At 71.4% G+C, this 223,893-nt stretch carries 199 protein-coding genes, 3 tRNA genes and 3 pseudogenes; 94 read left to right on the top strand and 111 right to left on the bottom strand.

The features are described 5' to 3' along the window. From dnaA to ACWC0C_RS23150, 9 genes are all read left to right on the top strand, one after another. A partial coding sequence (dnaA, locus tag ACWC0C_RS23190; protein ID WP_450865559.1) for a chromosomal replication initiator protein DnaA occupies positions 1–1,139 on the top strand: 1,139 nt, incomplete at its 5' end. Between the two features lie 895 nt (positions 1,140–2,034). Further along, complete coding sequence (gene dnaN / locus ACWC0C_RS23185; RefSeq protein ID WP_449195015.1) at positions 2,035–3,165, top strand: DNA polymerase III subunit beta; 1,131 nt, start codon at positions 2,035–2,037, stop codon at positions 3,163–3,165. A 249-nt stretch (positions 3,166–3,414) separates the two neighbouring features. After that, positions 3,415–4,290 carry a phosphogluconate dehydrogenase (NAD(+)-dependent, decarboxylating) gene (gene gnd / locus ACWC0C_RS23180; RefSeq protein WP_449195014.1) on the top strand — a complete coding sequence of 292 codons (876 nt, stop codon included), beginning with the start codon at positions 3,415–3,417 and terminating at the stop codon, positions 4,288–4,290. A 98-nt stretch (positions 4,291–4,388) separates the two neighbouring features. Next, a complete protein-coding gene (gene recF / locus ACWC0C_RS23175) occupies positions 4,389–5,510 on the top strand; it encodes a DNA replication/repair protein RecF (RefSeq protein WP_449195013.1) in 1,122 nt (373 codons plus the stop codon). Beyond that, complete coding sequence (locus ACWC0C_RS23170; protein ID WP_449195012.1) at positions 5,507–6,064, top strand: DUF721 domain-containing protein; 558 nt, start codon at positions 5,507–5,509, stop codon at positions 6,062–6,064. The genes recF and ACWC0C_RS23170 overlap by 4 nt, the downstream gene beginning before the upstream one ends. 373 nt (positions 6,065–6,437) lie before the next feature. After that, positions 6,438–8,546, top strand: coding sequence for a DNA topoisomerase (ATP-hydrolyzing) subunit B (gyrB, locus tag ACWC0C_RS23165; protein ID WP_449195011.1), 2,109 nt, complete (start codon positions 6,438–6,440; stop codon positions 8,544–8,546). A 42-nt stretch (positions 8,547–8,588) separates the two neighbouring features. Next, positions 8,589–11,186 carry a DNA gyrase subunit A gene (gene gyrA, locus ACWC0C_RS23160; RefSeq protein WP_449195010.1) on the top strand — a complete coding sequence of 866 codons (2,598 nt, stop codon included), beginning with the start codon at positions 8,589–8,591 and terminating at the stop codon, positions 11,184–11,186. A gap of 18 nt (positions 11,187–11,204) precedes the next feature. Beyond that, positions 11,205–11,939 (top strand): DUF3566 domain-containing protein, encoded by a 735-nt coding sequence (locus tag ACWC0C_RS23155; protein WP_450865556.1) that lies wholly within the window; start codon positions 11,205–11,207, stop codon positions 11,937–11,939. A 112-nt stretch (positions 11,940–12,051) separates the two neighbouring features. After that, a tRNA-Ile gene (locus tag ACWC0C_RS23150) sits at positions 12,052–12,128 on the top strand. 55 nt (positions 12,129–12,183) lie between these two features. Here ACWC0C_RS23150 and ACWC0C_RS23145 read toward each other — a convergent pair. From ACWC0C_RS23145 to ACWC0C_RS23085, 13 genes are all read right to left on the bottom strand, one after another. Beyond that, positions 12,184–13,341: a tyrosine-type recombinase/integrase gene (locus ACWC0C_RS23145; RefSeq protein ID WP_450865554.1), complete on the bottom strand. Its 1,158-nt coding sequence runs from the start codon at positions 13,339–13,341 to the stop codon at positions 12,184–12,186. Beyond that, entirely contained in the window at positions 13,341–13,529 is a 189-nt protein-coding gene (locus ACWC0C_RS23140; RefSeq protein ID WP_450865552.1) for a helix-turn-helix domain-containing protein, read from the bottom strand. Before ACWC0C_RS23140 ends, ACWC0C_RS23145 begins: the two co-directional genes overlap by 1 nt. Continuing rightward, on the bottom strand, positions 13,526–14,920 hold the full coding sequence (gene repSA, locus ACWC0C_RS23135; RefSeq protein WP_450865550.1) for a replication initiator protein RepSA: 1,395 nt from the start codon (positions 14,918–14,920) through the stop codon (positions 13,526–13,528). Before repSA ends, ACWC0C_RS23140 begins: the two co-directional genes overlap by 4 nt. A 4-nt stretch (positions 14,921–14,924) precedes the next feature. Further along, positions 14,925–15,104, bottom strand: coding sequence for a hypothetical protein (locus ACWC0C_RS23130; RefSeq protein WP_450865548.1), 180 nt, complete (start codon positions 15,102–15,104; stop codon positions 14,925–14,927). Positions 15,105–15,195: 91 nt separating this feature from the next. Beyond that, positions 15,196–15,426, bottom strand: coding sequence for a hypothetical protein (locus ACWC0C_RS23125; RefSeq protein WP_450865546.1), 231 nt, complete (start codon positions 15,424–15,426; stop codon positions 15,196–15,198). 18 nt (positions 15,427–15,444) lie between these two features. Then, a complete protein-coding gene (locus ACWC0C_RS23120) occupies positions 15,445–15,996 on the bottom strand; it encodes a GGDEF domain-containing protein (protein ID WP_450865544.1) in 552 nt (183 codons plus the stop codon). Positions 15,997–16,001: 5 nt separating this feature from the next. Then, positions 16,002–16,307, bottom strand: a complete 306-nt coding sequence (locus ACWC0C_RS23115) for a SpdD protein (protein ID WP_450865542.1) — start codon at positions 16,305–16,307, stop codon at positions 16,002–16,004. Positions 16,308–16,331: 24 nt separating this feature from the next. Beyond that, positions 16,332–16,487 carry a hypothetical protein gene (locus ACWC0C_RS23110; RefSeq protein ID WP_093696378.1) on the bottom strand — a complete coding sequence of 52 codons (156 nt, stop codon included), beginning with the start codon at positions 16,485–16,487 and terminating at the stop codon, positions 16,332–16,334. A gap of 16 nt (positions 16,488–16,503) precedes the next feature. Beyond that, complete coding sequence (locus ACWC0C_RS23105) at positions 16,504–16,692, bottom strand: mobile element transfer protein (RefSeq protein ID WP_352064109.1); 189 nt, start codon at positions 16,690–16,692, stop codon at positions 16,504–16,506. Between the two features lie 17 nt (positions 16,693–16,709). Next, positions 16,710–17,369 carry a DUF2637 domain-containing protein gene (locus tag ACWC0C_RS23100; RefSeq protein WP_450865540.1) on the bottom strand — a complete coding sequence of 220 codons (660 nt, stop codon included), beginning with the start codon at positions 17,367–17,369 and terminating at the stop codon, positions 16,710–16,712. Between the two features lie 5 nt (positions 17,370–17,374). Then, on the bottom strand, positions 17,375–17,593 hold the full coding sequence (locus ACWC0C_RS23095; RefSeq protein WP_450865539.1) for a hypothetical protein: 219 nt from the start codon (positions 17,591–17,593) through the stop codon (positions 17,375–17,377). 78 nt (positions 17,594–17,671) lie between these two features. Continuing rightward, the gene (locus ACWC0C_RS23090) at positions 17,672–19,012 is read right to left on the bottom strand and encodes an FtsK/SpoIIIE domain-containing protein (protein WP_450865538.1); all 1,341 of its coding nucleotides are present in this window, start codon (positions 19,010–19,012) and stop codon (positions 17,672–17,674) included. Positions 19,013–19,014: 2 nt separating this feature from the next. Continuing rightward, on the bottom strand, positions 19,015–19,344 hold the full coding sequence (locus tag ACWC0C_RS23085) for an SCO3933 family regulatory protein (RefSeq protein WP_352081960.1): 330 nt from the start codon (positions 19,342–19,344) through the stop codon (positions 19,015–19,017). A gap of 164 nt (positions 19,345–19,508) precedes the next feature. Between ACWC0C_RS23085 and ACWC0C_RS23080 the strand changes: the two genes are divergently transcribed. The 4 genes from ACWC0C_RS23080 to ACWC0C_RS23065 all read left to right on the top strand — a co-directional run bounded on the left by ACWC0C_RS23080 (position 19,509) and on the right by ACWC0C_RS23065 (position 23,709). Then, a complete protein-coding gene (locus ACWC0C_RS23080; RefSeq protein WP_450865535.1) occupies positions 19,509–20,300 on the top strand; it encodes a GntR family transcriptional regulator in 792 nt (263 codons plus the stop codon). After that, on the top strand, positions 20,300–20,965 hold the full coding sequence (locus ACWC0C_RS23075; protein ID WP_450865534.1) for a YdcF family protein: 666 nt from the start codon (positions 20,300–20,302) through the stop codon (positions 20,963–20,965). Before ACWC0C_RS23080 ends, ACWC0C_RS23075 begins: the two co-directional genes overlap by 1 nt. A 510-nt stretch (positions 20,966–21,475) precedes the next feature. Then, positions 21,476–22,192 carry a hypothetical protein gene (locus ACWC0C_RS23070; protein ID WP_450865532.1) on the top strand — a complete coding sequence of 239 codons (717 nt, stop codon included), beginning with the start codon at positions 21,476–21,478 and terminating at the stop codon, positions 22,190–22,192. A gap of 365 nt (positions 22,193–22,557) precedes the next feature. After that, positions 22,558–23,709, top strand: a complete 1,152-nt coding sequence (locus ACWC0C_RS23065; RefSeq protein ID WP_449195008.1) for a glutathione-independent formaldehyde dehydrogenase — start codon at positions 22,558–22,560, stop codon at positions 23,707–23,709. Between the two features lie 157 nt (positions 23,710–23,866). Here ACWC0C_RS23065 and ACWC0C_RS23060 read toward each other — a convergent pair whose 3' ends face one another. Together ACWC0C_RS23060 and ACWC0C_RS23055 are read right to left on the bottom strand one after the other, a co-directional pair. Continuing rightward, positions 23,867–27,967: an nSTAND1 domain-containing NTPase gene (locus ACWC0C_RS23060; RefSeq protein ID WP_450865531.1), complete on the bottom strand. Its 4,101-nt coding sequence runs from the start codon at positions 27,965–27,967 to the stop codon at positions 23,867–23,869. A gap of 434 nt (positions 27,968–28,401) precedes the next feature. Next, on the bottom strand, positions 28,402–29,208 hold the full coding sequence (locus ACWC0C_RS23055) for a hypothetical protein (RefSeq protein ID WP_450865530.1): 807 nt from the start codon (positions 29,206–29,208) through the stop codon (positions 28,402–28,404). 173 nt (positions 29,209–29,381) lie between these two features. Between ACWC0C_RS23055 and ACWC0C_RS23050 the strand changes: the two genes are divergently transcribed. Then, the gene (locus tag ACWC0C_RS23050) at positions 29,382–29,864 is read left to right on the top strand and encodes a hypothetical protein (RefSeq protein ID WP_450865528.1); all 483 of its coding nucleotides are present in this window, start codon (positions 29,382–29,384) and stop codon (positions 29,862–29,864) included. Positions 29,865–29,946: 82 nt separating this feature from the next. Then, positions 29,947–30,135 (top strand): ferredoxin, encoded by a 189-nt coding sequence (locus tag ACWC0C_RS23045; RefSeq protein ID WP_450865526.1) that lies wholly within the window; start codon positions 29,947–29,949, stop codon positions 30,133–30,135. A gap of 1 nt (position 30,136) precedes the next feature. Here ACWC0C_RS23045 and ACWC0C_RS23040 read toward each other — a convergent pair whose 3' ends face one another. Continuing rightward, complete coding sequence (locus tag ACWC0C_RS23040) at positions 30,137–30,907, bottom strand: glycosyltransferase family 2 protein (RefSeq protein WP_450865524.1); 771 nt, start codon at positions 30,905–30,907, stop codon at positions 30,137–30,139. A gap of 199 nt (positions 30,908–31,106) precedes the next feature. Then, the gene (locus tag ACWC0C_RS23035) at positions 31,107–31,463 is read right to left on the bottom strand and encodes a DUF6344 domain-containing protein (RefSeq protein ID WP_449195002.1); all 357 of its coding nucleotides are present in this window, start codon (positions 31,461–31,463) and stop codon (positions 31,107–31,109) included. Positions 31,464–31,812: 349 nt separating this feature from the next. Between ACWC0C_RS23035 and ACWC0C_RS23030 the strand changes: the two genes are divergently transcribed. Then, complete coding sequence (locus tag ACWC0C_RS23030; RefSeq protein WP_003999697.1) at positions 31,813–31,941, top strand: DLW-39 family protein; 129 nt, start codon at positions 31,813–31,815, stop codon at positions 31,939–31,941. 267 nt (positions 31,942–32,208) lie between these two features. Next, complete coding sequence (locus tag ACWC0C_RS23025; RefSeq protein ID WP_450865523.1) at positions 32,209–33,594, top strand: hypothetical protein; 1,386 nt, start codon at positions 32,209–32,211, stop codon at positions 33,592–33,594. On the opposite strand, the gene ACWC0C_RS23020 is transcribed toward ACWC0C_RS23025, so the two are convergent. After that, complete coding sequence (locus ACWC0C_RS23020; protein WP_450865520.1) at positions 33,558–35,057, bottom strand: protein kinase domain-containing protein; 1,500 nt, start codon at positions 35,055–35,057, stop codon at positions 33,558–33,560. The two genes, ACWC0C_RS23025 and ACWC0C_RS23020, sit on opposite strands and share 37 nt — an antisense overlap. 191 nt (positions 35,058–35,248) lie before the next feature. Further along, positions 35,249–35,797, bottom strand: a complete 549-nt coding sequence (locus tag ACWC0C_RS23015) for a helix-turn-helix domain-containing protein (RefSeq protein WP_449194999.1) — start codon at positions 35,795–35,797, stop codon at positions 35,249–35,251. 183 nt (positions 35,798–35,980) lie between these two features. Between ACWC0C_RS23015 and ACWC0C_RS23010 the strand changes: the two genes are divergently transcribed. Beyond that, positions 35,981–36,053 (top strand) — tRNA-Ala (locus ACWC0C_RS23010). A gap of 82 nt (positions 36,054–36,135) precedes the next feature. On the opposite strand, the gene ACWC0C_RS23005 is transcribed toward ACWC0C_RS23010, so the two are convergent. From ACWC0C_RS23005 to ACWC0C_RS22985, 5 genes are all read right to left on the bottom strand, one after another. Next, positions 36,136–36,798 (bottom strand): nitroreductase, encoded by a 663-nt coding sequence (locus ACWC0C_RS23005; RefSeq protein WP_450865517.1) that lies wholly within the window; start codon positions 36,796–36,798, stop codon positions 36,136–36,138. 185 nt (positions 36,799–36,983) lie between these two features. Then, positions 36,984–37,595: a flavin reductase family protein gene (locus ACWC0C_RS23000; RefSeq protein ID WP_450865516.1), complete on the bottom strand. Its 612-nt coding sequence runs from the start codon at positions 37,593–37,595 to the stop codon at positions 36,984–36,986. A gap of 3 nt (positions 37,596–37,598) precedes the next feature. Then, positions 37,599–37,826, bottom strand: a complete 228-nt coding sequence (locus ACWC0C_RS22995) for an MbtH family protein (protein WP_450865514.1) — start codon at positions 37,824–37,826, stop codon at positions 37,599–37,601. Between the two features lie 51 nt (positions 37,827–37,877). Beyond that, positions 37,878–38,597: a tryptophan 2,3-dioxygenase family protein gene (locus ACWC0C_RS22990; RefSeq protein WP_450865512.1), complete on the bottom strand. Its 720-nt coding sequence runs from the start codon at positions 38,595–38,597 to the stop codon at positions 37,878–37,880. A 2-nt stretch (positions 38,598–38,599) separates the two neighbouring features. After that, complete coding sequence (locus tag ACWC0C_RS22985; protein ID WP_450865510.1) at positions 38,600–39,376, bottom strand: thioesterase II family protein; 777 nt, start codon at positions 39,374–39,376, stop codon at positions 38,600–38,602. Positions 39,377–39,594: 218 nt separating this feature from the next. Between ACWC0C_RS22985 and ACWC0C_RS22980 the strand changes: the two genes are divergently transcribed. From ACWC0C_RS22980 to ACWC0C_RS22970, 3 genes are all read left to right on the top strand, one after another. Then, a complete protein-coding gene (locus ACWC0C_RS22980; RefSeq protein WP_450865508.1) occupies positions 39,595–40,791 on the top strand; it encodes a cytochrome P450 in 1,197 nt (398 codons plus the stop codon). Positions 40,792–40,841: 50 nt separating this feature from the next. Continuing rightward, positions 40,842–41,048, top strand: coding sequence for a ferredoxin (locus ACWC0C_RS22975; RefSeq protein WP_450865506.1), 207 nt, complete (start codon positions 40,842–40,844; stop codon positions 41,046–41,048). 65 nt (positions 41,049–41,113) lie between these two features. Continuing rightward, positions 41,114–42,418 carry a cation:proton antiporter gene (locus tag ACWC0C_RS22970; protein ID WP_450865504.1) on the top strand — a complete coding sequence of 435 codons (1,305 nt, stop codon included), beginning with the start codon at positions 41,114–41,116 and terminating at the stop codon, positions 42,416–42,418. A gap of 13 nt (positions 42,419–42,431) precedes the next feature. Here the strand turns inward: ACWC0C_RS22970 and sigJ are convergent, their stop codons facing one another. Continuing rightward, positions 42,432–43,319 (bottom strand): RNA polymerase sigma factor SigJ, encoded by an 888-nt coding sequence (sigJ, locus tag ACWC0C_RS22965; protein ID WP_450865502.1) that lies wholly within the window; start codon positions 43,317–43,319, stop codon positions 42,432–42,434. Between the two features lie 132 nt (positions 43,320–43,451). On the opposite strand from sigJ, the gene ACWC0C_RS22960 reads away from it, so the two are divergent. Both ACWC0C_RS22960 and ACWC0C_RS22955 read left to right on the top strand, forming a co-directional pair. Continuing rightward, the gene (locus ACWC0C_RS22960) at positions 43,452–45,044 is read left to right on the top strand and encodes an MFS transporter (protein WP_450865501.1); all 1,593 of its coding nucleotides are present in this window, start codon (positions 43,452–43,454) and stop codon (positions 45,042–45,044) included. A gap of 284 nt (positions 45,045–45,328) precedes the next feature. Further along, the gene (locus ACWC0C_RS22955; protein ID WP_449194974.1) at positions 45,329–45,823 is read left to right on the top strand and encodes a winged helix-turn-helix domain-containing protein; all 495 of its coding nucleotides are present in this window, start codon (positions 45,329–45,331) and stop codon (positions 45,821–45,823) included. Positions 45,824–45,918: 95 nt separating this feature from the next. Here ACWC0C_RS22955 and ACWC0C_RS22950 read toward each other — a convergent pair whose 3' ends face one another. After that, positions 45,919–46,473, bottom strand: a complete 555-nt coding sequence (locus tag ACWC0C_RS22950) for a YceI family protein (RefSeq protein WP_450865499.1) — start codon at positions 46,471–46,473, stop codon at positions 45,919–45,921. 86 nt (positions 46,474–46,559) lie between these two features. Between ACWC0C_RS22950 and ACWC0C_RS22945 the strand changes: the two genes are divergently transcribed. From ACWC0C_RS22945 to ACWC0C_RS22910, 8 genes are all read left to right on the top strand, one after another. Then, positions 46,560–47,444: a sigma-70 family RNA polymerase sigma factor gene (locus ACWC0C_RS22945; RefSeq protein ID WP_450865497.1), complete on the top strand. Its 885-nt coding sequence runs from the start codon at positions 46,560–46,562 to the stop codon at positions 47,442–47,444. Positions 47,445–47,589: 145 nt separating this feature from the next. Then, on the top strand, positions 47,590–49,182 hold the full coding sequence (locus ACWC0C_RS22940; RefSeq protein WP_450865496.1) for a tryptophan halogenase family protein: 1,593 nt from the start codon (positions 47,590–47,592) through the stop codon (positions 49,180–49,182). 25 nt (positions 49,183–49,207) lie between these two features. After that, entirely contained in the window at positions 49,208–49,807 is a 600-nt protein-coding gene (locus ACWC0C_RS22935; protein WP_450865494.1) for a flavin reductase family protein, read from the top strand. A gap of 2 nt (positions 49,808–49,809) precedes the next feature. Further along, positions 49,810–50,880 carry an LLM class flavin-dependent oxidoreductase gene (locus ACWC0C_RS22930; protein ID WP_450865493.1) on the top strand — a complete coding sequence of 357 codons (1,071 nt, stop codon included), beginning with the start codon at positions 49,810–49,812 and terminating at the stop codon, positions 50,878–50,880. Between the two features lie 23 nt (positions 50,881–50,903). Continuing rightward, the gene (locus ACWC0C_RS22925; protein ID WP_450865491.1) at positions 50,904–52,637 is read left to right on the top strand and encodes a non-ribosomal peptide synthetase; all 1,734 of its coding nucleotides are present in this window, start codon (positions 50,904–50,906) and stop codon (positions 52,635–52,637) included. A 49-nt stretch (positions 52,638–52,686) separates the two neighbouring features. Beyond that, on the top strand, positions 52,687–53,898 hold the full coding sequence (locus ACWC0C_RS22920; RefSeq protein WP_450865490.1) for a cytochrome P450: 1,212 nt from the start codon (positions 52,687–52,689) through the stop codon (positions 53,896–53,898). A gap of 39 nt (positions 53,899–53,937) precedes the next feature. Continuing rightward, entirely contained in the window at positions 53,938–55,281 is a 1,344-nt protein-coding gene (locus ACWC0C_RS22915) for an FAD-dependent oxidoreductase (RefSeq protein ID WP_450865489.1), read from the top strand. Positions 55,282–55,348: 67 nt separating this feature from the next. Continuing rightward, complete coding sequence (locus ACWC0C_RS22910; protein ID WP_449194965.1) at positions 55,349–55,675, top strand: antibiotic biosynthesis monooxygenase family protein; 327 nt, start codon at positions 55,349–55,351, stop codon at positions 55,673–55,675. Positions 55,676–55,694: 19 nt separating this feature from the next. Here the strand turns inward: ACWC0C_RS22910 and ACWC0C_RS22905 are convergent, their stop codons facing one another. The 24 genes from ACWC0C_RS22905 to ACWC0C_RS22790 form a co-directional block, all read right to left on the bottom strand. Beyond that, on the bottom strand, positions 55,695–56,720 hold the full coding sequence (locus ACWC0C_RS22905) for an isocitrate/isopropylmalate dehydrogenase family protein (RefSeq protein ID WP_450865487.1): 1,026 nt from the start codon (positions 56,718–56,720) through the stop codon (positions 55,695–55,697). A 107-nt stretch (positions 56,721–56,827) separates the two neighbouring features. Beyond that, positions 56,828–58,372, bottom strand: coding sequence for a TRAFAC clade GTPase domain-containing protein (locus ACWC0C_RS22900; RefSeq protein WP_450865486.1), 1,545 nt, complete (start codon positions 58,370–58,372; stop codon positions 56,828–56,830). 7 nt (positions 58,373–58,379) lie between these two features. Then, positions 58,380–60,839, bottom strand: a complete 2,460-nt coding sequence (locus ACWC0C_RS22895; RefSeq protein ID WP_450865484.1) for a GTPase-associated protein 1-related protein — start codon at positions 60,837–60,839, stop codon at positions 58,380–58,382. A 32-nt stretch (positions 60,840–60,871) separates the two neighbouring features. Beyond that, positions 60,872–62,059: a TRAFAC clade GTPase domain-containing protein gene (locus ACWC0C_RS22890; protein ID WP_450865483.1), complete on the bottom strand. Its 1,188-nt coding sequence runs from the start codon at positions 62,057–62,059 to the stop codon at positions 60,872–60,874. Continuing rightward, the gene (locus tag ACWC0C_RS22885; RefSeq protein ID WP_450865481.1) at positions 62,060–63,709 is read right to left on the bottom strand and encodes an Hsp70 family protein; all 1,650 of its coding nucleotides are present in this window, start codon (positions 63,707–63,709) and stop codon (positions 62,060–62,062) included. It abuts the gene before it with no gap. A gap of 2 nt (positions 63,710–63,711) precedes the next feature. Beyond that, on the bottom strand, positions 63,712–65,748 hold the full coding sequence (locus tag ACWC0C_RS22880) for an AAA family ATPase (RefSeq protein WP_450865479.1): 2,037 nt from the start codon (positions 65,746–65,748) through the stop codon (positions 63,712–63,714). Further along, complete coding sequence (locus ACWC0C_RS22875; protein WP_450865478.1) at positions 65,745–67,244, bottom strand: hypothetical protein; 1,500 nt, start codon at positions 67,242–67,244, stop codon at positions 65,745–65,747. Before ACWC0C_RS22875 ends, ACWC0C_RS22880 begins: the two co-directional genes overlap by 4 nt. Next, entirely contained in the window at positions 67,241–67,933 is a 693-nt protein-coding gene (locus tag ACWC0C_RS22870; protein ID WP_449194957.1) for a 4Fe-4S single cluster domain-containing protein, read from the bottom strand. Before ACWC0C_RS22870 ends, ACWC0C_RS22875 begins: the two co-directional genes overlap by 4 nt. 41 nt (positions 67,934–67,974) lie before the next feature. Then, entirely contained in the window at positions 67,975–69,027 is a 1,053-nt protein-coding gene (locus ACWC0C_RS22865) for a protein kinase domain-containing protein (RefSeq protein WP_450865476.1), read from the bottom strand. A gap of 2 nt (positions 69,028–69,029) precedes the next feature. Next, entirely contained in the window at positions 69,030–69,794 is a 765-nt protein-coding gene (locus tag ACWC0C_RS22860; RefSeq protein ID WP_450865474.1) for a protein phosphatase 2C domain-containing protein, read from the bottom strand. Beyond that, positions 69,791–70,561: a vWA domain-containing protein gene (locus ACWC0C_RS22855; protein WP_449194954.1), complete on the bottom strand. Its 771-nt coding sequence runs from the start codon at positions 70,559–70,561 to the stop codon at positions 69,791–69,793. The genes ACWC0C_RS22860 and ACWC0C_RS22855 overlap by 4 nt, the downstream gene beginning before the upstream one ends. Next, positions 70,558–70,773, bottom strand: coding sequence for a hypothetical protein (locus tag ACWC0C_RS22850; RefSeq protein WP_449194953.1), 216 nt, complete (start codon positions 70,771–70,773; stop codon positions 70,558–70,560). Before ACWC0C_RS22850 ends, ACWC0C_RS22855 begins: the two co-directional genes overlap by 4 nt. Positions 70,774–70,874: 101 nt before the next feature. After that, positions 70,875–71,993 carry a hypothetical protein gene (locus tag ACWC0C_RS22845; protein WP_450865473.1) on the bottom strand — a complete coding sequence of 373 codons (1,119 nt, stop codon included), beginning with the start codon at positions 71,991–71,993 and terminating at the stop codon, positions 70,875–70,877. Positions 71,994–72,065: 72 nt separating this feature from the next. Further along, the gene (locus tag ACWC0C_RS22840) at positions 72,066–72,743 is read right to left on the bottom strand and encodes an RES family NAD+ phosphorylase (protein ID WP_450865471.1); all 678 of its coding nucleotides are present in this window, start codon (positions 72,741–72,743) and stop codon (positions 72,066–72,068) included. After that, complete coding sequence (locus ACWC0C_RS22835; RefSeq protein WP_450865469.1) at positions 72,743–73,435, bottom strand: hypothetical protein; 693 nt, start codon at positions 73,433–73,435, stop codon at positions 72,743–72,745. The genes ACWC0C_RS22840 and ACWC0C_RS22835 overlap by 1 nt, the downstream gene beginning before the upstream one ends. Next, positions 73,432–76,944: a CHAT domain-containing protein gene (locus tag ACWC0C_RS22830; RefSeq protein WP_450865468.1), complete on the bottom strand. Its 3,513-nt coding sequence runs from the start codon at positions 76,942–76,944 to the stop codon at positions 73,432–73,434. Before ACWC0C_RS22830 ends, ACWC0C_RS22835 begins: the two co-directional genes overlap by 4 nt. 119 nt (positions 76,945–77,063) lie before the next feature. Beyond that, a complete protein-coding gene (locus tag ACWC0C_RS22825; RefSeq protein ID WP_449194948.1) occupies positions 77,064–77,606 on the bottom strand; it encodes a hypothetical protein in 543 nt (180 codons plus the stop codon). A 97-nt stretch (positions 77,607–77,703) separates the two neighbouring features. Next, the gene (locus ACWC0C_RS22820; RefSeq protein ID WP_449194947.1) at positions 77,704–78,381 is read right to left on the bottom strand and encodes a GntR family transcriptional regulator; all 678 of its coding nucleotides are present in this window, start codon (positions 78,379–78,381) and stop codon (positions 77,704–77,706) included. A gap of 50 nt (positions 78,382–78,431) precedes the next feature. Further along, the gene (locus ACWC0C_RS22815; RefSeq protein ID WP_450865465.1) at positions 78,432–79,838 is read right to left on the bottom strand and encodes an aldehyde dehydrogenase family protein; all 1,407 of its coding nucleotides are present in this window, start codon (positions 79,836–79,838) and stop codon (positions 78,432–78,434) included. 5 nt (positions 79,839–79,843) lie between these two features. Beyond that, on the bottom strand, positions 79,844–80,848 hold the full coding sequence (locus ACWC0C_RS22810) for a proline racemase family protein (protein ID WP_449194945.1): 1,005 nt from the start codon (positions 80,846–80,848) through the stop codon (positions 79,844–79,846). 19 nt (positions 80,849–80,867) lie between these two features. Beyond that, positions 80,868–81,779, bottom strand: coding sequence for a dihydrodipicolinate synthase family protein (locus tag ACWC0C_RS22805; RefSeq protein ID WP_450865463.1), 912 nt, complete (start codon positions 81,777–81,779; stop codon positions 80,868–80,870). 120 nt (positions 81,780–81,899) lie between these two features. Beyond that, positions 81,900–83,384 (bottom strand): FAD/NAD(P)-dependent oxidoreductase, encoded by a 1,485-nt coding sequence (locus tag ACWC0C_RS22800; RefSeq protein ID WP_450865461.1) that lies wholly within the window; start codon positions 83,382–83,384, stop codon positions 81,900–81,902. Further along, positions 83,365–83,679 (bottom strand): (2Fe-2S)-binding protein, encoded by a 315-nt coding sequence (locus ACWC0C_RS22795; RefSeq protein ID WP_449194942.1) that lies wholly within the window; start codon positions 83,677–83,679, stop codon positions 83,365–83,367. The genes ACWC0C_RS22800 and ACWC0C_RS22795 overlap by 20 nt, the downstream gene beginning before the upstream one ends. 27 nt (positions 83,680–83,706) lie before the next feature. After that, positions 83,707–84,855, bottom strand: a complete 1,149-nt coding sequence (locus ACWC0C_RS22790; RefSeq protein WP_450865459.1) for an NAD(P)/FAD-dependent oxidoreductase — start codon at positions 84,853–84,855, stop codon at positions 83,707–83,709. A 140-nt stretch (positions 84,856–84,995) separates the two neighbouring features. On the opposite strand from ACWC0C_RS22790, the gene ACWC0C_RS22785 reads away from it, so the two are divergent. Beyond that, the gene (locus ACWC0C_RS22785) at positions 84,996–85,961 is read left to right on the top strand and encodes a LysR family transcriptional regulator (protein ID WP_449194940.1); all 966 of its coding nucleotides are present in this window, start codon (positions 84,996–84,998) and stop codon (positions 85,959–85,961) included. A gap of 22 nt (positions 85,962–85,983) precedes the next feature. Here the strand turns inward: ACWC0C_RS22785 and ACWC0C_RS22780 are convergent, their stop codons facing one another. The 9 genes from ACWC0C_RS22780 to ACWC0C_RS22740 all read right to left on the bottom strand — a co-directional run bounded on the left by ACWC0C_RS22780 (position 85,984) and on the right by ACWC0C_RS22740 (position 96,297). Continuing rightward, the gene (locus ACWC0C_RS22780; RefSeq protein WP_450865457.1) at positions 85,984–87,246 is read right to left on the bottom strand and encodes a M6 family metalloprotease domain-containing protein; all 1,263 of its coding nucleotides are present in this window, start codon (positions 87,244–87,246) and stop codon (positions 85,984–85,986) included. Positions 87,247–87,273: 27 nt separating this feature from the next. Continuing rightward, positions 87,274–88,554 (bottom strand): alpha/beta fold hydrolase, encoded by a 1,281-nt coding sequence (locus ACWC0C_RS22775; RefSeq protein ID WP_450865456.1) that lies wholly within the window; start codon positions 88,552–88,554, stop codon positions 87,274–87,276. Further along, positions 88,551–89,597, bottom strand: coding sequence for an ABC transporter ATP-binding protein (locus tag ACWC0C_RS22770; protein WP_450865454.1), 1,047 nt, complete (start codon positions 89,595–89,597; stop codon positions 88,551–88,553). Before ACWC0C_RS22770 ends, ACWC0C_RS22775 begins: the two co-directional genes overlap by 4 nt. Beyond that, on the bottom strand, positions 89,594–90,415 hold the full coding sequence (locus ACWC0C_RS22765; RefSeq protein ID WP_450865452.1) for an ABC transporter ATP-binding protein: 822 nt from the start codon (positions 90,413–90,415) through the stop codon (positions 89,594–89,596). The genes ACWC0C_RS22770 and ACWC0C_RS22765 overlap by 4 nt, the downstream gene beginning before the upstream one ends. Further along, positions 90,412–91,404 (bottom strand): ABC transporter permease, encoded by a 993-nt coding sequence (locus ACWC0C_RS22760; RefSeq protein ID WP_449194935.1) that lies wholly within the window; start codon positions 91,402–91,404, stop codon positions 90,412–90,414. The genes ACWC0C_RS22765 and ACWC0C_RS22760 overlap by 4 nt, the downstream gene beginning before the upstream one ends. Continuing rightward, a complete protein-coding gene (locus tag ACWC0C_RS22755) occupies positions 91,401–92,345 on the bottom strand; it encodes an ABC transporter permease (protein ID WP_449194934.1) in 945 nt (314 codons plus the stop codon). The genes ACWC0C_RS22760 and ACWC0C_RS22755 overlap by 4 nt, the downstream gene beginning before the upstream one ends. Beyond that, entirely contained in the window at positions 92,342–94,021 is a 1,680-nt protein-coding gene (locus ACWC0C_RS22750) for an ABC transporter substrate-binding protein (protein ID WP_450865450.1), read from the bottom strand. The genes ACWC0C_RS22755 and ACWC0C_RS22750 overlap by 4 nt, the downstream gene beginning before the upstream one ends. A 135-nt stretch (positions 94,022–94,156) precedes the next feature. Further along, positions 94,157–95,347: a M6 family metalloprotease domain-containing protein gene (locus tag ACWC0C_RS22745; RefSeq protein ID WP_450865448.1), complete on the bottom strand. Its 1,191-nt coding sequence runs from the start codon at positions 95,345–95,347 to the stop codon at positions 94,157–94,159. 224 nt (positions 95,348–95,571) lie between these two features. Then, entirely contained in the window at positions 95,572–96,297 is a 726-nt protein-coding gene (locus tag ACWC0C_RS22740) for a DUF5324 family protein (protein ID WP_450865446.1), read from the bottom strand. 282 nt (positions 96,298–96,579) lie between these two features. Between ACWC0C_RS22740 and ACWC0C_RS22735 the strand changes: the two genes are divergently transcribed. Both ACWC0C_RS22735 and ACWC0C_RS22730 read left to right on the top strand, forming a co-directional pair. After that, the gene (locus tag ACWC0C_RS22735; RefSeq protein ID WP_450865445.1) at positions 96,580–97,110 is read left to right on the top strand and encodes a peptidylprolyl isomerase; all 531 of its coding nucleotides are present in this window, start codon (positions 96,580–96,582) and stop codon (positions 97,108–97,110) included. 115 nt (positions 97,111–97,225) lie between these two features. Next, positions 97,226–98,116: a rhomboid family intramembrane serine protease gene (locus ACWC0C_RS22730; RefSeq protein ID WP_450865443.1), complete on the top strand. Its 891-nt coding sequence runs from the start codon at positions 97,226–97,228 to the stop codon at positions 98,114–98,116. 234 nt (positions 98,117–98,350) lie between these two features. Here the strand turns inward: ACWC0C_RS22730 and crgA are convergent, their stop codons facing one another. Then, positions 98,351–98,605, bottom strand: a complete 255-nt coding sequence (crgA, locus tag ACWC0C_RS22725) for a cell division protein CrgA (RefSeq protein ID WP_449194928.1) — start codon at positions 98,603–98,605, stop codon at positions 98,351–98,353. Positions 98,606–98,758: 153 nt separating this feature from the next. Here crgA and ACWC0C_RS22720 point away from each other — a divergent pair, with 153 nt between their 5' ends. The 6 genes from ACWC0C_RS22720 (at position 98,759) to ACWC0C_RS22695 (ending at position 103,036) form a co-directional block, all read left to right on the top strand. Then, positions 98,759–99,547 (top strand): DUF881 domain-containing protein, encoded by a 789-nt coding sequence (locus tag ACWC0C_RS22720; protein WP_450865441.1) that lies wholly within the window; start codon positions 98,759–98,761, stop codon positions 99,545–99,547. A gap of 43 nt (positions 99,548–99,590) precedes the next feature. Continuing rightward, positions 99,591–100,283 (top strand): class E sortase, encoded by a 693-nt coding sequence (locus tag ACWC0C_RS22715; protein ID WP_450865439.1) that lies wholly within the window; start codon positions 99,591–99,593, stop codon positions 100,281–100,283. A gap of 63 nt (positions 100,284–100,346) precedes the next feature. Then, positions 100,347–100,508, top strand: a complete 162-nt coding sequence (locus ACWC0C_RS22710; RefSeq protein WP_449194925.1) for a hypothetical protein — start codon at positions 100,347–100,349, stop codon at positions 100,506–100,508. Beyond that, positions 100,505–101,143: an aminodeoxychorismate/anthranilate synthase component II gene (locus tag ACWC0C_RS22705; protein ID WP_449194924.1), complete on the top strand. Its 639-nt coding sequence runs from the start codon at positions 100,505–100,507 to the stop codon at positions 101,141–101,143. Before ACWC0C_RS22710 ends, ACWC0C_RS22705 begins: the two co-directional genes overlap by 4 nt. Continuing rightward, complete coding sequence (locus ACWC0C_RS22700) at positions 101,140–102,234, top strand: class E sortase (RefSeq protein ID WP_449194923.1); 1,095 nt, start codon at positions 101,140–101,142, stop codon at positions 102,232–102,234. The genes ACWC0C_RS22705 and ACWC0C_RS22700 overlap by 4 nt, the downstream gene beginning before the upstream one ends. 46 nt (positions 102,235–102,280) lie before the next feature. Beyond that, the gene (locus ACWC0C_RS22695) at positions 102,281–103,036 is read left to right on the top strand and encodes a class E sortase (RefSeq protein WP_450865436.1); all 756 of its coding nucleotides are present in this window, start codon (positions 102,281–102,283) and stop codon (positions 103,034–103,036) included. A 114-nt stretch (positions 103,037–103,150) separates the two neighbouring features. On the opposite strand, the gene ACWC0C_RS22690 is transcribed toward ACWC0C_RS22695, so the two are convergent. The 7 genes from ACWC0C_RS22690 to ACWC0C_RS22660 form a co-directional block, all read right to left on the bottom strand. Then, complete coding sequence (locus ACWC0C_RS22690; RefSeq protein ID WP_450865434.1) at positions 103,151–103,576, bottom strand: hypothetical protein; 426 nt, start codon at positions 103,574–103,576, stop codon at positions 103,151–103,153. 164 nt (positions 103,577–103,740) lie between these two features. Beyond that, entirely contained in the window at positions 103,741–105,741 is a 2,001-nt protein-coding gene (pknB, locus tag ACWC0C_RS22685; protein ID WP_450865433.1) for a Stk1 family PASTA domain-containing Ser/Thr kinase, read from the bottom strand. Between the two features lie 189 nt (positions 105,742–105,930). Continuing rightward, positions 105,931–107,394, bottom strand: coding sequence for a peptidoglycan D,D-transpeptidase FtsI family protein (locus tag ACWC0C_RS22680; protein ID WP_450865431.1), 1,464 nt, complete (start codon positions 107,392–107,394; stop codon positions 105,931–105,933). Next, a complete protein-coding gene (locus ACWC0C_RS22675) occupies positions 107,391–108,830 on the bottom strand; it encodes an FtsW/RodA/SpoVE family cell cycle protein (RefSeq protein ID WP_449194918.1) in 1,440 nt (479 codons plus the stop codon). The genes ACWC0C_RS22680 and ACWC0C_RS22675 overlap by 4 nt, the downstream gene beginning before the upstream one ends. A 27-nt stretch (positions 108,831–108,857) precedes the next feature. Next, positions 108,858–110,417 carry a Stp1/IreP family PP2C-type Ser/Thr phosphatase gene (locus tag ACWC0C_RS22670; RefSeq protein ID WP_449195107.1) on the bottom strand — a complete coding sequence of 520 codons (1,560 nt, stop codon included), beginning with the start codon at positions 110,415–110,417 and terminating at the stop codon, positions 108,858–108,860. Between the two features lie 140 nt (positions 110,418–110,557). Beyond that, the gene (locus ACWC0C_RS22665; RefSeq protein WP_450865429.1) at positions 110,558–111,088 is read right to left on the bottom strand and encodes an FHA domain-containing protein FhaB/FipA; all 531 of its coding nucleotides are present in this window, start codon (positions 111,086–111,088) and stop codon (positions 110,558–110,560) included. A 10-nt stretch (positions 111,089–111,098) separates the two neighbouring features. Next, positions 111,099–111,983: an FhaA domain-containing protein gene (locus ACWC0C_RS22660; RefSeq protein ID WP_450865427.1), complete on the bottom strand. Its 885-nt coding sequence runs from the start codon at positions 111,981–111,983 to the stop codon at positions 111,099–111,101. A 503-nt stretch (positions 111,984–112,486) separates the two neighbouring features. On the opposite strand from ACWC0C_RS22660, the gene ACWC0C_RS22655 reads away from it, so the two are divergent. After that, positions 112,487–112,570, top strand: a tRNA-Leu gene (locus tag ACWC0C_RS22655). A 207-nt stretch (positions 112,571–112,777) separates the two neighbouring features. On the opposite strand, the gene ACWC0C_RS22650 is transcribed toward ACWC0C_RS22655, so the two are convergent. Next, positions 112,778–113,566 (bottom strand): Fpg/Nei family DNA glycosylase, encoded by a 789-nt coding sequence (locus ACWC0C_RS22650; RefSeq protein ID WP_450865425.1) that lies wholly within the window; start codon positions 113,564–113,566, stop codon positions 112,778–112,780. A gap of 346 nt (positions 113,567–113,912) precedes the next feature. Between ACWC0C_RS22650 and ACWC0C_RS22645 the strand changes: the two genes are divergently transcribed. The 3 genes from ACWC0C_RS22645 (at position 113,913) to ACWC0C_RS22635 (ending at position 116,744) form a co-directional block, all read left to right on the top strand. Then, positions 113,913–115,349: a DUF2252 domain-containing protein gene (locus tag ACWC0C_RS22645; RefSeq protein ID WP_450865423.1), complete on the top strand. Its 1,437-nt coding sequence runs from the start codon at positions 113,913–113,915 to the stop codon at positions 115,347–115,349. Positions 115,350–115,536: 187 nt separating this feature from the next. Next, complete coding sequence (locus ACWC0C_RS22640; protein WP_450865422.1) at positions 115,537–116,352, top strand: hypothetical protein; 816 nt, start codon at positions 115,537–115,539, stop codon at positions 116,350–116,352. 62 nt (positions 116,353–116,414) lie between these two features. Then, on the top strand, positions 116,415–116,744 hold the full coding sequence (locus tag ACWC0C_RS22635; RefSeq protein WP_449195106.1) for a rhodanese-like domain-containing protein: 330 nt from the start codon (positions 116,415–116,417) through the stop codon (positions 116,742–116,744). Positions 116,745–117,106: 362 nt separating this feature from the next. On the opposite strand, the gene ACWC0C_RS22630 is transcribed toward ACWC0C_RS22635, so the two are convergent. The 6 genes from ACWC0C_RS22630 to paaA form a co-directional block, all read right to left on the bottom strand. Continuing rightward, on the bottom strand, positions 117,107–118,249 hold the full coding sequence (locus ACWC0C_RS22630) for an acyl-CoA dehydrogenase family protein (protein WP_450865421.1): 1,143 nt from the start codon (positions 118,247–118,249) through the stop codon (positions 117,107–117,109). A gap of 129 nt (positions 118,250–118,378) precedes the next feature. Continuing rightward, positions 118,379–119,443, bottom strand: coding sequence for a 2Fe-2S iron-sulfur cluster-binding protein (locus tag ACWC0C_RS22625; RefSeq protein ID WP_450865419.1), 1,065 nt, complete (start codon positions 119,441–119,443; stop codon positions 118,379–118,381). Then, the gene (gene paaD, locus ACWC0C_RS22620) at positions 119,443–119,970 is read right to left on the bottom strand and encodes a 1,2-phenylacetyl-CoA epoxidase subunit PaaD (RefSeq protein WP_449194910.1); all 528 of its coding nucleotides are present in this window, start codon (positions 119,968–119,970) and stop codon (positions 119,443–119,445) included. Before paaD ends, ACWC0C_RS22625 begins: the two co-directional genes overlap by 1 nt. Continuing rightward, complete coding sequence (paaC, locus tag ACWC0C_RS22615) at positions 119,964–120,695, bottom strand: 1,2-phenylacetyl-CoA epoxidase subunit PaaC (RefSeq protein ID WP_450865417.1); 732 nt, start codon at positions 120,693–120,695, stop codon at positions 119,964–119,966. The genes paaD and paaC overlap by 7 nt, the downstream gene beginning before the upstream one ends. Further along, complete coding sequence (gene paaB, locus ACWC0C_RS22610; RefSeq protein ID WP_014673816.1) at positions 120,692–120,979, bottom strand: 1,2-phenylacetyl-CoA epoxidase subunit PaaB; 288 nt, start codon at positions 120,977–120,979, stop codon at positions 120,692–120,694. The genes paaC and paaB overlap by 4 nt, the downstream gene beginning before the upstream one ends. Next, a complete protein-coding gene (gene paaA, locus ACWC0C_RS22605; RefSeq protein WP_450865415.1) occupies positions 120,976–122,031 on the bottom strand; it encodes a 1,2-phenylacetyl-CoA epoxidase subunit PaaA in 1,056 nt (351 codons plus the stop codon). Before paaA ends, paaB begins: the two co-directional genes overlap by 4 nt. Before the next feature lie 370 nt (positions 122,032–122,401). Between paaA and ACWC0C_RS22600 the strand changes: the two genes are divergently transcribed. Genes ACWC0C_RS22600 through ACWC0C_RS22590 form a run of 3 tightly spaced genes read left to right on the top strand, consistent with a single transcriptional unit; the run spans position 122,402 to position 125,378 of the window. Next, a complete protein-coding gene (locus ACWC0C_RS22600) occupies positions 122,402–123,406 on the top strand; it encodes a DUF5819 family protein (RefSeq protein WP_450865414.1) in 1,005 nt (334 codons plus the stop codon). Next, a complete protein-coding gene (locus tag ACWC0C_RS22595; RefSeq protein WP_450865412.1) occupies positions 123,403–124,626 on the top strand; it encodes an HTTM domain-containing protein in 1,224 nt (407 codons plus the stop codon). The genes ACWC0C_RS22600 and ACWC0C_RS22595 overlap by 4 nt, the downstream gene beginning before the upstream one ends. Beyond that, positions 124,623–125,378 (top strand): TrmH family RNA methyltransferase, encoded by a 756-nt coding sequence (locus ACWC0C_RS22590; RefSeq protein WP_450865410.1) that lies wholly within the window; start codon positions 124,623–124,625, stop codon positions 125,376–125,378. Before ACWC0C_RS22595 ends, ACWC0C_RS22590 begins: the two co-directional genes overlap by 4 nt. Positions 125,379–125,399: 21 nt before the next feature. Here the strand turns inward: ACWC0C_RS22590 and paaN are convergent, their stop codons facing one another. Then, positions 125,400–127,094: a phenylacetic acid degradation protein PaaN gene (gene paaN / locus ACWC0C_RS22585; RefSeq protein ID WP_450865408.1), complete on the bottom strand. Its 1,695-nt coding sequence runs from the start codon at positions 127,092–127,094 to the stop codon at positions 125,400–125,402. Between the two features lie 161 nt (positions 127,095–127,255). Between paaN and ACWC0C_RS22580 the strand changes: the two genes are divergently transcribed. Further along, positions 127,256–128,773: a 3-hydroxyacyl-CoA dehydrogenase gene (locus tag ACWC0C_RS22580; protein ID WP_449194903.1), complete on the top strand. Its 1,518-nt coding sequence runs from the start codon at positions 127,256–127,258 to the stop codon at positions 128,771–128,773. After that, the gene (locus ACWC0C_RS22575) at positions 128,770–129,357 is read left to right on the top strand and encodes a TetR/AcrR family transcriptional regulator (RefSeq protein ID WP_449194902.1); all 588 of its coding nucleotides are present in this window, start codon (positions 128,770–128,772) and stop codon (positions 129,355–129,357) included. The genes ACWC0C_RS22580 and ACWC0C_RS22575 overlap by 4 nt, the downstream gene beginning before the upstream one ends. Positions 129,358–129,407: 50 nt before the next feature. On the opposite strand, the gene ACWC0C_RS22570 is transcribed toward ACWC0C_RS22575, so the two are convergent. After that, positions 129,408–129,941 carry an Lrp/AsnC family transcriptional regulator gene (locus ACWC0C_RS22570; RefSeq protein ID WP_450865406.1) on the bottom strand — a complete coding sequence of 178 codons (534 nt, stop codon included), beginning with the start codon at positions 129,939–129,941 and terminating at the stop codon, positions 129,408–129,410. 175 nt (positions 129,942–130,116) lie between these two features. Between ACWC0C_RS22570 and pdhA (ACWC0C_RS22565) the strand changes: the two genes are divergently transcribed. The 6 genes from pdhA (ACWC0C_RS22565) (at position 130,117) to ACWC0C_RS22540 (ending at position 137,089) form a co-directional block, all read left to right on the top strand. Then, positions 130,117–131,271, top strand: coding sequence for a pyruvate dehydrogenase (acetyl-transferring) E1 component subunit alpha (gene pdhA / locus ACWC0C_RS22565; protein WP_450865404.1), 1,155 nt, complete (start codon positions 130,117–130,119; stop codon positions 131,269–131,271). Then, positions 131,268–132,272, top strand: coding sequence for an alpha-ketoacid dehydrogenase subunit beta (locus tag ACWC0C_RS22560; protein WP_450865402.1), 1,005 nt, complete (start codon positions 131,268–131,270; stop codon positions 132,270–132,272). Before pdhA (ACWC0C_RS22565) ends, ACWC0C_RS22560 begins: the two co-directional genes overlap by 4 nt. Next, entirely contained in the window at positions 132,272–133,654 is a 1,383-nt protein-coding gene (locus tag ACWC0C_RS22555) for a dihydrolipoamide acetyltransferase family protein (protein WP_450865401.1), read from the top strand. Before ACWC0C_RS22560 ends, ACWC0C_RS22555 begins: the two co-directional genes overlap by 1 nt. Positions 133,655–133,722: 68 nt before the next feature. Next, a complete protein-coding gene (locus tag ACWC0C_RS22550) occupies positions 133,723–134,634 on the top strand; it encodes an NTP transferase domain-containing protein (protein WP_450865399.1) in 912 nt (303 codons plus the stop codon). Next, positions 134,631–135,977 carry a molybdopterin molybdotransferase MoeA gene (locus ACWC0C_RS22545; protein ID WP_450865398.1) on the top strand — a complete coding sequence of 449 codons (1,347 nt, stop codon included), beginning with the start codon at positions 134,631–134,633 and terminating at the stop codon, positions 135,975–135,977. The genes ACWC0C_RS22550 and ACWC0C_RS22545 overlap by 4 nt, the downstream gene beginning before the upstream one ends. A 131-nt stretch (positions 135,978–136,108) precedes the next feature. Beyond that, positions 136,109–137,089, top strand: a complete 981-nt coding sequence (locus ACWC0C_RS22540; RefSeq protein WP_450865396.1) for an NAD(P)H-quinone oxidoreductase — start codon at positions 136,109–136,111, stop codon at positions 137,087–137,089. 184 nt (positions 137,090–137,273) lie between these two features. Here the strand turns inward: ACWC0C_RS22540 and ACWC0C_RS22535 are convergent, their stop codons facing one another. Further along, positions 137,274–138,089 carry a hypothetical protein gene (locus tag ACWC0C_RS22535; protein ID WP_450865394.1) on the bottom strand — a complete coding sequence of 272 codons (816 nt, stop codon included), beginning with the start codon at positions 138,087–138,089 and terminating at the stop codon, positions 137,274–137,276. Positions 138,090–138,263: 174 nt separating this feature from the next. Here ACWC0C_RS22535 and ACWC0C_RS22530 point away from each other — a divergent pair, with 174 nt between their 5' ends. Further along, the gene (locus ACWC0C_RS22530) at positions 138,264–138,809 is read left to right on the top strand and encodes a bacterial proteasome activator family protein (RefSeq protein ID WP_450865392.1); all 546 of its coding nucleotides are present in this window, start codon (positions 138,264–138,266) and stop codon (positions 138,807–138,809) included. A gap of 100 nt (positions 138,810–138,909) precedes the next feature. On the opposite strand, the gene ACWC0C_RS22525 is transcribed toward ACWC0C_RS22530, so the two are convergent. Further along, positions 138,910–140,547, bottom strand: a complete 1,638-nt coding sequence (locus ACWC0C_RS22525; RefSeq protein ID WP_450865391.1) for a protein kinase domain-containing protein — start codon at positions 140,545–140,547, stop codon at positions 138,910–138,912. A 343-nt stretch (positions 140,548–140,890) separates the two neighbouring features. Between ACWC0C_RS22525 and ACWC0C_RS22520 the strand changes: the two genes are divergently transcribed. Then, positions 140,891–142,543: a protein kinase domain-containing protein gene (locus tag ACWC0C_RS22520; RefSeq protein ID WP_449194891.1), complete on the top strand. Its 1,653-nt coding sequence runs from the start codon at positions 140,891–140,893 to the stop codon at positions 142,541–142,543. A gap of 98 nt (positions 142,544–142,641) precedes the next feature. On the opposite strand, the gene ACWC0C_RS22515 is transcribed toward ACWC0C_RS22520, so the two are convergent. Further along, positions 142,642–143,685, bottom strand: a complete 1,044-nt coding sequence (locus tag ACWC0C_RS22515; RefSeq protein ID WP_450865389.1) for a phosphotransferase — start codon at positions 143,683–143,685, stop codon at positions 142,642–142,644. A 225-nt stretch (positions 143,686–143,910) separates the two neighbouring features. Between ACWC0C_RS22515 and ACWC0C_RS22510 the strand changes: the two genes are divergently transcribed. The 7 genes and pseudogenes from ACWC0C_RS22510 (at position 143,911) to ACWC0C_RS22480 (ending at position 152,624) form a co-directional block, all read left to right on the top strand. After that, complete coding sequence (locus ACWC0C_RS22510) at positions 143,911–145,056, top strand: hypothetical protein (protein WP_450865387.1); 1,146 nt, start codon at positions 143,911–143,913, stop codon at positions 145,054–145,056. 395 nt (positions 145,057–145,451) lie between these two features. After that, positions 145,452–146,654 carry a pyruvate dehydrogenase (acetyl-transferring) E1 component subunit alpha gene (gene pdhA, locus ACWC0C_RS22505; RefSeq protein WP_450865386.1) on the top strand — a complete coding sequence of 401 codons (1,203 nt, stop codon included), beginning with the start codon at positions 145,452–145,454 and terminating at the stop codon, positions 146,652–146,654. 1 nt (position 146,655) lies between these two features. After that, on the top strand, positions 146,656–147,633 hold the full coding sequence (locus ACWC0C_RS22500; RefSeq protein ID WP_449194887.1) for an alpha-ketoacid dehydrogenase subunit beta: 978 nt from the start codon (positions 146,656–146,658) through the stop codon (positions 147,631–147,633). Positions 147,634–147,643: 10 nt separating this feature from the next. Beyond that, entirely contained in the window at positions 147,644–149,035 is a 1,392-nt protein-coding gene (locus ACWC0C_RS22495; RefSeq protein ID WP_450865385.1) for a dihydrolipoamide acetyltransferase family protein, read from the top strand. A gap of 130 nt (positions 149,036–149,165) precedes the next feature. Then, a pseudogene (gene murJ, locus ACWC0C_RS22490) lies at positions 149,166–150,680 on the top strand (murein biosynthesis integral membrane protein MurJ); the annotation flags it as partial. 146 nt (positions 150,681–150,826) lie between these two features. Continuing rightward, positions 150,827–151,579, top strand: coding sequence for a hypothetical protein (locus tag ACWC0C_RS22485; RefSeq protein WP_450865384.1), 753 nt, complete (start codon positions 150,827–150,829; stop codon positions 151,577–151,579). A 139-nt stretch (positions 151,580–151,718) separates the two neighbouring features. Then, complete coding sequence (locus ACWC0C_RS22480) at positions 151,719–152,624, top strand: alpha/beta fold hydrolase (protein ID WP_450865383.1); 906 nt, start codon at positions 151,719–151,721, stop codon at positions 152,622–152,624. Between the two features lie 33 nt (positions 152,625–152,657). On the opposite strand, the gene ACWC0C_RS22475 is transcribed toward ACWC0C_RS22480, so the two are convergent. From ACWC0C_RS22475 to ACWC0C_RS22455, 5 genes are all read right to left on the bottom strand, one after another. Continuing rightward, positions 152,658–153,113 (bottom strand): hypothetical protein, encoded by a 456-nt coding sequence (locus tag ACWC0C_RS22475; RefSeq protein ID WP_450865382.1) that lies wholly within the window; start codon positions 153,111–153,113, stop codon positions 152,658–152,660. Continuing rightward, on the bottom strand, positions 153,110–153,568 hold the full coding sequence (locus tag ACWC0C_RS22470) for an RNA polymerase sigma factor (protein WP_449195105.1): 459 nt from the start codon (positions 153,566–153,568) through the stop codon (positions 153,110–153,112). The genes ACWC0C_RS22475 and ACWC0C_RS22470 overlap by 4 nt, the downstream gene beginning before the upstream one ends. Before the next feature lie 118 nt (positions 153,569–153,686). Further along, on the bottom strand, positions 153,687–154,694 hold the full coding sequence (locus ACWC0C_RS22465) for a DUF1648 domain-containing protein (RefSeq protein ID WP_450865381.1): 1,008 nt from the start codon (positions 154,692–154,694) through the stop codon (positions 153,687–153,689). Further along, complete coding sequence (locus ACWC0C_RS22460; protein WP_450865380.1) at positions 154,691–155,041, bottom strand: GntR family transcriptional regulator; 351 nt, start codon at positions 155,039–155,041, stop codon at positions 154,691–154,693. The genes ACWC0C_RS22465 and ACWC0C_RS22460 overlap by 4 nt, the downstream gene beginning before the upstream one ends. Positions 155,042–155,151: 110 nt before the next feature. Beyond that, entirely contained in the window at positions 155,152–156,063 is a 912-nt protein-coding gene (locus ACWC0C_RS22455; RefSeq protein WP_450865379.1) for a D-alanyl-D-alanine carboxypeptidase family protein, read from the bottom strand. Between the two features lie 201 nt (positions 156,064–156,264). Between ACWC0C_RS22455 and ACWC0C_RS22450 the strand changes: the two genes are divergently transcribed. Further along, on the top strand, positions 156,265–156,939 hold the full coding sequence (locus ACWC0C_RS22450; RefSeq protein WP_449194878.1) for a GntR family transcriptional regulator: 675 nt from the start codon (positions 156,265–156,267) through the stop codon (positions 156,937–156,939). Then, on the top strand, positions 156,936–158,246 hold the full coding sequence (locus tag ACWC0C_RS22445) for an MFS transporter (protein WP_449194877.1): 1,311 nt from the start codon (positions 156,936–156,938) through the stop codon (positions 158,244–158,246). The genes ACWC0C_RS22450 and ACWC0C_RS22445 overlap by 4 nt, the downstream gene beginning before the upstream one ends. 47 nt (positions 158,247–158,293) lie before the next feature. Here the strand turns inward: ACWC0C_RS22445 and ACWC0C_RS22440 are convergent, their stop codons facing one another. After that, entirely contained in the window at positions 158,294–159,118 is an 825-nt protein-coding gene (locus ACWC0C_RS22440; RefSeq protein ID WP_449194876.1) for a maleylpyruvate isomerase family mycothiol-dependent enzyme, read from the bottom strand. Positions 159,119–159,300: 182 nt separating this feature from the next. Between ACWC0C_RS22440 and ACWC0C_RS22435 the strand changes: the two genes are divergently transcribed. After that, positions 159,301–160,095 (top strand): carbon-nitrogen family hydrolase, encoded by a 795-nt coding sequence (locus ACWC0C_RS22435; protein WP_449194875.1) that lies wholly within the window; start codon positions 159,301–159,303, stop codon positions 160,093–160,095. Between the two features lie 52 nt (positions 160,096–160,147). On the opposite strand, the gene ACWC0C_RS22430 is transcribed toward ACWC0C_RS22435, so the two are convergent. Together ACWC0C_RS22430 and ACWC0C_RS22425 are read right to left on the bottom strand one after the other, a co-directional pair. Then, complete coding sequence (locus ACWC0C_RS22430) at positions 160,148–160,642, bottom strand: LURP-one-related/scramblase family protein (RefSeq protein WP_450865378.1); 495 nt, start codon at positions 160,640–160,642, stop codon at positions 160,148–160,150. Continuing rightward, the gene (locus ACWC0C_RS22425) at positions 160,639–161,655 is read right to left on the bottom strand and encodes a GlxA family transcriptional regulator (protein WP_450865377.1); all 1,017 of its coding nucleotides are present in this window, start codon (positions 161,653–161,655) and stop codon (positions 160,639–160,641) included. The genes ACWC0C_RS22430 and ACWC0C_RS22425 overlap by 4 nt, the downstream gene beginning before the upstream one ends. Before the next feature lie 51 nt (positions 161,656–161,706). Between ACWC0C_RS22425 and ACWC0C_RS22420 the strand changes: the two genes are divergently transcribed. After that, on the top strand, positions 161,707–162,093 hold the full coding sequence (locus ACWC0C_RS22420; protein ID WP_450865376.1) for a cupin domain-containing protein: 387 nt from the start codon (positions 161,707–161,709) through the stop codon (positions 162,091–162,093). A 66-nt stretch (positions 162,094–162,159) separates the two neighbouring features. Then, positions 162,160–163,971 carry an NHL domain-containing thioredoxin family protein gene (locus ACWC0C_RS22415; RefSeq protein WP_450865375.1) on the top strand — a complete coding sequence of 604 codons (1,812 nt, stop codon included), beginning with the start codon at positions 162,160–162,162 and terminating at the stop codon, positions 163,969–163,971. 7 nt (positions 163,972–163,978) lie between these two features. Here ACWC0C_RS22415 and ACWC0C_RS22410 read toward each other — a convergent pair whose 3' ends face one another. The 3 genes from ACWC0C_RS22410 to ACWC0C_RS22400 all read right to left on the bottom strand — a co-directional run bounded on the left by ACWC0C_RS22410 (position 163,979) and on the right by ACWC0C_RS22400 (position 167,504). Beyond that, the gene (locus ACWC0C_RS22410) at positions 163,979–164,233 is read right to left on the bottom strand and encodes a DUF6458 family protein (RefSeq protein WP_449194870.1); all 255 of its coding nucleotides are present in this window, start codon (positions 164,231–164,233) and stop codon (positions 163,979–163,981) included. A 66-nt stretch (positions 164,234–164,299) separates the two neighbouring features. Then, complete coding sequence (locus ACWC0C_RS22405; RefSeq protein WP_449194869.1) at positions 164,300–165,601, bottom strand: M18 family aminopeptidase; 1,302 nt, start codon at positions 165,599–165,601, stop codon at positions 164,300–164,302. A 76-nt stretch (positions 165,602–165,677) separates the two neighbouring features. Further along, positions 165,678–167,504 carry an acyl-CoA dehydrogenase gene (locus ACWC0C_RS22400; RefSeq protein ID WP_449200306.1) on the bottom strand — a complete coding sequence of 609 codons (1,827 nt, stop codon included), beginning with the start codon at positions 167,502–167,504 and terminating at the stop codon, positions 165,678–165,680. A gap of 195 nt (positions 167,505–167,699) precedes the next feature. Between ACWC0C_RS22400 and ACWC0C_RS22395 the strand changes: the two genes are divergently transcribed. The 3 genes from ACWC0C_RS22395 to ACWC0C_RS22385 all read left to right on the top strand — a co-directional run bounded on the left by ACWC0C_RS22395 (position 167,700) and on the right by ACWC0C_RS22385 (position 170,502). Further along, positions 167,700–168,185, top strand: coding sequence for an SseB family protein (locus tag ACWC0C_RS22395; protein WP_449200229.1), 486 nt, complete (start codon positions 167,700–167,702; stop codon positions 168,183–168,185). 116 nt (positions 168,186–168,301) lie between these two features. Then, the gene (locus tag ACWC0C_RS22390) at positions 168,302–169,279 is read left to right on the top strand and encodes a pirin family protein (RefSeq protein ID WP_449200230.1); all 978 of its coding nucleotides are present in this window, start codon (positions 168,302–168,304) and stop codon (positions 169,277–169,279) included. Between the two features lie 83 nt (positions 169,280–169,362). Then, positions 169,363–170,502 carry an AI-2E family transporter gene (locus ACWC0C_RS22385; RefSeq protein WP_450865374.1) on the top strand — a complete coding sequence of 380 codons (1,140 nt, stop codon included), beginning with the start codon at positions 169,363–169,365 and terminating at the stop codon, positions 170,500–170,502. Here ACWC0C_RS22385 and ACWC0C_RS22380 read toward each other — a convergent pair. Next, positions 170,460–172,625: pseudogene (locus ACWC0C_RS22380) on the bottom strand (SpoIIE family protein phosphatase); the annotation flags it as partial. The gene ACWC0C_RS22385 and the pseudogene ACWC0C_RS22380 sit on opposite strands and share 43 nt — an antisense overlap. Positions 172,626–172,823: 198 nt before the next feature. Between ACWC0C_RS22380 and aspS the strand changes: the two are divergent. Continuing rightward, positions 172,824–174,587 carry an aspartate--tRNA ligase gene (gene aspS / locus ACWC0C_RS22375; protein WP_450865373.1) on the top strand — a complete coding sequence of 588 codons (1,764 nt, stop codon included), beginning with the start codon at positions 172,824–172,826 and terminating at the stop codon, positions 174,585–174,587. A gap of 91 nt (positions 174,588–174,678) precedes the next feature. Here the strand turns inward: aspS and ACWC0C_RS22370 are convergent, their stop codons facing one another. Further along, positions 174,679–175,371 (bottom strand): nucleotidyl transferase AbiEii/AbiGii toxin family protein, encoded by a 693-nt coding sequence (locus ACWC0C_RS22370; protein ID WP_450865372.1) that lies wholly within the window; start codon positions 175,369–175,371, stop codon positions 174,679–174,681. A 95-nt stretch (positions 175,372–175,466) separates the two neighbouring features. On the opposite strand from ACWC0C_RS22370, the gene ACWC0C_RS22365 reads away from it, so the two are divergent. After that, positions 175,467–175,814, top strand: coding sequence for a DoxX family protein (locus ACWC0C_RS22365; protein WP_450865371.1), 348 nt, complete (start codon positions 175,467–175,469; stop codon positions 175,812–175,814). Between the two features lie 26 nt (positions 175,815–175,840). Here ACWC0C_RS22365 and ACWC0C_RS22360 read toward each other — a convergent pair whose 3' ends face one another. From ACWC0C_RS22360 to ACWC0C_RS22335, 6 genes are all read right to left on the bottom strand, one after another. Further along, a complete protein-coding gene (locus ACWC0C_RS22360; RefSeq protein ID WP_450865370.1) occupies positions 175,841–179,956 on the bottom strand; it encodes a caspase family protein in 4,116 nt (1,371 codons plus the stop codon). A gap of 15 nt (positions 179,957–179,971) precedes the next feature. Next, positions 179,972–181,684, bottom strand: coding sequence for a methionine--tRNA ligase (metG, locus tag ACWC0C_RS22355; protein ID WP_450865369.1), 1,713 nt, complete (start codon positions 181,682–181,684; stop codon positions 179,972–179,974). A 142-nt stretch (positions 181,685–181,826) separates the two neighbouring features. After that, the gene (locus tag ACWC0C_RS22350) at positions 181,827–183,242 is read right to left on the bottom strand and encodes a VWA domain-containing protein (protein ID WP_450865368.1); all 1,416 of its coding nucleotides are present in this window, start codon (positions 183,240–183,242) and stop codon (positions 181,827–181,829) included. 73 nt (positions 183,243–183,315) lie between these two features. Continuing rightward, positions 183,316–185,265 (bottom strand): FUSC family protein, encoded by a 1,950-nt coding sequence (locus tag ACWC0C_RS22345; RefSeq protein WP_450865367.1) that lies wholly within the window; start codon positions 185,263–185,265, stop codon positions 183,316–183,318. 204 nt (positions 185,266–185,469) lie between these two features. Further along, positions 185,470–186,417, bottom strand: coding sequence for a hypothetical protein (locus ACWC0C_RS22340; RefSeq protein WP_450865366.1), 948 nt, complete (start codon positions 186,415–186,417; stop codon positions 185,470–185,472). A 371-nt stretch (positions 186,418–186,788) separates the two neighbouring features. Next, positions 186,789–187,271, bottom strand: coding sequence for a hypothetical protein (locus ACWC0C_RS22335; RefSeq protein WP_450865365.1), 483 nt, complete (start codon positions 187,269–187,271; stop codon positions 186,789–186,791). Positions 187,272–187,396: 125 nt separating this feature from the next. Between ACWC0C_RS22335 and ACWC0C_RS22330 the strand changes: the two genes are divergently transcribed. Both ACWC0C_RS22330 and ACWC0C_RS22325 read left to right on the top strand, forming a co-directional pair. Beyond that, on the top strand, positions 187,397–188,611 hold the full coding sequence (locus ACWC0C_RS22330) for a PP2C family protein-serine/threonine phosphatase (protein ID WP_450865364.1): 1,215 nt from the start codon (positions 187,397–187,399) through the stop codon (positions 188,609–188,611). An 83-nt stretch (positions 188,612–188,694) separates the two neighbouring features. After that, entirely contained in the window at positions 188,695–189,789 is a 1,095-nt protein-coding gene (locus ACWC0C_RS22325) for a hypothetical protein (RefSeq protein WP_450865363.1), read from the top strand. 30 nt (positions 189,790–189,819) lie between these two features. Here ACWC0C_RS22325 and ACWC0C_RS22320 read toward each other — a convergent pair whose 3' ends face one another. Next, positions 189,820–191,064: an amidohydrolase gene (locus ACWC0C_RS22320; RefSeq protein ID WP_450865362.1), complete on the bottom strand. Its 1,245-nt coding sequence runs from the start codon at positions 191,062–191,064 to the stop codon at positions 189,820–189,822. Between the two features lie 92 nt (positions 191,065–191,156). Between ACWC0C_RS22320 and ACWC0C_RS22315 the strand changes: the two genes are divergently transcribed. The 3 genes from ACWC0C_RS22315 to ACWC0C_RS22305 all read left to right on the top strand — a co-directional run bounded on the left by ACWC0C_RS22315 (position 191,157) and on the right by ACWC0C_RS22305 (position 193,822). After that, on the top strand, positions 191,157–192,005 hold the full coding sequence (locus ACWC0C_RS22315) for a helix-turn-helix domain-containing protein (protein ID WP_450865361.1): 849 nt from the start codon (positions 191,157–191,159) through the stop codon (positions 192,003–192,005). After that, positions 191,965–192,228 carry a DUF397 domain-containing protein gene (locus tag ACWC0C_RS22310; RefSeq protein WP_450865360.1) on the top strand — a complete coding sequence of 88 codons (264 nt, stop codon included), beginning with the start codon at positions 191,965–191,967 and terminating at the stop codon, positions 192,226–192,228. The genes ACWC0C_RS22315 and ACWC0C_RS22310 overlap by 41 nt, the downstream gene beginning before the upstream one ends. 250 nt (positions 192,229–192,478) lie before the next feature. Further along, complete coding sequence (locus tag ACWC0C_RS22305; RefSeq protein ID WP_450865359.1) at positions 192,479–193,822, top strand: tetratricopeptide repeat protein; 1,344 nt, start codon at positions 192,479–192,481, stop codon at positions 193,820–193,822. A gap of 11 nt (positions 193,823–193,833) precedes the next feature. Here ACWC0C_RS22305 and ACWC0C_RS22300 read toward each other — a convergent pair whose 3' ends face one another. After that, positions 193,834–194,718: a hypothetical protein gene (locus tag ACWC0C_RS22300; RefSeq protein ID WP_450865358.1), complete on the bottom strand. Its 885-nt coding sequence runs from the start codon at positions 194,716–194,718 to the stop codon at positions 193,834–193,836. A gap of 447 nt (positions 194,719–195,165) precedes the next feature. Between ACWC0C_RS22300 and thrS the strand changes: the two genes are divergently transcribed. From thrS to ACWC0C_RS22285, 3 genes are all read left to right on the top strand, one after another. Beyond that, positions 195,166–196,380, top strand: coding sequence for a threonine--tRNA ligase (thrS, locus tag ACWC0C_RS22295; RefSeq protein ID WP_450865561.1), 1,215 nt, complete (start codon positions 195,166–195,168; stop codon positions 196,378–196,380). Between the two features lie 50 nt (positions 196,381–196,430). Further along, positions 196,431–197,399: a nucleoside hydrolase gene (locus ACWC0C_RS22290; RefSeq protein WP_450865357.1), complete on the top strand. Its 969-nt coding sequence runs from the start codon at positions 196,431–196,433 to the stop codon at positions 197,397–197,399. 113 nt (positions 197,400–197,512) lie between these two features. Further along, complete coding sequence (locus ACWC0C_RS22285) at positions 197,513–199,180, top strand: glycoside hydrolase family 13 protein (protein ID WP_450865356.1); 1,668 nt, start codon at positions 197,513–197,515, stop codon at positions 199,178–199,180. Positions 199,181–199,214: 34 nt separating this feature from the next. Here ACWC0C_RS22285 and ACWC0C_RS22280 read toward each other — a convergent pair whose 3' ends face one another. Then, positions 199,215–199,958 carry a DUF4142 domain-containing protein gene (locus ACWC0C_RS22280; protein ID WP_449200308.1) on the bottom strand — a complete coding sequence of 248 codons (744 nt, stop codon included), beginning with the start codon at positions 199,956–199,958 and terminating at the stop codon, positions 199,215–199,217. A gap of 207 nt (positions 199,959–200,165) precedes the next feature. On the opposite strand from ACWC0C_RS22280, the gene ACWC0C_RS22275 reads away from it, so the two are divergent. Then, complete coding sequence (locus tag ACWC0C_RS22275) at positions 200,166–200,852, top strand: DUF6445 family protein (RefSeq protein ID WP_450865355.1); 687 nt, start codon at positions 200,166–200,168, stop codon at positions 200,850–200,852. A gap of 75 nt (positions 200,853–200,927) precedes the next feature. On the opposite strand, the gene ACWC0C_RS22270 is transcribed toward ACWC0C_RS22275, so the two are convergent. Both ACWC0C_RS22270 and ctaD read right to left on the bottom strand, forming a co-directional pair. Further along, entirely contained in the window at positions 200,928–201,272 is a 345-nt protein-coding gene (locus ACWC0C_RS22270) for a cytochrome C oxidase subunit I (RefSeq protein ID WP_450865354.1), read from the bottom strand. Continuing rightward, positions 201,269–202,987: an aa3-type cytochrome oxidase subunit I gene (ctaD, locus tag ACWC0C_RS22265; RefSeq protein ID WP_449200253.1), complete on the bottom strand. Its 1,719-nt coding sequence runs from the start codon at positions 202,985–202,987 to the stop codon at positions 201,269–201,271. The genes ACWC0C_RS22270 and ctaD overlap by 4 nt, the downstream gene beginning before the upstream one ends. Positions 202,988–203,213: 226 nt before the next feature. On the opposite strand from ctaD, the gene ACWC0C_RS22260 reads away from it, so the two are divergent. The 3 genes from ACWC0C_RS22260 to ACWC0C_RS22250 all read left to right on the top strand — a co-directional run bounded on the left by ACWC0C_RS22260 (position 203,214) and on the right by ACWC0C_RS22250 (position 205,643). Then, positions 203,214–203,828 (top strand): DUF4328 domain-containing protein, encoded by a 615-nt coding sequence (locus ACWC0C_RS22260; protein ID WP_450865353.1) that lies wholly within the window; start codon positions 203,214–203,216, stop codon positions 203,826–203,828. A 91-nt stretch (positions 203,829–203,919) separates the two neighbouring features. Further along, entirely contained in the window at positions 203,920–204,585 is a 666-nt protein-coding gene (locus ACWC0C_RS22255) for an SDR family NAD(P)-dependent oxidoreductase (RefSeq protein WP_449200255.1), read from the top strand. Between the two features lie 110 nt (positions 204,586–204,695). Continuing rightward, entirely contained in the window at positions 204,696–205,643 is a 948-nt protein-coding gene (locus ACWC0C_RS22250) for an MIP/aquaporin family protein (protein WP_449200256.1), read from the top strand. A 20-nt stretch (positions 205,644–205,663) separates the two neighbouring features. Here ACWC0C_RS22250 and ACWC0C_RS22245 read toward each other — a convergent pair whose 3' ends face one another. From ACWC0C_RS22245 to ACWC0C_RS22235, 3 genes are all read right to left on the bottom strand, one after another. Continuing rightward, positions 205,664–206,029 (bottom strand): winged helix-turn-helix domain-containing protein, encoded by a 366-nt coding sequence (locus ACWC0C_RS22245; RefSeq protein WP_449200257.1) that lies wholly within the window; start codon positions 206,027–206,029, stop codon positions 205,664–205,666. Further along, the gene (locus tag ACWC0C_RS22240) at positions 206,026–206,499 is read right to left on the bottom strand and encodes a hypothetical protein (protein ID WP_450865352.1); all 474 of its coding nucleotides are present in this window, start codon (positions 206,497–206,499) and stop codon (positions 206,026–206,028) included. The genes ACWC0C_RS22245 and ACWC0C_RS22240 overlap by 4 nt, the downstream gene beginning before the upstream one ends. A gap of 127 nt (positions 206,500–206,626) precedes the next feature. Beyond that, entirely contained in the window at positions 206,627–207,706 is a 1,080-nt protein-coding gene (locus ACWC0C_RS22235; protein WP_450865351.1) for a PucR family transcriptional regulator, read from the bottom strand. Between the two features lie 239 nt (positions 207,707–207,945). Between ACWC0C_RS22235 and ACWC0C_RS22230 the strand changes: the two genes are divergently transcribed. The 3 genes from ACWC0C_RS22230 to ACWC0C_RS22220 all read left to right on the top strand — a co-directional run bounded on the left by ACWC0C_RS22230 (position 207,946) and on the right by ACWC0C_RS22220 (position 215,214). Then, positions 207,946–210,135: a flotillin family protein gene (locus ACWC0C_RS22230; RefSeq protein ID WP_450865350.1), complete on the top strand. Its 2,190-nt coding sequence runs from the start codon at positions 207,946–207,948 to the stop codon at positions 210,133–210,135. A 124-nt stretch (positions 210,136–210,259) separates the two neighbouring features. After that, the gene (locus ACWC0C_RS22225) at positions 210,260–215,083 is read left to right on the top strand and encodes a DNA repair ATPase (RefSeq protein ID WP_450865349.1); all 4,824 of its coding nucleotides are present in this window, start codon (positions 210,260–210,262) and stop codon (positions 215,081–215,083) included. Next, positions 215,083–215,214 (top strand): hypothetical protein, encoded by a 132-nt coding sequence (locus tag ACWC0C_RS22220; protein WP_450865348.1) that lies wholly within the window; start codon positions 215,083–215,085, stop codon positions 215,212–215,214. Before ACWC0C_RS22225 ends, ACWC0C_RS22220 begins: the two co-directional genes overlap by 1 nt. A gap of 46 nt (positions 215,215–215,260) precedes the next feature. Here ACWC0C_RS22220 and ACWC0C_RS22215 read toward each other — a convergent pair whose 3' ends face one another. Next, positions 215,261–215,788 carry a hypothetical protein gene (locus ACWC0C_RS22215; protein WP_450865347.1) on the bottom strand — a complete coding sequence of 176 codons (528 nt, stop codon included), beginning with the start codon at positions 215,786–215,788 and terminating at the stop codon, positions 215,261–215,263. Between the two features lie 73 nt (positions 215,789–215,861). Beyond that, positions 215,862–216,719: an SCO2400 family protein gene (locus ACWC0C_RS22210; RefSeq protein WP_450865346.1), complete on the bottom strand. Its 858-nt coding sequence runs from the start codon at positions 216,717–216,719 to the stop codon at positions 215,862–215,864. A 191-nt stretch (positions 216,720–216,910) separates the two neighbouring features. Between ACWC0C_RS22210 and ACWC0C_RS22205 the strand changes: the two genes are divergently transcribed. Then, positions 216,911–217,687: a VOC family protein gene (locus tag ACWC0C_RS22205; protein ID WP_450865345.1), complete on the top strand. Its 777-nt coding sequence runs from the start codon at positions 216,911–216,913 to the stop codon at positions 217,685–217,687. 48 nt (positions 217,688–217,735) lie between these two features. On the opposite strand, the gene ACWC0C_RS22200 is transcribed toward ACWC0C_RS22205, so the two are convergent. After that, positions 217,736–218,674 carry an NADP-dependent oxidoreductase gene (locus tag ACWC0C_RS22200; protein WP_450865344.1) on the bottom strand — a complete coding sequence of 313 codons (939 nt, stop codon included), beginning with the start codon at positions 218,672–218,674 and terminating at the stop codon, positions 217,736–217,738. 93 nt (positions 218,675–218,767) lie between these two features. Between ACWC0C_RS22200 and ACWC0C_RS22195 the strand changes: the two genes are divergently transcribed. Beyond that, positions 218,768–219,178 (top strand): winged helix-turn-helix transcriptional regulator, encoded by a 411-nt coding sequence (locus ACWC0C_RS22195; protein WP_449200267.1) that lies wholly within the window; start codon positions 218,768–218,770, stop codon positions 219,176–219,178. Positions 219,179–219,182: 4 nt separating this feature from the next. Here the strand turns inward: ACWC0C_RS22195 and ACWC0C_RS22190 are convergent, their stop codons facing one another. Next, positions 219,183–219,674 (bottom strand): MarR family winged helix-turn-helix transcriptional regulator, encoded by a 492-nt coding sequence (locus tag ACWC0C_RS22190; protein WP_450865343.1) that lies wholly within the window; start codon positions 219,672–219,674, stop codon positions 219,183–219,185. Between the two features lie 131 nt (positions 219,675–219,805). Between ACWC0C_RS22190 and ACWC0C_RS22185 the strand changes: the two genes are divergently transcribed. From ACWC0C_RS22185 to ACWC0C_RS22175, 3 genes are all read left to right on the top strand, one after another. After that, a complete protein-coding gene (locus ACWC0C_RS22185) occupies positions 219,806–221,170 on the top strand; it encodes a pyridoxal phosphate-dependent decarboxylase family protein (protein ID WP_450865342.1) in 1,365 nt (454 codons plus the stop codon). Between the two features lie 141 nt (positions 221,171–221,311). Further along, a complete protein-coding gene (locus tag ACWC0C_RS22180; RefSeq protein WP_450865341.1) occupies positions 221,312–221,530 on the top strand; it encodes a hypothetical protein in 219 nt (72 codons plus the stop codon). A gap of 366 nt (positions 221,531–221,896) precedes the next feature. Then, positions 221,897–223,183 (top strand): M64 family metallopeptidase, encoded by a 1,287-nt coding sequence (locus ACWC0C_RS22175; protein ID WP_450865340.1) that lies wholly within the window; start codon positions 221,897–221,899, stop codon positions 223,181–223,183. A 66-nt stretch (positions 223,184–223,249) separates the two neighbouring features. Here the strand turns inward: ACWC0C_RS22175 and ACWC0C_RS22170 are convergent. Then, positions 223,250–223,893: pseudogene (locus ACWC0C_RS22170) on the bottom strand (hypothetical protein); the annotation flags it as partial.

The raw sequence follows: 223,893 nt of genomic DNA, 5'->3' as shown, positions 1-223,893 counted from the left end.
GCGGCCCGGCGCACCGCGGCGGGCCCGGCCGCCCGGACCTGCCCACGACCGGCGCCCCCGGCCCGCTGGCCGCGAAGCCCGCTCCGGCGAGCGGCCCCGGCGAGCCGACGGCACGGCTGAACCCGAAGTACCTCTTCGACACGTTCGTCATCGGCGCCTCCAACCGGTTCGCACACGCGGCCGCGGTCGCCGTCGCCGAAGCACCTGCGAAGGCGTACAACCCCCTGTTCATCTACGGGGAGTCGGGGCTCGGCAAGACGCATCTGCTGCACGCCATCGGGCACTACGCGCGCAGCCTCTACCCGGGCACGCGCGTGCGGTACGTCAGTTCGGAGGAGTTCACCAACGAGTTCATCAACTCCATCCGCGACGGCAAGGGCGACAGCTTCCGCAAGCGCTACCGCGAGATGGACATCCTGCTCGTCGACGACATCCAGTTCCTCGCGGACAAGGAGTCGACGCAGGAGGAGTTCTTCCACACCTTCAACACGCTGCACAACGCCAACAAGCAGATCGTGCTGTCCAGCGACCGGCCGCCGAAGCAGCTGGTCACGCTGGAGGACCGGCTGCGGAACCGTTTCGAGTGGGGCCTGATCACCGACGTCCAGCCGCCCGAGCTGGAGACGCGGATCGCGATCCTGCGCAAGAAGGCGGTGCAGGAGCAGCTCAACGCCCCGCCGGAGGTGCTGGAGTTCATCGCCTCCCGGATCTCGCGGAACATCCGTGAGCTGGAGGGCGCGCTGATCCGGGTGACGGCGTTCGCCTCCCTCAACCGGCAGCCGGTGGACCTGGGCCTGACGGAGATCGTCCTGAAGGACCTGATCCCCGGTGGCGAGGACACCGCGCCCGAGATCACGGCCACGGCCATCATGGCGGCCACCGCCGACTACTTCGGGCTGACGGTGGAGGACCTGTGCGGCACGTCACGCGGGCGTGCGCTGGTCACCGCGCGGCAGATCGCCATGTATCTGTGCCGGGAGCTGACCGATCTGTCGCTGCCGAAGATCGGCGCGCAGTTCGGCGGGCGCGACCACACGACCGTCATGCACGCCGATCGCAAGATCCGGGCGCTGATGGCCGAGCGGCGGTCGATCTACAACCAGGTGACCGAGCTGACGAACCGGATCAAGAACGGGTGAGGTGCGGCTGACGCCGGCCGTACGCCGACGCTGAGGGCGCCTTCGGGATACGTGTCCCGGGGGCGCCCTTTGGCATGTCCGCCCTCCACCGTGCAGGCGCCCAGTGGGTGGAGTGTTTCTCAGGCGCCGCCCGGTGTTCGATTACCTGCCTGGTTACGGCCACTCTCCACAGATTCGCTGGGTTTCTTCCGTCCACATGCTGGGGACTGTGGAGTTGTCCCGAACGGCGTCCACAGGGAGCCTGTTCATCCCGCGTTCGCCCAGTTCAGGTGCCTGTGGAATCGTGGACGAAGGATCTCCACAGGCTGTGGACGCAGCGAAGATCCACAGGGTGTGTACGAGGTTTTCCACCGGCGGCCCACAGGCGGGGGCCGGTTGTCCCCAGTGATCTCCGGCTTCTCCACATGGCTGTCCACTGTTCGGCAACGCGACGCACCTGATCACCGCCTCGAGTGAAAGGCGTCACACGAAGGTGCCGGGTTGGGGTGTGGGAAACGTGGGTAAAGCTGGGGACGCAGCTGGGGAGAACTGCCCCCAGGCTGTGGGCGAGGTGTGCAGAACTTTCCGTTCTCCACAGATGCCCCCGGTTGTCCACCGGCGCCACCCACAGGCCCCGTGGACAAAATCTCCGCTCTGAGCTGGGAAAACGTAGTTATCCACGGTATCCACAGCCCCTACTACTACTCCCGACTAGAGAGAGAGCGGGAATCGCTTTGAAGCGGGGCCTGTGCACAACTCGCCGTCTCGTGCCCGGCTGCCTCCCGGAGCGACTTGACCCCGACGGGCACCTACTGTCAGTGCGGTGCGTCAGACTGGTCCCCGGTGTCCTTCCCTTCGCAGTGGGCGGTGACACCGAGTCGGAGGACTCAGTAGCAACAGCAGGAGGCGGCTTACGGTGAAGATCCGGGTGGAACGCGACGTACTCGCGGAGGCAGTGGCGTGGGCGGCACGCAGCCTCCCGGCCCGTCCGCCGGCGCCTGTCCTCGCCGGCCTTCTCCTCAAGGCCGAGGACGGCCAGCTGAGCCTGTCGAGCTTCGACTACGAGGTCTCCGCGCGCGTGTCCGTGGAGGCCGAGGTCGAGGAGGAGGGCACCGTCCTCGTCTCCGGCCGGCTGCTCGCCGACATCTCCCGCGCTCTCCCCAACCGGCCGGTGGAGATTTCCACAGACGGTGTACGGGCGACCGTGGTCTGTGGATCCTCCCGGTTCACCCTGCACACACTGCCTGTGGAGGAGTACCCGGCGCTGCCGCAGATGCCGAACGCCACCGGCACCGTCCCCGGCGAGGTCTTCGCGGCCGCCGTCTCCCAGGTGGCCATCGCCGCCGGCCGGGACGACACGCTGCCCGTCCTCACCGGTGTGCGCATCGAGATCGAGGGCGACACGGTCACCCTGGCCTCCACCGACCGCTACCGCTTCGCGGTCCGCGAGTTCCTGTGGAAGCCGGAGAACCCGGACGCCTCCGCGGTCGCCCTGGTCCCGGCCAAGACGCTCCTGGACACCGCCAAGTCGCTCGGTGCCGGTGACACCGTGACGCTGGCGCTGTCCGGGTCGGGCGCGGGCGAGGGGCTGATCGGTTTCGAGGGCGCGGGGCGGCGTACGACCACGCGTCTGCTCGAGGGCGACCTGCCGAAGTACCGCACGCTGTTCCCGACCGAGTTCAACTCCGTCGCCGTGATCGAGACCGCGCCCTTCGTGGAGGCCGTCAAGCGTGTGGCGCTGGTGGCCGAGCGGAACACTCCGGTGCGGCTGAGCTTCGAGAAGGGCGTGCTGATCCTGGAGGCCGGGTCCAGCGACGACGCACAGGCTGTGGAAAGGGTCGACGCCGAGCTGGACGGTGATGACATCTCCATCGCCTTCAACCCGACGTTCCTGCTGGACGGTCTGAGCGCGATCGACTCTCCGGTGGCCCAGCTGTCGTTCACGACGTCCACGAAGCCGGCGCTGCTCAGCGGGAAGCCCGCGGTGGATGCCGAGGCCGACGACGCGTACAAGTACCTGATCATGCCGGTGCGGCTCAGCGGCTGAGCGTTTTCCACAGCTGTGCACAATGCCGGGTGCCCGTTGTGGGCGCCCGGCACTGTGGTGGGCCGGGGGTCGGAGCGCTTGCCGACGCGTGGCAGGGTGCGGCTGCGCCCACCCGTGCCGTCTGTGCGGGCTGCGTCGTTTCCGCAGGTGAGCGCGTATGCCCACAGCTGTGCACGAGGGGTCGCGATTAGGCTCGGCTCGGCACACGGGTGCCTCTCACGCCACACAGCGACCTAAGGAACACAACTGATGGAGCTCGGTCTCGTCGGCCTCGGCAAGATGGGCGGCAATATGCGCGAGCGGATCCGCCGCGCGGGCCACACGGTCATCGGATACGACCGCAACGCGGACCTCGCGGATGTCCACAGCCTGGAGGAGCTTGTGGGCAAGCTCAGCGGTCCGCGCGTGGTCTGGGTGATGGTCCCGGCCGGCGAGCCCACCCAGTCGACCATCGACCAGCTCGCCGAGCTGCTGGAGCCGGGCGACGTGGTCGTGGACGGCGGCAACTCCCGCTGGACCGATGACGAGAAGCACGCCGAGGAGCTGGCGGCCAAGGGCATAGGCTTCGTCGACTGCGGTGTGTCCGGCGGCGTCTGGGGCCTGGAGAACGGTTACGCCCTGATGTACGGCGGCGACGCCGAGAACGTCGCCAAGGTGCAGCCGGTCTTCGACGCGCTGAAGCCGGAGGGCGACTTCGGCTCGGTGCACGCCGGCAAGGTCGGCGCGGGCCATTTCGCGAAGATGGTCCACAACGGCATCGAGTACGCGATGATGCAGGCCTACGCCGAGGGCTGGGAGCTGCTGGAGAAGGTCGACTCCGTCACGGACGTCCGTGAGGTGTTCCGGTCCTGGCAGGAGGGCACCGTCATCCGGTCCTGGCTGCTCGACCTGGCCGTCAACGCCCTGGACGAGGACGAGCACCTGGACGGGCTGCGCGGTTATGCACAGGACTCCGGTGAGGGACGCTGGACTGTGGAGGCCGCGATCGACAACGCGGTGCCGCTGCCGGCGATCACCGCGTCGCTGTTCGCGCGGTTCGCCTCCCGCCAGGAGGACTCGCCGCAGATGAAGATGATCGCCGCGCTGCGCAACCAGTTCGGCGGTCACGCCGTAGCGAAGAAGTAATCCACAGATCCACAGATCCACAGGTCCGCGGGTTTGCGGGTCCGCAGACCAAAGCTCCACAGCTCATCAGCACTCTGGGAAAGGCCGGCGAAACGACCATGCACGTCACGCATCTTTCGCTGGCCGACTTCCGCTCGTACGCCCGGGCCGAGGTTCCGCTCGACCCGGGCGTCACCGCCTTCGTCGGCCCCAACGGGCAGGGCAAGACCAATCTGGTGGAAGCGATCGGGTACCTGGCGACGCTGGGCAGTCACCGGGTCGCCTCCGACGCCCCTCTCGTGCGCATGGGCGCCGAGCGGGCCGTCATCCGGGCGCAGGTCCGGCAGGGCGAGAGGCAGCAGCTGGTCGAGCTGGAGCTGAATCCCGGCAAGGCCAATCGCGCCCGCATCAACAGGTCCTCGCAGGTCAGGCCCAGGGACGTGCTGGGGATCGTGCGGACCGTGCTGTTCGCGCCCGAAGATCTCGCCCTCGTCAAGGGTGACCCGGGTGAACGGCGGCGGTTCCTCGACGAGTTGATCACCGCTCGGTCGCCGCGCATGGCCGGTGTGCGCTCCGACTACGAGCGCGTCCTCAAGCAGCGCAACACGCTTCTCAAGACGGCGGCCCTCGCGCGCCGGCACGGCGGGCGGTCCATGGATCTGTCCACGCTCGACGTGTGGGACCAGCATCTGGCGCGCGCGGGCGCGGAGTTGCTCGCCCAGCGGCTGGATCTGATCGCCGCGCTGCGGCCGCTGGCCGACAAGGCGTACGAGCAGCTGGCCCCCGGCGGTGGGCCGCTGGCGCTGGAGTACAAGCCGTCCGCGCCCGGTGAGGCGCACACGCGCGAAGATCTCTACGCCCAGCTGATGGCGGCCCTGGCGGAGGCGCGCAAGCAGGAGATCGAGCGCGGTGTCACCCTCGTAGGCCCTCATCGGGACGATGTGATTCTCAAACTCGGTCAGCTGCCCGCCAAGGGGTACGCCTCACACGGCGAGTCCTGGTCCTACGCCCTCGCTCTGCGGCTGGCCTCCTACGACCTGCTGCGGGCCGAGGGCAACGAGCCGGTGCTCGTCCTGGACGACGTCTTCGCGGAGCTGGACGCGCGCCGCCGGGAGCGGCTGGCCGAGCTGGTCGCGCCCGGCGAGCAGGTGCTGGTCACCGCCGCCGTGGACGACGACGTACCGCAGGTGCTGACCGGGGCGCGGTACACCGTGTCCGGCGGGACGGTGGAGCGCGTATGAGCACCGGCGAACCCACCCCCCAGAACCCGGGGGATCCGAAGCAGAGCGCGAACGAACCCTCCGGTGTCGACCTCGCGCGCGTGGCGTTGCGCGCGGCGAAGGAGCAGGCACGCGCGCGTGGGGACGCGGCGCGGCAGAAGAAGCAGGCTCGGCGCGGCGGCGGGCTGCGCTCCGGTGCGCGCGCCGACGGCCGCGACCCGATGGCGCTGGGCGCCGCGATCAACCGGCTGCTGACGGAGCGCGGCTGGGAGACCCCCGCGGCGGTGGGCGGGGTGATGGGCCGCTGGCCGCAGATCGTCGGCGAGGACCTGGCCAAGCACTGTGTGCCGCAGCGGTACGACGAGGACGAGCGGGTGCTGACCGTGAGCTGCGACTCGACGGCCTGGGCGACCCAGCTGCGCCACTTGGCGCCCGCGCTGGTGGCCCGTCTCAACGAGGATCTGGGGCACGGCACCGTGCGGATGATCAAGGTGCTCAATCCCGGCGGCCCGGCCCGCCGCTACGGCCCGCTGCGGGCTCCGGGGAGCTCCGGACCCGGCGATACGTACGGGTGACGTACCTCACGTCGAGGGAATGGGCCGTGTGGTCGTCGCGGCTCCGTGCACGGGTGTGGGGAGCCGCCGGGGCGCTCGCGGACGGCCATCTGACCCCCCAGTAGCCAAGGGTTGACGGCTCGAAGCGCTGAGTGCCGCTGTGAGCCCCTTGGAGCCCCCATCCGTATATCGGGACCCGGTCGAGGTCGGTTCAGGGCGGCACATGGGGACTCAGGTACCGGCAAACCCCCATCGATGTCAGAGCTACCGGTAGACTGGAAGACAATCCCGCCCCAATGTGGGGACCGCCCGGGAAAAGCTGAGCAACGCTGATCAAGGCTTACCACCGCAACATGCCGCAGCCGCTCCGGCAACCCGCCGACGAGCCCGGCTCGTGCTGTGCCAGAAAGGGCGCTTCGTGGCCGATTCCGGCAACCCCAACGAGAACATCCCGTCCACCGACGCCGGCGTGCACGGCGAGCCCACCGAGGCCCCCGTGAACAGCGCGGCGGCAGATTCTGGCGCAGCCTCCGCCTCCTACGACGCCAGTGCCATCACCGTGCTCGAAGGGCTGGACGCGGTCCGCAAGCGGCCCGGCATGTACATCGGTTCCACGGGCGAGCGCGGTCTGCACCACCTGGTGTACGAGGTCGTCGACAACTCCGTCGACGAGGCGCTGGCCGGGTACGCGGACACGATCGACGTCACGATCCTCGCCGACGGCGGCGTCCGGGTCGTCGACAACGGCCGTGGCATCCCGGTGGGCATCGTGCCCTCCGAGGGCAAGCCGGCCGTCGAGGTCGTGCTGACCGTGCTGCACGCGGGCGGCAAGTTCGGCGGCGGCGGTTACGCCGTCTCCGGCGGTCTGCACGGTGTGGGTGTGTCCGTCGTCAACGCACTGTCCACGAAGGTCGCCGTCGAGATCAGGACCGACGGCCACCGCTGGACGCAGGACTACAAGCTCGGTGTCCCGACGGCCCCGCTCGACCAGCACGAGGCCACGGACGAGACCGGCACCTCGGTCACCTTCTGGGCCGACCCCGACATCTTCGAGACCACCGAGTACTCCTTCGAGACGCTGTCGCGGCGTTTCCAGGAGATGGCGTTCCTCAACAAGGGTTTGACGATCAAACTCACCGACGAGCGCGAGTCGGCGAAGGCCACCAGCGGTGCGGACGAGGCGGGCGCGGACGAGAAGGCCGAGGTCAAGACCGTCTCGTACTACTACGAGGGCGGCATCGTCGACTTCGTGAAGTACCTCAACTCCCGCAAGGGAGAGGTGGTGCACCCCACCGTCATCGACCTGGACGCGGAGGACAAGGACAAGAGCCTGTCCCTCGAGGTCGCGATGCAGTGGAACAGCGGCTACAGCGAGGGCGTGTACTCGTTCGCCAACATCATCCACACCCATGAGGGCGGTACGCACGAGGAGGGCTTCCGCGCGGCCCTCACGAGCCTGATCAACAAGTACGCGCGCGACAAGAAGCTGCTGCGCGAGAAGGACGACAACCTCACGGGTGACGACATCCGTGAGGGTCTGACCGCGATCATCTCGGTCAAGCTGAGCGAGCCGCAGTTCGAGGGCCAGACGAAGACCAAGCTGGGCAACACGGAGGCCAAGACCTTCGTGCAGAAGGCGGTCTACGAGCACCTCAACGACTGGCTGGACCGCAATCCGGTCGAGGCCGCGGACATCATCCGCAAGGGCATCCAGGCGGCCACCGCGCGCGTGGCGGCCCGCAAGGCGCGCGACCTGACCCGCCGCAAGGGCCTGCTGGAGTCGGCGTCCCTGCCGGGCAAGCTCTCCGACTGCCAGTCGAACGACCCGACCAAGTGCGAGATCTTCATCGTCGAGGGTGACTCCGCCGGCGGCTCGGCCAAGTCCGGCCGGAACCCGCAGTACCAGGCGATCCTCCCGATCCGCGGCAAGATCCTGAACGTGGAGAAGGCCAGGATCGACAAGATCCTGCAGAACCAGGAGATCCAGGCGCTGATCTCGGCCTTCGGCACGGGTGTGCACGAGGACTTCGACATCGAGAAGCTCCGCTACCACAAGATCATCCTGATGGCGGACGCCGACGTCGACGGTCAGCACATCAGCACCCTGCTGCTGACCTTCCTGTTCCGTTTCATGCGGCCGCTGGTCGAGGCCGGGCACGTGTACCTGTCCCGTCCCCCGCTGTACAAGATCAAGTGGGGCCGGGACGACGTGGAGTACGCCTACTCCGACCGCGAGCGCGACGCACTGATCGAGATGGGCCGGCAGCGCGGCAAGCGCGTCCGCGAGGACTCGATCCAGCGCTTCAAGGGCCTTGGCGAGATGAACGCCGAGGAACTGCGCGTGACCACGATGGACCAGGAGCACCGGGTCCTCGGCCAGGTCACCCTGGACGACGCCGCCCAGGCCGACGACCTGTTCTCCGTCCTCATGGGCGAGGACGTCGAGGCGCGCCGCCAGTTCATCCAGCGCAACGCCAAGGACGTCCGCTTCCTCGACATCTGAGTCGGTCTCAGCTGACCGCACCAGGAAGGATCTTGACCAGCAATGGCCGACGAGAACACTCCGGAAACCCCTGAGACCCAGGGCGGCGAGCTCGTGATGCGCGTCGAGCCCGTCGGGCTCGAGACGGAGATGCAGCGCTCGTACCTGGACTACGCGATGTCCGTCATCGTGTCCCGTGCGCTGCCCGACGTCCGGGACGGCCTCAAGCCCGTCCACCGGCGCGTGCTGTACGCGATGTACGACGGCGGCTACCGCCCCGACCGCGGCTTCTACAAGTGCGCCCGTGTCGTCGGTGACGTCATGGGTAACTACCACCCGCACGGCGACAGTTCGATCTACGACGCCCTGGTGCGCCTCGCCCAGCCGTGGTCGATGCGGATGCCGCTGGTGGACTCCAACGGCAACTTCGGCTCCCCGGGCAACGACCCGGCGGCCGCCATGCGGTACACCGAGTGCAAGATGGCGCCGCTGTCGATGGAGATGGTCCGCGACATCGACGAGGAGACCGTCGACTTCACGGACAACTACGACGGCCGCTCCCAGGAGCCGACCGTTCTGCCGGCCCGCTTCCCGAACCTGCTGATCAACGGCTCGGCGGGAATCGCGGTCGGCATGGCGACCAACATCCCGCCGCACAACCTGCGCGAGGTCGCGGCCGGTGCCCAGTGGTACCTGGAGAACCCCGAGGTATCGCACGAGGAGCTGCTGGACGCGCTCATGGAGCGCATCAAGGGCCCGGACTTCCCGACCGGCGCCCTGGTGGTGGGCCGCAAGGGCATCGAGGAGGCGTACCGCACCGGGCGCGGCTCCATCACGATGCGCGCGGTGGTCGAGGTCGAGGAGATCCAGGGCCGGCAGTGCCTGGTGGTGACCGAGCTGCCGTACCAGGTCAACCCGGACAACCTTGCGCAGAAGATCGCCGACCTGGTCAAGGACGGCAAGATCGGCGGCATCGCCGACGTCCGCGACGAGACCAGCTCCCGTACGGGCCAGCGGCTCGTGATCGTCCTGAAGCGGGACGCGGTCGCCAAGGTCGTGCTGAACAACCTGTACAAGCACACCGACCTGCAGACGAACTTCGGCGCGAACATGCTGGCGCTGGTCGACGGCGTGCCGCGCACCCTCTCGCTGGACGCGTTCATCCGCCACTGGGTGACGCACCAGATCGAGGTCATCGTCCGCCGGACCCGCTTCCGCCTGCGCAAGGCCGAGGAGCGCGCGCACATCCTGCGCGGTCTGCTGAAGGCGCTGGACGCGATCGACGAGGTCATCGCGCTGATCCGGCGCAGCGAGACCGTCGAGATCGCGCGCAACGGCCTGATGGACCTGCTGGAGATCGACGAGATCCAGGCCAACGCGATCCTCGAGATGCAGCTGCGGCGCCTGGCGGCCCTGGAGCGGCAGAAGATCGTCCAGGAGCACGACGAACTCCAGGCGAAGATCAACGAGTACAACGAGATCCTCGCCTCCCCGGTCCGCCAGCGCGGGATCGTCAGCGAGGAACTGACCGCGATCGTCGAGAAGTACGGCGACGACCGCCAGACCAAGCTGATCCCGTACGAGGGCGACATGTCCATCGAGGACCTGATCGCCGAGGAGGACATCGTCGTCACGGTCACCCGCGGCGGCTATGTCAAGCGGACCAAGACGGACGACTACCGGGCGCAGAGGCGCGGCGGCAAGGGCGTGCGCGGCACGAAGCTGAAGGAAGACGACATCGTCGACCACTTCTTCGTCTCCACGACCCACCACTGGCTGCTGTTCTTCACCAACAAGGGCCGGGTGTACCGGGCGAAGGCGTACGAGCTGCCCGAGGCCGGCCGGGACGCGCGCGGCCAGCACGTGGCGAACCTGCTCGCCTTCCAGCCGGACGAGGCGATCGCCGAGATCCTCGCGATCCGGGACTACGAGGCGGCGCCGTACCTGGTGCTGGCCACCAAGTCCGGTCTGGTCAAGAAGACGCCTCTGAAGGATTACGATTCGCCCCGCTCCGGCGGTGTCATCGCGATCAACCTGCGCGAACGCGAGGACGGTTCGGACGACGAGCTGATCGGTGCGGAGCTGGTCTCGGCCGACGACGATCTGCTTCTGATCAGCAAGAAGGCACAGTCGATCCGGTTCACCGCCTCCGACGACACCCTGCGCCCGATGGGCCGCGCCACCTCCGGTGTGAAGGGCATGAGTTTCCGCGAGGGCGATGAACTTCTGTCGATGAATGTTGTTCGACCCGGTACGTTCGTGTTCACTGCCACCGACGGCGGGTACGCGAAGCGGACCGCCGTCGACGAGTACCGCGTCCAGGGCCGCGGTGGCCTCGGTATCAAGGCCGCCAAGATCGTGGAGGACCGCGGTTCGCTCGTCGGGGCGCTGGTCGTCGAGGAGACTGACGAGATCCTCGCGATCACCCTCTCCGGCGGTGTGATTCGTACGCGAGTCAACGAGGTCAGGGAGACGGGCCGTGACACCATGGGCGTCCAACTGATCAACCTGGGCAAGCGCGATGCCGTGGTCGGTATCGCACGTAACGCCGAGGCCGGGCGTGAGGCGGAGGAGGTCGACGGCGTGGACGCCGTCGACGAGACCGCCGAAGGTGCCGCGACCACCGGCACGGACGAGGGTGAGGCACCCTCGGCCGAGTAGCACGAGGAGTGAGTCATCGTGAGCGGAGCCACGGGCGCCGGATCGGCCGGTACCCCCACGGGTACGGAGACGGACGGCGGCGGCCGTGGCTCCGCCGCGCACGGGACGGGTGCGGGGAGCGCGAGTGACCCGCACACGACCAACCTGAAGCCGGTGAAGGTGTCCGGGAACGGCTCCTCCGCCACATCTGGATCCCAGGGGGGAACCGTGACGGACACCCGAGGCCCGGCCGCGGCCGGCGAGGCGCAGTCGTCGTCTCCGCTCCCCGGGGAGCGGAGCCCGGAGCAGCCCGCCGGGCCGTATCACCCGCCGCAGGCCTATCCGGCGCAGGCCCCGGCCGGCGCCGTACGACGGCCGCGTACCGGCGCCCGGACCGCGCCGCGCACCCGTAAGGCGCGGCTGCGGGTGGCCAAGGCCGATCCGTGGTCGGTGATGAAGGTCAGCTTCCTGCTCTCCATCGCGCTCGGCATCTGCACGATCGTCGCCTCGGCGGTGCTGTGGATGGTCATGGACGCGATGGGCGTGTTCTCGACGGTGGGCGGCACGATCTCGGAGGCGACCGGCTCGAACGAGGCGAACGGCTTCGATCTCCAGGCGTTTCTGTCGCTCCCCCACGTCCTGACGTTCACGACGATCATCGCGGTCATCGATGTGGTCCTGGCCACGGCGCTCGCGACGCTCGGCGCGTTCATCTACAACCTCTCCGCCGGCTTCGTCGGCGGCATCGAGCTGACGTTGGCGGAGGACGAGTGATCCGCCCTCCGGTGCGTCCCTGATGGTCCCCCGACAACCGATTTTGGGACTGACGTGGTCGTGCGCTAATCTTCAGGAGTCAGCGCGCGGGACACACACCGCAGAGCGCGGCGGGGCTATAGCTCAGTTGGTTAGAGCGCATCCCTGATAAGGATGAGGCCACAGGTTCAAATCCTGTTAGCCCCACCAGCACAAAGACCCCCAGTCGATACCGGCTGGGGGTCTTTGACATCGGTAGCTGACATCAGCCGATGAGCGGATCTTCCAGAAGCTCGGCGAGCAGGCCGACCGCTTCCCGCTCACTCTCGCCCACCACATGCGTGTAGACGTCCATAGTCATGCTGATCTGACTGTGGCGGAGGATCGCCTGGGCGACCTTGGGATGGACCTTCAGGAAGGCGAGCAGGGTGCCGCAGGTGTGCCGGGCAAGGCGGACTGTGATCCGCCGGACGCCGGAGCGCTTCACGAGCCGATCGAAAGTGCGGGAGAAGCCCACCGGGTCGATCAGGCCGCCGTGCTCGGCGGAGAAGACGAGGTCCTGGTCTGTCTCCTGGGACCAGTGCTCACCGGCGATCTTCCGTTCCAGCTCTTGGAGCTCCCGACGTTCCTCGAGGACGCGAGCGCAGAACCCCGGCAGGGGGAGCACGGCCTGCGAGGACTCCGTCTTGAGGTCCTTGAGGACCAGGCCCACGCTCTTAACCCGCTGCACCTGCTTGACCGGGGTGAAGTGGCCGGCCTCAAAGTCGATGTCCTGCCAGCGCAGGCCAAGCACCTCGCTGCGGCGGAGGCCCAGGACCAGCACGAGGACGCAGGCCGCGTAGAGGCGGTGCGCGCGAACTGAGCGAAGGAATGCGATCGCCTCACGTGCGTTCCACGCCGTGCCCTTGTCCTTGGTCACCTTGGGCATGTCGACCAGGAGGGCGACGTTGCGCGTCACCAGCTCCTCGCGCATGGCCCGGTTGAGCGCGTTCCGGAGGACACGCAGGACCTCGAAGCGGGCGGAGGCACCGACCTTCTCCCGCGCCAGCGTGGCCATGAAGGCGCGGATCTGCGCCGGGGTGAGCTTGACCAGCGGCTTCTTTCCAAGGTGAGGCACCAGGTAGAGCCTCACCTTCGACTCGTACTTGGCGTACGTGTTGTGCTCGCGCTCCGGAGCCACGATGTGCTCCAGCCAGTAGGCCAGCCACTCGCCGACCGTCCAGGACCGGGACGGCACCGGGATGCCGTTGCGCTCCTGGTCCTGGAGTTTGCCAAGCTTCTCGTTGGCTTCGTCCCACGTCCGGCCGTACACGTACTTGCGCACCCTGTTGCCGTCCGTGTCCGTCACGTACGCGGCACCTTGGTAGCGACCATCGGACCGCTTGGTGATCGTGCCGCCGCCATTCGGTCGACGCTTCGCCATCAGGCAGCCTCTCCGATCTGAGCAGTGATGAAGTCGTGCACCGCCTTATCCGGGATGCGCCGGCACCCGTCGACCTTGATGGACGTAAGGCGGCGCGTACGGATCAGGTCGTAGACCTTGGTCCGGCCCACCTTCAGCAGCGCCATGACCTCAGGCACGGTCAGCAGGACAGGGGTGGCAGTGGTCATGCGTCGGCTCCTTCCTGGTCGTACGAGGCGTGTAGCTCTTCGCGGGCGATCTCGCGGTTGTGCTGGATGTCGCGGCGGATGTTGGCGGCGAGCCAGGATTCGCCGGGGGTGTGGCCGTGGCCGGCGTAGGCCCAGTGGGCGAGGGTGAGCGTGGTGGCCTCGGTCTCGTCGTCCGGGTCGGGTAGGCCGAGGGCGGCGCGTTGTTGGGCGGCGCGGTAGTCGGCGCGGACCTGGCGGAGGGCGCCGAGGGTGGTGGAGTAGCGGCGAGACTTGGTGGAGAAGTGGCCGCGGAAGCCGAGCATGTGAGCCCAGTCGCGGAGCTTGCGGTCGGGGTAGAGCGGGTGCAGGTCGAGGCATGCGGCGATGAGCCGGGCCGGGTGCTCGGGCACCTCGAGGAGGGCCAGGGCCTCTTTGTTGCCGATGCGGCGGTCAACGGTGCCAGTGGTCTCGGCGGCCTTGGTGGCGTACTTGGCGACGTAGGAGGCGACGGCCGCTTCAGTGATCTCCTCACCGCTGCCGAAGGCGCCGATGGGCTGTACGTCGAGCTGGGTGCCCCAGCGGAGCGTGCGGGCGGGTTGGTGTCCCGCGGGCGGTACGTCGACGGCGACGCGGGCGGCAGCAGCCCGGATGGCGTCGGTGAGCAGGTCGAGGGTGGCCCAGGGCGGGGGTGTGCTGTCGGGTCCGTCGGGGCCGTCGAAGCGGATGACGGCGTGGAAGTGGACGGCGCCGCGTTTCTGGTATTCGGCGACCTTGCCGAAGGAGACGCGGGATTGTTCGTGGGCGGCTTTCTGGGTGAGGCCGGCGCGGCGGGCGATTTCGCGGCGCAGGTAGATCGTGAAGTACCGCCACAGCTCGGAGGCGTGGTTGTTCCACAGCACGGCCCCCGCGTAGTCGTAGCTGTCCGGGTCGAGCGGGGTGCCCAGCTCCGGGGCGTCCTCGATGTGGCGGGTGCCGCAGCGGCACGGCCGGTTGCCGGGCCGGTTGTGGACCGGGCCGAACGAGGGCGCGGTGAGGGTGGCGAAGACGCGGGGATGGTCGCGGATCGTCTCAGGCGTGCCCTTGGCGGGGTCGCCGATGAGGCCGGCGCGGATGAGGTGGTAGGTGTCGCCCGCGTAGGTCCAGGCGCACGACGGGCAGCGGGAGGCCCGCCGGTTGCCGCAGGCGATGCGGAGCCGTCCGCTGGGTTCGGTGTCGGTGGAGTAGTGGTGGAGGACGTGCCGGGTCTGCTTGTCGCGGACGACGACGGAGCCTTGCAGGTGGATGGGGTCGGCGCAGCCGCCGGTGCGGCGGATCTGTTCTTGGATGCGGTCGAAGCCGGTAGACCCGGCCAGCCTCAGCACGTCGGCGAGGGTGGCCGGGTCCAGGCCCGCCATGGTGGCGGTGTCGGTCAACAGGTCACCTCCCAGCGCGGACGAGCTGGGCGGCGGGGAACTGGCGGCCAGTTCCCTTGCAGGCCCGGCAGTCGACGGGCAGTGTCGTGCGGGTGCCGTTGGTGTTGCGGGTGCCGGTGGTGATGGCGGCGGTGGCGAAGCCGTCGCAGTCGCGGCAGATCGGTGCGCGGGTGTGCTGGGGCATGATGGGGCTTCCCTTTCGGGTCCTATGGGTCTGGAAGTGGTTGCAGGCGCCGGGGCGGCGGTCTTTGGCGAGAGAGCCGCCCCGGGGCCGTTCAGCGGCGGTTGCGACCGCGGGGAATGGGCGGGATGGAGTCGTAGGTCTCCTGGCCGGCGCGGAAGTCGCTGAGGTCGGTGACGTCCTTGTCGTTGCCGACCTGCCGCATGATCCGGTTCATGGCCCGGGTGTCGCGGTGGCGGCGGGCGATGGCGTACTCGCGGCCGAGTTCGACCATTTCCTCGTTGCGGGCGGGCTCGGGGTCCTTCTTGCGGTTGAACAGGCCCATCAGGGGCTCCTTTCGGATTCAGCGGGTGGTGTTGCGGCGGCCGTGGCCCTTGGCCGCGTACATCGCGGCGTCGGCCTTGGAGAGGGCGTCGGTGAGAGTGGGGACCGGCAGGTGCGCGCGGTGGGCGTGGCCGACGGAGGCCGACACCGGCAGCACGGAGCCGTTGTGGCTCACGGGCTCGTCGAGGGTGATGCGCAGGGCGAAGAGGCCGGGGGTGCGTGCGGGGTCGGTGACGATGGCGGCGAACTCGTCTCCGCCGAGGCGGGCGGCGATGCCGTGGTGGCCGCACCAACTGGTGAGGCGGCGGGCGGTCGCGGTGAGGACCGCGTCTCCGGCGGCGTGGCCGTGGGTGTCGTTGATCGCTTTGAAGTCGTCCAGGTCGACCAGGAGCACCGCGGCGTGGGGGTGTTTGGCGAGCAGGCGTTCGGCGCGGGCGGTGAATCCGGCGCGGGTGTGCAGGCCGGTCAGCGGGTCGCGGCGGGCGGTGGCCAGGCGGTGCCAGAGGAGGCCGCCGTGGACGGCCCAGCCCATAGCCGGTAACCCGGCAGCTAAGACATCGTGGGTGTCCATGCCGGTCACCGGCCCTTGCGCATGTCGTTCAACATGCCGCGCAGCACCACGGCGACCACGGCCACGGAGACGCCGGTGATGGCGACCGCCAGGAGCAGCGAGACCAGGACCGCGCCGACGACCAGGACCACGGCACCACCACCGGCGGCGAGGGCGAGCGCGCTGCCGGGGGTGAGCTGAACGGTCGGCCGCGTCGAGGCGGGGGCAACCGGGGGCGGCGTAGGGGCCGCGGGCGTCACAGCCTTGGTCGCGGGGGCGACGGGGGCCGGGGGCGGGGCGGTGTCCTGGGGCGGGTACTTCGGCGTGAGCACGATGGTTCTCCTTTCGAGCTGGGCTTAGTTGAGGAGGGATCCGACGGCGGGGCCGAGGAGGCTGTGGGCGAGGAGGTAGCCGCCGAGGAGGAGCAGGGCCACGAGCCACCAGGGCGGGCGGATGAGCTTGATGCCGAGGTAGCCGAGGGCGATGACGGCGAGCCAGAGCGGAACGTCCATGACGTGGGTCGCCTTTCTAGGCCTTGCAGCGGTGGGTGCGGGCGGCGAGTTCGGCGCCGGCGCGGGTGGAGTAGTCGGCGTCGAAGCCGCAGCCGGGGGCGGTGCAGGCGGCGGTGTGCGTCTCGCGGCCCCGGCCGTCGTAGGAGCTGGCGACCTGCACCGGGCCGATGCGGATCACGTCGCGGAAGCGGCGGTGAGCAGGCACGAAGACCTCCCTGCGAGTCAGGTGAGCTGGAGTTGGGTGGTGATGGCGCGGGTGGTCTCGGCGGGTAGTCCGAGGCGGGCCGCGAGTGTGTCGGCGGGCATCGGGGAGCCGGTGGAGGCGTGGTGGGCGTCGGCAAGCCTGCGCGCGTGATCCAGCAGCGCGGCCGGGACCACCGGAGCAGCGACCGCGGGCTTCACCGGCGCTGGCTTCGGGTTTGGTGCGGGAGCGAGCTCGGGTGCCGGCGCCGGTTCGTCGGTGCGGTGAAGGTCGACGTCGGGTGTGGCCGGTTCCTCGGTCAGGGGTTCCACCGGCGTTGCCTTGGGTGAGTGGACGAGGAGGGTGCCGCCGAGGAAGGCCAGGGCGGGCCATCCGGCCACGAGGATCCGCAGCCAGGCAGGCACCTGGTGGAGGTCGAGGAGCCCGGCGGTGGCGATGTTCGCGCCGAGTGAGGCGCCCAGGGCGATGACGAACCAGGTCCATGCCGAGCGGTCCCGCCGGGCGGTCCGCAACCGGCGCCAGGCAGCGACGAGAAGCAGGTCGACCGAGACCGGGTAGGCCCAGGCCTTCCAGCCCGACTGCCCGGAGGCTTCCGCCAGATCATGGAGGTGAGCGAAGGACAACGCACCCGCGATCACAGCCTGAATGAGAACAGGGTCCGGGCGGATGGTGGCAGCCATCGCGGTCAGCCCTCCAGCCGGGGGTAGCTGTGTCCGGGGGGCGGGTAGGCGCCGGCGTCGCTGAGGGCGAACTCCGCGCCCAAGGCCCCGGCCATCACGGCCGTGAAGGCGTCCCGCCCGGTGTGGCGGGCCATGTGGTGGACGAAAGACTCGTAGAGGAAGCCGAGCCGGTTGCTGTCGTCGCGTTCGGCGGGGGTGTACTCGCTCCAGGGCTTGCGGTTCATCGGGTTCTCCCGGTTTTCGGCAAGGCTGTGCCAAGGACCAGGCGCGAAGCGGTCGCGCCGACCGTGGAACAGGGGGTGTCAGTCGGTGACGGGTCGCGGCTTCACCAGCGACCGGCCCTCGGTCGGCGCCTCTACGGGCGCGTCGGGGCGGAAGGGCGCAAGGAAGGGGAGATCGGGGACCAGGTGGGCGTAGTCCCGGCAGATGGCGATCACTTCATCGCGGGAGGTTTCCGGGGTGCGGATCTTCGACCAGCCACCCGAGGCGTCGGCCGCGACCGCGGTTCCGGGGCGTTCCATCGGGATCAGGCTCGCGGCGGGTACCGCGTCGGGGGCGACGTCGGCGAGGCCCATTTCGGCGGTCTGCTTGTCATTCACGCGGTGCACCACCCGGCCGGTGAGCTGAGCACGGAGCATGGTGGCGCCCTTGCCCAGGTCGGAGCCGAAGCGCTGCCCGCAGATCTCCAGATAGATCCCGACCGCGCGGGCCATCTGCGCGAGACGGATCAACGCGGTCACGATCTGCTCCCGGTGCTCCTCGTCCTTACGCGAGGCAATCAAAAACAGCTCCGCCACCTCGTCCACCAGGACCACCACCGGCGCCGGCCGCAGCGACTCGGGCAGTTCCCAGATGTCGGAGACGCCGGATGCGTTGAGCAGGTCGAAGCGGTGTTCCATCTCCGCGACTAGGACCGCGAGAAGGGAAGCGGCGTCATCGGGGGTGGTCGCCAACGCGGACAGGCGTGGTGCGAAGGCCGACTGTTCGACGCCGCGCTTGCAGTCGATGCCGACCAAGGCGACCGGGAGTTGGGCGAGGCCCTTGATGAGGTTGCGCTGGTACACGGACTTCCCCGAGCCATTCGCGCCAAGCGTCAGCGCCATCGGCGCCTTCAGGTAGTCCCGCTCGAAGGCAGTCCCGTCATCGCGCAAGGCAACCGGCACGATCATGTCGTGCGGGACGGCCTTGCGGGGCATCCGCACCCGGCGCAGCACGTCATACCCGGTCATCCGCAGCTCCACGTAACCCGGCTTGATCTCCCGGACGGTCACCGAGTGCACGCCCCAGGCGTGGCGCAGCCGTTCCGAGGCGGCCGCCACGTCGGCGGGCTCCAGCCCGGCGGGAAGCCGCAGGGTCACCCGCAGCCCGGTCGAGGTGCCCCGCACCCGGCGGATCTTCGGCGGGACCGGCTGCACCTCACGCCGGGCCAGGTTCCGGGTTACGAAGGCCCGCAGGCCGGACGGCCGGACCGTCAGCCCGCAGACATCCATGGTGGGCCGGTAGGAGAACCCGAACCGCACCAGCGTGGCCGGCAGACCGACCAACGCCCAGTACGCCCGCGGCGCCCGCACCTTCGCGAAGCCGAGACCACCGGCCCCCGCTAAGGCTCCCGTGGCCTCCAGCCACATGGTCAGGTCGGTCATGGTCAGGCCGCCGAGGTGATCGCGACCGCGCGGAACGAGATGCCGTGACGCTTCTGGCCGTTGAACTCGTTCTCCCAGTCCCGCGCCTTCAGCCCGACCACCCGCACCGGCACGCCCGGCACCAGGCCCTCCGGGAACCCGGTCTCCGGGATCGTCACCTGGTACAGGTTCCCCTCCCCCTCGTCCGAGATCAGCAGGCCCACCGTCGACAGGGCCGCGCCCGTCTCCCGGTCCAGTGCCCGCTCACCCGTCTTCGCGTTGGCCAGCTTCGGCACCGGCGCGGTCGCCACGAACACCACAGCAGTCGACGTGTCGATCTTGAAGGACGGCATTCCTTGCTCTCCCTATGTCGAAGCTTCAGAGCAGCCCAATTAGGACTCGCTCCGCCCGCTGTCCTAGGACTGCGGGTGACTGGTAGAGACTGTGGCACGCAGTCCTAGGACTGTCAACAGTCCTGGGACTGTGCTTGACTTGGCATGTCGAGAGGAGCCAGGCGATGACGCCGAAGTGGCGGGAGCTAGCAGACAAGCTGGCTGAACGGATCAAGCGAGGTGAGTACGCCCCGGGCCAGCAGCTTCCGCAGATCAGGCAGCTGGTTGCAGACGGCGAAGGCTCAAAATCCACCGTCCACCAGGCCTACAAGGCACTTGAAGCCGAGGGCTTGGTGACGTCCTCTCGCGGACACGGCACCGTCGTACGGCAGAGAGTCCCGCTCAAGCGACTCGGCATTGCCAGGTACGACAAGGCCAAGTGGCGCGACGGTGACGAGGTGGCTTTCATCGCAGACCGCGTAGCTTCCGGGCGTGGCTACCGCCGGAATGAGCAGACCCAGAGCGTCAGCTTGGTAGAAGCTCCGCCAGCGGTCGCAGCAGCGCACGGTCTTCCCGAAGGCGCCCAGGTGTACGCGAGGGCCCGGCTGGTGAAGGAAGGCGACCAACCAACCCACACTCTGACCAGCTACTACCGGCCCGAGCACGTCGAGGGCACGCGACTCGTGGACCCCACTCCGGGACCGGCCGGCCGCGGCGGTGGTTTCCGGGTTCTGTACGACGCGGGGTACGAGATCGACCACATGAAGGAAGAACTCTTCGCCCGAGCCCCCACGCCTGATGAGGCGAAGCTCCTCCAGCTGCCGCCGGGCGAACCTGTCGTCGAGTTGCACCGGACGACCTACACGGCCTCTGACACAGTGGTCGAGTTCGCCATCGGTGTGCACGCGGCTTCGCGCTTTGCCTGGGAGTACGACTTCAAGGTCCCCGACTCGGCGAAGGACAAGAAGGGGCAGTAATGATCTCCGCACAAGCATGGGCCGACACTCGACGCCTGTGGGACTACCACCAGATGGGCCACACCCTGCGGCCGTGCTCAGTTGCTATCGGCTTGGGCAGTCACGACCTGGGTGTGGCCGAGACGGCTGTAGACCTTTACAAGCGCGGGATGGCTCCACTGCTTGTGTTCACGGGGGCCACCAGCCCCACGACGCGGGATCGCATGCCCCGAGGCGAAGCTGTGCACTACCGAGAGCGCGCGCTTGAACTCGGCGTTCCCGCCTCAGCCGTCCTTGTGGAGCCGCGAGCGCGGAACACGGGTGAGAACATCCGCTTCTCCCAAGAGCTTTTGGAAGAGGCCGGCATCCACGTGTCCTCCGTGCTGCTGATCAGCAAGCCGTACGAGGAGAGGCGGGCCTACGCCACCGCGCGCAAGCTGTGGCCCGCAGTCGAGATCGTCAGTGCATCTAGCCCGATGACGCTGGACGATTACGTCGATTCCATCGGCGACGCCCGGTTGGTCATCGACATGCTTGTAGGAGCCCTACAGCGACTGCTGATCTACCCGGCACAGGGGTTCATGATCCACCAGTCCGTGCCGGACGACGTGCTCAACGCCTACGACCGTCTGTGTGAAGAGGGCTTCACCAGCCGACTTCTGGCTACCGACCAGCCCTCTGCCTAAGCCGCACTGTTTCCTGACCGATCAGCCCAAGAGCTGTTACAGGTTTCTCTACCTCATCAAGCCCCGGCTGCGCTCCGCTCCGCCGGGCGCGCTTCCCGGCTCCGCTCCGCGCGACGCTCCTGCCTTCGGCCCGCTCCGCGCGGGCTGCGCCGACGCGCGCCCACGTGTGGGTAGGGCCGGTGGCCATGAGTCGATCACCGCATAGAGCGGCCTCCGGTCAAGGCAATGCCTCCGGCGGGGGATCGGCCGGCACCGGGATGGAGGGGGCGCCGTTCCCGGCTGCGGGTCCGTAGTGGCGTGCGTGGGGTGCTCCCATCCCGTCCACCGTCGACCCAGGCAGAGCCGAGCAGACGCGGCCCAGGGGCGTCAAGGTCGTTCGTACAGTGGCGCGCTCCACCTTGACGCCCCTGAACCACGCCCGCTCCACGGTGTGTGGGTCGACGGCGGACGGGATGGGAGCTGGGGTGAGTGGTGGGTGAAGGAGGGCGGCCCGCAGGCCACACTTGGGCCGTGACAATCAACGACGGCAGCGGGGCAATCGACTCCTGGGCGCTCCTCCTGGAGACGGACTGGAGCAGCGTCGACCACTGTTGCCCTAACACAGCCCCGGCGACCCCCGTGATTCTGGCAGGGCTACTGGATGACGACGAGGATGTTCAGCGAACCGCCGTACACGACCTCGGTCAGGCCGTGACCCACCAGAACAGCATCTATGGCGCCACCGCCCCGGCCGCTCGTTTCGTTATCGACATCCTTGGCCACCCCCGAACGATGACCTTGGGGGTCTATTTCCATGAGGAGCGCCGTCGGCCTATGCGCGCGGCACTCCTGGAATGGCTAGGTGACCTTGCTGACGACGCGACCTACGACGAAGACGGCCCTGGCGAACCTGACGACGTCGCAGCGGTGCGTGCCATCCTCCCGCTGATCTATGAGGCGGCGCGGCCGTACCTTACCGATCCGAACCTTCTGATCCGGGAAGCTGCGGTGCACGCAGCTGCGATGACGCTCGCCGCGCCTGAGCTGGCCGTGCACATCCCGAAGCTCGTGCCGCTGGTACGCAGCACGCTGAGCACCAGCGATTACCGGGGTTACCGATACCTTGCTGAGCGGTGCCTCGTGACCTGGGGTGTAAAGCCCGGCCCCCTACCCGACCCGCGGATCTCAGGTACCGATCCGATGGATCGCCCCTGGGCAGGCGGCTACTCCGACGACCCGCCATTCTGAAAGCGGTGATCGGCGGAGCCGCACCTTGTCAAGACCGCGCACGGCGGTTGACACCAGCGACTGACACCAACAAGCCCGAACAGCGGCGGCCGTCGCCGGACCTGAATGGACGATCTGCCAAGGAACCAGACCGGTTGGCCGATGTCGCCGACCTCCGGTGATCGACCTGATAAGGATGAGGCCACAGGTTCAAATCCTGTTAGCCCCACAGCACGAAGACCCCCGGTCCGGATGGACCGGGGGTCTTTGACATCGCCGGGTGGGGGGCGTTCCCTGGAAGTACCGGCGGTGGAGCGAGCGTGCGTCCCCCGGTCGCGGCTTTTCCTCGCCGCCGTCATCCAGCGCTCTAGGCGGAGGTGGCTGAGGTGAAAGCCGTCGTTTATGAGAAGCCGTTCAGCGTGACGGTCAGGGATGTCGACGATCCACGGATCCAGCATCCGAACGATGTGCTGGTACGGGTCACATCGACCGCGATATGCGGCTCCGACCTGCACATGTACGAGGGCCGTACGGCGGCCGAGGCGGGCATCGTCTTCGGGCACGAGAACCTCGGCGTGATCGAGGAGGTCGGCCCAGGTGTGACCTCGCTGTCCAAGGGAGACCGCGTGGTGATGCCGTTCAATGTCGCCTGCGGATTCTGCAAGAACTGCCTCGCCGGGAAGACCGGCTTCTGCCTGACGGTCAATCCGGGCTTTGCCGGCGGAGCCTACGGTTATGTGGCCATGGGCCCGTACAAGGGCGGCCAGGCGGAGCTGCTGCGGGTGCCCTTCGCCGACTTCAACTGTCTGAAACTGCCACCGGGCGACGAGTTCGAGACGGACTTCGTGCTGCTCGCCGACATCTTCCCGACCGGCTACCACGGCTGCGAACTCGCCCAGGTGGCGCCCGGCGAGAGCGTGGCCGTCTTCGGTGCCGGCCCCGTGGGGCTGATGGCCGCCTACTCCGCGCTGCTGCGCGGTGCGGCGAAGGTGTTCTCGGTGGACCGGGTGCCCGAACGGCTCGCCAAGGCGGAGGAGATCGGGGCGATCCCCATCGACTTCACCAAGGGCGACCCGGCCGAGCAGATCAAGGAGCAGACGGCCGGAGAAGGCACCGACAAGGGCGTGGACGCCGTCGGCTACCAGGCCCAGGCGCACGACGCCAGCCACGAGGAACCGGCGGTCGTCCTCAACGGCCTGGTGGAGACGGTCCGGCCGACCGGCATGCTCGGCGTACCGGGGCTGTACGTGCCCTCGGACCCGGGCGGCCCCGACGAGCACGCCAAGCACGGCCAACTGCTGGTCTCCATCGGCCGGATGTTCGAGAAGGGCCAGCAGATGGGCACCGGCCAGTGCAACGTGAAGCGGTACAACCGCCAGCTGCGCGACCTGATCATCGCCGGGCGGGCCAAGCCCAGCTTCGTGGTCTCCCACGAGCTGCCGCTGGAGGAGGCACCGCAGGCCTACGAGAAGTTCGACAAGCGGGTCGAGGGCTACACCAAGGTGGTCCTGCATCCAGGGCACGCCCTCGCCGCGTGAGTCCTGTGTGAGGCCCGCCCGAGGCACGGCCCCTGGACCATGAAAAGGCCCGATCGCTGGCGACGGGGGATGCACCAGCGATCGGGCTGTGGCCAAGGGTAACAAGACTGAGCCCTCCGTGGGGCAAAGTCGGACGACTTCAGGTCAGGTTGGCCGATCAGTGACCACACGGAGGGTCGTAGGAGAGGCGGGGGAGGTACTCGTGCCACTTCTGCGCGGTCAGCACGCCCCGCGTGACCGAGCAGATGTGGTCGATCGCCGCGTCGGCGTCCAGACTCCACAGGCGGACCGTGTCGGCACCGCTGGAGACCCCGAGGACGCGGCTCTTGGGGCTGAAGGACAGGAAGTTGCCCGTCTGGCCGTTGGGGCTCATCGACCGGCCGATGGGCGTCGCCGAGGCGGGATCGGAGACGTTCCACAGCCGGACCGTGTTGTCGTCGCCGCCGCTGGCCAGAGTGCGCCCGTCGGGGGTGAACGTCAGTGACATGACCGCCTCGGTGTGGCCGGTGAGCGGCGAACCCAGCGCGGTCGCCGAGGCGGGGTCGGTGACGTTCCACAGCCGGACCGTGTCGTCGTCGTTGCCGCTGGCCAGGGTGCGGCCGTCCGGTGTGAACGCGAGCGCGTTGACGCCCCCGGAGTTCTCGGTGAGCGGTGTGCCGAGCCGGGTCGGGCGGGCGGGGTCGGTGACGTCCCAGAAACGAACGGTGCCGTCCGCGCTGCCGCTGACCAGGGTGTGCCCGTCCGGGCTGAAGACCAGGGCGTTGATGTACCCCCGGTGGCCGCTGACCGGCTTGCCGAGCGGAACGGCGTGCGCGGGGTCGGAGACGTTCCACAGCTGGAACCTGTGGTCGTCGTAGGCGGTGGCCAGGATGCGGCCGTCCGGGCTGTACCCCAGCGCGTTGGGACCCATGAAGCGGGTCTGCAGGGCGAGGGGTGCGCCGGCGTGGACCGGGCGGGCGGGGTCGGTGACGTTCCACAGGTACACCGACCGGTTACCGGTGAGGATCGCGAGGGTGCGCCCGTCGGGGGAGAACAGCACGTGCTCGCTGTTCTCCCCGCGCATGAACGGCTCACCCAGCAGCTCGGGCCGGCCGGGCCGAGCCACGTTCCACAGCCGGATCCGGCCGTCCCGTGCGGCCGTGGCCAGCACCTTCTCGTCGGGGCGGAACGCCGCGCTGCGGCCGATCACGTCCGAGGTCGGCACCGACCACAGGCGCACCTTGCCGTCGCCGTTGCCGGTGGCCAGGGTCCGCCCGTCGGGGCTGAACCCCAGGGCGAACATCTCGCCGCTGCTGCCCGTGAGCGGCTCACCGACCTGCGAGGGGGACGTGGGATCGGTTACGTTCCACAGGCTCGCCGTGCTGTCGGCGCTCGCCGCGGCCAGCCTGCTGCCGTCCGGGCTGAAGGCCACCGACCAGATCGGCCCGGTGTGCCCGGTCAGCGGTGAGCCCAGCGCGGACGGGTGCGCGGGGTCGGCCACGTCCCACAGCCGGATCGTGTCGTCCGCGCTGCCACTGGCCAGGGTGTGCCCGTCGGGGCTGAACGCCACCGAGTGCACCAGGTCCGTGTGGCCCTTCAGCGCCGTGCGGTACGGCTTCGGGTGGCGCGGGTCAGCCGTGTTCCACAGCAGGATCGTGTGGTCGTCGCCGCCCGCCGCGAGGGTGTGTCCGTCGGGGCTGAACGCGACGCTGCGTACCGCGGCGCTGTGGCCGGTCAGCGGTGCGCCCAGTTCGGACGGGTGGCGCGGGTCGGCCACGCTCCACAGCCGTACCGTGTGGTCCTCGCTCGCCGAGGCCAGCGTACGGCCGTCGGGGCTGAAGGCGATCAGGTAGATCGTGCCCGTGTGGCCGCTGAGCGGCTTGCCCAGCTGCACCGGGTGGGCGGGGTCGGTGACGTCCCACAGCCGGATCATTCCGTCGTCGCCGGCGCTCGCGAGGGTGTGTCCGTCCGGGCTGAAGACGGCGCTGCTCACCCAGCTGGTGTGGCCGGTCAGCGGTTTGCCGAGGGGTTTGGGGCGGCTCGGGTCGGCCACGTTCCACAGCCGGACGGTCCGGTCGTAGCTGGCCGTGGCCAGGGTCCTGCCGTCGGGGCTGAAGGTGGTGAGGTAGACGGCGCCGGTGTGGCCGGAAAGGGGAGTGGCCAGCGGCGCGTTCACGATCGAGATCAGCCTGCTGTACGTCCCCTCGTCGTCCGGGCGCAGCCGATGGGCGACCAGGTCCAGCTGGGCGGCCAGGGACGGGTCCGTGCGCTGGACCCGGTCGGCCTCGGCGAGCACCTGTTCGAACACGGCGTCGTCCCGCTGCTGCCAGGCGATCACCGCCGAGCCGCCCGCGACCAGGGCCAGCACGACCAGCAGCGCCACCGCTGCCCGGCTGATCCACACCGTGCGCTTGCGCAGCCGTACCGAGGCGGCCAGGAACTCCACCGCGCTGCGGGTCAGCAAGGTGTCCCCGGCCGACCGGGTCCAGCTGCGTGCCTGCTCCAGCCGGGAGCCCCGGTACAGCAGCGAGCTGTCCCGGTCCGAGTCCTCCCAGGCCCGGCCGTCCTCCTCCAGCCGCTGGCGCACCAGCTGGTCGCCCCGGTCGTCGTCGATCCAGTGCCGCAGCCGGGGCCAGGCGTGCAGCAGCGCCTCGTGGGTGATCTCCACGGTGTCCGCGTCCAGCGTCACCAGCCGGGCCCGGACGAGGGCCTCGAGGGACTCCTCCGTCTTGCCCGGGTCCGCCGACTCCTCCGCCAGCTGCCGCCGGGTGCCCCGCCGGCGTGTGGCCTGGGTGTCCTCGCCCAGCCGGACGAGGCGCAGCAGAAGCAGCCGGGCGGCTGTACGGGCCGCGGGGTCGAGCCCCGACCAGGCGCGCTCTGCGGTCGCCGCGACGGCCCCCTGGATCCCGCCCGCCGCGCGGTAGCCGGCCAGCGTCAGCCGTCCGGCCTTGCGGCGCTGCCAGGTGGCGAGCAGGGCGTGCGAGAGCAGCGGGAGCACGCCCGCGTCATGGGCCCCGCGCGGGCCGTCGGCGCTCACCTCGCGGACGATCAGCTCGGCGAGCCCCGTCTCCAGCTCCAGACCCACCGCCTTGGCCGGGCCGGTCACCGCCTCGCGCAGTTCGGTGCTGGTCAGCGGGCCGAGCACCATGTGCCGGTGCTGGAGCGCGTCGGCCAGTTCGGGGTAGCCGAGACACTGCTCGTAGAAGTCGGCGCGGATGCCGAGGACGACGAGCACCGGGGCGGGCCCGTCCGAGCCGGCGGGCGGGGTGCAGGCGGCGTGCAGCAGCTGGATGAAGGTACGCCGGTCGGCCTCGTCGGCGCAGAGGGTGAACGCTTCCTCGAACTGGTCCACGATGACGACCGGCCGGCTCGCGGCGGACGCCTCGCGGCGGGCCCACGCCGAGACGGCCTCGTGGGCCGCCCGGGCCACGCGGGGCGAGTCGGAGCCGGGAACCGCCGGATTCTCCGTGGCCTCCTGCTCGGCCCGGCGCGCCTGGGTGGCGACGGCGGTGAGATCGGGGATACGGCGGACCAGCTCGCCCAGCGGGTCGGCACCGGGGACGAGGTGCAGGACGCAGTCGCCCGCATCGTTGCCGTTGCCGTTGCCGTTGCCGTTGCCGTTGCCGTTGCCGGCGGTGGCGTCGGCGGGCGTGCCGCGTCCCTCGTGCAGGGCGCCGCCGCGAAGGGCCGGGACCAGGCCGGCGTTCAGGAGGGAGGACTTACCCGCTCCCGACGCGCCCACCAGCATCACCAGACCGCCGGTCCGCTCGGCGTCGCGCAGCTGGGCGACGAGTGCGCTCGTGCTCCGCTCCCGGCCGAAGAACCACCGGACGTCCTCCTGCCGGTACGGGGCCAGCCCACGGTAGGGGCACACGCCTCCGGCGACGGGCGGGGCCTGGTCGGGTGGCTGCTGGTTCTCCTCGGCGGGCGGTGCGGGCCGGTCACCGACCGGGTCGGCCAGCGCGCGCTCCCACAGCCGCTGCCAGTGCACGAGGTCGTACAGGCCCGCGGACACCGGCGCGGGCCGCAGCCGCCGTGCCTCCGGGATCAGGATGTGCAGGACCGCCGCGAGGGCCGTGAACTGCGCCGGCACGTTCTTGGCCCGGCGCCAGTCGCTGATCCGCTGTGCGGACACCCGCACGGGCCGTCCGCGCTCGTCGATCCGCTGCAGCCGTACGACCGCCTCGGCGACGCTCTTGAGGGGAGGGTTTCCAGCCTCCTTGTACAGGAGCGCAAGGCGCTCGGCGAAAGCTGTGCGTGTCCCTGAGTCGGAACTCAAGGTCCCACCCCTTTACGTTCCCCCCGCATGTGGACGTCCGGACCGGAAAACCCACCTTATACGGCTGACCTGCGGTAAAGCACTGGACCGGAGGTCGTGGTCTCCTCCTTGGCGGGTAACAGATGGCAGGATCCGGACCCGGTAGCGGACCCGTCACACACCGTCCGGACAGGCCACGGCCTTGCGTCCGGAAAGACAGCCCACGGCACCGAGGGATCTCGGCCAACTTCCATCAATGGCTGAGTGAGCCCGTGAGCCCGTGAGCCCTTTGGGCCGCTCCCGTTCTTCGACCCGTGCCGAGCCGACGCGGCGCGGGTCGATGCTCCGCACCCGTTCGGCACCGGTCCCCACGAGGGGAGGGACCGGTGCCGGGCGGGTGGGGTGGTGAGTGGGTGTTCGGTCGGGTTTGGCGACGTTTCACGTGAAACAGCGCCTCAGTCGGCCGCCCTGTGCGCTTCGAACCATCCGGCCGCGCGAGCCGTGGCCACGGCTAGGCGCTCGGCTTCCTCGGCGGAGGCGTTCAGAGCCGCGTCCCGTCCCCGCGCACTGCCGCCGGCCGCTGCCGCGGCGGCCTGGGAGGCCGCCAGAGCTGCACGCAGGGCGACAGTCGAGGCACTTGCGGATGCCGTGGCCGGGGTGGCGGCGGATGCTGTGGCCGAGGGGTCGGGCGACTCCGTGGTCGAGATGCTGGCCGACTCCGTGGCTGGGGCCGTGGTGCCGCGGTCCCGGGCGGCGGCCGTGATGTGGCTGTCCCGGGTCGTGGCCGAGGTGGTGGCGGACTCCGTGGCCGAGGTGGCGGCGGATGCCGTGGCCGAGGGGCTGGCCGACTCCGCGGTCGAGATGCCGGCCGACTCCCTGGCCGAGATGCCCGCCGACTCCGTGGCCGGGGCCGTGGTGCCGCCGTCCCGGGCCCCAGCCGTCACGGCGCTGTCCCGGGCCGCGGCTACCTGGGCGGCGAGTGCTGCGGTGGCGGCGGCGTTGCGGGCGCAGCGGGCGTCGGCCGCCGGGTCCGGGGCGCTCGTGGTCAGCGCGGCGAGCGACTCGGCCGACAGGCGCAGCGCGTTGGCGGCCCGGCCGACGGGGTCCCTCGGTACGATCTTGGCCGCGTCCCGGCCGACACCGGCGTACCGGCATGCGGCGACCGCACGGTCGTAGGCGCTGTGCGCGCGGGCCCCGTGGAGTCTGCGCAGTGCTTCGGCCTCCGTGCCTGTTCCGGCCGCTGTCTCTTCCCGTCCGCTCATCCTCGGCCTCCCTTGCCCGGGACGACTCCGCAACCCCTGGTCCGGGGTGCGGGCAGGGTGCCATGTCGGTCCTGAAGAGGCCAGAAGTACGGACCGGGTCCGGGCATGCGCTGGATATCTGACGGAGTGTCAGATACGGTGCCCTCCGACGGCTTCCCGAAGGGGTGAGTGTCATGCAGAAGCGGCCCCCGTGTCCGCGACCGCCCGGTGTTCCGCGCTGGGTCGCGATGTTCCACCAGCCCTCGCTGGACTCCTGGACCGTGGGCGCCGAGTCTCCCGACCGGGCTCCCGTGCTGTACGCCGTAGGGGACATGACCCAGACCCTGCGGGCGCGAGGCGAGGAGGTGACGGTCGCCCTGTGGGGGCCGAGGGAAGGCGCCTGGCACTTCTTCGACACCCCGGCCGCGAAGGCGCCCGCACCCGCCCCGCCCGCCTCGTCCGGCGGGCCCGCGCCCGGCGCCGGTGAACCGGCCAAGCTCGCGGAACGCATGACGGGCCGTCGGCACCAGGTCCTCCTGGCCGGTCTGAGCAGGGCGGGCCTGTACGACCTGAGCCCCGAGGACGGCGAGGCGGTGCGGACGATGGCCGAGCTGCTGGACGAGCCCACGGTCCGCCGGGTGGCCCACTGGCTGTCCGTCGCGGGCGGGGAGCGGTAACGCGCACCGGTCCGGTCCGGTTCGGCGTGCGGTCCGCCGGGCAGTGACGTCCTGGAAGCCACCGTCCAGGACTGGAGGACGCATGAAGGTCTCCGTGGACCGCTCCCTGTGCTACGGCTCCGCCGAGTGCGCGCACCGGGCGCCGGACGTGTTCGCCTTCGAGGACGGATACGGCGTCGTACGGCCCGGCCGGGAGGAGTCCGCCGACGACTCACGGGTCCGGGAAGCGGCGGAGTCGTGCCCCTCGCAGGCGATCGTGCTGGCGCAGTGACTCAGGGAGTGCGGGCACCGGCCGGGTAGACCCACCGGAGGTCGGCCAGTGCGCGGGCCCGGGCCTCGACGACCGCCGTCCGGGCCTTGCGTTCGACGGGATCGGCGTGGAAAGCCTGGCGCGTGACCTGGCCCTCCCACTTGCGGTACAGCAGGCCGGGCTGCGCGCAGAACCAGCCGCGGCTCACCGCGCCCAGCGCCAGCAGCAGCCCCGTGTCCTCGGAAGCCGGCAGGGCCATCCACCCGCCGAGTGCGGTGAGCAGTCGGCGCCGGACGCACAGGGTCGCCGGATGGACGGGTACGCGGTAGTCGTTCCGTTTCCAGTGGTCGAGGACGGTGCCGCGGTCGAGGGGGCCTTCGTCCGGGTCGCCGGGCAAGGCCGTCGTGGAGCCGTCGGGCAGCAGGTCGAGGGCCCGGGAGGTCGTCCAGCCGACGGCGGGGTCCTCCTCCAGCACGGCCAGGTCGCGGGCCAGCGCACCCGGCGTGAGCCGGTCGTCGGCGTCCAGGACCTTCACGTACGTGCCCCCGGCGCGCGCCAGCGCGATCGTACGGGCGACTCCGGGCCCGCCCGGCCTGCCCTGGCCGAAGCTCACGCGCGGGTCCCGCCGTGGGACGTACGGGCGGACCTCGTCCGTGGTGCCGTCCTCCTGGATCACCCACTCCCACTCCCAGCCGCCGGGCAGCCGCTGTTCGCGCAGGGACGCGTAGGCGTCCGGCAGAAAGCGGGCGGACGGGCCGTGGACGGCGGTGACCACGGTGACGCGCCGGGTCACGGCAGCACTCACCACCTTTCCGGAGGCGTTGTCGGTTCGTCGGCCGTCGGTTCATTGACCATCGGTTCGTCGGCCATGCCGTCAGGCCGCAAAAGCGCGAGACCCCCGGCCGAACCCGGCCGGGGGTCTTTCCGTGTCGACTGGTGCGTACGCAAGTCGCCTTGTGTCGAAACGTTGCGGTACTGCGTGCGGCGGGCCGTCAGCAGTCGAGCGTGGCCGCCGAGGGGTCCTGGGGTGTGTCCGTGCTCTCCGTCTGGCTGTCGCCGAGGGGTCGGTGCCGGCAACCGGGGGTCTTTCCGTGGGCCTCGGCCCGGATGCGCTGTTTCATCGTGGGGGGCAGGGCGCCGGCGTGGGACTGGGACCAGCGGCGAGGTGCTGGGATCGTCGGGTTCGTCGGGATCGTCCTGTGCGCGGTGCCGGTGCTGGAGCCCTCGTTACCGGTCGCGGCCGCGGCGGTCGTGGCGGTCGTGGCGGTGACGAGTCCGAGCGCGGTGCACAGTGCGAAGAAGGCGGTGACGATGGCGGTCCACAGCTTCATGACCTTGTTCTGGGTCATGGCCCCTCACTTTCGGGTCGGGCGATTTGCGTACTTTCCTCATGATGTGTATGTGGATCGCGAAGTGGTGGACCGACGCCCGTGGCGCGTCGATGTTCCGATGAACACCACCCGGATGGCCGCAAGAGAGCCGGAAAACTCCCCAAACCTGGTGAGAGTGAGCGAAGAGGGAGCAAAGTAACCGTCCGTGCGGGTGTGATCACCCTCCGATCGGAACGGCGCCGGACCTGGCCTATTGCGCTGCCGGAAGCGGGAGTTGGGGCCCGACGCAGGTCACCGATCGATATCGATCGGTGTGTATAGTCGGGCGCCAGAGGTCCCCTACGTCAAGGAAAGACGAGGTCGCGCGGTGAAGAAGCTGCTCCTGGTCGCACTGGCCGCCATCGGCGGGCTCCTCGTGTACCGCCAGATCCAGGCGGATCGCGCCGAGCAGGATCTGTGGACGGAGGCGACCGACTCCGTGCCCACGGGCTCCTGAGTGCCGATACCAGAATCTGAACAGACCCCGACCGCCCCTTCGCGGTCGGGGTTTTGTGTTGCCCCGGCGTGCCTTGCCCGTCTTGCGGGCGCCCGCCGGGTGTTGTACCCGTTCGCGAAGGGGGACAGCCCGTTTCACGGGCGCACGACGGGAGTTGCCGGGCGTTTCGGACGGCCGTATGCGTTGCCCGGATGACGCACGGGCGCCCGGGGCAGGATGGGCGCGGTCCGGTACGGCTGCGCAGCGATGACACGGGGAGGTCGGCACGTGCGGGGGCGAGGGCGGCGTACGGCGTGGTGGCGGGACGGTCGCGGGGCGGTGGTTCCCGGCGTCGTCGGAAGGGCCCTGTTGCCGGGACTGTGCGCGGCACTGTGCGCGCTGCTCGTCCTGCCGGCCGGCACCGTGCCCGCGTCGGCGGCCCCGGCCGGGGAGGCGCGGGCGGAGTCGTACGCCTTCGCGCCCGGGGCCCGTACCGTCTCGGGCGCCACGGGCACGGCGACGGCCGGGCGGCTCGACCCCGGCCGCACCTACCGCAGCTCCCTGCCGAGGAACGGCAAGCTCTACTACCGGATCGACCTCACGACCGCCGACACGGCGTACATCCCCGTCACCGCCGTACCCCCGGCGAACGCCACCGTCTCCGCCACCGACGGCATCAAGGTCTTGCTCCAGGACGCGCACGGCACGCCCTGCTCCTACTCCTCCGCCTTCTCGGCCCGCTTCGGCGCCGGGCTCAGCCCGCGCCCGGTCACCGCGCTGGCCCAGCGGGAGGCCGGCCGGGCGCTGTGCCAGGGCCGGGGGACGTACTACCTGCTCGTCCAGCGACTCGACACCGGGAGCGCCGCTACGGCCCCTTCCCGGCCCTGGAACCTGGAGATCGCGCCCGCCACCGAGCCGCGTCCGGCGCGGGCCGAGGCCACCTCCGCGCCGCAGGCCTGGGACTCCGCCACGCCCGAGCCGCTTGGCGGTGAGCCCCGCGACCGTTCCGGCGGCGCCGGGTTCGCCTCGGCGAGCCCACTGGGCCAGGGCGTCTGGCGGACCACGCTCGTGCCCGGCGAGACACGCTTCTACAAGGTGCCGGTCGACTGGGGCCGGCAGCTGCACGCCTCCGCCGAACTGGCGAGCGCGCAGGGGCACGGCTATGTCGGCGGCGCCCTGAACCTCTCCCTCTACAACCCCGTCCGCGGCTACGTCGAGGACGCCGCCCTCGGCTACACCGGCACGCGGAAGCCCGCCGTACTCACCCCGCTCCCGCGTGTCGAGTACGCCAACCGCTACGCCGCTGCCGCCGGGGTGGCCGCCGTCCGCTTCGCCGGCGACTACTACCTGGTCCTGCATCTCAGCGAGCAGCTGGCCGGCCCGTTCGGGCGCGGCCCGTTCCCCGTGACGCTGCGGGTCCGGGTGGCCGGGCGGGCGCACGCCGGGCCGGAGTACGCCGGGAAACCCGTGCCGGCGGACGTGTTCACCCTCACCGAGCAGGACCGGGAAGCCGTGTCCACCGGGAGCACCGGCGGCGGGGACGGCACCGCGCTGAAGCTGACCGCGATCGCCGGGATCGGCCTGGGGACCGTACTGCTGCTGGTGCTCGTGGGCTGGACGGTGACGGCGCGGCGGGCTCAGACGCGGGCCAGCGCCCAGAAACCCACCGCGTAGCAGGCGAGCGCCAGCAACAGCATCGGGATCGCGACCTTCGCCGGCGGCCCGGGCCGTCGGTTCCGGCCCGCCCGATGCCCCCTGTGCCCGTGCGCGGGCGCGCTGGACCAGGGCTGGGCCGGATGCGGAAGCCGTGTGTCGCGAGCCGTGTACGAAGCCGTGGAGGCGTCGGCACGTGGGTCGTAGGGGGCGTGGGCCTGGGGGGAGGGGTACGGCTGGTGGAGCGGGGGGTGAGCGGGGGGCCGGAGCTGCTGCGCGTACGGAGGGTACGGGGAGGGATCCAGGGGCTGGTGGGGGTACGGCTCGGGGGTCGGAGGCGCTTGGTGCGGAGGCTCTTGGGTCCGGGGCTCTTGGGCCCGGGGCCCTTGGGGCGGAGGCTCCTGGTTCGGCGGCGCCGGGGGCGGCGGCAGCCGGAAGCTCCCGGTGTCCGAGAGGGATCCGGTGCCCGGGAAGGATCCGGCGTCCGGGAGTGATCCGGTACCCGTGTCGGCTCCGGTGTCCGTGCCGGAGCCCGCGTCCGGGGTCGGAGTCGGAGTCGTGTCCGCGCCCTCGACCAGTTCCGAGGCCACTCCGGAGGCCCTCTTGAGGGGACCGTCGGGGGCGAACCCGGGCGGCAGCGGGCCGAGTTGGTCGAAGATCTCGATCAGCTCGTCGTCGGGTGCGGGCTCCGGCAGCAGCTCCACCGCGGAGGCGAGGGCCTTGCGCGCACCCGTGGCGGTGCGGAAACGCGCGTCCGGGTCGGGCTGGAGCAGGGTGGCGACGACCTGCCACAGCGGCTCCGGAACGCCCTTGGGTGCGCCGGGAGTCCCGTGTTCCGCGAAGTACTGCACGAGTGCCTTGGCGTCGGGCTTGGCGCCTTCCAGGAGATACAGAGCGACCAGTCCCACGGCGAACAGGTCGGCGGGGAAGTCGGGTTCGGCGCCCAGCATCTGCTCCGGCGCGAGGTAACCGGGCGTGCCCACCACGAGGTTGGTCTCCGTCAGGCGGGGTTCGCCGAGCCGCATGGCGATGCCGAAGTCGGACAGCCGTAGCCGAGGCCGGCCGGTGCCGGTCGCTTCGAGCAGGACGTTGGCGGGCTTGATGTCCCGGTGGACGACGCCTTCGGCGTGGACGGCGGCGAGGCCGGACAGAAGCTGGTCGAGCAGGGTGCAGACGAAGGCCGGCGGCAGCGGGCCGTAGTCGCCGACGAGGTGGACCAGGGAGCCGCCGGCGACCAGGTCCATGGTGAAGAGCACCTGGTCGTCGTCGGCGGCCCAGCTGGCCGGGGCGAGGACATGGGGGTGGTCGATCCGCAGGGCCTGTTCCCGCACGAAGCGCAGCAGGGAGTGGGCGTCGCGCTGCTGGAGCACCTTGGCGGCCACATAGCGCCGTCGGCGGTGGTCCCAGGCCCGCCATACGGCGCCCACGCCCCCGCGTCCGATCGGGTCGGCCAGCTCGTACCGGCCGGCGAACACCTCACCCATGGCAGCCCATCGCTCCTCCCCCTGGACCCGCGTCGGTCCCCCCGACCCCTTACTTCCCCACTTCGATGAGTGATACGACCCCGCTCCACGATCAAGGAACGCCCTGCGCCCCCTGGTCCGCCGGCCCCGCGGCGACCGACCTTGGCCCCGGCCCGGCCCCCGGACCCCCTCCGGGAACCGGGCCGTGGGTCCTAGTTCTGGTGGGACTGGTAGTGCGCGACGGCGTCGGAGGTGCGGCCGGCGCCGTAGACGCGCAGGAACTCCGCCAGTTCCGGATGGGCCGGGGCGAGGCTGTCCGCCGCGTCGATGATGTCGCCCGCGGCGGCCACCGAACGCAGCAGCGACTGGATCTCGCGGACCACCCGCTTGACGGTCGGCGCCCCCGAACCGCTGGTGGTCTGGGTGGTGTTGCTGAGCACGGAGCCCCCCTGCGACTTCTTGATCTCGTCCATGCGGTCGGTCGCCTCGGCGGCGCTCACACTGCCGTCCGCGACCTGGGCCGCCAGCTCCTGCAGCAGCTGCACCCGCTGGACCACAGCCGGGTTGCCGATCTTCGCCCGCTGGCCGCTCATCAGCTGCGAGAGCATCGGAGCGGACAGCCCCAGGACCGCCGCGAGACGGGCCTGGTTGAGCCCGAGATCGTCTATGAGCTTACGGAAGAGCGCCCCCAACGGCTCCCCGTACCAGTTCCGCTGCAGCTCCCGCGCTCTCGCGGTGGCTTCCTGCTGTGCGGCGTCCATTGCGTCTCCCCATCGCTTCCCCTGAATACCGCGGTTCGCTGTAGCGAACCACGTCGAGCATCTTACGGAGAGTGGTCATCCTCGGGGACCCCCAATCTTTTTGCGAGATACCGGGGGTGACCCGGTACTCTGGTCCCCGGCGGCACCGGAAAACGCGATTCCTCCGGCCGGCCGCTGCTTCTCGGGGCCTTAGCTCAGTTGGTAGAGCGCCGTCTTTGCATGGCGGATGTCAGGGGTTCGACTCCCCTAGGCTCCACATATAAATGCCCTCTGACCTGCGGAAACGCGGTTTCAGGGGGCATTTTTGGTGCGTACATTGCGTACATGGGGATGCCGGGTCAGTCGAGGAAGGTCACCGTCTCGTCGAGCGGGGCGCGGTCCACGCGGACACAGGGGCCGGCTGGATCCGCATGGCCCACCGACATGCCGCAGAAGAGGACGAGGGACTCGGCGGGAGACACGATCCCCGCGACCGTTCGGTGGTACACCGACCATGCCATCTGCGGGCAGCTGTGCAGTCCCTCGGCCCGCAGCAACAGCATGACGGTCTGCAGGTACATGCCGACATCGGCCCACTGGGCCGGTCCCATATCCCGGTCGATGTAGTGGAAGAGGGCGGAGGGAGCGCCGAAGCAGTGCCAGTTCGCGGTGACCGCCTGATGCCGTGCGGCCCGGTCCTCGCGTGGGATGCCGAGAGCGCCGTACCGCTTCTCGGCGGCTCCCCAACGGCGCTCGCGATAGGGGGACTTGAGGTCCGGTGGGTACATCACGTACTCCGGGTCGTCTCCTGGGTCACCCGCTGCCGCTCGCGCGACGGCCTGTCGCTTGAGTTCCTCCAGTCGCTGCCCGGTCAGGACATAGGTGTGCCATGGCTGCAGGTTCGCCCCGGACGGTGCCCTGGAAGCGGCCGAAAGTACTCGCTCAAGCACTTCCTTCGGTACGTGATCACACGTGAACCCCCGCACCGCTCGACGAGTCGCCACCGCCTCGTAGACATCCAAGAGCCACGCCCTCCCGTATCGCCTCGCCGTCTTGAGGTTGCTCCGTGTCGTGCCGGGCATCCCGTACTTCTCAACGGTTCGGAACGAGCAGAGGTGACAGCCAGGCGGCGTGATCGAGTCACGATGCGTGGTCCGGGCCGGTGGCGAGCGTGCTCGGGCTGGGCGTCACGCTCGCGGACCCGGGCTCATCCGCCCACGACGTAGCGGTCCAACGTGCGGACGTAGTCCGCGGCGCCCATGCGGCCGACGGATCCCAGCCGGTCCAGGTCGACGTGGAAGCCGGTCTCGTCGATCAGCCCCTCGTCCGCCGTGATGTGGACCACTTCCCCGATGACGACGAAGTGGTCACCGACCGGAACCACCGCGGACGTCCGGCATTCGAAGGCGATGGGGGATCCGTCCATACGCGGGGAGCGGACCCTCCGGCCGGGCAGCGGCCGAAGCCCGGCCAGTTCGTACTCCGACTCGCCGTACGGCAGGGGTTTCGCCGAGGCGGTGGCTGCCTCGGCATGTTTTTCGATCAGTATGTTGACGGTGAACTCCCCCGTACCTCCTTCGGCCGGCACCCTGGCGTTGCGGCAGGAGTCCTTCTCGGTGCCGTCGGCCCGCCGACCCGCGCAGAAGAGCAGGGTCATGGGGGAATACCCGACCGCCGTGTAGTAGGAGAAGGGCGCCAGGTTGATCGCTCCGTGCGGGGAGACCGTGCTCACCATGGCCACCGGTCGGGGGACCACGCTCCACAGCAGAAGCCGTTCGCGCTGCCGCACGGTCATGTCCGCTACGTCGATGTCCAGCATGGATCAGCCGTTTTCGGTGACGATGGTCTGGCCGACGCCGGAACCCCGCAGGCTCTGGGGGCGCAGGTCCGTCCACTCGCGGTCGACGTATGCGAGGCACTCTTCCAGCGTGCTGGTGACACCGACGGGCGACCAGCCCGCCGGGACCGCCCGGTCCGTGGGCCAGACCGAGTACTGCCGCTCGTGGTTGATCACGACGTGGTGGAGACCGGTGGTGCCGTCCGCTGACATGAAGACCGCCTTCGTCTCGTGGAGGGGGATGATGTCCTGGTCCGGTGCTTCTCACGCGGGGCTGGGGGCGAGTTCCTCCGCGTGCAGGGCGCCGCGCAGCCGCCGCAGCTCCGGGAAGGGGAGCGTGATCCGGTGCATCAGGAACTCCTCCCCGGACGTTCCTCCGGTGCCCTGCCGGCCGCCGACCATCTTCGACATCAGGCCGAGGTGGGCCACCTTCCAGCGCCAGTAGCCGTTGCCCACGTCGAGCAGCGCCTCGGCCACCCGGTGGAGGCCGCCACCGGCGATCCCGAGGCGGCACACGTCGGCCACGGTGCAGCCCTGATGGCCGGTGTTCTCCACGAAGGCCCGGTACAGCTCGCCCTCCTCACCGCCGTCCCCCAGCAGTCGGCCGAGTTCCCGGAACTGTTGGGACTGCGCCCCGCTGGCCGTGCCGAGATAGGGCCGGAACTGGACGAAGTGGCGCAGGGGGAGGCGTTCCAGGACGAGTACCTGCTCGTGCAGGACCCGGAGCAGCTCGGCGGCCCGCTGGAGGAGTTCCACGCTGGTCTCCACCTCGGCGGCCGGACGGCTGACGGAGGACAGCAGGTCCCTCGCCAGGCTCAGATCCGCGACGGCCTGCTTGAGCCACAGTTCGCAGGACTGGTGGGCGACGATGAAGAAGTGCTCGGCCAGGACCACGGTCCGGTCGGCCGTCTCGGGTATCCGCGTTTTCTGGAGCGACAGCAGGATGTCTGTCTGGAGATAGGAGGAGTAGCTCAACTCGGCCATGGTCAGCTCCGCGTCAGTGAGTCCGTGGGGAGTGCGGTATCGAGGAAGGCGGTGATGTCGGTGAGGAGGTCTTCGGCGTTCTGGAACGGATGGAAGTGGTGGCCCTCGCGTTCGAGCATGCTGAACGGCCCGGTGGTCACCGAGGCCCAGCCGGTCAGCAGGGCGGTGTCCACGAGGGGGTCCTGCATGCCGTGGTAGCAACGGACGGGGCAGGACAGGGGGACGACCCTGGGCTCCGGCCGGTAGTCCTCGTGCGCCGTGATGTCGGCACGCAGCACCGGGAGCAGCGCCTCCACCAGTTCCGGCTGGTCGGCGACGGCTGGATCGATTCCGTCCAGGGAACAGATGAGGGACCACAGTTCACCGTCGGAGAGCAGTCCGGCCCGCACCCGGCCCTCCACACCAGGGGCCGGGCAACTGGACACCAGCAGACCGCAGGGCGTTCGGTCCAGCGCGCTGAGAGTCAGAGCGGTCTCGTAGGCGACGAGGGCGCCGAGACTGTGACCGAAGAGCACGGTGGGCAGGGGCGGCAGGCGCAGGAGTTCGGAGGAGAGTTCCGCACTCAGCGCGCGCACGTGGGTCGACAGCGGCTCGCCGAAGCGGTCGCCGTGCCCCGGATACTGCGCCGCGAGCAACTCGACGGCCGGCAGGAGCTCGCCGGCCCATGCGTCGTAGCCGGCCGTGGTGCCGCCCGAGTGCGGGAGGCAGACGATCCTTGCGATGGGTGCGGGAGCCTGGGCCAGCGTCCGCAGGCATTGATCCCGGCGAGTACGAAGCATGATGCGCTCCTCTGCTTCGGATTTGTTCGTAAGTTCTCACGGCGGATCGGGGCGGCAGAGCAATCTTTCGGCTCTCCGTCACTGCCGGAACCGGCCACGAAAGACTTCTGACACAACTGGAGCGGACCGGCTCGGCCGTCTGTGAGGATCCGCGTACCGGAGCCGGTGCCGGGCACTGCGAGCAGTGCGTTTCCAGTCTTCAGTGGGGATTGCGGACGATGAGCCGAACAGCGGTCGCCTCGCTCGATCTGACCGACTCGCGCACGTTCATGGAGAATGATCCATTCGAGTTGTTCGCCGAGGTGAGGTCGAACGAGCCGGTGTACTGGCACGCTGCCTCGGACGGCCACCCCGGTTTCTGGGTGGTGGCCGGGTACGCCGACGTCGTCTCCTGCTACGGCGATTCCGAGGCCTTGGCTTCGGGCCGTGGCACTGTGCTCGATGTGCTGCTGCGCGGCGACGACTCCGCCGGGGGCAGAATGCTGGCCGTCACGGACCGGCCGCGTCACCGGGAACTTCGGGCCCTGATGTGGCGCGCCCTGTCGCCGAAGGTGCTCGGCAGGGTCGCCCGGAAGGTCGAGGAGCGCACCGCCGCGCTCATCAAGGATGCCGTCGGCCTGGAGACCTTCGACTTTGCCACCCAGGTCGCGGAACACGTGCCCATGAACACGATCTGCGACCTGCTGTCGGTCCCCGAGGCGGACCGCCCCGACCTGCTTCGGTGGAGCAAGGGAGCGCTGACCGGGGCGGACGAACTCGATTCCCTGGAATCGCGCAACGAACTCGTCCTGTACTTCATGGATGTGGCGGCGCGTCGACGCGCGGACCCGGGTGACGACGTGATCAGCACGATCGCCACGGGGCTGATCCAGGGCGAGCCCCTGAGCCTCGAAGAGGTCGCGCTCAACTGCTACAGCCTGATCATCGGCGGCGACGAGTCCTCGCGGGTCTCCGCCGTCAGCACGGTCAAGGCCCTTGCCGAACACCCCTCGCAGTGGCGGGCCCTGCGGGCCGGCCAGGTTGACCTGCACACGGCCGTCGAGGAGGCCCTGCGCTGGGCGACTCCCTCGTTCCACTTCGCCCGTACCGCCACCCGCGACCAGGTCATCGCAGGGCGGCACGTGCGGGCGGGAGACATCGTGACGCTGTGGAACATCTCGGCCAACAACGACGAGCGGGCGTTCTTTCAGCCGCGCGCCCTCGACCTGTCCCGGTCCCCGAACAAGCACGTCGCTCTGGGCCACGGGCCCCACTACTGCCTGGGGGCCTTCCTCGGCCGGGCCGAACTGCATGCCCTGCTGAGCGTGCTCGCCGAGACGGTCCGGGACCTGGAGGTCACCGGGCCGCCCACCCGGATCCAGTCCAACTTTCTCAACGGCTACAGCTCGCTGCCGGTGCGCTTCCTCCCGAGGTGACGGCGCGGCAAAGGCAAGGGGATGGAATGCGAACCGAGGAGAGGAACGACATGCGTGTGACGGTCGACCAGGAGCGCTGCATCGGCTCGGGAATGTGCGTCCTCGCCGTGAGTGAGGTGTTCGACCAGCGGGAGGAGGACGGGTCCGTCCGTCTGCTCCGTGAGGACGTACCGGGCGAACTGCAGGACCGGGTACGCCGTGCCGCCGGCGTCTGTCCTTCCCGAGCGATCACCGTCCAGCAGGAGACCAGGCCCTAGGCAAGGCGGACCCCGCCCGAGCGGTCATCGATCGCCGAAGGACACCCATAGCGGAGGAACGCACCATGCCGCCCGTCACAGCCCCGCCATTGGGCGGGCATGCGTTGTTGGTTCTGCTGGTCCAGGCGTCCTTGCTGCTCGGTGCCGCGCAGCTGCTCGGCCGACTCGCGACGCGCTTCAAACTACCTGCGGTATCGGGCGAGTTGACGGCGGGAATCCTGCTCGGACCCTCGGTGGTCGGCCGGATCCTCCCCGCATTTCACCACTGGCTGCAGACGTCACAGGCGTCCCAGGTCCACCTACTGGACGCGGTCGGTCAGCTCGGCGTGATCCTCCTTGTGGGGACGACCGCGCTGGAGATCGACCTCGCCCTGGTGCGTCGTACCGGGCAGGCGTCCCTGCTGGTCGGTACCTTCGGCCTGTTGATTCCCCTGGGACTCGGCTGCGCCGCGGGCCTGGTGGCGCCTGCGGCCCTGCTGCCCGCCGGTCGCGACCGCGGTCTGTTCGTCTTCTTCATCGGCGTGGCCATGTGCGTCAGCGCTCTACCGGTGATCGCGAAAATGCTGTCGGACATGCGATTACTGCACCGGGACATCGCTCAGCTGACCATCGCGGTCGGCGTGGTGGACGATGTCGCCGGCTGGATGCTGCTGTCCGTGGCCTCTGCCGCGGCGGCGAGCGGGCTCACGCTCGGATCGGTCGCCGCGCCGCTGGTCCGGCTGGTCCTGATCACGGCCTGTGCAGTGTTTCTCGGCCGTCCGGCGATCAGGTGGCTGATGGCCAGGACGCGGAACCCGCAGACCGTGATGGGCACGGCGACCGTGCTGATCACGGGGTGCGCGGCGGCCACGCAGGCCATGGGCATGGAGGCGTCCTTCGGAGCCCTCATCGGCGGTCTGCTGGTCGGCGCCGCCGGATCCGGGACGAGCAGGGCCCTGGTACCCCTGCGCTCCGTCACGCTCTCGGTTCTGGCCCCCCTCTACTTCGCCGAGGCCGGCCTGCGGATGAACCTGTCCGTGCTGGGCACACCGCTGATCGCGCTCGCCGCGCTGTGCGCGCTTGTCGTGGCGACCGTGGGCAAGTTCGCCGGGGCGCTGCTCGGTGCCCGCCTCGCCGGGCTCGATCGCCGTGCCGCTCTGGTGCTCGGTGCCGGGATGAACGCACGCGGCGTGATCCAGATCATCGTGGCGGGGATCGGTCTGCGGCTCGGCGTGCTGAACACCGCCTCGTACACCGTCGTGGTGCTGATCGCCATCTGCACGTCGCTGATGGCGCCGCCGGTACTTCGCAGGGCCGTGCAGCGCATCGAGGTCAACGACGGGGAGTGGGCCCGTCTCCAGCGGGGCAAGGACCTGGCGGGCGTCTCCTGAGGAGACGCCCGGCCTACGACTTGAAGGCGCCGAAGTCGATCGCGGCGAGGCGTTCCGGGTCGAGCAGGATCTGGATCTGCGTGATCCGGCCCTGCCGGACGGCGAAGCCCATCACCGACACGGGTACGCCGTCCCGGTCGACCAGGACGCCGGGGGTGCCGTTGACCAGGACGGCGGTCACCGTCACGCCCGGCTGACGGAACAGCGCGGCCCGTTCCGCCACGAGGCGGGCACCACGGATTGCCGCCGTGGCGGAGGCGAGCGCGAGTCCGCCGTCCGCACGGAGTTCGAGATCCGGGTCCAGTACCGCCACCAACCCGTCGAGATCGCCGTTGCGCGCCGCGGCGAAGAAGGCGTCGACCAGCATGCGCCGGGTCGCGAAGTCGCCGTCGGAGTCCGCCTCGCGGGCGCCCTGCACCCGGCGGCGCGCCCGGCTGGCGAGCTGCCGGGTCGCCACCGTCGTACGCCCGACGACGGCCGCGATCTCGTCGAAGGTCAGATGGAACATGTCGTGCAGCACGAAGGCGACTCGCTCGGCGGGGGCCAGCGTGTCCAGCACGATCAGCAGCGCGAGGCTGACCGAGTCGCTCAGCAGCGCCTCGTCCTCGGGGCCGGGGGACGGTTCGTGCCCGACCACGGGATCCGGCAGGTGGACGCCGACCGGGTCCTCCGGCCGCGCGGCGCGTGACCTCAGGGCGTTCAGGCAGATCCGGCTGATCACCGTGGTCAGCCAGGCGGGGAGGTTGTCCACCTCGTCCGCGTTGCTGCGGCTGAGTCTGATCCAGGTCTCCTGTACGGCGTCCTCGGCCTCGGCGTGGGAGCCCAGCATCCGGTACGCGACGTTCCTCAGGTGTGGCCGGAAGTGCTCGAACTGCTCCGCCAGCCGATCGTGGTCGTGCACGGTCACACTCCTCGGTCGTCAGGGGTCATCACTAGTGGGCGGCTAGCCGACCCGACGTACGCGGACCCGACTTGGAGCACGGATGATCACCTCTTCATTGCATATCACACGGACTTCGAGGGGGGAGATGACATGAGCCTTTCCCTCACCGAAGCGCGACGCCGGCAGCTGACGCTGTTCGCGATGTGCATGGCGACCTTCATGACCTCACTCGACCTGACCATCGTGAACGTTGCGCTGCCGTCGATGCAGAGCGAACTGCACATGAGCGCTGCCGAGTTGGAATGGGTGATCAGTGCGTACTCGCTGAGCCTGGCCGCGATCATCCCGGCCAGCGGAGCGCTCGGCGACCGGTACGGTCGCAAGAGGGTCTTCCTGACCGGCATGGTCGTCTTTCTGGTCGGCGTCATCGCCTGTGCCGTGGCCTGGAACGCGGCCTCCCTCATCGCCTTCCGCGCCATGCAGGGCGTGGGCGGCGCAGCGATGCTGGCTCTGGGGCTGTCGATCATCACGGAGACCTACCCGCAGGAACAGCGGGCCGGCGCGATCGGGGCCTGGGCGGCCATCGGCGGCACCGGATTCGGCGCCGGACCCGTCGGCGGAGGGATCCTGCTCACCTTCTTCAGCTGGCCGTCGGTGTTCTGGATCAACCTGCCCTTCGCCGCCCTGGGCATCGCCTGCACGGCCGTGGCGGTCCGGGAGTCGCGCAATCCCCAGGCCCGCAGGCTGGACGTGCCGGGGATGGTGCTCAGCTCCCTGGGGCTGGTCTGCCTCACGCTCGGGTTCGTCGAATCGTCCGATCGACCGTGGGGTGCGGCCCTCGTGGCGCTGCCCCTGATGGTCGGGGCGGTCCTGCTGATCGCCTTCTTCTGGTGGGAGCGCCACGCTCCGCACGCCATGCTGCCTCCGGCTCTGCTGCGGGCCCGGAGCTTCGCGAGCGCCTCGGGCATCTACATGCTGTGCTACGGCGGGATGAGCGGCGCGCTCTTCTGGGTGACGCTGTACTTCCAGAACGTCGCGGGCTGGTCGGTGCTGCGTACCGGCCTGTCCTGGCTGTTCATGAACATCCCCTTCCTGACCATGGCGCAGTTCGGCGGGCGGCTCGACTCACGCTTCCGGGCCTCGACAGTGGCCACGTACGGGACGCTGGTGGCCGCAGCCGGTGTGTTCCTGCTCAGCCGGGCGGGAACCGTCCCCTTCGCCGTCAGCGCCCTCGGATACGCGCTGTACGGCGGCGGGTTCGGCACGTTCGTGCCCGCCGTGACCCACGTGGCGATGCGCGACGTGCCCTCCGGCGTCTCGGGAGCGGCCTCCGGCGTCCTGAACGCGTCACGGCAGATCGGCTCCTCGGTGTGCCTCGCGGTGCTCGGCACCGTGGGCGTGAACGCGGCCGTCTCCGCCTGGCACGGAAAGGTGTCCGAGCTGGATGGGGCCCGCCACGGCGCGGCACTCGATCAGGCGCACAATGTGGGCGGCGGACGCGTGCGCACCGTGGTGGAAACGCTCGGCGGCTCGTTCAGGCAGGCCACCGTCGACTCCTTCCTGCACGGTTACCAACTGGCCGTCGGGATCGCCGCAGCCTGCACGGCCGTGGCGGCGGGCCTCGCCTGGACGGGGTTCCGGAACCGGGCCGAGCGGCCGGAAGCCGCCGCACACCCGGCTCCGGTGGTCGAGGAACACGAGGTCACGATGGCCGAAGACGGACTTCACCAGCGAAGTCAGTGATCCACATCATGAAGTGGACGGGAGAGCCAGGCAGCAGGACGTGAGGTGATTCATCCGCCAGGGAATCGTGCCCATGTCACATGACATGGGCACCGCCTTGCGCCCGGCTTGACAACGACGTCAGCGCGAACACGCCACGCGGCCACGGCGATCACGCCACCGACGGAACGTCGGCCCGTGCCCACCAGGCCGCTTCGCCATCACTGCCCGGCACCCCGGACGGACCCTTCACCGAACCCAGAGGGAAAAGTCGCCAGAGTGCGCATTTGCACGGGGAGACACTCTTGAGTAAAGGCGTCAAGTTAATACGCTGGCCCATCGAAGCCAAAGTCCGGAACGACTGCAGAAAGGCCGGAATCCCACGCCTGCTGGTGGTGGAGGCCGGAAACGACGCTCCTGTCTGCGCCGACCCCACGGAGGACTGGATCAGAGCGCCGGCTTCCCGCGGCGACGTCGAGGCACGCATACAGGCGTTGGTTCAGCGTGCCTATGGGCAGAAGGTCCCGTCCGTCGACTCCACCGGTGTTCTTTGTTTCGGCGCGGATTCGGTGGCTATCTCCAGCACCCAGGTGGGAATCATGGAGCACTTCGTCGCCCACTACGGTGAAGTGGTCTACCGGACGGAGCTGGAGCAACAGGTGGCCAAGGTGACCGGAAAGATCTCCAGAAACGCCCTCGACCTGCAGATCATGCGGTTGCGCCGCCGTATCGCCGCGGTCGGCCTCAGCATCCGGACCGTCTGGGGCCGGGGTTACATCCTCGAGGCTGCCACCGCCTGACACATGACGTGATTCCGGCAGCAGCCGGTCACTCCGGTGTGCCCTCTGCCCGTTCGTCACACGGGCAGAGGGCCACCCACGTCGGGGCCCCCGGTTCAGGAGGATGCGAGCGAGGCCTGGATGTCCAGGGTGATCCGCACCGTCTCGCCCACCACAGCGGTGGGGATGTGCGGGGCGAGGCCGAAGTCCGTCCGGCTGACCGTTACCGAGGCACTGACGCCGAGCACGGGCACCTTGCGCACCGGATCGGTACCGAAACCGCCGGGTTCGGCGACCAGGGTGACGGCCTTGGTCACACCCCGCATGGTCAACTCGCCGTCGATCAGGAACCGGTCTTCGTGCCGGCGCACCTGCGTGGAACGGAACACCAACTCTTTGTTCTGGTCGGCCGCCAGCACATCGTCACCGCGAATGTAGCCGTCACGGGCTCCGTAACCGGTGTCGATGCTGTCCGTCTCGATACGGGCGGTCACGGATGACTGCTCGACCGTCTCCCCGGTGCGGATCGTGCCGTCGAAGACGTTGAAACGACCGTGTACCCGAGTCACCCCCAGATGGCGAACGGTGAACCGCACCTCGGAATCGGACGCGTCGATCGCCCAAGTCCCCGCGGTGTATCCAGGGATGGTCTCGGTAACGGTTTCGGTCATGCCGCCTCTCCTCATCGTTCGTGCGTCACACGGCCCGTGATTCACGGGTCATGAGTACGACGGACCATGAACCGGAAAGGTGACCGATGGACCAGCGCCAATCCCTGGCAGATTCCTTCGAGGAGAACCGCAGCGCCCTTCTCGGACTCTCCTACCGCATGCTCGGCTCCCACGAGGAGGCGGAAGACGCGGTGCAGGAGACCTGGCTGCGGTTGGAACGCGCCGACATCAAGGCCGTGCGGAACCTGCCGGGCTGGCTCCGCACGGTCACCTCCCGCATCTGCCTCGACTTGCTGCGCAGTCGGCGCGCGGGGTGCGAGGAATGCTGGGACGGTGACCTCGCGCCGGCCACTGCGGCTTCCGGCGAGGGCGACCCCGAGCACGAGGCGCTCGAAGCCGAGTCGGTAGGCCTCGCGCTTCTCGTCGTCCTCAACACCCTCAGCCCTGCCGAGCGGGTCGCGTTCGTGCTGCACGACATGTTCGGCGTGCCGTTCGACGAGATCGGCGGGATTCTGGACCGCAGCCAGGCGACCGCCAAGAAACTGGCCAGCCGCGCCCGGCAGAAGGTGCGGACGCCCCGGGAGCGGCACTTGGTGGAGGCGGACCGGCACCGCGAGGTCGTGGCGGCCTTCCAGATCGCGGCGTGCACCGGTGACACCGGGATCATCGCCGCCCTTCTCGCGCCGGACGTGGTGCGGCGCGCCGATGCGGCGGCCCTGCCCCCGGACCGCCCGGTCACGGCGTGCGGTGTCACCGCCGTCGTCCGTGAGATCAGCCGGTTCGGGCGTGCCGCACGGCACTCCGAACCCGCCGTGATAAACGGCCGTGTCGGCCTGCTCGTGGCCCCAGGGGGCCGTCTCCGGCTCGCCGTGTGCTTCAGCATCGAGAACGGCCTGGTGAAGGAATACGAGCTGGTCGCGGAGCCTGCTCGGCTCAGGCGTCTGCGGATCAGGCTGCTTCCCGAACCGTGAGCGCGGCCCGACACTGCGCCGTCCGTCCGGCCGGGCGTAGAGCGTCTTTCGTAAATCTTTTTCCGCCGCACGACCCTGCCGTGGCCCGTGCAAGATTCTGCGTGCAACGTCCAAGGATCTGGCCGCACCCACCAGGACGGAAATCATGATCAAGGACATAGTGATCGTCGGCGGCGGCACAGCCGGCTGGATGACCGCCACATACCTCAAGGCGAGCTTCGGTGACCGACTGTCTGTCACGCTCGTGGAGTCGAAGGCCGTTTCGACGATCGGCGTAGGAGAGGCCACCTTCAGCACGGTGCGGAACTTCTTCCGGCACCTCGGGCTGAGCGAGCCGGAGTGGATGCCGCGCTGTCACGCCTCGTACAAGCTGGCCATCCGGTTCGAGAACTGGAGGGAGAAAGGCCATCACTTCTACCACCCCTTCGAGCGTCCGCGCGTAGTAGACGGTGTCTCGCTCGCCGACTGGTGGCTGCACGAGGGCCCGAGCGACCGCTTCGACCAGGACTGCTCGGTGCTGGCCGCGCTGTGCGACGCCAAGCGCTCGCCCCGCCGGCTCGACGGCGACCTGTTCGAGGAGGCCTTCGAGACCGGGGAGGAACGGGACATGGCCCGCGCGATCCCCGAGGGCCACGGGACGCAGTTCCCCTACGCCTACCACTTCGACGCCACCCTGCTCGCCCAGTTCCTCAGTGAGTACGGAGTGGAACGCGGGGTGCGCCACGTCCAGGACGACGTCCTCGATGTGCGTCTCGACCAGGACGGCTGGATCTCCGATGTGCTGACCAAGGACCACGGGGCGATCAGCGGCGAACTGTTCGTCGACTGCACCGGCTTCCGCGGGCTGCTGCTGAACAAGGCCCTGGGCGTGCCGTTCGTCTCCTACCAGGAGTCCCTGCCCAACGACAGTGCGGTGGCCCTGCGTGTCCCCGTGGACGTCGCGGCTCGCGGCATGCGGCCGTGCACGACGGCCACGGCACAGGACGCCGGCTGGATCTGGACCATCCCCCTGCTCGACCGGATCGGCACCGGCTACGTCTACTCCAGCGCCTACACCACGCCCGAGGAGGCGGAACGCACACTGCGTGCGTTCATCGGGCCGGAGGCGGCCGACCTGTCCGCCAACCACATCAAGATGCGGATCGGCCGCAGCGCCGAGTCCTGGGTGAAGAACTGTGTGGCCATCGGCCTGTCGAGCGGTTTCGTCGAGCCGCTGGAGTCCACCGGGATCTTCTTCATCCAGAACGCCGTGGAGCAACTGGTCAAACGATTCCCCGGCACCCGTGACGACGAGCCGCTGCGGCGATCCTACAACCGCCAGGTCGGCGACGTCATGGACGGCGTCCGAGAGTTCCTCTTCCTGCACTACTACGCCGCCGCCCGGTCGGACAACGCGTACTGGCGGGACGCGAAGACCCGCACGATGCCCGACGGCCTGGCCGAACGCCTCGAACAGTGGCGGGTCACGCTGCCGGACGAGAACTCCGTCTTCCCACGCTTCCACGGCTTCGAACCGTACTCGTACACGGCCATGATCCTGGGACTCGGCGGACTCGACGTCCGGCCGCTGCCCGCGCTCGGCCGGCTGGACGCGACCGCGGCGCGCCACGAGTTCCAGCGCGTACGCGCCCAGGCCTCGGCGTTGATCGACCGGTTGCCCGGTCAGTACGAGTACCTCGTCCACCAAGCCGCCGGCTTCGACGGCACCATGGCCGGGCGCCTCGTGCCCAGCGCCTGACGGCATGCCAGGAGGTGCCTCCACCATGCCCATACCCATGGCGGGGGCCGACGGCCGCACCGCGGCCGAGCCGGTCTCCGCAACCGCGTTCAGAACACTGATGGCGGCCTTCCCGGCCGGAGTCGCGGTCGTGACCGCCGCCGACGAAGACGGACAGCAGTACGGCATGACCTGCACCGCCGTCTCCAGCGTGTCGGTCAGCCCGCCCACGCTGCTGGTCTGCATACAGCACTCCAGCCGCACCCTCGCCGTCCTCACCAGAACCGGCAGCTTCGCCGTGAACCTGCTGGGCGACCAGGCCCGCGCGGTCGCCGAACTGTTCGCCAGTCGGGGTCCGGACCGCTTCGAGCACGTGGCGTGGGCTGCGCGGCCGGGCTGCGGCGGGCCGCATCTCGAACATGACGCGCACTCCGTCGCCGACTGCAGGGTCACGGGTTCGGTGACCGTCGCTGATCACGTCGTCGTGTTCGGCGAGGTCTTCAGGGTCACCGCCGAGGACGATGCACGGCCGCGCCCGCTGGTCTACGGAATGCGCGAGTACTGGTCCCTCGGTCACACCGGTGCCGCGCCGGAACACCTCGCCCCCTTGCTGGGCCCATCAGCGAACCCGGACACGGAGAGGTAGAAATGACGAGCTATGGGATATCACTGCTGCCGGACACCCACCCGCGGCAGCGCAGCGCCAAGGACTACTACACCAACCTGCTGACGGTGTCCGAGCTGTCCGAGGACCTCGGGCTCGACTACGTCAAGATGACCGAGCACTACCTGCACTCCTATGGCGGGTACTGCCCTGACCCACTCGCCTTCCTGTCGGCCGTCGCGGCCCGCACCAGCAGGATCCGGCTGATGACGGGGGGCATCCAGGCCTCCTTCCACCACCCGATCCAGCTCGCGGCGCGTACCGCTCAGCTCGACGCGCTCAGTGGCGGCCGACTGGACGTCGGCTTCGCGCGTGCCTTCCTGCCCTACGAGTTCGACTCCTTCGGCATCGACATGGACAGCAGCACGGAGCGCTTCCGGGCCACCGTCGACGCCGTGGTCCGGCTGTGGACCGAAGCCGACGTGAGCGAGGACACGCCCTTCTTCCGCTACCGGGAGGCGAATTCCCTGCCGCCGGCGATCCAGGACCCGCATCCCCCCGTCTGGGCCGCCGCGCTCCTCACCCCCTCCAGCTTCGAGTGGATCGGGGACTCCGGCCACAACCTCCTGATCGCTTCGGCGCCCAGCCGTGAGCAGGTGGGCCAGGTCCGCGAGATGATCGAGCTGTACCGCAGCAGGTTCGTCGCGGCACCGAAGAACGCCGGAAAGCAGCCCCGGGTCGCCATCAGCGTCGCCCTGTACCTGGCGGACTCGGACGAGGAAGCGGTGGAGCAGGGCACCGCAGCGCTGCGTCGGCACTGGGACACGTTCGGCTCGGCCGCGGCCGCGTGGCGCAGCCGTACGTCCACGTCGTACCAGGGGTACCGCGAGGCCATGGTGGACAAGCACCGGGCCGGCCCGAGCGAGGCCGCCGGCCTGGCAGTGATCGGCTCGCCCGAGAGCGCGGTCGAGCAACTGCGGCAGATCGAGCGCGACCTCGGGACGGACATCGTTCTCTTCCAGCTCGACTACGGCCAGCAGCCCCTGGAGACGATGGAGCGGAGCCTGAAGCTGTTCGCGTCCGAGGTCCGCCCCCACCTGGGCGGGACACGGTGACCCGGAGGCCGGTCGGCCGCACGGTGCCTGAGTTGTTCGAGGCGCAGGCGGCCCGGACTCCGGACGCGCCGGCGGTCCTGTACAAGGACACCTCGCTCACCTACCGCGCGCTCAACCAGCGCGCCAACCGGCTGGCCCGGCTGCTGATCGACCGGGGCGTGGGCCCGGACCGCCTGGTCGCGCTCGCCGTGCCACGCTCCCCCGAGCTGGTGGTGGCGCTGCTGGCGATCCTCAAGGCGGGCGGCGCCTATCTGCCCCTCGACCCCCGCTATCCCGCGGCGCGCAAGGCGTTCATGGTCCAGGACGCCGCCCCCCGGTTACTCGTGCGTGCCGGCGCGCGCTCGGCCGAGGGAGTGGAGCTGGACGAGATCGTGCTCGACTCCGAGGCGTGCGCCGAGGCCTGTTCCCGGTACGGCGGCGCGGACGTGCGCAACGCGGAGCGCCCGGAACCGCTGTCGGACCTGCACCTGATGTACGTGATCTACACCTCCGGTTCCACCGGGACACCGAAGGGCGTCGCGGTCACGCACGAGGGCGTCGCCGACCTGGTCGCCACCCAGGCCGACCGGTTCCGGCCGGCTCCCGGCGACCGGGTGCTGGCCTGGGCCTCGATCAGCTTCGACGCGGGATTCTGGGACATCGCGCTCGCCCTGTTGCACGGGGCCACCCTGGTCGTGGCGGACGATGAGGACCTGCTCCCGGGCGACGCACTGCACGAGACCCTGGCCAAGTACGAGATCGACCACGTGGTGCTTCCGCCGGCCGCGCTGAGCGTCACGGACAGCCAGGGAGTGCTGTCCGGCGGCACGATCATGTCGACGGGTGACGCCTGCACCCCGGCGCTGGTGCGTACCTGGGCAGCGGGCCGGCGCATGTTCAACGGCTATGGCCCCACCGAGGTGACCGTCGGCTGCACCATCGCCGGCCCGATCACGGAGGCGGACGGCGTCGGTATCGGTGTCCCGTGGACCGGGACGCGGGTCCACGTGCTCGACGAGCACCTGCGGCCCGTGGCCGACGGCGAGGAGGGCGAGCTGTACCTGGCGGGCACCGGGCTGGCCCGCGGCTACGTGGGCCGTCCGGGGCTGACCGCGGCGCGGTTCCTGCCCGACCCCTTCGGGCCGCCCGGCAGCCGCATGTACCGCTCGGGCGACCGGGGCCGACGGGACGCCGACGGCCGCTTCCACTTCGCCGGGCGGGCCGACGGACAGGTGAAACTGCGGGGATTCCGCGTCGAACTGGGCGAGATCGAGGCCTTCCTCACCGAGCAGCCGGACGTCGATCTGGCCGCGGTGGTCGTCGAGGGAGAACTCGCCGACGCCCGGCTGGTGGCGTACACCACCGCCCGTCCCGGCACCGTCGTCGATGCCTCCGGCCTGCGGGATCGGCTGGCCGCCGCCCTTCCGGAGTTCATGGTGCCGACGCGCATCGAGGTACTCGACGCCTTTCCCACGCTGCCCAACGGAAAGATCGACCGAAGCGCCCTGGCGGGCAGGGGCGGCACCGCCGCGCAGCAGCGGACCGGCACCTCTCAGGAGCCGCGCTCGCCGGAGGACCGGCTGTACGACATGGTCGCCCGGCTGCTCGACCTGCCGAAGGCCGATCCGGAGGCGAACTTCTTCGACCTCGGCGGCAATTCCCTGCTCGCCGGCCGGCTGATCGGCTCGCTGCGCGAGGAACTGGGCGTGCGCGTGCCCATCCGGGTGGTTCTCGGGGCGCGCGACCTGCGGGAGATCGCACAGTCCCTGAACGGGTGACACACCGAGGAAGGCCGCACCGGGGACCGCAGGCCCCGTGCGGCAAGGAATGGAGAGTTCCGTGACTGAACAGCTGGTCCACTTCCCGATCCTGAAAGAGCCGGCCTGCCCCTTCGATCCGGCACCCGCCCTGCGCACGCTCGGCGACCCCGTCCGGGTCAGGCTCTGGGACGACAGCACCCCGTGGCTCGTCACCGGTTACGACCTCGGACGCAAGCTCCTGGTGGATCCCCGGGTCAGTGCCGACTCGACAAGGCCCGGCTATCCGCACTTCGACCTGGGCAGCCGAGAGCGGCGCAAGGACGGGCGCTCGTTCGTCGCCATAGACGACCCCGAGCACGCCCGCCAGCGCCGCATGGTCTCGTCGCCGTTCGCCATCCGGAACATCGAGGCGCTCAGGGGCGATGTCACCGACATCGTCAACGGACTCATCGACGACCTTCTCGCCGGGCCCAACCCGGCCGACCTCGTCAGCCGGTTCGCCTTTCCCACCTCAACCCAGGTCATCTGCCGGATGCTCGGGGTGCCGTACGCCGACCACGAGTTCTTCCAGGAACAGAGCACTCTGATGCTGCACCGGGACAGCTCGCCCGAGATGGTGGTAGGCGCTCAGGAGGCGCTGCGCGGGTATCTCGGGGAACTGATCGACCAGCAGACGAAGGAGCCTGCGGACGGCCTGATCTCCTCGGTGATCGAGACGCAGGTGCGCACCGGCGCGCTGAGCCCCGAGCAGCTGTCGTACATCTCCATGACACTGCTGGTCGCCGGGCTGGAGACCACCGGGAACATGATCGCCCTGGGCACGCTGGCCCTGCTGCGCAACCCCGACCAGCTGGCGCTCCTGCGGGAGACCGAGGACCAGTCGCTGATCAACAGCGCGGTCGACGAGTTGCTGCGCTATCTCAACATCTCGCACTCCGGCCGCCGGCGCGTGGCCACGGAGGACATCACCATCGGGGACGTCACCATCCGCGCCGGGGAGGGGATCATCCTCGCCAGCGAACTGGCCAACCGGGACCCGGAGAACTTCCCCGAACCCGACCGCCTGGACATCACCCGTGACGCCCAGCACCATCTGGCCTTCGGCTTCGGCCCTCACCACTGCCTCGGCCGCCCGCTGGCCACCCTCGAACTGCAGGTGGTGTACGGCACGCTCTACCGACGCATCCCCACTCTGCGCCTCGCCATCGATTTCACGGACGTCCCGTTCAAGTACGACGGTGTGGCCTACGGCGTCCGTGAGCTTCCGGTGGCCTGGTAGCCGGACCCCGTGTCCGCCCTGTCTCAGGAGGAGCCAATCATGCGCGACTCGCGCACGTCCGTACCGGCGGCGAGCAGCGGCATCGTGGTGGTCGGGGCCGGGTTGGCCGGTCCGGTCGCCGCGATCTACCTGGCCCGGCGGTTCGGCCGGGTCACTGTTCTGGAACGGCATGCGGACCCCCGGCACATACCGGCCGGGCAGGGCCGGTCCCTCATGGTGATCCTCTCGGACCGCGGGTGGCGCGTGCTGCGCGAACTCGGCCTGGAAGAAGCCGTGCGCCAGATCTGTGCCCCGCTCGCGGCCCGGTGCGGTCATCTGCCGGACGGCAGCACCGTGGTGACCCCCTACAGCCGTGACGGAGCGCCGATCTGGGCGGTCGAACGACATCGGCTGCACCGCCTCCTTCTGGACGCGGCCGAGGCCGAGCCGGGCGTGAGCCTTCATTTCGAGCGCCCGGTCCTCGCCGTCGACCTGGAGGCACCGGCCCTTCTGGTGCGGGCGGGTACGGCCGAGCGGTGGATCCCGTGCCGGCACGTCCTCGGTTGCGACGGCGTCCACTCGGTGGTCCGTGCCGCCCTGGTCGCGAGGGGTGCTCATGAGCAGGTGAGCACCCTTGAGCTGGCCTATCAGGAGATCGTCCTGGACCTGCCCTCCTGTGACCGCGGGCTCATGCACTACTGGCCGGCCGGTGACGCCCTCTTCGGGGCCTTCCCGCTGGTCTCCTCCCGGCTGTTCGCGGGTTCGGTGTTCTTCCGGAACGAGGGTCCCCGGCCCTCCTACGCCGCCGCGGTCGGCGGCCGCGCGCTGGCCCGGCAGTTCGCCGACGTCTTTCCAGGCCTGGCCGCCGGCATCCCGGACCTGGAGGAGCAGCTGGGGACCAAGCCGGTCTCCACCGTGCGGCTCACTCGGTGCGACACGTGGGCCTCGGGTGGCCGCGCTGTGCTCGTCGGCGACTCCTGCCATGCCATGGCCCCCTTCATGGGGCAGGGCATGAACTGTGCTTTCGAGGACGTCCGCACGCTGGTGAACTGCCTGGACCGGGAGGGTGACTGGCAGCAGGCGTTCGCGGCGTACGAGCGGATCCGGAAGGGAGACGGCGACGCGATCGCCGACATCTCCTACCAGCACTACCGGACGATGTCCCGTCTGCCGGACCCCCGGCACGAGGCCGAGGAGACTGTGGCCCGACGGTTGGTGGCCCTGATGCCGGACCGGTTCGTTCCGCTCTACGAGCGCTGCGCGTTCAGCGAGGAGAGCTACAGTTCGGCGCTCGCCGAGGAGCGCAGGCTGCGGGAACTCGCCCGGCGGATCCTCAGGCGGCACGGCTCCACCGCCGTCGACCTGCCTGATCAGCAACTACGTGCGTCCGTACTGGCTCGGTGAGCGGCGACGTGCACCAGCTGTGTTCATACAAGTGTGTTCGTGTAAGAGGGAATTGCCGGGAGGCACAGTGATTCTGGTCGCGTTCAGGTCGCGTTTCTCCGAGCAGGTCGACGACGCGTACGGAACAACGGAAGAGCACCTGGCAAAGAAGGTGCGCGAGATGGCCGGCGACGACCTCGTCCATCTCAAGAACTATGTGGCCGAGGACGGCGAGCGTCTGGCTCTGGTGTGGTGGCGCAACCCCGAGACCCTGGAGAAGTGGCGCAACGACCCCGAGCACCAGGACGCCCAGCGGCTTGGCCGCGACAAGTGGTACGAGTTCTTCGAGCTCAGCGTCGCCGAGGTCGTCCGCACCAGTTCCAGCAAGGGCCCCGAGGAGTACCCGGCCGCCTGAGCGAGGTGCCGCCCGCCCCTCACAGCAGGGCGAGCACCGCGCGGGTCACCTGCCGGGTGCTCAGCGAGCCTCCGAGGTCCGGGGTGACCCGCCCGGCCGCGATCGATCCGGCGACCGCCGCCTCGACCGCGGCCGCTTCGGACGCGTATCCCAGATGCCGGATCAGCATCCCGGTCGTGAGCAGACACGCGAAGGGGTTCGCGATGCCCTTCCCCGCGATGTCCGGGGCCGAGCCGTGCACCGGTTCGAACAGTCCGAACCCCGTCTCGGGGTTGATACTCGCCGACGGCGCGAGACCGATCCCGCCGGCCAGCGCGGCCGCCAGGTCGCTGAGAATATCGCCGTACGAGTTGCTCGCCACGATGACGTCGAAGCGGTCCGGTTCCGTGACGAGCTTCATCGCGGCGGCATCGATGTAGAGGTGCCGGGTGGCCGTTGCGGGGTGGCGTTCCGTGGTTCGCCGCCAGCACTCCTGCCACAGCCGGCCGCCGGCCCGTACCGCATTGGCCTTGTCCACCAGGCACACCTCGCGGCGGGCCGTGGCGAACGCGAAGTCCAGGATCCTGGAGACGCCATGCCACGTGTTCACGTCCGCGTCGATGGCCACCTCCTGCGGCGAGGACGTACGGAGGTTGCCGCCGATGCCGCTGTAGAGCCCCTCGGTGTTCTCGCGGACGATCACGCAGTCGAGCATGCGGCGCGCCGGGTCCCGCAGCGGGCTGAGCCGGTCGTGCCACAACCGAACCGGTCGGCAGTTCGCGTACAGGTCGAAGCTGTGCCGCAGACGCAGCAGAACACCGCGAACGTAGTCGGTCTCCTCCAGGTCGGGCTGTCCGATGGCCCCCAGCAGGACGGCGGAACCCGCGGATACGCGTGACAGATCCGCCTCACTCAGCGCTTGGCCCTCGCGGCGATAACGGTTCGCGTCGACGTGGTCGAGGACATCCACCGACAGACCGGTACCGAGCGCGTCCAGCACCTGGAGCGCGGATTCGACGACCTCGGGACCGACGCCGTCGCCGGGGATGACAGTGATGGAATCCAACGGGTCACCTTTTCTGGAGCGCACATGGCCAGGCTAGGTGCCCTACGTTCACCGACATCCGGTTCTGTCACTGTTCATTCGCCGTCACGTGCAGGTGAGAAGCCTCCTCACTCGCGCAGACACCACCCGACGAAAGCCGCGATACTCGGGTCCACCCGCGCCTGATCGTCCGCCACCGCCGCCGTGCAGAAGAACCGGACCTCGCCGAACTCCAGGTCCATCGTCTTCACCAGATTCCGCAGCCCCAGCCGTTCGCACAGCCACTCGCGGGCCGTGTCGCTGTCGTCCGGGCGGTCGGGCAGCAGAGCCGGCTGCCCGGTCAGCAGGTCTCTCTTGGTGACGGCGACGGCGAGCCGGGCCTTGTCGAGGCGGGTGCCCATCGTGCGTACGGTCTGCACCGAGCGCGCGAACACGTCCTCCGGGTCGACCGTCGAGGCCAGCGTGCGGTCCACCTTCGGGCCCGCCGGGTCGAGGCGGGTCCAGAACGCGTCCACGGCCATCGGGTCGAGGACGAAGACGAAGGTGCGGGCCTCCCGGGTGTAGCGCAGCGCGTCGGTCTCCTCGCGGTTGACGAAACGCTCGCCGGCCGTGTCGAAGATGTGCACCAGGCGCTCCGCCCGGCCGGTGCCGAGCACGAACGAATGGGCTCGGGGCAGCGTCTTCTGGGTGGGGCGGGTGTGGCCCTGGATCTCCAGGACCTCGTTCAGCACGCGCTGGTTGGCACTCGACTCGGGGTCCGCGAGCCGGATCGCCGGCCCGCCGTTCTCCGCCGCGTTCTCCAGCGACTTCACCATCGCCGCCATCAGCTGTGTCTTGCCCGCGGCCCGGCCGCCGATCAGCGGCAGGATCAGCTCGGGCATGTGTCCGGCGTCCGGGTTCATCGGTTTGCCGCAGTGCTCGTGTACGCAATGGCCGCTCAGCCGGGCGTCCGCGCTCATCAGCATCAGCAGGGTCGGTATCCGCTCGCCGCAGGCGCACCGGCGCCGGAAGAGGCCGAAGGTGCCGGGGCGGATGTCGGCGTGCCGGCGTCGGCAGGTCGCGCGGGGGCAGTCGTACGCCGGATAGGGGACGCGTTCGAAGCAGCTCGGGCACAGCATGCCCCGGGGCAGCCCGCGCAGGATCATCACTGCGCGGTCGGTGGCCCGCAGGGTGAGCGCCGTCAGCCGGGCGCCGGCCGTCAGCAGGGCCACGCCGAGCGCCTGCACGCCGAGGAGCAGGCCCAGCACCGGTACCGCGACGGCGGCGCCGAGGCCGAGGCCCGCATAGAGGGTCAGGCCGTACGGGACCGAGGCGGACCGGTGCACGGAGGGTGCGGTGAACTGGCGGGCGGTCACCCGGCGGTAGGCGTCGGTGACCGTGCGGACGTACAACCGCCGTCCCTGGGTGACAAGTTGACGCAGGTCGCGGCTGGCGGGGCCGAAGAAGTAGTTGCGGTGGGCCAGTTCGTCGGCGGGGCGGTACGGCGGGATGGTCACGAACTCGGGGGTGCGCAGGCGTAACACGCCGTTGAGCAACTGGCAGTAGCGCCACACCAGTTCACTGACCAGGGCGACCCCGCGCAAGGCCGCGATCGTGGGGGCGAAGACCAGGTAGAGCAGGAGCAGGGCGAGGTAGACCGTTGGGACGAGGACGAAGATCAGGATGTCGGCCATCGGCGGCTCACCCCTCTTCCGGCCGGGGGCCGGGTCGTGGTGCGTCCGTGGATCGCCGCTGGGTGATCTTGCGGCTCCACTTCTTCATGCGGCCCAGGCGGTCCTCGGCGTACTCCTGGTAGTCGTCGGCGCGCCGCGTGTCGTAGGGGCGCAGCGCGCGGGCCAGGCGGTCCAGGTCCTCGGACCGCCAGTGGTGGGCGGTGTGCAGGCGCAGCACCCGGACGATCTCCAAGTGTGCCTGTGGCAGGGCGACCCGTTCGTCGTTGACCGCGATCACCCCGGTGACATGGCTGAACAGCACCTCGTCGACCCGGTCGGAGGCCACCGCGGCCCGGTGCAGGGCGTGCAGATAGCCATCGGCGAGGGAGAAGCCGAACTCCCCGATCTCCGTGCGCAGCCGGGCCGGGTCGGCGGGCAGCCGGAGCATGGCGGGCACCAGCCGGTAGCGCTTCAGGGCGCGGGGTGCCGCCCAGGCGTCGATCTGCGGGATCCGGTACGCGCGGGCGAGCGCCGTGGCCTCGGTGGCCTCGCGCAGGGCCGCCTCCAGCTGGAGGGTGGTCCGCACGCACTCCTGGGTGACCGGCCGCAGCCAGGCATAGCGGCTCGGCGCGGTGAGCGTGTCGCACAGCACCAGGCAGGCCCGCAGCCCCTCCTCGTCCCGGACCTCCTGTTTCACCGCGCGGTCGAACCACTCGGCGACCGCGTCGTCCACCTGCTGGTCCGACGGCAGCCGGCGGGCGATCTCGGTCGCCTCCTCGTACGTCCAGGCAGGCGACGGCTGCCGCCACAGCCCCCGCAGCAGCTCCGCGTCCGGTGAGGCCTGGCCGCGCACCTGAAGGATCCTGAACAGCAGCTCGACCGTGCGGGCGGGCTCCCGCTCGGCCTGCGCCCGCCAGTAGTGCTCGAGGAGCCGGGGCCGCTCACCGAGGTCCCGCTCGCTCAGCAACTGGGCCGGGAACTGGGCGAACAGCTGCTCCTGGCCCCCGCCCCGCTCCTCCAGCACCTCGTGCACCGCCGTCGCCAGCCCGGCCCTGAACTCCGGGAGGGTGTGCACGAGCCGGGCGACCTCTTCGCGCAGGCCGGGACCGGCGCCGGAGGAGCCGAGCAGGGCACGGGCCAGGTCCAGGCTCTGGTCCGCGAGCAGCCCGGGCGGCGGGGCGAGCCGCGCGCCGACCGCCCACAGCAGCAGCCGTACCCGCTCACGGCCGGTGGCCGCCTCGCCGAGCAGCCGCTGCCACAGGGCGGTGGCCCGCTCCCGCTCGGCGGGATGGGTGATCGGCACCGGGCCCGGCGCGTTCTCCACGCCGGTCGCATAGGCGCGGATCCGGGACTGGTGGAGCTTGCCCTCCAGCTCCTGGTGCAGCGCCGTGTCACCGCCCGCCTCGGCGGCCGCGCTCAGCGCCGCGAGCTGCTCGTCGCCCAGCTCCCGGTGCTTGTGGTGGAGGTCCGCCGCCACCGCCGCCCGGCGCGGCCCGAGATGACCGGCGCCGGGCAGCCAGTCGATCACCGCGCGGACGTCGGCGTCGGTCAGCTCTATGCCGCCCGCCGCCGCGGCCGCCGCCACCGGGGCGTGCCAGTCGCCCAGCGCCCGCTCCTGGCCGTGCGTGTACTCGGCCGTCCAGGACCACACCGAGCGGACCGACCCGACCCCGATCCGGGTCAGCAGCCGCACCAGATGGTGGGTGGGCACCACCTCGGGGAAGCGGCCCGCGGAGAAGTCGAAGACGGTGTACGACTCCGCGTCGTCGGGGCCGAAGGCGGGGTGCGCCTCGGGCACCGTGCCGATCAGGTGCAGCCGGCTGCGGGTGGGGCGGAAGAGGTAGGTGGCGAAGGAGAGGGTGCGGGCCAGCGGGGGCGGCAGGAGGAAGGAGACGGCCGCGAACCAGTGGGCGATCCGGTCCGTCGTATCGTCGATCACCACCACCGAGCCGTCGTCCGCGAGCGCCGCGAACACCGCCGCCAGCAGGGCGGGCAGCTGCTCGGCGTGCGGGTGCGCGCGCAGGAAGGCGCGCGCCGAGCGGGGGGACAGCGGGCCGCGGGGCAGGGGTGCGGGCAGCTCCGGGATCTCGGTCGTGTCGGCGACGCGTGCGCTCCACAGCGGGGAGTCCCACAGCTCGATCGCGAGGAGCCCGCCACTGTCCGGCGTGAACTCGCCCCCGGTGTACAGGGCGTGGGCGAAGTAGTTGCCGAAGCGGCGCGCCGAGTCCCGGCCGACGTAGCGCACGCACAGCGTGGTGGCGCCGCCCGGCCGGCCCGGGGTGTGGCAGAGGTTCACCGGGCAGCGGGCCAGCAGCTCGGGGGTGTCCGACTCGACCAGGGAGCGCGGTGGTTCGTACCCGGCCAGGCCTTCCACCCGGTGCCGGGTCTCGGCCGAGACCAGCTCGCTCACCGCGTTGAACTGGAAGCCGGAGGAGCCGCTGAGCCCGTGCTCGCAGGAGGTGTAGTAGAGCTGCTGGAAGCTCCCCATCCCCCTCCCCGTCCCCTTCCTCGTCTCCTTCGTCATCCGCGGCCCGCCTTCGGCACCGAACCGAACTCGCTCAGCAGCCACAGCAGCGGATCAGCGACCCGGTAGGGCTGGATCCCGGTGTCGGCGACCCGGGACTCGGGCGTGGCGCTGCGGCCCAGCGCGGAGACACCGAAGTAGCGGTAGCGGGCGAAGGTGTTCTCCAGGGACTGGTCGATGGGGACGCCGTCCCAGTCCTTGAGCAGCCGGCGCACCTCCTCGTGGACGCTGAGGCTGTCGCCGACGTCGAAACGGCCGAGCGCGGGCGCGTGCGAGCGCAGCGGGCTGCCGTTCTCCATCAGGTGCCAGAAGGCGTCCATCTTGGAGAAGACCACCGCGATCGGGGTGTCGACCTTCGCCGCCTTGCCGCCCTGCGCGGCCAGCAGCATGCCGCTCACCCGGCTCAGCACGTTGATCGGCGGGTCGATGCCGTCCATGGCGGGCAGCGCCGTGCCGGGTGCCGCGTTGTCCCGGGCGCCCGGCATCTGCAGCGGGTCGAGCAGCAGGATGATGCCGTCCGCGTTGGTCAGGTAACGGGTGTTGAGCTCCACGCTCTCCCGGCTGTTGAAGTCCTCGCCCGCCGTGTCGAAGAAGGACAGCACGCTGTGCTGCGGCCGCTCCCCGAACAGCCCCTTGCGGCGCAGCCCGAACCTGAACACCAGCGGTTCCACCCGGTTGGCGTTGGTCGTCGCGGTCTGTGTGGGCGGGAACATCTGCCGGTCGCGGTAGAGCCGGTCCTCGTACTCCGAGCTGTAGCGGCGCATGGTGGTGTCGTCCAGGCCCATCAGCGAGGCGCCGTAGGCCTGGCCGACCTGGTTGCGCATCTCGTGCAGCAGCACGGTCATGTAGATCGTCTTGCCGGAGGACCTCGCGCCCACCATCGCGATCAGCCGGTTCTCCACCATCCCGAACTGCACCGGCAGCTCGACGTGGCAGACCGGGCAGATGCGGTACGTCGTCTCGCCGTCGCAGTCCGGGCACACCGCCGTCGACCTGCGGCCGTCGGCGGCGAAGTCCGGGCCCACGTCGTGGCTGAGGCGCCGGCCGAACCGTTCGTCGAGGACCGGGTCGCGGCGGCGCTCGCACTGCTTGCGGGTACGGCTGAGCCGGCTGTTGCAGCGGAAGCGGATCTCACGCGGGGCGAAGGTCTCGTAGCAGTAGGGGCAGGTGAGTCGTCTGGCCATTCAGGTCACTCGCAGCCGGTGCAGCGCCGTGGGGCGGATGTCGATGTCGCGTTCTTTTTCGGAGTAGGGGCCGGAGCCGGGGCCGGAGCCGGGGTCGTCCGCCGGGAAGCAGACGAGCCAGGACGGGCCCTTGGTGCTGGGGAGGGGGAACTCCACGGTGAGGGGGGTACCGCCGGGGAGGCGCTGGGCGGGGACCTCGTGGACGACGGTGCCCTCGGCCGTGCTGGTGGGGCGGTAGCGGCCGAGACCGTGGACTATCCGCAGGGCGGGCAGGTCGCAGCCGGTCCGGGCGGTGAAGGTGACGGTCGCGACCCGGCCGCCGGTGAGGCGGCGGCGCAGGGAGGGTTCGTACTCGACGATGGGGGGTTCGGCGGGGATCCGCAGGGAGGCGGCGCCCTCGGTGTCGACCGTGGCGTCCGGGACCAGGGCCTCGACGGTGAGCGTGATCGCGCCCCGGCCGACGGGGAGGTCCAGGCCGCCGTCGTGTTCGTAGACCCGGCGCTGGCAGCGGAGGTCGCCGTCGCGGGGGCGGGTCGCTGCCGCGTCTTCGCAGCGCCAGCGGACGCGGGCGGTGAGGGCGGAGTCGGGCCAGGCCCAGAGGACGAGGAGGTGGTCGTCTCGGCGGATGGCTTGGAGTTGGGTTACGGGGACGGAGTGGAGGGTGCGGGACGGCTCTGGGTGCGGGTGCGGGTGCGTTTCGGGCGGGAGGAGGGTTGGGGTGGGGGTCGGTTCGGGTTCTCGTTCTGGTTCGGGTTCGGAGATGGGTGGGGTGACTTCGGTTGTGGGTTCGCTGCGGGGCGGTGGGGGTTCCTCGCGCCCACGCGGCGGAGCCGCATATGTCCCGGCCCCGCGCCCCTTCAGGGCGTTGATGGCTGGGGCGCCTATCGGTTCGGGGTCCTCCACGGGAGTGGACCAGGCTTGCGGTTCCGGGTCCTCCAAAGGAGGGGGGAAGTCGGTTCTCGCCGGTGCCGGGCCCGAGGCGATGCGCAGGAGGCCGAAGTCCTCCAGGAGCAGGAGGCCGTGTACGACGGCCAGTTCGGGGGCCCGGCAGCGGATGGTCAGGCCCTGGGCCTCGGGGAGGTTCTCGATGTCCGCGCGGTGGGCGGGCGTCGTGTACAGGTCGCCGGAGAGGAGTACGGCGTCCGGGGTCGCCTCGGTCAGTTCCCGGGCCACCGCCGTAAGGGCGTGGCCGTCGGCCAGCTGTTCGGTGCGCGTGGTGACGATGCGTACCGTCAGGTCCGGGGTGATGGCGAGGACCGTCAGGTCCACGGTGGCCGCGGCCTGGTCGACCACCAGGACCGTGCGGTGGACGCCCTCGTCGATCGCGCCGTAGTGCAGGGCCACCGCGACCGGGTCGGGGACGATCCTGCTGACGCGGAGGCCGGCGTCCTCGGCGGCGCGGCGGAGGCGGGCCTCGGCCTCGCGCCCGGCGGATGCGGGCAGGCCGAGCACCGCCTCCTCACTCGTGGCTCCCGTGGCTCCCGTGGCTTCCGTCGCTTCGGCAAGGAGCATGTTCAGTGCGGTGGCGGGGTCGGCGACTCCGTCTGTTTCGCCCAGGTCCGTCACCGTTACGGTCGGGCGGCCTTCCGGGTCGAGCGGGCCGGTGCGGGCGATGCGGGCGATGCGGTGGCCGATGGCGATGCCGAGCATGTTCAGCCGTTCCCTTCCTCGGTCCTGGTCCAGGGCGTGCCGTCGGCGTCGATGCCGAGCCGGATCCGGCCGCCCGGGGCCGGGCGGTGGGCCAGGAAGTGGGCGACCACGGCCGCCCGCAGCCGCTCCAGTTCGTTGCGGATCTGGCGGCCGCCGTACGCCTGGTGCTCGGGGTCGCTCATCCGCTCGGTGATCCAGGGGTGCAGGGTGTCCGTGTCGGGGACCAGTTCGACCTGGTGGCGTTCGCGGACGGACTCGGTGAGCTGGCCCAGCAGCCGGTCGGCGATCTTCACGATGTGCTCGCGGCGCAGCATGTCGAAGACGACCACGCCGGGCTTGAGCCGGCCGTAGATCTCCGGTCGGCCGATCGCCCGGAACTTCTCCTCCACGGCCCGGGTGAAGTGTGCCTCCAGGGCGGAGTACGGCACTTCTTCGCCTTCGGAGCCGCCTTCGGAGCCGCCTTCGGACAGCAGGCCCTGGACCGCCTCCGCGCCCGTGTTGGAGGTGAAGATGATCAGGCACTGGGAGAAGTACGCGGTCTGGCCCCGGCCGTCGGTGAGGCGGCCGTCCTCCAGGATCTGGAGGAACTTGTCCAGCACCCGGGGGTGCGCCTTCTCGATCTCGTCGAAGAGCAGGACGCTGAACGGCCGTTCCTGGACCCGGCGGGTCAGCTCGCCGCCCTGCTCGTGGCCGATGTAGCCGGGCGGTGCGCCCGCGAGCCGCTCGGCCGCGTGCTCCTGCTGGTACTCGCTCATGTCGAAGCGGGCGTACGCGCTCTGGTCGCCGAACATCAACTCGGCGACCGCCTTGGCGAGTTCGGTCTTGCCGACGCCCGTCGGGCCGACGAAGAAGAACGCGCCCCGGGGCCGGGCGGTGCCGGAGCCGCCGAAGTCGACGCCCACGAACGCCGCCTGGAGCGCGGCGGCCACCGCGTCGACGGCCTTGGACTGGCCGACCACCCGGGTGCCCAGGACGCCGGCCGCGCGGGCGACGGTCTCCCGGTCCAGCTGGGTCCACGGGTCGACGCTCACGTTGAGCCGGTGCAGTTCCAGGAGCTTGTCCGGTTTCTGCAGGGGCGCGCCGCGCAGCCACGAGGTCCGGGCGAGCGCGTCGATGTCCCAGCCGGACATGCCGTCGGTCGCCCCGACCAGGGCCTCGACGTCGTGCCGGGTGGCGTCCGGGGCGCCGTTGAAGTCGCCGCGCAGCCAGGTCAGCCACAGCCGGCGCTCGCTCGGGTCCGGTGGTCCGATGTGCAGGGTGGCGATCCGGGGGTCCTCCAGGTGGAACCAGCCGGGCAGCCGGCCGACGTCGCCCACCGCGCACAGGACGGCGTTGCGGGCGTGCGGGCGAGGTCCGGCCAGGGTCGGGCGGGGGGTCACGGCGTCCGTCATCGCGGCGCGCAGCCGGAGGTAGCCGGGGTTCGATTCCGGCTGGCCGGGCGGGAGATGGTGGTCGACGTCCTGGAAGACGAAGGCCGTGGCCGCGTCGGGGGAGGCGGCGAGCCGGTGCACGGTGGCGACCACGTCGTCGAAGGCGCGCGGGGGGCCGGCCGACCGGGGGGAGAGCAGGCTCGACCGGTCCCGCTCGCGTTCGATGCCGCGCCGGGTGCGCGAGCCGTCCTGCCGCCGGTTGTCCTGCTGCCGGTCGTCGTGCTGGCGGTTGTCCGGTCGCCGGTTGTCCTGCTGCCGGTCGTCCGCGGGTGTGTCCCGGTCACCGCTGCCGGTGGCCGTATGCGGCCGGTTCGCCTCCAGCCGGGCGAAGCGCTCCGCGTGGCCCGGCAGCGGGAAGGTGAGCCCGGCCACCGGGTCCCACCAGCCCACGACATCGGCGCCGCGCGCCTCCAGCACCCCGGCGAGCAGCTCCCGGAAGGAGGCGGGCCGGTCCTCGAACCACCAGCGGTCCCGGATCTGCCCGTTGAGGATCACCTGACGGCCGCGCCGCAGCTCCCAGCCGAGCGACACCGCCCACAGGGGCATCATGGCGTCGGCGGGGACGGGCCCCGTGGCGTCCTCGCCCTTGGTGAAGTCGGCCGTGCTCACGGGTTCGTCCACCTCCAGGAGGTGTCGCGGGGCAGCGGCTTGGCACGCCGGCCCGGCGGTTTGCCGTCCCAGGTGAGCTCACCCGGTACGAAGCCGTCGTCGCCGCCCAGCGCCTCGTGCACCCGCTCCAGCAGCGCCTCGGTGGTGTCGCACACCGCCTCGTCCCGCGGGGCGTACAGCGTCACGTCCGGCTCGCCCTCCACGTGGTAGACGAGGACGGGCGTGCCGTCGTCCTCGGTGGCGACCGTGGTCTCGTACGTCGCCCCGGTCGGCCGTGTGAAGTGCAGCCGGAAGCTGCCGCCCTGGTCCTCGCCGCCCTCGAAGGCGAACCCCTCGCCGGTCATGGCGTCCCGGAGCGCCTCCACCAGGTCGCGGCGCCGCTGGTAGGCCAGCTCCAGCTCGTCCAGCCGGCGCTCGGCGTCCGGGAGCCGGCCTTCCAGCTCGGCGACCGCCGTCAGGGCCTCGGGCGCCGAGCGCGCGGTCAGCGCCTCGGCCACGGCGCGCAGGGCGTCCGCGATCTCGCCGGCGATGCCGGGGTCGCCGAGGTCGGCGGCGGTGTCCACCACACCCTCGGCCGCCTGGCGTATGACGGCGAGCCGCTCGGCGGCCTCCGCGAGGGCCAGCTCCAGGGCCGCCTCGGCCGCCTCGGCGCGTTCCCGCTCCGCCGCCTTCGCCGCCTTCGCCGCCTTCGCCGCCTTCGCCGCCTTCGCCGCCTCGGTGCGCTCGCGCTCCGCCGCTTCGGCCGCCTCGCGTTCCTGTTCCGCGAGGGCCTGCCGCTCGACGGCGTCCCGCGCCTGCGCGACCGTCGCCGCATGCCGGGCGAGGGCGTGTTCGACCGTGCCGAGCAGGGCTTCGAAGCGGACCTCCTGGCCCGGTCCGGTCGTCGCGCGCAGCCGGCCGAGCAGCTCGGTGCAGCGCCGGTGGCCGTCCGCGTCGACGGCGGCGCCGTCCGGGCCGTGGGCGGAGAGCCGGCGCTCCAGGCCGGCCAGGACGGCGGAACGGTCGTCCGTACGGTCCCCGGCCGCCGTCGGGCGCAGGCCCACGACCCGGCCGCGCAGCTCCTCCACGGCGTCCCCGAGCCGCTCCCCACGGGCGGCCCGCTCCCGCAGCTCGGCCAGCCGCCGCTCCAGGGACCCGATGCCGTCCCGGGCGCCGGACCGCTGGGCCTCGGCGATCAGCTCCCGCACCTCGTCGAGACCGCGCTCGTCGGCCCGGGTCTGCTCCGCCCGCGCCTGGGCCAGCCGGGCGCCGCGCTCGGCCGACCGCTTGGCCTCCAACTCGCCTTCCTTACGCGCGACTTCGGCCCGGCGCCGCTCCGCCTCGGCGCGGGCGCGTTCCCGGCGGGCGGCCGCCTCCTGGGCCAGCCGTGCCCGCTCGGCGGCCCGCCGGCGCTCTCTGGCCCGGCGCTCCTCGGCCCGGCGCCGGCGCTCGGCCGCCTCCCGCTGGGCGTACACCGCGCCGACACGGACGCTGCTGTACTTCGGTGATCCGCTCATCGTTCCCTCCGTGCCTCGGTCCGTGCCTCGGTGTGCAGCGCGAATCCCCGTGCCGCGAGCCGCTCCTCGAGTCCCTCCCGGAATCCGGGGGCCGGCGGCACCCCGGCCCAGGAGACGGATCCGTCGGCGTCCACCGACAGTTCGATCCCGGCGGTCGTGTCCGGCTCGGCCAGGGCCCGCGGGTAGCGGTCGGTGAGCGGGATCAGCCGCTGGTTGTCCGAGCCGCGCCAGCGCAGACTGCCGTGCCGTGCGGCGACGTACGGCCCGTCGACCAGCAGGTCCAGCCGCTCGAGCAGGGCGAGCCGGTCCGGGTCGCCGCGCCGCAGCGCCTCGTGGCGGAAGCCGGAGTAGGCCATCGCGCCGAAGTCCGGGCGCCGCCGCCGTACCGCGTCGAGCAGCTCGGCCAGCGCCCCGGCCTGGCTGAACGGCTCACCGCCGGAGAACGTGACGCCCTCGATGCCGTCCAGCCGGCACAGCCAGTCGGCGAGTTCGGGGACCGACCGGCTGGTGCCGCCCTCGAAGGGCAGGGTCTCCGCGGCCACGCAGCCCCGGCAGCGCAGCGGGCAGCCCTGTACCCAGATGACCGCGCGGGTGCCGGGGCCGAGGACCGTGCAGTGGTCCAGCGTCCGGGCGACGGAGATGGGGGTCCCCCCGCGCGAGCGAAGCCGAGCGTGGGGGAGGGTCGTCATGCCTTCTCCTGTCATGCCTTCTCCTGTCATGCCTCCTCCTGTCACGCCTCTTCCTGCGGATGGCCGGGGTAGCTGTCGGCGCCCCGCTCGGCCTGGTCGCACCACGGGCACCAGGGCCGTTCCACGGTGTGGAGGTGGCGGGCGTTCGCCGCGCACACCTTCAGCCGCCCCGGGGCCAGCTCGGTCGCGAGCGCCTGGGCCCACTCGGCCGCCGTCGGGCGGCGGCGCGTGGGCGCGAACGCCGTCCGGAACAGCTCCGCGAGCCGCCTCGGCAGCAGGTCGGCGGGCGGCACGGTGCGGGGCAGCAGTACCGACGTACGGTCGACGATCCGGCAGCGGCCGTGCAGCACGTTGTCGTCGTACGACAGATAGTCGGCGCCGTCCGCCGGGTGCCCGGCGAAGGGGTGCAGGCCGGCCATGAGGAGCTGGTGGACCAGGACGGCCAGGGCGAAGTCGTCGGACGCGGTGTCCGGCGGGGTGCCGGCGGGGGCGCCGATCCGCTCGGGGGCCGTGTAGCCGGGGGTGCGCATCCGGCCCGGGAAGACCTCGCGGCCGTCCGTGAACTGCCAGGAGTCGACGTCCGCCATGCCGACCCGGCCGCTCTCGTCGACCCAGAGGTTGTCGGGCTTGAGGTCGCCCACCACATAGCCCTCGGCGTGCAGTTCGCCCAGCAGCCGGGCGAGGGCGAGGGCGGCGCCGAGGGCGGTCGCCCAGGTCGCCCGGGGCAGGAAGGTACGGCGGGTGGCGGCGCCGAGGAGGTGGCTGAACGGCTGGTAGGCGTGCCGCATGTCGGTCATCACGTAGCCGTCGACGCGGTCCGCACCGGTGCCGCCGGCCGTGCGTACCGGGACCAGCGGCCAGGCCAGCCGGACGGGTGTGCCGGCGAGCAGGCCGACGGTGCGGGGTTCGCGGCGCTGGCGTACCAGGCGGGCCACGCGGCGGCGGTAGGCCTCGGGGTCGGGCGGGTCCGGGACGAGTTTCGCGACGAGGGGGCGGCCGTCGTCGACGCCGTACACGAAACCTTCCGAGCCGCTGCCGATCTGCTCGGTGAGCCGCCATGTGTGTCCGTTGCCGGACACCACCGTCAGTCCCACGGTTACCCCCCTTCGGTGAGAGCGCACAGGACGGTCAGATCGTCACCGGTCCGGCCGGCCTCCGGCCCGGAGAGCCGGCGGCGCAGGGGCTCGGCGTCCCCGTGGTTCGCGCGGAGCGTGGCGGCGAGGCCGAGGAAGAAGCGCTCGGCCGGTAAGGGGCCTGCCTCTGGCGGGAGTTCGCGGACGGCGGGGTGATCGAGGGTGAGGGCGGCGCAGCCGTCGGTGGCCAGCACCACGCCGTCGAGTTCCGGCTCCCAGACGACGAAGGTGCGGACGCGGAGGGCCGCGCCGGGGGAGGACAGGAAGGGGGGTGGGCCGGTGGGCGAAGGGAGGACCAGGTGGCAGCGGTCGTCGCCAGTCAGAAGGGTGCCGAAGCAGTCGCCCAGCGAGAGGAAGGCCACCCACGGTGGACGTACGACCGCTGCGGCGACGGTGGCTGCCAAGGCGCCGGGATCCTGTGCACCCGGGCCCAACACCCCCGACACCGCCCGCAGATACTCCTCGACCACCCGCTTCCCGCGCCCGGCGATCCACCGGGTCCACGCCTGCGGTGTCTCCTCCGCGTCCGGTAAGCCCTCCGTCAGCAGGCGGCAGGCCGCGTCGACCGCTATGTGCGCGCCCAGGGCGCTGCGGTCGCGGCTGCTCGCGCCGTCGGACACCGCCAGCACCGCCGTGTCGCCCAGGTCGATCGCCTTGAACGCGTCCTGGCAGCCCTGCCCGGTGGCGAGGTGAGCGGTGCCCTGGACGGAGGCGCCCGCGATGATCACCTCAGGTCCCTCTCCAGCCTGTCCATGCGCGCGAGCCGGGCGGCGCGGTCGCCCACCTGCTGGTGGATGAGATCCGCGTCCTGGTCCGGGCTGCTGTCGTCCGTGCTCTGGAAGAGCAGGTCGAGGATCCGGCCGAAGTCCAGGTTCTCCAAGGGGGACGTGGCCTTCGGCGCCAGCACCCGCAGCATCGGCAGGTCGGCGCCGCGTACCCCGATCACCTGGAAGACCCACTCCCCCCGCTCCTCGCCCTGACGCACCCGGCCCGCCGTACCCGCCAGGGCCGCCGCGTCCAGGGGGCGGCCCTGGGCGTCGCTGGGTGCGCCGTCCGTCAGGACCCACAGGAACGGGCGCCTGACCGGTACCCGCTGCTGTTGCAGGCTGCGGTAGCGGGTGCGGGCCAGTTCGAGGGCCGTTTCCACGGCTTCCGTCAGCCGGGTCAGGCCCTCGGCGCGCAGCGTGGGCGGGTGCATGCTGTCCACCGGGACGAAGAGCCGGCCGGCGTCGGCCTCCTCGGCCGGGACGAGGCGGCCCGGGCCGGGGTCGTAGACACGCACCGCCGAGTCGAAGGTGATGAGGCAGACCTCCACCCGGGTGCGCAGCCGTTCCTGCGCGCGGACCCCGTCGAACCAGCGGGTCAGCGCGTCGTTCAGCTCGTCGATCCGCGGGTTCTGCGCGGGGCGGCCCATGGAGGCGGAGGTGTCGAGGAGGAGGACGACGGGTTGCCGTTCCTCGTACCCGGCCCCGAACTCGATGCCGTGGACGCTCACTCGGCGGCCGCCTCGGTGTGGTCGGCGTGGGCCACCAGCCGCCGCCGTCCGGGATCGTGGCGCACGGTGACGGCCGTACCCGGCGGCAGGCCGGGCGGCTCGGGGACCATGCGCAGCAGGACACCGTCGACGAGTACGTACGTATCCGGGGCGGGCCAGGTCACCGTGCGACCCGCGCAGCCGTGCGCCCACTCAACCATCCCCCTGGTCATACGGCCACGGTATGTGACGTCGGCACCAACACGCCCGCTCCTTACCCGAATTGACACCCCGTGGATATCGGCGGTTCCGGGGCCCGAGCCGCCCCCTCCAGTCAAACGGACCGGCCGGGCGCCGACTGGTCGCGGCCCGGGCGGGTCCTGGCCGGGATCCGCTCCACCACACGGGCCGCCTCCGGGGTGCGCACCACGAAGTGCACGTCCCAGCGCGCCCCGCGCGCCAGTTCCGCCTCCACGGCGCTCCACACGGCGGCCGCGCTCACCCGGTACGGAAGCCCGCCGCGCCCGGAGCCGAGCAGCGGGAAGCACACCGAGCGCAGCGGCGGGGTGTGCCGGTCGTGCTCCTCGGCCAGCAGTGCGAGCGCGCGCGAGGTGGCGCGGGTGATGTCGGCGGGCAGCACGTCGTAGTCGTTGGTGCCGGCCCGGGGTACGGCCACCGCGGCGTGGTAGATCCGTCGTACGCCGTACGCGGCCATGGCTCCCGCACCGGTCGCCGCCACCGTGCCCGGGACCACCGGGCGCCCCGCGGTGCCGTGCCGGGCCGTCCACTTGCGCAGCTCGTCGTGGACCGGGTCGTCCAGCAGGTCGCCGGTGACCCCGCGCACGGAGGCGGCCCGGCGCAACGAGGCGGAGACCGAGGACTTGTACGGCTCGGGCAGCGCGAAGTAGGTGTTGGCCGGGGCGACCACCACGTCCACGTCCCGCAGCAGGTCGACGGGGTGGACGTGCAGGGTGAGGCGTACGGCCCGGTCGCCCGCCAGGACGTCCACGCGGCGGTGGGTGGCGCCCGCGCCCGCCCAGTCGCCTGCGCCCGGCTCGTCGCCACCGCCCTTCGCCGATTCCACCAGTTCCACGATGTGCTGGGCCACCTGCCCGAGCACCATCACCTCGTGGTGCTTGCGGAAGCGCTCCTCGCTCACCCGGTACACCTCGGCGGCGCGGGCCCGGCGGGAGGACGCCGGCCAGTCCCGGGTGCCCTGGGCCAGGCCCAGCGTGTACTCGGCGGCGGTCCGCAGCGTGCCCGCGTCCAGCCGCTCCACCGCGCGGCGCAGCAGCGCCTCCACGGCGCCCTCGCGGGTGCGCGCGGTCGCCAGGGCGGCCGCGGCCGACTCCAGGGCGGGCAGCTCGCGGCCGCGCAGCCTGAGCAGTCCCGCCCGCCGAACCGCCTGTAACTCCACGAGAAGTGACGCATGGTCAAGGGTCGGTGGTGCCATGCGGACAACGATGACACCACGTGTCACACGCGGACAAGCGAGCGGCGGGCAGGGCCGGTCCTGGCCCCGGGCTCAGCGGTGCAGCGGCTCCCTGATCGCCGAACGGAGGGGTTCCAGCAGCTGGTTGGCCTCCTTGATGCCTTCCGGGGAGCCGAGATCGGGGATGCTGCGGTACGGCAGTGCTTCGAGCGGTCCGCCCGCGTGGTCCGCGAGGCGGTCGCCGAAGAGCACCAGGGCCCGCCGTGACGGGTTGCGTTTCGAACCCCAGATCATCCCCATGGCCTCGGGTGCCTGGGCACGGATCTCCTGTGCCCAGCGCCGCGTGCGCTCGTAGTGCTCCTTCCCCTCGCTCTCCAGCAGGAGGTGGTCCTGGCAGACGGCGGCGAGGGCCGCTCCGGAACACAGCGAGACCAGTTTCAGCTCGCACCGGGTCCGCACCACGTTCAGCGCCCTGCCCCGCACCTGCGCCCAGGGGACCAGTCGCATACCGGTCTCCGGGTCGAAGCGGACCGAACGCAGCAGGGTCTCGGCGAGCGCGGTCTCCGCGTCCGTCGCCGCGTACAGACAGGGGTACGGGTCCTGCGGTGTGCCGTGGAAGCGGCCGGGCGCGCGGTCGTCCGGGTCGAACGGCTTGAACTCCTCGGCCGCGTACCGGGACTTGTGCATCCGCCACAGCTGGGTACCGGCCGGCAGCACCTCCCAGTGCGGCCGGAAGCGGTACACGGAGGGCGACACGGTCTCCTCGTGCATCAGTCCCCCTCCACCAACGCGACGGCCGCGCCCACCAGGTCGCGGTCCGGGCGGACGCCGAGGAGGGCGGCGGGCGGCCCGCCGCCCAGCCACGCGTTGCCGCTCAGCCACCAGTCGGCGGCGCCCCACGGGTCCGCGTCGGCGAGCAGCACCCGGTTGACCTCCAGGACGACCTCGTACGGTGCTCCGCCCCCCGGCCTGAACTGGAACTCCGGGTAGCGGTCGCCGAGGTCGGGGTCGGCGAGCCGGATCAGCTCGGGTGGTGGCGCCGAACCGGCGTACCGGGCGTGGACCTCGGCGGCCGAGAGGGCGGGCGCGTGGAGCAGTCTGCGCTCGACGGCGGCGATGATGGCCGCCGTGTCGGGGGGCCGTGGCGGGTCGGCCGTGAGCCGGGCCAGCAGATCCCGCGTCCGCAGGACCACCGGCCCGCCGATGGTCGCCGTACCGGCGTACCGGACGGAGTCCAGTGCCTCCCGGACCGGATGGTCGTACGGAAGCTCCACCAGGCTCAGGCGCACGGCCTGCAGGGCCCGGCGTACGCCCCTGGGGTCGTCCGGCGGGGTGTCGGCGAGCTCGCGCAGACGGGCGAGCAGGAGCTGGTACTGCTCGTCGGCCAGCTGGGCGCGGATGCTGTCGAGGTGTTCGTCGATGAGGCCGAGCACCCTCGTCCCGCTGTCCTCACCCGGGGTCATACGGTCTCCTTTCCCCGGCCGGGGTGGCCCTGATGGATGAACGCGGCCCACAGGACGGGCCGCCCGAGGTCGGGGCGGCCGATGTCCGCCCGCAACCGGTCGCTCAGGCTGCCCGGATCCTTCCGGTCCGGGTCGAGCATCCACAACTGCGCGGCCCGCAGCGCGTCGACGGGGCTGAGCCCGGACCGCAGATGGTGGTGGAAGACCGCCATCAGCAGGATCGACGCGCTGTCCCGGGTGGTCCACCGCGACCCCACGACATCGCGTGCGCCGCCCGAGACGAACGCCGTGGTGAGGGTCAGGGCCTCGTCGTGGTCGCGGGTGCTCAGATCGGTCTCGCAGGCGCTCAGGACGATCAACGGGCCGTCCTCCTGTTCGGCGGGCTGCGGTCGGTCGAGGAGCCGGGTCACGGTCAGCCGGCCGACCCCCTCGCCGCCGTCGGGGGGAGCGAGGTGCAGGGCCGACTCCGTCGGCCGTACCCCCGCCATGCCGTGCGTGGCCAGATGGACCATCGAGTGGTCCTGGGCGAGCAGGGCCAGCAGCTGGTCGGGCGTGCCGGGCGGCACCGAGTCGCGCGGGAGGCCGGCGAATTCGCCGTACAGGCGCGACCCCGGATAGAAGGCGTTGCGCAGCTCCAGGACCTCCTGCTCGGCGTACGTCAGCGTGAGGGTCCAGTCGGCCACCATGGCCGGGGCCGAGACCGGATCGCGCGGCGCGCGTTTCACCGTACGCAGGAACTGGCTGCCGGAGGCCGCGTAGCTGATCACCAGGGCCTGGCAGAGGTAGTCGTACGGGGCGCCCGCGGGGAAGCGGGCCGCGTGCCAGGGGACGATCCCGAGGCGGCCGCAGGGGACCAGGACGACGCGGGGCGTACGGCGGTCGGCCGCGTCGCCCGGGAGGTGCTCCTCCAGTCCGGCGAGGACATGGACGAACACCTCGTACGCCCAGTCGCACAGCTCGGACAGGGCCTCCTCCCAGGCCCGTTCCGCCTGCTCGTCGTCGTGCTCCGGGGAGCGGGCGGCGGCCGCGTCCATGTACCGCCGCAGGGGGCCGCTGCCCGCTTCGGAGAGCATGGGCAGCGCGCCCACCCCGATGCCGATCTCGGGGCCTATGGCCAGCACCATGCCCGGGGCCTCGCCGTCGCCGCCGGGGACCAGATAGATCAGCGCGTCCGCGCCGGCCTCGCCCACGCCGTCCGCCAGTTCGCGCGGGGTGGGGGTGCCGAGCAGGCCTCCCCGCTCCCGGTAGCCGAGGGCCTCCAGGGCCTGCCGGCGCAGGGTGCTGGGCAGCTCGGCGGGCAGCTCGGTGCTGTCGGCGGCGCCGGACTCCCGCCACGCGGCGGCGAGTTCGGGATGGCCCCTCTCCTCCAGCAGGTCCGGTACGGTCCGGGAGGTGGCCGCCGCCTGCAGCACCAGCGCCCTGCCCAGCTCCAGGGCGGCGACCGCGTCGTCCACCCTTCCGTGCGACGCGGCCCACAGGGCGGCCCGTGTGCCGAGGGAGGCGCCGTTGCGGGCGGTCGTCAGGCGGTGTTCGGCGCCGTGCTGGAGGAGGACGTCGGCGGCGAGGGTGGCCAGGGCCTCCTTCGCCGTGTCGGTGGCGGCGTCCGCGTCGGACTCGCTGGGCTCCCGGTGCCAGCGGGCGCGGTAGGACTCGGCGAGCGACCACAGGGAAGCGGCGGCGACGCGCGGAGCCCGGCCCTGCCGGATGTGCTCGCGGAGCCGTTCGAGCGTGTCGATGGCGGCGCTGAGGTCCGCCGGGTCCCTGGTGATGCCGTAGCGCATGCCGAGGCGGTTCGCGGCGGAGTGCAGCTGGTCGGCGGGGGCGTCCGGTGGTGGTACGTCCCTGTCCGGGAGGTCCGCCGTGTCGTCGGTGAGGTAGGCACGCAGGGCCGCCAGGTCCGGAACCATGGCCTCCAGGTCCGCGTCCCCGATCGGAAGTCTGCTGTTGCCCGCCGCTGTCCTGATCTCCTCGAAGTCCGCGAGGCCGTGCAGGAGCAGCTCCCTGTCCATGGTGAACCGGCCGAGCATGAGGCGGGCCATCCCGCGGGTGACGTGGGCGATGGCGTGGAAGTCGTGGTCCTCGGGGACGCTGTTGGCCAGGGCCTCGGCCTGGGGCAGGAGGTCGCGGAGCCGCTCCACGTCCTCGGCCATCCCGGCGGTACGGACGTCGGTCATCAGGGCCAGCACGTCCGCCATGATCGCGAAGCCGTCGGCCATGGGGATCGGGCTTTCCGACTTGCGCCGCATGTAGTCGGTGACCGCCCGGGTGCGGGCGAAACCGAGCGCCTGGTCCTGAAGGGTGCCGCCGGCGCCGTCGCTCAGGTGGAGCAGCATGGTCATCTGCCCTTCGAGAGCGTCCTTGCCCGGCATGCCGTCCGGCAGCCTGTCCAGCGCGTCACGCAGCCGCCCGAGCTGCTGGTTCAGTGCCGCGGGGTCGCCGCCGCCGGCGTGGTTCACGAAGTCCACGGACGTGGTGTGGACGGCTTGCCACGCGGCGACGAGCCGACGGAAGTCCTCGGGGGTACGGGGCGTGACGGGGCCGTCGGCGCCGGAGGGCGCCGGGGCGCTGGCGTCGGCCTTGCGGGGCGGGTTCGGGGCGTCGGCGTCGGCCTCGCCGGAGGGCGCCGGGCTGCTGGCGTCGGCCTCGTCGGAGGAGGCCGGGGTGGCGCGCGTGCCACTCGCGTTGGGGCCGGTACCGGGCGCCGTGCTCGCGGCGCTCTTCGAGACCGAGCCGGTCTGCGTGCTTGCGCCGCTCTTCGGCGCCGAGCCGGTCTGCGTGTTCGCGGCGCTCTTCGGCGCCGGGCCGGTCTGCGGGGCCGGGCCGCCGCCCATCGTCGTCAGCCAGCTCGTCATCATCTGCCGTAGATGATCGTTGCCCGGAAAACCGTCGTCGGGTACGAGGCTCGTGAACAGGTCGGCGATCCCGGTGGCCGAGGGCTGGGCATACAGGTCGCGTACCTGCCGCAGGTGCCCGAGGGTCTCCGGCGGCAGCGGGAGCTCGGCCGCGTCGGTCACCAGCTCCTGCAGCTCGGCCGCGAAGGCGGCCATCCCGGTCGGCCCCTCCCGCATGATCATGTCGAACATGGCGGTGGCGTCCGGCTCCGGCGAGAGCCCGCCCAGCATCTCCTGCAGCGGCATCGCGTGCGTCAGCAGGAACAGCGCGGCCCACCGCCGGTCCTCGGTGGAGGCCGTGGCGCCGGTCCTCGTCGCCGGGTCCCGTACGTCCCGCAGCAGGCCGTGCGCCCGCTCCCGGTCCTCGGGCGTCCCGCCCCCGGCGGCGTGGCGCAGGGTGAGGGCACCGCCGAGCCATAAGGTCACCGAGCTGCGCAGCTGCGGATCGTGGTCCAACAGGTGGGAGAGCGCGTCGAGTTCGGTGACCGAGTCGTCGTGGGCGCGCGAGGCTCCGGCGACCGTGTCCGGCGCCGGCAGCAACGCCTTCGCCCGTCCGACGGCCTCACCGGCCCAGGCCCGCAACGCCTGAACGCCACCGCTCTCCTCTTCTTCCCCCACCGGCACTCCCCACGTCCCGAGGACATCAACAGTCCGTAACAGTCCGTCCAGATCTCCATGATGGCGAGATGTGCGGCACAACGCCGCCCGATCACCGAGCTTTTCCGGCCAACGACCGATCAACACCCGGAAGTCGCCCTGGACGCGCCCAGATCCGCCCGCATCCCGCGCCGCAGCTCCCGCAGCCGTTCCCACAGCGCGTCGATCTCCCCCTGGGCGGCGTCGAGCGAGTCGCCGGGGCGGGGGACGCCGTCGTCCAGGCGCCGGAGCCGGCCGTAGAGGGTGCCGAGCCCGTGGGTGACCTCGCCGGCCAGGGCGAGTACGGGGTCGGGCAGCCGCATCTGGGCCTCCGCGTACACGTCCCGGTGCAGATCCCGGGCCTCGGTGAGGCGTTGCCGTACCGCGCGCGGGTCCTCGGCGCGGAGCAGGGCGTGCAACTGGTCGGTGAGGGCGGCCAGATACTGCCGGGAGGCGGTGTTGAGGGCGACGTAACACGTGCGCCGCTCCTCGGCCTCCCGCGCCCGCGCCCGTGCCCGCTCGGCCCGCTCCTGCTCGCGCCGCCGGCTGCGCTCGGCCGCGCGCTGGGTGAGCAGGGCCGACAGCAGGGTCCCGACCACCCCGACGACCGCCACGATCGGTGCGCTCGCGTCATTGACGTCCATCGCCCTCACCCCCGAGTCGCCGCACACCTCCAGCGAACCGGTGCGGTGCCCCTGCGGGGAACCCGACGACCGAGGACCGCCCGGCCTTCGCCCGGGATCAGGCCTCGTCGGCCTCGCCCCTGGCCCACAGCGAGCGCACATGTCCCAGGTGCCGGGTCATGCACTGCTCGGCGGCCTCGGCGTCGCCGGAGAGCATCAGCTCCAGCAGTTCCAGGTGCTCCTCGGCCGAGGGGATGAGTTCGCCCCGCTGGTCCAGGGCGGTCAGGCCGTACAGACGCGAGCGCTTGCGCAGATCGCCGACGGTCTCGACGAGGCGGTCGTTGCCGGCGAGCGCCAGCAGCGACAGGTGGAAGCGGCGGTCGGCCTCCAGGTAGCCGATGAGGTCGTGGTCGTGCGCGGCGCGCACGATCTCCTCGGCGATCGGGCGCAGCGCTTCGAGGTCCTTCTTCGACGCGGTCCGCGTGATCCGGCCGACCGTGGGCACCTCGATCAGCGTGCGGATCTCGGTGTACTGGTCGAGGTCGCGCTCGTTGACCTCGGTGACCCGGAAGCCCTTGTTGCGCAGGGGCTCGACCAGGCCCTCGCGGGCCAGGTCGAGCATCGCCTCGCGGACGGGCGTCGCGGAGATGCCGAAGTCCTCGGCGAGCGTGGGGGCCGAGTAGACCTCGCCGGGGCGCAGTTCACCGGAGATGAGGGCGGCGCGCAGGGCGTGGGCGACCTGGTCGCGCAGGCGTTCCCGGGCGGTGATGAGGTTGCTCGCCTTCAGATGCCCCATGCTCTGTGTCCTCCGTGCCCTGGCCGGAGGGCCAGCGTACACGTGCAATGTCACGTTGTTTTCGCGGGTGCCAGAGTGTACGTACGGCTCGCTGTGTAGAAGTCCAGGGCGGCCTTGCCCTGCTCCCTCGGGCCGTGGCTGGATGCCTTGGTGCCGCCGAAGGGCAGGTGGAAGTCGACCCCGGTGGACGGTGCGTTGATGCGGGTCATGCCGGTGGCGAGGTGATCGAGTCCGTACAGCGCCGCGTCCAGGTCGGCCGTGTGGACCGACGTGACCAGTCCGTAGGGGACGGAATTGGTGATCCGTACGGCGTGGGCCAGGTCGTCCGCGGGCAGCAGGGCCGCGATCGGGCCGAAGGTCTCCTCCCGCAGCAGCCGGTGGTCCGGCGGGACCTTCTCCACCAGGGTGGGTGCGGTGTACCAGCCGTGGTCCCGGGCGACGGGGCCGCCGGCGAGCACGGGGAGGCCGTAGGGAGCCTCCTCCACCTGGTCGCGGGCCCGCTCGCTGATGAGCGGGCCGCACACCGTGGCCGGGTCGGCCGGATCGCCCACCCGGAGCGTGCGCAGTGACTCGGTGAGGGCCTCGCGCAGCGGGTCGAGGGCGGCGCCGACGGCGATCACCCGGCTGGTGGCGGTGCACTTCTGCCCGGCGTAGCCGGCGATCGCCGAGGCGATGTGGGCGGCGGCCCGGCCGATGTCGGCGTCGGGCAGGACGATCGCCGCGTTGAGCCCGCCCATCTCGGCCTGCACCGGGACGCCCCGGACGGTGGCGGCGCCCACGACCGCGTTGCCGACCGCGGTGGAGCCCGTGAAGGAGATGACGTCGGCGGCACCGACGATCGCCTCGCCCTCGGCGGCGCCGCCGGGGACCACGGTGAACACCCCCGCGGGCAGCTTGTCTTCGAGGATCCCGGCGAGCCGCAGGGCGCACGCCGTGGCCTCCGGCGCCGGTTTCAGGACGACCGCGTTGCCCGCGGCCAGCGCGGGGGCCGCTTTCCAGCTGGGGATGGCGAAGGGGAAGTTCCACGGCGTGATCAGCCCCGCCACACCGTGCGGGCGGCGCCGGGTCAGCAACAGGCCGGGGCCGTCCGCCGTTTCGTGGAGGGAACCGGTGGGCTCGTAGGGGGCCTGGGCGTAGTAGCGCCAGATCGCGGCGGTGCGGGCCACCTCGGCCCGCGCTTCGGTGAGCGGCTTGCCCACTTCGCGTACGGCGAGTGCGGACAGCTCTTCCGCGGCGGCCTCGATGGCCCCGGCGATCGCGGAGAGGGCCGCCGAGCGGGCGGCCGCGCCGCCGCTGAGCCAGTCGGACCGGGCGGCGCGGGCCCGTTCGACGGCTTCGGCCGCGGCGATGGCGCCGGCGGCCGGGATCCGTACCAGGACGTCGGAGGGGTCGGCCGGATTGCGGGAGATGACAGAAGGGGAGGAAGAGGATGAAAGGGACGAAGAGGGCTCAGGCATGGCGGTCAAAGGAGGAAGCCTCCGGGGAAGGGGTCGTCCGGGTCGAGGAAGTACTGGGCGGTGCCGGTGATCCAGGCGCGGCCGGTGACGGTGGGCACGACGGCGGGGATCCCGCCGACGAGGGTCTCGCCGACCAGGCGGCCGGTGAACCGGGTGCCGATGAACGACTCGTTGACGAAGTCGCGGTGCAGCGGGAGTTCGCCGCGGGCGTGGAGCTGGGCCATGCGGGCGGAGGTGCCGGTGCCGCACGGCGAACGGTCGAACCAGCCGGGGTGGATGGCCATGGCGTGCCGTGAGCGCTGTGCGTCGGAGCCCGGCGCGGCGAGGTAGACGTGCTTGACGCCGCTGATCTCCGGCTGTTCGGGGTGGACGGGCCGGTCGGGTGAGGCGTTGATCGCGTCCATGATCGCGAGCCCGGCGGCGAGGAGGTCGTCCTTGCGGGCCCGGTCGAAGGGCAGCCCCAGCGCTTCCAGTTCGACGAAGGCGTAGAAGTTCCCGCCGAAGGCGAGGTCGTACGTCACCGTGCCGTACCCCGGAACGTCCGCCTTGCGTTCCAGGCCCACGCAGAACGCGGGCACGTTGGTGAGCGTGACCGCCTTCGCCGCGCCGTCCTCGACGTGCACGTCGACGGAGACCAGGCCGGCCGGGGTGTCCAGCCGTACCGTGGTGACCGGCTCGCAGACCGGCACCATCCCGGTCTCGACCAGCACGGTGGCCACCCCGATGGTGCCGTGCCCGCACATCGGCAGCAGTCCGGAGACCTCGATGTACAGGACCCCGTAGTCGGCGTCGGGGCGGGTCGGGGGTTGCAGGATCGCGCCGCTCATGGCGGCGTGGCCGCGCGGCTCGTACATCAGGAGCGTGCGGATGTGGTCCAGGTGCTCGATGAAATGGAGCCTGCGCTCGGCCATGGTGGCGCCGGGGATCACCCCCACGCCGCCCGTGATGACGCGCGTGGGCATGCCCTCGGTGTGTGAGTCGACGGCGTGGAAGACGTGGCGTGTGCGCACGGACGTCCGTCCTTTCCGGTCAGTAGTGGCCCTGGGCGATGGCCTTCTCGGTGGCCGCGCGCACCGCGGCCCCGGTCTCGCCGGTGAGCGGGAAGCGCGGCGGGCGGGTGGGGCCGCCGTGGCGTCCGGCGAGGTCCATGGAGAGCTTGATCGCTTGCACGAACTCCGTCTTGGAGTCCCAGCGCAGCAGCGGGTGCAGCGAGCGGTAGAGGGGCAGTGCCGTGTCCAGGTCCCCGGCGACGGCGGCCTGGTAGAGGTAGGCGCAGGTGGCGGGGAACGCGTTCGGGTACCCCGCGATCCAGCCGACGGCGCCGGCGACCGCCAGCTCCAGCAGGACGTCGTCCGCCCCGATCAGCAGGTCGAGTTCGGGGGCCAGTTCGGCGATCTCGTACGCCCTGCGCACATCGCCGGTGAACTCCTTGACCGCGACCACGCTGCCGTCGCCGTGCAGCCGGGCGAGCAGCGCCGGGCTCAGGTCCACCTTGGTGTCGATCGGGTTGTTGTAGGCGACGACCGGCACCCCCGCCCCCGCGACCTCGGCGTAGTGGGCGCGTACGGCCTGTTCGTCGGCGCGGTAGGCGTTCGGCGGCAGCAGCAGCACGGAGCCGCAGCCCGCCTCGGCCGCCTGCTCGGCCCAGCGGCGGGCCTCGCCGCTGCCGTAGGCGGAGACTCCGGGCATCACCCGGGCGCCGTCGCCCGCGGCTTCCACGGCGGTGCGCACGACACGGGCGCGCTCCTCGGCGGTGAGGGTCTGGTACTCACCGAGCGAGCCGTTCGGGACGACGCCGTCGCAGCCGTTGTCGAGGAGCCAGCGGACGTGTTCGGCGTAGGCGTCGTGGTCGACGGAGAGGTCGGGGCGCAGCGGGAGGGCGGTGGCGACCATGATGCCGCGCCAGGGGCGGTCGGAGGTCCAAGTGGCGGAGGTGGCCATATCGGCTGACCCTTCTATGGTGTGTGACATTTTACTTGCTGGCCGCCCGGGTTGGTGGGTGCCGGGCGGAGTGAGTGCGGAGTGATGCCGAGTGATGCGGACGGAGTGATGCCGATTGGTTCAGCGGTCCGGTTCGTCGAGCGAGGCGAGCGCCGCGAGGGGCACCGGCACGGCGAGCGGCCGGCGCTCGGCGGACGGCGGCACCGTGCCGTCGCCGCCGCGTGCCGCGAGACAGGCCACGGCCGCCCCGCACACGCGGCCCTGGCACCAGCCCATGCCCGCCCGGGTGAGGAGCTTGGCCGTACGGGCGTCGCGGGCGCCGAAGTCGGCCACCGCCTCCCGGATGCGGCCGGCGGTCACCTCCTCGCAGCGGCACACGTCCGTGTCGTCGGTGAGCCACTCGGTCCAGCCCGGGCCGGGGGTGTGCGCGAGGGCCATGGCGTCGGCGAAGGCCCGCATCCGGTCCCGGCGGCGGCGCAGTTCACGCACCCGCCGGGATCCGGTGAGGGACGGTTTGCCGTGCAGCCGGGCGGCGACCGCGATGCCCGCCAGCTCGCCCTCCGCACGGGAGAGCGGGGCGCCACCGATGCCACCGGTCTCGCCGGCCGCCCAGATGCCGGGGACCGATGTCTCCTGCAGGTCGTCCAGGGCGAGGGCACAGGTCGCGTCGGGGGTGTGCCGGGTCGCGCAGCCGAGGCTGGTGGCCAGGTCGATCTGCGGGACCAGCCCGTGCCCCACGGCCAGTGCGTCGCACGCGATGCGCCGTCCCGTTCCCGGTACCGGTCGCCATCGCGCGTCGACCCGGGAGACGGTCACGGCCGCCACCCGGTCGTCGCCGTGCACCTCGGTGACCGCGCTGCGGGTGCGCAGCCGCACGCGGTGGCGCAGCAGCACCGATCCGTGTACGACGGCCTCGGCGAGCTTGCCGGGGTTGACGGCGAGGGCGCGTGGGTGGCGGGCGTACCCGAGGTAGCCGGATGCCTCGACGACGGCGGGGACACGTGCCCCGGCCGTGGCCAGTGAGGAGGCGACGGCGAGGAGCAGCGGCCCGCTGCCCGCGACGACGACCCGCTTGCCCGGCAGCACGAGCCCGGACTTCAGCATGGCCTGGGCGCCCCCGGCACCCACCACGCCGGGCAGCGTCCAGCCGGGGAAGGGCAGTTGCCGCTCGTAGGCCCCGGTGCCGAGCAGGACCGCGCGGGCCCGCACCCGTACCGGCCGCTCCCCTTCGCCGTCGGCGCCGGTGACGGCGTGCACTGCCCACAGCTCCCCGCTCTCGGGCAGCACGCTCCACACGTGATGCCCGAGGAGCTGGGCGACACCGCTCGCCTCCAGACGGCGGCGCAGATCGGTGAAGGCGGCCCAGTCGTGGTGCAGGGCCTGCGGTCGTACGGCGCCGAGGGCGGGCGCGGGATGCCGGTAGAACTGGCCGCCGGTCTGCGCCGAGGCGTCCAGCAGGGCGACGGACAGGCCGAGGTCCGACGCGGCGACCGCGCCGGCGAGTCCGGCGCTGCCCGCGCCGATCACCGCGAGGTCGTACACGCGGTCGGCGAGGTCGAGTTGGTTGTCGAGCCGCTCGTCGGGTTCAGACGCCGATCCCGGCATGGCCGTGTCCCTCCTGGGTGGTGATCGCGTCGCCGGGACGCGCGGGCAGCAGGCAGACCCGCCGGTTGGGCTCGCCGTTGACGGTGGCCAGGCAGTCGTAGCACTGCCCGATGCCGCAGAAGGCGCCGCGCGGGCGACCGGTGTTCCGCGTGGTGCGCCAGGCGAGGATGCCGGCGCCCCACAGGACGGCGGCGATGGACTGTCCGGGCAGCGCGGTGACGGTGCGGCCGTCGACGGTGATCTCGAACGGCGGACCGGGGCGTGCCCCGACCAGTTCACCGGGGGTACGGGCCACTGCGGCCTCCTCTCGAAGAGCGGACGGTCAGGGGGCGGGCGTGAACCGGCCGGGGCTGAACGGGCCGACGGCCATGGGAGGTTGCTTCGCGGTCAGGAGACGGGCGATGAGCAGGCCGGTGGCGGGAGCCAGTCCGATGCCCGCGCCTTCGTGGCCGCAGGCGTGCAGCAGCCCCGGTACGCGGGGATCGGGGCCGATCGCCGGCAGGTGGTCGGGAAGGTAGGGGCGGAATCCGGCGTAGGTGCGGATCGCCCGTACCCCGGCCAGTACCGGGAACAGGGCGGTGGCCTGGGCGGCGAGGCGGTGCAGCACCTCGGCCGACAGCGTGCGGTCGAAGCCCACCCGCTCACGGCTGGCGCCGATCAGCACCGGGCCCGACGGGGTTCCCTCGACCACGGCCGAGGTCTGCAGCGCGGCGGACCCGCTCGCCACGTCGGCGACGTAGTCCGCCGCGTACACCTTGTGCCGCACCACGCGCGGCAGTGGTTCGGTGACGAGGACGAAGCCGCGGCGGGGCAGGACGGGCAGCTCCGTACCCGCGCGCCGGGCCAGTTCGCCGGCCCAGGCACCGGCCGCGTTGACCACGTGCGGGGCGTGCAGGGCGCCGGTCGCCGTCCGCACCCCGGTCACTTCGCCGTTCGCCCCGGTGAGCAGATGCGTCACCTCTTCGCCGAGGCGGGTCCGCGCGCGTGCGGCACGCAGCAGGTGCGCCGCCGCGAGGGCGGGCTGGACCTGGGCGTCCTGGGGGTAGTGGACGCCGCCCGCCAGGGTGGGGGCGAGGTGTGGCTCCAGGTCGGCGAGCCGGTCGGCGGGGATCTCCTGCGCCTGGACCCCGGCCTCGCGCTGACCGGCCGCGAAGTCCCGCAGGGCGGCCGTCCCCGCCGGGTCGGAGGCGACGACCAGGCCGCCCTTGGCCTCGTACTCGATCCGCGCGGGGAGGGCCTCTGCCAGTTCCCGCCACAGGCGGGCGGACAGCAGCGCGAGTTCGAGTTCGGGGCCCGGTTCCTTGTCGGAGACCAGGAGGTTTCCCTCCCCCGCACCCGTGGTCCCGCCGGCGACGGCGCCGCGGTCGACCACGGTGACCGAGAGACCGGCGCGGGCGGCGTAGTAGGCGCAGGCCGCGCCGACCATTCCCGCTCCGACGACGATGACGTCTGACGAATCGCTCGTGGGCACGCGCAGTACCATTTCACATTGCATTGCTCCTGCCAAGGGTTTCCGACCCATAACTCTCGGGTCACGTGTGACATTTCATATGGGACTGTGATGCGCCGACCCCTGCCGAAAGGCCACCGCCGCTCCTTACCATCCGCGCCATGGATCTCGAGGTACGGCATTTGCGAGTGATCTGTGCGATCGCGGAGGCCGGAAGTCTGACCCGCGCCGCCGCCTCGCTGTGTATGACCCAGCCCGGGCTCAGCGCCCAACTGCGGCGTATCGAGGCCATGCTGGGCGGGCCGATCTTCGACCGCGGACAGGCCGGCGCCGTGCCCACCGCGCTGGGGGAGCTGGTGCTCACGCGCGCGTGGGCCATCCTCCCGGGCATCGAGGGACTGCTGGCCGACACCGCCCGCGCCGCCCGCTGCGGAACCGCCCCCGGGCGCATCCGGCTCGGCTCGGTGGGCGCGCCGCTGCTGGCCGATCTCGTCGTGGCGGCAAGGGAGTCGGTCCCGGGCTCGCAGGTGACGACCCGCTGCCAGTACTCCCCCTCGCCCCTGCTGGACGACCTCGCGGCGGGGCGCCTGGAGGCGGCGGTCCTTGGCGACAACCCCGGCCACGAGCTTCCGCCGCGCGAGGGAGTCGTCCTGCACCCGGTCGTCACCGAGCCCGTCTTCGCGCTCCTCCCGGCCGGCCACCCGCTGGCCGGCCGCGACGAGACGAGCCTGACGGACCTCATGGAGGACGACTGGGCCATGCCCCACCCGGACAGCGACCGCACCCGGGAGTACTGGGCGTCCGTCTTCTCCCGGACGGGCCGTCAGCCCCACACCCCCTACGAGGCCGAAGGCCGGCAGCTGATCGACATCGTCCGGGCGGGCCTGGCCGTCAGCCTCTGCCAGGCGACCTTCATCGAGGTGCCCGGCGTCGCCGTGCGCCCGCTCGCCGGCAATCCGCTCTGGTACCGCCATGTGCTCGCCTGGCGCCGGGACGGGCCGCTGGCCGAGCACGGCGACGACATCGTCCGGCGGGTCGCCGAGGGATATCTGGCCACTTGTGCCGCGGCTCCGGCGTACGCCCGGTGGCGCGAGCGTCATCCTCAGGCGCTGCGGATGACGCGGTGAGCCACCGCGCCCGCACCCGGTCTCAGTTCCTGGTGATCGAGATCCGGTCATGGAGGGAGGCGCCGCTGTCCACGTCGATGCGTACTCCGGTCGCGGGATCGGTGAAGGACTGCCCGGCGTGGAAGGCCGCCATGTCCAGGGCCCGGCAGCCCGAGGGCGGGGTGGCGCCGGGATTGCCGTTCACGATCCGGACCGGGCCGTCGCCGGTCTGGGCGGCGGAGTCCACCTTGTAGACGAGCACGCCGGTGGAACAGGTCTTGGCGTCCGCGCCGACGGCCCTGCGGGACTCGGCCACGTAGGCGGTGGTGTCCGAGGTGCGGATCACCGCGATCTTCGTACCGCCCGGGCTCTCGACCGCCTTCAGGTCGACCGTGCGGCTTCCGGCCGAGGGGAGGCAGGCGACCTGGCGGTCGTCGATCCAGCCGAACTTCCACCGCTCCCAGCCGAGGTGCTGCGGGGCGGCGCCGGCGATGTCGCCCATGAGGTCCCAGCCGCCGACGAAGCGGTGGTAGTCGGTGCCGGTGAACGCGTAGAGGTCGGGCAGGCCGAAGGTGTGACCGGTCTCGTGGTCGGCGACCTTGAAGCCCCAGTGCCACATGTCCTGCCCGAACGTCACCGCCCACTTGACGCGCTTGCCGTCGGCGGTGATGCCCGCGGTGGTGGGGTCGTACAGGTACGTCGGCGAGAAGCTGATCGCCGAGGCGGACTTCGCCGGGACGATGTAGACCAGGTCGTACCGGGAGAAGTCGGCGTACGGGTCGGCGGCCGCCACCGCCTGCCGGACGTACGCCTCGTGCTGCTCGAAGGTGATCCCGCGCTGGAAGCCGTAGCTGGCGGAGTCCTGCGGCATCCGTATCCACCGGTCCAGCGGGGTGATGTCGAGCCCGGTCCGGCCGTAGGAGTCGCGCCTCATCCAGTCGGCGGCCGGGGCGAGTTGCCGGTAGTAGTCGGTGGTGGGGCCCGCGGCCGGGGCGTCGGGGAAGTCGACGAACAGCATGAGGACGCGCTTGGTGCCGATGGGCCGCTGGAACTGGGTGTAGTCGGTGCCGTGGCCCTCGTCGGTCCAGCCGGTCCGGCCGGGGAGGGCGCAGTCGGTGGCCGCGGCGGTGGCGTGCGCCGGGTCCTGCGCCGCGTGCGCGCTGGGAGCGGCGGCGCCGAGCGTCAGCAACGCCGTCGCCGCGGTGCCGGCGGCAAGGGCCTTGAGGCTCTTGATGTCCCTGAGGCTTTTGACGTCTCTGAGACTCAGACTTTTGATGTCCCTGAGGCTCTTGGTGGATCTGGACATGTCCCTCGTCTCTCCTTCGGGTTGGTGTCAGGCCCGTCCGGCGGCCATGTCGAACAGGCGGGACAGCACGCCCGCGCCGGACGCGCTCACCCCGTCGTGCTCCCACTCGTTGGTGACCCAGGCGCGCAGCGCACCGACCGAGCGCGCGGTCGGCAGGGACAGCTCGGTGGGCACGTACATGTCGTCGTGGTAGATCGCGGCCGCCACCGGCACCCGGTTGGCCGCCAGCCGCGCGGGGGAGTACAGGTCGGGCCAGTCGGTCCGCTCGGCCAGCAGCCGGGCCGCATCGCGGAACGGCCGCAGCCCGGCGATCTCCTCGTACATCCAGGGGTAGAACATCTCGCCGGTGAACAGCAGCGGGTCGGCGTCCTCGGCGAACTCCGGGCGTCCGGCGATCGCGCGTTCGGCGGCCCAGCCGGTGGGCTTGCCGCCCTGTGCGAAGCAGGCTTCCTGGAGCACGGCGAAGAGCGGGTTGTCGACGAGCCCGGTCAGGTTCGTCACCTGCTGCAGGAAGGTCGCCGAGAGGTCGCCGTCGGCGCCCAGGGCCTCGTCCAGCAGCCAGTGCAGGCGCTCGGCTCCGTCGCCCATCCCCAGCATCAGGCCGAGGGTGCGCAGCCGCCGGACCGTGAGCCGGTCGCCGTCCGGCAGCCGCACCGTGCGCAGGCCGAGCAGATCGGCGATCCGCCGGACCAGCTCGCGGTCACCGGGGTAACGGTCGTAGAACGCGGTCACCTTCTGCCTGACCAGGGGATACGTCGCCGCGTAGACGTCGTCGGCGGTGGCGTCCAGGCCGGGCAGGCCGCCGGTGATGTAGCAGGCGCGCAGTCCCTCGGGCGCTCGGGAGAGGTAGGTGAGGGTGAGGAAGCCGCCGTAGCTCTGACCGAGCGTCTCCCACGGCTCGTCCCCGCACAGCTGACGCCGGATCAACTCCGCGTCGGCGACGATCGAGTCCGCGCGGAACAGGGCGAGATGGCCGGCCAGCTCCCGGGCATCGGGGAACCGTCCCGCCGACCGGGCCGTGACCGGGGTGCTGCGGCCGGTGCCGCGCTGATCCAGCAGCAGTACCCGGTGGGTCCTGACGGCACGGGCGAGCCAGCCGCTGGTGGCGTTCAGCGGCCTGGGCGACTTGCCGCCGGGGCCGCCTTGCAGATACAGCAGCCAGGGCAGTCGCTCGCCGGCGCGCGCGGGGTCGCACACTTCCCGGGCGAACACCCGGATCGAGGCTCCCGCGGGGTCGGCGTGGTCCAGCGGCACGGTGAACGTGTGGTCGGTCACGGCGAGGCCGGGCAGACGGTAGGTGCGGCTCATACGGCCCTTTCCTGGGTGGACGGATCCGGAAGCGGCTGGGTCAGCGGCTCGGGATAGTGGCAGGCGACCTCATGGCCCGGGCCGATCGTGCGGAGCACGGGCCGCTCGGCGGCGCACGGGCCGGCCGCCCTGGGGCAGCGGGTGCGGAACGGACAGCCGCTGGGCGGATCTAGCGGGCTGGGCAGATCGCCGCTCAGGACGATCCGTTCGCGGGTGCGTTCGGCGTCCGGGTCGGGCAGCGGTACGGCGGAGAGCAGGGCGTGGGTGTAGGGGTGCGCGGCACCGCCGTAGAGCGTGTCCCGGTCGGCCGTCTCCACGACCGTGCCCAGGTACATCACGGCGACACGGGTGCTGATCTGACGGACGGCACCGAGGTCGTGCGCGATGAACAGGTAGGCGAGCCCGTACTCCTGCTGCAGGTCCTTGAGCAGGTTGAGGATCTGCGCCTGGACCGACACGTCGAGCGCCGAGACGGGCTCGTCGCACACCACGAGTTTCGGCCGCAGCGCCAGCGCCCGGGCGATACCGATGCGCTGGGCCTGGCCGCCGGAGAACTCGTGGGGATAGCGGGCCGCGTGCTCCGGCCTGAGGCCCACCCGCTCCAGCAGCTCCTCCACCGGTTCGCGGGGGGTCAGCCCCTGGTAGCGGTACGGGGCGGCGAGGATCTGCCGGACGGTCTGGCGGGGGTTGAGCGAGGAGAACGGGTCCTGGAAGATCATCTGCAGGTCGCGGCGCACCGGTCGCGTCGACCGCTCGTCCAGCGTGGTCAGTTCGCTGCCCGCCACGGAGATCGTGCCCGAGGTGGGCTCGATGAGCCGGGTCAGCAGCCGGGCGACCGTGGACTTGCCGCAGCCGGACTCGCCGACCAGGCCCAGCGTCTCCCCCGCGGCCACCCGCAGGGACACACCGTCGACCGCCCTGACGTGTCCGGCGAGCCGCCGGGTCAGGCCGTGCCGTACGGGGAACCGCTTGACCAGGTCGCGTGCTTCGAGCAGCGGTGCGTGCCCGCCGTTCAGGCTGTTCTCGCTGTTCAGGTTGTTCACGCCGTCACCTCCGGCGCCGACACGGTGGGCAGCCGATCGGGCAGCGGCCCGTCGACGCGGGGTACGCAGGCGAGCAGGCCCTTGGTGTAGGCGTCCCGCGGCCGGTAGAACACATCGCGGACGGTTCCTCGTTCGACCGCGCGCCCGCCGTGCATCACGACGACCTCGTCGGCCAGTCCGGCGACCACGCCCATGTCGTGGGTGATGAGCATGATGGCGGTGCCGGACTGCTCCCGCAGTTCCCGCAGCAGATCCAGGATCTGGGCCTGCACGGTCACGTCGAGCGCGGTGGTCGGCTCGTCGGCGATGAGCAGGTCGGGTTCCAGGCACAGGGCCATCGCGATCATCACGCGCTGGCGCATGCCGCCGGAGAACTCGTGCGGGTAGGCGCGGGCGCGCCGCTCGGGCTCGGGGATGCCGACCCGGTCCAGCATCCGTACCGCGATCCGGTGTCCCTCCCGGCGTCCGGCCCGGCGGTGCGCACGGTAGGCCTCGGCGATCTGGAAGCCCACCGGGTAGTACGGGTTGAGGCAGGACAGCGGGTCCTGGAAGATCATCGCGATCCGGTCGCCGCGCAGCCGGCGCAGCGCCCGCCGGTCCAGGCCGGACAGCCGCTGCCCGTCGAACCGGATGTCACCGGTGACCCGGGCATCGGGCAGCAGGCCCATGACGGCCAGGCTGGTCACTGACTTGCCGCTGCCCGACTCACCGACCACGCCGAGCACCGCCCCGGCCGCCAGGTCCAGGTCGAGTCCGTCCACGGCGCGTACGCCGCCCGCGAAGCCGACGGTCAGGTCACGTACGGTCAGCAGGGTCATCCCACGGCCCTCACTCTCGGGTCCAGGAGCGCGTAGACCAGGTCCACCGCGACGTTGGCGAGCACGACGAAGGCCGCGGCGAACAGCGTCACGCCGAGGATCACCGGCTGGTCGGCGCTGTTGATCGCGTCGGCCGCGAGCTTTCCCACGCCGGGCAGGCCGAAGACCGACTCGGTGATGAGGGCGCCGCCGAGCAGCGCGCCGAGATCCATGCCGAAGATCGTCACGATGGGCATCAGCGCCGGCCGCAGCGCATGCCGGCGCAGCACGGTCGGCTCGGGCAGGCCCTTGGCGCGGGCGGTGCGGACGTAGTTCTGGCCGAGGCTGTCGAGCATCTCGCCACGGGTGATCCGGGCGTAGACCCCGGCGTAGAGCATCGCCAGCGTGATCCACGGCATGACCATGGACTGCGCCCAGCCGACCGGGTCCGAGGTGAGCGGGATCGCCTGCGGATAGGGCAGCAGACCGAGCTTGACGACGAGCAGGTACTGGAGGACCAGGGCGGTGAAGTAGATGGGCAGCGAGACACCGCCGAGCGCGGCCGTCATCGCCGCCCGGTCCCACAGGCTGCCGCGGCGCAGAGCGGAGATCACACCCGCCGTGACGCCGACGAGCAGCCACAGCACCGCCGCACCCACGGCGATGGAGACGCTGACCGGCAGCCGGTCCGTGAGCATCCGCCACACCGGCTGATCGGTCTGGAAGCTGAAGCCCAGACAGGGCGCGGGACACTGCACGGCATGCGCCCCGGTGCCGTACGTGCGACCGGCCACCATGCCGACGAGGTAGTCACGGAACTGCGCGAACACCGAGTGGTTCAGGCCGAGCGTGGTGCGGATCTCGGCGATCCGCTCCGGGCTGCACGCCTTGCCGCAGGCGCCCTGGGCCGGGTCGGCGGGCATCAGGTAGAAGATCGCGAAGGTGGCCGCGCAGACGACGAGCAGGATCGCCGCCGTCGCGCCCAGTCTGCGCAGGGCATAGAGGATCATCGGCGGCGGCTCCGGGGATCGAGCGCGTCCCGTACGGCGTCGCCCAGGATGTTGAAGGCGAGCACGGTGACGAACAGGAAGGCGCCTGGGACGAGGAAATAGACGGGGTCGGCGGCGTACCACGGCACCGCGGAGGCGATCATCTGGCCCCACGAGGGGGTCGGCGGGCGTACCCCGATGCCGAGGAAGGACAGGCCCGCCTCGGTGGCGACATAGCCGGGGATCGACATGGTCGCCACCACGAGGATCGGCCCGCTCAGGTTGGGCAGCACCTCCCGCACCAGCAGCGCGCTGCGGGAGGCGCCCAGCACCCGGGCCGCGGCCACGAACTCACCGCGGGCCAGCACCATCGCCTGGCCGCGCACGATCCGGCCGACGTAGGGCCAGCCGAAGAAGCCGAGCACGACGACCAGCAGCAGCTGCCGGTTCACGCCCGGGGCCGCGGAGATCAGCGCGATCATGAAGATCAGGGCGGGGAAGGACATCAGCAGGTCCATCAGCCTGCCGACGACCGTGTCGGTCCAGCCGCCGAAGAACCCGGCCGCCAGCCCGAGCGCCGTCCCGAGCGCCACCGACAGGACGGTGGCGAGCAGGGCGATCAGCAGGGAGACCCGGGCGCCGTAGACGACACGGGCCAGGATGTCCCGGCCGCTGCCGGGCTCGACGCCCAGCCAGTGCTCGGAGCTGACCCCGCCCGCGGTGCCGCGTGGCAGTCCGCCGAGCGCCGGGTCCACCGCTTCGGAGTGGAACTCGGTCGGGGATGTGCCCGCGGCCCAGGCGATCAGCGGGGCCGCGAGGGCGATCAGCACCAGGAGCACGACCACCGTCAGCGCGACGGTGGCGGAGCGCTGTGCCAGCAGCCGGCGCAGCACGGACGTGTCGTGGGGCCCGATGCGGGGCGGCGCTTCGGACGGCACCGGGGCGGGGAGCGTGGCGGTCACTTGCGCAGCCCCAGGGAGACCAGATCCAGCCGCCCGACGTAGGCGATGTGCCCGTAGGCGCCGGTGACATGAGGCCCGGTCAGGACGGCCGCCTTGTCCCACAGGAACGGCACGACCGGCACGTCTTGCATGATCCGCCCGGCCAGTTCGCCGTAGGCCTTCGCGGCGGCCGCCGGGTCCTTCATCCCGGCGATCCGGTCGATGCTCGCGTCGACCTTGGCGGAGTCGTACTGGGCGTGGTCGTTGTTGCCCTCGGGGGTGATCAGCCGGCCGTCGAAGACGAGCGGCAGATAGGTGGAGGCGCCGGGCCAGTCGGGGGTCCAGCCGTCGATCACCAGGTCGTGCTCCTGGGCGGTGTTCCCCACCGTGCTGTAGAACGCCGACGAGCTGATCGCGTTGATCTTCACCTTGATCCCGGCCCTGGCCAGCGACGCCTGCACGGCCTCGCCCTGCGTCTGGCCGCCGGCGGTGGCCGGGGTGTCGAGGGTGAGGGTCAGGCCCGAGGCATGGCCGGCCTGGGCCAGCAGCGCCTTGGCCTTGGCCGGATCGCCCTTTCCGTCCGGGCTCGGGAAGGGATCGTCGGTGACGGCGCCGGGCAGCGACGGCGGCAGCAGGGTGGTGGCGAGCCGGCCGGCGATCGGGCCGCCCCGAGCCGTGCGCAGGGCGTCCTTGTCCAGCGCGTAGGCGATCGCCCGCCGCACCCTGACGTCGTCGAGCGGCTTGTGCCGGGTGTTGATGCTCAGATACCGCGTGTTGATCGACTCGCCGGTGACCAGCCGGGCCCGCACCGCGGGGTTGGACATCACCGGCCCGACCGAGGCCGGTCCGACCGGCTCGAAGGCGACGGCGTCGGCGTCCGCTCCCTGAGCGGCGATGAGCCGCTGGTCGACCACGGCCGGGTCGAGATCGAGATCGATGACGACCTTGTCCGGCAGGCCCCGCCGCACCGCGTCGGTCGACCGGCTCCAGTAGGTGTTGCGGACCAGCGTCAGCTGCTTCTTGGGCTCGAAGGACCCGATCTTGTACGGGCCGGAGGAGAAGGGCCTGCTGTCGTAGCGGACGCCGGTGTCCTTGTCGCGCGGAACCGGGGCGAAGATCGGCAGTGACACCGCCGAACCGAAGTCGGCCACCGGACGGACGAGCTTGAAGACGATCGTCCTGTCATCGGGGGTCCCGATCGAGGCGAGCCCGCGCTTGTCCTTGTAGGGACCCTTGTAACTCCGGCCCCCCGCAAGCCACATCCGCGCGTACGGCGGCCCCTCGGGGAGTTCCGCGGCGAACGACCGCTCGACCCCGTACTTGATGTCCCGGCTGGTGATCGACCGGCCGTCCTCGAACCTCACCCCCGCCTTGAGCGTGAAGGTCCAGGTACGGGCCCCGTCGCTGGGGCGGCCGGTGTCCGTCGCCAGATCCGGCACGATCTTCCCGCCGGCCGGTCCTGGCGCCGCCGCGTAGGTCGTCAGCGTCCGGTAGATGAGGCGGCCCACGTCCTCGGAGGAGGTGACGTAGTTGCGGGCCGGGTCGAGGTGCTCCAGGTCGAGGGAGGACAGCACATGAAGGGTGCCCCCCTTGCTCGCGGGTCCGCTCCGCCCCCCGTCGCCGGCTCCCCCGCAGCCGGCGACGGTGACGAGCCCGAGGGCGACAGCCATGACCGTCCCGCATCGTCGTGCTCTCACGATGCCTCCTATACGATGTGACATTTCACAGCGGCTTGGGTCAAGGGTGGGGGCGGCCGGCCCTCACGGACAGCTCTCGGATTCCCAGAACATCGGGTTATGGACGCTGGTCCCGGCCGTGCGGCCGGCCGCCGGTCACCACTTGTACGTCCAGACGGTGTCGTTGTACGCGTCCGAGCCGTTCACGTAGATCCGGATGCGTGCGGCGCTGTCCTCGAACCACTGGCCCGGCTTCCAGGTCTGCATGTCCAGCGCGGTGCAGTTCCCCGTGGGGGCGGCGGCATCGGGGTTGGCGACCACCCGGATCGGCCCGCCGCCGGTGACGGCAGAGGTGTCCACCTTGTAGATGACGACGCCGGTGGAACACGCGCCGGAGTCGGCGTAGGCGGCCTTGCGGGACTCGGCGACGTAGGCGGTGGTGTCGCTGGTCTTGATCACCGCCAGCTTGTAGCCACTGCCCCCGTATTCCACCCCGTTCAGGGTCGTGGAGTACGTGTTCGCCGTGGACAGGCAGGAGACCTGGGAATCGGTGATCCAGCCGAACTTCCACGCCTCCCAGCCGAAGTACTGCGGGGACGGGCCCGAGATCAGGCCCATGAGGTCCCAGCCGCCGACGTACTGGTTCTGATCGCCGCTGAAGGCGTAGAGGTCGGGCAGGCCGAAGGTGTGGCCGGTCTCGTGATCGGCGACCTTGTAGCCCCAGCGCCACATGTCCTGGCCGAAGGTCACCGCCCAGTGGACCGTCACCTGGCTCCCGGTCGCCCGGTTCCACACCTGCGTCGGCTGAGCCGGGTCCTGGATGAAGGTGGGGGAGTGACCGATCGCGGCCGCGGTGCTGGTCGGCACGATGTAGAACATGTCGTACCGGGACAGGTCCACGCCGGCGTCCGCGGCGCCGCTCAGCGCGTCCTCCACATAGGTCCGGTGCGTCGACCAGGAGAACCCACGCTCCCAGTTGTACTCGGTGGAGTTCTTCGGCATGCGCACCCAGTTGCCGTACGGGGCCTGGAGATCGAGCCATGTCGTGCCGTGGGAGGCGTTCCACATCCAGTCGGCCGCTCCCGACAGCTGGTTGTAGTACGGAGTCAGGGGCAGGGAGGTGCCGGCAGCGTCGGGGAAGTCCACGTAGATCACGGCCACGTGCTTGGTGCCGACCGGGTTCTGGAACCGTGTGTAGTCGGTCTGCTGGCCTTCGTCGGTATAACCGGTCGTCCCTTGCAGCGCACACGCGGAAGTACTCCCGTTGTTCGCGTGGGCGGGCTGGGCGGGAACGACGGTCAAGGCGAGCAGGGCGGACAGGATGGCGAGGAGCGACGCCGAGCGCATGATGCCTCCGGGCGTGGGTGGGACGGGTGGGGTGACGAGGAGTATTCGGCCACCTGCGTGCCGTCGGGGAGCCGTCAGAAATCCATAACCCGGCGTTATGAATGAGCCGTGGTTTCACGTGAAACGGGCCGTGGGCACGGCGAGAGCCTCAACTCGCCTTGCCCACGGCCCGTTTGACGGCCGACGTTATCCAGCCACGTCCCGCGATACCCGCCCGGACGGAGCTACTGCTGGTCGTCGCGGTGCGCGGCGTCCTCCTCCGCCTGCTTCGCCTGAACCTCCGGGTCCAGGTCCGAGGTGCCGGTGCCGTCCACCGAACTGAGCCGGCCACCCGACTCCGGCACCTCCGTCGCGGCGGGCGGTTCGACCAGCCAGTCGGGGTTGGCCTGCTTGTCCCACCACTTCCAGGCGGCGAACGCACCACCGGCCACCGCCGAAAGCAGCGCCAGCACCTTCACGGCCCGGCCCGCCCTGGACCGGCGCGCGTTCCTGCGGGCCAGTTTCTGGATCTCCTCCGCCGAGACCTGACCGCGCAACGCCGCCAGGGCAGCGGCACCACGCGCGGCGGCCTCCTCACGGACCGGAGCGGTCACCGCCACGGCATGCTCGATCCTCGGACGCGAGTACTCGGCCGCTTGGCGCGAGTACTCCGCCGCCTGCCGGGCGGCCTTACGGGCACGGACGGCGGCCTCCTGAGCCGCCACGTCCACCTTCGGCGGCACATGTGCACGCGCCTGCTCCAGACGCGGGGCGAGCCGGGCGTCGTACTGCACACGGGCCTGCTCTGCGGCCTGCGACACCACGGGCGCGAGCCGCACGCGTGCCTCCTGCGCGTAGAGCGCCGCACGCTCCTTCGCCGTGTCGGCGTAAGGCGCCACCACTTCCGCGGCGTGCAGCACGCTGTCCTTCGCCGAGCCGGTCGCGGCGCGCACGCTGTCGATGCGGGTCACGGGTTCCTCCTCCTCGGTGGCGTACGGTATTTCGACTTTCCACCCTTTTACGGATCATGCCTGCAGGCAGCCCACGCGGCATGCGAGGGCGGGCATATGGGTGCCGATCCCTTCCTTCAGCTCGATTCCGGGCGAATACCGGGCAACCCGAGCCTCCCGTCGACACTGCCACGAAACCCCGCCGCGCGCTGCCTCCCGGGCGGAACTCATGGCCGCCGGGCGACGTACGAGCCGGGCCGTGCGAGGATCGGGGAGTCACAGGAAGACAACGGAAGGCAGATCGTGGCCGAGCAGCTTTACGCCACCCTGAAGACCAACCACGGCGACATCGTGGTCCAGCTTTTCCCGAACCACGCGCCGGAAACGGTCAAGAACTTCGTCGAGCTGGCTCAGGGCGAGCGCGAGTGGACGCACCCCGGCACGGGCGAGAAGAGCAAGAAGCCGCTGTACAACGGCACCATCTTCCACCGCGTCATCAGCGGCTTCATGATCCAGGGCGGCGACCCGCTGGGCACCGGCATCGGCGGCCCCGGCTACAAGTTCGGGGACGAGTTCCACCCCGACCTGTCCTTCAACAAGCCCTACCTCCTGGCCATGGCCAACGCCGGCCCGGGCACCAACGGCTCGCAGTTCTTCATCACCGTCGCCCCGACGACGTGGCTGAACCGCAAGCACACCATCTTCGGCGAGGTCGCCGACCCGGCCAGCCGGAAGGTCGTCGACGCCATCATCGACGTGCCCACCGGGCGCAACGACCGACCCGTCAACGACGTCGTCATCGAGTCCGTCGTCGTCGAGAAGCGCGAGGGCTGAGCCCACCGCCCCGGCCGGAATATCCCGCAGGGAACCAATCGCCCCGCTCGTCCGTACCAAGGATGAGCGGGGCGGGGCATTGCCGGGGCAGTCCCACGACGAGCAAGGGGAACCGATGGAGCAGGCCGAAGGCAGCACGCAGGACGCCCACCGCGTGCCCGTGTGCTACCGCCACCCGGACCGCGAAACCGGCGTGCGCTGCACCCGCTGCGAGCGCCCCATCTGCCCCGAGTGCATGATCAGCGCCTCCGTCGGCTTCCAATGCCCCGAATGCGTACGCAGCGGCAGCGGCACCGGACACACACCCACGGCCTCCCAGCCCCGCACGGTCGCCGGCGGCACCATCACGGCCGACCCCCGCCTGCTCACCAAGGTGCTCATCGGCATCAACCTCGCCGTGTACCTGGTACAGCTCTCCGCGGGCAACAGCTTCACCGACAAGTTCGAACTGATCGGCCGAGCCCAGTACTCCCCCTTCGGCCCGGTCGAAGGCATCGCCGAAGGCCAGTACTACCGCCTGCTGACCGCGATGTTCCTGCACGGCGGCTACGCCCACATCCTCTTCAACATGCTCAGCCTGTGGTGGATCGGCGGCCCCCTGGAAGCCGCCCTCGGCCGCGCCCGCTACCTAGCGCTGTACTTCGTCTCCGGCCTGGCCGGCAGCGCGCTCACCTATCTGCTGGCCGAGCCCAACGCCCCCTCGCTCGGCGCCTCCGGAGCGATCTTCGGCCTCTTCGGCGCGACCGGCGTGCTGATGCGCCGCCTCAACTACGACCTGCGCCCGCTCGCCGCCATACTGGTGATCAACCTGATCATCACCTTCACCCCGGGCTTCAACATCGCCTGGCAGGCCCACATCGGCGGCCTGGTCGCCGGCGTCGTCACCGGCTACGCCATGGTCCACGCGCCGCGCCAGAAGCGAGCACTCGTCCAGTACGGCACCTGTGCGGTCCTGCTCGCCGTCGTGGTGGTGCTCACGCTGGTCAGGACCGCTCAGCTCACCTGATACCGAACCGTTGTCCACAGCCTGTGGCGGATCTTGTGCATCGCGTGCGGGTACAACTGTGCCCCCTGCCGCTCGGATGTGTTTTCCCAGCTCAGGCAGGGGGCGAACAGGTGTATGGGGGACAGTGGGCCGGTCACACCGGCGTCAACGCCCGATGAGTTATCCACAGATCGTCTTTCTTTTCCCCATGTGGAAAACCGCTGTGGATAACTCGCTGGATAGCCCTGGGCAGAGCTACTTCCACTGCGTGGAGACGCCGAAGCCGGCGGCGATGAAGCCGAAGCCGACCACGATGTTCCAGTTGTTCAGCGCGTCGATGGGCAGGGAGCCGTCTGTCACATAGAAGACGACGATCCAGGCCAGGCCGATGATGAACATGGCCAGCATGACGGGCGCGACCCAGCTGCGGCTGTTCAGCTTGATCGCCTGCGCCTGCTTCGCCGGCGGCGGCGTGTAGTCGGCCTTCTTGCGGATACGTGACTTCGGCACGAGGGTCTCTCCTGTCGATGCGCTGCGTGGCCGCGCAGGTAACCGGTTCGGGGCTCGGGGCAGCGTACAAGTGGCCAACATGACGACTCTGTGTGCTCCCCCGGGCGTCCGTTAGCGTAGTGCTTCCGTGGCGCTGAAGGAGATAAGGGTCCGTTGAGCAATTCTGCCGACTCCCCCGGGACGCAATCAACGGGCTCCGGCCCAGGCCGTCGCCTGCCCTTCCGCCCCGTGCGGGTGCTCACGGCCGCCGTCTTCGCCCTTGCCGGGCTGATCTTCTTCACCAGCTTCAACACGGCCAAGGGCACCGACATCCGTCAGGACGGGTCCCTGCTGAAGCTGTCCGACCTGATCCAGCAGCGCAGCCGTAAGAACAAGGGGCTGGACGAGTCCAACGCGGCTCTGCGCGGGAGTGTGGAGTCCCTGGCCGAGAGCGATGCCGGCGGCAGCAAGGCGCAGGACCGCAGGCTGAGCGCGCTGGAGAAGGGCGCCGGTACCCAGAAGCTCACCGGCCGGGCCATCACCGTCACCCTCAACGACGCCCCGCCCAATGCCACCGCCAAGCTCCCCGGCTATCCCGAGCCGCAGCCCGACTACCTGGTCATCCACCAGCAGGATCTGCAGGCCGTGGTGAACGCCCTGTGGCAGGGCGGCGCCCAGGGCATCAAGGTCATGGACCAGCGGCTGATCTCGACCAGTGCGGTGCGCTGCGTCGGCAACACCCTGATCCTCCAGGGCCGGGTCTACTCGCCGCCGTACAAGATCACGGCGGTGGGGGATCCGGGCACGTTGCAGCGGGCGCTGGCGGCGAGCAAGGCGATCCAGACCTACATGGTGTACGTCAATGTCTACGGCCTCGGCTGGAAAGTCACCGACGACGGGACGGTGACTCTTCCCGGCTACTCGGGCACAGTGGATCTGCACTACGCGAAGCCCGTGCAGTAGTCGTTCGTCAGCCATTCGCCAGCCGTTTGTCACGGAGGCGCCGGTGCGTGTGATCGTCCGGACCGTCAGCGAGCTGTGCATCACCGTCGGCGCCCTGATCGTGCTCTTCGTTGCCTATGCGCTGTTCTGGACGGGGGTGCGGGCGGACGGGGCCATGAGCGACCAGATCGACCAGTTGCACCGGCAGTGGTCGAAGGGGAGCGTGCGGCCGGCGGCCACCGCCCCGGGTGAGCAGACGGTCTCGGTGACCAGGCCGGCGCCGTACCGCTACGGCAGGGCCTTCGCGATCATGTACATCCCGCGGCTTGGTTTCACGTGGAACAAGCCGGTCCTGGAGGGCACCGGCCGGGACGTGCTGGCGAAGGGTCTCGCCCACTACGCGGGCACCGCGCAGTTGGGTCAGGAGGGCAATTTCGCGGTGGCCGGGCACCGGCGCACGTACGGCGATCCGTTCAAGGACTTCCCGGAGCTGCGGGCCGGGGACGCCGTGGTCCTGACGGACGGGACGACCTGGTTCACGTATCGGATCGACAAAGGGCCTTACAAAACCGTGCCCACGGATGTTGAGGTGATCGACCCTGTGCCACGTAAGTCCGGGTATACGCGTCCGGGCCGGTATCTGACGCTGACCACGTGTGATCCGGAATGGGGGCACAGCCACCGGCTGATCGTCTGGGCGCACTTGGACTCCACACAGTCTGTGGAGGCAGGCGAACCGGAGGCTCTGCGCCGTTAGTCTGGTGGCGTACGGCGTGGGTCTGGTGCCGTAGGGGACACGGAAGGGACGGCAGGGAACGGCATGTATGTCTGGATCTGGCGGCATCTGCCGGGAAACGCATGGGTGAGGGCGCTGATCTCCCTCGTCCTGGTCCTGGCCGTGATCTACATCCTCTTCCAGTACATCTTCCCCTGGGCCGAGCCGCTGCTGCCCTTCAACGATGTGACGGTGGACAACCATTGAGCGCGCGGATTCTGGTCGTCGACAACTACGACAGCTTCGTCTTCAACCTCGTCCAGTACCTGTACCAGCTGGGCGCCGAGTGTGAGGTGCTGCGCAACGACGAGGTGTCGACCGCGCATGCCCAGGACGGCTTCGACGGTGTGCTGCTCTCGCCCGGGCCGGGTACGCCGGAGCAGGCGGGCGTGTGCGTGGACATGGTCCGGCACTGTGCCTCGACCGGGGTGCCGGTGTTCGGGGTGTGCCTGGGCATGCAGTCGATGCAGGTGGCGTACGGCGGTGTGGTGGACCGGGCGCCGGAGCTGCTGCACGGCAAGACCTCGCTGGTCGAGCACGAGGGCAAGGGCGTCTTCGCGGGCCTGCCCTCCCCGTTCACGGCGACCCGCTACCACTCCCTGGCCGCCGAGCCGGGGACGGTTCCGGCCGAGCTGGAGGTGACGGCCCGTACGCACGACGGCATCATCATGGGCCTGCGCCATCGTGAGCTCCCGGTCGAGGGCGTGCAGTTCCACCCCGAGTCGGTACTGACCGAGCACGGGCACCGGATGCTGGCCAACTGGCTGGTGGAGTGCGGCGACGAGGGTGCCGTGGCGAGGTCGACGGGGCTTGCCCCGGTGGTGGGCAGGGCCACGGCGTGACCGCGCTGCGCCCGGAGCGCGAGACCGATGCCTCGTACGGGGATCAGTCGTACGGGGCTTCCGGTGCGTTGGGGGACTGGGGCGCGGCGGGCGCGGGCGCGGCACAGCAGGGGGCGTACGGCGAGTCGTACGAGGAGCCTTATCGGCCCGTCCTGGACGACGAGACGATGGCGCTGCGGATGCCCGGTGGGCCGCCGGGTGGCCCGGAGAGCGGGCCCGTACGGGCCTCAGCGGCCCCTTCCGGCTCCTCCGGTACGGGATCGGCGGTCGGTGGCCGTGCCGCCCGCAGAAAGGCCGCCAAGCGGCGCGGTGGGCGCCACGGTGGCGGCCGGGAGGCGGTGCCCGCCGGGACCCGGGGGCCCGGCAGGCCGCTGACCCGGGTGGAGGCGCGGCGGCAGGCGCGGCTGCGCAGGCCGGGTCCGGCCGTGGTCGTGAGCCGGGCGATCGGCGAGGTGTTCATCACCACCGGCGTGCTGATGCTGCTGTTCGTCACCTACCAGCTGTGGTGGACCAATGTCCGTGCCCATGCGCAGGCGGGCAGCGAGACGCACCAGCTCCAGGACGACTGGGCCAGCGGCAAGCGCAGTCCGGGGGTGTTCGCGCCGGGGCAGGGCTTCGCCATCCTGCACATCCCCAAGCTGGACGTGGTCGCGCCGATAGCGGAGGGCGTCAGCAATGAGAAGGTGCTCGACAAGGGCATGGTCGGGCACTACGGCGAGGCTCCGCTGAAGACGGCGATGCCCGATGCGAAGACCGGTAACTTCGGGCTCGCCGCGCACCGCAATACGCACGGGGAGCCGTTCCGGTACATCAACAAGCTCCAGGCCGGTGACGCGGTCGTGGTCGAGACGCAGGACACGTACTTCGTGTACAAGGTGACCTCGATGCTGCCGGTGACCTCGCCGTCCAACACGAGTGTGCTGGACCCCGTTCCGAGGGGCTCGGGCTTCACCCAACCCGGCCGCTACATCACCCTGACCACCTGCACGCCGGAGTTCACCAGCAAGTACCGGCTGATCGTCTGGGGCAAGATGGTCGAGGAACGCCCGCGCAGCAAGGGCAAGCCGGACGCGCTCATCGAGCAGGGCTGAATCGAGCAGGGCTGAAGCGAGTAAGCGAGTAGGGGCAGAGGAAACTGTGGCAGCGACCGCCGACGACACCGAAGAGCACACGGACGCGTCCGATCCGGGTCCCGCCCCGCGCGGCCGGCGTCCCGGCCGCATAGCGACGGCGGTCAGCGTGTTCGGTGAACTCCTCATCACGGCGGGCCTGTTGCTCGCCCTGTTCGTCGTCTACTCCCTCTGGTGGACGAACGTGATAGCGGACCGCAAGGCGAACAAGGAGGCCGACAAGGTCCGTCAGCACTGGGCCCAGTCGACGGACTCCGGTCCGGGTGCGCTGGACACCAAGGACGGCATCGGCTTCCTGCACGTGCCCTCGATGCACAACGGCGAGGTCCTGGTGGAGAAGGGCACGGGCACGGACGTCCTCAACGACGGCGTGGCCGGCTACTACACGGACCCGGTCAAGGCCACGCTCCCCATGACCGGCAAGAACGGCAACTTCACCCTCGCCGCCCACCGGGACGGGCACGGCGCGAAGTTCCACAACATCGACAAGGTGCGGACGGGCGACCCGATCGTCTTCGAGACACGGGACGACTGGTACGTCTACAAGGTCTTCTCGATCCTCCCGGAGACCTCGAAGTACAACGTCAAGGTCGTCTCCCCGATCCCGAAGGAGTCCGGCAAGACCAAGCCGGGCCACTACATCACCCTGACGACCTGCACGCCGGTGTACACGTCGGAGTACCGGTATGTGGTGTGGGGGGAGCTGGTCCGCATCGACAAGGTGGACAGCAAGCGGACTCCGCCGGAAGAACTGAGGGGCTGACAGAGGTCTTTCGGCGACTGCGTGCTCTAGCGTGACGAAGGCCCGAAGCCACGCCTTTCCCTTGTGACTTCGGGCATCTTCGACCGGTCTGTCACCGGGGCACTTTGGGGTTGGTCACGGGCTTCCGTCACCCACCCAGTCGATGCAGCTGTGCACGACCTTGGACCCTTCCATGGTCGCCACTTCGACGCCGACGTAGTTCAGATAGCCGCGAGAGTTGTCAGCGTGCGTGCGCACCTCGATGGGCTTCCCGGAGCCCCGGTAGTTGTAGTGCCAAGGCCAGTACTGGTACGGCTTGTTGACCTGGTCCGATATGAATCGGATGGCTACGCTGTGACCGTCCGGTGAGATGTCATACACGTTCATATCGATGTCGACGTGCAGTGCGGTCCAATTGGTAAATGTCGCCGCCCCGCTCGCGCCGGTGGTAGAACAACCGGCGTAGCTGGGGCCATCTGCCGCATGAGCATCGATCGTCGTGACAGTGAGCAGCGCGGCGGCTGCGGCGCCGATCAGAGCCAGACGCTGTGATCTTTTCATGTACAGAACACTAGCGGCTCGAGTGGATGAGCGAAGGTTATTTCAGGGCAAATCGAGATCTACGGGATGGGCGTTTCTGGGTGTCCGGTTCCCTGAGCCGGAGTGTCCCTCCCGCTCAGGGAACCACAAACTGGCACGAGCCGGTGCTCACCGGTCCCGGAGGCTCAGCCGTTGATGCCGCCGAAGATGCCGCCGTTGCCGTTGCCGCCGTTGTTGGCGCCATCGCCGATGTCCACGGTGGTCAGGATGATCTGTGTGTTGCTCGGATCCGCCTGGGTTCCCTGGGGCGGGGTCTGGCTGACGACCCGGGCCTTGTCGTCGTTCGGTCCGTTGACCTGGATGTTTGTGTAGCCGTTCTGCTGCAGGGTCTGCTGGGCCTGCTTCAGGGTCTGGCCCACGACGGACGGCACCTGCCCCTGCGTCTGGCCGCCCTGGAACTTGCCGACGTTGATGGTGATCGGCTGGTTCTTGGCGAGCTGCTGGCCCGCTGGCGGGTTGGTCGAGAGGACCTTGCCGTCATCGCCCTGGTTGGTGGTGGGGCTGTCCGCGCAGGTGGGCGACAGGCCCAGGTTCTGCAGCTCGGTCTTCGCGTCGTCACAGGACTTGCCGATGATGTCGCTGGGGACCGTGACCTTGTCCTCGGCCTTGGCGACCGTGAGAGTGATCGTGGTGCCCTTCTGACGGCTCGTGCCGCCCTCCGGGTCCTGGCTGATGACCACGCCGGGTGTCTGGGACGACACCTGGATCTTCTTGTCGACCTTGAAGCCCTTGTCCGTCAGCAGGGATTCGGCCTGGTCGAACTGGCTGCCGCGGACGTCTGGCACCTGGACCTTGGGTGCGCCCGTCGAGATCACCAGCTTGACGGTGGTGCCCTTGTCGACCTTGGTGCCGTTGCCGGGGGTCTGCGAGCAGACGTTGCCCTTGGGCTGGTCGTCGCAGGGTTTGTTGGAGGTGCTGACCTTCAGGTCGACGTTCTCGGCCATCTTGCCGGCCGTGGCCGCGGACACACCGACGAAGTTCGGCACCGGTACCTTGCCGTCGCCCGTGTTGCCGCCGCTCGCCACCCACTTCCCGATCAGGATCGCGCCGACCAGGACCAGGATGCCCGCGACCACCAACAAGATCGTGGAGGTGTGGGACTTCTTCTGCTGTCGGCCGCGGCGGCCGGGGCCGTCGTCGTAGCCGTAGCCGCCGTCGTCCGGGTTCATCGGCGGGAGCATGCTCGTGGCGCCCGCGCCGGCGTCGGGGCGCAGGGCCGTCGTCGGCTGGTCGTCGGGGTAGCCGCCGTAGCCCACCGCGCCCATCGCGGCCGTCGCCGCGACCGGCTGGCCGTCCAGGCAGGCCTCGATGTCGGCGCGCATCTCGTCGGCCGACTGATAGCGGTAGTTCGGGTCCTTGACCAGGGCCTTCAGGACGATCGCGTCCATTTCCGGGGTGATTTCCGGGTCGAAGACCGAGGGGGCCTGGGGCTCCTCGCGGACGTGCTGGTAGGCCACCGCCACCGGGGAGTCACCCACGAAGGGCGGCCGTACCGTCAGCAGCTCGTACAGGAGGCAGCCCGTCGAGTAGAGGTCCGAGCGCGCGTCTACCTGCTCGCCCTTCGCCTGCTCCGGCGACAGGTACTGGGCCGTACCGATCACCGCCGCCGTCTGGGTCATGGTCATGCCGGAGTCGCCCATGGCGCGGGCGATACCGAAGTCCATCACCTTGACCTGGCCGTTGCGGGTCAGCATGACGTTGGCCGGCTTGATGTCACGGTGGACGATGCCGTTGCGGTGGGCGTACTCCAGACCCTGGAGGATGCCGATGGTCATCTCCATCGCGCGCTCGGGCAGCAGCTTGCGGCCACTGTGGAGAAGCTCACGCAGGGTGGAACCGTCGACGTACTCCATCACGATGTACGGGATGGAGACCCCGTCGATGTAGTCCTCGCCCGTGTCGTAGACCGCGACGATCGCGGGGTGGTTGAGAGAGGCGGCCGACTGGGCCTCCCGGCGGAACCGGGCCTGGAAGGAAGGGTCGCGTGCCAGGTCGGCGCGCAGGGTCTTCACTGCCACGGTGCGGCCCAAGCGGGTGTCATGCGCGAGGTAGACCTCGGCCATGCCACCACGGCCGAGCACCTGGCCCAGCTCGTACCGGCCGCCGAGGCGACGCGGCTCTTCCATAGCTACCTACCAGCCCTCTCCGTCGGTCTCGGCCGTACACACTCGTGCACGGCCGGAGGCTGCCGTCCGGGCCTACCGTACCCGGCTCGCTTTGTATGACCTGGCCAAGCCCGGAACCCGATACAGGACCGGTATCGCAACGTGCGGCGATGTGAAGAAGACGTGAGCGGCGTCACTTCCTGGGCAAGGTCACTTCTTGGACTTGATGACCGCCTCCATCACGCTCTTCGCGATCGGCGCGGCCAGGCCGCCACCGGAGATGTCGTCGCGGTTGGCGCTCTCGTCCTCGATCACCACCGCCACGGCGACCGGCGAGCTGCCGTCGGGCAGCTTGGCGTAGGAGATGAACCACGCGTACGGGTTGGCGCTGTTCGCCACGCCGTGCTGTGCGGTACCGGTCTTGCCGCCGACGGTGGCGCCCGGGATCTGCGCCCTTGTACCGGTGCCCTTCTGGACCACCGTCTGCATCATGTCCTGCAGGATCTGCGCGTTCTGCGAGGACAGCGGGCGGCTCATCTCCTGCGGCTCGGTCTGCGCGACGGTGTCGAGGTTGGACCCCTGGAGCTTGTCGACCATGTACGGCTTCATCAGCTTGCCGTCGTTGGCGACCGCGGAGGCGACCATGGCCATCTGCAGCGGGGTCGCGGCGGTGTTGTACTGACCGATGGAGGACAGCGCGGTCTGCGACGGGTTCATGTTGTCGGAGAACACCGACGCGTTGGAGCGGACCGGGACGAACTGCTCGGAGTCGAAGCCGAACTTCTTCGCCTCCGCCAGCATCTTGTCGTTGCCGAGGTCGGAGCCGACCTTGCCGAAGACCGTGTTGCAGGAGTACTGCAGCGCGGTGCGCAGGTCGGCGTTCTCGCAGGGGATGTTGCCCTCGTTCTTCAGCTGGGTCCTGGTGCCCGGCATGGTCCACGGCAGGGGCGAGTTCGTCTTCTCGTCGGCCGACTTGTACAGGCCGTTCTCCAGCGCCGCCGCCGCGGTGACCACCTTGAACGTGGAGCCCGGCGGGTAGGTCTCGCGCAGCGCCCGGTTCACCATGGGCTCGGCCTTGTCCTTGGACAGGGTGGTCCAGGCCTTGCCGTCCGACCCACCGGCGATGGTGGAGGGGTCGTACGACGGGTAGGAGGCCATCGCGAGGATCTTGCCGGTGGACGGCTCCAGAGCGACCACGGCACCCTTGCCGCCCTGCTGCTTCAGACCGTCGAACGCCGCCTTCTGCGCCGCCGCGTTGAGGGTCGTGACCACGTTGCCGCCCTGCCGCTGCTTGCCCGTGATCATGTCCAGGGTGTTGCGGAAGAAGAGCCGGTCGTCGTTGCCGGTGAGGATGCTGTCCTCGACGCCCTCCAGGTAGTTGCTGCCGTAGACCTGGGAGGAGTAGCCGGTGACCGGGGCCCACATGGCCCCGTCCTTGTAGGTGCGCTTGTACTTGAAGTCGCCGTGCGTGCCCTGGACCGACCCGGTTATCGGGTTGCCGTCGACGATGATGTCGCCGCGCGGGTGGGCGTAGCGCTCGATGGAGACCCGGCGGTTCTCCTTCTGGGTGGCGAGCTGGTCCGCCTTGACGTACTGGAGGTAGTTGTCCCGGATCAACAGGGCCAGGATGAGCAGGCCGCAGAAGATCGCGATCCGGCGCAGGGGCTTGTTCATGAGGGGCGGACCACCTGGGTCATCTCGGCGTCGGGGTTCGTGGCGGGTGTGGGCGCCGGGCGGCGGGCGGTGTCGCTGATGCGGATCAGGATGCCGATCAGCGCCCAGTTCGCGATCACGGATGAACCGCCGTACGCGAGGAACGGCATGGTCATACCGGTCAGCGGGATGAGCCCCATCACACCGCCGGCCACGACGAAGATCTGGAGCGCGAAGCCACCGGACAGGCCGATGGCCAGCAGCTTGCCGAACGGGTCGCGGGCGGCGAGGGCGGTACGGACGCCACGCTCGGCGATCAGGCCGTAGATCAGCAGGATCGCCATGATGCCCGCCAGGCCCAGCTCTTCACCGAAGGTGGCGAGGACGAAGTCGGAGTTGGCGGCGAAACCGATCAGTTCGGAGTGGCCCTGGCCCCAGCCGGTGCCGAGGGTGCCGCCGGAGCCGAACGCCCACTGGGCCTGCATGAGCTGCTCGGAGTGGCCCTGGAGGCCCTGACGGCTGAGCTTGAACTCCTTCATCGGGTCGAGCCAGGCCTGGACACGCTGCTGCACGTGCGTCTCGAAGCTCGCCACGCCGACGGCGCCGACTGCGGACATCAGCAGACCGAAGACGATCCAGCTGGTCCGCTCGGTGGCGACGTACAGCATGATCACGAACATGCCGAAGAACAGCAGCGACGTACCGAGGTCGGTCTCGAAGACGAGGATGAGGATCGAGATCGCCCAGACGACGAGGATCGGGCCGAGGTCACGGCCACGCGGCAGATACAGCCCCAGGAAACGGCGGCTGGCCAGGGCCAGCGCGTCCCGCTTCACCATCAGATAGCCGGCGAAGAACACCGCCAGCACGAGCTTGGCGAACTCACCGGGCTGGATGGAGAAGCTGCCGACGTGGATCCAGATCTTCGCGCCGTACACGTTCAGTCCGAGGCCCGGGACCAGCGGCAGCAGCAGCAGGACCAGCGCGCCGACCATGGAGATGTAGGTGTAGCGCTGGAGCGTGCGGTGGTCCTTGAGGAAGATCAGCACCACGGCGAAGAGCGCGATGCCCAGCGCCGTGTAGAGCAGCTGGTTGGCCGCCTTGCCGCCCGCGGCATGCATCTGCTGCAGCAGCTTCGACTGGTCCAGCCGCCAGATCACGACGAGCCCGAGCCCGTTGAGCAACGTGGCCAGCGGCAGCAGCAGCGGGTCGGCGTACGGGGCGAACTTCCGGACGGCGAGGTGGGCGACGCCGGCCATCAGGCCGAGGCCGAGGCCGTACTCCAGCAGTCCGGCGGGCACGTGGTTGCTGATGGCCAGGCCCACGTTGGCGTAGGCGAACACCGGGACGGCCACGGCGAAGACCAGCAGGGCCAGCTCGGTGTTGCGGCGGCTCGGTGCGCCGATCGCGCCGATCGTGGACGTGTGGTGCGACGGCGAGTTAGTCGTACTGCTCATGGTGTGACAGGGCCTCTCGCGGCTTCGCTACTGCTTGCCGCACTGATCGACGACCTTCTTCTCATCCTCGGAGAGGCTCGGGCCGGGGTTCGGAGTGGCGGTCGCGGACGGGGACGGGGACTTCGAGGGCGATGTCGGGGGCTTCTTCGACGTCGTACCCGTCGACGGGTTCGGCGTCGGTGATGCCTTGGACGTGAAAGCGGTACGGGTGGTTCCCGTGGTGCCTCCGGCCTCGCCCTGGCCCGTCTTCGCGTTCCGCTGGGACTCGGCGGCCTGGCGCTCCGCCTGCTTCCGGCACGCGGAGGCCTGCACGGACAGCGCCTCGATCTTCGCCTGGGCCTGCTGCAGACCGCCCGCCGTGATCGTGTTCTTGACCTGCTTCTGCTGGTAGAGCGGCAGGTACTTGAGTTCGATCTCGGGGTGGTCCTTCTCGACCTTCGACAGCGACACCCAGGCCAGGTCCTGGCTGATCCCGCGGTACAGCGCCACGTGCTCGTCCTTGGCGCCGACGTAGTACTGCGTCTGCGTCCACTGGTAGCCGCCGTAGAGGCCGCCGCCGATCACGGCGAGGGCGAGCGCGCTGTAGAGGGATCTCTTCAGCCACTTGCGCCGCCCGCGCGGCTTGGTGAGGTCGCCGTCGGCGTAGTCGTCGAAGCTGCCCGCCGGGATGTAGCCGGTGGTGTCGCCGGAGCCGGGCGGGCCGAACTCGCCGCCGCCGTGCCCGGGCGCCTGGCGGCCCAGGTGGGAGGCGCGGCCGGCCGGGGTCTGCATGATGCCGTTGTCGTGCAGGTGGTGCTGGTTCTCGGCGACGGCGCCGACCACGACCGGCTGGTCGGACAGCTGTCCGGCGAGGGTGTCGCCCGTGTCCAGGTCCAGGACGTCGGCGATGATGACGGTGATGTTGTCGGGGCCGCCGCCGCGCAGCGCGAGCTGGATCAGCTCCTGCACGGTCTCCTGCGGGCCCTGGTAGCTGGCGAGGGTCTCCTCCATCGTCTGGTGGGAGACGACGCCGGACAGGCCGTCGGAGCAGATCAGATAGCGGTCGCCGGCCCGGACCTCGCGGATCGACAGGTCGGGCTCGACATGGTCGCCGCTGCCCAGGGCGCGCATCAGCAGGGAGCGCTGCGGGTGGGTGGTGGCCTCTTCCTCGGTGATCCGGCCCTCGTCGACGAGGCGCTGCACCCAGGTGTGGTCCTGCGTGATCTGCGTGAGGACGCCGTCGCGCAGCAGGTAGGCGCGGGAGTCGCCGACGTGCACGAGGCCGAGCCGCTGCCCGGTCCACAGCAGGGCGGTGAGCGTGGTGCCCATGCCCTCCAGCTGGGGGTCCTCCTCGACCATGGCGCGCAGCTGGTCGTTGGCCCGCTGCACGGCCTGGCCGAGGGAGGTGAGGATGTCGGAGCCGGGCACGTCGTCGTCGAGCGTGACCAGGGTGGAGATGACCTCCGAGGAGGCGACCTCGCCGGCCGCCTGGCCGCCCATGCCGTCGGCGATCGCCAGCAGCCGGGGACCGGCGTAACCGGAGTCCTCGTTGCCCTCCCGGATCATGCCCTTGTGCGATCCGGCGGCAAAGCGCAGTGACAGACTCATGCCCACCTCGCCCGTCGGCTCCGGGTACAGCCGGTCGTGTCGAGCCACACTGCCCACCCTCCGGTCGGGAGCGCGCCGCAGACCGGGGTGCGGCCTGCCGCTGCGTGCTCGCTCCGCTCGCGCTCACTCATGATGTAGCACTACTTCCGCAGCTCGATGACGGTCTTGCCGATGCGGATCGGCGCGCCCAGCGGGATCGGCGTGGGAGTCGTCAGCCGGGACCGGTCCAGGTAGGTGCCGTTGGTGGAGCCGAGGTCCTCGACGATCCACTGACCGTCGCGGTCCGGGTAGATCCTGGCATGACGGCTGGAGGCGTAGTCGTCGTCCAGCACGATCGTGGAGTCGTGCGCCCGGCCCAGCGAGATCGTCTGGCCCTGCAGCGCGACCGTGGTACCGGTCAGTGTGCCCTCGGTCACCACGAGCTTGGTGGGGGCGTTGCGCCCGCGTCGGCCGCCGCCCTGCTGGCCCCGCTGCTGGTTTCGCTGCTGCGGGGGCGTGGCGGCCTGCTGCCGGGGCGCCTGCTGCTGGCGCCCGGCCTCCCTACGGGATCCGCGCTGGGTGACGCGCGTACCGAACAGGTCGCTCCGGATGACCTGCACGGCCACGATCACGAACAGCCACAGTACGGCCAGGAAACCCAGCCGCATGACCGTGAGGGTCAGCTCTGACATTGCCCCCGCTTCACCCTTCGGCTTGCCGGTAAATGATGGTGGTGCTGCCCACGACGATCCGCGAGCCGTCGCGGAGCGTAGCGCGGGTGGTGTGCTGCCCGTCCACCACGATGCCGTTGGTGGAACCGAGATCCTGGATCGTCGAGGGCGTTCCGGTCCGGATCTCGCAGTGCCGGCGGGAGACGCCGGGGTCGTCGATCCGCACGTCGGCATCGGTGCTGCGGCCCAGCACCAGCGTCGCGCGGGAGATCTGGTGGCGGGTGCCGTTGATCTCGATCCAGTAGCGGGTACGCCCGCCGCTCATCGGGGCGGCGGCGGGCCGCTGCGTGGCGGGCTGCGGGTAGCCGTAGCCGCCGGGGCGGGCGCCGGGCGGCGGCGAGGACGGCATCGGGGGCGCGCCGGCGGGCGTGGCGGGCGGGTAGCCGTAGCCGCCCTGTGCGCCTTGTGCGCCTTGTGCGCCCTGTGCGGGCCGGCCGGGGGCCGGGCCGGCGGGGGCCTGCGGTGCCGCCTGCTGGCTGCTGGAGGAGGCGAGGGTGCGCGAGCGCACCCGGTACAGACCGGTGTCGAGGTCGTCGGCCTTCTCCAGGTTGACCTTGATCGGGCCCATGAACGTGTAGCGCTGCTGCTTGGCGTAGTCGCGCACCATGCCGGCCAGCTCGTCGCCGAGCTGCCCGGAGTAGGGGCTGAGGCGCTCGTAGTCCGGCGCGCTCAGCTCCACGATGAAGTCGTTGGGTACGACGGTCCGGTCGCGGTTCCAGATGGTCGCGTTGTTGTCGCACTCACGCTGGAGCGCGCCGGCGATCTCCACGGGCTGGACCTCGGACTTGAAGACCTTGGCGAAGGTGCCGTTCACCAGACCTTCGAGACGCTGCTCGAACTTCTTCAGGACTCCCATGGGGCACCTCCTCCGTTCCTGCCGTTGCCTTGCCCTGCTGTCTGCGCTGCCTTGCCTGTACTGCTGGTTCCGCCGGTACTGCTTACTGATCGTATCTACGCGCCCGGCAATCAGCCGGTTCCCCCAGCGACTCCCCTTCGAACTCCCGGTGCGCACTCCCGCTGCCATGGATCGTAGAGGGGGGCGAAGACCAGTGTCCCGCACCTGGCTGTGGACCTGCCCCGCCTCCTGGGGAGATGCCCGGGACCGGTACGAGGTTGATACGTGAAGCGAGTCTCCTTGATACGTGAGGGACGGGTGTGACGGGTAGGAGAGATCGCTCGGCTGCGGGCGCTCGGCCGCGGCGGTTCGAACGCAGGGCGGGCGTGGGGCGGGCGTGGGGCGGGTCCGGGCCGGTTCCCGGCCGGGGGAAGGGATGTGAACCCACCCCGTACGACGTGCTAATGTTCTGGATGTCGGAAGGGGCCAGCCCGAAAGGGCAGGATCCGGAAGACACACCCAATGCGCGGGTGGCGGAATAGGCAGACGCGCTGGATTCAGGTTCCAGTGCCCGCAAGGGCGTGGGGGTTCAACTCCCCCCTCGCGCACAGAGACGAGACGGGTCTCTGCCGGTGACGGAAGTCACGGCAGGGGCCCGTTTCGCGTTGTACGGGCAGTTGTGAGGGATCGCACAGGTTGTGAACGGGCGCGGCGGGCCGCACCGGTGAGCTATCTCACGGACGGGGCCGGGCGGAAGCCGAGTTGGATCGGCTGAGCCGGGGTGTGGGTCTAGTGGGGTTGAGGTCCCGTGGGGCTCAGGTCCCGCCCGGCTGGCACCGTGGGCACCAGACCGTGCCGCGGCCTGCCATGCGGGAGCGGCGCAGATGGGTGCCGCAGCGGGGGCAGAGCGGGTCGGGGTCGTCGCGGTGCCCGGTGAGCCAAGAATCGCGCGGCGGGACGCAGCCGGCGGTGACCGCGGAACGCAGCGTGCGCCGCATGTGGGTGTACAGGTGCCGGCGTTCGGTCTCCGTCAGATCACCGGCACGGGCGCCCGGGTGCAGCCCGGCACGCCACAGGATCTCGTCGGCGAGCAGATTGCCGAGTCCGGCCACGACGGACTGGTCGGTCAGCGCCGTTTTGATGCGACCACGGCGTGAGGAGAGCGCGGTCTCGAAATCCTCACGGTCCACGGCCAGCGCGTCGGGCCCCTGACGGTCCAGCAGCCGGGCAACGCCGGAGTCGTCGTCGGCCAGCCAGATGCCCCGGAGCTTGCGCTGGTCGCGGTAGCGGAGCTGCCGGTCGCCACTGAGGCCGAACAGCACGCGGTCATGGGCCTCTACGGCGTCGTCGGGACGGGCACAGAGCAGCCGGCCGGTCATCCCGAAGTGCAGCAGCAGGGTGGGACCGCCGGTGCGGGCGAGCAGCCACTTGCCGTGCCGCTCCGGCTCGGTGAACCGCCGGCCCTCCAGCGCGTCACGCAACCGCCGCTCGCTCACCCCGTGCAGAACGCCCGCGTCGCGCACGTCGACGCGGCGGATGGCCCGGCCCTTCGCGCAGGCCACGAGCACCTGGCGGAAACCTTCGACGTCCGGCAGCTCAGGCATGGCGAGGCGGGCGCGGGGTGCGCCACGGAGCGGCGTACGGACACCCCTCGGCCGGGGCGGCGCAAGCACCCCTTTGCACCGGTGTCATGTCCCTCTCCCATCAGTTGGCCGTCGTGGCCGTCGTGGCCGCCACCTCCTGCCGACAGGCTTCCCCCGTGCCGCCCACCCGTCCTCGCAACTCCGCCGGACGGCCTACGGAGAACGGGGCGGGTGGCCGGCATCGGCGTCGGACGCAGGGAGTTGTCCACAGGGGCCTGACGCGTTTTCGTCGGCGGATGTACGGTCTGCTCGAGTTGATGTTCGTGTAGATGCTCGTGCCGACGGGTGTTCGGGGGAGGCGGTCGCGGTGACCGGTGCCGGTGTGGAAGTCGTCGCGGCGGACGCGGGGGACCGTGAGGCAGGCCGGCTGCCAAGGGTGCGCGGGTTCGCCCAGTGGCCGCGGCAGCGCTCGCCCAAGGAGGAGGGCAAGGCGCTGCGGACGAGCGTGCCGCGCGGCTCGCACCGCACGCTCGACCTGGACGCCTCCCGCCCCGACGCGGTGAGCGCGGTCACCGAGTCCAACGCCGGCCGCATACCGGAGCTGACCCCCATCCGCGTCGGACGGATGGCGGCCACCCCCTTCGCCTTCCTGCGCGGCTCGGCCGGACTCATGGCGTACGACCTGGCCCGCACCCCCATGACCAGGATCGGCACCCAGATATGCGGGGACGCCCACGCGGCCAACTTCGGCCTGTACGGCGACCACCGCGGCGACCTCGTCATCGACCTCAACGACTTCGACGAGACCGTGCACGGCCCCTGGGAGTGGGATCTGAAGCGGCTCGCCGCCTCGCTGGTGCTCGCCGGCCGGGAGGCCGGCGCCGACGAGGACACCTGCCGCGCGGCCGCACAGGACGCGGTGGGCGCCTACCGCCGCACCATGCGGCTGCTGGCCAAGCTGCCGGTGCTCGACGCGTGGAACGCCATCGCGGACGAGGAACTGGTCTCGCACACCGACGCCCACGATCTGCTCGGCACTCTGCAGCGGGTCTCGGAGAAGGCCCGCGCCAACACCAGCGGCCGGTTCGCGGCCAAGTCGACCGAGGCGATGGCGGACGGCGGACGCCGGTTCGTGGACGCCTCGCCGGTCCTGCGCCGGATCCCGGACACCGAGGCCACCGCGGTCGCCGCGTCCCTGGAGGAGTACCTGACGACGCTGTCCGAGGACCGGCACCCCCTGCTGGCCCGGCACGCGGTGCACGACGTGGCCTTCCGGGTGGTCGGCACCGGCAGCGTCGGCACCCGGTCCTACGTCGTGCTGCTCCTCGACCACCGTGAGCAGCCGCTGGTGCTCCAGGTGAAGGAGGCCCGGCCCTCCGCGCTCGTCCCGCACCTGGCCACCGCCGGCTTCACGACACCGACGGTGGATCACGAGGGCCGCCGGGTCGTCCTCGGCCAGAAGCGGATGCAGGTCGTCAGCGACATCCTGCTCGGCTGGACCACGGTCTGTGGCCGCCCCTTCCAGGTGCGCCAGTTCCGCAACCGCAAGGGCAGCGTCGACCCCGCCGCCCTCGCCGCCGACCAGATCGACGATTACGGCCGTATGACCGGCGCCCTCCTGGCCCGCGCCCACTCCCACAGCGCCGACCCCCGGCTGATCGCCGGCTACTGCGGCAAGAACGAGGAACTGGACGAGGCGATAGCCGCCTTCGCCGTCACGTACGCCGACCGCACGGAGGCGGATCACACGGAGCTGGTCGCGGCGATCCGCGCGGGGCGGATGGCGGCGGAGCTGGGGGTGTGACGGGGGCGGAGAGGCGAGACGAACCATGCGGTTCCGCCGTGTGGGCGCGACCAGCCACAACGGACCTGCAGACGGACCTGCAGACGGACCTACAGACGGACCTGCAGACGGACCTGCAGACGGACCCGCAGTCGGCAGCCGACCCGCAGCCCCATGGCGAGTTGCCGCATCGCCTACGCTGGTCGCCGTGACGACCCCGGAAGCCGATCAGCCCCCACCCGCCCCGCGTCCCGAGGAACGGCTGGAGCAGGCCGTACGGGCCGCCGAGCAGGCGTTGATCGAGTACGAGATCGCCGTGGAGACCTTCCGCGTCGAGGTCGAGAACTTCTCCCGGCTGCACGAGCAACGGCTCGGCCCGCTCTACGCCCGTATCGAGGAGCTGGACGCCGAGATCGCCGAGGCGAAGGCCGCCAGCACCGGTGACCCGGAGGACATCCGCCGCGCCGAGGAGGCCCGCGCCCGGATCCTGCCGATCCCCGGCGTGGAGGAGCTGCTGCACGGCTGGATGGACGGCCAAGGTCTGTTCCCCGAGGCCACCGCGATGCTGACCGACCAGGCCGTACGGCCCCCGGAGCGGGTGCGGCCCAGCGAGGAGGCCCGCAAGCTGTACCGCGAGCTGGCCCGCAAGGCCCACCCCGACCTCGCGCAGGAGGAAGGGGAGCGGCAGCGGCGTGAGGAGTTCATCACCCGGGTCAACGCCGCCTACGCCCGCGGCGACGTGACCCTGCTGAAGGAGCTGGCCGAGGAGTGGGCGGCCGGCCCGGTGCCGCCCGAGCGGCGTCCGAGCCCGGCCGAGGAGCTGTACGCCCGCCTCGAATGGCTGGCCCAGCGCAAGGAACTGCTCACCCTCGTCGCACGCGAACTGGAGGAGGGCGCGATCGCCGGCATGCTCCGGCTCGCCCCGGACGACCCCGACGGGCTGCTCGAGGAGATCGCCGGCAAGCTGCGCTCCGACATCGCCCAGCGCGAGGCCGAGCTGGCGGCCCTGAGGGAACAGGGCTGAGCTGCTGGGCCACCCCCGGCTTCCGTTCGGGTAGCGTCGGAGGCATGAGTTTCGGAGCTGGTGTGCCCACGGTCGAGGTCGGCGACCTCAAGAACGGCGACTTCCTGCTGGACGTCCGCGAGGACGACGAGTGGCAGGCGGGCCACGCCGAGGGAGCGCTGCACATCCCCATCAGCGAGTTCGTGGCCCGCTACGGCGAGCTCACCGAGGCCGCCCCGCAAGACGGCCGTGTCCACGTCATCTGCCGCTCCGGCGGCCGCTCGGCACAGGTCACCATGTACCTGGTCCAGCAGGGCATCGACGCGGTCAACGTCGACGGCGGCATGCAGCTCTGGCAGGCCGCAGGCCGCCCCGTGATCACGAACGACGGCAAGCCCGGTCACGTCCTCTAGCGCATCCCCCGCAGCGGGGCGGTCAGGACCCGCGCCCCCGCCCGCCCGGGCGGCTCGCCCCGCCCAGCGGACGGACGTCAGCTCACGGGCGGCCGCCCGCCCAGTGGCTGGCATCAGCCCAGTGATCGGCGCCAGCCAATGGCTGGCGCCGGCCCGGCAGCCGGAGCCAGCCTGATGGTTCGGGCGGGTTCAGCGGATGGGCATCAGCCTGCGGGACGGCGTCAGCCCCGGTGACCGGCGTGAACCCCAATGACCAGCGTCAGCCCACTGGCTGGCGTCAGTTCACCGATCGGCGCAGCCCTGGCCGGCGTCAGCTCACCGGTCGGCGCAGCCACCGGCCGCCCTCAGCCCACCGGCCGGCGTCAGCCCAATGGATGGGCGGCCAGCAGGTCGCCGAGCTTCTCCTCGTGCGCCGACGCCGGGCCGAGCGTCAGTTCCAGGTGTTTGGCCCAGGCGTGATAGCGGTGCAGCGGATAGTCGGTGTCGGCCCCGAACCCCCCGTGCAGATGCTGTGCCGTCTGCACCACCCGGCGCACGCCCTCGGCGGCCCAGATCTTCGCCACCGCCACATCCCCGGCGGCCGGCAGCGCCCCCGCCGCCCCCGAGGCGATCCGCCACGCGGCCTGCCAGAGCGTGGCCTCCATGGCGCGCAGATCGATGTACCGGTCCGCGGCCTGCACGGCCACCGCCTGGAACGTCGCGAGCGGATACCCGAACTGCTCCCGCTTGCCGGTGTACTCGGCCGTCATGCCCAGCACCCGCTCGCCCAGCCCGAGTGCCAGCGCACAGGTGCCGGTGGCGAGCAGCGCGTGCAGCCACTGCCAGGCGCCGTCGGCCTCGATGACGTCGCCCGCGTCGATCCGGACCGACGCAAGCCGCAGCTCGGCCAACCGCTCCCCGCTGGTGGACACCTGCTCGGCCAGGCCCACCCCGTCCAGCCCACGCGGCACCAGCGCGAGCACGGTCCGATCGGCGGCCCCACCCTCGACATGCGCCGGTACGACGACGAAGTCCGCGTCATACGCCCACGGCACCGCCGTCTGCACCCCGTCCAGCACCCAGCCCGAACCGTCCCGCCGTGCGCCGACGGCCAGTTCGGCGGGATCGTGGCCGGTACGTCCGTGCGCCGCGACGGTCAGCACCAGTTCGCCCCGCCCGGCCCGGACCAGTACACGCTCCCCCAACTCCGGGTCACCGTAGGCCTGTACGGCCGCCGCAGCCGCGCTGTGCTCCAGCAACGGCACCCGGGCCAGCACCTTGGCGGATTCCCGCAGCACCAGGCACAGCGCGATCGCGTCCAGGCCGGAACCGCCGTGCGCCTCGTCGAGCAGCAGACTCAGCAGATCCGCCTCGGCCAGCCGGGACCACAGCTCCCGGTCGAAGCCCTCGGCCACGGCTCCGGTGGTGAGCGCCGGGCTGGGCACCGCGTCCGGCACCACCCCGGCAAACACCCCCCGCGCCGCCTCCGCCGCCGCCCGCTGCTCCTCGCTGAAGCTGAAGTCCACGGCCTGTCCCTCCGACGGGTCCGGTGATCTGACGGTCCGTCAAGATAGAACAGGTTCTAGAAGAAGGGAATGCTGTGGGGCCCGGAGTTCCGAAGCCCGGTATTCCGGAGCCCGGTGTTCCCGGGACTCTCAGCGGTCGAAGTCCAGTTCCACCTTTTCCGTCAGCGGATGCGACTGGCAGGCCAGCACATAGCCGGCTTCCGTCTCCTCCGACTCCAGGGCGAAGTTGCGGTCCATGCGGACCTCACCGGAGACCAGGAAGGCGCGGCACGTCCCGCAGACGCCGCCCTTGCAGGCGTAGGGCGCGTCGGGGCGGTTGCGCAGGACCGTCTCCAGCAGGGACTCGCCGTCCTGGACCGGCCATGTGCCGCCGCGTCCGTCGAGCCGGGCGGTGACCGTGCTGTGCGCCGGGGTCCGGCCGCCGGCGGCCGGGGACGAGCCCGCGTCCACGTGGAAGATCTCCTGGTGGATGCGGGACCGGTCCACGGCCAGCTCGCGCAGCGCCTCCTCGGCGCCCCGTACCAGCCCGTACGGCCCGCACAGGAACCAGCCCGCGACCTGGCCGACCGGCAGCAGCGCGGGCAGCAGCCCGGTGAGCCGCTCGCGGTCGAGCCGCCCGGACGGCAGGCCCGCCTGCTGCTCCTCGCGGGAGAGCACCGTCACCAGCTGAAGCCGCTCGGGATAGCGGTCCTTCAGGTCGGCGACCTCCTCCAGGAACATCGTCGAGGCGGCCGTGCGGTCGCTGCGTATCAGACAGAACCGGGCCGCCGGCTCGCGTGCCAGCAGCGTGGAGACGATGGACAGCACCGGGGTGATGCCGCTGCCGCCGACGACCGCCGCATACAGCCCCGGTGCCGGCTCCAGGGTGAAGCGGCCGGCCGGGGTCATCACCTCCAGCACGTCCCCGACGTTGATCTCCTTCAGCGCGTAGGCGGAGAAGGCCCCGCCCTCCACCAGCCGCACACCCACCCGCAGGGTGCCGGGGCCCGCGCCTGCCGGGTCGGGTGCGGGGGAGCAGATCGAGTACGTGCGCCGCACCTCGGTGCCGTCCACCTGCCGGCGCAGCGCGAGGTGCTGGCCGGGTGCGTGCCGGTACTCCTCGCGCAGTTCGGGCGGGACGGTGAAGGTCAGCGCGACGGAGTCGTCGGTGATCCGGTCGACCGCGGCCACCGGGAGCGGGTGGAAGCGCGCCATCACAACTCCTTGAAGTGGTCGAACGGTTCACGGCAGGCGAGGCAGCGGCGCAGGGCCTTGCACGCGGTGGAGGAGAACCTGCTCAGCAGCTCGGTGTCGGCGGAGCCGCAGTGCGGGCAGCGGATGGGCTCCGTTTCCGGCGCGTTCGTCCGCGTCTGGCCGAGCGTCACCGTCACCGGGCCGGAGGCACCGCGCACCCGCGGGGGAGCTATGCCGAACTCCCGGAGCTTGCGGCGCCCTTCCGGGCTGATGTCGTCGGTCGTCCAGGCGGGTGCGAGCACCGTGCGGACCGTGACCTCGCGCATGCCGTGGGCGCGCAGCACCCGTTCGATGTCCACGCTCATCGCCTCGATGGCGGGGCAGCCGGTGTAGGTGGGGGTCAGGTCGACCTCGACCGTGTCGCTGCCGTGCAGGTGCACCGCGCGCACCACGCCCAGTTCCTGGAGCGTGAGCACCGGCAGTTCGGGGTCGGGCACCGAGCCGGCCAGCTCCAGCAGCTCCGCCTCCAGTGCGGTGGCGGTCACCATGTCGCCCCCGGGTGGCTGCGGTGCAGATGCTGCATCTCGGCGAGCATCCGTCCGAACGGCTCGGTGTGCAGGCCCTGCCGGCCGACGCCGGCCGACCAGGCGCCGGTGCGCGGACCTTCGGGGAGGGGGAGGGTGGCACGGCCGAGGACGTCCTGGACGGACTCCTGCCAGCGTTCGTCCAGGCCGGTCCAGTCGGCGTCGAGGCCCTCGACCGGCTGGAACATCTCACCGGTGAACTTCCACAGGTCCTCGCAGGCGCGGCGCATCCGCTCGTGGCTGGTCTGCGTGCCGTCGCCGAGGCGGAGCGTCCACTGCTCGGCGTGGTCGCGGTGGTAGGCGACCTCCTTGACCGCCTTCGCGGCGAGTGGCGCCAACGGGCCGTCTCCGGCCGCCAGTTCGGCGTAGAGCAGCTGCTGGTAGGTGGAGAAGTACAGCTGGCGGGCGATGGTGTGGGCGAAGTCGCCGTTCGGCTGCTCGACCAGCTGGAGGTTGCGGAAGGCCCGCTCCTCGCGCAGGTAGGCCAGTTCGTCCTCGTCGCCGGCCATCGACAGCAGTACCCGGGCCTGGCCGAGCAGGTCGAGGGCGATGTTGGCGAGGGCGACCTCCTCCTCCAGGACGGGGGCGTGCCCGGCCCATTCCCCCAGCCGGTGGGAGAGCACCAGGGCGTCGTCGCCGAGGGCGAGCGCGGCGGTCACCGGGACGGTGGCGGGGCCGGTGGCGGTCACAGGTGCTTCACCCCTTCCGGGATCTCGTAGAAGGTCGGGTGCCGGTAGGGCTTGTCGGCGGCCGGTTCGAAGAACGGGTCCTTCTCGTCCGGCGAGGATGCGGTGATCGCGGCGGCCGGGACCACCCAGATGGAGACGCCCTCGCCGCGGCGGGTGTACAGGTCGCGGGCATTGCGCAGGGCCAGCTCCGCGTCCGGGGCGTGCAGGCTGCCGGCGTGGGTGTGGGAGAGGCCGCGCCGGGAGCGCACGAAGACCTCCCACAGGGGCCAGTCGGTGGTGCTCATGCTCGCTCCGCTCCTGTCTCGTGTGCCCTCTCGGGGCCTGTCCCATCGGTGCCGCCGGTGCCGCCGGTGCCGCCGGTGTGCTTGGCCGCGTAGGCGGCGGCCGCTTCCCGTACCCACGCACCCTCGTCGTGGGCCCGCCTGCGCTGGGTGATGCGCTGTTCGTTGCACGGGCCGTTGCCCTTGAGGACCTCCCAGAACTCCGTCCAGTCGATCGGGCCGAAGTCCCAGTGCTCACGCTCCTCGTTCCACCGCAGGTCCGGGTCGGGGAGGGTGAGGTCCAGGGACTCGGCCTGGGGGACGCAGATGTCGACGAAGCGCTGGCGCAACTCGTCGTTGGAGTGCCGCTTGATCTTCCACTCCATCGACTGCGCGGAGTGCTGGGACTCGTCGTCGGGCGGGCCGAACATCATCAGCGAGGGCCACCACCAGCGGTTCACCGCGTCCTGTGCCATCGCGTGCTGCTCCGGCGTGCCCTTGCTCAGGGCCAGCAGCAGTTCGTAGCCCTGGCGCTGGTGGAAGGACTCCTCCTTGCAGATCCGGACCATCGCGCGGGCGTAAGGGCCGTAGGAGCAGCGGCACAGCGGGACCTGGTTGGTGATCGCGGCGCCGTCCACCAGCCAGCCGATCGCGCCGACGTCGGCCCAGGTCAGCGTCGGGTAGTTGAAGATCGAGGAGTACTTCTGGCGGCCGCTGTGCAGCTTGTCGAGCAGCTCGTCACGGCCGGTGCCGAGGGTCTCGGCCGCGCTGTACAGATACAGGCCGTGGCCGGCCTCGTCCTGGACCTTGGCCATCAGGATCGCCTTGCGACGCAGGGAGGGGGCGCGGGTGATCCAGTTGGCCTCCGGCTGCATGCCGATGATCTCGGAGTGCGCGTGCTGGGCGATCTGGCGGACCAGAGTCGCGCGGTAGGCGTCGGGCATCCAGTCGCGGGGTTCGATGCGCTCGTCGGCGGCCACGGCCGCGTCGAAGGCGTGCTGATAGGCCGCCGTGTCGACGGTGTCCGGTGCGCCGTGCGCCTTGCGGGCGGCGCGCTGCGCGGCTGCTGTGGCCATGCGGTCCCCCTGACCTCGGGCTCTTGGGTGAAACTGTCCCGACCGATCGTTCGGTCCGTGCGCATCAATGGTGTGCCGGGCCGCCGGGGGTGTCAACCGCTGTGGAAAACTCCGGCGGCCCGCCTGTGGACAACGTGCGGGAGGGCGGATACGGCCGGGGCCGGCGCCGTACCACACGGCGATGACCACGGCCCTCGTATGCCCCCGGGGCTGCGCCCGGTGGCCGGGGCTGAGTACCGTTCCGTGCGGGACGCCGCGGAGTGGCCTGCGTGAACCGTGGGGCGCTCGTGGCGGCGCCCCCACCATCGAGCCGGACACCGGGCCGGACCACTGAACCGAACGACCGAGCCGAAACGGGGGACAAGGCGGAATGGACGCGAACGACGAGGACCCGGGGGCCCGACCCGGCCCCGACGGGCCAGACCGGGCGCGTCTCCCGGAGGGCTCCCCGCCGCCCGACACGGATTCCCCGGCGGGCACGGACACGCCGGGCGGTGAGGAAGCGGTGGCGGTCGAAGACTCCGGCGGCGCGTGGTCGGCTCGGGCAGCGCAGGAAGCCCAGCAGACGCAGGGAGCCCAGCAGGCCCCGGCGACTCAGCGGTCTCAAGCTGCTCCGACGGCACATGCACAGCGGGGTACCGAGCCGGACCCGTCGGCCCAGCCTGCCGGTCCGGGCACGGCGGCCGAGACGTCCGGCGCCGGCACTCCCCTACCGCCCCCTGCCCCCCGTACCGGCCTGGCCGCCCTCTCCCCCCGCTATCAGGTCGCCGCTGCGCTGGCGCTCGCGGTGGTCGCGGTCGCCGCCTGCGTGCATGTGCTGATGGTGTTCCTCAGCCTCGCCCCCGCCAACACGGTGACCAAGCAGCACGGCAAGGCGATCGAGGAGTGGGTGTACCCGGAGTTCGAGCAGAACTGGAAACTGTTCGCACCGAACCCGCTGCAGCAGAACATCGCCGTCCAGGTGCGTGCCGTGGTGCGGGCGAAGGACGGCGGACTGCGCACCACCGGGTGGACCGACCTGTCCGCCCAGGACGGTGCCGCGATCGACGGCAACCTGGTGCCGAGCCACACCCAGCAGAACGAGCTGCGCCGCGCCTGGGACTTCTTCGTCGCCACGCACGGCGCCGACAACCGCCCCGTGGGCATGCGCGGCTCCCTCTCCGAGCAGTACCTGCGCCGGATCATGGTGATGCGTCTGTACCGGACCTATCCGGCCGACCCGGAGGGCGTCATCCAGCGCGTGCAGATCCGTTCCAGCACCACCAATGTGCAGCCGCCCGAGTGGAGCCGTGAGCGCGTGTCCGACAAGCCCGTCTACCGTGTCCTGCCCTGGTGGACGGTGACGGCCGACGAGGCGGCGGGAGGTGTGCGGTGAACCAGCTCTCCCTGACCCTCTCGCGCGGTGTCGCCAAAGTCACCGAGTCGGCTCTCGGGCCGTACCAGAGCGCCGTCATCCGCATCGGATTCGCCGGCACCTGGCTGCTGTTCCTGCTGCGCGAGTTCCCCCACCGCCAGGAGCTGTACGGTCCGGCCGGCCCCTGGGGCTGGAACCTCGCCAAGGAGCTGACCGCCGACAACCACGCCTTCACGGCCCTGCTGTGGTCCGACGGCCGGCTGTGGTTCGAGTGCTTCTACCTGCTGGCCATCCTCGCCAGCGCGGCGCTGCTGCTCGGCTGGCGCACCCGGACGGCGTCCGTGCTGTTCATGGTGGGCGTGCTGTCGCTGCAGAACCGCAGCGTCTTCGTGGGCGACGGCGGCGACAACGTCCTGCACCTGATGTCCTTCTACCTCCTGTTCACGCGCTGCGGACAGGCGTGGTCGCTGGACGCGCGCCGGGCGGCGCGCGGGGAGGCGGCACGCGCGCGTGGGGAGCGGGTTTCCGCCGACCGGGTGGGACCGGCCCTGTGGACGGTGTTCGGCCTGGCGCTGGTCATGGCGACGTTCACCGGCCGGTTCGACAGCGACTGGCTGATCCCCGCGCTGCTGTGGACGGCCTGGGCGGTGCTCGGCCTGTGGTGGGCCGTGGGCCGCTGGGCGAAGACACAGGAGCCGCGGATCCTGCTGGACATCGTCGCCAACGTCCTGCACAACGGCGCCCTGGCCGTGATCATGGCGGAGGCCTGCCTGATCTACGCGACGGCCGGCTGGTACAAGATCCAGGGCTCGCGCTGGCAGGACGGCACCGCCGTCTACTACCCGCTCCACCTGGACTACTTCTCGCCCTGGCCCGGACTCGCCGACCTGATGTCCTCCAGCGGCACGATCATGATGGCCGTCGCCTACGGCACGGTCATGGTGCAGGTCGCCTTCCCGTTCACCCTGTTCAACCGGAGGGTCAAGAACGTCCTGCTGGTGCTGATGATGATCGAGCACGCGGTGATCGCGATCGTGCTCGGCCTGCCGTTCTTCTCGCTGGCGATGATCACCGCGGACGCGGTCTTCCTGCCGACGTCGTTCCTGCGCCGCCTCGGCGCGCTCGCCGCACGCGCGCGTGGACGGCTCGTCCGGCGTGACGACCGTACGGTGCCCGCGCCGCGCTCCCCTGCGGAGAGCCCCGAGGACAGCCCGCGGGGCCGCGTAGGGTTCACCGCATGACCGACCCGCTCACCCGCTGGCGTGCGCACGCCGGTGACGCCGTGCTGCTCGACGGCTTCCATGCCCTCAAGCACGCGCTGCGTTTCGGGGCCGAGGTCCCGGTGGCGGTCACCACCGACCGGCGGGCGGCGCTCGCCCTCGCCGAGGAGCTGGCCGGGGACGTACGGGACGCGCTGGTCGCGCTCCTCACCGAGGTGCCCGCGGAGACGTACGCCTCCCTCGTCCCGCGGCCCCACCCGACCGGCGTGGCCGCCCTCGCGGTACGGCCCTCCCGCGAGGCCAACCTGCGCAGGCTCGCCCACACCCCGCGCACCGCGCCCGTCGTGGTCCTCGACAACCCCCGCAACCTGGGCAACGCCGGCGCCGTGATCCGGCTGGCCGCCGGTTTCGGGGCGACCGGCGTGGTCACCACGGGCACGCTCGACCCCTGGCATCCCACGGTCGTGCGTGGCGGCGCGGGCCTGCACTTCGCGACCGTGGTGGAGCGGCTGGGCGTCGACGAACTGCCCGCCGGGCCGGTGTTCGCGCTCGACCCGGAGGGCGAGGACATCCGGGGGACGAAGCTGCCCGACGACGCCGTACTCGCGTTCGGCTCGGAGCGCAGCGGCCTGTCGGCCGGGCTGCGCGCGCGTGCCGATCACCTGCTGCGGCTGCCGATGCGCCCCCAGGTCTCCAGCTACAACCTCGCCACCAGCGTGGCGATGACGCTGTACCACTGGAGTGCGACCGGGGGCACGCCCGGAGCTTCCTAGGGCCTGTCCGGCGGACAGGCCCTAGGCCTGTCGGCGTACCTCGACCACCCGGAAGCGGTTGGCCACGAACGCGCCGTCGGTGAGGGCCGCGTTCGCCGCCGGGTTGCCGCCCGAGCCGTGGAAGTCGGAGAACGCGGCGGTCTGGTTCACGTACACCCCGCCGGTCAGGTTGAGCGACAGCTGGGCCGCCTCCTCCAGGCACACCTCCTCGATCGCCTGCTCGACCTCGCTGTCGGTGGTGTAGGCGCCGACCGTCATCGCGCCCTTCTCCCGGACCGTGCGGCGCAGCAGCTCCACCGCGTCGGTCGCCGAGTCGACCGCGACGGCGAAGGAGACGGGGCCGAAGCACTCGCTCATGTAGGCGGCCTGGTCGTCCGGTTTGGCGCCGTCCAGCTTGACGATGACGGGCGTGCGCACGACCGCGCCCGGGAAGTCGGGGTTGCTGATCTCGCGGGAGGCGAGGGCGACTTCGCCGAGGCCGGCGGCGGCCTCCAGGCGGGCCTTGACGTCCGGGTTGACGATCGCGCCCAGCAGGGCGTTCGCGCGGGCGTCGTCGCCGAGGAGGCCGTCGACCGCGCGGGCGAGGTCGGCGGCGACCTCGTCGAAGGTCTTGGGGCCCTCGTCGGTGCGGATGCCGTCCCGGGGGATGAGCAGGTTCTGCGGGGTGGTGCACATCTGGCCGCTGTACAGGGACAGCGAGAACGCCAGGTTGGACAGCATGCCCTTGTAGTCGTCCGTGGAATGCACGATCACCGTGTTGACGCCGGCCTTCTCGGTGTAGACCTGCGCCTGGCGGGCGTTGGCCTCCAGCCAGTCGCCGAAGGACGTCGACCCCGTGTAGTCGATGATCCGGATCTCGGGGCGGGTGGCGAGGGTCTTGGCGATGCCCTCGCCAAGGCGCTCGGCGGTCAGCGCCACCAGGTTCGGGTCGAAGCCCGTCTCGGCCAGCACCTGGCGCGCGACCTGCACGGTGAGCGCCAGCGGCAGTACCGCGCGCGGGTGGGGTTTGACCAGGACCGCGTTGCCTGTGGCGAGGGAGGCGAACAGGCCCGGATAGCCGTTCCAGGTCGGGAAGGTGTTGCAGCCGATCACCAGGGCGAGGCCGCGCGGCACGGGCGTGAAGGTCTTGGTCAGGGCCAGCGGGTCGCGCTTGCCCTGCGGCTTGGTCCACTCCGCCGTCTCGGGCGTGCGGATCTGCTCCGCGTACGCGTACGCCACCGCCTCCAGGCCGCGGTCCTGGGCGTGCGGGCCGCCCGCCTGGAACGCCATCATGAACGCCTGGCCGGAGGTGTGCATGACCGCGTGCGCGAACTGGTGGGTGCGGTCGCTGATCCGCTTGAGGATCTCCAGGCAGACCATGGCCCGCAGCTCCGCGCCGGCCTCCCGCCAGGCGCGCTGTCCGGCCTTCATCGCGGGCAGCAGCACGTCGATGTCCGCGTGCGGGTAGGTCACGCCCAGCCCGATGCCGTACGGGGAGACCTCGTCGCCCACCCAGTCGTCGATGCCGGGCTGGTCGGCGAGGTCCAGGCGGTTGCCCAGCAGGGCGTCGAAGGCGGCCTTGCCCGCCTCCGCGTCCAGGCTGCCGTTCTCGCCGTAGGCCTTCGGGTGCTCGGGATGCGGCGACCAGTACGCGCGCGTGCGGATCGCTTCCAGCGCCTGGTCCAGGGTGGGCCGGTGCTTCGCGATCAGCTCGTGGGCGGTCAGTTCGGCGGCCATGCGGGACCAACTCCTCGTCTGGAGAACTCTTCGTCGAGTTCATGGACCTGGGCAGAAACATGGGCAGGGACAGCCGGTCAGAGCTAGAGTAACCGAACGATCGGTCGGGACAAGGGGGCCTGCCGTATCTGTGGAAAACGCCGTGCGGGAGGATCGCGCACATGACAGCACTCGACCTCAGCAGCCCCGTGGCCGTCGTCGGCACCGGCACCATGGGCCAGGGCATCGCCCAGGTCGCGCTGGTCGCCGGCCACCCCGTGCGGCTGTACGACGCCGTCGCCGGGCGTGCCCGGGACGCGGCCGAAGCGATCGGCGCCCGGCTCGACCGGCTCGTGGAGAAGGGCAGGCTCGGCCCCGCCGACCGGGACGCGGCCCGCGCCCGCCTCCGGCCCGTGGAGAGCCTGGACGGGCTGGCGGACTGCGGGCTGGTCGTCGAGGCCGTCCTGGAACGGCTGGACGTCAAACAGCAGCTCTTCGGCAAGCTCGAGGAGATCGTCGCCGAGGACTGCCTGCTCGCCACCAACACCTCCTCGCTGTCGGTGACGGCCATCGGCGGCGCCCTGCGCCAACCCGGTCGCTTCGTGGGCCTGCACTTCTTCAACCCGGCCCCGCTGCTGCCGCTGGTCGAGGTCGTCTCCGGGTTCGCCACCGACGTCACGTCGGCCACGCGCGCGTACGAGACCGCCCGCGCCTGGGGCAAGACCCCGGTGGCCTGCGCCGACACCCCGGGCTTCATCGTCAACCGGATCGCCCGGCCGTTCTACGCCGAGGCCTTCGCCGTCTACGAGGCCCAGGCAGCCGACCCCGCCACCATCGACGCGGTCCTGCGCGAGTCCGGCGGCTTCAGGATGGGCGCCTTCGAACTGACCGACCTGATCGGGCAGGACGTCAACGAGTCGGTGACCCACTCCGTGTGGCAGTCCTTCTTCCAGGACGTGCGGTTCACCCCGTCCCTCGCCCAGCGCCGGCTGGTGGAGTCCGGCCGCCTAGGCCGCAAGACCGGGCACGGCTGGTACGACCACGCCGAGGGCGCCGAGCGGCCCGAGCCGCACACCGCCGACAAGGAGCAGCCGCCCGCCTACGTCGTCGCCGAGGGTGGCCTCGGCCCCGCGGCCGGACTGCTCGCGCTGATCCGCGAGGCGGGCATCCAGGTCCGCGAGGAGGACGAGGACAACGGCACCCGCCTGGTGCTGCCGAGCGGCGGCCAGCTGGTCCTCGCCGACGGGCAGACCTGCGTGGAATTCCGGGACGTCGTCTACTTCGACCTCGCCCTGGACTACCGCGCGGCCACCCGCGTCGCGCTGTCCGCCTGCCAGGACACCTCGCCGCAGACCCTCGCCGAGGCCACCGGCCTCTTCCAGGCCCTCGGCAAGGACGTCAGCGTCATCGGCGACGTCCCCGGCATGATCGTCGCGCGTACGGTCGCCAGGATCATCGACCTTGCCCATGACGCCGTCGCCAAGGGCGTCGCCACCGAGGAGGACATCGACACGGCCATGCGCCTGGGCGTGAACTACCCGCTCGGCCCGTTCGAGTGGGACCGCAGGCTCGGCCGCGAGTTCGCCTTCGACATCCTGGACGAGATGCACGAGCGCGACCCCTCCGGACGCTACGCCCCCTCCCTCGCGCTCTACCGCCACGCGTACGCCGTCGCCGACAAGCGGGAGGGCACCTCATGACCACGGCCAGGCGCGACACATACACGCCCGAGACGCTGCTCTCCGTGGCCGTGCAGGTCTTCAACGAGCGCGGTTACGACGGCACCTCCATGGAGCACCTGTCCAAGGCGGCCGGCATCTCCAAGTCGTCGATCTACCACCACGTCAGCGGCAAGGAGGAGCTGCTGCGGCGGGCCGTCAGCCGTGCCCTGGACGGCCTGTTCGCCATCCTGGACGAGGAGCACGCGCGCGTGGGGCGGCCGGTCGACCGGCTGGAGCACGTCGTACGGCGCATGGTCGAGGTGCTCATAGGCGACCTGCCCTACGTGACACTGCTGCTGCGGGTGCGCGGCAACACCGAGACCGAGCGGTGGGCGCTGGAGCGGCGGCGCGACTTCGACCACCGGGTCGCGGAACTGCTGAAGGCGGCGGCGGCCGACGGGGACGTACGCGGCGACGTCGAGGTCCGGCTGGCCACCCGGCTGGTCTTCGGAATGATCAACTCGATCGTGGAGTGGTACCGGCCGGACCCGCGGGGCGCCGACGACCGCGAGGTGGCCGACGCGGTGGTCCGGCTGGTCTTCGCGGGACTCCGCCGGGACTGACCCCTCAGGCCTGCGGCACACCTCTCGTCACGCCTCCGGCACACCTCCCGTCACGCCTCCGGCTCCAGGTCCTCCTCCTCGAAGACAAGAAGCGTGCGGGTGCTGAGCACCTCGGGGATCGCCTGGAGCCGGGTGAGCACCAGCTCCCGCAGCGCCCTGTTGTCGGGTGTGTGCACCAGCAGCAGCACATCGAAGTCCCCGCCTACCAGGGCGATGTGGGAGGCGCCGGGCAGCTGTCGGAGCTGCTCGCGGACCGTGCGCCAGCTGTTCTGGACGATCTTCAGCGTGACGTACGCCGAGGTGCCGTGCCCCGCCCGCTCGTGGTCCACGCGCGCGCTGAACCCGCGGATGACGCCGTCCTCGACGAGCCGGTTGATGCGCGCGTAGGCGTTGGCGCGCGAGACGTGGACGCGTTCGGCGACCGACCGTATCGAGGCACGGCCGTCCGCCTGGAGGATCTTCAGGATGTCCTGATCGATGGCGTCCAGCGGGCGCGGCGGCGGCAGCGGGGTGCCGTCCAGGGGGCGCGGCGGTGACAGTGCGGCGCCTTCCTGCGGTCCGTCGGCCATTTGTTCAGCTGCCATTGCCCCCCGCTCCCTCGCCGTGGACGTCCTGCGTTCATTCCAGGCTGTGGAGAACCGTTTGTCCACAGCCTGGAGGGGCCTGTAGCCAAAATGTGCCGACGACCGAACAATCGGTAGGTGAGACGGCTCACAGCCGACCCGTCTCCCGTAGCCGCTCCCACGAGGAGGTGCCGTCATGACGGTCATGGAGCAGCGGGACGCTTACCGGCCGGCCCCGCCGCCCGCCTGGCAGCCCCGTATGGACCCCGCGCCGCTGCTGCCCGACGCCGAGCCCTATCGCGTCCTCGGCACCGAGGCGGCCGCCAAGGCCGATCCGGATCTGCTGCGCCGGCTCTACGCCCAGCTGGTGCGCGGCCGCCGCTACAACACGCAGGCCACGGCGCTCACCAAGCAGGGCCGCCTCGCCGTCTACCCCTCCAGCACCGGCCAGGAGGCCTGCGAGGTCGCCGCCGCCCTGGCCCTGGAAGAGCGCGACTGGCTCTTCCCGAGCTACCGCGACACCCTCGCCGTTGTCGCACGGGGCGTGGACCCCGTCGAGGCCCTCACCCTGCTGCGCGGGGACTGGCACAACGGCTACGACCCCCACACCCACCGCGTGGCCCCCCTGTCCACCCCGCTGGCCACCCAGCTCCCGCACGCCGTCGGCCTCGCGCACGCCGCCCGTCTCAAGGGCGACGACGTGGTCGCGCTCGCGCTGGTCGGCGACGGCGGCACCAGCGAGGGCGACTTCCACGAGGCGCTGAACTTCGCCGCCGTCTGGCAGGCCCCGGTCGTCTTCCTCGTGCAGAACAACGGCTTCGCCATCTCCGTCCCGCTCGCCAAGCAGACCGCGGCCCCCTCCCTGGCCCACAAGGCCGTCGGATACGGCATGCCGGGCCGGCTGGTCGACGGCAACGACGCGGCGGCCGTGCACGAGGTCCTCAGCGACGCGGTACGGCACGCTCGCGCGGGCGGCGGCCCGACCCTGGTGGAGGCGGTGACGTACCGGATCGACGCCCACACCAACGCCGACGACGCCACCCGCTACCGCGGCGACGCCGAGGTCGAGGCCTGGCGCGCCCACGACCCGATCGAACTGCTGGAGCGTGAGCTGACCGCGCGCGGTCAGCTCGACGCGGCCGGTATCGAGGCCGCCCGGCAGGACGCCGAGGAAATGGCCGCCTCCTTGCGTGAACGCATGAACCGCGACCCCGAACTCGACCCCATGGCCCTCTTCGACCACGTCTACACCGAGACCACGGCCCAGCTGCGCGAACAGCGCGCCCTGCTGCGGGCCGAACTGGAAGCCGAGCAGGAGCAGCACGACGAGCAGGAAGGCGGCGCCCGATGACCACCGTCGCCGTCAAGCCCGCCACCATGGCGCAGGCCCTCACGCGCGCGCTGCGCGACGCGATGGCCGCCGACCCCACCGTCCACGTCATGGGCGAGGACGTCGGCACCCTCGGCGGTGTCTTCCGGGTCACCGACGGCCTCGCCAAGGAGTTCGGCGAGGACCGCTGCACCGACACCCCGCTCGCCGAGGCCGGCATCCTCGGCACCGCCGTCGGCATGGCCATGTACGGCCTGCGGCCGGTGGTGGAGATGCAGTTCGACGCCTTCGCCTACCCGGCGTTCGAGCAGCTCATCAGCCATGTCTCCCGGATGCGCAACCGCACGCGCGGCAGGATGCCCCTGCCGATCACCGTCCGCGTCCCCTACGGCGGCGGCATCGGCGGTGTCGAGCACCACAGCGACTCCTCCGAGGCCTACTACATGGCCACCCCGGGGCTGCACGTGGTCACGCCCGCGACCGTCGCCGACGCCTACGGGCTGCTGCGCCAGGCCATCGCCTCCGACGACCCGGTCGTCATCCTGGAGCCCAAGCGGCTCTACTGGTCGAAGGACTCCTGGAACCCCGAGCACCCCACGGACGTGGAGCCCATCGGTCGCGCGGTGGTGCGCCGCCAGGGCCGCAGCGCCACCCTGATCACCTACGGCCCCTCCCTGCCGGTCTGCCTGGAGGCCGCGGAGGCCGCCCAGGCCGAGGGCTGGGACCTGGAAGTGGTCGATCTGCGCTCCCTGGTGCCGTTCGACGACGAGACGGTCTGCGCGGCCGTACGGCGCACCGGACGCGCGGTCGTCGTCCACGAGTCCACCGGGTTCGGCGGGCCGGGCGGCGAGATAGCGGCCCAGATCACCGAGCGCTGCTTCCACCACCTGGAGGCGCCGGTGCTGCGCGTGGCCGGCTTCGACATCCCCTACCCGCCGCCCATGCTGGAGAGGCACCACCTGCCCGGCGTCGACCGCATCCTGGACGCCGTGGCCCGGCTGCAGTGGGAGGCCGAGGGCTGATGGCACAGGTGCTCGAGTTCAAGCTCCCCGACCTCGGTGAGGGACTCACCGAGGCGGAGATCGTCCGCTGGCTGGTCCAGGTCGGCGACGTCGTCGCCATCGACCAGCCGGTCGTCGAGGTCGAGACGGCCAAGGCGATGGTCGAGGTGCCCTGTCCCTACGGCGGTGTGGTCACCGCCCGCTTCGGCGAGGAGGGCACCGAACTTCCGGTCGGCGCACCGCTGTTGACCGTGGCCGTGGGACCTGCGGCTCCCGGAGGCGAGGCCGCGGGATCGGGCAACGTCCTGGTCGGATATGGCACCTCGGAAGCGCCGGCCCGGCGCCGGAGGGTGCGGTCGGCGCCGGTGGCGACGACCGCCGCGAACGGCAGCGTCGGCGCGGACGGCGCGGCGACCCGACCCAACGCGACGGTGGCCTCCATCGGGACCGCCCACGCGCGCGTGGACGCACTCCATGCCGACGGCCCGGTCCCCGTGATCTCCCCCCTGGTCCGCCGGCTGGCCCGTGAGGGCGGCCTGGACCTGCGCCAGCTGACGGGATCCGGCCCGGACGGGCTGATCCTGCGCGCGGACGTCGAGGACGCCCTGCGGTCCAGGACGGCCCCGGGCAGCCGTACGGCCGAGGAGCCGACCACGACGGCACCCACCGCCACGGCCTCGTCGGCACGCGCGGCCGCTCCGGCCACACGCGCCACAGGCATGCGCACCCCCCTCAAGGGCGTGCGCGGTGCCGTCGCCGACAAGCTCTCCCGCAGCCGCCGGGAGATCCCGGATGCCACCTGCTGGGTCGACGCCGACGCGACCGAACTCATGCGCGCGCGTGCCGCGATGAACGCCGCAGGAGGGCCGAAGATCTCCCTCCTCGCGCTGCTCGCCCGCATCTGCACGGCCGCGCTCGCCCGGTTCCCGGAGCTGAACTCCTACGTCGACACCGAGGCCCGCGAGGTCGTCCAGCTCGACCACGTCCACCTCGGGTTCGCCGCGCAGACCGAGCGAGGGCTGGTCGTGCCGGTCGTCCGGGACGCCCACGCGCGCGACGCCGAGTCGCTGACCGCCGAGTTCGCCCGGCTCACCGAGGCGGCCCGCACCGGGAAGCTCACGCCCGGGGAACTCACCGGCGGGACCTTCACGTTGAACAACTACGGGGTCTTCGGCGTCGACGGCTCGACGCCGATCATCAACCACCCCGAGGCGGCCATGCTCGGCGTCGGCCGGATCGTCCCGAAGCCATGGGTGCACGAAGGAGAGCTGGCGGTGCGCCAGGTCGTCCAGCTCTCGCTCACCTTCGACCACCGGGTGTGCGACGGCGGTACGGCGGGCGGCTTCCTGCGCTATGTGGCGGACTGCGTGGAACAGCCGGCGGTGCTCCTGCGCACGCTGTGACGCCCGCGGGGCCCTGAAGGAGGGCCCCGTGGGAGATGCAGGCGGGCCCCTCGGGACATACTCGGGGGGTGACCGACAACGCCCCCGTGGCCCCCGGGACGCCGGTGCCGTACGACGCCGTCGTGCTGGCCGGCGGTGCCGCCCGGCGGCTCGGCGGGGCGGACAAGCCCGGCCTGCGGGTCGGGGGCCGGGCGCTCATAGACCGTGTGCTCGCGGCCTGCGCGGGCGCCGGTACGACGGTGGTGGTGGCCGACCGACGCGCCACCGCACGGCCGGTGCGCTGGGCGCGCGAGGAGCCGCCCGGCGCCGGACCGGTCGCCGCACTGGAGGCCGGCCTGCGGCTCACCACCGCCGAGCACGCCGTCGTCCTCTCCGCCGACCTGCCCTTCCTCCGGCCGGCCACGCTCCAGCGTCTACTGGCCGCCCTGCGCGACACCGGAGCCGACGGCGTGCTGCTCACCGACGCCGACGGCCGCGATCAGCCGCTCGTGGCCGCCTACCGCACAGCCCCGCTCCGCCGTGAACTGGCCGCCCTCGGGACCGGCCCCGACGGCCTGACCGGACTGCCCCTGCGCCGGCTCACCGGCGCCCTCCGCCTCGTCCGCGTCCCGGACCCGCTCGCGTCCTTCGACTGCGACACCTGGGACGACCTCGTCAACGCCAGGGCACGCATCAGGGAGCATGGGCACGTGTTGGATGAATGGATCTCCGCAGTCAAGGACGAACTGGGCATCGACTTGGACGTCGACACCGGCCTCCTGCTCGACCTGGCCCGCGACGCCGCGCACGGCGTGGCCCGGCCCGCCGCTCCGCTGACCACCTTCCTCGTCGGCTACGCCGCGGCCCAGGCCAAGGGCGGCCCTGAGGCCGTTGCCGAGGCCGCCCGCAAGGCGGCCGCGCTCGCCCTGCGCTGGGAGGAAGAGAACAGCGGGGGCGGGAAAGAGAACAGCGGGGGCCCGAGCGCCCCGGACGCCGGATGACCGCCCCCGGAGCCCGGGCCGGAGCGCCCGCCGAGGACAGCGACGACCTGGACGTCGAGGAGGCACTGGCCCTCGTGCGAGAGTCCAGGGGCGACCATGCGGGCCAGGTCCCCGCTCCGGCGCCCGAAGCACACGGCGAGCACCGGGCCACCCCCTGGCCCCAGGCCCGCGAGATCGCCGCCCGCGTCGCGCGCGCCCACGGCCGCCGTGCCCCCGTCTCCGTGCCGCTCGGCGACGCCCTCGGCCTGGTCCTGGCCGCCCCTGTCGACGCGCTGACCGACCTGCCCTCCTTCGACACCTCCGCGATGGACGGCTGGGCGGTTGCCGGGCCGGGCCCCTGGGAGGTGCGCGAGGAAGGCGTGCTGGCCGGGCACGCGCAGCCCGAGCCGCTTTCCGACGGTGAGGCGGTTCGCATCGCGACCGGTGCCCGCATCCCGGGCGACACCATCGCCGTCCTGCGCAGCGAGCACGGCCGCATCGACACACAGGGGCGGCTCCACGCCACCCGGGAGCTGGTGCACGGCCAGGACATCCGCCCGCGCGCCCAGGAGTGCCGCAGCGGCGACCAGCTGCTGCCGGTCGGCACCCTCGTCACTCCCGCCGTCCTGGGGCTCGCCGCGGCGGCCGGATACGACACCGTCACCGTCGTACCGCGCCCGACAGTCGAAGTCCTCGTGCTCGGCGACGAGTTGCTGACCGAGGGCCTGCCGCACGACGGCCTGATCCGGGACGCGCTCGGCCCCATGCTGCCGCCGTGGCTGCGCGCGCTCGGCGCTGAGGTCGTCGCGGTGCACCGGATCGGCGACGACGCCAGGGCCCTGCGCAAGGCCGTCACCGGCTCCGAAGCCGACCTCATCGTCACCACGGGCGGCACCGCGGGCGGACCCGTCGACCATGTCCACCCCACCCTGGAACGCATCGGCGCCGAACTCCTCGTCGACGGCGTCAAGGTGCGCCCCGGCCACCCCATGCTGCTGGCCCGCACCAAGGAAGGCCAGCATCTCGTCGGCCTGCCCGGAAACCCCCTCGCGGCCGTCTCCGGCCTGCTCACGCTCGCCGAGCCGCTGCTGCGCACCCTGGCCGCCCATCCGGCCCCCGAGCCGTACACGCTGCCGCTCAGGGAGGCCGTCCAGGGACACCCGTACGACACCCGGCTCGTCCCCGTGGTGCTGCGCGGCGACCGTGCCGTACCGCTGCACTACAACGGGCCGGCCATGCTCCGTGGCATCGCCGCCGCGGATGCGCTGGCCGTCGTACCGCCCGACGGGGCCGGCCAGGGCGAGGAGACCGAGCTGCTGGACCTTCCGTGGGCGGCCGCGGGAATCGGGGTGTGTTTCACGTGAAACCTCCGGGGCCATGACGCCGTCGCCCGCCAGGCGGGCGAGCATCTGGTGATGGTGAGTGTCGTACGGGGCGTCCGGGAGCGAGCGGGTCTGCCCTGAAGACTCCGCACGCGGGGAGTAGCGTCGCGGGCATGCATGCGATCACGATTCCCGAACCTGGTGGTCCCGAGGCGCTGGTGTGGGCGGAGGTCCCCGACCCGGTGCCCGGCGAGGGCGAGGTGCTGGTCGAGGTGGTGGCCAGCGCCGTCAACCGTGCCGACATCCTGCAGCGGCAGGGCTTCTACAACCCACCGGCCGGCGCCTCCCCCTACCCCGGCCTGGAGTGCTCCGGCAGGATCGCCGCGGTGGGCCCCGGAGTGTCCGGCTGGGCCGTCGGCGACGAGGTGTGCGCACTGCTCGCCGGCGGCGGTTACGCGGAGAAGGTCGTCGTACCGGCCGGGCAGCTGCTGCCCGTGCCCGAGGGCGTCTCCCTCACGCACGCGGCCGCGCTGCCCGAGGTGGTCTGCACGGTCTGGTCCAACGTGTTCATGATCTCCCACCTGCGGCCCGGCGAGACGCTGCTCGTGCACGGCGGGTCCAGCGGTATCGGCACCATGGCGATCCAGCTCGCCAAGGCCGTCGGGGCCAAGGTCGCGGTGACCGCGGGCACGAAGGAGAAGCTGGAGCGGTGTGCCGAGCTGGGCGCGGATGTCCTCGTCAACTACCGGGAGCAGGACTTCGTCGCCGAGATCAAGGAGGCCACCGGGGGTGCGGGGGCCGACGTGATCCTCGACAACATGGGGGCGAAGTACCTGGACCGCAACGTCCAGGCGCTTGCCGTCAACGGGCGTCTCGCGATCATCGGTATGCAGGGCGGCGTCAAGGGCGAGCTGAACATCGGCACGCTGCTGAGCAAGCGGGCGGCTGTCAGTGCGACCTCGCTGCGGGCGCGGCCGCTGAGTGAGAAGGCGGCGATTGTGGCGGCTGTGCGGGAGCATGTGTGGCCGTTGGTGGCCGGTGGGCATGTGCGGCCGGTCGTGGACAGGGAAGTGCCGATGTCCTCGGCGGGCGAGGGGCATCGGGTGGTGGAGGCCAGCGGGCACGTGGGGAAGGTGCTGCTGGTCACGTCGTAGGGCGATTGCGGTGCTGGGCGGTGACCCGGGCCGTGGCTACGGCGGTGCCGGCCGCCGGTCGCCGGTGCTGCGTGCGCCCTGTGCCGGTGCCGGACGGGCCCTCGGGTCGCCGGCCCGGCCCCGGCCGGGTGCCGCTGTCCGTGGGACGGGCGCAGCCCCGTCGGCAGGACCGCCCGCGGCTGACTCAGCCCCTGCGGAGCTTCAGGCCCAGGAAGGCCAGGGCCAGGCCCAGGCCGATGAGGACCAGGCCGCTGCCCAGGGGGAGGATCTGGAGGACCGGCTCGGTGGTGGCTTGGTCCTGTTGGGCGGCGTTCCGGGCCGGGGGCTGGTCGAGGCCGGCCTGGTCGGGGGCGTCCGGGGCCGTCGTGATCGCGGCGGGGAGGTCGGCCGTCTCCGGGTCCTCCGGCCGGCCGGTGCCGGGAGTCCGGATGGGCACGGGGTCGTCGTCGCCCTCCACCTCGGCCGCGGGCCCGTCCGGCCGGCCCGGCCGCATCCGTCCCTCGCCGGCCCTGCTGCCCGCCCGGGTCGGCTCGACGTCCGTCGCCGGGCGGTACGAGGCGGAGGCGGAATCGGAGGGCAGGGGAGGGAACGGGGGGATGGGCACGGGGCCGGCGACGGGCCCGGTGACGGGGGAGCCGTCGGGACCGCTGTGATCGTGACCGGCGAAGGCCGGAGGACCGGAGTCCGGCTGGTCGGCAGCCGTGTGCTCCGAGTGGGCGGCATGCTCCGAGTGGGTGGCCTGGTCCGAGGGCGCGGGATCGGCGGCGTGGTCCGGATGGTCCGCGTCTCCGGGACCGGGGCGGTTCGGGGTGGCCGTCGGGGCGGGGACATGCGCGTGTCCCCGGGTACTGGAGCCGCCGGGGCCGCGCTCGGTGGCGTATGCGGGCGCGGCGTACCCGGTGACCGTGCCGTACGCGGGCAGGGCCGCCGCGAGGACGAGCAGCAGCAGCCGTAGGCAGAGCTGTCGGCAGGGGAGCGTGATGTGCAGCCATGGAGTCACGTCGGTGACCTCCCGGAGCCCGGATGTCGTGATCGCTGGATGACCGACGGGAATAAGCCTCACATTCAAGGGCGAACAAGGCATTTCAAAATGCGCCGTCGGGTCTAAACGGTGGATCAGCCCCATGAGGGGGCACCACGGTGATGAGGTGGACGGGTGCGAGAGAATGGCGGCATGGAGATGCCGAGGAACGAACGGTCGCCGGAAAATCACCAGATCCTCGTCGTGGGCCAGGACGGTATGGCGCTCGGCGGTGGCAACGGGGACTACGAGTCCCGTGAGACCCCGGTGACGGAGCAGGTGGAACAGCCGGCCAAGGTCATGCGGATCGGCAGCATGATCAAGCAGCTCCTGGAGGAGGTGCGGGCGGCGCCTCTGGACGAGGCGAGCCGGGTGCGGCTGAAGGAGATCCACGCCAGCTCGGTCAAGGAGCTGGAGGACGGCCTCGCGCCGGAGCTGGTCGAGGAACTGGAGCGGCTCTCCCTGCCGTTCACCGACGACGCCACCCCGAGCGATGCGGAACTGCGCATCGCGCAGGCGCAGTTGGTGGGCTGGCTGGAAGGACTCTTCCACGGGATCCAGACCACGCTGTTCGCCCAGCAGATGGCCGCGCGGGCCCAGTTGGAACAGATGCGCCGCGCGCTCCCGCCGGGCGTGACCGGTCACGAGGACGGCGACGACCACCGCACCACGGGCCGCTCGGGCGGGCCGTACCTGTAACGAGGCGGAGCAACGAGCCGTACCCGTAACGAGCAGAGCAACGAGTGGAGCCCGGCACGGAATCGTGCCGGGCTCCACTGTCGCCCGTGGCGGGCCGGTATCAGGCGGGGTTGCCCGTCGAGACCGTGAGCTCGATCGTTCCCGGGTTCTTCTTGTCGACGTCCGTGCTCTCGGACGGGAACTGGTCCAGGACGGTGTCCTTGCCCCAGGTGTTGTCGTTCTGGTGAGTGATCTTGTACTGCCAGCCCGCGGCCTGGAAGCAGGCCTTCACGGAGTTGATGTCCTTGTACCGGAAGTCGGGCAGCACGATCTTGCTCGAATCGTCCCAGGACTCCGTCGGCTCCGTGCACTTGGTCTTGTCGATCACCCGGGTCCGGTCCGGCCCGCGGTAGCCAGGCTGTTGGGAGGAGGACGCCGAGGCGCTGGCGCCGCCGCCCCCGCCCTTGTTGCCACCGCCGTCGTTGTTCAGCGTCAGCGCGACGATCAGGGCGACGACCGCGACGAGCGACACCGCGACCGAGCCGATGATCACCGGCTTGTTGCTCTTGCCGCCGCCGGAGCCGGACGTCTGGGGGTTCTGCTGCGGCGAGATGGTGTACGGCGGCGGGGTCGGCGAGGCCTGCGGGCCGTAGCCCATCGGAGGCGGCGTCTGGTAGCCGCCCTGCTGTCCTTGCTGCGGGTAGCCGTAGGCCGGGGCGGGCGTCTGCGGCGCGCCGTACGGGCCCGGCTGGTACGGCGTCTGGACCGGACCGGGGGCGGGCTGGGCCGTCTGGTCGACCGGCGGGAACACCGCGGAGCCGACGCCCGAGCCGCTCTGCGTCGGCGCGGCGCCCGGCACGATGCTCGGCGCGGCCGCCTGGAAGGAGGCGGCGACGCGCAGGCACTCGCCGCGCATGGCCTCGGCGCTCGGGAAACGCTCGTTCGGGTTCTTCTTCAGCGCGCGGGCGACCAGCGCGTCCACCGCGGGCGGCAGGGAGCGGTTGATCGAGGAGGGTGCGACCGGCTCCTCCTGCACGTGCGCGTAGGCGATGGCCAGCGGCGAGTCGGCCTCGAACGGCAGCCGCCCGGTGACCAGCTGGAACAGCATGATGCCGACCGAGTACAGGTCGGAGCGGGCGTCCACACCGCGGCCGAGGGCCTGCTCGGGCGAGAGGTACTGCGGCGTGCCGACGACCATGCCGGTCTGTGTCATCGAGGTCACACCGGACTGCATGGCGCGGGCGATGCCGAAGTCCATGACCTTGACCACGCCGCGCTTGGTCACCATCACGTTGCCCGGCTTGATGTCGCGGTGGACCAGCCCCATCTCGTGGCTGATCTCCAGCGCCGCCAGCACGTCGGCGGTGACCTTCAGGGCCTTGTCGGCGGGCATCGCGCCGTACTGCCGGATGTCCTCCTCGAGGGCCGAGCCGAGCGGGCGGCCCTCGACGTACTCCATCACGATGTACGGAGTGGTCATGCCGCCGAGATCGTCCTCGCCGGTGTCGAAGACGGAGACGATATTGGTGTGCGTGAGCTTGGCCACGGCCTGGGCCTCGCGCCGAAAGCGCTCTCGGAAGGCCTGTTCCCGGCCGAGTTCCGTGTGGAGCGTCTTGATCGCGACCTGGCGGTCGAGCACGGCGTCGTACGCCAGATGCACCGAGGCCATGCCACCCTCGCCGAGCAAGTCACGCAGCTGGTAGCGTCCGCCGGCCAGCGACTGCCCCGCGTACCGGCCGTGTGCGCCGTCCTGGCTCATCTCTCCGTGTCCCCCACTGGCCGTCCGGCGCCTTCGCTCATCGCACGGGCCTTGATCGAATGTGTCATTCCCGGCCAAGTCTGCCCCAGGGCACTGACACGTCAAGCTCGGTGCCCGTTCCGTGACCGTACGCGCAAGAAGCGTCGCGCAAGCGTTACAGGCGGCCTACGACCGGCACACAGAATTTGCACGACAGCGCGTGCTACAGGTTTCATGGCCGGTCCGGCTTCGGCCGGTCCCGGTTCCGGTTCCGAACCGGTGGCTCGCGCGAAGGCTGTAGCGTGGCCGACGGAGACCGTAACAACACCGCGCGCACCGCGGGCAGAAACGACGGCGAGGACTGATGGCACAGACGCAGCGCGCCCAGGGCCCGTCCGACCCCGAGGCGACTGGCGGCGGTATGTCGGACGCGCCGGAGATGTGGGGCAACGGAGGGCTCGTCGGCGACGGCCGGTACCGGCTCACCCACCGGCTGGGCCGGGGCGGCATGGCCGAGGTGTTCGCGGCCGAGGACGTCCGTCTGGGCCGTACCGTCGCGGTGAAGCTGCTCCGCGCCGACCTGGCCGAGGACCCGGTCTCCAAGGCCCGCTTCACGCGTGAGGCGCAGTCGGTCGCCGGCCTCAACCACCACGCGATCGTGGCCGTGTACGACTCCGGCGAGGACTTCGTCGGCGGCCAGTCCGTGCCGTACATCGTGATGGAGCTGGTCGAGGGCCGCACCATCCGCGATCTGCTGCTCAACGCCGAGGCGCCGGGTCCCGAGCAGGCCCTGATCATCGTCTCCGGGGTGCTGGAGGCGCTCGCCTACTCGCACCAGCACGGCATCGTGCACCGCGACATCAAGCCCGCCAACGTGATCATCACGAACAGCGGCGCCGTCAAGGTGATGGACTTCGGCATCGCGCGCGCCCTGCACGGTGCGTCGACAACGATGACACAGACCGGAATGGTCATGGGCACGCCGCAGTACCTCTCCCCGGAGCAGGCGCTCGGCAAGGCGGTGGACCACCGCTCCGACCTGTACGCGACCGGCTGCCTGCTGTACGAACTGCTCGCTCTCAGGCCCCCGTTCACCGGTGAGACCCCGCTGTCGGTGGTCTACCAGCACGTCCAGGACATTCCGACGCCGCCCTCGGAGTTCTCCGACGGCTGCCCGCCGGAGCTGGACGGCCTGGTCATGCGCTCGCTCGCCAAGGAGCCGGACGACCGGTTCCAGACGGCCGAGGAGATGCGCGGCATGGTCCAGTACGGCCTGCAGATGCTCTACGAGGCGGGCGGGCACACCGGCACCTGGAACACCGGCCCGGTGGAGGCGCACGACGGCCGGCACACCCCGGCGGGCGGCTTCACGGGGACGACCGCGATGCAGCACCCGGGCGACTTCGGTGCCGGCACCGCGCAGATCCCGCAGCCGATCCTGCCGCAGGGCTACGGCCACGGCGACGACGGCGGCTTCGAGGGCCACGGCAACAAGGGCAGCGGCCGCGGCAAGCTGTGGATCCTCGCCGTCCTCGCGGTCATCGCGATCGCGGCGGGTGTCGCGCTGGCGCTCAAGAACACGGGCGGCACCCACGGCACGGGCACCGACACCAAGCCGCCGGCGACGCACTCGAAGTCCACGAAGGACCAGTCGGAGACCCCGAGCCCGTCGGACGACACCACGGACCAGCCCTCGGACCCCGCCACCGACAACGGCTCGGACTCGGGTTCGGGCGGGTCCGGCTACACGCCGACGGACCCGCAGACCTCGCAGTCGCAGTCCACGGGGCCGACCGACACGCCGACGGACCCGCAGACCTCGCCGTCGCAGTCCACGGACCCGACGAGCGGCGGCACGGACACGGGCACCACGAACGGCGGCACGGACACCGGTACGACGAACGGCGGCACCGACGCCGGTACGACGAACGGCGGCACCGACACGGGCACCACGAACGGCGGCACGGACACCGGCACCACGGCGGACGGCGGCGGCGCGGGCGACCCCACGGGTTGAAGCACACCCACCGCGCCTGTGACGGCGTCGCGCTGAGCAGTGTCCCCTGATCAGCGCCCCTGCCCAGTGCCCCTGAGCAGTCCCCCCGGGGGGCGCCGTCACTCGGTGAACGCGTCGCACACTGCGTCGTACTCGCGGGTCCACCACACCACGAGCGCCGACGCGGCCGGAAACTGGCAGTCCGCGCGCGTGTCACCGCGTTCGTAGTGCCAGCGCAGCATCCAGAAGTCGTTCAGCCGCTCCCACCACACCCGGTGCACGGCCGCCGCGAGCTCCGAGGGCGCGGCACCGGCCGCGCGCCGGTACGCGCGCGCGTAGGCGCGCACTTTCGGCAGGTCCAGGTTTCCCGCAGGGCGCACGAAGAAGATCGCGGCGGCGCGTACGGCCTCCTCCGCGCGGGGCTGCACGCCGAGCCGGTCCCAGTCGACGATGGCGGCCGGGGTGTCGTCCTTGTAGAGCACGTTGAACGGGTGGAAGTCGCCGTGCACCCAGCCCACCGAGCCGCCGCGCGGCGGCCGCCGGTCGGCGTGCTGCTCCAGGAGCGCGCGGCGTTCCAGCAACCGGTGCCGGGCCAGCTCGTCGAAGGCGTCGGCGGGGTGGTGCCGGCGCACATGGGCGAGCAGGTCGTCGATCAGCGCGAAGGTGTCGGCCGGGTCGGCGCTCTCCACGGGGTGGGGGCTCGTGGCTGGGCGCGTGCGCCCCTTGGGGGGCATCACGCGCTCCAGACAGGCGTGTACGGCGCCCAGGAGAGCCCCCAGGCGTGCGCTCTCCCCGCGCGTGAGCTGGCCGCCGTGACGGTGCCTGCCGTCGATCCAGGGGTGCAGGGCGTAGGCGTGGCCGCCGACGACGGCGACCGTACGGCCCTCGCGGTGCGCGAGCGGCACGGAGACCGGTACGCCGAGGTCGGCCAGGCGCTGGGTGGCGCGGTGCCGGCGCTCGATGGCCGCCGGGTCGGCGGTGTCGGGGTCGAAGTGGTGCTTGAGGAAATAGCGGCCGCGGGTGGTGCACAGCCGGTAACCGCGGTTCAGCAGGCCTTGGTCGACCGGCTCACAGGTGAGGGCGGTACCGGCGGCGTACAGGCGGAGCAGGGCGCCCAGAGCGGGCGCGTGGGGTACGAGGGGTGGTACACATGAGCGCGGCACGCCGCAGATGTTAGGGCACGAAAAGCGGCCGTGAGCTGGGGCTTGTCACAGGCAGTCGTCGCCGGTCGCTTTCGGTCACGCAACGTCCCGGGATGCGCGTCCCCGCTGATCCGCCGGACGTCCCCAGCCGCTGCAAGTCGGCTTAAACGATTGGCGGTTGGCGGCGTACCTGCCACGATGATCGCGTTCTGATCATGATGACGTCTCGGGGGAGCGAGAGCCGCCATGAGCGCGATCGACGCCTACGACCGGCCGCCGTACCGCGTCCCGGCCGCGCCCGCGCGGCCGGGCGGTGCGGGCGCGTGGGCCCTGGACGTGCTGCTGCCGTGGCGGCTGGCCCGGCGGATCTACGGGCCGTACCGGATGTTCCGGTTCAGCGCGGGCGACGCCCTCGGCATCGTCGCTCCGGGCGCGGGCGCCCTCGGCCCGTACGCGCGCCCGGTGGTGTCCACGCTGGCCGAGCAGGCCGCCGATCCGCTCATCGAACGGCTCCTGCTGCCCCGGACCCTGCTCTGCCTCGGCGTGCTCGCGTTCGCCGTCGGTCTGTTCACCGGGGGCGGGCTGCTCGAGCCCGTCGAGCAGGGCTTCACCGACGCTCTGCTGATGCTCGGCACGGGCCCGGTGGCGCTGCTGATGGCCTGCGGTCTGCTCGTCGCCCTGGCCCGTCCCGGCACGCGCGCGTGCGTGCTGCGTCTGTGTCTGCGCCCGCTGCTGACCGCGCTGGTCACGGCCGCCTTCTGCGGTCTCTTCCTGTACTGGACGATCCGGCACCACGACTATCTGCCGAGCGGTGTGACCTGGGCTTTCCTGGGGGTGTTCGCCGGGCCCTGGCTCCTGGTCTTCTTCGGCTCCGTGCTCTTCCTGATCCACCGCAACAGCTTCGGGGCCGGCGGCCATCCCCTGGTCCGTCCGCTGGCCGGCGTCCCGCTGGTCTGGCTGACGGCGGTCGCGCACTTCGTCCTGGTCGACGCGGTCCAGGCGTATCCGGGCTCCCGCCCGCTGCCCGCCTACTGGGTGGCCCTGTTCGCCGGTCCGGTGGGTGTGACGATCACCGCCGGGATCGAGATCTGGCTGCTGCGCCGGCGCCACGGGGTCGGCTTCCGCGGCCCCCTGCCCGACTGGCGCCCGAACCTCCGGGTCACCCGGGTACCCGACGGCCTGGTCGCGCGGCTGGGCACCGATGTGGCCGCGGGCGCCGCCTTCCGGTGGCCGCACTGGACCGACCGCAACGGCCTCGTGTGGGCGCAGACTCCGGCCGTCCACGCGCGCGAGCCGGTCATGTGGCCGTACGCGCACGCCTTCACCGAGCAGGTCAGGCCCACGCCGCGCTCCGAGGTCGAACGGACCGCCGGGCCGCTGCGGCCGCGCTGAGTCCGGTGGCGCCGGGATCCGGCCGCGCCGTGGCCTCGAGCGGAAATACAGTGATTTTCCAGTCTTCGTGAACTGAGCCGGTCTCACACGCAAACTCTTCCCGTGAGCTGGGTCAGCGGGATAACGTGCGGTTGCTCCGGCCATTGGCAAGGCTGTGACCAGCACGCTTCCACACCTTCTCGATTTACTTGGAAATCCAAGCAAAATCGCAGGTCAGGTGGGGTTTCACAGAAATGTGGAGCACTGGGTAACGTGATGGTTGCAGGGCGCTCGCCGGGGCACCTGTCACGCCTGTTCCCGGCCGAGTGGCACCCACCCCGTGCCCGGTGGTCGAAACAGGTGAGCCGCACTGGCCTACCGGCAACCCCGGGGGCCGGAACGACGGAGGAGCACACGTGACCGTGGACAGCAGTGCCGCGCGCAAGCCGCGACGCAGCGCCGCAGACGAGGCCGGCACCACCGGCACCAAGCGCACCACCCGCAGTACCCGCGCCGCCGCGAAGAAGAGCACCGAGCCGGAGCTCGTGCAGCTGCTGACGCCCGAGGGCAAGCGGGTCAAGAACGCCGAGTACGACGCCTACGTCGCCGGCATCACCCCCGAAGACCTGCGTGGCCTGTACCGCGACATGGTGCTCACCCGCCGCTTCGACGCCGAGGCCACCGCCCTGCAGCGCCAGGGCGAGCTGGGCCTGTGGGCCTCCCTGCTGGGCCAGGAGGCCGCGCAGATCGGCTCCGGCCGGGCCCTGCGCGCCGACGACTACGTCTTCCCGACCTACCGCGAGCACGGCGTCGCCTGGTGCCGTGACGTCGACCCGACCAACCTGCTCGGCATGTTCCGCGGCGTGAACAACGGCGGCTGGGACCCCAACAGCAACAACTTCCAGCTGTACACGATCGTCATCGGCTCCCAGACGCTGCACGCCACCGGCTACGCGATGGGCATCGCCAAGGACGGCGCGGACAGCGCGGTGATCGCCTACTTCGGCGACGGCGCGAGCAGCCAGGGCGACGTGGCCGAATCGTTCACCTTCTCCGCGGTCTACAACGCCCCGGTGGTGTTCTTCTGCCAGAACAACCAGTGGGCGATCTCCGAGCCGACCGAGAAGCAGACCCGCGTGCCGCTCTACCAGCGCGCCCAGGGCTTCGGCTTCCCGGGCGTGCGCGTGGACGGCAACGACGTGCTGGCCTGCCTCGCGGTCACCCGGTGGGCGCTGGAGCGCGCCCGCAACGGTGAGGGCCCGACCCTGGTCGAGGCGTACACCTACCGCATGGGCGCCCACACCACCTCCGACGACCCCACCCGCTACCGCGGTGACGAGGAGCGGGCCGCCTGGGAGGCGAAGGACCCGATCCTGCGCCTTCGCCGCTACCTGGAAGCCTCAAACCACGCGGACGAGGGATTCTTCCAGGAACTCGAGGCCGAGTCCGAGGCGTTGGGCAAACGAGTGCGCGAAGCGGTCCGCACCATGCCCGACCCGGACCACTTCGCCATCTTCGAGAACGTATACGCGGACGGGCACGCGCTCGTCGACGAGGAGCGAGCGCAGTTCGCCGCCTACCAGGCGTCGTTCGCGGACGCGAGCGAAGGGGGTCGCTGAGATGGCCGAGAAGATGGCGATGGCGAAGGCCATCAACGAGTCGCTGCGCCGTGCCCTGGACCAGGACCCCAAGGTCCTGGTCATGGGCGAGGACGTCGGCAAGCTCGGCGGCGTGTTCCGGGTGACGGACGGCCTCCAGAAGGACTTCGGCGAGAGCCGTGTCATCGACACCCCGCTGGCGGAGTCCGGCATCGTGGGCACGGCGATCGGCCTCGCCCTCCGGGGCTACCGCCCGGTGGTGGAGATCCAGTTCGACGGCTTCGTCTTCCCGGCCTACGACCAGATCGTCACCCAGCTCGCGAAGATGCACGCGCGCTCGCTGGGCAAGGTCAAGATGCCGGTCGTCGTCCGCATCCCCTACGGCGGCGGCATCGGCGCGGTCGAGCACCACTCGGAGTCCCCCGAGGCGCTGTTCGCGCACGTGGCCGGTCTGAAGATCGTGAGCCCCTCCAACGCCTCCGACGCGTACTGGATGATGCAGCAGGCCATCCAGAGCGACGACCCGGTGATCTACTTCGAGCCGAAGCGGCGTTACTGGGACAAGGGCGAGGTGGACGTCGAGGCGATCCCCGCCCCGCTGCACAAGGCCCAGGTCGTCCGCGAGGGCACCGACCTCACCCTGGCCGCCTACGGCCCGATGGTGAAGCTGTGCCAGGAGGCGGCCGCCGCGGCCGCCGAGGAGGGCAAGTCCCTGGAGGTCCTGGACCTGCGCTCGGTCTCCCCGCTCGACTTCGACGCCATCCAGGCCTCCGTCGAGAAGACCCACCACTTGGTCGTGGTCCACGAGGCACCGGTGTTCTTCGGCTCCGGCGCGGAGATCGCCGCCCGGATCACCGAGCGCTGCTTCTACCACCTGGAGGCCCCGGTCCTGCGGGTGGGCGGCTATCACGCCCCCTACCCCCCGGCCCGCCTGGAGGAGGAGTACCTGCCGGACCTGGACCGCGTGCTCGACGCCGTCGACCGCTCGCTGGCGTACTGAGGAGAGGGTCGTGACGACGATGACGGAAGCGTCCGTACGCGAGTTCAAGATGCCGGACGTCGGCGAGGGACTCACCGAGGCCGAGATCCTCAAGTGGTACGTCCAGCCGGGTGACACGGTCACCGACGGCCAGGTGGTGTGCGAGGTCGAGACCGCCAAGGCGGCCGTCGAACTGCCCATCCCGTACGACGGCGTGGTCCGCGCCCTGCACTTCCCCGAGGGCACCACGGTCGACGTGGGCACGTCCATCATCGCGGTGGAGCTGGCCGGCGCGGCACAGGCCGAGGCCCCGGCGGAGCAGCCGAAGGCGGAGCCCGTTGCCGCCGCCGCTGAGGAGCCGAAGCCGGAGGGCCGCCAGCCGGTCCTGGTCGGCTATGGCGTGGCCACCTCCTCGACCAAGCGCCGCCCCCGCAAGGGCCCGGAGGTCACCGTCCCGGCAGCGGCCCAGGCGATCCAGTCGGAGCTGAACGGCCACACCCCCGTGGCCGAGAAGCCCCGGCCGCTGGCCAAGCCGCCGGTGCGCAAGCTGGCCAAGGACCTCGGCGTCGACCTCGCCACGATCACCCCGTCCGGCCCGGACGGCATCATCACGCGCGAGGACGTCCACGCGGCGGTGACCCCGCCCAAGGCCGCCGAGCCGCCGGTGGCGCCGGCCGTCGCTGCACCCGTGACCCCGGCACCGGTGTCGTCGTACGACACGGCACGCGAGACCCGCATCCCAGTCAAGGGTGTACGCAAGGCCACGGCGGCGGCGATGATCGGGTCGGCGTTCACGGCGCCGCACGTCACCGAGTTCGTGACGGTCGACGTGACCCGCACGATGAAGCTGGTCGAGGAGCTGAAGCAGGACAAGGAGATGCAGGGCCTGCGGGTCAACCCGCTGCTCCTGATCGCCAGGGCCCTGCTGGTCGCGATCAAGCGCAACCCGGACATCAACGCGTCCTGGGACGAGGCGGCCCAGGAGATCGTGCTCAAGCACTACGTCAACCTGGGCATCGCGGCGGCCACCCCGCGCGGTCTGATCGTGCCGAACATCAAGGACGCGCACGACAAGACGCTCCCGCAGCTGGCCGCTGCCCTGGCCGAACTGGTGACCACGGCCCGCGAGGGCAAGACGTCCCCGTCGGCCATGCAGGGCGGCACGGTGACCATCACCAACGTCGGCGTCTTCGGCGTCGACACCGGCACGCCGATCCTCAACCCCGGCGAGTCGGCGATCCTCGCGGTCGGCGCGATCAAGCTCCAGCCGTGGGTCCACAAGGGCAAGGTCAAGCCGCGTCAGGTGACGACCCTGGCGCTGAGCTTCGACCACCGCCTGGTGGACGGGGAGCTGGGCTCGAAGGTGCTGGCGGATGTGGCGGCGATTCTGGAACAGCCGAAGAGGCTGATCACCTGGGCGTGACGATCCGGATCCGATAGCGCCGGAAAGCCTGAGGGGGCGGCCGCAACTTCGTCTTGCGACCGCCCCTCTTCTTTGCGGTACGGCTCTCAAGACTCCCAACTGCCGTAGATTTACGGGGGCGCCGCCATGCCGAGGGGCAGCGCTCGGGACCGGGCTGCTCGCGACGACGTACAACACCGCCAACACCGTGCCGACGAGCCTGTACACCCTGCTGATCGGCGGTGCGCTGAACGCCGTGCTGGTGCCGCAGCTGGTGCGGGCCCGGGCCGTGCATGCCGATGGCGGGCGCGCGTACGAGCAGCGGCTCGTCACGCTCGTCGTCAGTGTGCTGGCCGTCGGGACCGTGCTCGCCGTGTGGGCGGCGCCCGAGATCGCGAGCCTGTACATCCGGGATACGCCCAAAGAGCATGAGGCGTTCCGGCTGACCGTCGTCTTCGCGCGGTTCCTGCTCCCACAGATCTTCTTCTATGGCCTCTTCGCCATCCTCGGCCAAGTGCTGAACGCCCGCGAGAAGTTCGGCGCCATGATGTGGACGCCGGTGCTCAACAACGTCGTACTCGTGGCGATGTTCGGCGTCTATCTCGGGATGATGACCGTCCCCCACTCCGTCGCCGATGTCACCGGCGGACAGGTGCGGTGGCTCGGGATCGGTACGACCCTCGGGATCGCCGTACAGGCACTTGCCCTCGTCCCCTTCGCGCGCGCCGCCGGCTTCCGTTTCCGGCCCCGTTTCGACTGGCGCGGCTCGGGGCTCGGCTCCGGGATCCACGCGGCCAAGTGGACGCTGCTGTTCGTGCTGACCAACCTGGTCGCCCTCACCGTCGTCACCAACTACGCCAACGCCGCCGACCAGCAGCTGCCGAGAGCCGGCGTGGGCTACACGGCGTACAGCTACGCGCAGACCATCTGGATGCTGCCCCAGTCCATCGTCACCGTCTCCCTGGTCACGGCCCTGCTGCCGCGCATGAGCAGGGCGGCGGCCGAGGGGCGGATCGGCGATCTGCGCGCCGACCTGTCCCGGGCGCTGCGGGTCAGCGGGGTCGTCATCGTCCCGGCCGCGTTCCTCTTCACCGCGCTCGGACCGGACATCGCCACGCTCCTCTTCGCCCACGGCGCCGCCGACCCGGCCACCGCCGCGCCGCTCGGCCATATGCTCCAGGCCTTCGGGCTCGGGCTGATCCCGTTCTCGGCGCAGTACCTGCTGCTGCGTGGCTTCTACGCCTTCGAGGACACCCGTACGCCGTTCTTCATGGCCGTGTGGATCGGAGCCGTCAACATCGCGCTCGCCACCGCCTGCCATCTGCTGCTGCCCGCGCGGTGGGCGGTCACGGGCATGGCCGGCGCCTACACCGTCTCCTACGCCGCCGGGCTCCTCCTCACCGCCCGCCTGCTGGCCCGCCGCACCGGCGGCCGGCTCGACGACGGCACCCTGCGCGGAACCTACGCCAAGCTGCTGTGCGCCGGTGGCGCCGCGGCGGTGGCGGCCTGGGCGGCGGCGCGGGGCTGCACCGGGGTGGTGGGGGACGGCACAGCGGGGGCGGTCCTGACGACCACCGCCGGCACACTCGCCCTCGCCGTCGTCTATCTCCTGCTGGGCAAGATGCTGAAGATCGGCGAACTGCGGCGTATTCCGGGTCTCGGCTGACACCGGACTTCAGGTCTCGGCCGACATGGGGCGCGCCTCAACAGCGGTCGAGCCATGGAACCCTGACGTCGTATCAGGGTCTGGTCCGGGTGGGGTCGGGGATGTCACGGATGGTGGTGGAGTGGCTACAGCGGCACGCTGGTGACATGACGAAATCCACTGCCGTCCGCCGCGTCGCCTCCGTCGCGGGCGCCGCCGTCCTCGCCGGTACGGCGGCGGTGTGCGCGCCGGGTGTCGCCTACTCCGCGACTCGCGCCACCGCTGCGTCCGCAACCGACTTCAGTGACTGCCCACCACTGCCCGACGGCGTCGACCCGGCCCGGTGGAGATGCGAAGTGCACACGGCCGCCCCGAAGTTGACCATGGGCAAGATCACGGTGAACTTGGCCCCGATCACCATGACGCACGCCGAAGGCCCGATGCCGGACGGCAGCGACGGAGGGGTGTGGGGCGCGATGCACAGCTCCCCCACCGCCATACCGGGAGGACTGACCGGCACCCCGGCGGGCGACCACGCGGCCGTCCTGGGACTGGCGATACAGCCGGAGTACGGCGGCCGGTCCGACTTCTACACCGGGAAGTTCAGCCTCCACTTCCGGCTCCTCGGCCCGTTGGTGCCACGCGGCTGCGCCATCGGGGCGGATGACCCCGTCGACTTCCAGCTGAAGCGCTCGGGCCCCTCCAAGTGGGTCTCCCAGGACCCGCCGGTGATCGAGTTCTCGGCGTACGACGACACCTTCAGCGCCCCGGCCGCCGAACACTGCGGGCCGCTCACCGCACCCCTCAACCGACGGCTCGGCCTGCCGGCGACCGAAGGGAACCTGATGTCGTACGACGCCTCGTACACCTTCAAGACCTACGACCAGCTTCCGACGACCAGCGTCCGCAACAGAACCTGACGGACCCCGGAGCTGAGTACAGACCAGAAGGAAGAAAGAAAGGAAGAAAGAAGGGAGGGAACCTTTCTGGCCGACCCCGACTCCTGACCCCTCGGTGTGGGCCCGACGGGGGACCGCGCCGGTCCGAGAGGGGTCATCCATGGCACCGCACACGCACACCGACCGTCCACTGCCGAAGGACGAGCGCGCCGAGCACCACCTGCTGGACGTCCGCGAGACGCGCCTGCATCTCGCCGAGTACGGCGGCACCGGCACCCCGCTGCTGATGCTGCACGGCTTCCCGCAGCACTGGTACGCCTGGCACAAGGTCGCCGCCCAGCTCTCCGAGGGGTACCGGCTGCTCTGCCCCGACCTGCGCGGCTTCGGCTGGTCGGAGGTCACCCCGCGCGGCTACGACATGGACAGCCTGGCAGACGACGCCCTCGCGCTGCTCGACGTGCTCGGGCTGGAGCGGGTCGGGCTGGTCGGGCACGACTGGGGAGCGCATCTCGGGTTCCGGCTGTGCCTGAGGGCGCCGGAGCGGTTCACCGGCTACCTCGCGCTCAACATGTCCCACCCCTGGCCCCGGCACCGCGCGGTGCTGCCCAACCTGTGGCGGCTGTGGTTCACCGCGTTCGTCGAGTACCCGGTGCTCGGGCGGGCCGTGCTGCGGCACTGGCCCGGCTTCACCCGCTTCCTGCTGCGCCACCAGGTCACCGACCCGGCGGCCGTGTGGACGCAGGCGGAGATCGCCGAGTACGTCTCCGCGACCTCGAAGAGCGCCGCCGCCGTCCAGTCCCTGTTCTGGCGGTACGTCCTGCACGACATCCCCGCGCTGGTGCGGGGCACCTGGCGGCGGCAGCGGCTGACCGTGCCGACGCTGCTGCTCGGCGGAGAGCGGGACAACGTGGTCGTGCCGTCGATGCTGGCGGGTGCCGAGCCGTATGCCGACGAGCTGCGGGTGCGGCTGGTGCCGGGGGCCGGGCACTACCTCCCGCAGGAGCGGCCGGAGGAGGTGGCGGACGCCATCCGCCACCTGTTCCCCGACCTTGCCGAGGATGCCTGAAGCGGCCACGCCCCATGGGGTGTCGCGGCTCGGCTACCGCAGTTCCGCCCGCTCGGCGAGCCGGTCGACGAACGCCCGTCCGCGTCGTTCGCCGAGCAGGCGGCCGTAGAGCCACTGGGCGGGGCGCAGGGCGGTGGGGCGGGTGGCACCGAGGACGGCGAAGCGGGTGCCACCGGCCTCCGGGGTCGCCGCCATGCCGCCGACGATCAGGCGGGACTGCATCAGGCACCAGCCGGGAGAGAGCCGTACCTCGAAGGACTCCGTGAGGCCGGAGCGGCCCACCGCGAGGGCCCGTTTGCGGTCCGCATCGCCGGGCGGCACACGGAACTCCCGGAGGAACGGCACCAGATGGGGCAGCTCGGCCTCCAGGTCGGCGGCCACCGCCCACACCCGGTCGTACGGCAGCGCCAGATGCTCCTCGGCGTACAGACCGGCGTGCAGCCCCGCGGCCAGCACCCGCAGCCGCAGTACCGGATCGGAGGAACTCATCGTGACCAAGCCTTCCGGAAGGAGGAACGAGCCCGGCTCAGCCGGGACTTGACGGTGCCCTGGGGCACGCCGAGCAGGCCGGCGACGGTGGCCTCGTCCAGGCCCTCCAGCTCGCGCAGGACCAGGACCGCGCGGTGCCGGACCGGCAGCCGGGCCAGTACGTCCCGCACGTCGGCCGGCAGCTCCCCGCCGGCGTCCGTGCGCAGCCCGGCGAGTCGGGCGAGGTCGGCGGGGTCGGCCGGTTCCTCGGCCGACGTGCGGCGGGCGACCCGCACCGCCTCGCGCACGGTGGCGGTGCGCACCCAGCCGTAGAAGGCCTGCGGATCGCGCAGGGTGCGCAGGCCCTTGAAGACCGCGAGCAGCGACTCCTGCACGGCGTCGGCCACGTCGTGCGGCGCGATCGGGCGGCACAGCCTGGTCACGTACGGCGTCACCAGCGCGAGCAGTTCGTCCATGGCCAGGGCGTCCCCGCCCTGCGCGGCCCGGACCAGCGGGGCGGCCGTCTCCCAGGGCCTCGCCCGGCTGTCGTCCTCCCCCTGGACTCCCTGGAGGTTCTCGATGTCCATGTCCGGTTCAGCCCCGCTGTCGCAGCGCGTTCAGCAGGGCCGCGCCCCGCTCGGCGTCGTCCACGCTCACCGCGAAGTCGCTACGGCGGCCCCGGGGGCGTACGACCAGACAGTCGCCGGCGCGGAGCATGACCGTCGTACCGAGTCCGCTGAGGCGGTAGCCCCAGCCGCCGACCTGGGACGGCAGCCGGTGCTCGACGCGGGCGGACTCGATGGCGGCCGGGGCCCAGCGACGGGCGGGCCAGCCGAGCGGGCCGAACGACACTTCCAGGCCCGCCTCCGACACCTTCGCCCGGACCGAGGAGAAGAGGGCGCCGGCGAGGGAGGTGACACCGCAGGCCAGGCCCACCACCCACAGTGCGACGGTGTTCGCCAGGCCGACGGCGAGAGCCACCAGCGCGCCGACGGCGATCAGGCCGGTCACCGCCGACAGCAACTGCAGCCAGGGGTTGGCGGCATGGGAGAACCACACCAGTCGCTCGCTCTCCGGCAGGTCCAGCCCGGGGGACGGGACGGCGGGCAGCGCCGTGCCGGCCCGGACGCTCAGGCGCCAGGCCACCACACCTGCGACCGCTGTCAGGGCCAGGACCAGCACGACGTCCCAGGACGGCTGGCGGGCCTGGTGCCAGTCGGTGCGGTCGAGGTTCGCGCGGACGATGGACGCCTGCGCGGCGACGAGGGCCGCACCGGTGGGGGCCATGGTGATCGCCCGCCAGGGCCGCGGGCCCGTCCAGGAGCGGCGCCAGGGCACGGACACGGCCAGGGCGATCAGAAGCCAGAGCCCGGCCGGGAACACGGCGTCCGCCCACAGCGGCATCGAGTCGTCGGGGGTCTCGCCGCCGCTCCAGTGGGTGGCCAGCCGGTCCGGCAGCCGGCTGTGCGCGGCCCAGGGCAGGCCCGCGAGCAGCGCGGCGACGGCCACGGTGCACCCCGCGGCCCCCCAGCGCGCGGTGCGGTTCCGGCCGTCCCTCCGTCCCTCCTTCCGGCCGTCTTTCCGTACGTCGCCGTCGGTCATGTCGTCGTCCCCCGGATCATCTCGATGAGGTCGGCGCGGCTGTAGCCGAGCCGGGATGCCTCCGCGATCAGCTCGCGGATCCTGATCTGCAGTCCGGAGCTCCGGGCCGCGCCCTCGGCGACGGTGATCCCCCGGCCTCGGCGGAACTCCAGCAGGCCCTCGTCCCGCAGTTCGCGCAGGCCGCGCAGGACGGTGTTGACGTTGATGTCCAGGGCCGCGGAGAGATCGCGGGCCGAGGGCAGCCGGTCTCCGGGGCGGCACTCGCCCTCGGCGACGGCCCGTCGGATCGCCGCCGCGACCTGCTCGTGCAGCGGGCGGGTGTCGGACTTGTCCAGACGCAGCAACATGGTGCCAATGACACTAGCACCATCAGCTTCATCGTGCGCTCGGGCGGCAGCAGAACGGGCCCGCCGCGCAATGCGGCGGGCCCGTGGGGGTACGAGCGTCTGGGAGCGCGTCAGCCGAGCTTGGCGAAGCCGTAGTTGAGGAGCTTCGTGGCGTCCGCCGCGCGCTGTGCGTACGTGGTGGAGGCCAGGACGGTGCCGATGACGGTCTTGCCGTTGCGGGTGGCGGCGAAGACGAGGCAGGCGCCGGCCTCGGGGCCGGAGCCGGTCTTCACGCCGATCGCGCCGCTGTAGCTGGAGAGCAGCGTGTTGGTGTTCGTCCACGTGCCCATCGTGCGAGTGCTGCCGGTCTTGGTGATCGTCTTTGCGGTGTACGACTTCGTCTTGACGATCGTGCGGAACGTGGAGTTCTGCATCGCACTGCTGGCGAGTTTCGTCAGGTCGCGCGGGGTCGAGTAGTTGTTGCCGTTGCCGATGCCGTCGAAGGAATCGAAGTGCGTGTTGTTCAGGTTCAGGCTCTTCGCGGCGGCGTTCATCTTGCCGATGAAGCTCTTCACGCGCGCGTCGCGGGTGGAGCCCGAGCCGTAGGTGTCGGCGAGCGCGTAGGCGGCGTCGCAGCCGGACGGCAGCATCAGGCCGTACAGCAGCTGGCGGACGGTGACCTTGTCGCCGACGATCAGGTGCGCCTGGGAGGCGTTGTTCTTGACGACGTAGTCGCTGTACGCCTTCTGGATCACCACCTGCTTGTCGAGGTTGAGGTTCGACTGCGCGAGCACGACCTTGGCGGTCATGATCTTGGTGGTGGACCCGGTGGAGCGCTTGTAGTCCTGAGTTTTGCCGTACAGCGCGGTGCCAGTGGCGTTGTTCATCACGAATCCGCCCTTGGCCACGATCGAAGGCGTCGTGACGGCCTGAGCGGGCGCCGCGGTGAGGGCACCGGTCGCGAGCAGCGCGCCGGAGGTGACGGCGACCGCGGCGACTCTGCGGAGACGCGAGTGGCGGGTGCCCTTAATGCCGGTAATCAAAGTGATATACCCCGATTGTCTTGAATGCCCCTGAGGTGCGGCCGAGTTGAGGTGGCAAGAGCAGGTGGGCCGCACGTGTGAGACACGTAAGTAGCACAGAAGGTTGTGGGGGCGCTGCGGGCGGTCCTGGTCACAGATCCGTCACGTCCGGATGCTGGACGCCGCTGCCGCATGCGTACGTGTTGTATCTATCCTGTGGGCATGAAGACGGCCATAGAGCAGCCAGCCCGCAGGCACGACAAGCAGCCGCCCGCCGCCGACCGCGTGTACACCCACGTCAAACAGGGAGTCCTGGACCGCCGCTACGAGGGCGGCACCCTGCTCACCGAGGGCGAGCTGGCCGAGGCCGTCGGCGTCTCGCGTACGCCCGTTCGGGAGGCGCTGCTGCGGCTGGAGGTCGAAGGCCTGATCCGGCTCTACCCGAAGAAGGGCGCCCTGGTGCTGCCCGTCTCCGCGCAGGAGATCGCCGACGTGGTGGAGACCCGGCTGCTGGTCGAGGAGCACGCCGCGCGCAAGGCCGTGCCCGCCCCGCCCGGTCTGGTCGAGCGGCTGACCGAGCTGCTGGAGCTGCAGAAGGCGCAGGCCGCCGCCGGTGACCTGGCCGCGGCCGCGGTGACCGACCGCTGCTTCCACGCCGAGATCGTGCGCAGCGGCGGCAACGAGATCCTGTCCCGGCTCTACGACCAACTGCGCGACCGGCAGCTGCGGATGGGTGTCGCCGTCATGCACTCCCACCCCGACCGGATCGCCAAGACGCTCGCCGAGCACGAGGAGATCCTGGTCGCGCTGCGCGCCGGGGACGCGGAGGCGGCCGTCGAGGTCGTGCACCGGCACGTGAGCTGGTTCTCGCACCTGGCGCGGGGTGAGGTCCGATGAGCGGTGCGGGACACAACGCCACCCTTCCGGGTGATCCGCCGGGCGGCAGGCGTGCCGTCGGCGTGTGGTCCATCGGCGTCGCCGTCTACTTCGTCGCCGTCATCTTCCGTACGTCACTGGGCGTGGCGGGACTGGACGCGGCCGACCGCTTCCATGTGAACGCCTCCGCGCTGTCGACGTTCTCCATCCTCCAGCTGCTGGTCTACGCCGGCATGCAGATACCCGTCGGCCTGCTGGTCGACCGGCTCGGCACCAAGAAGGTGCTGAGCATCGGCGCCGTGCTGTTCACGGCCGGGCAGCTGGGTTTCGCCTTCTCCCCGTCGTACGGCACCGCCCTCGCCTCGCGCGCCCTGCTGGGCTGTGGTGACGCGATGACCTTCATCAGCGTGCTGCGGCTCGGCACCCGCTGGTTCCCGGCCCGGCGCGGGCCGCTGGTCGCACAGCTCGCCGGGCTGGTCGGCATGGCGGGCAACCTGGTCTCCACGCTGGTCCTCGCCCGGCTGCTGCACGGCGTCGGCTGGACCCAGGCGTTCGCCGGCAGCGCGCTCGCGGGTGTCGTCGTCCTGGCCCTGACCCTGCTGTTCCTGAAGGACCACCCCGAGGGGTACGAGCCGGAGGCGTCCCCGCATCAGGGCGCGGCCTACGTCCGCCGGCAGATCGCGGCGGCCTGGCGGGAGCCCGGCACACGCCTCGGGCTGTGGGTGCACTTCACCACCCAGTTCCCGGCGATGGTGTTCCTGCTGCTGTGGGGCCTGCCGTTCCTGGTCCAGGCGCAGGGGCTCAGCCGGGCCACGGCCGGTGAACTGCTCACCCTGGTCGTGCTGTCCAACATGATGATCGGGCTCGTCTACGGCCAGATCGTCGCCCGGCACCACGCGGCGCGGCTGCCGCTCGCGCTGGGCACGGTGGGGGCGACCGCGATGCTGTGGGCGGCGACGCTGGTGTATCCCGGTGCGCATGCGCCGATGTGGCTGCTGGTGGCGCTGTGCGCGGTGCTCGGTGCGTGTGGGCCGGCCTCGATGATCGGGTTCGACTTCGCGCGGCCGGCCAACCCGCCCGAGCGACAGGGGACCGCGTCCGGCATCACCAACATGGGTGGGTTCGTTGCCTCGATGACGACGTTGTTCGCGGTCGGGGTGCTGCTGGATGCGACCGGGGACGACTACGCCGTGGCGTTTTCGGCGGTGTTCGTGCTCCAGGCGCTCGGGGTTTCGCAGATCCTGCGGCTTCGGGGGCGGGCGGCTCGGCGTGAGCGTGAGCGGCTGGTGGCGAGCCGGGTGGAGACGGTGCACGTGCCGGCGGCTTAGCCGAGCTCTCCCACCCGCGCACCACCCGTCTTCCAGTGCGGCATGGCCTACGGCGTCACCGTGAAGTTGCGCAGGATCGCCGCCGTCAGGTCCGGGTCGCCCTCGGTCTTGACGCGGTCGGTCACCGCCTCCGGTGTCACGCGGCCGCAGGCCAGGCGTACGTAGGTCTCCCAGTCGAGGGTGATGGTGGCGGCGGGGCCGAGGGCCGGGGCCGTTTCCAGGGTGCCCCGGCCCTGGATGTCGACGCGGATCGTGCGCAGGAACTCCACCGGGCCGTGCACGTCGAAGACGATGGCCGAACTGCGCGGCGCCTCCGCGTCCTTGGCCACGACCTTGGGGAGTGCCTCCAGGAGGAGGTCCCGGGCCACGTGCGCGCCCGGCGAGTCCAGGTTGCCGGGGCGGCCCAGGGCCGTGCGCAGGTCCTGCTCGTGCACCCACACGTCGAAGGCGCGGGTGCGGTAGGCCTGTTCGACCGTGATGTCCTTGCTCAGCGGGCCGCGCATCGTGGTGCCGGGGTCGCGGGACTCGTTGCGCAGCTGGCGGTTGCGGCGGATGACCGTGTACTCCAGCTCGGCCGTCATCTCGGGTGCCGTGTGGTGGCGGCGCACGTCGACCTGCATCTCCATGTACCGCTGGTGCTCGGTGGTGACGTGGAAGAGGTCACGGGGGAGCGAGTGGATCGGGCGCGGATCGCCGAGCATCTCGCAGTCCATGCCGATGACATGCGACACGATGTCCCGGACCGACCAGCCGGGGCAGGGGGTCCGCCGGTTCCACTCGCCTTCCGCGAGCGACTGGACCATCTCGGATATCGCTTCGATGGAGTGCGTCCAGGCGTCGGCGTAGGGCTGGAGGGTGGGATGCAGACTCACGGAACGGGACCCCTCGGCGGTCGGTACACGGGCAGGTTGTGGCGGCGTTGCCAGCGGGCGGCGGCGGCACGGCGGCGGGTGTCTGAGTGGCTAAGTTACGCTGCCTTCAGGCACCCCGGCAGTGCTTTCGTGTGACGATCGTAGGCCTGTGTGGACGACTCGAATTCCAGGACGGTGGTAGTGTGCGCGCCTCGCTGATCCAGATCGCCGTGAACGAGGACGAATCGGTCGACTCCCGGCGGCAGCGGGTGGCAGCGCTGGTCCGCGAGCAGGCCGGGGCCGACCTCGTGGTCCTGCCCGAACTGTGGACCACCGGAGCCTTCGCGTACGAGGAGTTCGGCCCTGAGGCCGAGCCGCTGGAAGGGCCGACGTACGAGACGATGGCCAAGGCCGCGAGCGACGCCGGTGTGTGGCTGCACGCGGGGTCGATTCCCGAGCGTGATCCCGAGGGGCCCCTCTACAACACCTCTCTCGTCTTCTCCCCTTCCGGTGAGCTGGCCGCCGCCTACCGCAAGATCCATCGCTTCGGCTTCGACCAGGGCGAGGCCGTGCTGATGGGCGCCGGGCGGGACCTAGTGACGGTCCGGCTGCCCGGGACCACGCTCGGCGTGGCCACCTGCTACGACCTCCGTTTCCCCGAACTCTTCCGCGGACTGGTCGCCGCCGGCGCCGAGACCTTGGTGATCCCGGCGGGCTGGCCCGAGCGGCGCCGTGCGCACTGGACGCTGCTGGCTCAGGCGCGGGCGGTGGAGAACCAGGCGTTCGTGCTCGCCTGTGGAACGGCCGGGACCCATGCGGGAGTTCCGCAGGCGGGTCACTCGATCGTGGTGGATCCGTGGGGCGAGGTGCTGGCCGAGGCGGGCGCGGACGAGGAGATCCTCACCGTCGACTTCGACCCGGCGAAGGTGGCGGCCACCCGGGAGCAGTTCCCGGCGCTGAAGGACCGCGTGCTGGGCCTGGAGCCGCCGCGGCGCTAGTGAGCCCTGGTGGGGCTCCCCTTCAGCCGTCCTCCCTTCAGGCATCCCCCCTTCAGTCGTCCTCGCGCTCCTTCTGCGCCAGGTGGATCACGCACACCGCCACCGCGATGAGCAGCGCCGGGTCCGCGTCCTCGCGCACGATGTCGACGCCGTAGGTGTCCCGCAGGTGCAGCCAGCGGCGGGAGATCACCGCGAGCAGTTCGCCGTCGTACTCGATGGCGAACTCGTGGTCGAGGATCCTCCCGCTGACGTCCAGTTCGGTGCCGTCGGCCAGGGACACCCGGTAGTGGTTGCGCAGCAGGGACAGCCGCTTGCGCCTGATGGTGGCCAGGCCCTCGCCGTCCCGCTCGATCACCATGGTGTCGCGCAGGGCGAACATCTTCTGGTGGATGTCGATCAGCACGCGCCCGTGGGCGTCCTTCAGCTGGAAGGTGTCCCGCAGCCGCATCGCCTTGCCGTCGACGAGGAACACCTTCCGGCCGTGCTCGTCCTCGATCCAGTAGTCGTCACCGATACCGAGGAGCCGATCGCGTACGAGGAGTCTCATGCGGTTACCGTTCCCCGTCGCGGCGGGATCATCACGGAGCCGGACGAGGGCGGCCGCGGCCCGAAGCGCCTGCGGTAGTCCGAGGGGCTCAGCCCCGTCTCCCGGCGCAGCCGGGCCCGCAGATTGGCCGCCGTGCCCAGGCCGCTGCGGGCCGCGACGACGTCCAGCCGCTCCTCGCCTCGCTCGATCAGCCGGCAGGCCAGCGCCACCCGCTCCCCGGTGAGCCAGGCCAGCGGGGTCGTCCCCAGCTGGGCGCGGAAGCGGCGGTGCAGCGTGGCGGGGCTGACGGCCGCGCGGGCGGCGAGGTCCGCCACCGTCAGCGGCTCGCCCAGCCGCTCCTGAGCCCAGGCCAGCAGCGGGCCGAGCGACTCGTCGGGCACGTCGGGCACCGGGCGCTCGACGAACTGCCGCTGGCCGCCGTCGCGGTGGGCGGCGAACACCAGGCGCCGGGAGACGTGGTTGGCGATCTCCGCGCCGTGGTCCCGGCGCACGATGTGCAGGCCCAGGTCGAGCGCCGAGGCGCTCCCGGAGGCGGTCAGGATGTCGCCGTCGTCCACGAAGAGCACGTCCGGCTCCAGGCACACCTGGGGGAAGCGGCCGCGGAACGCCTCGGCCCACATCCAGTGGCAGGCCGCCCGCCGCCCGTCCAGCAGCCCCGCTTCCGCGATGGAGAACGCGCCGGAGCAGAAACCGACGAGCCGGGCGCCACGCGTGTGTGCCCGGCGCACGACGTCCAGGACGCGCTCCGCGCGCGGGACCTCGGTGTCGGGCCGGTTCGGCACGATCAGCGTGTCGGCCTCCTCGGCGGCCTCCAGGCCGGCGACCCCGGTGAGGGTGAAGAAACCGTCCCGCATCCGGGTCAGCGGATCGGCGGCGCACAGCCGGAAGTCGTACAGGTCCCGCCCCAGTTCGGGCCGTCGCAGCCCGAAGATCTCGATGGCGCAGGCCATCTCGAAGGGGTTGGAGTTCTCGTCGACCACCAGCACGACGCGGTGAGAGGATCCTTGCGGCATGTGCTATTCCTAGCACTCGTCGCGCGCTGCGGCGGCCCGGACGATGAACGCATGGAACCGATCTCCCTGGAATCCGCCCTCGCCTCCTTCACCGAGCGGTGGAGCCCCCGCATCGTCACCGCCGTCAACGACTACGACGTCCGCGTGGCGAAGGTGGAGGGCGAGCACATCTGGCACGTCCACGACCACACCGACGAGTTCTTCCTGGTCCTCGACGGCGAACTGCACATCGGTCTGCGCGAACCGGCGGGAGAGCGCACGGTCGTGCTCGCCAAGGGCTCCGTCTTCACCGTCCCGCGCGGCATCGAGCACAAGCCGTACGCGCCCGTGCCCACCGCGATCCTCGTCTTCGAGCCCACCGGCACCGTCACGGTCGGCGACCGGCACGAGGAGGTACCGGACCACGTGGACGCCACCACCGGCCACGCCCTGCGGTAAAGGCAAGGACGTCACTCGCAGAGGATTCGCGGAATAGCCCGGATTCGGCTGTGGTTGGCTGAGGTCATGGCAAAGCATGCACGTGTCCGCGCTCCCGAACTGATCGGCAGGGGCGGCTGGATCAACACGGGTGACAAGGAGCTCGGGCTCGCCGGGCTCCGAGGACGCATCGTAATCGTTGATTTCTGGACATTTTGTTGCGTGAACTGCCTGCACGTCCTGGACGAGCTGCGCGAGCTGGAGGAGAAGCACCGGGACACGGTGGTGGTCATCGGCGTGCACTCGCCGAAGTTCGTGCACGAGGCCGAGCACCAGGCGGTCGTCGACGCGGTGGAGCGCTACGGCGTGGAGCACCCGGTGCTGGACGACCCCGAGCTCGCCACCTGGAAGCAGTACGCGGTGCGCGCGTGGCCGACGCTGGTCGTGATCGACCCCGAGGGGTACGTCGTCGCCCAGCACGCGGGCGAGGGCCACGCGCACGCCATCGAGCGGCTGGTGGAGCAGCTGGAGGCCGAGCACGAGGCGAAGGGCACCCTGCGCCGCGGCGACGGTCCGTATGTGCCGCCGGAGCCCGGGCCGACGACCCTCCGCTTCCCCGGCAAGGCGCTGCTGCTGCCGTCGGGGCACTTCCTGGTCAGCGACACCACCCGGCACCAGCTGGTGGAGCTGGCCGAGGACGCCGAGACCGTCGTACGGCGCATCGGCTCCGGCACGCGCGCGTTCGCGGACGGCGGCCCGGAGCAGGCCTCCTTCAGCGAACCCCAGGGCCTCGCCCTGCTCGACGACGGCTCGGTGGTCGTGGCCGACACCGTCAACCACGCCCTGCGCCGCCTGGACCTGGTCTCCGGCGAGGTGACCACCCTGGCCGGCACCGGGAAGCAGTGGTGGCAGGGGTCCGCGACCCGGGGCCCCGCCCGCGAGGTCGACCTCTCCTCCCCCTGGGACGTGGCGGTCTTCGGCGGCAAGGTGTGGATCGCCATGGCGGGCGTCCACCAGCTGTGGACGTACGACCCCGCGGCGGACACGGTCGCCGTGGCGGCCGGCACCACCAACGAGGGCCTGGTCGACGGCCCCGGCGCCGAGGCCTGGTTCGCCCAGCCCTCCGGCCTCGCGGCCACCGCCGAGCGACTCTGGCTGGCCGACTCCGAGACGTCCGCCCTGCGTTGGGTGGACCTCGACGGAGACGTGCACACGGCGGTCGGCACCGGTCTGTTCGACTTCGGCCACCGCGACGGCGCCGCCGGCCAGGCCCTGCTCCAGCACCCGCTCGGGGTCACCGCCCTGCCGGACGGCTCGGTGGCGATCGCCGACACCTACAACCACGCCCTGCGCCGCTACGACCCGGCCACCGGCGAGGTCACCACCCTCGCCACCGACCTGCGCGAGCCCAGTGACGCCGTCCTCGTCGGCGAGGACATCGTGGTGGTCGAGTCGGCCCGGCACCGGCTGACCCGGCTGCGGCTGCCCGAGGAGGCGGTGCGGGTGGAGTCGGTCGCCCACCGCACCCGGCGCGCGGCCACGCAGGTCGCCCCCGGCCGCCTCCGCCTGGACGTGATCTTCCAGGCCCCCGCCGGCCAGAAGCTGGACACGCGCTACGGCCCCTCGACCCGTCTACTGGTCTCCTCGACCCCGCCCGAGCTGCTGCTCAAGGGCGAGGGAGCGGACACAGACCTCGGCCGCGACCTGGAGCTGAACCCCGAGGTCACGGAGGGCGTCCTGCACGTCTCCGCGATGGCCGCCTCCTGCGACGACGACCCTTCCAACCCCTACCCCGCCTGCCACGTCCACCAGCAGGACTGGGGCGTCCCGGTCCGCCTCACCGAGGGCGCGACGGACCGCCTGCCGCTCGTCCTCGCGGGCATGGACGAGCAGCAGTAGGGGGCGGCTACACGCCATAGCCGTCGGTGTAGCCGTCGTCGCGGTAGTGGTGGTGGCGCGGGTCCTCCTCCACCACCGGTGTGGGCGGGACAACGACCCGTCGGCGCCGCGCGATTCCGCTGAACGTCGCGACGCCGATCAGGCCCACGGCCATCAGGATCACGCCGACGACGTCGAGGTTGACGCCGCGCATGTGCCAGTCGGTCGCGAACGTGAGGATGGCCCCCACGGCGATGAGGATGATGCATCCGCCGAGCCCCATGAGCCCTCGCCTCCCCTTCCGGTGCCGGAATCTCCGGCCCCGGCCGGGTACCCGGCGAGGTCCTGGCTAGCCCTCCAGAAAGGCCGTCAGGGCGTTCGCCAGCAGGAACGGGTCGTCGGCGCCGCACAGTTCGCGCACGCTGTGCATCGAGAGGATCGCGACGCCGATGTCCACGGTCCGGATGCCGTGGCGGGCGGCGGTGATGGGGCCGATCGTCGTGCCGCACGGCATGGAGTTGTTGGAGACGAAGGTCTGGTACGGCACGTCCGCCTTCTCGCAGGCGGCGGCGAACACCGCGCGGCCCGAACCGTCCGTGGCATAGCGGTTGTTGACGTTGACCTTGAGGATCGGGCCGCCGTTGACCCGCGGGTGGTGCGTCGGGTCGTGCCGCTCCGCGTAGTTGGGGTGGACGGCGTGGCCCGTGTCGGAGGACAGGCACACCGTGCCGGCGAAGGCCCGGGCCCGGTCCTCGTACGACCCGCCGCGTGCGAAGACCGAGCGCTCCAGCACCGTCCCGAGCAGCGGGCCGTCCGCGCCGGTGTCCGACTGGGAGCCGTTCTCCTCGTGGTCGAAGGCGGCCAGCACGGGGATGCGGGTGAGCGGGGTGCCCGAGGTCGCGACGGCGGCCAGCGCGGCCGTGCCCGCGTGCACCGACAGCAGGTTGTCCATGCGCGGCCCGGCGAGCAGCTCCCGGTCCCGGCCGAGGTAGGCCGGGGCCTCCACCGGATGGGTCATCAGGTCCCAGCCGGTGACCGAGCCGGCCGCGAGTCCCGCCTCCTGCTCCAGGAAGGCGATCAGATCGCCGTCGCGCACATCGTCGCCGAGGCCCCAGATCGGCTGCAGATGACGCTGCTTGTCGAGCTTGAGCCCCTCGGTGCTCACCGAACGGTCCAGGTGGATGGCGAGTTGGGGCACGCGCAGCAGCGGCCGGTCCACGTTGACCAGGGCCGTGGAGCCGTCGCGCAGGCTCAGCCGGCCGGCCAGGCCCAGGTCACGGTCCAGCCAGGAGTTCATCAGCGGGCCGCCGTAGATCTCGACGGCGACCTGACGCCAGCCGTGGCCGCCGCTGTCCGGCCGCGGCTTGATCCGCAGGTTGGGGGAGTCGGTGTGCGCGCCGACGATGTGGAACGGCGTGTGCGCCTCGGCGCCCTCGGGGACGTACCAGGCGATGATCGCGCCGCCGCGCAGCACGTACTTGCCGCCGCTCGAAGAGTCCCAGGCGTCCGTCTCCGCGACCTGCCGGAAGCCCGCCTTCTCCAGCCGCTCGGCGGCGTTCTCCACCGCGTGGTACGGCGACGGACTGGCCGCCAGGAAGGACATCAGGTCGTCGGTGTGGCCGCGGTCGAAGCGGGCAGCGGGTGCGCTCATGGGTTCACCTTAACGACGGGCGCGGGCCCGCTCCCCCTCATCGGGGGAGCGGGCCCGCGCGACCGGACCTACGGGATCAGAACGCGGCCTCGTCCAGCTCCATCAGGTCCAGCTCGACACCGGAGGCGACCTTGCGGGCGAAGGTGACGCCCGGCAGGACGTTCGCCGCGAAGAACTTCGCCGCGGCGATCTTGCCGGTGTAGAACGCCTGGTCCTTGGCGGAGGCCGAGGCCAGCTTCTCGGCGGCGATCGCGGCGCCCTTCAGCAGCAGGTAGCCGACGACGACGTCACCGGAGGCCATGAGCAGGCGGGTGGTGTTCAGGCCCACCTTGTAGATGTTCTTGGTGTCCTGCTCGGTGGCGGCGAGGTCGGTCAGCATCAGGCCGACGATCGCCTCCAGCTCCACGGCCGCCTTGGCCAGGTGCTCACGGGCGCCGGCCAGCTCCTCGCCGCCGGTGCCGAGCGCCAGGAACTTCTTGATGTCCTCGGCGAGGGAGTTCAGCGCGGCGCCCTGGTTGCGGACGATCTTCCGGAAGAAGAAGTCCTGGCCCTGGATCGCCGTGGTGCCCTCGTACAGGGTGTCGATCTTGGAGTCCCGGATGTACTGCTCGATCGGGTACTCCTGCAGGAAGCCGGAGCCGCCGAAGGTCTGCAGCGACTGGGCGAGCTGCTCGTAGCCCTTCTCGGAGCCGTAGCCCTTGACGATCGGCAGCAGCAGGTCGTTCAGGGCCTCCAGCGCCTTGACGTCCTCGCCCGCGGCCTCCTTGACCTGGATCTCGTCCTGGATGGAGGCGGTGTAGAGCACCAGGGCGCGCATGCCCTCCGCGTACGCCTTCTGCGTCATCAGCGAGCGGCGGACGTCCGGGTGGTGGGTGATGGTGACCTTGGGCGCGGTCTTGTCCATGAAGTTCGCCAGGTCGGGGCCCTGGACGCGCTCCTTGGCGTACTCCAGCGCGTTCAGGTAGCCGGTGGACAGCGTGGAGATCGCCTTCGTGCCGACCATCATGCGGGCGAACTCGATGATGCGGAACATCTGGCGGATGCCGTCGTGCTTGTCACCGATGAGCCAGCCCTTGGCGGGGTGCTGGTCGCCGAAGGTCATCTCGCAGGTGTTGGAGGCCTTCAGGCCCATCTTGTGCTCGACGTTGGTGGCGTAGACGCCGTTGCGCTCGCCCAGCTCGCCGGTCTCGAAGTCGAAGAGGTACTTCGGGACGAGGAAGAGGGACAGGCCCTTGGTGCCCGGACCGGCACCCTCGGGACGCGCGAGCACGTAGTGGAGGATGTTCTCCTCCATGTCGTGCTCACCGGAGGTGATGAAGCGCTTCACGCCCTCGATATGCCAGGAGCCGTCCTCCTGCTGGATCGCCTTGGTGCGGCCGGCGCCCACGTCGGAGCCCGCGTCGGGCTCGGTGAGCACCATGGTGGAGCCCCAGGTCTTCTCCACGGCGATCTTGGCGATGTGCTTCTGGACCTCGTTGCCCTCCTCGAAGAGGATGCCGGCGAACGCCGGGCCCGAGGAGTACATCCACACGGCCGGGTTGGCGCCCAGGATCAGCTCGGCGTAGGCCCAGATCAGGGAGCGCGGCGAGGTGGTGCCGCCGATCTCCTCGGGCAGGCCGAGCCGCCAGTACTCGGAGTCCATGAAGGCCTGGTAGCTCTTCTTGAAGGACGCCGGGACCGGCGCGGTGTTGGTCTCCGGGTCGAAGACCGGCGGGTTGCGGTCGGCGTCGGCGAAGGACTCGGCCAGCTCGTTCTCCGAGAGGCGGGTCATCTCCTCCAGGATGCTCTTCGCGGTGTCGACGTCCATCTCCTCGAACGGGCCGGTGCCGTACACCTTGTCGCGCCCCAGTACTTCGAAGAGGTTGAACTCGATGTCGCGGAGATTCGACTTGTAGTGCCCCATGGCCACGGCTCCGTAGAGGGATCGGCGAGGCACTGACTCCTCGCACCTAGTTCACGTACCAACAAGTAGCTACGATGATGCTACCCGTCGGTAATAAGAAGCAACCCCTATCGGCCGAGTGTGAGAAGGGTCTACTCCTCTCCTTAGTTTTTCGCGCTCGCCACGGTGCGGCTCTCGCTCGGTACGCTTGCGCGCATGTACGGATACGGCCAGCCCATGGACGGCGGCGGCGCTCAGCAGCAGTACGCCTCGTCGCAGCAGCAGATGCCGGGCGGTGTCGGCGGGTACGGCCAGCAGGCGCCGCTGTACCCGGAGCCGTCCCCGCCCTCTCTCGCGGACGCGGTGCGCGCCTTCACCACCGGGCAGATGTCCGCCGAGGACTTCCAGCAGATCTTCGCCACGTCGAAGGTCTACTGCCCACGCGGCGACACCCCGGGCTTCCTCGCCCTGCACAACACCCAGCAGCCGGTGATCCCGATGTTCACCTCGCTCAAGGAGCTGCGCCGGTACGCGGGCAAGGAGTCCAAGTACTTCGTGATCACCGGCGCCGAGGTGATCGATCTGCTGCCCACCGGCTACGGCTTCGTCCTGGACATGGAGGGCGAGCACCGGATGGTGTTCGACGCGAAGGCGGTCGAGCAGATGGTCGACTTCGCGATGCGCCGGATGTACGGCGGCTGAGTCCGCGCGCCCCACGCGACCCCGAGCCCGGAGGGAATTCCCTCCGGGCTCTCTTCGTTAGGGGTGGCAGAAAGTTCAACGCTCAACTAAAGTGGGCGCACAAGGAGGTACCGACCATGCCTGCAGTGACCGTCGAGAACCCGTTGACGCTGCCCCGGGTGACCACTCCCGCCGACGCCGTGGCGCGTCCCGTGCTGGCCGTCACGACCGCACCGAGCGGTTTCGAGGGCGAGGGCTTCCCGGTGCGCCGGGCGTTCGCCGGGATCAACTACCGCTACCTCGACCCGTTCATCATGATGGACCAGATGGGCGAGGTGGAGTACGCGCCGGGCGAGCCCAAGGGCACCCCCTGGCACCCGCACCGCGGCTTCGAGACCGTCACCTACATCATCGACGGAGTCTTCGACCACCAGGACTCCCAGGGCGGTGGCGGCACCATCACCAACGGCGACACCCAGTGGATGACGGCGGGCTCGGGCCTCCTCCACATCGAGGCCCCGCCGGAGTCCCTGGTCGTGTCCGGCGGTCTCTTCCACGGCCTGCAGCTGTGGGTGAACCTCCCGGCCAAGGACAAGATGATGGCCCCCCGCTACCAGGACATCCGCGGCGGCAGCGTCCAGCTGCTGACCACCCCGGACGGCGGTGCGCTGCTGCGGGTCATCGCGGGCGAACTGGACGGCCACCCGGGCCCCGGCATCACGCACACCCCGATCACGATGATCCACGCGACCGTCGCCCCGGGCGCCGAGGTCACCCTGCCCTGGCGGGAGGACTTCAACGGCCTGGCCTACGTCCTCGCGGGCCGCGGCAGCGTCGGTACGGAGCGCCGGCCGGTCCAGCTCGGCCAGACCGCCGTCTTCGGCGCCGGGTCCTCGCTGACCGTCCGCGCGGACGAGAAGCAGGACTCCCACACGCCGGACCTGGAGGTCGTGCTGCTGGGCGGACAGCCCATCCGGGAGCCCATGGCCCACTACGGCCCGTTCGTCATGAACACCAAGGACGAGCTCATGCAGGCGTTCGAGGACTTCCAGAAGGGCCGGCTCGGGACGATTCCCGCCGTCCACGGGATGACCGGGAGCGGTCCGCAGGCCTGACGGTCCCGGACGGGGCCGGGCGGCCTCACCCGCCCAGCCCCGCGCGGCAGGACAGCCCGGGGGCGGCGTGATGCGCTGGACGCGTGACGCTCCTCCCCGACCCCGTCCGGCGCCTGGCCGCATGGTGCGCCGTGCTGCTGCTCGTCGCCGGGGTCGGCTGGGTCGGGGTGCGGCTGTGCGGGGAGTTCCGCACGGCCGTCACGCCGGTGCTCCTCGCGCTGCTCGGGACCGCGCTGCTCGGGCCGATGTACCGGCGGCTCGTGCGGGCCGGGGTGCAGGCGTCGGTCGCGGCCGGGGTCACCTGTGTCGCCGTCCTGGCCGTGGTCGGCGGTGCCGTGTACATCGTCGTCGCCGCCCTCATCGACACCGGCGACCAGATCATCGCCTCGCTGCGGGATGCCGCCAAGGGTGTCTCGGCGCACTTCGGCGCCGCCGGCGCCGGCCTGGACGACCTCGCCGCCAACTCCCGCAAGCTGCTGAGCAGGTTCGGCGGCACGGCCGCGTCCAACGTCATCAGCGGGGTGAGCGTCGTCGGCGAGAGCATCGCGATGGCCGTACTCGCCCTGCTGCTCGTCTTCTTCTTCCTGCGCGACTCCCACCGGGCCGTGCAGACCCTGCGCTCGCTCGCGCCCGGCGACACCGCCGACACCCTGGAGGCCATCGCCCGGCGCGCCTTCGAGGCGGTGGAGGGGTTCATGCGCGGGACGACCGTCATCGCGCTCATCGACGCCGTGTGCATCGCCGTCGGCCTGCTGATCCTCCAGGTGCCCGGCGCGATCGGCCTCGGCGCGCTCGTCTTCGTCGGCGCCTACATCCCCTACCTCGGCGCCTTCATCTCCGGCGCGGTGGCCGTCCTCGTCGCCCTCGCCGACCGCGGCTTCGTCATCGCGCTGTGGGCGCTGGGGGTCGTTCTCGCCGTACAGGTGCTGGAGGGGCATGTGCTCCAGCCGGTCATCCAGAGCCGGACCGTGCAGATGCACCCGGCCGTGGTGATGCTCGCCATCACCGCCGGGGCGTCGGTCGCGGGCATCCTCGGCATGCTCCTCGCCGTACCCCTGACCGCGGCCGCCTTCGGGGTCGTACACGAGCTGCGGACCCGTTACGCGGCACCCTCCGACGCATCGGCCACCGACGCATCATCCTCCGACGCATCATCCTCCGCCGGACCGTCCTCCGGCGCAGCGCCCTCCGCGCCGTCGGCCGACGCACCGCCCGACTCGTAGAGCTCGAACCAGATGGTCTTGCCCTCGCCCCGCGGGTTGACCCCCCAGGCGTCCGCGAGCAGTTCGATCAGCATCAGGCCGCGGCCGGAGGAGGCCAGTTCGCCGGGGCGGCGCCTGTGCGGCAGGTCGTCGCCCGCGTCGGTGACCTCCGCGCGCAGCCGTCGCGCACCCGTCTCGCCGGTCACCTCGGCGAGCAGCAGCGCGTCGGCGTCGGTGTGGACGAGGACGTTGGTGACCATCTCGGAGACCAGCAGTACCGAGGAGTCGACCTGGTCGGCGTCGGCCCAGTCGTGCAGCAGCTCGCGCAGATGCCGACGGGCCTCGGTGATCCGGTCCGGCTCGTCCTGGGCCACCGACAGCAGGGTGCGCCGGACCGCGGGCCGTGCGGTGCCCTCCAGCGGCCGGAACAGCAGCACCAGCGCGATGTCGTCCTCGCGGCGGTCGGCCAGCGGCCCGGTGGTGTGGTGCGAGGACGGCCCGTGCACGCCCTGGACCAGCGCGTCGGCCAGCGACTCCAGATCGCCCTCGTTCTCCCCGCTGTGATCTTCCAGGATCGCGCGCAGCCGGCGCCAGCCGCTGTCCAGGTCGTGCCCGCCGGTCTCGATCAGGCCGTCGGTGCAGAGCATCAGCGTCTCGCCGGGTTCCAGAGCGAACCGGGTCGTCGGATAGTCCGCGTCAGGGTCGATCCCCAGCGGCAGCCCGCCCGCCGTCGGCCGCATCATCACCGTGCCGTCGGTCATCCGGATCGCCGGGTGCGGGTGCCCGGCACGGGCTATCTCCAGCATCCCGGTCACCGGGTCGGCCTCGATGTACACGCAGGTCGCGAAGCGGAGGTCGGCCAGGTGGTCGTCATGGCCGTCTTGGCCGTCGCGGCCGTCATGGGGGTCGCCGTGCGTGATGCCGTGCAGAAAGCGGGAGGCGCGGGAGAGCACGGCGTCCGGGCGGTGCCCCTCGGCGGCGTAGGCGCGCAGGGCGATACGCAGCTGGCCCATGAGGCCCGCGGCCCGTACGTCATGGCCCTGGACGTCCCCGAGGACCAGCGCGACGCGGCCGGAGGGCAGCGGGATCATGTCGTACCAGTCGCCGCCGACCTGGAGTCCGCCGCCGGTCGGGATGTACCGGGCGGCCACCCGCATCCCGGGGATCTCCGGGCCGAGCGAGGGCAGCATGGAGCGCTGCAGGCCCTCCGTCAGCTCCCGCTCCGACTCGGCGGCCTCCGCCCGGGAGAGTGCCTGGGCGAGCATCCTGGCCACCGTGTTCAGGACCGCGCGCTCGTCGGGGGTGAACGCCACCGGGTAGGCGAAGGCCGCCATCCAGGCGCCCATCGTGCGCCCGGCCACCGTCAGCGGCAGGAAGGCCCACGAGCGGCGGCCGAAGTGCCGGGCGAGCGGCCAGGTCGCCGGGTAGCGGTCCTTGTACTCCGCCGGCGAGGTCAGATACACCGCGCGGCCCGTGCGGGCCACCTCGGTCGCCGGGTAGTCGGTGGTCAGCGACATGTTGGAGAAGGGGCCCATGTCCTCGGGCTGGTGCCCGTGCTGGCCGATGATCGTGAGCCGGTCGCCCGCCACCCCGAACACCACCTGCCCGTGCGGGGAGAACCCCGGCATCGACAGGCCCCCGGCCACCCGCAGCACCTCCGCCGTGGACCGTGCCTCCGCCAGCGCCCGGCCGGCGTCCAGCAAGAACGCCTCCCGGGAGCGCCGCCAGTCGCCGGTGACCGCGCTGCGGGCGGCCCGGGTGCCCGGGGTCGGCTCGGTGACCTCCTGGAGGGTGCCGATCAGCTCGTACGCCTGCCGCTCGGGATCGTAGGAGGGCTTCGAGCGGCTGCGGACGACGCGCAGGACGTTCCCCTGCTCGTCCATGATCCGGATGCGCACCTCGGCGAGCGTGCCCTCGGCGACGGCCAGCGGGACCACGCCGGTGATCTCGTTCCAGTCGACCGGGTGCAGCCGGGCCCGGGTCTGGGCCTCCGTGAGGGTGGTCGCCTGCGCGGGCAGCCCGAGCAGCCGCGCCGCCTCCGCATCGACGTCGACCAGTCCGGCGGCCGTGTCCCAGTGCCACAGCCCGGTCGCGAGGGCGGCGAGGACATCCCCGACAGATGGGAGGGGCTCGCCAGTACGCATTCGCCCACTTTAGGAAGATCTGACCGATAGCTGCCACCGTAGGAAAGGAGGAGACCGGCCCCTGGGGCTCGGAGGATCCTCCAGCGCGGGGCACGGGAAAAGGATGGGGAGGCGATCTTGGGGTGCCCGGTACCCTTGGGGTGGCCTAGGCCGTACCCGCCTGGCGACACCCGATCCGCAAAGACTGGATGAACGACGATGCATCGGTACAGGTCCCACACCTGCGGCCAGCTCCGCGCCTCTGACGTCGGCACCGACGTCCGGCTGAGTGGCTGGCTGCACAATCGGCGCGACCTGGGCGGCATCCTCTTCATCGATCTGCGCGATCACTACGGCATCACCCAGCTGGTCGCCCGCCCCGGCACGCCCGCGTACGAGGCCCTGGACAAGATCTCCAAGGAGTCCACGGTCCGCGTCGACGGCCGCGTTGTTTCACGTGGAACCGACAACATCAACCCCGACCTGCCCACCGGCGAGATCGAGGTCGAGGTGGCCGAGGTCGAGCTGCTGGGCGCCGCCGCGCCGCTGCCGTTCACGATCAACGCCGAGGACGGGGTCAACGAGGAGCGGCGCCTGGAGTACCGCTTCCTGGACCTGCGCCGCGAGCGCATGCACCGCAACATCATCCTGCGCACGCAGGTCATCTCGGCGATCCGGCACAAGATGGCCGCGATGGGCTTCAACGAGATGGCGACCCCGATCCTGTCCGCCACCTCCCCCGAGGGCGCGCGTGACTACGTGGTCCCCTCCCGCGTGCACCCGGGCAAGTTCTACGCCCTCCCGCAGGCCCCGCAGCAGTTCAAGCAGCTGCTGATGATCTCCGGCTTCGACCGCTACTTCCAGATCGCGCCCTGCTTCCGCGACGAGGACGCCCGCGCGGACCGCTCGCCCGGCGAGTTCTACCAGCTCGACGTCGAGATGAGCTTCGTCGAGCAGGAGGACGTCTTCCAGCCGATCGAGAAGCTCATGACCGAGTTGTTCGAGGAGTTCGGCAACGGCCGCCATGTCACCTCCCCCTTCCCGCGGATCCCGTTCCGCGAGGCGATGCTGAAGTACGGCTCCGACAAGCCGGACCTGCGCGCCAAGCTGGAGCTGGTGGACATCACCGATGTCTTCGAGGGCTCGGAGTTCAAGGCGTTCGCCGGCAAGCACGTGCGTGCGCTGCCCGTCCCGGCCGTCCAGGACCAGCCGCGCAAGTTCTTCGACCAGCTCGGCGAGTTCGCGATCTCGCTCGGTGCCAAGGGCCTGGCCTGGGTCCGCGTCGGCGAGGACGGCGCGCTGTCCGGCCCGATCGCCAAGTTCCTCACCGAGGAGAACGTCGGCGAGCTGACCAAGCGCCTGTCGCTGTCCCCCGGCCACGCGGTCTTCTTCGGCGCGGGCGAGTTCGACGAGGTCTCCAAGATCATGGGCGCGGTCCGGGTGGAGGCCGCTCGCAGGGCCGGCCACTTCGAGGAGGGCGTCTTCCGCTTCTGCTGGATCGTCGACTTCCCGATGTACGAGAAGGACGAGGAGACCGGCTCGATCGACTTCTCGCACAACCCCTTCTCCATGCCGCAGGGCGGCCTTGAGGCCCTTCAGACCCAGGACCCGCTGGACATCCTGGGCTGGCAGTACGACATCGTCTGCAACGGTGTCGAGCTGTCCTCCGGCGCGATCCGGAACCACGAGCCGGAGATCATGCTCAAGGCCTTCGAGATCGCGGGCTACGACCGCGAGACCGTCGAGGAGAAGTTCGCGGGCATGCTCCGCGCGTTCCGCTTCGGCGCCCCGCCGCACGGCGGCATCGCCCCCGGCGTGGACCGTATCGTCATGCTCCTCGCGGACGAGCCCAACATCCGCGAGACGATCGCCTTCCCGCTCAACGGCAACGCCCAGGACCTGATGATGGGCGCCCCGACCGAGCTGGACGAGGCCCGCCTGCGCGAGCTGCACCTGAACATCAGGAAGCCGCAGCCGAAGTAGCAGAGCCCCGCCGTGCGCGCCGATCCGTCCTGACCCGCTCTTGACGATCGGCGCGCACAGCCGTCTCCGGGCCCGGTGACAGCTTCCGTCCCTACCCACCCTGCTCGTCGGTCTCGGTGTCCGGGGACGCGCCGTCCTCCAGCAGCCGTTCGGCGATGTCGTCGGACCACCGCTGGGCCCAGGCGCGCAGCGCGCCGACCGCGGCCTCGTCCAGGCCGTACCGGAAGAAGTCCCGGTCGGCGTAGAAGTCCGTACCGGTCAGCCGGGACTGCAGGGTGGGCAGGTCGAACGGGTCGTGGGCGTGCCTGCGGCCCAGTTCCTCCAGGCCGGGCAGGGGGAACCGGGCCGCGGCGGCCCGCGCGTCGATCAGATCGACGGCCGCGCCCCGGTCGTACAGCGCCCGGATCTTCGTACCGACGGCATCCTCCAGGGAGAGCGCCGGCCCGTACTCGGTGAGCTCGGGCGGCTGCCAGAAGGCCTCCTTGTGCAGGGCGAGGGCGCACGGCTTGCCGGTCGGTGGGTCGGTGACGGTCAGCTGGGCGGTGAGCGCGGTGCTCGTACCCACCCGGACCTGCCGGCCGCGGGCCTCCAGGGTGGCGCCGACAGCGGCGGCGATCCGGTCCATGCCCTCGGCGCTCTCCGTGGCGAAGTCGAGGTTCGCGTGCGGGCGGTGCACCAGACCGTGCGCCTGCAGGGCATATCCACCGGCGAGCACCAGCCCGTACGGGCCGCCTGCGGTGACGACGTCGGCGAGGAGCCGGTGGTGGGGTTCGGGGACGTTCAAGATTTTTTCCGGGTTCCTGTCACATGGGCGCGGGCTCGGGGTTCAGGGAGGTGTCCGCACTTCTTCGACCGCTCGATGCTCGATGGGAGCCTCTCATGCGTACCGCTCAGATCGTCGTCACCCTGCTCGCCGCGCTGATGGCCGGTTTCTCCGGCGCCGTGCTGCTGCTGCGGGCCCAGTGGATCGTCAAGGCGCTCACCGACTACCGGGTGCCGCAGTCGTGGTGGACGCTGCTCGGCGTGGCCAAGGCGGCCGGGGCCGTGGGGCTGGTGGCCGGGCTGTTCGTGCCGGTGATCGGAGTGCTGGCCGGGATCGGGCTGGTCGTCTACTTCCTCGGGGCCGCCGTCACCGTGGCGCGGGCACGCTGGTACGCGCACATCCCGTTCCCGCTGGTCTACGCCGCACCGGTGGTCGGCGCGCTCGTCCTCGGGTACGCCTCCTGAGCCGGAGCGCCGTCCGTCGGGTCCCACTAACTTCCGTGTGCCCTCCACGCGCCGGGCACGTGTGCGTGGAGGGCGATCAGCTCGTTCCTGGCCCCCACGAGGAGAAGGCCGTCGGATACGTCCGTGGCCTCCACCTCGAGGGGCAGGTGCAGCCGGTCCACCACGCGGAGGGTGTCGAGGTCCCAGGTGAGCACGGTGCGGTCCCAGCCGCCGGTGACGGCGCGGGAGCGGCCGTTCGCCGTGAACGCCGAGATGGTGGTGACCCGTTCGCCGTGCTCGCGCAGGAACGTGCGCGGGGAGAGGCCGGGCAGGTCCCAGACTCCGATCGTGCCGTCCCAGGAGCCGGTGAGGAGGTGGGGGCGGCCGTTCACCGGGGCCACGACCAGGCTGGAGACGTAGTCGGTGTGGCCTTCGAGTGTCGTCAGCAGGGTCGCGGAGCCGAAGTCCCAGACGTGCACCTGCCCGTCCCTCGTGCCCAGCAGGAGCAGGGGGCGCTCACCGGTGTCGTGGACCGCCGCCGCGCGGGACCAGTAGGTCGGCGTGTCCGCCACCCACACCTTCTCTCGTTTCCGCACGTCCCAGATCTCGGCGGTCCTCATGTCGGCGGACAGGGCCGCGTAGGGGATACCGCGCACCGTGAAGAAGCCCGCTGTGCCGATCTTCGTCGGCCAGGAGCCGAGCACGTCCGTCCGGTCCTTCAGATCCCACAGGAACGCGCCCTGCAGATGACCGATACCGGCGTGCGTCCTGCCGTCCACGGTGAGCAGGGCGATCGAGCACGGCCAGCCGATCTCGGTGCTGAGCCTGTCCATCTCCGTACCGATCATGGCGTCCCAGAGGCGGACGGTGTGGTCACGAGAAGCGCTGATCGCCAGCGGCCCCGGGCCGTCCGTCTCGACGAGCGCCACGGCACCGGCCCAGTCGGTGTGCCCGGCGGGTGGCTCGGCCATGAGCGCTTCGCCCAGATCCCAGATCCGGACCGTCGCGTCGCCCGAGGCCGTCACGGCGTGGGGACGACCGTCGAGCTCGACCCAGTCGATGGAGTGCACGGCGGAGGTGTGCCCCGAAATACTCGCCACCTGTGCGCGTCTGGACAGGTCCCACAGCTGGTTGATGCCGTCGTGGCGCCCGACGATCAGGTGGGGCACACCGGCGAGGCTGCCACAGCGGAGAGAGGTGGCACTCTCGTCCTTGGGCGCGACCAGTTCGGCGACCCACTCCGCCGAGGCCAGGTCCCACATCTCGACCTCGCCCCAGCGACCCGACACGAGCACGCGCAGCCGGCCGTCCACCCGGCAGCAGACCGCAGCGTCACCGGACAGGCCGGTCTCCAGAGTGGCCCTCAGGGTGAGGTCGGTCAGGTTCCACAGCCGCACCGTCCCGTCCCAGGAAGCGGTGAGAGCGTGCGGGACACCGTCGTAGCGCAGGCAGCTGACACTGTTCACATGGTCTTCGTGCCCGGCGAGTACGCCGACCTGCTGGTGGCGAAGGGGATCCCACATGCGCACGGTGCCGTCCCGGGAGGCTGTCAGCAGTCTCAGGCCGTCCTCGTCGTGGAAGTGCGCGATGTCCGCGACGTAGCCCTCGTGGCCGAGCAGTTCGCCCCGCACACCCAGGTCGTCCAGGGAGAGGATCTGCACGGTGTGTTCCGCCGTCCCCACGGCGGCGTGCGGGCGGCCGTCGAGCAGCAGACAGTGCACCGAGGCAAGCCAGCCGCTCTCCAGGTACGTCCGATCGGTCTCCTGCCGGTCGAGGAGGTCCCATTTCAGTACGGCGGCGTCCTGGCCCACCGACACGGCCACGGGCCTGCCGTCGACGGCGGTGCACGAGACCTGCTGGACGAGATCCGCATGTGCCCTGAGCGTGGCCTTGTGGGCCGGATTGATCAGGGCCCCGGTCGCCCACTTCACCCTCCAGGCCTCGTCCTGCGCCAGTCGGCCCGCCAGCCGCCGGTCGCCGTGGCGGGCCGCGTCCACGGAGAGGATCTGGCCGCGGGCCCGTGGGTCCGCCGGGGCGTGGACGGCCGCTGATGTGCGGTAGATGCCGGCGATGCGGCGGGACTCGGCCGTGGTCGTCGTCTCCAGGGCGCGCAGCAGCGGAGCGGGCGCCGCGTGGATCAGGAAGCCGGGGTCGGTCAGGAGCGGGTCGAGGGTCCCTCCCGCGGCGGCGTGGGTGGCGAGGTGGTCGCGGACGTAGGCGGGGGCCGCGGACCAGTCCCGTTCCCCGGAGGACGGGTCCCTCGGGGCCAGCGCGGTCAGGGCCTCGCTCAGCGCGCGGTGGCTGTCCGTGTCATGGCCGGGTGTGCGCAGGTGTTCGGCCAGGGTCTCGTGGAAGAGCCGGAAGACCGAGCCGGCCGGGGTGCAGGTCTCCACGATGTAGGCGCCGGCGTGCTCGTGCAGCCACCGCACGTCCTCCTGCGGGCAGGGCAGGCCGGAGAGGGCCTCGGCGGCCGGTGCCCACACGGCCGACCACGGCAGGCCGGCGCCCTGGGCGTAGGCCAGCGGGCGCAGCAGCCGCTCGACCCGCGCCCGGTGCGGGCCGAACCGGTCGAGGTAGGCGGCGAAGGCCTGGCCGGCGTCGCTGGGCAGGGCGTCCTGCCAGCCCGGCACGGCCGGGTCGACGGTGATCTGGCCGTGCACCAGGGCCCGCGCGGTCATCCGCGCCACCAGGTAGGAGGTCCCGGCCCGGGCGGCGATACCCGCGGCCACGGTCGCCGCCAGGTCCGGCCGGTCCCGGTACGGCGAGAGGCTGTCCGGGTCGTGCTCGTCCAGCAGCAGGCTGCGCGCGTAGGCCCGGATGTCGCCGGGGTCGATGTACTCGGGCCGGTCCAGGTCGATGACCTCGACGGCGCGGCCGAGGGCCGGGATCAGCGGGCGCCGGGTGCCCACGACCAGCCGTACCGAGGGCAGGACGCTCAGCGGCTGGAGCAGCTCCCGGGCGATCCGCGCGCCCTCGGCCGTGTCACCGGCGGTGCCCGCCTCGTCCAGCGCGTCGATCAGCACCGCGACCGGCCGCGTGCGTGCGCCGAGGGCCGTCAGTACGTCGTCCCGGTCGGGGTGCGGCAGGCCCAGCGCGCCGGCCAGCTCGGTGACCAGCGCCTGGACGGTGGCCCGGCGGGCGTGCAGGGGGACCACCGGCAGCCCCGGCCGGTCGGCCCGCGGCGGGTGGTCGGCGCCGGACAGGGCCCGTAACCGCCCGAGGAGGGCCGACTTGCCCGAGCCGGGATCGCCGGTGACCACGCGGGCCCTGCGGTCGTGCCGTCCGCCGCCGGACAGGAAGGGGACCAGCTCGGACAGGGCACGGTCGCGGCCGGTGAAGTGGTCGCCCTTCTCACCGGCGTGTTCCACGCCGCGGGCGCGGGGATCGAAGTGGCCGTGCCGGCTCCTTCTCGGGATGTGGGCGGGGTTGCGGAAGAAGGGTTCCTGGCCGTCTCCGTCCACGACCGCGTGCCGGGCCTGCTGGCGGGCCCGCCGGCTCTTCAGGTGGTCGTTGATGTACTGCGTCGTCTCGGAGACGCCGAGGAACTCCTGGTGGGCCCCGGCGTGTGGCTGGGTGAGCGCCTCGGTCAGCGCGTCGACGAAGACGTTCTCGGCGGCCGCCTCCCGGCTCCGGGCGGCGGCGATCAGGCACCGGCCCGCCGTGTCCCGCCAGAGGTTCTTCAGTCCGTTCGCCAGTCCGGCGATGTCCCCGACGCCGGCGCCCGCGTAGCAGGTGTCGAGGATGACCAGCAGATGGCCGAGGCCGCTGTTGACCAGGGGGCGGGCCAGGTCCTCGCTGGCCAGGGCGGTGCTCCACAGCTCCGGCTCGGAGTCGGCGCACAGCAGGTAGTGGCGGTCCAGGCCGCGGACGCCGTGCCCGGCGAAGTAGAGCACGACCACATCGTGTTCGCCCAGCCCGGCGCGGTGCGCCCAGCGCTCGACGGCACGGGCCAGGTCAGGGGTGCGCGGATCGGCCGACACCTCGGTCAGGACCCGGTCGTACCCCATCGGTTCGAGCAGCGAGCACACCCGCCGGACGTCGTCCGGGACGCCGGGCAGACCGGTGATGCGCGGGTCCTCGTAGCGGGAGCAGCCGACGGCTATGAGATACCTCCGGCCCGGATCCGTTACCGGTTCCGGGCCGGGGTCGTTCGGACGGGACATCCGCCGTGTCGGTGGTTACGCCGGCTCGCCGCCGAAGCGCTCCTTGTAGTTCTCCAGGTCCTCGTCCGTCAGCTTGGCGAACAGCACCGGCGGGACCGTGAACGGCGTGCCCGCCGGGACCGAGGCGAGGGACTTCGCCTCGTCCGCGGTGACCCAGGCGGCGGTGTCGGCGGCCAGGTCGAAGGCACCGCGCATCGCCGCCGAGGTGGCCGGGATCAGCGGCTCGGAGACCACCGCGTACAGGTGGATCAGGTTCATCGCCGTACGCAGGGTGAGGGCCGCGGCGTCCTGGTCGGTCTTGATCTGCAGCCAGGGGGCCTTCTCCTCCAGGTAGGAGTTGCCCGCCGACCACAGGGCGCGCAGGGCCGCGGCGGCCTTGCGGAACTGCAGCGCCTCCATGTGCTCTTCGTATTCGGCCAGCAGGCGGGCGATCTCCTCGCCGAGGCGGGCCTCCGCCTCCCCGGGCTCGCCGCCCGCGGGCACCTCGTCGCCGAAGCGCTTCTTCGAGAAGGACAGCACGCGGTTGACGAAGTTGCCGAGGGTGTCGGCGAGGTCCTTGTTGACCGTGGCGGTGAAGTGCTCCCAGGTGAAGGAGGAGTCGTCGGACTCGGGCGCGTTGGCGATGAGGAAGTAGCGCCAGTAGTCCGCCGGGAGGATCTCCAGGGCCTGGTCGGTGAAGACGCCCCGCTTCTGCGAGGTGGAGAACTTCCCGCCGTAGTACGTCAGCCAGTTGAAGGCCTTGACGTAGTCGACCATCTTCCAGGGTTCCCGGATGCCGAGTTCCGTGGCCGGGAACATCACCGTGTGGAAGGGGACGTTGTCCTTGGCCATGAATTCGGTGTACCGGACGTCGTCGGCCTCGTACCACCAGGACTTCCAGTCGCGGTTGTCCGGGTCCTGGTCGGCCCACTCCTTCGTCGCGCCGATGTACTCGATCGGGGCGTCGAACCAGACGTAGAAGACCTTGCCCTCGGCGGCCAGCTCCGGCCAGGTGTCGGCCGGGACCGGGACGCCCCAGTCCAGGTCACGGGTGATCGCGCGGTCGTGCAGGCCCTCGGTCAGCCACTTGTGGGCGATGGAGGAGGCGAGCTGCGGCCAGTCCTTGTCGTGCCGGGCGACCCACTCGCGGACTTCGTTCTCCAGCTTGGACTGGAGGAGGAAGAGGTGCTTGGTCTCGCGGACCTCCAGGTCCGTGGAGCCGGAGATCGCCGAGCGGGGGTTGATCAGGTCGGTCGGGTCAAGGACGCGGGTGCAGTTCTCGCACTGGTCGCCGCGGGCCTTGTCGTAACCGCAGTGCGGGCAGGTGCCCTCGACGTAGCGGTCGGGGAGGAAGCGGCCGTCGGCGGGGCTGTACACCTGCCGGATGGCGCGTTCCTCGATGAAGCCGTTCTCGTGCAGCCTGCGGGCGAAGTGCTGGGTGATCTCGCGGTTCTCGGGGGAGGAGCTCCGGCCGAAGTAGTCGAAGGCCAGCGCGAAGCCGTCGTAGACCGCCTTCTGGGCGTCGTGCGCCTGGGCGCAGAACACGTCGACCGGCAGGCCCTGCTCCTTGGCGGCCAGCTCGGCCGGGGTGCCGTGCTCGTCGGTCGCGCAGATGTACAGGACGTCGTGGCCGCGCTGGCGGAGGTACCGGGAGTACACGTCCGCCGGGAGCATGGACCCCACCATGTTGCCCAGGTGCTTGATCCCGTTGATGTAGGGAAGGGCGCTGGTGATGAGGTGTCGAGCCATCGTGGCTGCTCCCAGGTCGCTGCTTTTCTGCGGTTTCGAACCTTGAAATCGTAGCCGACATGGGTGGGCCGCCCGCTTCCCGTTTTGCGGGCTGGGACCGGACGGGAAGGGGCGGCCGTGGGTTACCGGGGGTGACCGGCCGTTACGGGCGCCAGATGGTGAGTACGCCCTCGTACAGCTCGGTGTCCGTCAGCTCGCGGGGGGTGGGGCCCGCGTGGAAGAAGGACGTGTTGGCGGTCTTCAGCTTGCGGAGGTAGTCGAAGGCCTTGTTGTCGTGCTCTCCGAAGGCGACGAAGGAGAAGAAGACGGCGGGGTGTGTCGTCTCGGCCGCGGTGAGGGACTGGGTGGCGGGGGTCTTGGCGTCGGGGGCGCCGTCGGTCTGGAAGACGACCAGGGCGGGGGTGTCGGGGGTGGCGTTCTTGTCGTAGTGGGTGAGTACGGCTTCCACGGCGGCGTGGTAGCTGGTACGGCCCATGCGGCCGAGCTCGGCGTGGACGTCGTCGATCTTCGTCTCGTGGTCCGGGGTGAGAGTGAGGTCGGTGGTGCCGTCGACCTCCGTGGAGAAGAAGACGACGTGGACCGTGGCCTCGGGGTCCAGGTGGGCGGCGAGGGCGAGGGTCTGGTCGGCGAGGGCCTGGGCGGAGCCGTCCTTGTAGTACGGGCGCATGCTCGCGGAGCGGTCGAGGACCAGGTAGACCTTGGCTCGGGTGCCGGTGAGGTCGGTCTTCCTCAGGGTGGCCGTGGCGGCCTTGTAGGCGGTGGCGAGGGCGGGGGTGCGGGACTTGACCTTGGCGGGGGAGGTGGCGGGGGTCGCCTTGGCCTGCGGCGCTTCGGCGTGCGCGGCCTCGGGCTCTGCCGTCTTCTCGAGTTCCGCCTCGGCTTCGCCTTCGGCGGTCGTGTTCCCACCCGCACCACCCGTGCGGGTCTCGTCGTCGGGTGCGGGTGGCCCCTGTGGGGCGTCCTCGCCGTCGGCGGCTTGCGGGGCGGCCGTGTCCTCGGCCTCCGGCTCCGCCTGCTCTGCCAGCTTCTCCGGCGCCGCCTGCTCCTCCGGCTCGTCCAGCTCTGCCGGCTTCTCCGGCTCAGCCTGTTCCTCCTCGGCCGCCGGCTCTGCTCGCTGCTCGGGCTCGGTCTGCTGCGCCTCCGGCTCGGTGGTGCCCTTGGGTTCCGGCTCGGGCTGTGCTTCGGCCTCGGCCTGCTCCTTCGCGGGTCCCTCGGCCTCGGGCTTCTCCTCGGCCGCCGGCTCGTGGCTGGCCTCGGGCTCGGGCTCTGCCCGGTCCTCGGGTTCGGTCTCGGGTGTCTCCTCGGTCTTCGGGGCTTCCTCTGCCGGGGTCGACGGGTGGGGGACCTTCACGTTGTTGAAGGCCGCTGATACCAGTTCGTGTTCCCCGGAGGAGGAGGTGCGGGGCTCGGGGACCGTGGGGGTGCTGGAGTCGGAGACGGTGGCGGTTGGCTGGGTGGGTTCCGGTCGGTTTGACAGGCGGTCCGCACCCTCTGCCTCGGCGGCGCGTCCCTTGCGTGAGCGGCCGAATGCGTTCCGCAGGAGAGTGAGAATGCCCATGTGCGCACCCCTTTGCGTGAGTTGATGCCCGTAGATCCCTGGCCAGGACGGACACGTAAGGTTAGCGAAGGGCTCAGTGGGGAGATGCGATAGACCGGGCCGCGGCGACTTCCTGGCGGAGGGGTTCCAGAACGCTGCCGGCGGGGCCGGTGAGGTCCGTGCGGACCGGGGTCAGCGTCTCCGCGTCCCGTACGCCCTCCGACAGCTCCCTGAGCTGCAGCACCACCTGGGTGATCTCGGCCGGGGACGGGGGCGGCGCCCCGTGTTTCACGCGGACGCGGGCCGCCGTCGTCGCGTCGACGATGCGTTCCACCGCTACCACCAGCGGCCACCAGGCGGCCGCGCGCCGGCCGGTCGGCGGTGGTTCGGTCAGGGCCCGCTGGAACTCCGTACGGATGACCGAGAGGTCGCGGTAGAGGCGGCGGCGCATCCGGGCCCGGGCGGCGGGGTCCGTGGCCGTGCCGGTGGCGAAGGCCGCCTCCACGTACGCCGCCGTGTCCGCCACCGCGTCCGCCAGACGGTCGCCCACGCGGGTGCGCCAGCTCTCCGGCCACAGGAGGTACCCGGCCGTCAGCGCGATCGCGCAGCCGAGCAGCGAGTCCGTCAGGCGGGGCAGCAGCAACGCCGTGCCCTGGTGGTTCAGGGTGTCCGACAGGAGGAGGATCACCGGGGTGATCGCCGCCGTCTGGTAGCCGTACCCCCGGGGGGTCAGGGCCGGGATCAGGGGGGCCAGCAGCAGCATCGCGGGGACGTCCCACCAGCCCAGCGGGACCTCCGCGAGGACCACCGCCGCGATCACCAGGCCCGCGACCGTGCCGAGGGCGCGCAGCAGGGCGCGGGAGAAGACCGAGCCGAAGTCGGGCTTCAGGACGAACGTGATCGTCAGGGCCACCCAGTAGGAACGCGGGACCGGGATCAGGGAGACCAGGGCCTGGGCGATGCCGATGCAGACCGCGAGGCGCAGGCCGTAGCGCCAGGAGTTGGCGGAGAGCGTCACGTTGCGGGCCGCCCTCGCCGTGCGGATGCCCAGCGCCGCGGGACGGCCCAGACGGTCGTCGATGCCCCGGGGGTCCACGTCGGGGGCCGTGACGACCTCGGCGGCGTGGCGCAGGGCGTGGTCCACCGCGCGGGCCGTCTCCGTCGCGGGGAGCGGGAGGTCCAGGGGTATCGGGTCCGTGCGGCCCGTTTCCACGGCCCGGGCCAGGTGGTGGACGGCCTCCGGGATCCGGGGCGGCAGCGGGCGGCCCGCCTGGTGGGCCGCGGGGGCGGCCTCCACCACCGGGGTGATGGCGTTCAACTGGGCCAGGAGCCGGGTGAGTTCGCGGCTGCGGCCGTGGTGGCGGGCGCGCCGGGCCAGGATCAGGTCGTAGGACTGGTTGAGGGACTGGGTGACGGCGTGGCGGGCCTCGTCGTACTCCTCGGTGTCGTCCGTGCCGGAGGCGGCGAGGAGCGCGGCGACCGAGCGGTAGGCGGCCGCCACCGCCGCGCGTTCGGGCACGCCCGAGCGCAACGGCCAGGCCAGCAGGGCGAGCAGGAGGACCAGCAGGCCGCCTCCCGTCATCAGGGCCGGGGCCAGCCACCAGGGGTGTGGGAGGGGGAGGCCCGCGCCCACCACACAGTTCAGCAGGAGGAGCAGGCCGGAGACCGAGGCCACCGCGCCGATCGTCGAGATCATGCCGGAGAGCAGGGCGACGCCGGTCACCGCGGCCACCGCGTACCAGCCGTGCCCGTACACCAGCGCGCCCAGTGTCACGCCGACCGCGCCGAAGAGCTGCGGTACGGCGATGTTGAGGATGCGCATGCGGTAGGCGTCGGCGGTGTCGCCGATGACGCCGGACAGGGCGCCCATGGAGGCGAGGGCGCCGTACGCCGGGTAGCCGGTGGCGAGGCCGATCGCCAGGGGGAGGGCCATCGCGATGGCGGCGCGGGCTACGGCGGCCTTGTTGACGGGGGCCTGCTGGGGGCGGAGGTTCCGGACCAGCCAGTCGGGAGGGGTGAGGCTGATGGGGAACTCGCGCGACATGCGGTCATTATCGCCGGTTTGCTCTGGTCCACCCCTGTGGGCCGCCCGCCGTCGGCGGCCGACGGGCAGTCGCCCAGCCGGGTTCGCCCAGCCGCGTCCGCCCAACCCCGTCCGTCCAAACCCCGTCCGCCCAACCCCGTTCGTCCAACCCCGACCGTCTGTCCACAGGTTGGGGACGGCGGGACGCGCGTGCGCCGGATGCGGTCAGACCCGGGCTCGGGTCGGGGGCTGGGCCGGGGCAGGGGGCAGGGGCGGTGCCGAGGTGGGCGGGGTGGATGTGGGAGGACGGCGGGGGAGGCGGAGGCGGCGGGTGAGCCAGGTGGTGAGGGCGACCGTGAGGCCCAGGGTGAGCAGGAGCCAGGAGACCGTGCGCAGGGTGGCGGTGAGGGCGTCGTAGACCGCGCCGGCGGCCGGGTGGGGCACGTCGGCGGGCAGGCCGGCGAGGGTCATGGTGCGGCCGACCCTCACCGCGAGGGCCAGCAGGCCGCCGCCCAGGGCCGTGCCCAGCGCGGTCGCGGCGACGGCGCGGCGGCGGTGGACCGCCAGCGCGATCCCGGTGGCGGCGAAGGCGACGGCTGCCACCGGCAGCCAGAAGCCCGCGATTTCGAGCACGTGGAAACCCTTCCGGAATGAGGCGAGTTCGCCCGCCGGGAGCACGGAGACCGCGGTGTGCTCCACCGGGATGCGCGCGGCGAGCGGCACATGGTCCCGGGTCAGCTGACGCTTGACCTGGTCGGTGACGGGCGCGAGGTCGACGGTGACCGCACGCCCGGCCGGGGCCGCGTCCTCCTCCTCGCGCAGGGCGCGCAGGACCGCGTCGTGGGTGACCCGGTTGCCCGTGTCCCAGGCCAGCCGGAAGGCCTCGGTCTGGGTGAAGGAGCGCACCGCGTCGCGCACGAACGGGCGGACGGAGCCGCTCACCGTGCGGAGGTTCAGATGCCGGCCCATCGCGCGCAGGATGCCGTCACCGACGGTGTCCGCGAGGGCGTCCCGCACGTTCGGGTCGGCGGCGAGCGGCGCCATCGTGGTGACGTACCGGCCCGTGTCGGCGAGCCCGTACGCCGCCCACGCCGCCAGCGCGCCGAACGGCACGAGGAGGCAGGACAGCGCGAGCAGTACGGGCGACAGGGCGCTCCTGAGGCGTGGGGGCACGCTTCCAGACAACGGCCCTTGGGGCGCGGGCGCGAGCGGGAGGACTGCGTCCGGGGGGAGGGGCGGGCCGAACGGGTGTCCTGGGGCCGTGTCCCTGGACGGAGCTGGGGATTCCGCTCTCCGGTGGAGGGTTCGCCCGAACGGGTGTTTCCTGGTGCTGGGGGAGTGAGGACGACGGTGGTCGGCACAACAGGGGCCGGAGCGAGAGCGGTTCCGGCCTCCTCGGCATCTCCGGCTCCTGGAGCCGGGGTGTGACGGGGGGTGAGGGAAAAGGGGAGAAGAGGGGAAGGGGAGTGCGTGGGTCCCCGGCCGGCCGCCGGGGCCCACGCACACACCTCCACCGCCCTCGCTCGCCCGCGCACACAGCCCGCTCAGCGGACCCGGTGCCCGAACGCGTCCTCGCGCGTGTAGTAGCGGTAGAAGAACACGGCGAAGGTGCACCCCGCGACGACCAGCGACACCAGCACGGACCGCCACACCGAGTGGCCCGTCTGGATGTAGAGGAAACCGAACGCGCAGCCGACGAACGCCGTCCACAGCAGCGCGTGCACTTCCCGCAGCATCCGCGGGGCCAGCGTCAGCAGGGCGATGCACGCCACCGCGAACACCAGCGCGCTGACCCAGCCGAGCAGCAGGTTCCCGCCCGTGATGGAGCCGCCCTGGCGGGCGTCGGCCGCGACCCAGTAGCCGTAGATCAGCCCCAGCACCACCGGGACGGCGATGTGGGCGACGCGGTGGGTGCGCGCGTCGAAGATGTCGGGCGGCCGGGTGCGTAGGGGTGCTTCCCGGGTCGCGATCTCGTGTGTACCCCCGGGGCGGGACATGCCGCCGGGCGCGGGTGCCGCTTGAGCCATGAGAGCACTCCTCTCTCCTCGCCCCCGCTTTCCAGAGCACACCTGGGGGTACGGCCCGGCAAGTCGGCCAGGAGGGTGACGGGCGCCCGGATGCGGCCGGTTCCCTCCCGTGTTTCCCTGGGGACATGGAGTACGCGCGGCGCCGCCGGCTGCTGCGCGTGCGCGGCCACAGCCTCGCCTGGGTGCCGCCCCTGCTGCTGCTCGTCGGCATCGTGCTCCTGGACTTCAACACCACCGAGCGGTTCCGGATCGTCAGCTGGATCGTGCTGGTCCCCGGCACGGCCGCCGCGATCTGCGGGGTGTGGACGACCGGCGCCTTCGCCGTGCTGGCGGTGGTGACGTACGTCGCCGTCGACAGCGCCTGGCCCGACCAGTACCAGGCCGGTCTCGGCGACTTCGTCCTGGTCGCCCTAGGCGGCGTGATGGCCACGATCGCCTCCGCCGTGCGCCTGCGCAAGGAGCGGCGGACCCTGCACATCCAGGACATCGCCGAGACCACCCGCCGTACCGTGCTGCGCCCGCTGCCGGCGCGCTGGGCCGGACTGGAACAGGCCGGGGTGTATCTGGCGGCCGATGTCGAGGCCAGGGTCGGCGGCGACTTCTACGACATCCAGCCCGGCCCGCACGGCACCCGCGTCCTGGTCGGCGATGTGCAGGGCAAGGGACTCGGCGCGGTGGAGACCGCCGCCGCGCTGCTCGGCACCTTCCGTGAGGCCGGGTACCACGAGAGGGACCTCGCGACCGTCGCCGAACGCCTGGAGATCCGGATGCTGCGGCACCGCCGGCACACCACCGCGCTCGGCCGCGACGACGGCGATCGGTTCGCCACCGCCGTGCTGATCGCCTTCCCCGAGGACACCCCGGGCACCATCGAGATCGTCAACTTCGGCCATGAGCCCCCGCTCGCCGTCTGCCCGCACGGAGTGCGCGAACTGCCCAGCGGCGACGGGCTGCCGCTCGGCCTCACCGACCTCGTGGGCGGTCTGCCGCCCGTACACCGGGTGCCCTTGGCCGACGACGAGACCCTGCTGCTGGTCACCGACGGGGTGACCGAGGCCCGCGACCGGACGGGCACCTTCTATCCGCTGGCCCGGGACATCGCCGGCGCGATCGCCGCCGACCCGGGGCGGGCCGAACCCCGGCACCTGGTCCGCCGGGTCCGCGACGGCGTCCTGCGGCACAGCGACGGCCGGCTGGGCGACGACACCACGGCGTTCGCCGTGCGGCGGATACGGGAAGGGGCGGGCGAGGAAGGGGCGGGCGAGGAAGGGGCGGGCGAGGAAGGGGCGGGTGAGGGAGCGGCGGGCGAAGACGGCGAAGGGGGACGTTTGCGGTCCTGATGCTTTCCTGGGGCGCGGGTTCGCAGCCGCAGCGGTTACGGTGCTGGCTGGAGAGCGGATCAGGGTCGACAGGGGGAGGGACGATGCCCGGAACCGTGCTGCTGCTCGCGGCCTCGCCACTGGGCCGGGGGCGTCTGGTGGACGCGGCCGGTGTGCTGCCGGTGCTGGCGGCCGTCGCCCCCGCCGTGCTGTCCGGCACCGACACCGCGAACGTGGTCGAACTCGCCGATCCGCTGGAGCCGCAGGCCGTGCTGACCCGGCTGCGCGCCGCGGCGGCCGCGCCCGGCCCGCTGACCGTGTACATCGCCGGGCAGCTCCAGCTGGACCGGCGGCAGCGGCTGCCGCATCTGGCACTGGCGCGCACCACTGCGGCCACCGTCCGCTACACCGGGCTGCCTTGGCACTGGGTGCGGGAGGAACTGCGGTTGCGGTCGGCCGCGGACACGGCGCTCGTCGTGGACCTGCACGCGGATGACGAGGCGTGGCGGTACGTCGTCGAGCGCGGGTTGGAGTGCGGTCCCAATGCAGCCGTTTACGGCCGTGTCGTGGGGGCGTCCGGGCGGCGGGTGGTGGCCGAGCCGACGTATATGAAGGCGGTGGCCACGTTGTTGAGGAGCGGGTACCGTCCGCCGCTGCCGACGCTGCACGAGCAGGCGTGGGCGCGGGTGGCGGATTCGGGTGCCGGCCGGGACCGGGTGCTGGCCGTCCCCGGGGGCTCCGCGCCCGGACAGGGGCACTCGGACAACTCGGTTGCCGATCCCCACGCCGTCATCAGCGCCGCCGTGCGGGGTGGGCGGCACGGTGATGCCGATGCGCTCGCCGCCGAGCGTGAGCGACGTGCCGTGACCGCCTATGGCCCCGCCTCCGACGAGGCCCTGCACTGGGCCGAAGTGCGGGCGGATCTCGCGATGTTCGCGGGGGATCCGGTGCGCAGCTGCCGGGCCTGGCTGACTGTTGCCGGGGCCCGGCTGGGGGCGGGGCAGGCGGTGGACGCGCCCGCTGTGGAGGCGGCCGTGGACCGGGCGCACCACCAGTGGGGCCGGATCACGGACGCGGCGCGGGCCCGTGAACTCGGGCCGGCGCTCGCGGAGTTGCGGCTGCGGGTGCCGGGCCGCCGGCAGGGCGCACTGGAGAACGTGCGACGGCAACTGCACCAGCTCCAGGCGGCGGCCCGGTAAGCCCCGTAAAGCCCCGCGGGCCCTGCCGGGTCACGCCACCGACAACAGCGCCAGGGCCCCGGAGACGAGGGTGCGGACGCCCGGGGCGATCACGGACAGGTCGGGTGCGAAGTGCGGGCTGTGGTTGCTCGGCACGGCCGCGAACTTCTCCGGCAGGGTGTCGCCGGGGGCCCGGTCCCACACCTCGGCAGGGGTGGTGGTCACGAACCAGTACGAGTACGGGATCGTGCCGTCGAGCGCCAGCTGCGGGAAGTCCTCGCTGCCCATCGCCGGGCCCGGGTCGAACACCGTGCCCGCGCCGAAGACCTCCTCGTGCACGGCGGCGACGGCTGTGTCGGTGGCCGCGTCGTTGACGGTCACCGGGAAGGAGCTGCCGACGGTCACCTCCGGTTCGCGCGGGCAGCCGGCGGCCAGGCACTCGCCTCGCGCGATGCGCTCGATCGCCGCCAGCATCCGCTGCCGGACGGCTTCCGACTGGGTGCGCAGGTTGAGCGAGATACGCGCCTCGGACGGGATGATGTTGTGCCGGGTGCCGGCCTCGATCCGGCCCACGGTCAGCACGGCCGCGTCGCCCGCGGCGACCTCCCGCGAGACCACCGTCTGCAGCCGGGTGACCAGATAGGCGGCGGTCACCACCGGATCCACGGTCGCCTCCGGACGCGAACCGTGCCCGCCGCGCCCGTGCACCACGATGTCCACGTCCGTCGCCGCCGACATGATCAGGCCCGGCGCGTGCGGGTACAGGCCCGCCAGGCCCGGCGTGGCATGCTGCCCGAGCAGGACGTCCGGCCGGCCGAACCGCTCGTAGAGCCCGTCCGCGACCATCCGTGCCGCGCCCTGTCCGCTCTCCTCGGCCGGCTGGCCCACCACCAGCAGGGTGCCCCGCCAGGTCTCCCGCCCGGCGGCCAGCGCCCCGGCGGCCCCGGCCAGCCAGGTGACGTGCAGATCGTGCCCGCAGGCGTGCATCAGCCCGTCCGCCTCGGAGGCGTACGGCAGTCCGGTCTCCTCCTTGACCGGCAGCGCGTCCATGTCGGCGCGCAGCAGCACGGCCGGCCCGTCGCCGTTGACCAGCCGTCCCACGACCCCGGTGCCGCCGACCCCTTCCGCCGTCTCGAACCCGGCGCCCCGCAGCCGCCCGGCGAGCGTCCCGGCGGTGCGGTGCTCGCGCAGGGACAGCTCGGGGTGGCGGTGCAGGTCGCGGTAGAGGTCCTCCAGGTCCGGCACCGGGAGGTCGGAGGTCAGGTCCAGGGCGGTGCGGGCGGCGTCGGAGGTCACGAGCACAGCGTAGGCCTCCGGCGGGGCGCAGGGAGTTGGGAAGTCCCTTGATTTGCGGCACCCGAGCGGAGTCGTCTGGCTACGCTTGGTACATGGTGAACATCCGGGCCCTCGACCCCGCTGCTTCCCCGTTGGACTACTTCGGTTCCGAGCTGCGCAGAAAGCGGGAGGCGGCGGGGCTGACCCAGAAGGAACTGGGCGCGGTCATCTTCTGTACGGGCTCGCTGATCACCCAGATCGAGACTGCGGCAAAGGTGCCGACCAGGGCGTTCGCCGAGCGGGTGGACGCGGCGCTGCTGACAGACGGGTTCTTCTCGCGGTTGGTGGGTCTGGTTCTGCGGAGCCAGTTGCCGAGCTGGTTCCAGGCGTATGCGGAGATGGAGGCGAAGGCGGCGTACATCTCGACGTATCAGGCGCAGGTCGTGTACGGGCTCCTGCAAACGGAGAGTTACGCACGCGCGGTGCTCGGTGCGCCTGAGCCGGGAAACCTCGAAGAATTGGTGGCCGCCCGGCTGGAGCGGCAACGTCTCCTGCGCAAGGAGCGGCCGCCGTTGGTGTGGGTGGTGCTGGACGAGGCGGTGCTGTATCGGCCGACGGGTGGCCGGGAGGTGATGCGGGAGCAACTGGCGCACCTGTTGAGCTTTCGTGATCAACGCAGGGTCAAGATCCAGGTGTTGCCGTTCTCGGCAGGAGAGCACCCCGGGCTTCCGGGTGCCTTCAATCTCCTGCGCTTCGACGATCACCCGGACGTCGTCTATACAGAGGACTTCATCCAGGGGCACATGACGGCCAATCCGGACGGCGTCAGTGAGGGCTGGCTCCATTACGATCAACTGCAGGCTTCCGCGCTCTCGGTGCGGGACTCGGCAGACCTGATCGCCCACGTGATGGAGGAGCGCTATGGATACCAGCCGGCAGCTGAAGAGCGCGACGTGGCGTAAGTCCAGCTACAGCAGCAGCAGCGGGGGCGACTGCGTCGAGTGCGCGCCCCTCGGCGGCGCCGCATGGCGTAAGTCCTCGTACAGCGGGAGCAGCGGGGGCGACTGTGTCGAGGTTGCCGGTCTCCCCGCCCTCGTCGCCGTTCGTGACTCCAAGAAGCCCGACGCGGCGCACTTCGCGGTGACCCCCCACGCGTGGGCCGCCTTCGTCGGTGCCCTGAAGTAGGTCGGCGGAGCCGGGGTCGCCGCTCGGGCCGGGCCCGCGTTCGCCGCGAGGATCAGGGCCGCCGTGGCGATGACCGCAGCGGTGACGGCCCTCCATGTGGTGGTGCTTCCGTAAGGTGCGGATGTACGTCCGGGCACGGCGACCTCGCAACACAACAGCGACGCATTAAGCACACTTAATCCGCCGTTTAACCTAGGGCCTGAACGAGACGAACGGCAAGAGGGCCCAAGGGAGTTGGGGGAGCCAGCGGATGCGGGAACGCGATGATCCAGAGGTCGTCGGACGGCGCGTACAGAAACTGCGCATCCAGCGTGGGCTGACGCAGCGGCAGTTGGCCGAGCCCGCCTACACGCCCGCCTACATCTCCACCCTGGAGGCCGGCCGGGTGCGGGCCTCCGACGAGGCGCTGCGGCACATCGCCGGGCGGCTCGGCGTGTCCTTCGAGGAGCTGGCCGTCGGCCGCCCCGCCCACCTCGCCACCGACCTCAGGCTGCGGCTCACCGAGGCCCAGCGGGTGCTCGCCGACGGCCGGGCCGAGGAGGCCGCCGCCCAGTACGCGGAGCTGCTCGCGGAGGCCGAGACCCATGGGCTGGGGTGCGAGCAGGCCACCGCCCTGCTGGGGCTCGGCGAATGCGCCCTGGAGACGGGGGAGTTGACCAAGGCGCGGGAGTTCTTCGAGCGTGCCGAGGCCCACCTCGCGGGCGAGTCGCTCCCGGTGCGCGTACCGGCCGTCCGCGGGCGCGCGGTCTCCCACTACCTCGCCGGTGAACTCCGGTACGCCGTCTACCTCCTGGAGTCCACCCTCGACGAACTGAACCGCGGCGGACTGCACGACCCCGATGCCCTCCTCCTGCTCTACGCCAGCGTGATCGGCCCGTACATGGACATGGGCGCGCACGCCCGCGCCGCCCAGGCCGCCGAGTTCGCCCTCGCGCTCGCCCCGCAGGCCGCCGACCCCGCGCTGATCGCCCGGATGCACCGCTCGGTGGCCCGCACCCTGATCGCCGAGGGCCGGGTCGCCGAGGCCGACGCCTCCCTCGCCAAGGCGGCCGAGCTGTACCGCCAGCTGCGGCTGCGCACCGAGCTGGCCAACTGCCACTGGATGCGCGGTTACGTCTGCGCCCAGAACGGCGAACTGGACCGCGCCGAGGAGGAGCTGCGGCAGGCCTACGCGATGCTCTCGGAGAGCCGCGCCGCCCTCTACCGCAGCCAGGCCGCCGTGGAACTCGCCGACGTGCTGCACCGCCGCGGCAAGTCGGAGGAGGCCGGCGTACTCCTGGAAGGCGTCCTCGGGGACTTCTCCTCCGAGCGCGGCGCGGTCCACGCCGCCGCGGCCCACCGCCTCCTCGGCATCATCGCCGAGGACGCCCGGGACACCGAGGCCGCCGAGGAGCACTACGTCCGCGCGCTCAGCCTGCTGGAACGCGCGGGCGCCGCCGGTGACCTCGCCGACCTGTGCCGCCTCCTGGGCGACCTGCTGCGCCGCACGGGCCGTATCGAGGCGGCCCTGGACGCCTACCGCACCGGCCTCGGCCACCGCACCACCCCGGGCACCACCACCCTGGGCCCGGCCCCGGCCCAGCCACCGCTGTGAGCCCCTGAGGGTCAGACCTGGGCGCGGCCCTGCTTGCGGATGTCCGCCAGGCGCAGGGCACCGATCTGGACGGCGGCCTGCGTCGCGTCGTTCGGTGGTACGTCGCTCATGCTGCCGTTGGTGAGGGCGAACGCGTCCGGGCCGACCCGGACGGCGGCCACCTCCACCCTGAGCAGGGACTGCCGCCCATCGGTCGCCGTGGCGGCGACGCTCACGCGCAGGCCCTGGCGCGCGTCCCCGACCTCGGGCAGCGGGGCGCCGGTGACCTGGATGTCCTCCGTGATCCCGGTCTCCGTGGTGGCCGTGAACCGCGCGCACCGTGCGGGCATGGTCCCCAGCCAGGCGAGTGCCTTGTCGACGTCGGCGGGGCGGCGGGCGGCGATCTGGTAGCGCAGCTGGGCGTCGCTGTCGCCGTTGTCGAGGCCGACGGCGACACGGGCGGGCGCGCCGAAGAGGTCGTCGGTGTAGAGCGCTTCCAGCAGCGGCTTGCAGTCGGCGGCCGTGGTGGTCGCCTTCAGCAGCCCGTCGTGCCAGGTGGCCGCCCCCCGGGTCGCCGTCCAGGGGGCGCCGAGATCGGTCTCGTTGATCAGCGCTGCCTGCGCCTGCTCGTCGGTGAGCGTGGAACCGTCGGGCCGCGCGGGCGCCTTCGGCGTCGGGGACGGCTTGTCGACGGTCGGCAGGGGCTGGGGCGCGGTCTCCGGCTGCCGCAGACCGAACGCCGCGCAGCCGCCGGCGGCGATGAGACCGGCGGCGATGAGGGAGAGCCGGAGGCGACCGCGCGGGATCGGAAGACCGTACGGATTCCGCAGGCTCTGGAGGCCGCGGTGGCCGTGGTGGCGGTGGTGGCCGTGGCGCTTCGGGGCACGGTGGGCGCGCCGGCGTATCGCGGGGATCATCGGTGCCTCCTGGGCGCTCGGGCGGGTGGGGTCCCGGCTGGGAACCCCGCTGCGGTGGTGCCTGCTCTCACGGCACCACCGCCCCGACCGCCCCACCAGCGCTCCGGGCCGTCCGGGTGAGTGGGGCGCGGGATCCGGGTGAGTGGTTCGTCGGGTGGGGTGAGGGGTCCGCCGGATTCGGGGAGCGGCCCGCGGAAATGCCTCGCCCCGCCGCTTCGCCGCCTGCTACGGTCCCCGTATGCAGCGTGCCCAGCAGTGCCAGAGCACGACGACGCCGGACACCGTCCCGGCGCGCTGACACCTGACCAGCATCGAAGCCCCGGGGCGAGCGCCCCGGGGCTTCTGGCGTGTCACGGGGTGTTCGCCTCTCCCACCGAGGAGACACCGATGAATGCCCCCGTGAACGACCGGAACGACCGGAACGACCAGAGCGACCGGAACGAGCAGCTGCCCGACCACCGCCGCCTCGGCCGCGAGCTCGGCCTGTTCGACACCGACCCGCTGATGGGCGCCGGCCTGCCGTACTGGCTGCCCGACGGCGCGGTCGTACGGCACACCCTGGAGGAGTACATCCGCGAGGCCGAACGCCGGGCCGGGTACCGCCACGTGTACTCGCCCGCGCTCGGCAAACGGGAGCTGTACGAGATCTCCGGGCACTGGGACCACTACAGCGACGACATGTACCCGCCGATGAAGCTCGGTGCGGACGAGGTCGTCCTGCGCCCCAGCCTCTGCCCCCACCACGCCCTGATCTACCGCTCCCGCTCCCACAGCTACCGCGAACTGCCCCTGCGCCTAGCGGAGCTGGGCAGCATGCACCGCGCCGAACTCTCCGGTGTCCTCGGCGGTCTGACCCGCGTCCGCGCCATCCAGCTCAACGACGCGCATATCTTCTGCACCCTCGACCAGGCGGTTCAGGAGGCCCGCGCCGCCCTGGAGCTGATCGCCCGCGCCTACGCCGACCTCGGCATCGTGGCCGTACGGCACCGCCTCTCGCTGCCCGGCGAGGGCGGCAAGTACGTCGCCGACCCCGCACTGTGGCGGCGGGCCACCGAGCTGCTGCGGCAGGTGCTGGACGAATCCGGCATCGGCTACGAGGAGGCGGAGGGCGAGGCCGCCTTCTACGGCCCGAAGATCGACGTGCAGATCGCCGACCCGGCCGGCCGTGAGTCCACCCTGTCCACCGTGCAGATCGACTTCCACCAGCCGGCCCGCTTCGACCTGCACTACATCGGCGCGGACGGCGCGAAGCATCGCCCGGTGATGGTGCACCGCAGCATCATCGGAAGCGTCGAGCGGGCGGTCGCCCACCTCATCGAGGCGCACTCCGGTGCCTTCCCGGCCTGGCTCGCGCCGGTGCAGCTGGTCGTCCTGCCGGTCGCCGAGGAGCAGCTGGAGCAGGCGGCGGCGGTCGTGCGGGAGGCGGCCGGGCTGGGCCTGCGCGCCGAACTCGCGGGGCCCGCCGAGGGCACCCTCGGCGCCCGGATCCGGGCCGCGCGCCTGGTGCCGTACCAGGCGGTGATCGGCGCCCGTGAGGCCGACGCGGGCCTGGCCGCCGTACGCCTGCGGGACGGCCGGCGGCCCGGCGGGCTGCCGGTGCCGGAGCTGCTGTCCCGGATCGCCGCACGGGTGGCCGCGCGCGGCACCGCCCTGTGGGAGTGACCGGAGTGATCTGTACTGATCTAAGGTCGGCTTGACGGAAGGAGTCCGCCGTGACCGGTCAGCCCATCCCCGTGATCATCGACTGTGACACCGGCGTCGACGACGCCCTCGCCCTGCTGCTGGCCGTGCGCCACCCCGGCCTCGATCTGCGGGCGGTGACCTGCGTGGCCGGGAACACGGACGTCGACGGCGTGGTCCGCAACACCCTGACCGTGCTGGAGCAGGCGGGCGCCCCCGACATCCCGGTGGGCCGGGGCGCCGAACGCCCGCTGCTCGAACCGGCGCGCCCGGCCACGCACGTGCACGGCACCGACGGCATGGGCGACCTGGGCCTGCCCGCGCCCACCCGGAGCCCGTCCGAGCTGGACGCCGTGGCCCTGCTGCGCCGCGAGATCCTGGCCTCCCCCCGCCCGGTCACCCTCATCCCCACCGCGCCCCTGACGAACATCGCCCTGCTGCTGCGCACCCACCCGGAGGTGACCCGCAACATCGAGCGGATCGTCTTCATGGGCGGCGCGGTGGCCGTCGGGAACGCCACGCCGGTCGCCGAGTTCAACGTCTGGCACGACCCGGAGGCGGCCGCGATCCTGCTCACGGCCGGGGTGCCGATCACGATGTACGGCCTCGACGTCTTCACGCAGGTCGTCGTGGACGCCCCGGACGTCCACCGGATGCGTGCCAGCGGCGACCCCGGCACCCGCCTGGCCGGCGAACTCCTCGCGCACCGGCCGGCCGCGCCGGGCGAGGCCCCGGAGGCGGAGGAGGCGGGCGGCCTGGGCGACGCGGGCGCGGTCTGCGCGGTCGCCGACCCGCAGGGCATCACCACCCGCCGCCTCCCGGTCGAGGTCTCCCTGGCCCCCGGCCCCGGCCGAGGCCAGACGATCGTCGACCGCCGCCCCCGCCCCGGCGAGTCCGAGATCCACGAGGGCACCCGCGAACAGGCCCTGGTGGACGTGGCGTTGGAGGTCGACGTGGCCCGTTATGTGAAGCTGTACCTGCAAACCGTGGAGCGCCTCTAGGGTTGCTCCGGCGGGGCCGGGGTCGTCGTAGGCCCTGCCCGCAACCGAAGGTTCCCTTTCCGGGCAATGTGGACAGATTCTCTGTACCGTCGTCCCTCCCGAAGGGAACCCGTATGGCAGACCGTTCGCCGGACCTCTCCTCCAAGAACCCCGACTGGTGGCGCCAGGCCGTCATCTACCAGATCTACCCCCGCAGCTTCGCCGACGCCGACGGCGACGGTCTCGGAGACCTGAAGGGCGTCACCCAGCGGCTGAACCACCTCGCCACCCTCGGCGTCGACGCCCTGTGGCTCAGCCCCTTCTACCCCTCGGAACTGGCCGACGGCGGCTACGACGTCGCCGACCACCGGGACGTCGACCCCCGCCTCGGCACCCTGGACGACTTCGACGCCCTGGTCGGCGAGGCCCACCGGCTCGGCCTGAAGGTCGTCGTCGACATCGTCCCGAACCACACCTCGCACCGGCACCCCTGGTTCCAGGAGGCCCTGCGGGCCGGGCCGGGCTCCCCCGCCCGGGACCGCTTCGTCTTCCGCCCCGGCCGGGGCGCGCACGGCGAACACCCGCCCACCGACTGGCAGTCCGTCTTCGGCGGCAGCGCCTGGAAACGCACCCCCGACGGCGCGTGGTACCTCCACCTCTTCGCCCCCGAACAGCCCGACCTCAACTGGGACAACGCCGACGTCCGCGCCGACTTCCGCACCACCCTGCGCTTCTGGTCCGACCGGGGCGTCGACGGCTTCCGCATCGACGTCGCCCACGGCCTCGCCAAGGACCTCACCGAGCCGCTGCGGGACCTCGGCAACCTCGGCGCCACCGGCGAGACCGCCCTGCCGCTCGTCCCGCCCGGCAGCCACCCCTACTGGGACCGCGACGAGGTCCACGAGATCTACCGCGACTGGCGCAAGATCTTCGACGCCTACAGTCCGCCGCGCTCCGCCGTCGCCGAGGCCTGGGTCCCGGGCGCCCGCCGCGCGCTGTACGCCCGGCCCGACGAACTGGGTCAGGCCTTCAACTTCGAGTATCTGGAAGCCCGTTGGGACGCGGCGGAACTCCGCCGGCTCATCACCGACGAGCTGGCCACCGCGCAGGCCGCCGGCGCCCCCGCCACCTGGGTGCTCTCCAACCACGACGTCGTCCGGCACAGCTGCCGCCTGCTGCTCCCGCCCGGCACCGACCCGGACGCCTGGCTGCTGTCCGGCGGCACCGCACCCACGCTCGACACCGGCACCGGCCTGCGCCGGGCCCGCGCCGCGACCCTCCTCATGCTCGCGCTGCCCGGATCGTCGTACCTCTACCAGGGCGAGGAACTCGGCCTCCCCGAGGTCGCCGACCTGCCCACCGAGGTGCTCCAGGACCCGATCTGGGAACAGACCGGCCACGTCCGCAAGGGCCGCGACGGCTGCCGGGTCCCGCTGCCCTGGACGACGACCGGACCGTCGTACGGCTTCGGACCCGGCGCCGCCTGGCTGCCCCAGCCGCCGTCCTTCGCGTCGTACGCCGTCGAAGCCCAGACCGGCACGGACGGCTCGACCCTGGAGCTGTACCGCACGGCCCTGCGCCTACGCCGCAAACTGCCGGCGGGGGAGACCCTGACCTGGTCCGCCGACAGCCCCGCCGACGTACTCGACTTCACCCGCGCGGAGCACGCGGAGAACTGGCGCTGCGTGACCAACCTGGGGAACGAGCCGGTACGGCTGCCGCCGGGGGAGGTGGTGCTGGCCAGTGCGCCGTTGCCCGACACACGGACCCTGCCCCCGGACACGACCGTCTGGTTGGCGTGAACGACGTCAGGACGCGGCACTCACGGCGGACGACTCAGCGCACGGTCGGACCGGGACTCGCCCCCGCCGATCCACCCCCACCACCGGCAAGGCCGTTGATGTCCACGGGAGTGGACGTCGCATTCGGCGGCGGCGTCAGCACCACCTCCGGCTGGCCTGCCGCCGGAGGCGGCGGCGTCAGGTCGGAGTCGGGCAGCTTCGGCGGGGTCGTCTGCTGGAACAGCGTCTGGTCGAAGTCGACGAGCCCGGTCGCCTCCATGACCTTGATGTGGTCCAGGACGGTGTCGTTGGCCTGGTCGGCGAGGGCCCGGACCAGCGAGTTCTTCGTGGTGGAACGGATCTTCGCCACCGTGTTGAAGATCGAACCGTGCGTCATCCGCAGGATGTTGGCGAAGTCGGTGTCGAACTTCTTGCCGGTGTCCGACTTCAGCTGGCTGACGAAGCCCTGCTGCTGGGGGCTCGGCAGGTCGGGCAGCGTGATGTTCAGCATGGGCGCGATCTTGCGGCAGGTGGTGTCCAGCGCCGCGTGCCCGTCGACGAGGTGCTGGCTGGCGGTCTTGACCGCCGGTGCGGTGCCCTTCTGCAGCCCGAGCTGCCCCACCGGGTACTCCCACAGACCGGCCGCCCGGACCTTCACCACGAAGTCCCGGTCCTGCTCGGTGAGCGGCCCCCACTGGGTGTTGGAGATGACGCGGTCCTGTGCGCTGGAGACCTTCGTCAGACCGAGCATGGTCGGGTAGGCGAGTGCCGCGAGGGTGAGGGCCATCGCACCGCCCACGAAGAGAGTTCCCGTCGCGTTCCGCGAAAAGCGCACCGTGCCTCCTGCCCGGTCGGGGAGCCGCCATGAGGCGGTTCGGACACACAGCAGTACGGATGCGGAAGCCGTTTGTGTCTGTGCGGCAGGTAAAGAAGAGTTGACCATTCCTCGGGAGAGTTGACCATCGCCTGGGAGAACGCATACGAAACGCGGGCCTAGATTCGCCCCATGCCCCCACAGCCGCCCCCCAGGATGCCCGCAGCACTCCCCGTCCTGCCCTACCGCAAGCCCACCAGGGGCCGCGACTACTGGGTCCTCGACGACGCCCTGCCCGAGGCCGACGCCGTACGGGAGCGGTGCCTGGCCAAGGACGACTGGGTCAAGGGCTACCCGTACACCTCCGAGACCTGGCCCGGCCTGCGCGCCATGCCCGGCCTGGAGCCCCGCGAACTCGCCCGCATCGAAAGCCTGGTGAAGAAGGCCACCGGCGCGAAGGAACTGTGGGTGCAGCAGGCGCCCGGCGGCGGCACCCTGAACCACAACTGCGTCCAGGTGGTCGGCGAGGGCGAGAGCGAGCCCCGCCCGCACACCGACTCCCGCGCCCTGTGCCGGTACGCGGCCGTGCTCTACCTCAACCCCGACGTCCCCAAGGACTGCGGCACCGCCTTCTACCGCCAGTCCCTGCCCGGCGGCCGCCTCGGCGGCAACATCGTCCAGGCCCCGCACAACAACCTCGTCGAGGCCCTGGGCACGCGGTTCGTCCCCGGCGACCACTTCGAGGAGGACGTCCGCGTCCCGCACAAGTACAACCGCCTGCTCCTCTACAACGCCAACCTCGTGCACAGCGCGACCGGTTACCACGGCAAGACGCTGGAGGAGAAGCGCATGACGGCGGTCTTCTTCTGGATGGCCTGAGCGTCCTGCTGTGCTGCCCATCGCGGGCCGATAGACGCAGCCGCCACGTGGTGCCGCACAGGCAAGGGGCCGGCCTCACCGCGCCAGCAACAGCGCCCCCAAAGCCGTACACCCCGCGCACACGGTCAGTGTCAAGGCCACGCAGCGGCGGCGGAGGGTGTCGTAGCGGTGCTCGTACTCGGTGCGCAAGGACTGGCAGCGCGCTGCCACGCGTTCCAGGTCGGTGCGGGCGCGGTGCAGGGCATCTGCGGTGTAGCGGCGCTCGATCTCCTCGCGCTGGGCGGTCGTCAGCCAGTCCAGGGGTGTGACGAATGCGCGCGCTCGCTGCTCCGCCTCGGCGATCCGGGCCTGCCAGAGGAGGTATCCCTCGACCTCGTTGGCGAGCGCGCCGTCGGGGCCCTGCCTCGGCAGTCCGTTCACCCCTGTCCTCGGTCGGTCCGCGCCGGGAGCTGGTGCTCGTGTTCCGCCATCGCGATGTCGGGGTGGTGCAGGTCGAACGCGGGGGACTCGCTGCGGATCCGGGGCAGGGTGACGAAGTTGTGGCGTGGGGGCGGGCAGGAGGTCGCCCATTCCAGGGAGCGGCCGTAGCCCCAGGGGTCGTCGACGGCTACCGGCTCGCCGTATCTGGCCGTCTTCCAGACGTTGTAGAGGAACGGCAGCATCGACAGGCCGAGGAGGAATGAGCCGATCGTCGAGACCGTGTTCAGCCATGTGAAGCCGTCGGACGCCAGGTAGTCGGCGTAGCGGCGGGGCATGCCCTCGGCACCCAGCCAGTGCTGGACCAGGAACGTGGTGTGGAAGCCGATGAAGAGGGTCCAGAAGGTGATCTTGCCGAGGCGCTCGTCGAGCATCTTGCCGGTCCACTTCGGCCACCAGAAGTGGAATCCCGCGAACATCGCGAAGACGACCGTACCGAAGACCACGTAGTGGAAGTGGGCCACCACGAAGTAGGAGTCGGAGATGTGGAAGTCCAGGGGCGGCGAGGCCAGGACGACACCGGTCAGGCCGCCGAAGAGGAACGTCACGAGGAAGCCCGCCGACCAGAGCATCGGGGTCTCGAAGGACAGCGAACCCTTCCACATCGTGCCGACCCAGTTGAAGAACTTCACCCCGGTCGGGACGGCGATCAGGAAGGTCATGAAGGCGAAGAAGGGCAGGAGCACACCGCCCGTGACGTACATGTGGTGGGCCCAGACCGTGACCGACAGGCCGGCGATGGAGATCGTCGCGGCGATCAGGCCCATGTAGCCGAACATCGGCTTGCGGGAGAAGACCGGGATGATCTCGGAGACGATGCCGAAGAACGGCAGCGCGATGATGTACACCTCGGGATGGCCGAAGAACCAGAAGAGGTGTTGCCAGAGCAGGGATCCGCCGTTGGCGGCGTCGAAGACATGGGCGCCGAACTGCCGGTCCGCCTCCAGGGCGAGCAGCGCGGCCGCCAGGACCGGGAAGGCCAGCAGGACCAGGACACCGGTCAGCAGCACGTTCCAGCAGAAGATCGGCATGCGGAACATGGTCAGCCCGGGGGCGCGCATGCAGATGATCGTGGTGATGAAGTTGACCGAGCCGAGGATGGTGCCGAAGCCGGAGAAGGCCAGACCCATGATCCACAGATCGCCGCCGACCCCCGGTGAGCGGACCGCGTCCGTCAGCGGGGAGTAGGCGAACCAGCCGAAGTCGGCCGCTCCGTCCGGGGTGAGGAATCCGCCCACCGCGATGAGCGAGCCGAACAGGTAGAGCCAGTAGGCGAACATGTTCAGCCGCGGGAACGCCACGTCGGGCGCACCGATCTGCAGCGGCATGATCCAGTTGGTGAAGCCGGCGAACAGCGGTGTCGCGAACATCAGCAGCATCACGGTGCCGTGCATCGTGAACGCCTGGTTGAACTGCTCGTTCGAGACGATCTGCAGGCCCGGCCGGGCCAGCTCGGCGCGCATGAGCAGCGCCATCACGCCACCGGCCAGAAAGAACGCGAAGGACGTCGCCAGATACAGCGTGCCGATCGTCTTGTGGTCGGTGGTGGTCAGCCACTTCACCACGACGCCGCCCGGCTGCCTGCCCCTGACCGGCACCTCGCTCTCGTACGAGGCCGCGGGCGCGGCGGCACCATGGGGTTCGTTCAGGATGCTCACACCTGCATCCTTGCTGCGGGACGGCGCACGCGAAGCCCTGAGCGGCCGACGCGCGGCCGATCGCATGACGGATGCACACGGATGGCGCAAGCCAAGACGGCCCTGGTGGCCTGCGGCTTTCGTAGGACAGGATGGGGCGGTGACCGAACAGACAGATCAGTCGGCTGCCCATACGCTTGCGTATCGGCCGGTTCAGGTGACCGGGCAGCTGGCTGTAGGGGGATTGTTGCTCGCCGGGCTCGCCTGGGTCGTGCGAGGGGCGTGGGAGATCCGGCTCGCCATGGCCGGAGAGCCGGCCGCCGGGCCGCCGGACCAGGGCGACGGGGTGCACCGGCAGCTCAACTCGCTGGAGAACTCGTACCACTTGGTGACCTCGGCGGGCGGTGTGCTGGTCTTTCTCTGCGCCATGCTCTACCTGTCCTGGCTGCTGCGGCTGCGGGAGAACGCGCGGGTGCTGTCGGGGGACACGCCGAAGTACGCGGGGATCTGGGTGTTCCTCGGGTGGCTCGTGCCGGTGGTCAACCTGTGGTTTCCGCGGGGGATCGTCGTGGACGCGTTCCGCAGCAGCGCGCCCGGGCGGAAGCTCCCCGGCTCCGTCAACGTGTGGTGGGGGCTGTGGCTGATCGGGATGCTCAGCGGGGTGGGGATCATGTACCGCGACTCCACGGATCAGATCATCGAGCGTGCCTACACCGAGGGGTGGCCGCTGCTGCTGTGTGACGCCGCCGTGGTGGGGGCCGCCGTCGCCGGGGCCTTCGCGGTACGGGCGGTCACCGCCGTACAGGTGGAGCGGATGCGTGGGGCGCGGGACGCCGTCACCCAGGTGGCCGAGACCGTGTAGCGGCTTACCGCGGCGGCTCGATCACGTCCGCCCACACGCGGTCGGGCCAGGGGCGTGTGCGGCGGTACGGCGTGCGGTACGGATGGGTGCCATGAGCAGTATCGCCATCGTGGGTGCCGGGCCGGGGCTCGGAGCCGCTGTCGCACGGCGGTTCGGGCGGGAGGGGTTCGCCGTGGCCCTCTTCGCCCGGGACCGGGACCGGCTCGACACACTGGTGCGGGATCTCGGCCGCAGCGGTGTCACCGCCCGGGCCTTCCTCGCCGATGTGCGCAGGCCGGAGGAGCTGGCGGGGGCCCTGCGCCGGGCGGCGGACGAGGTGGGGACCGTCGAGGTGCTGCAGTACAGCCCCGTGCCGCACCGGGACTTCATGCGGCCCGTGCTGGAGACCGGGCACCGGGATCTCGTCGGGCCCATCGAGTTCTCCGTGTACGGGCCCGTCGCCGCCGTGCAGCAGGTGCTGCCGGGCATGCGGCGGCTGGGGCGCGGGACGATCCTGTTCGTCAACGGCGGGACCGCCGTCGTACCGCACACCGAGCGGGCGGGGACGTCCATCGCGTTCGCCGCGGAGAGCGCGTACGGCCATCTGCTGCACGAGCGGCTCGCGGGCGAGGGGATCCATGTCGCGCAGCTGGTGATCCCGGGGGCGATCACCCTGGGGCACGCCCGCAAGGACCCGGCCGTGCTCGCGGAGACGCTGTGGGGGATGCACCGGGACCGGCACGGCTTCCGGCACTTCGCCGACGACCTCGCCGGCTGACCCAGACCGATGACCTCCGGTGCTGACTGGGCACCGTCAACCTGCGGGGTGGGGGTTTGTACGCCAAGATGGTGATGTTGGCCGTATTGCTCTCTTCAAAGGGGGCCTCCGTGGCTGTCGAAATCCCTGCGATCATCAAGCCGTCCCGGCTCAGAAGCCGGGGCGGGCTGCTGGGCGAGTGTCTTGCCGAGTTCCTCGGGACCTTCGTGCTCATCGCCTTCGGCGCCGGTGTGGTCGCGACGGCCGTCGCCGCGCTGCCCGGCTCGGGCCGCGCCCAGACGCCCACCACGATCTTCCTCGCGGCCGGCGACTGGCTGTTGATCACCTGGGGCTGGGCGTTCGCCGTCGTCTTCGGCGTGTACGTGGCCGGCGGGGTCAGCGGCGCGCACATCAACCCGGCGGTGACGCTGGCGATGGCCGTGCGCCGCGGGTTCTCCTGGGCCAAGGTGCTGCCGTACTGGTTCTCGCAGGTCGCCGGCGCGCTCACCGGCGCCGCGCTGGTCTACCTCGTCTATCACGACGCGATCCACGCCTACGACCACGCGGCGCCGGGACCGAAGGTGAACGGGCACACCAACGCCACGTTCTCCATCTTCGCCACGTTCCCGGCGGCGTACTTCCACGGCGGCATCTGGGGGCCGCTGGTCGACCAGATCGTCGGTACGGCGTTCCTGCTCATGCTGATCGCCGCCGTCCTCGATGTGCGCAACCAGGCCGTGCAGGCCAACCTCGGGCCGCTGATCGTGGGTTTCGTCGTCGCCGCGATCGGCATGTCCTACGGCGCGAACGCGGGCTATGCCATCAACCCGGCCCGTGACTTCGGGCCGCGCCTGTTCACCTATGCGGCGGGCTGGAACAGCCTGGCCTTCCCGGGCAGTGTGTCCGGCTCGTTCAGCGGCTACTGGTGGATCCCGATCGTCGGGCCGCTGGTCGGAGGTGTCGTCGGCATCCTGGTCTACGACCTGTTCATCGGCGATGTCCTGCTCGTCCGGTCGCAGTTGCAGGAGCTGCCGGAGCCGGGGCGGTCGACTCCGGTGCGCACCACCAATGAGGAGTAGCCGCCGTCGGTGACGGACCGTCAGGTCCCTGGTGTATCGGGAGTGTTGTCCGGACCGGCACCGGTGGCCGCCGCCCGGCGGGCCGTCGCCGCGATCTCCTCCAGCGCCGCCAGGTGGCGGGCGAGCGCCCTGCGTCCGGTGAGCGTGAGCCCGGCCCAGGTGCGCGGGCGCTTGCCGAGGTAGCCCTTGCGGATGCTGACGTAACCCGTCTTCTCCAGCGCGGAGAGGGTCTTGCTCAGCGTGGAGTCGGAGACCTCGCAGTAGTCCCGCAGGACGGCGAACTCCGCCTCGCCGCACGCCGAGAGGTAGGCGGCGAGGGCCAGCCGGGTCGGGTGATGGAGTTCGCGGTCGAGAGCGGGCGGCGCGTCGCCCGTGGCGCCTGTCATGCGGTGCCCGCCTGCCAGGTCGCGCGCAGGATGTAGTCCGCGCCGTGGGCCAGGCCGAAGGCGACCATCCAGCCGGTCGTGCCGTACACGATCGCGGCCGGGAGGCTGATGGCCAGCGGGATGAAGGGCACCACCCAGGCATGCCAGGCGGGGCGGCCGGGCCCGCGGTCCCGGCGGATCCAGCGTGTCACTCCGCCGTGGTGCGCGCCGAGCCACAGGAGGACGAAGAAGCCGGTCAGGCTCACCAAGGCGGCGGCCATCAGCCATATCCCCCAGCGCGGCTCCCGGTCGGCCAGGCCCAGTGCGCTGAAGCCGACCGCGAAGGTCAGGCCCTGGCCGATGGCGTAACCGCGGGGCCGGTTGCTCTCGGCCTTGCGTGCGGCGGTGCGTGCGGCGGTGCGGGCGGCGCATGCGGCGGCGAGCGCGTCCCGCGCCTGGCCGGCGTCCATCGGTTCCCCCGTGCTGTTCATGTGTGCCTCCGGTGTGGGCGGTCGTCCAGGGGTGGGGGCGGGTGGTCGGGCCGCCCCCGGGTTCGTACTCGTAAGCATGGACAGTACTTTCCATAAATGCAAGTACTTTCAACCAGCCGGAGGCGGGTCACAGGGGACGGTTCGGCCAGTCCAGCAGGCGGGCGCCGATCACGGCCGTCTGGAGCATGTAGCGGTGGGCCGGGTCGGCCGGGTCGGCGCCGGTGAGCTGGTGGATGCGCTCCAGGCGGTAGGTGAGGGCGCGGACGCTGAGGGAGAGGCGGCGGGCGGCCTCGGCGGCCACACAGCCGGAGTCGAAGTAGGCGCAGAGCGTGTCCAGCAGGGGGACGGCTCCGCCGCGGGCCCTGGTCAGCGGGCCGAGCGTGTGCGACACCAGGTCGACCAGCGCCTGCCGGTCCCGCGCCAGCACCGGGTAGACGAGCAGGTCGGCGGCGCGCAGCACCGGCCCGGCCAGGTCGAGACGGGCCGCCATCTCCAGCGCGGCGAGGGCTTCCTCGTACGACTGCACCACCCCGCCGGTGCCGTGCTGCGGGCGGCCGATGGCGATCCGCGGTGCCGTGCCGGCGGCATCCGTCGCCGCGTACGCGTGCTTGGCGAAGTGGAGGAGGATCTCGTCCTCGTCGCCGGGCGCGACGCAGATCAGCCGGCCGTTCTTGGTGGTGAGCAGGATGCTGCGGGAGTCGAAGCGGGCGAGTACGGCGGCCTCGACCCGGCGGGCCACCGGGCCGCCCTCGACGTAGGCGGACGGCCCCTCGGCGACGGCCACCGCGTGCGCCCGGGAGAGCCGCAGGCCGAAGCGCTCGGCGCGCTCGGCCAGCCGGCCCAGGTCGCTGCGGCCGTAGAGCAGGTCGTCGATGAACTCCCGGCGCGCGGCCTCCTCGCGGCGTACGGTCATCCGCTGGGCGCGTTCGTAGCCCTCGGCGAACGCGTCGATCGCCTGTTCCACGGCGGCCAGCGTGGCCAGGCTGCTCTCGGCCGAGCCGTGTGTGTCCGGCCAGGCGGCGCGGGTGGCGGCCAGGTGGGCGACGACCAGCGCGCGCAGTCCGTGCCCGGCCTCGGCGGCCTGCTCGCCCAGCGTACGACGGGCCTTCAGTTCCTCCCTGGTCAGCCGCCGGCCGGTGGCCGAGACCTCGGCCAGCGTCCGGGTGAATCCCTCCAAATAGTGCTCGGATATCGCATGTTCCGTCACCCTGCCCGCCCCCGTGCCCCCGTGATCTTGACGCGCCGGTGACGCTTTCTTAGCGCATGTCCGGCATCCAGACAGTAGTGAACACTGCCGGAAACCGGCAATGCGCGGGTGTGTGCCCCGGTCGCACCATCCTCTGCGGGGAGCACTACGGAGGGTTCCGGTGCCGGGCACCGGCAGAAGTCCCGCACCGGAACCACGGGGGAGCTCCGACTTCATCGTCTGACGCAAGGACGTATGCCATGGAAGCCCTCGGCGTGCTCGCCGCCGTCTGTCTCGTCGTCGTACTGCTCGCGCTGCTGGCGTTCTCCCGGCTGTACCGCAAGGTGGACCAGAGCCAGGCCCTGATCGTGTCGAAGACACGGCGGGTGGACGTCTCCTTCACCGGGCAGGTCGTGCTGCCGATCGTGCACAAGGCCGAGGTCATGGACATCTCGGTGAAGACCATCGAGATCAGCCGCTCCGGCCGGGACGGCCTGATCTGCCGCGACAACATCCGCGCCGACATCCGGATCCTGTTCTTCGTCAAGGTCAACAAGACCGTCGAGGACGTCATCAAGGTCGCCCAGACCGTGGGCACCGAGCGCGCCAGCCACCAGGACACGCTGCAGGAGCTCTTCCACGCGAAGTTCTCCGAGGCGCTGAAGACCGTCGGCAAGCAGATGGACTTCACCGACCTGTACACCAAGCGCGAGGAACTCCGGTACCACATCATCGAGTTGATCGGCATCGACCTCAACGGCTACCACCTGGAGGACGCGGCGATCGACTACCTGGAGCAGACGCCGCTCTCCCAGATGGACCCGGCCAACGTCCTCGACGCCGAGGGTATCCGCAAGATCACCGAGCTCACGGCGATCGAGCACGTCCGCACCAACGAGGCCCGCCGCAACGAGCAGAAGGAGATCACCCGCCAGGACGTCGACGCCCGCGAGGCCATCCTGGAGCTGGAGCGGCGGCAGGCGGACGCCGAGATCAAGCAGAAGCGGGAGATCGAGACCTCCCGGGCCCGCGAGGAGGCCGAGACCGCCCGCGTGGTGGAGGAGGAACGGCTGCGCGCCCAGGGCGCCTTCCTGCGCACCGAGGAGCAGCTCGGCGTGCAGCGCGAGAACCAGGCCCGGGAGATCGCCGTCGCCGCGAAGAACCGCGAGCGGGTTCTCGCCGTCGAGAACGAGCGCATCGAGAAGGACCGGCTGCTGGAGGTCATCGCCCGGGAACGGGAGACCCAGCTGACGAAGATCGCCGCCGAAAAGGAGGTCGAGGCGGAGAAGCGGGAGATCGCCGAGGTCATCCGGGAGCGGGTCGCGGTGGACCGTACGGTCGCCGAGCAGGAGGAGTCCATCAAGAAGCTGCGCGTGGTGGAGGAGGCGGAGCGCGAGCGGCAGGCGCTCGTCATCGCCGCCGAAGCGGAGGCGCAGGAGAAGCTGGTCAAGGACATCAAGGCCGCCGAGGCCGCGGAGCAGGCGGCCACGCACCGCGCGGGCGAGGAACTGACCCTGGCCGAGGCCCGGTTGAAGACCGCCGACCTCGACGCCCGGGCCAAGCTGCGGCTCGCCGAGGGCGTCCAGGCGGAGGCCGCCGCGGAGGGTCTGGCCGCCGTACAGGTCCGTGACAAGGAGGCCGAGGTCACCGTCAAGGCCGGGCGCGCGGAGGCGGAGGCCACCGAGGCGCGGCTGCGGGCGGAGGCCGAGGGCACCCAGGCCAAGGCGCTCGCGGAGGCCGAGGGCACGCGGGCGAAGGGGCTCGCGGAGGCCGAGGGCGCGAAGGCGAAGTCCCTCGCGGAGGCCGAGGGCGCCCGGGCCGCCGCGGAGGCCGCCGAGGCGCGGCTGAAGGCCGAGGCGGAGGGCGCGCGGGCCAAGGCGCTCGCGGAGGCCACCGGCATCGGCGAGAAGCTGAAGGCCGAGGCCGCCGGTCTGACCGAGAAGGCCGCCGCGATGGCCGCGCTGGACGAGGCCTCGCGCGGGCACGAGGAGTACCGGCTGCGGCTCCAGGCGGAGAAGGAGATCCGGCTGGCCGGTCTGGAGACCCAGCGGCAGGTGGCCGAGGCGCAGGCGACGGTGTTGGCGACCGGGCTGGAGAACGCCGACATCGACATCGTCGGCGGGGAGTCGGTCTTCTTCGACCGGCTGGTGTCCTCCATCTCCCTCGGCAAGGGCGTGGACGGCTTCGTGGACAACTCGCACACCGCGCAGGCGCTGGCGAAGCCGTGGCTGGACGGTACGGGCAGCTTCACGGACGACCTGGGCCGTTTCCTCGGCTCGCTGGGCTCGGCGGACGTGCGGAACCTGACGGTGTCGGCGCTGCTGATGAAGCAGATCAAGGGCGGCGGCCCGAACGCGGTCCAGCTCCAGAAACTCCTCGACCGAGCCGGCGAACTGGGCCTGTCGGACACGCCGCTGACCGCCCTGAACGGGAGCGGTGCGCGCAGCTGAGGCCGGGCTGAGCGCCCTGAAGGGGCGCGGGGAACTGCGCGACCAGCCACCACGTACCCGCGGTCGGCAGACGACCCGCAGCCCCGAGCTCATAGCCGCACCGCCCACGAAGGGAAGCACCGCAATGTCCACCGCTGAGGCGCCGCAGGCCACCGTCGACGCCGGTACCTACGAGGTGCTCCGCGACCGGCTCGCCACGCATGCCGCAGAGCTTGCCCGGCGCGCCGAGGGCCTCAACGCCCGGCGGGCCGAGGAGTTCGGGTCGGTGACGCTGAACCTCGTTGCCACCGCCCGGCTAGGGACACCGCACGCGTGCGTGCCGAGCGACATCGTGGCCGTAGGGGACGCGCTCCTCTTCGGCGCGAGCGGCGGAGCCACGGACGCACTCGCGCTGTACGGCCGCGACGGCGAGCGCCTGCCCGAGGACGCCGTACCCGGTCTGCTGGACGACCCCGCGTTCGTGCGTGAGTTCGGCGCGCTGCACCGCTACTACCGCGCAGCGAGCCTGCTGCGGCTGCGCGTGGTCGACGGCCGGTTGCTGGCGGTGTTCCGCACCGGCGAGAAGGCCGAGGACGTGCGCGTACTGCGCTGGTCCCGCGCCGAGGACGGCCGCGTGGCGTTCCTGGACGCGCGCGGCGACCGCGACGACGTCTTCCCGCCGGCCCAGGACGTGACCTGGACGGAGACCACCCGGGAGGACCACGTCCTCGGCCGGGACCCGTACGTCGCGGTGCCCGGCGGGCTCGGCGTGTCGACCGTCGGCGGATCCCTCACCGTGCGCACCCCGGACGGCGAGGAGCTGTACGTCGAGCCCGTGCAGGAGCCGCTGCAGTCGCTCGCCGACGCCGCCCTCGCGCACACGAGCGTCGGCCCGCTGGTGCTGCTGCGCGTACGGCCGTACAAGGAGGACGCCGACCGGTACCTGGTGTTCGACACGCTGAGCCGTACGGTGCTGCGGCTGGACGGGATCGGGCAGGCGTGCCGGCGGCTGCCCGAGGAGCAGGGGATCGTCTTCCCCGGCGGGTACTGCCTGGCCGGCGGCGCGTACCGGACGTACGAAATCGACGCGGCCGGGCTGGAGTTCGAGCGTGAAGTCCGCGCGCCGAACGGCGAGGACGTGCTGTACGCCTTCCGGTCCCGCGCCGAGGGCCGCACGCTGCTGCTGTCGTACAACACCCTGCGCAAGGAGGTCGCGAACCCGCTGCCGTGCCGGGGCTGGGCGCTGTTCGAGGACGGCGCGCTCGCCGTGCTGCGCGCCGGCGGCGACGAGCCCGCGCACACCCATCCGCTCCAGTGGTGGACCTCGCCGTACGTCTCCGACACGCATGCCGCCGCCCTGCGCACCGGCACCGGCGCGCTCGCCCGGGTCGGCAACGCCGACCTGGTGCGCGGGCTCGCCGACTGTCTGTCCGTGGCCCGGCTGGTGACCGACGGCATCGAGACCGGCGAGGGGTACCGGGCGCTGGTGGCGGCCTGTGTGCGGGCCGCCGACACCCATCACTGGCTCGCCGATGAAGAACTGGGCGACCTGGCGGGCGCGTTGGGCGAGGTCCGGGCCACCGGCGAGCAGGTGCTGGCCGAGTTCGAGACCGTACGCGAGCTGACCCGGCAGGCCGCCGAGGCCCTCGACGAGGCCGCCGAGCGGATCGCCGCCGTGGTGCGCCGGCTGCGTGGCGAGGCGCCGCGCGAAGCCGCCGCCTGGGTGCGCGGGCTGACCGAACTCCGGCACGCCCACGGGCATGTGCTGACCCTGCGCGAGCTGCGGTACGTCGACGCCACCCGGGTGGCGGAGCTGGCGGCCGCGACCGAGGCCGACCTCGCCGGGTTCGGGCGGCGGGCGGTGGCCTTCCTGGCGCGCGAGGACGCCTTCGCCGGACAGCAGGAGGAGGTGGAGCGGCTGGTCGGGGAGGCGGCGGCCGTCGAGACCGTCGCGGGCGCCGCGCCCCTCGCCGCCCGGCTGGACGAGCTGGCCGACGGGCTGCGCACGGTCACCGAGGTCGTGACCGGCCTCGACATCGCCGACGCCACGGTCCGTACGGCCGTGCTGGAGCGGATCGCCGAGGTGCTGGGCGGCGTCAACCGGGCCCGCGCCACCCTCGACGGCCGCCGCCGCGCCCTGCAGGACAGCGAGGGGCGGGCCGAGTTCGCCGCCGAGACCGCGCTGCTCGCCCAGGCCGTCACCGCCGCGCTCGCCGCGTCCGGCACACCGGAGCAGTGCGACGACCAACTGGCAGCCGTATCGGCCCGGTTGGAGGACCTGGACGGCCGGTTCGCCGAGTTCGACGACTTCCTCGCCGAACTCGCCGACCGCCGCAGCGAGATCTACGAGGCCTTCGCCGCCCGCAAGCAGTCCCTCGCCGACACCCGCGCCCGCCGCGCCGAACAACTCGCCGTCTCCGCCGGGCGGATGCTCCGGACGGTCGCCCGCCGCGCGGCCACCCTCGCCGACACCGACGCCGTCACCGCGTACTTCGCCTCCGACCCGCTGGTCGCCAAGGTCCGCCGCACCGCGGGCGAGCTGCGCGCCCTCGGCGACAGCGTGCGCGCCGAGGAACTCGACGGCCGGCTGAAGTCCGCCCGCCAGGAGGCCGCCCGCGCCCTGCGCGACCGCGCCGACCTGTACACCGAGGACGGCCGCACCCTGCTGCTCGGCGGCCACCGCTTCGCCGTCAACACCCAGCCCCTCGACCTCACCCTGGTCCCGCACGGCGACACCCTGGCCTTCGCGGTGACGGGGACCGACTACCGCCGCCCGGTGACGGACCCGGACTTCGCCGCGACCCGCCCGCTCTGGGACCGCCACCTGCCGTCCGAGTCGCCCGAGGTCTACCGCGCCGAGCACCTCGCCGCCCGGCTGCTCGCCGAGCACGGCCCGGCCGCCCTCGCCGCCGCCGACGACCTGCCGGACCTGGTGCGCCGGGCGGCGCAGGAGTCGTACGACGAGGGCTACGAGCGCGGCGTCCACGACCACGACGCGACCGTCGTCCTGCGCGCCCTGCTGCCCCTGTACGAGACCGCCGGCACCCTGCGCCACGAGCCCGCCGCCCGCGCCGCCGCCCAGCTGTTCTGGGCCCACGGCACGACGGAGGAGGCCCGTACGGAGTGGCGGCGGCGGGCGGCGTCGCTGGCCCGCGCCCGGGACGCCTTCGGTGCCGTACCGGCCATCGGGGAGCTGGAGCGGGAGCTGGCCGGGGCGATCGAGGCCTGGGACGCGTCGGCGCCGGGCGGGCCGTCCGCCGCGTACCTCTTCGAGGAGCTGACCGGCGGTCCCGAGGGTTTCGTCCTCGGTGTCACGGCACGCACCCTGCTCGACAAGTTCCGGCACGCGGGCGGGAGTTACCGACGCGACCTGGAGGGGCTGACCGGCCTCGCCGCGCGCCGGCAGGTGGTGCGGGCCTGGCTCGGCGCGTACGCCGCCGCGACCGGCACCGAGGCCGGGCCGGGCGAACTGGCCGAGGCGGTCGCCGCCGAGCTGTGCCCTGGCCTGCCCCGCTACGACGGTGACGCCCCGCTCACCGCGACGGCTCAGGACCTGCTCGGCACCCACCCACGCGTGAGCGCCGGACAACTACCCCTCAGGCTCGACGAGTTCCTGGCCCGGACATCCCGCTTCGCGACCGAGGACGTCCCCGCCTTCCGCGCCTACCAGCGCCGTCGTACGACCCTGGTGACGGCCGAACGCGACCGCCTGCGCCTGGACGACCACCGCCCCCGGGTGATGTCGGCATTCGTCCGCAACCGCCTCGTCGACGAGGTCTACCTCCCCCTGATCGGCGACAGCCTCGCCCGCCAGCTCGGCACCACCGGCGAGTCGAAGCGCACCGACACCGGCGGCCTGCTCCTCCTGATCTCCCCGCCGGGCTACGGCAAGACGACCCTCATGGAGTACGTCGCCGACCGGCTCGGTCTGATGCTCGTCAGGGTCAGCGGCCCGGCGCTCGGCCACGCCGTCACCTCGCTGGACCCGGCCGACGCCCCGGACGCCACCGCCCGCCGCGAGATCGAGAAGATCAACTTCGCGCTGGCGGCCGGCAACAACACCCTCCTCTACCTGGACGACATCCAGCACACATCGCCGGAGCTGCTGCAGAAGTTCATCCCGCTGTGCGACGCGACGCGCCGGGTGGACGGCGTGTGGGACGGCGGACCGCGCACCTACGACCTGCGCGGCAAGCGGTTCGCGGTCTGCATGGCCGGCAACCCCTACACCGAGTCCGGGGAACGCTTCCGCATCCCCGACATGCTCGCCAACCGGGCCGACGTGTGGAACCTCGGCGACGTCCTCACCGGCAAGGAGGACGTCTTCGCGCTCAGCTTCGTCGAGAACGCCCTCACCGCCAACCCGGTGCTCGCCCCGCTCGCCGCCCGCGACCGCGCCGACCTGGACCTGCTGGTCCGGCTGGCCGCCGCCGACCCCACGGCCCGCGCCGACCGCCTCACCCACCCGCTGACGGCGGCCGAACTGGAGGGGACAGTGGCGCTGCTGCGCCATCTGCTCGCGGTCCGCGCGACGGTGCTGAAGGTGAACGCGGCCTACATCGCCTCCGCCGCCCAGTCGGAGGAGGCCCGCACGGAACCCCCCTTCCGCCTCCAGGGCTCCTACCGCGACATGAACAAGATCGCCGGGCGGCTGCGCCCGGTCATGAACACCGCCGAACGCGAGTCCGTCGTCGAGGACCACTACACGGCCGAGGCCCAGACCCTCACCACGGGCGCCGAAGCCAACCTGCTGAAACTGGCCGAACTGCGCGGCACGCTGAGCGAGGACCAGGCCGCCCGCTGGACCGAGGTGAAGACCGCCCACGTCCGCACCCGCACCCTCGGCGGCCCCGAGACCGACCCGCTGACCCGCGCGGTGGCCGCCCTGGGGCTGCTCGCGGACCGGGTGGCGGCGGTGGAGTCGGCCATCACGCGCGCCCGGGCGGACACCGGGGGACAGGGGCGCTGATGCTGTACTTCCTCGCACCTCTGACGGCCGCGCTCGCGTTCGTCGTGCTGAGTACGGCGGCACTGGTCCGCCGCGACCGACGACTGGCCCGGCGGTCACCGGCGGACGGGGACGAGCCGTACGGGGTGTGAGCGGGCCGGGAACCAGTGCTGATGAGCGTGCCCGCAGGGCGTGGCGTCAGCAGCCGTTGTCCGGGAGCAGTGGGACGAACTGGACGCGGGTCCGGTCGTCGGTGTCGAGGACCCGGTCGTAGTCGAGGCGGTCGACGCGGAACCAGACGTCGTCCCGCTTCCGGTCGCCGCCCACGTCGTCCAGGCGGACGCACCAGCGCTCCGGGCGGAGTTCCCTGCGGTACGTCTCGGTACCGCTCTGCACCTTGCGGCAGTTCTGGTAGTGCTCGGTGGTGTACCAGGTGCGGGTGCGGCGGCGGCTGCCGGTGCCGGAGGTCGAGGAGTGGCGGACCTGGTGGGTGCCGCTCGTGCACCTGCTGACCAGGTGGGGGCGGGTGGCCCGGGTGGTCTTCCGGGGGATGTGGCGGAGGGTGTCCTTGAGGCCGTGGACCGGGTTCGGGGTCGGGGAGGGGGAAGAGGAGGCGGCGGTGGCGCTCGCGGGCGCCGTGCCACCGGTGTTACCGCCGCCGCACGCGGTGAGCGCGGCCAGCAGGAGTGCCGTGACGCCGGCCGCCCTCAGTCGCTTGTCGAACATGTGTCTCCCCCTGTTGTCGGACGCGTAGCGTAGTCGATCGCCGTCCCGCCTTACCGCGTGCGGGAAGCCGGGCTCAGCCCAGGCACACCAGCACCAGGCAGAGCTGGCCGGACGAGGGCTGCGACGAGGACGGGGCGGAGGCGGAGGTGCCGCTGCCGTTGCTGCCGGTGTCATTGCCCGTGCCCGTGCCGGTGGAGGGGGCCGGCTGTGCCGTCGTGCCGGAGGTGCCCGAATTATTCGAAGTGCCGGTGTTCGTGCCGGAGGACGACGGTGGGGTGCTCCGTGGCAGCGGGGTGGCCGGGATGGCGGACGCGGCCGGCTGCTGGGCCACCGCGGCGGTGTGCGGGTGGGCGGCCGACGGGGCCGTGCGGTGCGTGGGCGTGAGGGTCTGCTGGTGGGGGACGTTGACCGCGGGCGTCCGTGCCGTCGCCGTGGCGGGGGTGTGCCGGTGGGTCGCGGCGGGCGGTACCGGCGTGGACGCCGGCCGGCTGGGCGCGGCCGACGACGGCTGCTCGGTGAGGCCCATGCTGCGGTTGTCCGGCGCGCTGGCCGCCTGGGCACGGTCACCGGAGCCGCGGTCCAGCGAGGCGAGCGTCAGGCCGCCGCCGACGAGGGCGACGGCGGTCGCCACCACGGCCCTGCGCTGGCTCTTCTTCCAGCGGGCCCGCTGCCGGCGCCGGGCCGCGCGTCCCTGCGGAGCGGGCGGCGCGTCCTCGACGTCGGCGGGCGGCTCGGCGGCGGGTTCCGCGGCACCGGCGGCCGTGGCGGCCATCGGGTGGGGCCGCAACCAGCTGTCGTCGGCGACCGGCGCCGCTGGCTCGGTCCGGGGGCCGTCGGTGCCGGGCGGGGCTATGTCCGGGGCGTAGGCACCGCACCCCGGGCAGACCAGGGCGCCGTTGAGGTGCCGGCGGCACGAGGAGCAGTAGTCCATCTGCGGTCTTCCTGAGTCCAGGGGAGCGGGCGATCAGTCACGGTAACGAGCCTTTCGAAAGGCTGTGTGCAGCCCGTGTGTCACTCCTGCACAGATTCGTGGGGTTCTTTTCCCGTGTCCCGGCCCGGTCCGGGCCGGGACCGTCGGCATAGTGGCGGGCGGCTTCGCACCGGACCCGCAGGAGGAGACGCATGCTCGGCACACAGTTCCGCACCGGCTCGCCCATCTGGATCGACCTGGGCAGCCCCGATATCGACACCACCGCCGCGTTCTACGGTGCCGTCTTCGGCTGGGAGTTCGTGTCCGCAGGACCGGAGGCGGGCGGTTACGGCTTCTTCCGGAAGAACGGCGACACGGTGGCCGCCCTCGGCCCGCTGACCGAACAGGGGGCGCCGCCCGCCTGGATGACGTACTTCCGTACCGACGACGCCCGGGCCACCGCGCGGGCCGTGACCGAGGCCGGCGGTACGGTGCGTGCCGAGCCCATGACCATGGGAGAGGCCACCTTCGCCCAGTTCACCGACCCGCAGGGCGCGCAGTTCGCGGTGCTGGAGAACGGGCAGGGCCTGCAGCGGGCGTCGGAGGACGACACGCTGGTGTGGGTCGAGCTGCATGTCGGTGACCCACAGGCGGCCATCGGCTTCTACCGCGGGCTGTTCGGCTGGCGTGCCCAGGAGATGCAGGCGCCGGGCATGACGTACCAGGTGCTCAGCATCGCGGAGGGCGACCAGCAGGAGGGTTCCTTCGGGGGTGTGGCGCCGCTGCAGGAGGGCGGCGCGCAGGAGGCGCGCTGGGTGCCGTACTTCGCCGTGGCCGACGCGGACGCGATCGTCACCGCGACGGGCGACAACGGCGGCACGGTGCTGATGCCGGCGGCGAACGTCCCCGGCGTCGGCCGCATCGCCTGGCTGACCGACCCGACCCAGGCGGTGTTCGCGGTGCTCAAGCCGGACCCACGCCAGACCTGAGGCCTCGTCGCCACGCCCCACCGGCCCCTCTCGAAGACCTCGCGCCTCTCAGGGGACGAGGACGATCTTCCCGGTGGTCCGGCGGGCCTCGATCGCGCGGTGGGCGGCGGCGGCCTCGGCGAGCGGGTAGGTCTGCTCGACCATGACCCGCAGCCGGCCCGCCTCGATGCGTTCGGTGATCTGCTCCAGCACCTCCCCGGAGGGCTCGGCCGTGACCCAGACATAACGCAGACCCCGGGCGGCGGCCTGCTGTTCGTCCACGCCCGGGTCGATCGACGCGCCGATGAGCAGACCGCCCGGCCGGAGCACGTCGAGGGAGCGCGGCCCGTACGCACCGCCGACCAGGTCCAGTACGACGTCCACCGGGGCCACGGTGGTGCGGAAGTCGGCGGCGGTGTAGTCGACCGGTTCGTCGGCGCCCAGCTCGCGCAGCAGGTCGTGGCGGGACGCCCGCGCGGTGCCGATGACATGCGCCCCCAGCTCCTTGGCCAGCTGCACCGCGACATGGCCGACGCCGCCCGCCGCCGCATGGATCAGCACCCGGTCGCCGGGCCGGACCCGGGCCAGCACGGCCAGCGCCTGCCAGGCGGTGAACGCGACCAGGGGTACGGCCCCCGCGTGCACCAGGTCGAGGTTCGCGGGCGCGGGCGCCAGTACGTCGGCCGGTACGGTGGTGAACTCGGCGTACGCACCGTGCCGGGTGACGGCGAGCATGCCGTACACCTTGTCGCCCGGCGCGAACCGCGTCACGCCCTCGCCGACGCGCTCGACGACGCCGGACACGTCGTTGCCCGGCGTCCACGGCGGTTCCACCAGTCCCGGCACCCGGCCGGCCCGGAGCACCGCGTCCCCCGGGTTCACCCCGGCGCCGACGACCCGCAGCAGCACCTCGCCGGGGCCGGGCTCCGGCACCTCGGTCTCGGTGTGGACGAGCACCTCGGGACCGCCGAACGCGGACTGGACAATGGCGTGCATACGGGCGGGCATCCGGACTCCTCGTCAGTGGCTGCGGGTGCCTCCATGGTCGGTCCGGGCAATCACCCTGCGGAAGAACGCACTTGTCTGATATCGAGGTTCCTCATGGATACCGGCTTCGACCTCAGGGAACACGGCGGCGTGGATGTCTTCCTGCGCGACTGCCCCACCCGCGCGGTGCTGGAACTGATCGCCGGCAAGTGGACCATGCTGGTCCTGGTGGCGCTGGAGGACGGCCGTCCCATGCGCTTCGCCGAACTGCGCCGGCGCCTGGACGGCGTGACCCCGAAGGTGCTCACCCAGACCCTGCGCGCCCTGGAACGCGAGGGCCTCCTGACCCGCACGGTGTACCCGACCGTGCCGCCCCGCGTGGAGTACCGGCTGACCGAACTGGGCCGGGAGGCAGGGGGGTTGATCCAGAGCATCACCGACTGGTCCCAGGCGAACATCACCACCATCCAGGCCGCGCGAAAGGAGTTCGACGAGCGCACGGCCGGTTGCTCACCCGCTGTTTGAGCCCTCACCCGGACTGTTCGCGCAGCGCCTTGTCGATCTCGCCCAGTGCCCTGGTCAGTTGCGCGTAGTCGTCGGCCGGCAGCGGCTTGACGAAGTACTCCTCCACCACACCGGCATGGACGGCCGCGGCGCGCAGAAAGGTCCTGCGTCCCTCGGTGGTCGGTTCCACCAGGGCCACCCTCCGGTCCCCGGCGGACGGGACGCGACGGACCAGCCCGGCTTCCTCCATGCGGTCGACCAGGCGGGTGGTGCCGCTGCTGGTGAGCGTGAGGTCGTCGGCCAGCTGCCGCTGGGAGACCTCCTCGCCGGGCCGGCGGCAGAGCCGTATCAGCACCTCCAGCATGGTGTGACTGATCCCGCACTCGCGCCGCAGGGCACTGTCGATCCGCTGTTCCAAGCGGGTGGCGGACTTGATCAGCAGGCCGAAATCCCGCACGAGCCGGCTGTTGGCGGCACGTGCGACGGCTTCGTCGCTGTGCTGGGGCGTGGCGTTCATCGAGGCCGATTTTACTGCCACCTCACTCACTGCCTCCTCACCTACTGCTGGCTCAATTGCTGTGCACTCAATTGCTGAGCAGTCAGCGAAATCCTAGGGTGGGCGCACCCCCGAGAGCGAGAGGGAGATCAATGGATCTGCAGCACTGGCTCGGCCGAGCCACCCACGCGATACAGGACTGGGCCGCCGGCTTCGGCCCCTACGAGTCCCACCCGTCCCTCCAGGTGGACGACGACCGCTTCGCGGCGGCCTTCGAGGAGTTCACGGGCCGGCTGAAGGACAACTACCCCTTCTTCCACCCGCATTACGCGGGCCAGATGCTCAAGCCCCCGCACCCCGCGGCGGTGGTCGGCTATCTCACCGCCATGCTGATCAACCCCAACAACCACGCCCTGGACGGCGGCCCCGCCACCGCCGCGATGGAACGCGAGGCCGTCGCCCGGCTCGCCGCCATGTTCGGCTACGACACCCACCTCGGCCACCTCACCACCAGCGGCACGATCGCCAACCTCGAAGCCCTCTTCGTCGCCCGCGAACTCCACCCCGGCCGGGGCATCGCCCACAGCGCCGACGCCCACTACACCCACGGCCGCATGTGCCACGTCCTGGACATGACGAGCCATCCCGTGCGCACCGACGGCCGGGGCCGCATGGACATCGAAGCGCTGGAGGACGTACTGCGCACGGACCAGGTGGGCACCGTCGTCCTCACCACCGGCACCACCGGACTGGGCGCCGTCGACCCCGTCCACGAGGTCCTGCCCCTCGCCGAGCGCTACGGCGTCCGGGTCCATGTCGACGCCGCGTACGGCGGCTTCTTCACCCTTCTCGCCGGCGCCGACGCCCCCGAGGGGCTGCCCCCCGAGCCCTGGCGGGCGATGGCCCGGGCCGACTCGATCGTCGTGGACCCGCACAAACACGGCCTCCAGCCCTACGGCTGCGGAGCGGTCCTCTTCCGCGACCCCGACGTGGGCCGCTTCTACCTCCACGACTCCCCGTACACCTACTTCACCTCCGCCGACCTGCACCTGGGCGAGATCAGCCTGGAATGCTCCCGGGCCGGCGCCGCCGCGGCCGCCCTGTGGCTCACCTTCCAGCTCCTGCCGCCCACCCCCGACGGCCTCGGCCAGGTCCTGGCGGCCGGTCGCCGAGCGGCGCTGAAGTGGGCGGCCCTGATCGAGGCGTCGGAGTTCCTGGAGCTCTACCAGCACCCCCAACTGGACATCGTCACCTACTTCCCCGCCCTCGACCCGCCCGCCCTCAGCGCCATCGACGCGGCCTGTGCCCGCATCCTGGCGGACGGCATGAGCGGCCCCGACCCCGTCTTCCTCAGCACCCTCAAGGCCGGCCGCGAGGCGTTCGCCGCCCGCCACCCCAAGATCACCGCGGACGCGGACGGCGCCCGGATCCTGCGCAGCGTCCTCATGAAGCCGGAGTCGGAGCACCGCGTCGAGCATCTGCACCACCGCCTCGAACGCCTGGCCCGGCCCGCCTGACTTCGGCGCATCGGCCACCTGGCTGATCCTCAAGGCCCCCGGATGACACGCCCGGTGAGCGCCGCGAAGTATGTCCGATTAGCCTCCGAATTGAGCGCAGAATGGATCTTTTGACGTGCGCTCCGGATCCAAGGAGGAGAAATGGGCAAGCTCCGCAAGGCCGCTGTGGCGGCCGTCATCATCGGCAGTGTCAGCTTCATAGCCACCGGCGCCACAACCGCCCAAGGCGCGGTGAGCATGCGGGGTGGCGGCTGCACGAACGTCGACGTTCTCGGTGAGGTAGGTGTCGGCAACGGAATTCTCGGCAACCTGCTGAACGGCGAGGGCGACCCAGGTGCTCAGTCCACCTCCTTCTGTTAGTGGCAGCCGTGTCATGTAGCTCACCGAACGGGGTATCGGCGTCCGTGCCATGAGCCCGGCGCCGTCCGGCCATCAGTGGCCACTTGTGTGCATGTGGGAGTGGGAAGCAGAGGGCCCCGGACCGTGACAGGTCCGGGGCCTTCGCGCGGGTGCGGGGCGCCGCGAACCGCGGCGTACGAGCGGCTGATCGCCGACGGCCCGTTCCGCCTCTCCGTCATGACCGACTGATCTCGCATCAACTGCGGTGCGAGCCTTGCCGTTTGCTGCCCTCGCTCTCTACGTTAAGTGCGGCCTTAAGTTCACTTAACTTGCTACTTAAGCGAGGTTCTCGTGCCGCATCGCGCAAGACCGCCCAGGCGCCGGGTCATGGCTGCCGCAGCCGCCCTGGTCGCCGCCGCGGCGCTGCTCATCGGAGTGAAACCGGCACCGGCCGAGGCGGCCGGTGCCCCCGCTCACCCCCAGCACGTCGAGTACTTCCCCGGACCCCGGGCGGAACCCCGTGAGGTGACCGTCCCGGCGGACGCCCCCGCCGCGACGGCCCGCCACGCGCCGATCACAGGAGGCGCCGGCCCGGCGGTGCGGGCGCTCCAGCGGACCGGACCCGTGGCCGGGCGGCTCGACCTGGTGGTGATGGGCGACGGCTACACGGCGGACGAACAGGGCGAGTTCGCCAAGGCCGCCAAGGAGAAGCTGGACGCCATCTTCGGTATCGAGCCGTACCGGAGCTACCGCGGCCTGTTCAACGTCTGGCTGGTCGACGCCGTCTCCCACGACTCCGGCGTATCCGCCGACCCCACGTCCGATGTCGTGAAGGACACCGCACTGGGCGCCCACTTCTTCTGCGACGACCTCGAGCGCCTGCTGTGCGTCGACACGGACAAGGTCGCGCACTACGCCGCCCTGGCCCCGGACGCCGACATCGTCTTCGTCATCGCGAACTCCACCAAGTACGGCGGCGCGGGCTACTCCGCCGGCGACCTGCCCGCGGGCTCCCCCTTCCACGGCGTGGCGACGATGTCGTCCGACAACGACAGGTCGTACCTCATAGGCGCGCATGAACTGGGCCACTCCATAGGCCACTTGGCCGACGAGTACCAGTACCCGGGGTACGGCCCCTACCCGAACGCCGAGGAACCGGCCGCCGCCAACCTCACACTCCGCCGAGACCCGGGCACGACGAAGTGGTACCGCTGGCTCGGTGCCCAGGACCCGACGGGTTCGGTCGTCGGCACGTACGAGGGCGGGGGGTACTACGAGACGGGCATCTACCGGCCGACCGAGACGTCCATCATGCGCTCCCTGGCCTCGCCCGAGTTCAACGTCGTCGGCCGCGAGGAGATGATCGCCGGCTTCTACGCCGACGCGGACGCGCTGACCTCCACCGTCCCCACGTCCCGGCCCGTCGGGCAGGGGAAGCGGATCACCGTACGCCTCGCCCCGCTGACCGGCCTCGCCGACCTCGAACTGACCTGGTCCGTCGACGGCACGCCGGTGCCGTCGGCCACCGGGGACCTGTCGGTGACGCCGCACGAACTCGGCGTCCACGGCCGGGGCCACCGGATCACGGCGACCGTGACCGACGAGACGACGGCCATACGGGACCCTGCCGTCCGGGCACAGACGTCCGACTCGCTGACGTGGACGGTACGGTGACGGGCGTGCCGGGCGTGCCCGGCGTGCCCGGCGTGACGGGCGTGCCGCAGTAGGCGCGGCGCCGGGCTAATGGTGCTTCCCGCTGTCCTTCCCGCCGTCCTTCCCACCGTTCGCCCGGCCGCTCCCGTCCGTGTCATGCGTGCCGCCGGCACCGGCGCCTGACGTGCCCTTGCCCGAAGTGCCGTTGCCGGAGGCGCCGTTGTTCCCCGCCGTGCCGTGGTCGCCGTGTGCGGCGCTCTTGTCAGGTTTGCCCGGGCCGGCCGACCCGCTCGGCGTGGCCGTCGCCCGTCGCAGCTGCTCGGAGCAGTACGCGGCGACCTTGTCCTTACCGCCGGCGGCCGCGACGAGTCGCTGCCAGGAGGTCGCGTCGAGTGCCTTGCCGTGCTTTCCGACCTGTGCGTAGGCGCGGCAGTGGGCCTCGGTGTCCTTGGCGGTGGTGGGGCGGTCCGTCGGTCCGGGGCCGCCGGACGGCGCCGACGGGGCAGTAGCGCCCGGCCCGCCCGGGGCGACCGCCGACGGGTGCGCGGCCCCCCGGCCGGTACCGGCACCGTGCGCGGAGGAGTGGGCGGAACCGATGGCCGCGACCGCGACGCCGCCCAGGGTCAGGCTGGCGAACACCACGCCGAACGTCATCCGCACCGGGCGCCGGGCGCGCCGCTGTGCGGGCAGCCGCCAGTCGTCCCGGCGCCGGGTACGCGCCCGGCGCCCGC

This window comes from Streptomyces sp. NPDC001709, assembly GCF_053596375.1.
This window is presented reverse-complemented; position numbering and strand designations above follow the sequence as displayed.

Excerpts from the sequence above, each read along its gene's own strand:
- ACWC0C_RS23055 (WP_450865530.1), bottom strand. The coding sequence starts at position 29,208 with ATGAGCGGACGGGAAGAGACAGCGGCCGGAACAGGCACGGAGGCCGAA.
- ACWC0C_RS22185 (WP_450865342.1), top strand. The coding sequence starts at position 219,806 with ATGGATCTGCAGCACTGGCTCGGCCGAGCCACCCACGCGATACAGGAC.
- ACWC0C_RS22350 (WP_450865368.1), bottom strand. The coding sequence starts at position 183,242 with ATGGGCATTCTCACTCTCCTGCGGAACGCATTCGGCCGCTCACGCAAG.
- ACWC0C_RS22180 (WP_450865341.1), top strand. The coding sequence starts at position 221,312 with ATGGGCAAGCTCCGCAAGGCCGCTGTGGCGGCCGTCATCATCGGCAGT.
- ACWC0C_RS22500 (WP_449194887.1), top strand. The coding sequence starts at position 146,656 with ATGGCCGAGAAGATGGCGATGGCGAAGGCCATCAACGAGTCGCTGCGC.
- ACWC0C_RS22230 (WP_450865350.1), top strand. The coding sequence starts at position 207,946 with ATGGAAGCCCTCGGCGTGCTCGCCGCCGTCTGTCTCGTCGTCGTACTG.
- ACWC0C_RS23000 (WP_450865516.1), bottom strand. The coding sequence starts at position 37,595 with ATGCTGGACATCGACGTAGCGGACATGACCGTGCGGCAGCGCGAACGG.
- ACWC0C_RS22225 (WP_450865349.1), top strand. The coding sequence starts at position 210,260 with ATGTCCACCGCTGAGGCGCCGCAGGCCACCGTCGACGCCGGTACCTAC.
- ACWC0C_RS22785 (WP_449194940.1), top strand. The coding sequence starts at position 84,996 with ATGGATCTCGAGGTACGGCATTTGCGAGTGATCTGTGCGATCGCGGAG.
- ACWC0C_RS22450 (WP_449194878.1), top strand. The coding sequence starts at position 156,265 with ATGAAGACGGCCATAGAGCAGCCAGCCCGCAGGCACGACAAGCAGCCG.
- ACWC0C_RS23140 (WP_450865552.1), bottom strand. The coding sequence starts at position 13,529 with ATGACCACTGCCACCCCTGTCCTGCTGACCGTGCCTGAGGTCATGGCG.
- ACWC0C_RS22215 (WP_450865347.1), bottom strand. The coding sequence starts at position 215,788 with ATGTTCGACAAGCGACTGAGGGCGGCCGGCGTCACGGCACTCCTGCTG.
- ACWC0C_RS22445 (WP_449194877.1), top strand. The coding sequence starts at position 156,936 with ATGAGCGGTGCGGGACACAACGCCACCCTTCCGGGTGATCCGCCGGGC.
- ACWC0C_RS22765 (WP_450865452.1), bottom strand. The coding sequence starts at position 90,415 with ATGACCCTGCTGACCGTACGTGACCTGACCGTCGGCTTCGCGGGCGGC.
- ACWC0C_RS22205 (WP_450865345.1), top strand. The coding sequence starts at position 216,911 with ATGCTCGGCACACAGTTCCGCACCGGCTCGCCCATCTGGATCGACCTG.
- ACWC0C_RS22990 (WP_450865512.1), bottom strand. The coding sequence starts at position 38,597 with ATGGCCGAGTTGAGCTACTCCTCCTATCTCCAGACAGACATCCTGCTG.
- ACWC0C_RS22190 (WP_450865343.1), bottom strand. The coding sequence starts at position 219,674 with ATGAACGCCACGCCCCAGCACAGCGACGAAGCCGTCGCACGTGCCGCC.
- ACWC0C_RS22775 (WP_450865456.1), bottom strand. The coding sequence starts at position 88,554 with ATGAGCCGCACCTACCGTCTGCCCGGCCTCGCCGTGACCGACCACACG.
- ACWC0C_RS22285 (WP_450865356.1), top strand. The coding sequence starts at position 197,513 with ATGGCAGACCGTTCGCCGGACCTCTCCTCCAAGAACCCCGACTGGTGG.
- ACWC0C_RS22575 (WP_449194902.1), top strand. The coding sequence starts at position 128,770 with ATGACCACGGCCAGGCGCGACACATACACGCCCGAGACGCTGCTCTCC.
- ACWC0C_RS22240 (WP_450865352.1), bottom strand. The coding sequence starts at position 206,499 with ATGAACAGCACGGGGGAACCGATGGACGCCGGCCAGGCGCGGGACGCG.
- ACWC0C_RS22570 (WP_450865406.1), bottom strand. The coding sequence starts at position 129,941 with ATGGCAGCTGAACAAATGGCCGACGGACCGCAGGAAGGCGCCGCACTG.
- ACWC0C_RS23170 (WP_449195012.1), top strand. The coding sequence starts at position 5,507 with ATGAGCACCGGCGAACCCACCCCCCAGAACCCGGGGGATCCGAAGCAG.
- ACWC0C_RS22690 (WP_450865434.1), bottom strand. The coding sequence starts at position 103,576 with ATGAAAAGATCACAGCGTCTGGCTCTGATCGGCGCCGCAGCCGCCGCG.
- ACWC0C_RS22475 (WP_450865382.1), bottom strand. The coding sequence starts at position 153,113 with ATGAGTTCCTCCGATCCGGTACTGCGGCTGCGGGTGCTGGCCGCGGGG.
- ACWC0C_RS22210 (WP_450865346.1), bottom strand. The coding sequence starts at position 216,719 with ATGGACTACTGCTCCTCGTGCCGCCGGCACCTCAACGGCGCCCTGGTC.
- ACWC0C_RS23050 (WP_450865528.1), top strand. The coding sequence starts at position 29,382 with ATGCAGAAGCGGCCCCCGTGTCCGCGACCGCCCGGTGTTCCGCGCTGG.
- ACWC0C_RS22325 (WP_450865363.1), top strand. The coding sequence starts at position 188,695 with ATGCCCGGAACCGTGCTGCTGCTCGCGGCCTCGCCACTGGGCCGGGGG.
- ACWC0C_RS22305 (WP_450865359.1), top strand. The coding sequence starts at position 192,479 with ATGCGGGAACGCGATGATCCAGAGGTCGTCGGACGGCGCGTACAGAAA.
- ACWC0C_RS22275 (WP_450865355.1), top strand. The coding sequence starts at position 200,166 with ATGCCCCCACAGCCGCCCCCCAGGATGCCCGCAGCACTCCCCGTCCTG.
- ACWC0C_RS22970 (WP_450865504.1), top strand. The coding sequence starts at position 41,114 with ATGCCGCCCGTCACAGCCCCGCCATTGGGCGGGCATGCGTTGTTGGTT.
- paaB (WP_014673816.1), bottom strand. The coding sequence starts at position 120,979 with ATGAGCACCACCGACTGGCCCCTGTGGGAGGTCTTCGTGCGCTCCCGG.
- ACWC0C_RS22545 (WP_450865398.1), top strand. The coding sequence starts at position 134,631 with ATGACCGCCCCCGGAGCCCGGGCCGGAGCGCCCGCCGAGGACAGCGAC.
- ACWC0C_RS23095 (WP_450865539.1), bottom strand. The coding sequence starts at position 17,593 with ATGAACCGCAAGCCCTGGAGCGAGTACACCCCCGCCGAACGCGACGAC.
- ACWC0C_RS22460 (WP_450865380.1), bottom strand. The coding sequence starts at position 155,041 with ATGTTGCTGCGTCTGGACAAGTCCGACACCCGCCCGCTGCACGAGCAG.
- ACWC0C_RS22625 (WP_450865419.1), bottom strand. The coding sequence starts at position 119,443 with ATGGCGCGCTTCCACCCGCTCCCGGTGGCCGCGGTCGACCGGATCACC.
- ACWC0C_RS22875 (WP_450865478.1), bottom strand. The coding sequence starts at position 67,244 with ATGAGCGGATCACCGAAGTACAGCAGCGTCCGTGTCGGCGCGGTGTAC.
- ACWC0C_RS23080 (WP_450865535.1), top strand. The coding sequence starts at position 19,509 with ATGACGCCGAAGTGGCGGGAGCTAGCAGACAAGCTGGCTGAACGGATC.
- ACWC0C_RS22900 (WP_450865486.1), bottom strand. The coding sequence starts at position 58,372 with ATGGCCGACATCCTGATCTTCGTCCTCGTCCCAACGGTCTACCTCGCC.
- ACWC0C_RS22650 (WP_450865425.1), bottom strand. The coding sequence starts at position 113,566 with ATGCCTGAGCTGCCGGACGTCGAAGGTTTCCGCCAGGTGCTCGTGGCC.
- ACWC0C_RS22400 (WP_449200306.1), bottom strand. The coding sequence starts at position 167,504 with ATGGGGCACTACAAGTCGAATCTCCGCGACATCGAGTTCAACCTCTTC.
- ACWC0C_RS22335 (WP_450865365.1), bottom strand. The coding sequence starts at position 187,271 with ATGGCTCAAGCGGCACCCGCGCCCGGCGGCATGTCCCGCCCCGGGGGT.
- metG (WP_450865369.1), bottom strand. The coding sequence starts at position 181,684 with ATGGCTCGACACCTCATCACCAGCGCCCTTCCCTACATCAACGGGATC.
- ACWC0C_RS22560 (WP_450865402.1), top strand. The coding sequence starts at position 131,268 with ATGACCACCGTCGCCGTCAAGCCCGCCACCATGGCGCAGGCCCTCACG.
- ACWC0C_RS22675 (WP_449194918.1), bottom strand. The coding sequence starts at position 108,830 with ATGAGCAGTACGACTAACTCGCCGTCGCACCACACGTCCACGATCGGC.
- ACWC0C_RS22255 (WP_449200255.1), top strand. The coding sequence starts at position 203,920 with ATGAGCAGTATCGCCATCGTGGGTGCCGGGCCGGGGCTCGGAGCCGCT.
- ACWC0C_RS22425 (WP_450865377.1), bottom strand. The coding sequence starts at position 161,655 with ATGCCGCAAGGATCCTCTCACCGCGTCGTGCTGGTGGTCGACGAGAAC.
- ACWC0C_RS22890 (WP_450865483.1), bottom strand. The coding sequence starts at position 62,059 with ATGGCCAGACGACTCACCTGCCCCTACTGCTACGAGACCTTCGCCCCG.
- ACWC0C_RS22530 (WP_450865392.1), top strand. The coding sequence starts at position 138,264 with ATGGAGATGCCGAGGAACGAACGGTCGCCGGAAAATCACCAGATCCTC.
- ACWC0C_RS23090 (WP_450865538.1), bottom strand. The coding sequence starts at position 19,012 with ATGACCGACCTGACCATGTGGCTGGAGGCCACGGGAGCCTTAGCGGGG.
- ACWC0C_RS23145 (WP_450865554.1), bottom strand. The coding sequence starts at position 13,341 with ATGGCGAAGCGTCGACCGAATGGCGGCGGCACGATCACCAAGCGGTCC.
- ACWC0C_RS22665 (WP_450865429.1), bottom strand. The coding sequence starts at position 111,088 with ATGTCAGAGCTGACCCTCACGGTCATGCGGCTGGGTTTCCTGGCCGTA.
- ACWC0C_RS22175 (WP_450865340.1), top strand. The coding sequence starts at position 221,897 with ATGGCTGCCGCAGCCGCCCTGGTCGCCGCCGCGGCGCTGCTCATCGGA.
- ACWC0C_RS22465 (WP_450865381.1), bottom strand. The coding sequence starts at position 154,694 with ATGACCGACGGCGACGTACGGAAAGACGGCCGGAAGGAGGGACGGAGG.
- ACWC0C_RS22870 (WP_449194957.1), bottom strand. The coding sequence starts at position 67,933 with ATGACGACCCTCCCCCACGCTCGGCTTCGCTCGCGCGGGGGGACCCCC.
- ACWC0C_RS22310 (WP_450865360.1), top strand. The coding sequence starts at position 191,965 with ATGGATACCAGCCGGCAGCTGAAGAGCGCGACGTGGCGTAAGTCCAGC.
- pdhA (WP_450865404.1), top strand. The coding sequence starts at position 130,117 with ATGACGGTCATGGAGCAGCGGGACGCTTACCGGCCGGCCCCGCCGCCC.
- ACWC0C_RS22915 (WP_450865489.1), top strand. The coding sequence starts at position 53,938 with ATGCGCGACTCGCGCACGTCCGTACCGGCGGCGAGCAGCGGCATCGTG.
- ACWC0C_RS22580 (WP_449194903.1), top strand. The coding sequence starts at position 127,256 with ATGACAGCACTCGACCTCAGCAGCCCCGTGGCCGTCGTCGGCACCGGC.
- ACWC0C_RS22405 (WP_449194869.1), bottom strand. The coding sequence starts at position 165,601 with ATGAGCGCACCCGCTGCCCGCTTCGACCGCGGCCACACCGACGACCTG.
- ACWC0C_RS23020 (WP_450865520.1), bottom strand. The coding sequence starts at position 35,057 with ATGGGTGAGGTGTTCGCCGGCCGGTACGAGCTGGCCGACCCGATCGGA.
- ACWC0C_RS23120 (WP_450865544.1), bottom strand. The coding sequence starts at position 15,996 with ATGGACACCCACGATGTCTTAGCTGCCGGGTTACCGGCTATGGGCTGG.
- ACWC0C_RS23125 (WP_450865546.1), bottom strand. The coding sequence starts at position 15,426 with ATGGGCCTGTTCAACCGCAAGAAGGACCCCGAGCCCGCCCGCAACGAG.
- pknB (WP_450865433.1), bottom strand. The coding sequence starts at position 105,741 with ATGGAAGAGCCGCGTCGCCTCGGCGGCCGGTACGAGCTGGGCCAGGTG.
- ACWC0C_RS22660 (WP_450865427.1), bottom strand. The coding sequence starts at position 111,983 with ATGGGAGTCCTGAAGAAGTTCGAGCAGCGTCTCGAAGGTCTGGTGAAC.
- ACWC0C_RS22945 (WP_450865497.1), top strand. The coding sequence starts at position 46,560 with ATGGACCAGCGCCAATCCCTGGCAGATTCCTTCGAGGAGAACCGCAGC.
- gyrA (WP_449195010.1), top strand. The coding sequence starts at position 8,589 with ATGGCCGACGAGAACACTCCGGAAACCCCTGAGACCCAGGGCGGCGAG.
- ACWC0C_RS23075 (WP_450865534.1), top strand. The coding sequence starts at position 20,300 with ATGATCTCCGCACAAGCATGGGCCGACACTCGACGCCTGTGGGACTAC.
- ACWC0C_RS22835 (WP_450865469.1), bottom strand. The coding sequence starts at position 73,435 with ATGACCCCGGGTGAGGACAGCGGGACGAGGGTGCTCGGCCTCATCGAC.
- ACWC0C_RS22360 (WP_450865370.1), bottom strand. The coding sequence starts at position 179,956 with ATGTCCCGTCCGAACGACCCCGGCCCGGAACCGGTAACGGATCCGGGC.
- ACWC0C_RS22520 (WP_449194891.1), top strand. The coding sequence starts at position 140,891 with ATGGCACAGACGCAGCGCGCCCAGGGCCCGTCCGACCCCGAGGCGACT.
- ACWC0C_RS22510 (WP_450865387.1), top strand. The coding sequence starts at position 143,911 with ATGAGCGCGATCGACGCCTACGACCGGCCGCCGTACCGCGTCCCGGCC.
- paaA (WP_450865415.1), bottom strand. The coding sequence starts at position 122,031 with ATGGCCACAGCAGCCGCGCAGCGCGCCGCCCGCAAGGCGCACGGCGCA.
- ACWC0C_RS22300 (WP_450865358.1), bottom strand. The coding sequence starts at position 194,718 with ATGATCCCCGCGATACGCCGGCGCGCCCACCGTGCCCCGAAGCGCCAC.
- ACWC0C_RS22395 (WP_449200229.1), top strand. The coding sequence starts at position 167,700 with ATGTACGGATACGGCCAGCCCATGGACGGCGGCGGCGCTCAGCAGCAG.
- ACWC0C_RS22365 (WP_450865371.1), top strand. The coding sequence starts at position 175,467 with ATGCGTACCGCTCAGATCGTCGTCACCCTGCTCGCCGCGCTGATGGCC.
- ACWC0C_RS22980 (WP_450865508.1), top strand. The coding sequence starts at position 39,595 with ATGAGCCGAACAGCGGTCGCCTCGCTCGATCTGACCGACTCGCGCACG.
- paaN (WP_450865408.1), bottom strand. The coding sequence starts at position 127,094 with ATGGCCGCCGAACTGACCGCCCACGAGCTGATCGCGAAGCACCGGCCC.
- ACWC0C_RS22815 (WP_450865465.1), bottom strand. The coding sequence starts at position 79,838 with ATGCCTGAGCCCTCTTCGTCCCTTTCATCCTCTTCCTCCCCTTCTGTC.
- ACWC0C_RS22315 (WP_450865361.1), top strand. The coding sequence starts at position 191,157 with ATGGTGAACATCCGGGCCCTCGACCCCGCTGCTTCCCCGTTGGACTAC.
- ACWC0C_RS23100 (WP_450865540.1), bottom strand. The coding sequence starts at position 17,369 with ATGGCTGCCACCATCCGCCCGGACCCTGTTCTCATTCAGGCTGTGATC.
- ACWC0C_RS22840 (WP_450865471.1), bottom strand. The coding sequence starts at position 72,743 with ATGCACGAGGAGACCGTGTCGCCCTCCGTGTACCGCTTCCGGCCGCAC.
- ACWC0C_RS22950 (WP_450865499.1), bottom strand. The coding sequence starts at position 46,473 with ATGACCGAAACCGTTACCGAGACCATCCCTGGATACACCGCGGGGACT.
- ACWC0C_RS22920 (WP_450865490.1), top strand. The coding sequence starts at position 52,687 with ATGGAGAGTTCCGTGACTGAACAGCTGGTCCACTTCCCGATCCTGAAA.
- ACWC0C_RS22985 (WP_450865510.1), bottom strand. The coding sequence starts at position 39,376 with ATGCTTCGTACTCGCCGGGATCAATGCCTGCGGACGCTGGCCCAGGCT.
- ACWC0C_RS22220 (WP_450865348.1), top strand. The coding sequence starts at position 215,083 with ATGCTGTACTTCCTCGCACCTCTGACGGCCGCGCTCGCGTTCGTCGTG.
- ACWC0C_RS22710 (WP_449194925.1), top strand. The coding sequence starts at position 100,347 with ATGTATGTCTGGATCTGGCGGCATCTGCCGGGAAACGCATGGGTGAGG.
- ACWC0C_RS22420 (WP_450865376.1), top strand. The coding sequence starts at position 161,707 with ATGGAACCGATCTCCCTGGAATCCGCCCTCGCCTCCTTCACCGAGCGG.
- ACWC0C_RS22825 (WP_449194948.1), bottom strand. The coding sequence starts at position 77,606 with ATGGACGTCAATGACGCGAGCGCACCGATCGTGGCGGTCGTCGGGGTG.
- ACWC0C_RS23130 (WP_450865548.1), bottom strand. The coding sequence starts at position 15,104 with ATGCCCCAGCACACCCGCGCACCGATCTGCCGCGACTGCGACGGCTTC.
- ACWC0C_RS22930 (WP_450865493.1), top strand. The coding sequence starts at position 49,810 with ATGACGAGCTATGGGATATCACTGCTGCCGGACACCCACCCGCGGCAG.
- ACWC0C_RS23015 (WP_449194999.1), bottom strand. The coding sequence starts at position 35,797 with ATGGACGCCGCACAGCAGGAAGCCACCGCGAGAGCGCGGGAGCTGCAG.
- ACWC0C_RS22590 (WP_450865410.1), top strand. The coding sequence starts at position 124,623 with ATGACCGACCCGCTCACCCGCTGGCGTGCGCACGCCGGTGACGCCGTG.
- ACWC0C_RS22745 (WP_450865448.1), bottom strand. The coding sequence starts at position 95,347 with ATGCGCTCGGCGTCGCTCCTCGCCATCCTGTCCGCCCTGCTCGCCTTG.
- ACWC0C_RS22670 (WP_449195107.1), bottom strand. The coding sequence starts at position 110,417 with ATGAGTCTGTCACTGCGCTTTGCCGCCGGATCGCACAAGGGCATGATC.
- ACWC0C_RS22470 (WP_449195105.1), bottom strand. The coding sequence starts at position 153,568 with ATGGACGAACTGCTCGCGCTGGTGACGCCGTACGTGACCAGGCTGTGC.
- ACWC0C_RS22780 (WP_450865457.1), bottom strand. The coding sequence starts at position 87,246 with ATGTCCAGATCCACCAAGAGCCTCAGGGACATCAAAAGTCTGAGTCTC.
- ACWC0C_RS22680 (WP_450865431.1), bottom strand. The coding sequence starts at position 107,394 with ATGAACAAGCCCCTGCGCCGGATCGCGATCTTCTGCGGCCTGCTCATC.
- ACWC0C_RS22895 (WP_450865484.1), bottom strand. The coding sequence starts at position 60,839 with ATGGGGAGCTTCCAGCAGCTCTACTACACCTCCTGCGAGCACGGGCTC.
- ACWC0C_RS22430 (WP_450865378.1), bottom strand. The coding sequence starts at position 160,642 with ATGAGACTCCTCGTACGCGATCGGCTCCTCGGTATCGGTGACGACTAC.
- gnd (WP_449195014.1), top strand. The coding sequence starts at position 3,415 with ATGGAGCTCGGTCTCGTCGGCCTCGGCAAGATGGGCGGCAATATGCGC.
- ACWC0C_RS23035 (WP_449195002.1), bottom strand. The coding sequence starts at position 31,463 with ATGACCCAGAACAAGGTCATGAAGCTGTGGACCGCCATCGTCACCGCC.
- ACWC0C_RS22330 (WP_450865364.1), top strand. The coding sequence starts at position 187,397 with ATGGAGTACGCGCGGCGCCGCCGGCTGCTGCGCGTGCGCGGCCACAGC.
- ACWC0C_RS22800 (WP_450865461.1), bottom strand. The coding sequence starts at position 83,384 with ATGCCGGGATCGGCGTCTGAACCCGACGAGCGGCTCGACAACCAACTC.
- ACWC0C_RS22885 (WP_450865481.1), bottom strand. The coding sequence starts at position 63,709 with ATGCTCGGCATCGCCATCGGCCACCGCATCGCCCGCATCGCCCGCACC.
- ACWC0C_RS22850 (WP_449194953.1), bottom strand. The coding sequence starts at position 70,773 with ATGACCAGGGGGATGGTTGAGTGGGCGCACGGCTGCGCGGGTCGCACG.
- paaD (WP_449194910.1), bottom strand. The coding sequence starts at position 119,970 with ATGGTGACCGCCACCGCACTGGAGGCGGAGCTGCTGGAGCTGGCCGGC.
- ACWC0C_RS22995 (WP_450865514.1), bottom strand. The coding sequence starts at position 37,826 with ATGTCAGCGGACGGCACCACCGGTCTCCACCACGTCGTGATCAACCAC.
- ACWC0C_RS22960 (WP_450865501.1), top strand. The coding sequence starts at position 43,452 with ATGAGCCTTTCCCTCACCGAAGCGCGACGCCGGCAGCTGACGCTGTTC.
- ACWC0C_RS22195 (WP_449200267.1), top strand. The coding sequence starts at position 218,768 with ATGGATACCGGCTTCGACCTCAGGGAACACGGCGGCGTGGATGTCTTC.
- ACWC0C_RS22760 (WP_449194935.1), bottom strand. The coding sequence starts at position 91,404 with ATGATCCTCTATGCCCTGCGCAGACTGGGCGCGACGGCGGCGATCCTG.
- ACWC0C_RS22845 (WP_450865473.1), bottom strand. The coding sequence starts at position 71,993 with ATGGCACCACCGACCCTTGACCATGCGTCACTTCTCGTGGAGTTACAG.
- ACWC0C_RS22345 (WP_450865367.1), bottom strand. The coding sequence starts at position 185,265 with ATGTCGCGCGAGTTCCCCATCAGCCTCACCCCTCCCGACTGGCTGGTC.
- ACWC0C_RS22525 (WP_450865391.1), bottom strand. The coding sequence starts at position 140,547 with ATGAGCCAGGACGGCGCACACGGCCGGTACGCGGGGCAGTCGCTGGCC.
- ACWC0C_RS23085 (WP_352081960.1), bottom strand. The coding sequence starts at position 19,344 with ATGCCGTCCTTCAAGATCGACACGTCGACTGCTGTGGTGTTCGTGGCG.
- ACWC0C_RS22540 (WP_450865396.1), top strand. The coding sequence starts at position 136,109 with ATGCATGCGATCACGATTCCCGAACCTGGTGGTCCCGAGGCGCTGGTG.
- ACWC0C_RS22805 (WP_450865463.1), bottom strand. The coding sequence starts at position 81,779 with ATGGCCACCTCCGCCACTTGGACCTCCGACCGCCCCTGGCGCGGCATC.
- ACWC0C_RS23045 (WP_450865526.1), top strand. The coding sequence starts at position 29,947 with ATGAAGGTCTCCGTGGACCGCTCCCTGTGCTACGGCTCCGCCGAGTGC.
- ACWC0C_RS22415 (WP_450865375.1), top strand. The coding sequence starts at position 162,160 with ATGGCAAAGCATGCACGTGTCCGCGCTCCCGAACTGATCGGCAGGGGC.
- ACWC0C_RS23110 (WP_093696378.1), bottom strand. The coding sequence starts at position 16,487 with ATGGACGTTCCGCTCTGGCTCGCCGTCATCGCCCTCGGCTACCTCGGC.
- recF (WP_449195013.1), top strand. The coding sequence starts at position 4,389 with ATGCACGTCACGCATCTTTCGCTGGCCGACTTCCGCTCGTACGCCCGG.
- ACWC0C_RS22480 (WP_450865383.1), top strand. The coding sequence starts at position 151,719 with ATGGCACCGCACACGCACACCGACCGTCCACTGCCGAAGGACGAGCGC.
- ACWC0C_RS22245 (WP_449200257.1), bottom strand. The coding sequence starts at position 206,029 with ATGACAGGCGCCACGGGCGACGCGCCGCCCGCTCTCGACCGCGAACTC.
- ACWC0C_RS22555 (WP_450865401.1), top strand. The coding sequence starts at position 132,272 with ATGGCACAGGTGCTCGAGTTCAAGCTCCCCGACCTCGGTGAGGGACTC.
- ACWC0C_RS22485 (WP_450865384.1), top strand. The coding sequence starts at position 150,827 with ATGACGAAATCCACTGCCGTCCGCCGCGTCGCCTCCGTCGCGGGCGCC.
- ACWC0C_RS22200 (WP_450865344.1), bottom strand. The coding sequence starts at position 218,674 with ATGCCCGCCCGTATGCACGCCATTGTCCAGTCCGCGTTCGGCGGTCCC.
- aspS (WP_450865373.1), top strand. The coding sequence starts at position 172,824 with ATGCATCGGTACAGGTCCCACACCTGCGGCCAGCTCCGCGCCTCTGAC.
- ACWC0C_RS22390 (WP_449200230.1), top strand. The coding sequence starts at position 168,302 with ATGCCTGCAGTGACCGTCGAGAACCCGTTGACGCTGCCCCGGGTGACC.
- ACWC0C_RS22410 (WP_449194870.1), bottom strand. The coding sequence starts at position 164,233 with ATGGGGCTCGGCGGATGCATCATCCTCATCGCCGTGGGGGCCATCCTC.
- ACWC0C_RS22935 (WP_450865494.1), top strand. The coding sequence starts at position 49,208 with ATGCCCATACCCATGGCGGGGGCCGACGGCCGCACCGCGGCCGAGCCG.
- ACWC0C_RS22975 (WP_450865506.1), top strand. The coding sequence starts at position 40,842 with ATGCGTGTGACGGTCGACCAGGAGCGCTGCATCGGCTCGGGAATGTGC.
- ACWC0C_RS22730 (WP_450865443.1), top strand. The coding sequence starts at position 97,226 with ATGGAGCAGGCCGAAGGCAGCACGCAGGACGCCCACCGCGTGCCCGTG.
- ACWC0C_RS22820 (WP_449194947.1), bottom strand. The coding sequence starts at position 78,381 with ATGGGGCATCTGAAGGCGAGCAACCTCATCACCGCCCGGGAACGCCTG.
- ACWC0C_RS22600 (WP_450865414.1), top strand. The coding sequence starts at position 122,402 with ATGGACGCGAACGACGAGGACCCGGGGGCCCGACCCGGCCCCGACGGG.
- ACWC0C_RS22940 (WP_450865496.1), top strand. The coding sequence starts at position 47,590 with ATGATCAAGGACATAGTGATCGTCGGCGGCGGCACAGCCGGCTGGATG.